The organism is Ruegeria sp. CE9 (genome assembly GCF_056537425.1).
The window spans coordinates 1-225,128 of record NZ_JBQFRO010000003.1 but is presented as its reverse complement, the minus strand read 5'-3'; the positions used below and the strand labels follow the sequence as shown (position 1 = coordinate 225,128).

The following is a 225,128-nucleotide window of genomic DNA, read 5'->3' as shown; positions in this document are numbered from 1 at the left end:
GGATGTGGCAAGATGGGGTCTGCGATGCTTGCAGGCTGGTTGGATCATGGATTGCCCGCCGCATCGGTTTGGGTGATTGACCCATACCCCTCTGACTGGCTGAAGGCGCAGGGCGTAAATATCAACACGCCCCTGCCTGAAGCACCTGCGGTCGTTCTAGTGGCTGTCAAGCCGCAGATGATGGGCGAGGCCTTGCCAGCAATTCAAGCGCTGGGTGGTGGTGACAGCCTATTCATTTCGGTGGCTGCGGGAACATCGCTGGCAACCTTTGAAAACGTACTTGGATCAGACACGCCCATTATCCGTGCAATGCCAAATACCCCGGCGGCGGTTCGGCAGGGGATAACGGCGCTGGTCGGGAACCACAAAACATCTGAAGCGGATATCGCACTGGCCGAGGAATTGCTGTCTGCGATTGGTGAAACCGTGCGGTTGGAGGATGAGGCGCAGATGGACGCCGTGACAGGTGTCAGCGGTTCAGGCCCGGCCTATGTCTTCCATCTCATCGAAACGTTGGCGCAAGCAGGTGAAGCACACGGTTTGCCGCCCGAATTGGCTATGAAACTGGCCAAGTCCACCGTGGCTGGGGCGGGGGCGCTGGCGATGGCCGCCGACGAAGATCCCTCACAATTGCGGGTCAACGTGACGTCGCCCAACGGCACAACGCAGGCTGCGCTTGAGGTGCTGATGCACGAAGAGGAAGGGTTCCCCGACCTGCTGCACCGCGCGGTCAAAGCCGCGACAAACCGATCCAAGGAGCTGTCTCGTGAGTGAGATTTCATTTGACGATTTTCTCAAAGTCGACATTCGCGTTGGCGAAGTCATTCGAGCCGAGCCATACCCCGAAGCGCGCAAACCCGCGATCAAGATGTGGATCGACTTTGGCGCTGAGATCGGCGAGCGCAAAACCTCGGCCCAGATCACCAAGCATTACGACCCCGTGACCTTGGTCGGAAAACAGGTGATGGCAGTGGTCAACTTCCCCCCGCGACAGATCGGTAAATTCATGTCCGAGGTTCTTGTGTTGGGGCTGCCGGACGAGGAAGGAGAAATTGTTCTGATCGGTCCTGATGGTGAGGTTCCCGTTGGCGGGCGGATGCACTGATGAAACTTCTGATGACCCGCCCGATGACTAAGGCTGTCCAAGCCCGCGCCCAAATTGAATTCGATGTGGAAATCCGCGAGGCGACAACGCCCCTAACCCTAGATGAAATGGAAAGGGCGCTAACTGAATTCGATGTCGTGGTTCCGACACTGGGCGATCAGTTCTCGGCACAGGTATTTGCCCAGATGCCGCAGCCGCGCTGCAAGCTGCTGGCGAATTTCGGTGTTGGTTACAATCATATCGATGTGGACGCGGCGCGTGCGGCAGGGATCGCGGTGACAAACACACCGGGTGCAGTCACCGACGCGACCGCTGATATTGCTATGACACTGCTGCTGACCACGGCGCGTCGCGCGGGTGAGGGGGAGCGTCTGGTCAGGTCGGGCGAATGGCAAGGTTGGCACCCGACGCAAATGCTGGGCCATCACGTGACCGGCAAAAAGGTTGGGATTGTCGGAATGGGCCGCATCGGGCAGGCCATTGCCCGGCGTTGCCATTTCGGGTTTGGGATGACGGTTGCATATCTATCCCGCAGCCCAAAGCAGGTGGATTTTCCAGCCGACTACGTTCCCGATCTTGCCGCATTGGCCTCAACCGTGGACTTTCTGATCATAGCGGTGCCCGGTGGTGCTGAAACGCAGCATCTGATCAACGCGCAGATTCTGGAGGCCATGAAACCCACTGGCATTCTGGTCAATATCGCGCGTGGGGAAGTGGTGGACGAAGCCGCTCTGATCTCAGCCTTGCAAGCAGGACAGATCGCAGGTGCGGGGCTAGACGTCTATGAGTTCGAGCCCGAAGTTCCTCAGGTTTTGCGGGACATGGAGAACGTGACGCTGTTGCCCCATCTGGGCACTGCGACCGAAGAGGTGCGTACTGATATGGGCCATATGGCGCTGGATAACGTGGCGGCGTTTGTTGCGGGGCGGGACTTGCCAAACCCGGTTTAGCCGCCCATCGCTTCGCGCCAATGCTTGCGGCAGAGCGAGACATAAGTCTCGTTCCCGCCAATCTGGACCTGTGCGCCTTCTGTGATTGCCTTGCCGTTTTCATCCTGGCGAATCACCATCGTCGCCTTGCGCCCACATTTGCAGATGGTACGCACCTCGCGCATCTCGTCAGCCAAGGCCAGTAGGGCCGCTGATCCAGGGAACAGCTTGCCCTGAAAATCCACGCGCAATCCGTATGTCAGCACTGGAACCCCCAGATCGTCCACAGCGCGGGCCAGTTGCCAGACCTGAACATCCGAAAGAAATTGGGCTTCATCAATGAAGACACAGGCAATCTGCCCCTTTTCCACGCGACGCTCGATCATGGCGAATACATCGTCGTCGGGTTGGAACATATCTGCCTGTTCCGAAATCCCGATTCGGGATGCGATCTGTCCTGAACCGGCCCGACCGTCTATTGCGGCGGTCAAAAGATACGTATCCATGCCGCGTTCACGGTAATTGTGCGAGGCCTGCAACAGCACGGTCGACTTACCTGCGTTCATCGTCGAGTAGTTGAAATAGAGCTTTGCCATGCGGCGGGTCTAATTCGACTGATCCGGCTGGGCAAGCCGTCAGATGGGCTGCAAAGGTGACGCCGCCGTTACGGCAGCCGAGGCCGAGCAGATGCTCTTGGGGATGGATAACCTCGTATCCGCAACAGCGGCGTCTTCGGCCTACATGCGGCCTTCACATTGTAGGGCTAAAATCATGCTCCACATTTACTCATTACCGGCACGAATGGCCGCCACTCACTCACAAAATCCCTGCATATCTGAGGGATAGTCAATTAATCGCATTTCAATTATGACTCGGATATGGGAAATTTCCCTACCCTTTCCCCCGGCATGGAAAGACAGGGGACTGAGGGCGCAGGTAACAAGGGTAGCAAAATGGCAGATATCGGGGCCTATCTGAAAAAGCATACCGAGGCATTGGTTAAGGATGTTGGGATCGAAGCAGCATGCGAGGTCACCGGTAAATCCAAAGCCACGTTGGGCAGGTATTATTCTGACAATGCGGAACATGCTGACAGGTTCATGCCTGTAGATGCCGTTGCCCGGCTGGAAAATGCCGCGGCCTATCCCCATGTGACTGCGGCGCTTGCGGACCTGAAGAATATCACATTGTCCTATGACGGCCGAAACTCTGACAGTCCCCGGACGGGGGGCGTGAATTCTGATGTCATCGCATTAAGCCAACGGTTCGCCATGCTGATGACGGAATACCAGTCAGCCATCGAAGATGGTATTATCACCGTGAATGAGGCGAAGCGGTTGCTGAAAGAAACCAGCATGCTGCAGCAGGTGCTGATCGAGATGAAACTGCATCTGGAAGAAGAAAGCGTCAGCTAGATTCGAACCCTATTTCGCTAGGAATTCCGGCTTTGATCTGGGTGAGTGGTGCAGAATAAAGGCGGCTCTGCGTGCCGCCTTTTGTATTTCTGACGGGCAAGTCCTTTGCTTAGCTTTCGTCATCATTGGCGTTTTTGCCGCGGCCGGGGCTTGCTCCCTCAGGGCCATTGCCACCGCCGTTATTGCCTTTGGCACCGCCCTTACCGCCACCTATTCCAGGTTTGTCTCCACCACCGTGACTGCCCTTGCCGCCACCTTTGCCGGGTTTGTCGCCGCCGCCATGACCGCCTTTTCCGCCGCCTTTGCCGGGTTTGTCACCGCCACCATTACCGCCGCCAGAACCACCGCCGCCGGAATTGTCGCCACCGCCGCTACCCCCGCCAGAACCGCTACCTCCGCCAGAACCGCCGCCGCTGGGATTGTCGCCGCCACTGGAGCCCCCCCCATTATTGCCAGAGCTTCCGCTTCCGCCATTGGAACTGCCGCCGGTGCCGCCCGAGCTTCCGTTGTTGCCTGCGCCAGATGAGCCTGAGGAGGGATCACTGCTGCGGTCTTCCCCGCCACTACTACCAGCGATAGATGCGGTCGGCAGGTCGCTCAGCACCTGAGTCAGCCCGGGGCATTGGGCTGCGGTATTTTGTAGGATCGAAGCAAAATCCGCGCGATTTTGCAGATGCGACACAAATCCGCGCGTCACCCTAGAGCAGCCGCAAAGCGCGTCAAAATCGCCTTCATTGGCTGCCGCACGCGCCATGTTGACGGTGCAGGTTTGTACCTGGGCGGTCGCTGCATTTGCGGCCATGATACCAATGAATGGCGCGGCAACTAAAGCGGCCATACCTACTCGAACGTTCTTCCCCATAACGGCGGGCTCCCATAACTACATCACTCGGATGCGCTGGGCACCCGACCCTCGATGTGTCGATGTAAGGTGAAGAAGCGGTTGAGCTTACCTGAAGATATCTTGAGGATTCAGCAGAGCCCGGCAACGATCTGGATGGGTGTGCCTATTGGTGCCGTTTCACAATCACAGAGCCAACCGAGTAGCCCGCGCCAAATGAGCAAATCAGACCAATATCCCCGTCCTCCAAATCATCGGAGTGCTTCGAGAATGCGATGATCGAGCCTGCCGAAGACGTATTGGCATAGTCCTGCAGAATATTGGGTTGTTCTTCGGGCTCCGGTTCGCGGCCCAAAACCTTCTTGCCGATGAAATCATTCATCGTTTTGTTGGCCTGATGCAGCCAGAGGCGTTTCAGATCGCGGCTGTCGAAGCCTTCGTCCTGCATATGGTCGCTGATATGTTTGCTGACCATGGGCAGGACTTCTTTAAACACTTTGCGCCCGTTTTGCATGAACTGCATGTCACGGCGATCCACCAGACCATCCGGGCGCGAACGTCGCAGAAAACCATTGTTGTTGCGGATATTGTTGGAAAACGCCGTGGCGCAGCGGGTCGAGAGGATTTCGAAATGCGGGCCTGTGGCATCGTCCAACCGTTCGACCAGCGTCGCGGTGGCCACATCTCCAAATATGAAATGGCAATCCCGGTCGCGCCATTCCAGATGGCCCGAGCAAATCTCGGGGTTGACCACCAGCGCAGCCTGAACCGAGCCTGCGCGCACCATATCGGCCGCGGCTTGAATACCAAATGTGGCAGATGAACAGGCTACGTTCATGTCAAAGCCAAAGCCATTGATCCCCAGCGCCTGCTGAATTTCGATAGCAATCGCCGGGTAGGCACGTTCGTGGTTTGAGGCGGCGCAGATCACCAGATCGATGTCCTCGGCTCTGCGTCCTGCCTGATCGAGCGCTTTGCGGCATGCATCCACTGCCATCTCGGTCATGATCCCGGGCTCATCATCACTGCGCTGCCGAAGCGATGGGTACATGATTTCGGGGTCCAGCACTCCGGACTTGTCCATCACATACCGGTTCTCGATTCCTGACGCTTTAACGATGAACTCTTCCGACGAATGCTGCATCGGCTCCACCTCACCTGCTGCAATGGCCTGGGCGTTTTCAGCATTCATCCGATCCGCATAGGCGTTGAATGCGACGACCAGTTCGGCGTTGGTGATGACGTTTTCGGGCGTAAAGACGCCGGTACCAGTGATGGCAGGAGTGTACATGGCGGGTCCTGAATTCATGATCTGCACAAAATGCAGCCCCTGCGGGGTTTGATCAAGATGTGTTGACCCAAGGGAATGCGCGCTTATCCGCTTCGAAACTTGAATAGTTCATAATTCGAAGTATATTCTGCCGCGACTCAGATAGAAGAGACACATGTCAGACGAAATCAGCACCCGATTGGGCCGCCTCAGCCCTGAGATTCAGGCGATGATGGGGGTCTACGCGCTTTACTGGAAACTGGAAGAAAGTTTTGATTGCATCGAAACAGACCTGAGCCATCAGGAATGCCACATGCTGATCAAGCTGGATGCTCCCAAACGTATGGGCGTGCTGGCGGCGGATATGCTGACGGTGCCTTCCACGATCACCGCGACTGCGGATGCGCTGGAACAGGCGGGCTATCTGAGCCGTCAGCGAGACCCCGAAGATCGCCGAGCCTGGCTTTTGGTCCTGACCGAACAAGGCGAAGAGGCCCGCAATATGCTGGTAGCCGTGGCCGGAGAGCTATTTCGCAGCGCATCCGGTCTCAACACCGAAGAAACCGCAGAATTTGCCCGTCTGGCGCGCAAAATCCGCGACAATATTCTGAAAACCGGAATTCCTGAGGGATTGAAGAAATGAAACTCGTGACCTCTGTTTGCCTTGCATTGGCTGTGCTCGCCACACCCGTCATTGCCCAAGAATCTGCTAAACCCGTGAAGCTGATGCAGGTTAGCGAAACATCCCCCGGATTTTCGCGACAGTTCTTTGGCCGGATTGCCGCGCGGCAGACCGTTGATCTGGCATTCCAAGTGGCTGGCCAGATCATTGAAATGCCCGTGACCGAAGGCTTTGTGATCCCGAAGGGCGAACTAATCGCACGCCTTGATCAGGAGCCGTTCGAACTGCAGCGCGATAGGACGCGTCTGCAAAAGGATCAGGCAGATCGCACCCTTGCGCGCCTATCAAGACTGCGTGGAACAGCAGCGAGCCAAGTGGCCGTTGACGACGCTGAAACGACAGCGCAATTGGCCGCGATTGCCGTGCGTGACGCAGAGTACGAGTTGGATCATGCCACATTGACCGCCCCGTTCGATGCGCTGGTCTCAAGCCGTGCGGTAGAGGCGTTTACTACTGTGTCAGCAGGCACTCCGATCGTGCGGATTCATGACATGTCTGAACTGCGTATCGAGGTCGACGTGCCCGAGATTTTGTTTCAGCGGTCCGGGCAGCAGGACGACATTACAATCACCGCCAAGTTCCCGGTCAGCGACGAGATTTTTCCGCTTGAGATTCGAGAGTTCGACGCCGAATCCTCAAGCGTAGGGCAGACTTTCCGCATCCAATTTGGTTTAACACCGCCTGAAGGGCTGCAAATTCTGCCAGGTTCCTCAGTAACTGTTACAGTCCAGGTGCAAGATGAACGCACCGGGATCATCATTCCCCCAACGGCTGTCGTGGCAGATGCCAGCGGCGCGTTGGGTGTGATGGTCTTTTCACCGGTTGGCGCCGACCAAGGCACCATTCGCCGGGTTCCCGTGACAATCGAACCAACTCAAAGCGGTGATGTTCGTGTGCTCACCGGTCTGACAGATGGTGAAGAGATCGTCGTAGCGGGTGGGGGTGCGCTGACTGACGGTCAGACTGTCCGCCGGTTCGTCGGCTTCTCGAACTGAGGGCGAGTTTATGAGCATCGCACGCGCTTCGATCGACCGACCGCTCTATACGTGGCTGTTCATCCTGATCGCCCTGTTTGGCGGCATCTGGGGGTTTTCTTCGCTGGGCCGCCTTGAAGACCCGGCGTTCACCATCAAACAAGCAGTGATCGCCACGCAATATCCCGGAGCCACGGCGGAACAGGTTGCGCTGGAAGTGTCCGAGCCACTGGAATCTGCCATTCAGCAGATGGGCGAGGTGGACGTCATCACTTCGGTCAACCAGCCAGGACAGTCGCTGATCGAGGTTGAGATCAAATCTACCTATGACGGCAGCGAACTGCCCGACATCTGGACCCGTCTGCGCGCCAAGGTGCGTGATGCGGCGCGCGGTCTGCCTTCGGGCGTTGGTGCACCCTACGTGAACGACGGGTTTGGCGACGTGTTTGGCCTGTTCTATGCGGTTACCGCAGATGGGTTCTCGGACGCGGAGAAACATGAGCTGTCAACGTTCCTGCGCCGCGAACTGCTGACGGTCAGCGGTGTTGCCGATGTCGAAGTGCAGGGCTTACCGGACGAAGCGATTTTCATCGAGCCCGATTTGTCGATCTCGGTCAATCAGAACGTGCCCTTACAAGCGATCAATGAAGCCATCGCAAACGCGGACTCGGTCAACGCCTCGGGCTCGTTACGATCCGCAAGTGACCGGACAACGATCCTGACAGCCGAAGGCTCGGACAGCGTATCTGCCATCGCGGGGCTATCGGTTGGATCACAAGGGCAGGTGATCAATCTGTTTGATATGTCTGATGTCTATCGCGGGCGGCAGAATGATCCCGATATCATGATCCGCTTCAACGGCGCTGAGGCTTTCACGCTCGGTATCGCAGGGCTGGCCACCGAGAACATCGTTGAAGTCGGTCAGCGCGCGGATGCGAAACTGGCCGAGCTGGATTCCGAAATCCCCTTTGGTGTCGAAATCCTGCCGATCTATCAGCAGCATGTTGTTGTCGATGAGGCCTCGAATGCTTTCCTGCTGAACCTCGCCATGTCAGTCAGCATCGTGGTTGCGGTTCTGGGCATTTTCATGGGCTGGCGCGCTGCTATTGTTGTGGGTTCGACGCTGTTGCTGACCGTGGTGGGCACGCTGCTCTTCATGTCGATGTTCTCGATCGAGATGGAGCGGATTTCGCTGGGCGCCCTGATTATCGCCATGGGGATGTTAGTCGACAATGCCATTGTTGTGGCCGAGGGGATGCAGATCGCCATGCTGCGCGGCAAGAACTCTCGCGATGCGGCAGAGGATGTGGCCTCAAAAACGCAAATTCCGCTGCTTGGGGCAACCGTCATAGGAATCATGGCCTTCGCCGGGATTGGCCTAAGTCCCGACGCAACGGGGGAATTTCTGTTCTCGCTGTTTGCGGTGATCGGCATCTCGCTGCTGCTCAGCTGGGTGCTGGCGATCACGGTGACGCCATTGCTTGGGCACTATTTCTTCAAACAGGGCAAAGAGGGTGAGGTAGACGCCTATAGTGGCATCCTGTTCCGCGTCTATGGAGCAATCCTGAACTGGGCGCTGCGGTTCCGCTGGCTGGTGGTCGCCGGCCTGATTGGCGTCACGGTTGCGTGCTTTGCAGGGTTCGGGCTGATGAAGCAGCAGTTTTTCCCCAACTCGAACACGCCGCTTTTCTTCGTGCACTACAAGCTGCCGCAAGGCACGCCGATTGCTCGAACCGCCGAAGACATGGCCGTGTTCGAGGATTGGTTGGCCGACCGGGATGACGTCGTTTCGGTCGCCACGTTTGTGGGGCAGGGGGCCACGCGGTTCATGCTGACTTATGCGGCCGAAAAGCCGAACCCCAGCTATGGCCACATGATCATCCGCACCGAAACACTGGAAGATATACCTGCCTTGCAGGCCGATCTCGAAGCGTTCGGCTCGGCCCAATTCCCAGAAGGTGAGTTCCGCACCAAGCGCCTGATCTTTGGCCCGGGCGGAGGCGATCCGATCCAGGCCCGTTTCTCGGGCAGTGATCCTGCTGTGTTGCGTCAATTGGCCGAAGAGGCAGTGCAGCGTATGTCAGCGGCATCGCCGAATGCGCTGCATGTGCATCACGACTGGCGCGAGCAGGAGCTGGCCGTGCAACCAATCTATGCGACAGAACGGGCGCAGACGGCGGGTGTGTCGCGCGAGGATATTGCCGCGACGCTGCAATTTTCGACGGATGGGATCACCGGTGGGGTGCTTCGTGAACGCGACCGCCTGATTCCGATCATTCTGCGTCGCCCGGCGGATGGAGACTATTCGATTGTCGATCAAGTGGTGTACTCGGATCAGTCGGAACGTTTTGTGCCGATTGAACAAATGGTGGATGGCTTTGAATACAAGGCGCTCAATACGCTGGTCCATCGCCGCGACCGGGTGCTGACGATCACAGTGGGGGCCGATATCCCGCCTGATCTGACCGCAGCGCAGGTCCATTCCGAGGTGCGCAGCGCGATTGAAGAGATGGAACTGCCCATCGGCTATAGCATGGAATGGGGCGGAGAATTCGAGGATTCGGGTGATGCTCAAGCAAGCCTGGGGCGGCAATTGCCACTGAGCTTGCTGATCATGGTTCTGATCTCGGTGTTGCTGTTCAATGCAATCCGGCAACCGGTCATCATCTGGCTGCTAGTCCCGATGTCTGTGAACGGTGTGGTTATCGGTCTGCTGGGGACAGGGCTGCCGTTTACCTTCACGGCATTGCTCGGGTTGCTCAGCTTGTCGGGCATGCTGATCAAGAACGGCATTGTTCTGGTCGAGGAAGTCGATCTGGTCCGTGCCACCGGCAAAGCCCTGCGACCCGCGATTGTCGAGGCTTCGGTCTCGCGTCTGCGCCCGGTGATGTTGGCTGCGATCACGACAATTCTGGGGATGGCGCCGCTGTTGACCGACGCGTTCTTCGTATCGATGGCGGTCACAATCATGGGCGGTCTGGCGTTCGCCACCATTCTGACCATGGTCGCAGCGCCGGTATTCTACATGTTGTTTTTCAACCGCGAAGAGAAACGACGCTTGGCTTCCTTTTGAGCAGGGCGGGCGGCATATTCAGCCGCCCACCTCAACCTCGGGATCATGATGGCAATAGAAGCACGATAGCTTGTTGCCATCAGGATCACGCAGATAAGCCACATAGAAATCGGGCTGGTAGTGGGGCCTGACGCCGGGTTTACCTTCATCCGCGCCGCCGTTTTGCAGACCGATGGCATGGAACCGTCGGACCTGATCAGCGCATTTGGCGGGAAATGCGATCATCGTGCCATTGCCGGTACTGGCGGGTGCTCCGTTGAAAGGGGCGCAAACCCAAAATCCAGTACCGCTGTCGGGGTCTTTGCCCCATCCGGCCCAACCGTCGATCCATCCGGGCAGACGCGGCTGTCCGAGAACCGCAAAGATCGCATCATAGAAACGGATGGCACGCGGCAGGTCATTCGTTCCGTAAGTTGTATAGAGATCCATCGCGTCCCCTTTGCTGCATCATGAGTGTGTCTGGCGCAAAGAGGAAGAAAAAAGACCCCAGCCGAGGCCGGGGTCAATCTGATCTTTTTGGTGTGCGGGATTAGCCCTGCAGCGATTTCACTTCGACATCTCCCTCAGCCTGCGCCTTGATCGCAAGCGCGGCGGCGTTGCTAGCGGCGGCTGTGGTGAAATATGGGATTTTGTCATAAAGCGCGATGGAGCGGATTGCCTTGCTATCTTCGACGGCCTGCGCACCTTCGGTGGTGTTCATCACCAGTTGCACCTGACCGTCTTTCAGCATGTCCACTACATCCGGGCGGCCTTCGTAGACCTTGTTGACCACCTCACAGGCAACGCCTTGCTCTTCCAGCCAGCTTTGTGTGCCGCGTGTCGCAACCAACGCAAAGCCTTGCTCGACCAGCACCTTTGCGGCTTCAAGCATGGCCTCACCCTTATCTGCATCTTTGATCGAGATGAAGGCGCGGCCCGAGGACGGCAGCACCATGCCCGCACCCATTTGCGCTTTGAGGAAGGCGCGCGGGAAGTCGCGATCCCAACCCATAACCTCTCCGGTCGAACGCATTTCGGGGCCCAAAATCGTATCGACGCCAGGGAAACGGGCAAAGGGCATTACGGCCTCTTTCACCGAGAACCACGGCATGTTCGGGTCTGCCAGCGTCATTTGATCGGCGATCTTAGTGTCCTGACCTTCTGTGTAGGCAGGGCGTTGCGGGAAGTTCGAAAGCTTCTCACCAGCCATGACGCGTGCGGCAATCGATGCAATTGCGCTATCGGTTGCCTTGGCCACGAACGGCACAGTACGCGAGGCGCGGGGATTCACCTCGATCAGGTAAATCTCGTCATCCTTAATTGCGAACTGCACATTCATCAGGCCCACAACGTTCAACGCTTTGGCAAGTTTGAACGCCTGGTCCTTGATTTGTTCGATGATCTCATCCGACAGCGAATAGGGTGGCAGCGAACAGGCGGAGTCGCCCGAGTGTACGCCTGCCTCTTCGATGTGCTGCATGATGCCCGCGACATGCACGTCGGTGCCATCGCACAGGGCGTCTACGTCAAGTTCGACCGCACCGGCCAGATAGCTGTCCAGCAGAACCGGGCTGTCGCCGGATACCACCACGGCTTCGTTGATATAGCGCCGCAGCTGATCCATATCGCGCACGATCTCCATCGCACGACCACCCAGTACGTAAGACGGGCGGATGACCAGTGGGAAGCCGATACTTTCGGCGATCTCAAGCGCCTGCTCGTCGGTCGAGGCGATGCCGTTTTTGGGTTGTTTCAGGCCCAGATCGTTGACCAGTGCCTGGAAACGTTCGCGGTCTTCGGCCAGATCAATCGCGTCTGGCGTCGTGCCGAGGATCGGAATGCCTTCGGCCTCAAGCGCGTTGGCCAGTTTCAGCGGGGTTTGACCACCGAACTGCACGATCACACCGTGCAACGTGCCGTTTTCCTGCTCTTTCGTCAGGATTTCCATGACATGTTCAAAAGTCAGCGGCTCAAAATACAGACGATCCGAGGTGTCATAGTCGGTTGAAACAGTCTCGGGGTTACAGTTGACCATGATGGTCTCATATCCCGCCTCGGTCAGTGCAAAACAGGCATGGCAGCAGCAGTAGTCGAACTCGATGCCCTGACCGATCCGGTTCGGGCCGCCGCCGAGGATGACAACCTTTTTGCGGTCGCTCGGACGTGCCTCACACTCAACCTCACCCATCATCGGGGCCTCGTAGGTCGAGTACATATAGGGTGTCTGCGCCTCAAATTCGGCGGCGCAGGTGTCGATGCGTTTGAATACTGCGTTGACGCCGAGGTTGCGGCGGGCACGGCGGACGTTGGCCTCATCCCGGCCGGTCAGGTTACCCAGACGGGCGTCGGTGAAACCCAGCATCTTGAGCTTGCGGATGCCGTCTTCGGTGACGGGCAGGCCGTCTTTGCGGACCACCCGCTCGGCTTCGATGATCTCGCGAATGCGGGCCAGGAACCATGGGTCGAACTTGGTGACGCCAAAGATTTCATCGTCGGTCAAACCATGCCGCATCGCCTGCGCGATAGTGCGCAAGCGGTCGGGCGTCTGCTGGCTGATCGCCTTGATGACAGCGGCTTTGTCATCAGCCTCGTCCCAGGTGCCAACGTTTAGGCCGGGGATTTCAATTTCATCAAAACCGGTCAGGCCAGATTCCATCGAGGCCAGGGCCTTTTGCATCGATTCGTGGATTGTGCGGCCGATGGACATGGCCTCGCCCACCGATTTCATCGCAGTGGTCAGATAGGGTTCGGAACCTGGGAATTTCTCGAACGCGAATTTCGGAATTTTTGTCACGACATAGTCGATGGTCGGCTCGAACGAGGCGGGCGTGACCTTGGTGATGTCGTTGTCCAGCTCGTCCAGCGTGTAGCCCACGGCCAGTTTAGCGGCGATCTTGGCAATCGGGAAACCGGTTGCCTTGGACGCCAACGCGGACGAGCGCGACACGCGCGGGTTCATCTCGATCACGACCATCCGGCCATCAACCGGGTTGATCGCCCATTGCACGTTTGATCCGCCGGTTTCGACCCCGATCTCGCGCAGCACGGCAATCGAGTGATTGCGCATGATCTGGTATTCTTTGTCGGTCAGCGTAAGGGCAGGGGCCACGGTGATCGAGTCGCCGGTGTGCACGCCCATCGGATCGACGTTTTCGATGGAACAGACGATGATGGCATTGTCAGCGGTGTCGCGCACCACCTCCATCTCATATTCTTTCCAGCCCAAAAGGCTTTCATCGATCAGGATCTGACCAACGGGCGAGGCGTCCATGCCGGAACGGCAAATATGAATGTAATCCTCACGGTTATACGCCACGCCGCCGCCGGTACCCCCCAGCGTAAAGGCGGGGCGGATAATGGCAGGCAGGCCAACCGTTTCAAGCGTGTCCAGCGCCAGCGCGACACCTGCATCTAGGTCCTTCTTACCGCTGTCATCTTTGGGCGCGGTTACGATCTCGGCCTTGGGGTTTTCGATGCCCAGCCGGTCCATCGCCTCGCGGAAAAGGGCGCGGTCTTCGGCCATTTCGATGGCGTCGCGTTTGGCGCCAATCATCTCGACGTTGAACTTGTCCAGCACACCCATCTCTTCCAGCGCGAGTGAGGTGTTTAGGCCGGTCTGTCCGCCCATGGTGGGCAGCAGGGCGTCGGGGCGTTCTTTCTCGATGATCTTGGCGACAACCTCGGGCGTGATCGGCTCGATATAAGTCGCGTCCGCAAGCCCCGGGTCGGTCATGATCGTTGCAGGGTTCGAGTTCACCAGAATGACCCGGTAGCCTTCTTCCCGCAGCGCCTTACAGGCCTGTGCGCCGGAATAGTCGAACTCACACGCCTGACCAATAACAATGGGCCCCGCCCCGATGATCATGATCGACTGGATGTCGGTTCTTCTCGGCATGGCCTTGTTCCTTCGATTGTCCGCGAGTCAGGGCACCGCCCCAGCGCCCAAATTGTCCTGCGTTATAGGGACCGCGCGAAAAGGTGCAAGTGGTATCGGAAACAGGGGCGAAATTGCCGCTTTCCCCCCTTTCGTTTGCTGGCGTATCCTCTATATCGCGCAGCACGATAAATGAGGATGCACTTGCGTATTCGTTTCGATCAAGGACCAGCCGGGCGTGGAACCCGGTTCGAGCGTCCATCCCATATCATTCGCGCGGATGATGCGGTGGAGGTGCCCCAAGCTCTGGCGGCGCTTGATCAGGCGCGCGCAGATGGCGCTTGGCTTGCTGGCTACGCAAGCTATGAGCTGGGCTATGTGCTTGAGCCTCGCCTGACGGGGCGTTTGCCTAAGGGTCGGCGATTGCCGCTGTTATGTTTTGGTGTGTACGCAGAACCGGACCGCGTTGGCCTGCCTCAGGAGATGGGTGCTGTCACCGCGTTTCAGCCCCGCTGGGACGAGGCGCGATATACCCAAGCGTTCCGCGACATTCATGATGCGATTGGCGCTGGAGATATCTATCAGGCAAATCTGACGTTTCCCATCGACCTTGATGTCACCGGAAACAGCGCGGCATTGTATGCGGCGCTTGCGGCTGGTCAACCTGTCGGCCACGGCGCTTTGGTAGAGCAAGACGGGCTGCCCGATCTGCTTAGCCGTTCACCCGAGTTGTTCTTCCGTACCGACACCCAAGGGCGCATCGAGACGCGTCCGATGAAGGGCACTCAACCCCGCAGCGAGGATCCCGTCGAGGACGAGCGCCGCCGGGTATTCCTGTCTTCGGACGCGAAGAACCGTGCCGAGAATCTGATGATCGTCGACTTGCTGCGCAACGATATCAGCCGCGTTGCCCTGGCCGGATCGGTCAATGTGCCCGAGCTATTCAAGGTTGAAAGCTACGCGACCGTTCACCAGATGGTATCGCTGGTTCAGGCGCAACTGCACCTCGGGGTAGGTCTTTCTGACATCTTTGCGGCTCTGTTTCCTTGCGGTTCAATCACGGGCGCGCCGAAGATTCGTGCCATGGAAATCCTGTCTGAGCTGGAACCCTGGCCTCGCGATGCCTATTGCGGCACCGTTGGTTGGGCTGCACCGGATGGGCGGTCCGAGTTCAACGTCGCCATCCGCACCCTCTTGGTTGAAGGCGACACGGCGACCCTGAATGTAGGCGGTGGACTGGTCTGGGACAGCACCGCTCCATCAGAATATGAGGAGGCGCTATGGAAAGCCCGCTTCGCCCACCAGCTGAGCCTGATTTCCGCCTGATCGAAACTCTGGCGTTCTGTCCGGGGCAGGGTTTTGTGCGTCTTGAACGCCATCTGTCTCGCATGGCCCGAACGGCTGAGACGCTCGGTATTGCGTTTGACCGAGCCTCGGCGCATCGCGTTTTGGATAGTGTGTCGGGCGACACAGCAATCCGCTGCCGCCTGACGCTGGACTCGCATGGTGAATTTGATCTGACAACCGGGGAATTGGCAGCCAACCCAGCTGTCTGGCGCGTGGGTTTGGCGGATCAGAGGTTGTCCTCAGCGGATTTATGGTTGCGCCATAAAACGACCCGTCGGGCGATTTACGACACGGCGCGCGCGGGTCTGCCGGAGGGTGTCGACGAACTCCTGTTTCTGAACGAACGGGATGAGCTGTGTGAAGGTACGATTACGAACCTGTTTCTGACCATGCCCAATGGAAGACAGCTGACGCCCTCACTGTGTTGCGGGTTGCTTCCGGGTATCCTGCGTGAAGAATTGATTGAGAACAAAGAAGTTACTGAAACCGTTCTAACCTTGACCGATCTACAAAACGCACAAAATATCTACTGTGGAAATTCCCTGCGGGGGCTGATCCAGGCGGAGCTTGTAGCACTTTGAGCAAAATGACTGAGTGGGTGGAAACTCCAGCAACAAACCAACGTCTCAGGATCGAGTTTGTCTTGTTCTTTGTGGCTGTCCCGGTCTTGATCGCGGTATTATTCCCACCGAACTGGATGTTTCCTGCACTGTTCGCGTTCACTGGCCTCGGTATCCTTTTGTTGCAGGACACCCCGGGGTTCTCATGGGCCGAGCTTCGATATGGGTGGCGGAACTGGTCGTGGCTTGAGGTGATTGGTTTCACGCTTTTCATGGCGGCCTTTTGTTCTGCTTTGGTACTGTGGGCACGACCGAATGCAGCCTTTGTAATGCTGCTACACCGGCCGGAGATGTTGATATTCATTTGTATCGGCTACCCGTTGCTGTCTGCTCTGCCGCAAGAGTTGCTGTTTCGGTCTCTCTTTTTCCGGCGTTACCACGCGATCCTGCCTAGTGGGCGCGCGGCCTATTTGTTAAACGCCGGGCTGTTTTCGTTGGCTCACCTGATGTATTGGAGCTGGGTCGTCACCATCATGACCTTCGCAGGAGGCCTTTTGTTCACATGGGCCTATCGCAAACGTGGGTCGTTCTTTTACGCTGTTCTTCTGCACGCAATTGCGGGCAATATCATCTTTGCCGCCGGTCTGGGTGTGTATTTCTACTCGGGCAACGTGCAAAGGCCGTTTTGACGGCGCGACCCGCCTTGACTTTCCTAGCCCAAAGGGGTGTATCGGCGCGACGAATTCTGCGCCCGAAGGGATATGATCCATGCACGCCTATCGCAGCCACACCTGCGCCGCTCTGACCGCCGCCAATGTCGGTGAAACCGTCCGCCTTTCCGGGTGGGTGCATCGGGTCCGAGATCACGGCGGCGTGCTGTTCATCGATCTGCGCGACCATTTCGGTGTCACTCAGGTTCTGTGCGATGGCGACAGCGCCGCCTTTGCCGAGCTTGAGAAGGTGCGCTCGGAATGGTGTATCCGCATCGATGGCACGGTCAAAGCGCGTGACCCCGAACTGGTGAACCCGAAACTGCCGACCGGTGAGGTCGAGGTTTATGTGCGTGAGTTGGAAGTGCTGGGCGCAGCTGACGAACTGCCGCTGATGGTCTTCGGTGATCAGGAATATCCCGAGGAAACCCGCCTGCGCTATCGCTATTTGGACCTGCGCCGCGAAGCGATGCAGCAGAACATGACGCTGCGCTCGGACGTTGTCGCATCGATGCGCCGCCGCATGTGGGATCAAGGTTTCCGCGAATATCAGACACCAATCATTACCGCCTCGTCCCCCGAGGGCGCACGCGACTTTCTGGTGCCTTCGCGCCTGCATCCGGGCAAGTTTTACGCGCTGCCACAGGCGCCGCAGCAGTTCAAACAGCTGATCATGGTGTCGGGCTTTGATAAGTATTTCCAGATCGCCCCGTGTTTCCGGGATGAAGACCCACGTGCTGACCGTTCGCCGACCGATTTTTACCAGCTTGACCTCGAGATGTCGTTTGTCGAGCAGCAGGACGTGTTCGACACCATCCAGCCCGTTCTGACTGGCGTGTTCGAAGAGTTCGGTGGAGGTCGCAAGGTCGATCAGGATTGGCCGCAGATTTCCTATAAAGATGCGGCACTATGGTACGGCACGGACAAGCCTGACCTGCGCAACCCTATCAAAATGCAGGTGGTCTCCGACCACTTCCGCGGTTCTGGCTTCGCGATATTCGCGAAGCTGTTGGAGCAGGAAGGCACCGAAATCCGCGCCATCCCAGCGCCGAGCGGTGGCAGCCGCAAGTTCTGCGACCGCATGAATGCATTTGCGCAAAAAGAGGGTCTGCCCGGTATGGGCTATATCTTCTGGCGCGATCAGGGTGAAGGTATGGAGGCGGCCGGACCGCTGGCCAAGAACATCGGCCCGGAACGGACCGAGGCGATCCGTCAGCAATTGGGTCTGGGTGTCGGCGACGCGGCATTCTTCCTGGGTGGCAAGCCGAAAGCCTTTGAGAAGGTAGCAGGTAAAGCGCGTGACGTAATCGGCGATGAACTTGGCCTGACAGAAAAAGACCGCTTTGCCTTTGCCTGGATCGTGGATTTCCCGATCTATGAGCAGGACGAAGAAACCGGGGCAATCGACTTTGAACACAACCCCTTCTCGATGCCGCAGGGCGGAATGGAGGCGTTGCAGGGCGATCCTCTGGACGTGCGCGGGTACCAGTACGACCTGGCTTGCAATGGCTACGAGTTGGTGTCGGGCGCGATCCGGAACCATAAGCCCGAGATCATGTTGAAAGCATTTGAGCTGGCTGGCTATGGCGAGGATGAGGTCAAATCCCGCTTTGGTGCATTGTTCAACGCGTTCCACTATGGCGCGCCTCCGCACGGTGGCTGTGCTGCCGGGATTGACCGTATCGTGATGTTGCTGGCCGATGAGGCCAACATTCGCGAAGTCATGATGTTCCCAATGAACCAGCGCGCCGAAGACCTGATGATGGACGCACCATCCGATCCGACCTCGGATCAATTGATGGAATTGGGTCTCAGGATCATCCCACAGGACTAATAGCAGCCGCCCGCCATGAGCTGGCGGTTTGCATTTGGGATTTTGATGCGCAGACCTAAGTCAAGAAGCACCGCAGGGGGTCGAGTTAATCCAAAGGGTTTGCTGAATCCCGCCGATTGCGAATGTTCTTGGCTGTGAGGCGCGTCTGGCGATAGATCCAGACGCACAGCAGCGTCGCTGTAATGAAATACGCAGTGAGCATGTCAGATCGCCTCTTGCCGCTCCAGACGGTCTTGCACCAACCCGGCCACCCGCGCCGTCTGGGCTGTGACCGGCGCGCCCTTCGCGCGTGATCGAGCAAGATCTCGTGCGGCATCAGCAAGCACCATATCTTCTGCGTCTCGGGCAACGCTGTGAAGAAACTGCGCTGCATAGTCCAATGTGCGCTGATCGGTGGGGCCGGTCAGCACATCGGCGATATGGGCCATGTCGTCCTGATAGGCCAATGGATCGGGTTGAACGATATCCTCCCGCACTGCAGACATATCACTGGGGCGACGATCTTCGGGCAAAAGTTCAAGAATAGACTTCTGGAAATAGGCGACCGAGGTCAGGGGCTTGGCCAGAAAGCCATCGGCACCGGCGCGCATGGCGGTGGCCTGCATGTTATCGTCCCCTGACAATCCGAGTATGACACCAATGCGGGGCACGGCGTGGGTCAGTTCGGCAATCAAGTCGGCCCCCGAGCCATCCGGCAATCCCATATCGACGATCAGAACCGAAGGGCGGTAAATCTGCAGATGTCGCCGCGCTGATTTCAGGCAATCCGCACGCCGGATACGTGCACCGCTGTGCAAACACATCAATCGTATTGCGTCACACGCGTAGCGGCTATCTTCGACCACAAGGATGGTTTGGCCCAGCAGCGGCCGCATCTTGGTGGCAAGCGGTGCAGAGGCGAAAGGTCCCGAATCGTCCATGGCAGAACTCCTGATTAGCAGATGCCTCACGCTAGGAACTTCTGGCTAATACAGGGTTAACGACGATTTGGCGCACTTGTCCTTCGTACCATCTGCCCCCATAACCACGTCAATGCAGATGCAAGGAGAGCCTTATGATTGGTCGCCTGAACCACGTCGCAATTGCCGTTCCCGACCTCGAGGCCGCCTCGGCCCAGTATCGCAATGCGCTTGGTGCCAAAGTTGGTGAGCCGCAGGATGAGCCGGATCATGGCGTCACCGTCGTGTTCATCGAGCTGCCAAACACCAAGATCGAATTGCTGTTTCCCTTGGGCGAGAATAGCCCGATTAACGGCTTTCTGGAGAAGAACCCATCCGGCGGCATCCATCATGTCTGCTATGAGGTCGAAGATATCATCACAGCCCGCGATCATCTGAAAGAGACCGGAGCGCGCGTATTGGGCTCGGGTGAGCCCAAGATCGGTGCGCATGGCAAGCCGGTATTGTTCCTGCATCCAAAGGATTTCAACGGTTGCCTTGTTGAGCTGGAACAGGTCTGACGCCGATGACAATCACTGCTGCTCTGGTCCTGTTTGCGGTCATTTGGTTTCTGACCCTGCTGATGGTCTTGCCTGTGCGCATCAAAACACAAGGCGATCTGGGGGATATTGTTCCAGGCACCCATGCGGGTGCGCCGGAAGTCCATCACATGAAGAAAAAGCTATGGATCACCACCGGGATTTCGGTGGTGCTGTGGGCGATCATTGCAGGCATCATTATCTCGGGCGTGATCAGCGTGCGAGATTTCGATTGGCTGAACCAACTGGAGCCGCGTGAATAGCTCAGGGCCGGTTATCCGAAAGACCGTGATATATATGCGTAAAGGTCGCCGCACCCAGGATCGGGATCAACAGGTTGACCAGCGGCACCGACAGCGGGACCGCCATCAGAATGCCTGCAATCCAAATGGTCGTTGCGTGTTTTGCGCGCAGCTTCCGCGCACCCTCACGACCCAGTCGCCGCATGGCGGCCAGCGTGAAATACTCGCGGCCCAGTAGAAACCCGTTCATGCCCCAGAAGATAAACAAGGCAAACGGTGTGAAGAGCGCATAAAGGATCAAGGCCAGCAGGTTGGCGACGATCAGCACCCCCAGAAAGCTGAGCGTGTCTATCAACGCATCTCCGAAGGGAATGCGCTCGGCCGGGGGTAAGCTGGGATAGTGCTGATCCTCAACTGCTTGGGCGACCTCATCAAGAAACATCGAGGTGATCGCCGATGCAACCGGGACCATCAGAAACACCGACAGCACCATCATGAATAAAAACGAAGACACGCTGAGCAGGTCGTTCAGCCAAGTGACCTCGCCCAAGATTGGCAGCGTCGCCTGGTCTCCGACAAAGATGTTGATCAGCCAAAGAAGCCCGGCATAGGCCGCGACCAGCAAGGCAAAGGTTAGTGCGACCCCCAACAGCAATACCTTGCGAAATCTGGGATCACCGATCTGACCCAGAGCTTTCAGAAAGGATTGGATAATGATCATTCGGAAATCCATTGGGTAAGTGCTGCCACATCCGGGCGAGGTCGCTCGGGTGGGGCAGTGCCTTCTGTTGCGATATGAATGAAACCTGCGACTCTTTCGTTTGCGGCCAACCCTAACCCCTGCTCGCAAAAATCGCGATCATGCGCTTGCCAGCCAGACAACCAGTTTGCGCCCCAACCCGCGGCAAGTGCTGCGTTAAGCAGGGCCAAACATACTGCGCCCGCCGAATAGGTTTGTTCTATTGCCGGTATCTTCTCAGATGGTTTCTGCACTTCGATGACCGCGACTGCCAAGTGACCCATATCGAACTGACTGCGGGCTTTGGCGATGTCTTCGGCGGTCTTGCCCATAGCCTGACCGCAATTTGCAGTAAGTTCAGCAAGACGTTGCATCGCTCCGCGCTCAACAACAACAAAGCGCCATGGTTCCAGCTTGCCATGATCCGGGCTGCGCGCGGCTGCGGTTAACAAGGGTATCAACTCTTCCCTTGTCGGGGCTGGCGCCACCAAAGTCTTGGCTGGACGGGACCGGCGCGCGTGTAAAAAATCCAGCGCAGCTTGGCTCTTCAAAGTCATATGTTAATATCCTTCACATGGGCAGTCACTATGTCGGAGGCCCGGTATCCTCTTTCAAGGGCAAACTGCCCATTAAAAGGCAACAAACTCAATCGGAATTGCAGCTTGTGAAAAAATGCCAGCGCGGAATGGTCAGCCTATTCCTTGGCGGTATCGGTCTCGCGTATCTGATAAACACCCTCTGGCAGATCCAACGCAGCCGCCAGATCGCGCACCTGTTCGGGTGACAACGTGATTTTCTGGATCTGGTCTGTGCGGGGATCCAATTGCTCAAGCGTGACGCATTCGGCGAAGTTGTTGATAACAACATCCTCTTGCAAAGGCTTGGCACCTTCGTCCACCAGCGTAATGACCGTCGAGTCGAATTCGTGTTCTATCGAAAACATACGCGCAGACTGCCGATCCTATTGCTGCAATGCAACCCGTCGTGAACCTCAATCGGTTGTAGCCCGTCGGGATTTGTCGCGCTATGCTGGCCTGCCGGCAGAGTGAGTGAAAGGAAAGTGAATGCGCCGTCTTGCCCTTTTGCTGGTTCTGCTTTTGGCGGCGTGTGACACCTCGTCTATTGTTGCGATCCCTGCCGAGCAATGGCAACCCTCATCGACTCAGCAGGAAAAGGCGCGCGAGTTCGAACAGGTCAGCCGCGCCATTGGCACCACCGCCAGTCGGGAATGCCGCCGCCGGTCACGGACAGCCAATTGTGATTTTGTAATTTTGGTAGATCTTTCGCCCAAAGCGCCCGCCAACGCATTCCAGACCTTGGACAAGAACGGGCGACCACTGATCATATTCACGCAGCCGATGATCGATTCGACGCAAAACGCGGATGAGATGGCCTTCGTCATGGGGCACGAGGCCGCCCACCACATTCTGGGCCACATCGCCCGACAGGCAGAAAATGCTAAGGAAAGCGCCCGTATTTTTGGCGATCTTGCCCGCAAGCAAGGTGCCGACGATGCAGGGATCGAGCGCGCGCAAGCGCTGGGTGCTGAAGTCGGCGTGCAGAATTACACGCGTGAATTCGAGCTCGAGGCGGATCGGTTGGGCACCAAAATCACACATGCAGCGGGATATGATCCGCTGGTCGGGATGGCTTTCTTTCAGCGCATTCCCGATCCGGGCGACCGCTTTCTGGCGACGCATCCACCGAATGCGCAACGGGTCCAAGCAGTGCTGCAAACGGCCCGTCAGTTGGGGTTGCAATAGTGGTCAAGCTCACCCAACTGGGCGTCGTTCTCAGCGATCGCGGCTCAAAATACGCCGTGACTGGTGCGCAGGTGACCAGTCGTGCCGATATTGATCAGGTGCTTGCAGAGCTAAAATCCGACAAATCCTATGCCAAGGCGACCCATAATACCTGGGCCGCCATTCTGCCGACCGGAGCACTCAAGGCGGATGACGGGGAATCCGGGGCCGCGATGGTTATTCTTCGGATGATGGAGCGGGCCGAGTTATCGGATCACGTGATCATCGTGACACGTTGGTACGGCGGAAAAAAGCTGGGCGGGGACAGGTTTCGACGCGTGCAGGATGCCACGCGCGCCTATTTGGACCAGTTGGGAACAGAGCATTGACCTGAGTCAAAGGCGTTCCTGCGGGGATAGGGTAACTTTTTCAAAGTGTGAACGGAAAAGGAAGCCACATGTCTGATCGCGAAACGCTGAGACATCACGCTGGTCTTGTGGATAAAATGGCCACAACACTAGGCGTTGATTTGCAAGAAGCAGCCATCGAAGGTGCCCTAAAATTCGACGAAATATCGGACGCCGTTTTGCGGTGCACCAAATGTCCGAACCCTGGGCATTGTGAGTCTTTTCTGGCCCAAAATCAGGCGGCGTCAAAAACACCTGAATACTGTCGCAACCAAGAGCTGCTGAGCAGGCTAAAGCCTTAATGAAAAAGGGATTTGCCGTGCCACGACTCGGACAGATCATGAACCACGTTCGTCTGGCACTTCGGATGGCGCAAGCCACTGGTACCGATTTGGTTGCTGCGCATCGTGAGGGGCGTCTAAGCCAGCAGGAATGGGCCGATATGATCCAGCTCTGCCGAGGCTGTGAATGGGCCCGCGCATGTCCTGACTGGCTGAGCGAGAATGAAACGGTCGAACACGCACCCTGCAGCTGCCCAAACCGGCACAGATTTACTGCTTTGAAAGTCTGCAATCAAAGGTGATCAAATGGACCAGACATCACTGGGTGATATCGAGAAACACTTTTGGCTGACGCGTTCGGTCGCACGCTGCATGGGGGTTTCTTTGACCGAAGTGATGGCCGACGGCAAACTGACCTCTTTTGATTATGCCCAAATGGTGACCCGTTGCCGAGCCGCTGCCTGCAGTGAGCGCTGTCAGCTATGGCTTGCTGCACAGCAGACAAAGGCAACGAATGCACCCGAATTCTGCGCGAATGCGAGCGTTTTCAACGATCTGGCCTAAAAGCTAAAGTTTGCTGTGTGACCCGTCGCACAAGGGTGGATTGGCACTGTTTTTACAGCCGCAAAAGAACACTTTTTTACTCGCTTCGGCGGTGTATTTTACCGGTTCAATCGATGTGTCCTTGTGAGAGCCGTCACAAAATGGCTGCCTCTTAGACTTACCGCACGCGCACCAGAAATAGGATTTTCCTTCGGTTACCTCGACCGGATAAGGCGCATTCTGGGCGATGATGGGGGCGTCTGACATGGGGCTACTCCGTCTTTGGCTGCTGTCAATTTCTGAGTTTAGAGCCCTTTGTCAAAAAAGGTAGGCCGCCTTTGATCAGCGCTTTGACAGCGTGGTTTCGCCTTTATTCACAAATGCGTTATCGATTCGGTTGCCATACGAAATTCTTAGTCCTATTCTGAGACTGGCCCCGAAAAACTGGGCAATATCAGAAAAGTAATAGAGGATTGATGGACATGAAACTGAAATTTGCTGCTATCTGCGCCACGGCTGTTGTATTGACTGCGTGCTCGCAGCAAGAGGAACCGACCCCGGTCTATATCCAGCCCGACTATGACAAGTATGGTACACCCAGCTGCTCGGCAGGCTACGAACTGGCGACCACCGAGGCAGGCCAGACCGTATGTAACCCAGTTACTCAATAAGCATTGCACAGGCGGTCTCAAACTTGAGACCGCCTGTATTTAACTTGTGTACGCCGCCTTTGCAGGCGGTTTTTTCTTGCCTTTCTGCCGCAGGTCGCGAATTTCAGATCCCAGTTAGATCAAACGGAAAACCCTATGCGCAGATTGTTCAACCACGTTAAGGATCGCACCCGCTGGAGCTGGCAGGGACTGGCCGCAACTTGGCAGGGTGAGTTCTCGTTTCGCGCGTGGGCATGGGCCAACCTGTTTTCGGCCGCGCTGTCGCTTGCGTTGCCTCTTGGCACCGCAGAACGGGCGTTGATCCTTGCTTTGGGCATTCTGGTTCTGGCGGCCGAGTTGTTCAATACAGCGATTGAACGGGCCGTCGACCATACCTCGACCGAGCATCACACTTTAGCCGGGCAAGCCAAAGATGCGGCAAGTGCTGCGGTCGCCTTGACTGCGATTGCCGCAGGCGTGGCGTGGATCGTGATATTGATTGGCCTGCTCTGAGCTCCGGAGCGTCTCATCACGCCGAGCGGTCCAAGCGTCCCCACAAGTCATACTCGCCGGCCTCATCCACGTTGACCGAAACGATATCCCCGGGTTTCAATTCCTCGAAGCCCTCGTCAATGAATAGATTGCCGTCGATCTCCGGTGCGTCGGCCTTGGTGCGGCAGGTCGCAGCCTCATCGTCCACCTCGTCCACGATGACCTCAAGAGTTTGTCCAACCTTCGCGGCCAACTTGGACTCAGAGATGGCCTGCGCCTTTTCCATAAACCGTTCCCATCGATCCTGCTTGACCTCGGTCGGAACGTGATCCGGCAGGTCGTTTGACCGAGCGCCATCGACATTTTCGTACTGGAAACAGCCCACGCGATCCAGTTGCGCCTCATCCATCCAGTCCAGAAGCGTCTGGAACTCCGCCTCGGTCTCGCCGGGATAGCCAACGATAAAGGTGGATCGCAGGGTGATATCCGGACAGGTTGCGCGCCAGGCGGCGATTTCATCCAGTGTTTTGGCCCCGGCCGCCGGGCGGGCCATGCGTTTCAGAACATCGGGATGCGCATGCTGGAATGGGATGTCCAGATAAGGCAGCACGTTGCAGCCCGAATCCGCCATCAACGGGATCAACTCGCGCACATGGGGGTATGGATAGACATAATGCAGTCGCACCCACGCATCGAACTGCCCCAGTTCACGCGCCAGGTCGGTGATATGGCTGCGGACCTCGCGATCCTTCCACGGGTTCAGATCGTATCGACAGTCTAGCCCATAGGCCGAGGTGTCTTGTGAGATCACCAACAGTTCGCGCACGCCATTGTCGACCAGTTTTTCCGCCTCGCGCAAAACGGCATGAGCAGGACGACTGGCGAGTTTGCCGCGCATATCCGGAATAATGCAGAACTTGCACTTGTGGTTACAGCCTTCTGAAATCTTGAGATAGCTGTAATGGCGCGGGGTCAGTTTGACGCCTGAGGCGGGCAGCAGATCAACATAAGGATTCGGGTCAGGTGGAACGGCGGCATGAACCGCGTCCAGAACCTGTTCATACTGATGTGGGCCTGTGACAGCCAGAATGCGCGGATGATGCTCGCGGATATAGTCCGGCTCTGCCCCCAAGCACCCTGTCACGATAACCTTGCCATTCTCGACCAGCGCTTCACCGATCGCTTCCAACGATTCCGCCTTGGCGCTGTCCAGAAACCCGCATGTGTTCACAATCACGGCATCGGCCCCGGCATAATCGGGCGAAATGCCGTATCCTTCGGCACGCAGACGGGTCAGAATACGTTCGCTATCAACCAAAGCCTTGGGGCATCCCAACGACACCATCCCAAGGGTCGGTTGGCCTTTGCGGGGTGTATCTGTGATCTGCGCTGAAGGAGCCAGATCAGGGCGGAGGTTTGGCGGGTTCGTACTCATGGCCGGGCATATAGAGGGGAAAGCTTCCCCTTGCAAATCTTGCCCGCTCGGGGCTGACTTAGGACAGAGCAGAAAAGCCGGAAAGGCAGAGCCATGAAGTGGATCATTCGCTTTCTATTTCTCATAGTTGCCGCCTTCGGGTTGGTTATTGGCGCCTTGTTGCTGATGCCGGGCGACAAGCTGGCGACCATTTTGGCCGAACAGGTAAAGGCGCAAACAGGCCGTGATCTTGAATTGAACGGTGACGTTAAGCTGTCTTTCTGGCCGGTGCTGGGAATGGAAACCGGCCCTGTGACCTTTGGCAATGCGCCATGGGCAGGGCCTGAACCAATGCTCAGCGCCCAAAGTCTTGCGGTTGGGATTGATGCGTCGGCCTTGCTATCAGGTGATATCAGGATCAAACGCGTGTTGGCGGACAGGCCGGTGCTGCGTCTTGAGCGTGCCAATGGTCGCGGGAACTGGGAGTTGCACCAACCAGGCAATTCCGCGGACACAGGCACCGCGGCGCAAACGGTTGAAAGCCGTCCCATCACACTTGAACGGCTGGAACTAACCAATGCTCGCCTGATCTATCTTGAGAATGGCGCGGTCAGCATGGACTTCGCGGATGTTGACCTTTCCGCCCGCTGGCCCGACGTAACCGCGCCTATGGAAATGCAGGCCAGCATGCCTGTCCCCGGCGGCAATGTTGCGGTGGACCTGACGATCCCCGACCTTCCTGCCTTTTCCAGCGGCACTGTCACGCCGTTGGAATTCGGCCTGACTGCACCGGGCGGTGACATTCAGTTCTCAGGCCGGGTAAATCTGGCGGGTGAAATGGATGGAAAAACCACTGTGACTGCGAAAGACACCCACAAGATGCTGGCCGCCTTTGGTCAAAGCGGTGTGGCTGTGCCTGAAGGGTTAGGGCAGGTCGCGAACGTATCCGGGCATATGACCTATACGCGTGACGGACGTGTTTCATTGCGGAGCATGATCGCCGTTCTTGATCAGAACAGGCTTGAGGGCGAAGCCGATATCCAGATTTCAGATCCCCCGCAAATCACGGCGCGCCTGAATGCAGGTGATCTTGATCTGACGAAGGTGAGCGGGGACGACACATCTGAAGGCGGCGCTTCGACGGAAGGTTGGTCTAAAACCCCGATTGATGCGTCCTTTCTGGGGCTCGCAAACGGGCAGATCCGTCTCCGGGCCAATTCGATTGCGGTGCCGGGTATGAAATTTGGCAAAAGCGATCTGACGCTTAGCCTCGATCGGTCACGGGCGGTGCTGAAAATGCATCCAGCTTCACTGTTTTCCGGGCATTTGAACGGCCAGGTGGTTGCCAACAATCGCAATGGCTTGTCGGTTGGAGGAAACCTGAAGGCGGACAACATCGACATCAATGAAGCTCTTGAAACGCTTGGGGACATCAAGCGCCTATCTGGCACAGGCTCAGGGAATCTTGAGTTTCTCGGCGTTGGTCAGAGCGAAGATCAGATTATGAAATCCCTTGGCGGCAAAGGCGACATTGAGGTTGGCAAGGGCGTGATATCCGGGCTGGATCTAGATCGCCTCATGGGACGCGGCAAAGGGTCTGGCGGAACCACGGTGTTCAACAGCCTCACGGCCAGTTTCACAATGAAAGACGGTGATTTGACCAACAAGGATCTGCTGATGCAACTGGACAATTTCCGGGCGGACGGTACAGGCCGTATCGGCCTGGGCGCGCGCGACATTGATTACCTGTTCACTCCGGTCGCGTTGCGGGCAAACGCGGGGCAGGGAATATCGGTTCCTGTTCGAATCGTTGGTCCATGGAGCAATCCGTCAATCAGGCCGGACCTCACCAAGGTCATTGAAGCTGCGGCCGAAGGTAAGGTCAAAGAATTGGAAGATGACGCCAAGCAAAAGGTTCTGGAAAAAGTTGGTAAAGAACTTGATACGACAGTCACAGATACTGGTCAGATTGAAGACGCCCTGAAAGATAAATTGGAGAATGAGGCCAAGAAAAGCCTTCTGAAACTGTTTGGCGGGGATTGATTGCACTGCAAAAGGGCGCTGAATTCAGCGCCCTTGATCTGGTGTACTAGATTGTCTGGTCGTAGTCGCCAACACCGGGTTCGGTGCGAATTACCGCATCGATATCGGCAAAAATCGCGCGCATCTCGTCTTCGCTTTCGCTGCTTTCGCAAACTACGACAAGGTTGGGCGTATTTGACGACGCACGCACCAGCCCCCAGCTGCCATTGTCCAGAATGACGCGAGCGCCATTGACAGTCACAACTTCTTTGATCGCACGTCCCGCAAAATTATCGCCGGCGTCAGCCTTCGCAACCAGTTTGTCGACCAACCGCTGCAGAATGTCGTATTTCTCGGTATCCGCAGCGTAAGGCGACATGGTGGGCGTTGACCACGTTTTGGGCAGTGCCTTGCGCAGGTCCGACATGCTCTGATCCGGGTTGCGGTCCATCAGTTTGCAGATTTCTACCGCCACACGCATTCCGCAGTCGTATCCACGCCCTACAGGTTCAGCCAGAAAGTAGTGACCCGATTTTTCGAACCCGGCCAGCGCGCCGATTTCCTTGACCCGGCGCTTCATATGGCTGTGGCCGGTTTTCCAATAGTCGGCTTTCACGCCACGCGCCTGCAGTTCTGGATCACTTGCAAACAAGCCCGTCGATTTGACATCAGCCACAAAGGTTGAACCCGGGTATAGCTTGGCCAGATCACGGGCCATGATGACACCGACCTTGTCGGCAAAAATTTCTTCGCCTTCGTCGTCCACAACGCCGCAACGATCCCCATCACCATCAAATCCAAGCGCCAGATCGGCGCCACTGGCTTTGACTGAATCGGCCATATCATGAAGCATTTCCATCGCTTCGGGGTTGGGGTTGTAGTTGGGAAACGTGTAGTCCAGTTCAGTATGGCTTGGCACGATCTCAACACCGATCCGTTCGAAAATCTCGGGCGCGAAGGCGGCGGCGGTGCCATTGCCGGTCGCACAGACCACCTTGAGCGGGCGGGACATTTTGAAGTCACCAACCAGATCATCGATATAGGCTTCTTTGACACCGTCAACGAATTCATAAGAGCCGCCTGGTCGCGCGACGCCTTCACCATTCAGCACGATGTCGCGCAACTCTGACATCTCGTCGGGTCCGTGGGTCAGGGGGCGGTCAAAGCCCATCTTCACACCGGTCCAACCGTTGGGATTGTGGCTGGCCGTAACCATCGCAACCGCAGGGACATCCAGATGGAATTGCGCAAAATAGGCCATGGGACTGAGCGCCGGGCCGATATCCTTGACTTGAATTCCCGCCTGCATCAGCCCCACGATCAGGGCATTTTTGATTGACAGCGAATAGTCGCGATAGTCGTTGCCAACCGCAATCACCGGTTCGATCCCGCGTTTGTGCATCTGAGTACCCAGACCCAGACCCAAGGCGGTCATACCCGGAAGATTGATCTCGTCAGGATATTTCCATCGCGCGTCATATTCGCGAAAGCCCGTGGGCTTGATCATCGGATCACGCAGAAAGCTCCAGGTGTTTGGGGTCACCTCGGGAAGGGGTTTGGTCATAACAAATCTCAATCGTTAAATCTTAATTGGGTTTTCTTTGGCCAGAGCATCAAACCGCATCAATGTGTCGATCAGATGGCCCATCTGATCCAGTGGGATCATGTTAGGCCCATCCGAGGGTGCGTTATCGGGGTCTTGATGCGTTTCGATGAATACAGCACCTATACCCAGCGAAACCGCGGCCCGCGCCATGACGGGTGCAAATTCACGCTGCCCACCGGATGAGCCGCCTTGACCGCCTGGTTGCTGCACCGAATGGGTGGCATCCATAACAACCGGATAACCAGTCTTGGCCATCTGCGGCAGTGACCGCATGTCCGCGACCAGAGTATTATAGCCAAACGAAGTTCCACGCTCGGTCAACAGGATGTTCTGATTGCCGGTGCTTTCGATCTTAGTGACGATATTGGGCATTTCCCACGGGGCGAGAAACTGTCCTTTTTTCACGTTCACTGCTTTGCCGGTATTGCCGGCCGCCAGCAGCATGTCCGTCTGGCGACACAGAAACGCCGGGATTTGCAGAATATCTACAGCCTCGGCCGCGATCGCGCATTGGGCCTCGGTATGAACGTCGGTCAGAACCGGAACGCCAATGATCTTGCGAATGTCGTCCAGCACCTTCAATCCGGCATCAATGCCCATGCCACGCTTGCCGGACAACGAGGTTCGGTTGGCTTTGTCATACGAAGCCTTGAATACATACTGCGCCCCGGCGGCGTTACATGCCTCTTTCATGGTGCCCGCAATCATCTGCGCGTGATCCGCGCTTTCAAGCTGGCAGGGGCCCGCGATTAGGGTCAGCGGAAGGTCGTTGCCAACCGTGAGGTCGGCGATTTTCACATGTTTCATGAGTCTTACGAGGATACCTGTTCACGAAGGACCGACGCGGTAAGCGAGATCATCAGGTAGATACCAGCAAATAACAGGAAAGCCAAAATCGTATTTTCGAACTTGCGCGGATAGCTGGGTTCCTGGCTGGCGACCGGGTTAACCGAGACGGTCAGATACCGCACCTTGCGGTTTGCCTCGGTCCGGGTGGATTCCATTTGCTGCATTGCCGTTTGCAGCATCATATCACGGGCCGCCAGATCTGCCTGAGCCATCTGGATGCGCACGCTTAGACGCGCCAGCGAGTTTTCGCCTGCTGAAGCATCCAGCATCTCGGCATTCAACTCATCAAGGACCGTTTGCAGTCGTTCGATATCCGCTCGGGTGCCGTCCACCTTGGCTTGGTTCGGGCGCGTGTTGTCGAGAAGTGCTGCCAGTTGAAGTTCTTTATCCTGCAGTTCGAATTCGAACTGGTCGATCCGCGCGCGGAGGCTGGCGATCACGCTTTGCGGATCAAGGATTGCCCCCTGCAGCTGCAATTCGATCAAATCCTCTTGCGCTTGGCGGCGCGCCTCTTGCGCGGCTTCAAAGCCTGCCAGGGCATCGCGCATCTGATCTTCACGCTTCAATTCGGTCAGACCGTTGATCCGCTCTTCAGCATACGAGATCAGCCGATTGGACCAATCGACGGATATCTCCGAGCTTGGGGCGGCAACCTCCATCCGTATGACGCCATCGCTGGGGTCATACCCGATCGTGATCATACGTTTGTACAGTTTATAGGTCTCTTCCAGCGTCGCATCGACCGGCAAGCGCAGAATCGGATCGATTCCGTCTTGCTGAAAAAATTCTGCAAAGCCCACATCACGTTCAAGCCGTTCCAACGCATCCTTGGATTCCAGAAACTCCTGAGTCGCCACAGAATCCTGCGCCGTCGCAAACTGCGTTCCCGCCAGGAACCCGCCAAACGAGGCACCGCCGCCATCAGCCTGCAGGATCGAAAACACCGAGTCGCTGGCATACATTGGTGTCGCGACCCGATAAAAGTAGTACCCCACGACAAAGGTAGGAATGATGACGAAGGCTGCCAACCGCGCAAACAGCCCCGCAAGCTTTCGGCGGCGACGGCGGGCGATATCTTTCTGGATTTGCCCGATCTCATATTCACGACGTTCAGCCGGGCTGAGCTCTGGGCCGGGCAGATTTTGCTGCGCGGCTTTGGCGGTCTGAGGCAGGTTTATCTTGATGTTGTCTTGCGCCGTGTCATCACTGGTCGAATTGCTTTGCGCAGAGGTTGCCAGATCGAGCAGATTTGTGCGCTGAAAGGGATCGATCCCCTTTTTTCGCAATAGGCGTACGGCATCATAATCCGATGTCGCAGCCAGCCCATTCTTTTGCGCAAGTCGCCGCGCAACCCGCAATTGTCGGCCTGTCAGGCCCTCGCGTTTGATGGCATCCAGCTCGGTGCCCGGCTGCGGAGCGCTTTCGTTCGTGTCTGAGCCCTGCGTTGCCTTACGGATGCGCGAAATCGCATCCGAGCGCGCTTCTGCTGTGCCAGCGGCACGTGCGGCGCGATCAGGGTTGTATTTTCTAGCCTTGGGTTTGGTAGTCATAGAGCTGCTTTGCCTCTTCCAAGGTTTCAAACATATAAAGCTTGCCGTCCACCAGAACCGCAGCCTGGCGGGCGAATTTTTCAAGAAGCGAAGGGTTGTGCGATACGATCACCAAGGTTGTCGTCCGCAGCTTCTCTTTCAGAATGTCGCCTGCTTTCTTGTTGAACTCGACATCGGTTGTCGAGGGCATCCCCTCGTCAATCAGGTACATGTCGAAATCCAAGGCCAGCATCAGCGCAAAGGTAAAACGGGCCCGCATTCCAGACGAATAGGTGCCGAGCGGCTGGTCGAAATACTCACCCAGGTTGCACAGCCATTTGCAGTAGGCTTCGACATAGTCGGGGTCCATGCCGTAGATCTTTGCGATGTAGCGCGCGTTCTCCAGCGCGGACAGGCGCTTGGCCACGCCCCCGGTAAAGCCCATGGGAAAGGAGATCCGGCAGTCACGCCGGATGACACCTTCGTCGGGCTTTTCCAATCCGGCCATCATGTTGATCAACGTGGTTTTGCCAGTCCCGTTCGGGGCCAGCACTCCTAAAGACGTGCCCAACTCAACCCGGAACGAGACCTGATCCAGAATCACCTTGCGGCGAGTTCCGGTCCAGAAAGATTTGCTGACATTGTCGAATTCCAGCATGCGCGGCCTGCAGATCGCTCGGGTTTTTGTCGTTTGAAGATGGGTGTGCTACCGATCCTTGTTGGCCACATTATGTCGAAATATGAAACAAATGATCAATGCGCATCCGAGGTCATGACGCCGATGTGTTGCAGCGGCTGTTTCATTGGCCCCGGGATGAATGTTACTTATCTTGGTCGAACCAGATTGCAAAAGCCTGACGATCCGATGAATTCACTGATTGAGGACATTCAATCCTGCCGTTTGTGCGCGGATAAATTTGCGCATACAGCAACCGCGCACGAGCCTCGCCCGGTCGTGTGGTTCCGCCCCGGTGCGCGTATATTGATCGCAGGGCAGGCGCCCGGCGCGCGCGTGCATGCATCGGGCAGACCTTTTACCGATCCATCGGGGGATCGGTTGCGGGATTGGCTGGGGCTGGATGAAACGGGATTCTATGACCGTTCGCGCGTCTCCATCGTGCCGATGGCGTTTTGCTTCCCCGGGTACAATGCGCGCAAAGCCGACCTACCCCCGCCGCCGATATGCGGGCGCACCTGGCATGACAAGGTGATGGCTGCGTTGGGAGAAGTACCTTTGACGATTCTCGTCGGGGGACATGCGCATAAATACCATCTTGGCGTGAAAACGCCGGTCACCGAGACAGTGAGCCGATGGCGAGACCATGCGCCGCGCGTCTTTGCCTTGCCTCATCCGTCCTGGCGCAATACGGCTTGGCTGAAGAAGAACCACTGGTTCGTGGCCGAGCTGTTGCCGGTGTTACGAGCGCGGGTACAAGAGGTGCTGAATGACTGAAGCCACGGCCTTGGACGCCGCACATACCGCGATGCAGTCTGCTCCGGACGACGATAATGCGCGCTTGCGGTTTTTTGAGAGATTGGCCGATAGCGAGTTGTTCTTGATGCTCACCGAAGAGGCGCGGAATGAAAACATCTCGCCCGAGCTGTTTGATGTGGCGGATGGGCGCTTTGTTTTGGTCTTCGATCTTGAAGAACGGCTTGCAGCATTTGCCGGGCGACCGGTCCCCTATGTCGCTCTGTCGGGGCGTGTTCTTTCGGGTATGTTGTCGGGGCAGGGGGTCGGGCTGGGCCTGAACCTTGAGGTTGCACCGTCGTCGATGTTGATCCCTGCCGAGGCTCTCAGTTGGCTCTCCAATACGTTGCAGAACGGCCCGCAAGAGGTGCATCAGAGATTGGCGGAATTCCATCCGCCCGCGGGCTTGCCCGATGTTTTGTTAACCGCGCTTGATGCAAAACTGGCGACAGCTGCCGGGCTCGCCGCAGCGGCTTTTCTGGTTGGAACAAAGTCCAAGGATGGAGGGCAGGGCCATCTTTTGGGTTTTGTCGCGGCAGTTGAGGGCGCGCAGCCCGCTCTGGCCCGCGCAGTTTCCGAGGCGCTGACCTTTTCAGGGATCGAGGCTGGTGCGCTGGATGTCGGCTTTTTTGAAGCGCAGGAACCCGCCGCCACAGCTTTGGCGAGGGTTGGGCTGCGGTTTGATTTGCCCCAGCCACAAGCGCCCCAAATGGAAAGGGCCGCTCCGGGCAGTGATCCCGAGCGGCCCCCTATTTTGAAACAGTGATGAGTTTTACTCTGCTGTTTCCAGCTTGTCCTGTGTGCGCGTCTCAAAGTCACTGGCGTCATGACGTTCGTGCAACTGCGTGTGCGGCTCTCCGAATGCACGATTGACCATCCGGCCACGCTGAACAGCCGGGCGCTCGTCGATGGCTTTGGCCCATCGCATCACGTTTTCATAGCTTTCGACATCCAGAAACTCTGCCGCATCATAAAGACGCCCCAGAGCAAGCTGTCCATACCATGGCCAGATCGCCATATCGGCAATGGTATACTCCTGACCGGCAATATAAGGCTTGTCCGCAAGTTCCAAGTCCAGAACATGCAACTGGCGTTTGGCTTCCATCGCGAAACGGTCGATCGGATATTGCCATTTTTCAGGCGCATAGGCGTAGAAATGGCCAAAGCCACCGCCAAGATAAGGCGCGCTGCCCATCTGCCAGAACAACCAGTTCAGCACTTCTGTCCGCTCAGCACCGTTCTTTGGTAGAAATTCGCCGAATTTTTCGGCCAGATGCATCAGGATCGAAGCGCTTTCGAATACCCTTACAGGCGTTTCACCCGAATGATCCCACAACGCAGGTATTTTCGAGTTGGGATTGGCCCCGACAAAGCCCGAGCTGAATTGATCGCCTTCGCCGATATTTACCAGCCATGCATTGTATTCAGCCCCTGTGTGACCCAAAGCCAGCAGCTCTTCCAGCATGACCGTGACTTTTACGCCATTCGGCGTTGCCAGCGAATACAGCTGAAAAGGATGCTTTCCGACCGGTAGATCCTTGTCGTGGGTCGCACCGGCTATGGGCCGATTGATACTGGCAAAGCGTCCGCCGCTTTCGCTGTCCCAGGCCCAGACCTTTGGAGGTGTGTAAGTGGTTTGTTCGCTCATCTCGTGCCTTTCTGCATCATTTGGCCAAATCGCCGCCGCCATCACAGCTAATATTGCAGAACTCAAAGTCCAACCCCGGATGTGGCAAGAGTTTTGTAACAAACTCCGCCGTTCGCCTCACAAATCCTCGTCCGTTTTCACACCGGCGCGAGCGGGTCTTCGCGCCGGGCCAAAATTACCTATTGTTTGAACAGACCCGTAAGTCGGGTGCCCAGATTCTGTTAGGACATGAGGACAAATCACATGAAACGCTTTGCGCTGACCCTTGCCGCGACGATGGCTCTTGCCGTGCCTGCCTTCGCCGGAGATCAATATGTCGACGGCACTGGATTTGCCGTGTCGGGGTATGACGTCGTTGCCTATCGCAGCCTGGATCAGGTTCCCGTTGGTCAATCACAGCCCGAGGCCGTTCGTGGCCGGGCCGACATCACCGCAGACTACAATGGTGCAACATGGGCATTCGCCTCTGAAGAGAACCGCGACAAGTTTCTGGAAAATCCAGCCTTTTATGCACCGCAATATGATGGCCACTGCGCATACGGCGTATCCAAAGGCGGGAAAGTTCCGGCTAACCCCAACCTGTGGCGGATTGTTGATGACAAGCTGTACCTGAACATTACCGATGTAGTGGTTGGTTTCTGGGAAGAGGATGTTCCTGCGAATATAAATCTGGCGGAAGGAAACTGGCCGGGTATCGAAGGCGATGCAGCCTCGACCAGCGTGATCCCAAAATTCACATCGGAAGGTCCGGTTTCCAACTAAGTTAGCAGAATATTGACGAGCCCGGCCATTATGGCCGGGCTTTTTTTGTTGTCGGGTTCTCTCACCCCGCCAACTCAAACATATCCCGCATATGTTGATCGGCTTCGAACCGTATTCTTACACTCTTGGCACCGGGAAACTTTCGCTCTCGTATCGGATCAGGGATCACCAAATCACCCGAGCCTGAACCTTTTGATTGAAAGGTGAGAATCTCGGTTTCGGCATTGCGGCAACCGGATAGGACCGAGGTTGGTAGCGCGACGCGGTTTGAACCTTCGCAGACCGAGGATGTGACGAAGTAGGTCAGATCACGCCCGTAACACCCGATTGCTTCAGGTATGTGGTCAGAAGACTCACGAGTTCGTTCAGTAGAATCTGCACCCGCTGGGTCAGATAGATCTGATAGTGCGCGATCCGGCTTTAGCATATTGCGGCATGCTTCAATCTCATCCGTCGCTAGTTCGATGACTCGTTTTTTCAGTTTGGGGCGACGTGGGCCAGAACAATCAGACGCGCTGCTGCGTGTCATGCCCTCTTTTCGCAAAAAGTCATAGGCTGCTTTGGCTTCTGAAAACCCTGAATAATCACCATCAGTGTGATCGGGGTGATCGTGAAACGCGATCTTGCGCCAAGCCTCGCGAATCTCACGTCCGTTGGCGTTTGCGGTCAAGCCGAGAACCTGCAACGCCTCGACCCGAGCCTTTACCTTGCTCACTGGCTTCATACTATTAACACTCGTAAAACTACACTGAGACCAGATTGCCACCGATCACATTTTTGTCAAATTTTTTGGGGCATTAGACCAAGGTCGAGCAACAGTTGACGACAGGTCTTCGAGATTGTCGCTACAAAATAGTCGGCTCAATTCAGCAAGGTGAATTGAGCCATGCAATGCGCAGAAAGATTGGGCTTTAGCTCAAGCGACATTCTGCAATTCAGCCTGAGGCGTAATGCCCAAAGCAAAGCAGACATCCCGAGTAAGCTCTGGCCGGTTGAGCGTGTAGAAATGCAACTTGTCCACGCCGCCTTCCATCAAGTCCGAGCAAAGCTCAGTGCACAAGGCGGTGGCCAATAGATCCTCGCGGTCGTCGCGGAGTGCTTTTTCGAACGCGTTCTCGACCCATTCAGGAATACGCGTGCCACAGCGCTTTGCAAAGTTGCGCGCGCCTTTCCAGTTTTCGATCGGTAAGATGCCCGGCACGATCGGCTTGTCGATCCCGGCCTTTTCGCAAGCGTCGCGGAAGCGGAAAAAGGTTTCGGCTTCGAAAAAGAACTGGGTCAATGCCTCGTCGGCACCCGCATCCAGTTTGGCCTTTAACCAATCGATGTCCGCGCGGGCATTTTGCGCTTCTGGGTGGATGTCTGGATAGGCACCGACGCGAATGCTGAACATTTCGGTCTCGGCCAGCGCCTCAATCAGTTCGACCGAGTTGGCAAATCCGTCCGGGTGAGGTGCAAAGCGATCCTGACCTTTCGGCGGATCACCCCGCAGCGCGACGATATCTTCAACGCCAGCGCGCGCGAACGCATCGGCGATCTCAAGGGTTTCCTGACGCGATGCATCGACGCAGGTCAGATGCGCCGCGACGGGCAACCCTGAGGATTTGTGCAATGTCGCAACCGCGTCGCGGGTCAACTCGCGGGTTGTACCGCCTGCGCCGTAGGTAACGGACACAAATCGAGGGTTCAGGGGGGCAAGCGTCTGAACCGTATCCCAAAGGCGAAACGAGGCCTCCAGTGTTTGGGGCGGAAAGAACTCGAATGAAATCTCAGGCTTGGTCATCTTGGCCTCGTAACTGTCATTTGCACCCTTGTGCCATCTGATGCGTTGTGAGACAAACTCATATTCTTCAACAACAACATGAGTTGTATGAGTAATGCATATCGAATTTCGCCATTTGCGGACGATCAAAGCCATCCACGAATGTGGTGGGCTGGCGCGTGCGGCTGATCAACTGAATATCACGCAATCCGCACTCAGCCATCAAATCAAAGGGTTGGAAGACCAGGCCGGGGTCGAACTGTTTCTGCGCCGTTCCAAGCCCATGAAATTGTCGGCGGCTGGATTGCGGCTTTTGCGGCTCGCCGAACAGATTCTACCGCAGGTCGAGGCGATGCAGGATGAGTTTTCATCCCTGCGCGATGGCCGCACGGGTCGGATGCATATCGCTATTGAATGCCACGCGTGCTTTGAGTGGCTTTTTCCAGTGCTCGAAGATTTCCGCAAGTCATGGTCAGATGTTGACGTGGATATCCGTCCGGGCCTTGCATTTGACGCGTTGCCTGCCTTGCAGAAAGAAGAGGTCGATCTGGTGGTCTCGTCAGATCCCGAGGATTTGCCAGGTGTCGAGTTCGTCAAACTTTTTGACTATCAGGCTGTGTTCGTTGCGGCAGCCTCACATCCACTGGCCGACAAACCTTATGTCGAAGCTGAAGATTTTCGAGGGCAGACATTGATAACTTATCCGGTCGAACGGACGCGTCTGGACGTTTTCAGCCAGTTGCTTATCCCGGCGCGGGTTGAGCCGGCTTCGGTCCGGCAGGTTGAACTGACCGCTGTAATCCTGTTGTTGGTTGCTTCGAACCGAGGCGTTTCCGCTTTGCCGGATTGGGTGGTGCGTGAGGTGAAATACAACTCGGACTATGTCACACGTCCGCTGACCAAAGAGGGGATAACCCGCAGACTATACGCGGCGGTGCGCAGCGAGGACCTTGAAAAGCCCTTTGTGCAGGAGCTGGTGGATCTGGCTCGCACTCAGGCGAAGAAGTTGCAGTCACAGTAGTACTCAGCGCAGATCAGCCATGCGTATCATTCCTCTTGGCAATGCTGAATTGCGGCAGTATACGCGCGGCTTGACCGGACAGGAGCCTATGTAAAATGGTTGGCAGTGCAAATCTCAACATCATGATCAAAGCCGCGCGCAAAGCGGGGCGTTCTTTGGTCAAGGATTTTCGTGAAGTCGAGAACTTGCAGGTGTCGATGAAAGGCGCTGGCGACTTTGTGTCAAAAGCGGATATCGCAGCAGAAGCAATCCTGAAAGAAGAACTTCTAGGTGCGCGCCCTACCTATGGCTGGCTCGCCGAAGAGGGTGGTTTGATCGATGGCGAGGACCCAACTCGCCGCTGGATCGTTGACCCGCTGGACGGTACCACGAATTTCCTGCACGGGCTGCCGCACTGGGCGGTTTCAATCGCGCTTGAACACAAGGGCAAGATCGTCGCCGGTGTCATCTATGACCCTGCCAAGGATGAGATGTTCTTTGCTGAAAAAGGTGAGGGCGCGTGGATGAACGACATGCGCATCCGGGTCTCGGGCCGTCATCGCATGATTGAATCGATATTTTCGACCGGTTTGCCATTTGGAGGACGTTCGGACTTGCCTGCAACGCTGCAAGATCTGGCCCGCCTGATGCCCGCCTGCGCCGGTGTGCGCCGTTGGGGTGCCGCAGCGCTAGACATGGCATATGTGGCCGCTGGTCGCTACGAAGGCTTCTGGGAGCGCCGTCTGAATGCGTGGGACTTGGCCGCTGGTATCATCATCGTCAAAGAAGCAGGCGGATTTGTTCAGGCGCTGAACCCCGAAGGGAGCGTGCTTGAAGATGGTGAGGTGATCTGCGCGAACGAGCCGATCTTTGACAATTTCGCAAAGGTGATCCGGGGCTGACATCCAACCCCGGTCAGATTATCGCAGCGCGCGCCCGTTTCGTGAGTGCGATTTGGTTTGGTTTAGATGTCGACTTCGATGCCGATACCCTGCTGAACCGCCAGATCGACCACCGCACTTGCCACCGCAAGATCTTGCAGCCCCACACCAGTACCGTCGAACACGGTCACCTCTGCCTCGGATACACGCCCGGGATGGGTGCCGTTGATGACCCCTCCGATCTGCCGGATATCGCCTTCGGTTTTGGTTCCTGCAGCCACGGCGTGCTGGCATTCGCCCAAAGTCACGGCTTGTGCGATCTCATCGGTAAAAACGCTGGCGCGGGTGATCAGGTCGGTGGCGACCTCTTGCTTGCCAACCGTATCCGTGCCCATGCAGGCGATATGAGTACCGTCCGAGACATGCTCGGACATCAGGCTTGGCGCGAAGGATGAGGTGATGGTCACAATCACATCCGCTTGCACCATGTCGGGTAGATCCACAGCCTCGAATGGCAGCCCCGCCTCATCAGCGACCTTTTCAATGTTGGGAAGCATCTCAGGGTGCAGGTTCCAGCCGATCACTCTTTCAAAGTCTCGCTGCTCCAGCGCGGCGCGCAGCTGAAATGTTGCCTGATGCCCCGCACCGACCATCCCGATCACCTTGGCATCTTTGCGCGCCAGATGATTGATCGAAACTGACGAGGCTGCTGCCGTGCGCAGCGCAGTCAAAAGGTTGCCTCCAACAATTGCGCCGACACGACCTGTGTCAGGATCAAACAGAAACACCGTGGATTGGTGGTTGATCAGCCCATGTCTCTCCAGATTGTTGGGCCAATACCCACCTGCCTTCAGGCCCAATGTCATTCCAGCGCGGTCAAACCCGCCTTTGAAGCCATAGAGCGCATCTGCATGGCCAATCGCCTCGCGTACAACCGGAAAGTTATAGGCGTCACCTGCGGCCATTGCGGCGAATACTTGTTCGACAGCGGTGTAGCTTTCCTGACGCCCCAGCAGAGCGCCGATTTCCTTCTCAGGGACGATGATCATCGCGTGTGCCTTTCTTTCGGATGGCATCAAAAAGAGGGCGGCACAGATGAACCGCCCTTTGTTGCATTTGCTGACAGATCAATAAGCCTTGCCGCGCGCCGAAACTGGCCACAGGGCTTCGACCTTGCCGCCCCGTACGCCCACATACCAGTCATGAACGTTGCAGGTCGGGTCGCAATGACCGGGCACCAGCCGCAGTTTGTCATTGACTTTCAACACGCCATCCGGGTCGCCGATCACGCCGTGTTCGTCCGAACATTTCAGGTATTCGACATCTTCCCGTCCATAGATGAAAGGCAGGCCGCTATCGACAGACTGTGCCTTTAGGCCAGCGTCACAAATCGCCTTATCCGCCTTGGAATGGCTCATCACGCTGGTCAGGATGAACAACGCGTTCTCCCATTCGCCATGATCGATACGATTGCCATTCTCGTCGAGAATGCGGCCGTAATCTGCATCCATGAAAGCATAAGATCCGCACTGCAGTTCGTTGTATACGTCCGAGTTGCTTTCGAAATAATACGACCCGGTTCCGCCACCCGAGACCAGTTCGCAATCGATCCCTTCGGCCTTCAGGCCATCGACAGCGTCTTTGACCATGGCGATGGCGATATCCAGCTTTTCCTTGCGAGCCTCATAAGTATCCAGATGTTGCATGGCGCCTTGATAGGCCTGAATACCGGTGAATTTCAGATTTGGCGCTGCCTCAACCGCTTTAGCGATTTCGATAACCGCAGGGGTTGTGGTCACACCGCAGCGGCCTGCGCCGCAGTCGATTTCGACAAAAACCTCGAGTTCGGTGCCGTGTTTAACAGCAGCGGCCGACAAGTCCGCCACGTTGTTCACGTCATCGACGCAGACAATCGTTCGTGCGCCCAGCTTGGGTAGGCGTGCCAGGCGGTCGATTTTCAACGGGTCGCGCACTTGGTTCGATACGAGGACATCTTTGATACCTCCGCGCGCGAACACCTCGGCCTCGGAGACTTTCTGGCAGCAGACTCCGACTGCGCCGCCAATCTGTTCCTGCAATTTCGCAACGTCCACCGATTTGTGCATCTTACCGTGCACCCTATGCCGCATACCATGCGCCTTGGTGTAGTCGCCCATTTTCTTGATATTCCGTTCCAGCGCATCCAGATCGAGGATCAGGCATGGCGTCTGGATCTCGGACTCATCCATGCCAATCGCGGCTGGAATGTCATAGCCCACTTCGAGTTGATCGGTATTCATGAGTTTGTTCATCCTGTTTCTCCTTACCCGTTCAGCCAGGGCAGCTTGTCCAGATCCACGTTGCCGCCGGTGATGATCACGCCAACACGCTTGCCGCGAAAGACCTCGGGGTTCTTCAGGATTGTCGCCAACGGCACTGCCGACGACGGCTCCATCACGACCCGCAGGTATTTCCAGGTCAGTTTCTTTGCATCGATGATTTCGTCCTCAGAAGCGGTGAAAATATCCGTCACGTTGTTGGATACAAAGTGCCATGTGTTTTCCTTAAGCGGGACCAGCAGCCCGTCTGCGATAGTTTTGGGCGCGTCATCCGCGATGATGTGACCGGCCTTAAAAGACCGGTATGCATCGTCGGCCTGTTCGGGCTCAGCCGCATAGATTGCGGTCTCAGGCGCAAGATTCGAAACGGTCAGGCAGGTGCCCGATACCATCCCACCACCACCAATGGGCGCGATCACAGCGTCCACACCACCCGTTTGTTCCAGAATCTCAGCCGAACAGGTTGCCTGACCCACAATGACGCGCGGATCGTTATAGGGATGCACGAATTCGCCACCCGTCCGGGCCTGTATTTCGGCAAATGTCGCCTCACGCGAAGATGTTGAGGGCTCGCATTCAGTGATTGTACCGCCGTAACGGCGCACAGCGTCTTTCTTGGCCTGCGGTGCAGTGCGCGGCATCACAACGTTGCAAGGTATCCCACGCCGTCCGGCTGCATAGGACAAAGACAGAGCGTGATTGCCGCTGGAATGGGTGCAAACGCCTTTGGCGGTCATGTCGTCGCTAAGTCCGAACACCGCGTTGCACGCTCCACGAACCTTGAACGCGCCCGCTTCCTGAAAATTCTCGCATTTGAAGAACAGCTGGGCGCCAGTCAGATCGTTCAGATAGTCCGAGGTCATGATGGGCGTACGGCGAATATAAGGTTTGATCCGCTCGTGCGCTACGCGCATGTCATCGATGGTCAGATCTGCGGCTGGGGTATGGTCCAACATCTCGTCCTCCTTATGCTGCAGCCTTGGCATGGCCTGTCGGACCTGTGCGGTAGAAATCCTGTGCCGCAGCGACACCACTGCCCAGCTTGATCGGATAGTCCAGATCTGCCATCGCCATTTCGATTGCGCCAAGACCGGATAGAACCATCACATCCGTCAGGCTGCCCAGATGTCCGATCCGGAAGGCTTTGCCGTTTAGTTCACCCAGACCGATGCCAAAGGATACTCCATAGGTATTAAACGCATGATCGGTTAGCAGGTTGCTGTCATAGCCTTCGGGTACATAGATCGCGCTGACAGTGTCAGAATAAAGATCGGGCGACCGCGCTACCAGTTTCAAGCCCCAGGCGTCGACGGCGCGGCGCACACCCTCGGCCAGCCTGTGATGGCGAGCATAGACATTTTCTAACCCTTCTTCGAACAGCATTTTCAAGCTTTCGCGCATACCATAAATGAGCTGCAGCGGCGGTGTGTAAGGAAACCCACCTGATGCATTCGCAGCTATCATGTCGCGGAAGTCGAAAAAGGTACGCGGCAGGCTGGCGGTTTCCATCGCGTCCAGAGCCTTAGGGCTAACGCAGAGGATTGCCATGCCGGTGGCCAGCATAAACCCCTTTTGCGAGCCCGAAATGGCGATATCCACGCCCCAACGATCAAACTCGAACGGCATTGATGCCAAAGAGCTGACGCAGTCGACGAACATCATTGCCGGGTGGTCGCAAGCGTCCATCGCTTTGCGTACTGCCGCAATGTGAGATCGCACACCTGTAGCAGTTTCATTATGCGTGACCAGCACCGCCTTGATCTGCCGCGACGTGTCCGCTGCCAGCGCGGTTTCGAACCGATCGGCAGGCGCGCCTGTTCCCCAAGCGCATTCGATGATCTGAACGTCCAGACCATGGCGCTGACACAGGTCGATCCAGCGATGGCTGAAAACGCCATATCTCGCGATCAGAACCTTGTCACCTGGGCTGAGCGTGTTGGTGATCGCAGCCTCCCAGCCACCCGTGCCGCTAGCAGGGAAGGTGATTATCTGCCCATCACCTGTGCCGAACACTTTCTTAGTATCCTCCAGCACAGGGGCGAACGTCTCAACAAAGTCCGGCGCGCGGTGGTCCTGAGTTTGGACCTGCATAGCAAGCCGCAATCGATCTGGAATATTGGTCGGGCCGGGAATGAAGACCGGGTTCTGGTTTGACATGGCTGCTGTCCTTTCCTCTCACCCCAAGTGTCACCTGTGCCTCGCTTTTGTGCAATTTTCTTGAAAAATATTTTCAATTTCGATAATTAAATAATAATTGGCTGAAATGTATATGGTTTCAGTTTCTTGAAATTACGCACGAATAACTGGCGAGACGGCGCCAGATTTCGAAATCAGGCAAACAAGCGGGGGTTTTGGCAAAATGGAATCGCAGAAAAGACCCCGCGGCAGGCCGAAATCACTGTTCAAAGAAAGCTCGGCGGGGACCATGCAATCGCTCGACCGGGCGCTGGGCGTTCTCACAACGGTGGCCCGGCTTGAACGTTCGACGCTTAGCGATCTGGCGCGAGAGGTCGATGTTCCAACCGCAACGACCCATCGCATACTGGTTACCTTGCAAAAACATGGCTTCGTCACATTCGACGAAGAGCGTCAGGAATGGATGATCGGGATCGAGGCGTATCGCACCGGGGCTTCGTTCCTGCGCCGTAACAGCGTGCTTGAGATCGGCAGACCCATCCTGCGTCGCTTGATGCAGGAGAGCGGAGAGACCGCCAATCTGGCAGTGCCGGATAAGACTGAGGTCGTCTTTGTTGGACAGGTCGAAACACAAAACCCAATACGGGCTTTTTTTCCGCCCGGGGTGCGTGCGCCCATGTATGCGTCCGGTACAGGAAAGGCGATACTTGCGGCTCTCAGCGATGAGGGGCTCAACAAGGTTTTGGGGCTGACAGATCCGATTGCATTTACCGAGAATACGCATCTGCCTGATGCAGGTTTGCGCGAGGATCTGGCCGAGACCCGCGCCAGAGGTTGGTCTTACGATCACGAAGAACGGTACGAAGGCATGTCTTGCATCGGCGCGGCCATCTTCAATGACCGGGCTGAGCCCTGCGCGGGTATCTCAGTCTCAGGCCCAACCGTAAGGTTCAGCCGCGAACGCGCGCCCGAGCTGGGGGATCTGGTCATGCGTGCGGCGCAAGAGATCACTCATCTAAGCGGCGGGAGGGTGCCCAAGGGCTAGTTTTTGTTTTCTTGCGCGTTACTTTGGGAATGCTCGATTTCGAGAGCTTGTACTTATGTTCAGGGTGTGGCGGGTGACCATGAGTGCGATTCCAGTACGCGGGCCCCCCACGTCTGAGCCAAAAGGGGACGCAAAGGACCATTCCGACGAAAAAGCCACCCGTGTGCGCCCAATAGGCGACGCCTCCCTGATCGGGATTGCTGGAAAGGCTGCCAAAGAACTGCAAACCAAGCCATACCCCGAGCATGACAAAGGCCGGTATGGTGAAAACTCTGAAATAGACGATCAGGATCAGAAGAATATCGACGCGTGCCTTCGGGAACAGCAAAAGGTAGCCACCCATCACCCCGGCAATGGCCCCGGACGCACCGATCGTTGGCACCACAGAGCCGGGTGCCGAAATCACGTGAATCAGCCCCGCTCCGAACCCTGCCAGCAGGTAGAACACCAAAAACAGAAGATGCCCCATCTCGTCTTCAAGGTTGTCGCCGAAGATCCATAGAAACAGCATGTTTCCGGCCAGATGCATCCAGCCCCCGTGCAAGAACATAGATGTCACAAGCGTCTCAAACCCATATCCGTCAGTAATACGGGCAGGGATGACCGCGTAGTCGAAATAAAGCTGATTTATCAGCCGCCCATCATCCATCGACCCCACATAGCTGAGGAAAATCAGGATGTTCGCAGCCATCAGTGTATAGACAACAAACGGAGTTCGCCCCGAAGGGTTATGGTCACGGATCGGAAACATGGCGCGACGCTGGGCTTTTCGCGGCCCAGCGTCAAGGCCTGGTTACGCCGCACCTCCCAAAAGGGCGGCGTTGCCTCCGGCGGCGGTGGTATCGACGCAGACATGGCGCTCGCCCAGAACGCGCGCGCGGTCCGGATGTCCGGGGATCAGCGGGATGACCGGGCCATCGCGCCGCGCCAAGTGCTGCTCGATCTGGCGAGCGGTGTCGTCGTCACCCCACCACAAAACACCTGAGAACCCGGTCAGGTTTTCAAGCCGGTGCAAGTCCAGCATGCCTGTCATCCGGATGGCTGTGCCGCCCAATTCTTTGACGGCGTCGACTTGCGTTTGTGTCGCCTCTTGCCCGGGTCCCATGCACAAAAGCGGCGCGCGGGCATATTCGGTCAAACGGTTTGATTCACCGGTCGGACCGGGCAAAGACTGGGTGCGTGATGGCGCAGGCTGTCCTTCGGGGGTGCCCAGCTCTGCCGCAGTATCCCAGCTTGCCGATACGGCCCTTCGGGCCGGAGCACAGAACCGCGCCATATAGTTCGGGCCGCCTGCCTTGGGACCCGTGCCTGACAGGCCTTCTCCTCCGAAGGGTTGCGAGCCCACAATGGCACCGATCTGGTTGCGATTGACGTATATATTACCGGCGTGGACGGCTTCGGTCACATGCTGCACGCGGTCATCGATACGGGTGTGAAGACCGAAGGTCAGGCCATAGCCTGTGGCGTTGATATCCGCAATGACCTTATCAATCTCGTGCGATTTGAACCGAGCGACGTGTAATACCGGCCCGAACACCTCACGCTCAAGCGCTGAGATGCCTGGAATTTCGATCAGCGTAGGCGCAATGAACGTTCCTTCGGGTGGAGTTGAGAGTTCTTTTAATACCCGCCCCTCGGCCCGGGCCTGGGCGACGTGATCGGCGATACCTTGACGGGCCTGTTCATCAATCACCGGTCCGCAATCGGTCGAGATTAGCCAAGGATCACCAACCTGCAGAGCGTCCATCGCGCCTTGCAGCATGGTCAGAACATCCTCGGCAATGTCTTCCTGAAGGTAGAGGCAACGCAGGGCGGAACAGCGTTGACCTGCAGATTGAAACGCGCTTTCGATGATCGACTGAACCGCCTGCTCGGGCAGCGCGGTGCTGTCCACAATCATTGCATTCAAACCGCCGGTCTCGGCAATCAAAGGCGTTCCGGGGCGCATGTGCTGAGCCATGGCCGAGCGGATTTTCAGCGCGGTCGCGGTTGAGCCGGTAAAGGCAACGCCTGAGACCCGTGCGTCTGAGGTCAACGCCGCGCCGATCTTTGGCCCACCGGGCAACAGTTGCAGCGTATCGCGCGGAACGCCCGCCTCGTGCAGCAATTGAACAGCGCGGTGTGCAATCAGGGGCGTATGCGGGGCAGGGGCGGCCAGCACGGCGTTGCCGGTGGCAAGCGCGGCCGAAATCTGCCCGGTAAAGATAGCCAGAGGAAAGTTCCATGGGCTGATACAGGTGAATATCCCGGCGTGTTTGGCATCTGGAATATTGGCGGCGTAATAGCGCAGAAAATCAACAGCTTCACGAAGCTCGGCCACCGCATCGGGGATCGATTTCCCGGCCTCACGAGCAAGCAAGGCGAAGAGCTCTCCGAAGTTGGCCTCGTAGAGATCAGCGGCCTTGTTCAAAATGTCAGAGCGCGTTTCGGCTGAGGCCTGCCAAGGGCGGGCGCTCGCCAGTGCCAATTCTACGTCCTCGGGGCTGGCAGCAGCGACTGAGCCGGGGCGGTCTTGTGGTTGCGCAGGGTTGATCACGGGCGTGTCGGTCAAAGGCCGCGCCTCGTCTGACAACAAAGGTCGGGCGTACCAGTGATGGGCGCGGAAAGCGTCTCGCGCGATATCGATCCGGTCCAAAGTCGGCGTGTGATGCAGGTCGAATCCTTTCGAATTCGGACGCTCGGGCGCGAACAATTCGGGTCCGGTCGGCAATGGTTTTGCGGGTGTCTGAACGTCTTGGAATGGATCCGCCGCAACAATTTCCGGAGCGACATCTTCATCGACGATTTGGTTTACAAATGAGGAATTCGCCCCGTTCTCAAGCAATCGCCGAACCAAATAAGCGAGCAAGTCACGATGCGCCCCGACAGGAGCATAGATGCGACAGCGCGAGTTCTGATTGTCACGCACGATCTGATGCAGCGTCTCACCCATCCCGTGCAGGCGCTGGAATTCGAACGGCTGGTCTTCGGCCATATGCAGTATGGCGCTGACCGTATGGGCGTTGTGGGTAGCGAATTGCGGATAGATGCGGTCGGTCATGCCCAACAGTTTGCGAGCACTGGCGACATAGGACACATCCGTTGCCGCCTTCTGGGTGAAGACCGGAAACCCCGCAACGCCTTCGACCTGAGCGCGCTTGATCTCGGTATCCCAATATGCGCCCTTGACCAGCCGCACCATCAGCTTGCGGTCATGTCGTTCGGTCATATCGTAGAGTGTATCCAGAACCAGCCCGGCGCGCGGACCATAGGCTTGTACAACGATGCCGAACCCGTCCCAGCCTGCCAGCGCGGGCTCAGCCATCACCTCTTCGATGACCTGCAGTGACAGGGAAAGCCGGTCGGCCTCTTCCGCGTCGACGTTGAGACCCATGCCAGCAGCCTTGGCCAGCAGCGCCAGGGCCCGCAGGCGAGGGACCAGTTCATCCATCACCCGTTGTTCCTGTGCCAGCTCATAGCGTGGGTGGAGTGCTGATAACTTGACTGAGATGCCGGGGTTTTCGCGGATGTCCTTGTGGGTGCAAGCCTCAGCAATCGCAGCGATCGCGCGGGAATAAGACAGATGATACCGCGCGGCGTCAGCCTCGGTTCGTGCTGCTTCACCCAGCATGTCGTAGGAATAGGTGTAGCCCTTGTCTTCCATACCTTTGGCGCGCTTCATCGCGGATTGAATGGTTTCGCCCAGTACGAATTGTCGCCCCATCTCTTTCATTGCCCGACCCACCGCGGTTCGGATTACCGGTTCCCCCAGTCGTTTGATCGCGCCACGCAACGCACCAACAGGCGAGGATTTGTCTTCATCCAATACCCGTCCGGTTAGCATCAGCGCCCATGTCGACGCATTTACCAGTGACGAAGAAGACTGCCCCAAGTGCTTTCCCCAATCCGAAGGCGCGATCTTGTCTTCAATCAAAGCGTCGATGGTATCGGCATCAGGCACACGTAAAAGCGCCTCGGCCAGGCACATCAACGCGACGCCTTCGTCTGTGGACAGGCCGTACTCGGCCAGAAAAACTTCCATCATGCCGGGCGAAGTACTGGAGCGGATGTCGCGCACCAGCTGCGCTGCAGCTTCACAGATTGCCGTTCGGTCGGACTGTGTTAGCGCGGCCTGAGCGATCAGCGAGTCCAGAACTGCGGACTGTTCAGCATAGGTTTGGGCATCGATTTTTGTGCGAAGACTGTGTGACATGTGTACTCCGGGGCTTTTGGCTAATATAACTGCGAATGCGCAGGCAAATGGACTGAATTTTACCAACAGGCGGTCGAAACGACTGAATCACAGGGGTAATGAAATGCAAAACGACTTGTCTGGTCTTGACCGCTTTGATCAGGCCATCCTGATGGCGCTGGCCGAAGATGGCCGCATCTCGGTAACTGATCTTGCGCGCAGAATCGGCTTGTCAAAATCGCCCACGCAAGCGCGTCTAAAGCGGCTTGAGGCAGACGGGATCATAACGGGCTATCGCGCCATGCTGGATCCGATCCGTCTTGGTCTGGATCATGTTGCATTTGTCGAGGTACGCCTGACCGATACCCGTGAAAAGGCGCTAGCTGAGTTCAACACCGCTGTGCGCAAAGTCGCCGAGATTGAACAGGCGCATATGATTGCATCCAATTTCGACTATCTGCTTAAGATTCGCACCCGTTCGATGACCGAGTACAGGACAGTTCTGGCCGAGAAAATCTCATCTCTGCCGCATGTTGCCAACACATCCACCTTCGTGGCGATGGAGGCTGTGAAAGAGACTGGGCTGCTAAGTCCGATCGACGGCAGTTGACCTATCGTTTGTCCGTGCCAGATTAGGGGGGATGAAGCCCGCTTTTGCTATATTAGCTTTACTGACTGCTTTGCCGTTTCGCGTTTCGGCTGCGGAATGTCCAACCTCGCCAGATCACATCGCGGAAATCGATGTTCTGATCGAACAGACGCAAGACGCAACCAGCGAGCGCGAGGCGCGCGCTATTTCAAGCCAAATGTGGCAGTTCTGGACCGACGCACCAGACCTACGTGCCCAGACATTGCTTGACCGGGGTATGGCCAGACGCGAGGCATGGGATCTGCTTGGTGCGCTCGAGGATCTTGACAGCTTGGTGGACTACTGCCCCGAATATGCCGAGGGCTACAACCAACGTGCTTTCGTCAACTACCTGAGGCAGGACTATGGCGCCGCGCTGGTGGATTTGGATCGGGCAATTGCGCTGTCTCCGAACCATGTTGCTGCGCTGAGTGGGCGGGCACTTTCTTTGCTGGGTCTCAAGCGTTTGGATGACGCGCGTTCGGCACTCAACTATGCGCTTTCGCTGAACCCCTGGCTATCCGAGCGTGCCTTATTGGCACCCGGTGGTCTACTTGATCCTCCGGGCGAAGATATCTGAGCTGACGCAAACACGCCCCCGAACCGAAGTTCAAGGGCGCTTTCGGTTGCCATGTCTGCTTAGCCGACGAGGCCGTTGTCGGTGCGTTTGATCGCGATCACCGACGAGCGGGGCGTGCCACCATCGGGCCAGTTGCTACCGGGGTGCTGGATACCAACAAACATAGTGCGCAGGTCGGACGACCACGCCAGACCGGTAACTTCACAGCCGTTCGGGCCGGTCATGAAACGCACGATTTCGCCGGTGACTGGATCGCCAACCAGCATCTGGTTGTTGCCGTTGCCCGCGAAATCTTCCTCGTTGTCGTCGTTGCCGTCAGTCTGGATCCAGACCAGGCCAGTCGAATCGATTGCCATACCGTCGGGTGAGTTGAACAGGTTACCCTCGTTCACATTGGCTGACCCGGCGCGGTCATCCGAATGCACGGTCGGATTGCCCGCCATGACATAGAGATCCCAATCGAAGCCATCGGCAGAGTGGTCTTCGTTTGCAGGGCGCCAGCGCACAATCTGACCGTATTTGTTGGCGTCGCGCGGGTTGGGGCCGTTGGCCGAGGTGTCATCACCACCGGCGTTTGGTTTCACGCCACGGTTCTTGTTGTTGGTCAGGCAGCAATAGGCCTCAACCGCAACGGGGCTCGACGCAACCCACTCGGGGCGGTCCATTGTGGTGCCACCTGCGGCCGAAGCGGCCATACGGGTGAAGATCAGGATCTCGGCCGCGTCCATACCGGTGGTTTCCGGTGTCAGCGGCAACCACTGGCCGGTCATGTCGTCGTTGAACTTGGCGACATAAAGCGTGCCGTCATTCAGCAGGTTCTCAGTGTCGACGCCTGGCGCATAAGACTCGTTCGAGACGAACTTGTACAAGTATTCGCCGCGTTCGTCGTCACCCATATAGACCACTACGCGACCGTCGCTTGCCAGCGTCACCTCGGCATTTTCATGCTTGAAACGGCCCAGACCGGTATGCTTGACCGGCGTGCTGTTCGGCTTGGTTGGATCGATTTCAACGATCCAGCCGGCGCGGTGCGGTTCGTTCGGGTTTTTTGAGGTGTCAAAGCGCGGATCGAACAGCTCGTACCCATTCCAGCTTTCGGCTTTGATGCCATAGCGTTTCATACCATCAGCAACCTTCTGGTCATAGCTGGCATTCTCGTCCGAGGACCCGAAGTAGCCGTTGAAGTTTTCTTCGCAGGTCAGATAGGTGCCCCATGGCGTCTTGCCAGACCCACAGTTGTTCATAGTGCCCAGCGAGGCTGTGCCGGTTGGATCGGCCTCAGTCTTCAGAAGATCATGACCAGCGGCGGGGCCCACGATCTTCATCGGGCTGTTATGGTGGATACGGCGGTTGAAAGGGCTGTCTTTGACAACCGACCAACCTTCGGGACCTTCCTTGATCTCCATCACGGTTACGCCCTGAATGTTCTGGAACTTCAGAACGTCATCGGCGCTGGCCGGAACACCTTCCTGCGCGGCGGGCAGGTTGATTTTGCGGTTCGGGTACTCGTGATTTATCGCGATCAGTTCGTGACCTTGGAAAGAAAATGTCTCCATCCCGTCGGTGTTTTCACCGAAGACTTTGTCCGAGTTCTCAACCGAACCACCATCGGTCAGATCATATCCATCGGCATCCGAGAACAGCGGGTCACCCCAGCGCATCAGCATCTTCCACTCATACCCTTCGGGCACATGAACGGTGCCATCAGTCTGAGCAGGGATTGGCTGGAACGCAAAACGCGAGGACCCAACTGCTTGTGCCGAAGTTGAACCCAGCAGTCCTGCGCCCATCGCCGCAGCGCCCGAACCAAAGGCCACGACACCAGCCAGAAATCCTCGGCGGGAAATGGCGCTTTCAACCACGCGGTCAAAGTCATTCTCTTCCGGGCGGGGGAAGTGCAGTTCGTCCCAATCGTCGGCGGACAGAGTGGTGGGATCGACGTCTTTCATGGATAGCTCCTGGCTGTCTGGATTCAGTTTGGTCCAGCGGATTTAGGGGCGGTGCATGACAGTAATATAACAGTTTTACTAAAGTTTTTATTTGGCTTCACCGCAGGCAGATTGACGCTGATCTAACCGTAGCTTTGATTAAAACAACAGCGCGGTCAAAGGCGCAAACCAACGGGGCGGTTTTGGCTTGGCCGCGGCGATAATGTGACTCGTGCACTTATTCGAGCTTCAATTTTCGCGGGGATGCATCCGGCAGCCAAGGCAAGCTTTGACCATTGCGCAATCTCGTTTGATCGACCGGCGTGACAAAGCCAAACCACCTTGATGGCAACCGGACCTCGACGCGATATTCCGCTCCATCTTCGCCTCACCGATCTGAAGGACATTTTCGATACCAGCAGAGGGAAAATCTACAATTCCACCCTTGACCACAAATATGCGATGAAATACACCCGCCTTCGCTGAGCGGGCGTCGTATACTGGCTATTACCTCAGCCTTCCAAGCTGATGAAGCGGGTTCGATTCCCGCCGCCCGCTCCAACGAAATCATCCTTGAAAAACAACTTGCTGTTTGCGCGCTGATAAATGTCATAGCGCAAAATACACAGAATATTGAGTGTTCTGGCGCTGGATCACTTTGATCGTTACATCAGCTTGAACCCTGGCCGCATGCCTTAGTTCAATGCCTTCATGGAATGCGTCAAAAGGCCCGGATCGCACCTGCAATTGTGTGCAATGCTTGACCCCAACTGCCTCTGCCGCCAAGAAGCATTGATGTAAGCCCAATGCGGGCGATGACCAGAAGACAAGGGCCAGACATGGCAAGAACGCGCTCCGCCAGTCCAGCAAACGTACAAGCGCCAGGTGCGCATGAAGAACGGGCTGGGTCCAAGAAAATAGGTGTCTTGCGGTCGCTTTGGCCCTTCATGAAACCCTACCGGCTGTTGATGGCCGGAGCCACGCTTGCGTTGATCCTGACCGCCAGCATGACGCTTACACTGCCCTTGGCCGTGCGCCGCGTGGTCGACAATTTCCGCATTGAAGACGGCGAACTGTTGGATTGGTACTTTCTGGCTGCGCTCGGTATTGCGGCCATACTCGCGGTGGGCACAGGCATCCGCTATGCGCTGGTCACCCGACTGGGTGAGCGCGTGGTCGCCGATATCCGAAAAGCGGTGTTCAACCGCGTGATTGGCATGAGCCCCGAATTCTACGAACGCATCATGACCGGAGAGGTGCTGAGCCGAATTACGACGGACACAACCCTGATCCAATCCGTTTTGGGCTCGTCGGTATCGATTGCTCTGCGCAATCTACTGATGTTCGTGGGGGGGCTGGTGCTGATGCTCCTGACCTCGGCCAAGTTGACTGGAATGGTGCTATTGTTGATCCCGCTGGTGGTCGTGCCGATTCTGGTATTGGGTCGCAGACTGCGCGTGATCAGCCGGGAAAATCAGGATTGGATTGCAGCATCGTCAGGGAACGCGGGCGAGGCGCTGGGGGCAGTACAAACTGTTCAGGCCTTTACCCATGAACAGGCTAGCAGAGCCCAGTTTGGAGAAATGACAGAAACTTCGTACGAAGTTTCTCTGCGCCGGATCCAGACTCGCGCTGTGTTGACCGTCATAGTTATCTTCCTCGTATTTTCGGGCATTGTTGGCGTGCTTTGGATGGGCGCGAATGATGTGCGCAACGGTGTGATGACCGAAGGGGTGCTGATCCAGTTCGTGATCTATTCGATCATCATGGCGGGCTCGGTCGCAGCATTGTCGGAAATCTGGAGTGAGTTGCAGCGGGCAGCTGGCGCGACCGAGCGGTTGGTCGAGTTGCTGAACGCTGAGGATACAGTAAATGATCCGTCGCAGGCACAGGCGTTGCCAGCCCCGGTGCGAGGTGAGATTCGTTTTGACGACGTGACCTTCCGCTATCCGGCGCGCCCAGATGTTGTCGCGCTTGATCAGTTTTCGCTGCAGATCAATCCCGGAGAAACAGTCGCCTTCGTCGGCCCATCGGGGGCGGGCAAAACGACCGTGATCCAGATGATCCAACGGTTCTATGACCCTGACGCTGGCCATGTCAGCTTAGACGGCATCGATCTGCGGGGCCTAAACCGCGATGACTTCCGCCAGCATATCGCATTGGTGCCGCAAGATCCGGTGATTTTCGCGGCGTCGGCGCGCGAAAATATTCGATTTGGCCGTCTGGACGCTTCGGACGCAGAAGTTGAGGCCGCCGCACGGGCTGCTGCTGCGCATGAGTTTATCTCGGCCTTGCCCGAAGGGTATGACAGTTTTGTCGGTGAACGTGGCGTGATGCTGTCAGGTGGTCAGAAACAACGCATCGCGATCGCCCGTGCCATTCTGCGTGACGCGCCTGTGCTGCTGTTGGACGAGGCGACATCGGCGCTCGATGCGGAAAGCGAGCGTGCCGTGCAGGGCGCAGTCGACAACATGCGGGCCGGGCGCACCACGCTGATTGTGGCGCATCGTCTGGCGACAGTGAAAAAAGCGGATCGGATCATCGTACTTGAGGCCGGGCGCATTGTGGCGCAGGGTACGCATGATGATCTGGTGGCGCAGGACGGTCTGTATGCTCGTCTGGCCCGTCTGCAATTCACCGACGGGGTGGCCGCAGAATAAAGTGACGCTCCGGCACATCCAGAATCGCCGTAGCGTCATTCTACAGTTTCCCGGAACTGATCGCTAAGCCCTCGCTTGCGCATGGTGTGTTTTGCTTCCATCTTGGAGGCACAAACAAGCCCGTGCGCGACACGGGAGAGAGATCAGGGGAGGAGCCACATGGCCTTTGTGGGATTGGAAGACAAGGCACGCATCGAGCAGGAGATGCCGTGGGAAGATCGGGATGTGCCCGTCACCTTCCACCAATTGCTATCGCGGACGGCGGGCAGGTTCCCGAACCACAAAGCGATCAGCTTTCAATTGCTGTCCGGCCCGACCGATAAGGCCGAGACGCTCACCTGGTCCGAGCTTTTGGGCAAGGTCAACCAGGCCGCCAACCTGTTCCGATCGCTGGGGATCGGAGAAAAGGATGTGGTGGCCTATGTCCTGCCCAATTGTAACGAAACCCTAGTCACAATGATGGGCGGTGCAGTTGCGGGGATTGTGAACCCTATCAACCCGCTGCTCGAGCCTGAGCAGATTTCGGCCATCCTGCGGGAGACCGGGGCAAAGGTGGTGGTAACGCTGAAGTCTTTTCCCAAGACGGATGTGGCGCAGAAGGTTGAAGAGGCTGTTCGCCACGCCCCCGGCGTTCACACGATCCTTGAGATTGATCTGAACCGGTATCTGACGCCTCCAAAATCGTGGCTGGTGCCATTCCTGCGCCCCAAGATGGGGGATAAGGAAAAGCTGGCGCATGCGACATACAAGAACTTCAATGCTGAGTTGAACAAGCAGCCAAAAACACTGTCGTTTGAAGACAGCGCCGAGGATCGCGTTGCCTGTTATTTCCACACCGGTGGCACCACGGGCATGCCGAAGGTCGCGCAACATAAATACTCGGGCCTGATCTATAACGGCTGGCTGGGCAACACACTGCTGTTTGACGAGAACGACGTGATCATGTGCCCGTTGCCGATGTTCCATGTCTTCGCTGTGCACGTAATAGTAATGGCGGCGGTATCGTCGGGTGCACATGTCATCTTCCCGACACCTGCTGGCTATCGTGGCGACGGTGTGTTCGACAATTTCTGGAAGCTGATCGAACGCTGGAAAGTCTCGTTCATCATCACAGTGCCGACAGCCATATCTGCCAAAATGCAACGCCCGGTGGACGCAGATATCTCCAGCGTCAAGACGGCCTTCTCGGGTTCAGCCCCGCTGCCGGTTGAACTGTTCCGCCGCTTTGAAGAAGCTACGGGCGTTACCATCGTCGAAGGCTATGGCCTGACCGAAGCCACCTGTCTGGTCTCATGTAATCCGGTGGATGGCGAGAAGAAGATTGGTTCGATCGGGATTCCGTTCCCTTATACGGATGTCAAAATCCTGCAGGATGGGCCCGATGGACCAACCGAATGCGGCACAGATCAGGTAGGTGAAATCTGTATCTCGAACCCCGGCGTTTACGCCGGAAACACCTATACCGAGGCCGATAAGAACGTTGATCTCTACCACTTCGACAAATACCTTCGCACCGGTGATCTGGGCCGGTTCGACGAGGATGGTTATTTGTGGATCACAGGCCGCGCAAAAGACCTGATCATTCGCGGCGGTCACAATATCGACCCTGCCGAAATCGAAGAGGCGCTGTTGGGCCACGAGGCTGTTGCCTTTGCCGGAGCGATTGGTCAGCCGGATGCTCATTCGGGTGAGCTTCCTTGTGCGTTTGTCGAATTGGTTGACGGGGCTTCGGCCACGGAAAATGAGCTGATGGAGTTCTGCAAGGTGCATGTTCACGAGCGCGCAGCGCAGCCCAAGCATATGACCATCCTGAACGAATTGCCAAAAACCGCCGTCGGCAAAGTGTTCAAACCTGATCTGCGCAAACATGCGATTACACGTGTTTATAACGGAGCACTTGAGGATGCCGGTGTGGCAGCACGGGTTGTTTCTGTGATCGATGACAAGAAACGTGGTCTTGTCGCGCAGCTTGACGCGAACGGGTCTTCCGAGGACGATGTCTCAAAAGTGCTGGGCGCATTTACCCGGCCGTGGGAGTGGTCTGCATAAGCTGGAGGGACAATGGACTATGAACGCCTGATTGACGAAGAAACCTGGGCGTTCATACGTCGCACGTCCGAAAGCTATCCCGATGATGCGGTCGAGATGTCCGTAGCGGACCAGCGTCGGGTTTATGATGCGATGTGTCAGGCCTTCCGCCAACCCCGCCCGCCGGGCATTGATGTGCAAGACAAGTCCGCCAACGGCGTGCCTGTTCGATTATATACAGCCGGTGACCCGACCCGGAGTGTTATCTATTTTCACGGCGGCGGATTTGTCGTGGGCGGGTTGGACAGCCATGATGACGTGTGCGCTGAAATCTGTGCCCAGACTGGATATCGCGTCATTTCCGTGGACTATCGTTTGTGCCCCGAACACGTACACCCGGCGCAGTTTCAGGATAGTTGGACAGCGGTGTGCTGGGTGGTTCAGGAGTATGGTGATCCGATTGTCTTGGCAGGCGACAGCGCAGGCGGCAACCTGGCTGCGGCCGTGGCGCATTATGGGCGGGGTCGTCTGGGCAACGTGTTGGGGCAGGTCCTGATCTATCCCGGTTTAGGGGGCGATACTTCGGCAGGATCGTATATCGAGCACGCCAATGCCCCGCTGCTGACTTTGGACGATGTCCGGTTCTATGAGACCATTCGATGCGAAGGGGCGGCGCCACGCAACGATCCGACTTATGCGCCGTTGCAGGATGATGATTTCTCGGGGCTTCCGCCAACAGTCGTTGTCACAGCTGATTGCGATCCATTGCGCAATGACGGACAAGCCTATTGCGACCGGATCATTGCTGCTGGTGGTCAGGCGCATTGCATCAACGAATCCGGATTGGTTCATGGATTTCTGCGCGCCCGAACCTCGGTCAAGCGTGCCGCAGACAGCTTCGAACGTATTTCGGTGGCGATTGAGGCGTTGGGGCAAGGGATCTGGTCCTACGACTGATCCCCCCCATTTTAACTCAGGAATGGTTTCGCTTTCATCGTGTCCGCCAATGGTGCACCAAGACGCTGCAAAATGGTTGGCGCCAGCTGAAGCTGGTCGACTACAGTCTCCGCCTCGGGTCCTTCGGCATCGCCAAAGTAAAAAAGCGCGGTTTCCTGTTGCAGCGGGCCGCGCCCTCCGTGGTGGCCGCGTTCATCCTGACCATGGTCTGCGGTGATGATGACGTCATATCCAAGCTGCCGCCAGCGCGGGATGAAGGGGGCCAGCATTTCGTCCATGACGAAACAGGCGTGGTCCATCTCTTCACAATCGTGAAAAAAGCGGTGGCCCATGCTGTCCAGCGTGCAGGTGTGCAGAATGCCATAGTCCAGCCCGAACCGCAGACACAGATTGGTTAGAGACGCAAAAAGATCGACATCCGACGGAGTCATTTGGTTCGTTTTGCCGTATCCCGTCATGGAGTGGAAACGACCATGGTTAATGGTTTTACTGTCAGGTTCGTCATATTCCACGTCGCGGACATAGTCGAACGGGTGACGATTGAAGAATTGCGACCAATAACTGTGGGTCACGGCCCCGGTCACGCCCCCAGCCGCGCGCACTTGGCTGAAAACGTCCTTATGGCTTAGCCGGAAGACGTTGCCGTTGCCGGTGCAGCCATGCTCTTGTGGGGTGACACCGGTATGGATCGAGGCATAACAGCTGGCGGAAGTCGATGGCAGGACTGAACGCAGTTTCCAAACCCGTGCATCGCCTGAATCAACCCAACCTTCAAGGTTGCCAAAAAGGCGGCGAAAGTTACGCCACGGGACACCGTCCAGGATAATCAAAAGCAGTTTGCGGTCCATAACCCAACCTTCCTTGCGTGCTCGTGGGCGAACATACTGGATTCGCCCAACCGGATGCGCGTATTCGCGTCCTGAATTGTAAAATCCCGACACCAGAGTGCCGGGATTTCGAACTTTTTTCTGACTGTCGAGATGTGATCAGTTCCCGGCGCTCTCCATCTTGCGGTGGGCGACGACCTCTTCCAGCCAGCCCAGATGCATCTCGGGAACCGAGCTAAGCAGCAGGTCGGTATAATCGTCAAACGGCGGGTTCAGCACCTGCGATTTGGGGCCATAACGCACCACACGGCCTTGATACATCACTGCAATACTGTCGCTGATCGCGCGGACCGTCGCCAGATCGTGGGTGATGAACAGATAGGCCACATCCTCGATCTTCTGCAGGTCGAGCAGTAGTTTAAGAATGCCATCCGCTACCAGCGGATCGAGTGCCGAGGTGACCTCGTCACAAATGATCATCTTGGGCTTCGCGGCCAGCGAGCGTGCGATACAGACACGCTGTTTCTGACCACCCGACAGCTCCGCAGGATACCGGTCGATAAACTTTTCGCCCAGTTCGATCTCATCCAGCAGTTCGATGACCCGCTTGCGTTTCTCGGACCCGCGCATGTTGAAGTAGAACTCCAACGGGCGTCCGATGATCGTGCCGACGGTCTGGCGTGGATTCATCGCCACGTCAGCCATCTGATAGATCATTTGCAACTCGCGCAGATCCTCGAGCGACCGGCCCTTCAGATCGGGGCTGAGCTTGCGCCCGGCAAAGGTAATCTCGCCATCGCGGGGCGGAAGCAGACCGGTGATCACACGCGCCAGTGTCGACTTGCCCGAGCCGGATTCGCCCACCACAGCCAGCGTCTGCCCCGGATGAAGCTCGACATTGACGTTGTGCAGGACGTCGAAATTCAGCCCCTTGTAGCGCGCGGTGATGCCGTCAACTTGCAGCACGGGTTCCGGCGTGGGCTTTTTCTCTTCGTGGTCGATTGAGCGCACCGAGACCAGCGCCTGCGTATACTCCTCTTGCGGGTTGTTGATGATCTGATCGGTGGTGCCGTATTCGACCGTATTGCCCATCTTCAGAACCATGATGTCGTCGCTCACCTGAGCAACAACAGCAAGGTCATGCGTGATATAGAGCGCAGCAACGCCGGTATCTGCGATGGCTTCCTTGATCGCCATCAGAACGTCAATCTGAGTGGTCACGTCCAATGCGGTGGTGGGTTCGTCGAACACCACAAGATCGGGTTCGGGGCACAGCGCAAGTGCCGTCATGCAACGCTGCAATTGGCCACCAGAGACTTGGTGTGGATATCTGTCTCCAATGTTGTCCGGGTCCGGCAGGCCAAGTTTGGCGAACAGCTCACGCGCGCGGGCTTCAGCCTCTTTACGGCTGAACTTTTTCTGTTCGACCGCAGCCTCGACCACTTGATCCATGATCTTCTTAGCAGGGTTGAACGACGCGGCAGCGGATTGAGACACATAAGTGACCTCACCCCCGCGCAGCTTGCGGATATCCTTGAGCGATGTTTTCAGGATGTCGCGCCCGTTCACCCAGACCTCGCCGCCGGTGATCTTCACGCCACCCCGACCATAGGCCATCGAAGCAAGGCCAATCGTGGATTTGCCTGCACCGGATTCGCCGATCAGCCCCAGCACCTTGCCGCGTTCGAGGTCAAAGCTGACCCCGTGCACGATTTCGATGTCATGGGGTTTCTCACCCGGCGGATAAACGGTCGCGCCGATCTTGAGGTCGCGGACCTTGAGAAGGGTATCACTCATCCCCGGCCTCCTTTCAGCGATGTGGTGCGGTTCAGGACCCAGTCAGCCACTAGGTTGACCGAGATGGCCAGTGTCGCGATAGCGACGGCGGGCAGCAGGGCGGCAGGAATGCCGTAGACGATGCCTTCCTTGTTCTCTTTCACGATGCCACCCCAATCAGCCTCGGGCGGCTGCACACCAAGACCCAAGAACGACAGGGTTGAAACGAACAGCACTGCAAAGATGAACCGCAAGCCCATTTCGGCCACCAGCGGTGACAGCGCGTTGGGCAGGATTTCGCGGAAGATGATCCAGCCGATTTTTTCACCTCGCAGGCGCGCCGCTTCGACATAGTCCATGACAGTGATGTCAACGGCGACAGCGCGTGCCAGACGATAGACGCGGGTCGAATCCAACAAGCCCATGACAATAATCAGGATTGGAACGGTCACGGGCATCACCGACAGCACCACAAGGGCAAAGATCAGCGACGGGATCGACATGATCAGATCGACAAAGCGCGAAAGCGCTTGATCGACCCAACCGCCCATCACAGCAGCGAAAAAGCCAAGGACCGAGCCCGTCACAAAGGACAGGATCGTCGCGGCCGTTGCGATGAAGATTGTCGTACGCCCACCGTAGATCATCCGGCTTAGCAGATCCCGACCAATATTGTCGGTGCCAAGCCAAAAGTTCGACTCGGTAAACCCAGGGGGCGCGATCCCCAGCATGATCTCGATCTTCGAGGGCTCCCACACACCGCCGACAACTTCGGCCATGCCATAAGGTGAGATGAGCGGCGCAAAAATCGCCATGAGAAAGTAGAGGGCCGTTAGGAACAACCCGATCATTGCAGAAATAGGGATGTTCTTCATTTCGGGTGCCTCAGACGCGGATTGGCCAGGATTGAGACGATGTCCGCAACCATGTTGAGGCCGATATAGACAGCGGCGAAGATCAGGCCGCAGGCTTGCACCACCGGCACGTCACGTTTCGCCACGTGGTCCACAAGGTATTGGCCCATTCCGGGGTAGACAAAGACCACCTCAATCACCACGACGCCGACAACCAGATAGGCAAGGTTCAGCATCACGACGTTGACGATTGGGGCAATGGCATTCGGAAATGCGTGTCGTGCGATAACTTGAAATCCGGTCAAACCCTTCAATTCAGCGGTCTCGATATAAGCTGACTGCATAACGTTTAGGATTGCCGCGCGCGTCATGCGCATCATATGCGCCAGTACAACCAGAGTAAGAACCATGACGGGCAGTGCGATTGCCTGAAGCTTTTGCAGAAGGCTCATGTGGTCGCCGATCATCGCCACCGATGGGAACCAGCCCAGTTTCACGGCGATGAAATACATCAAAAGGTAACCTATGAGGAATTCGGGGATAGAGATCGAGGCCAACGTCACGGCCGAGATCAGTTTGTCGGGCCAGCGGTCCTTGTACCGAACCGCTATAAGGCCGAGAAGAATTGCCAGCGGCACCGATATGATAGCGGCCCAGAAGGCGAGAAACAGGGTGTTTGACATGCGTTGACCGATACTCTCGGCGATGTCACGACCATTGGTCAGCGCAGTACCTAGATCACCCTGTAAGGCGGCAAAAAGCCAGTCGAAATAGCGGGTGATGGCGGGTTCGTTCAACCCAAGCTCTTCGCGGATGTTGGCGAGGGCCTCGGGGGTTGCAGACTGGCCGAGGATTGACTGTGCAACGTCGCCGGGCAGAATGAGCGTTCCGGCAAAAATCAGCACTGACACGGCCAACAATAGCAAAAGGCCCAGCGCAATGCGCTGGACCACAAGTTTCATCGCGATTCCCATATCAGGCAGCAACCCACATGGTCATCGGAGCATAGAAGTTGTTCAGATCAAATCCGTTTTTAGAGTCGATCCAACCATCTACTTCAGTAGATGTCGCGTCTACGAACTGGTTGAACATCGGACAGATCAGGCCGCCTTCGTCGCGCAGAATGGTCGACATATCAGCATACATTTGCTTGCGGCTTTCTTCGTCCAGTTCTCCGCGCGCGGCGAACAGAAGCTGGTCGAACTGCTCGTTGAAGAAGCGTGTGTCGTTCCAGTCTGCGGTCGACAGGTAAGCCGTCGAGAACATGAAGTCCTGAGTCGAACGGCCACCCCAGTAGCTGGTGCAGAAGGGCTGTTTGTTCCAGACCTCTGACCAATAACCGTCATTGGGCTCGCGCTTGATTTCGATGTTGATACCGGCAGCGCCACAGGATTGCTGGAACAGCGCCGCAGCATCCGGCGCACCTGGGAACGAATTGTCTGACGTGCGCAACAGAACGGTGCCATCAAAGCCCGATTGATCCAGATGGAATTTGGCCTTTTCAGGATCGTATTCACGTTGTTCCAACTGGGTAAACAGCGGGTAAGAGTCGTTGATGGGAGAGTCGTTCCCAACCGAACCAAAGCCGGACAAGATTTTGTCGACCATTTCCTGACGATTGATGCCGTATTTCAGCGCCAGCCGCAGGTCCTTGTTGTCAAACGGCGCGGTGTTGGCGTGCATGATGAAAACATAATGCCCCGGACCCGAGGTCGTGCGCAGGTTGATATTGGGCGCGCGTCCAACCAACGCTGCTGTGCGTGGCGGTACGCGGTTGATCATATGGACCTGACCCGACTGCAACGCCGCCACGCGGGCGGTGTCGTCGTTGATGACAAGCAGTTCGATCGTGTCGGCATGGCCAACGTTTTCATCCCAATAGTCAGGGTTTTTGGTTCCGACAAAGCGGACCCCCGGTTCGACATCGCTCAGGACATAAGGACCGGTTCCGATTGCCGCGGTCGGATCGTCCTTGCCACCATTGGGCTGAATGATCAGGTGGTAGTCGGTCAGCAGATAGGGCAAGTCGGCGTTGGGTTTGTCCAACTCGATAATGAATTTGTCGCCCTCGACGCTCATGGCCTGGATGCCACGCAGCAGGCCAAGCGCACCGGACTGCGAATCTTCACCGGCGTGGCGTTCGATAGTGGCCAGGACGTCATCTGCAGTCATGGTCTGACCGTTCGAGAAATTCACGCCCGAACGAATTTTGAACGTCCAGATACGCGCATCGGCAGATGCCTCGAAGCTTTCGGCCAGCCGCGGCCACAATCCGCCATTCGGATTCAGCTCCAGCAAAGGTTCACCCCACAAGCGGATAACCTGAGTTGCAGTGGCGTTTGCTGCAAGTGCCGGATCAAGGCTGTCGGAAGACCCACCGCCCTGAATACCAACGCGAATGGTACCGCCCTTGACCGGACCTGCCGCGCGGGCGGCTGTGGCAAAAACGCTGCTTGCCATGGCGGCGGTTACACCCAAGGCCGCAGCTTTGCCCATGAATTCGCGGCGTGACATTCGTCCTGCCGCTACCAGTTTAGACATGTGAGTGAGTTGATCGTTCATCCAGAGATCTCCCAGTTGATTGGATGTCCTGCCCGTTAGCGGGCTTTTTTGTTGACGCTTGAGTCAACTTAGGTGCAATTGCCGTCAGCGGGCAAGTGAAATTCTCTTGAATAAGGGGGTGGTCCTGCCATTGATCGCATTAGCCAGTGCAGATGTGTGCATGAGGAATGCCAAATCCTCTTCTACCTAGCAGCAAACACTGGACTGAACAAACCATCTGAAGGCCGTCAAATCATCATCCAAATTAGTTATTGCGCTTATGATTAAGTACTGCGCGCGTCAGTGGATGATTCTTCTTATTGACAATTATACAAACGTTCGCCGCGATCGTTCAGCCTCTGATCGCCACAACCAAATCCATTACGTTGGTACCTGTAGGGCCTGTGACCAGCAATGAACCAGATTTATCCAGATAACTTCCGCTATCCGCGCGATCGAGATAAGTCTGTGCATCCTCCGACCATGTATCGCCAGTGACGATGGCGCCTGCGGCCTCCGTTGGGCCATCCGTGCCATCTGTCCCGCCAACGATGACGGTTAGATCCGGTTGCCCAGCAATTTCTTTGGCCAACGCCAGCGCCAGAGCCTGATTTCGACCACCGCGCCCGGGTTCATCAGGTAGAACGACGGTCGGCTCTCCGCCAAAGACAAGTGCACCCTTGGGCATGTTGCGCAATCTCTCTCCGATATTGGCCGCGACCGACAGATAATCATCGTGCATCGATTCTTCATTGGCATGCACATTAAGGCCGGCTTGAACCGCAGCTTGTTCCGCAGCGGCCCGGGCATGCGCATTTGATGCAATTATCGAGGTCTGGGCAGCAAACGCAGGCGTATCGGGCAACGACCCGATACCGGACCCGATCACGCCCAAGTCATCTCCGGGAACGTCCGAAATCGCCAGAACGGTCACCCGCGTTCCGTTGAAATGAGACAACAATCCGCCGCCCTTGATCCGTGACAGCTTGCGCCGCTTGGTATTCATCGCACCGATATCCAGCCCTTCGCTGAGCAGCCTTTGATTCAGCGTTTCCAGATCATCCAGCGTTTTACCGGTAACAAGGTCCTCGGCCAAGGACGATGCCCCGCCAGAAACAAGCAGCAACAGGTTGCTGCCGGGGGCCAAAGCCTCAATCGTTTCGCGCAGCGCTCTCCCGCCCGCTAGACTGCGTGCGTCTGGAACCGGGTGCGAGGCTTCGATAACCACCACATGCTCTGGCAGGTCACTCCCGTGACCATCTTTGGTAACAACCAGAGTGGGCAGGTTCCCAAACCGTTCATTTGCTGCGCGGGCCATGGCACCAGCAGCTTTGCCAACTGCCAGAATCTGATCCGGTGCTTCAATCCCTTGGGTGGCAGCCAGCGTTGCCCGATACCCATCAACCGCCGCTACACCTGCTTGCCAGATATCCTGAACCTGTTGAAACCCTTGCATCAGCTTTCCATCCAAATTGTCACCGGCCCTTCATTGACCAGTTTTACTGTCATGTCAGCCCCGAAAGCACCTGTTTCGACAGGAATACCCTGCGCCGAGAGTTTGCGAACAAACTCTTCATACAGTTCTTCACCTTCTGCCGCAGGGGCCGCCTCTGAAAACCCGGGCCGATTTCCGCGTGATGTATCAGCGGCCAAGGTAAATTGGCTAACCACCAGTGCCGAGCCTTCAACGTCCAAAATCGACCGGTTCATTTTGCCCGCTTCATCTTTGAAGATTCGAAGCTTGGCGATCTTTTGGGCCAATTGGTCGGCTTGTGCCGCACTATCCCCTTGCATTGCGCAAACCAAAATCATCAATCCTGGTCCCGATTGTCCGATAATTCTCCCGTCGACGGTAACTGAGGCACTGGAAATTCTTTGAAGCAAAGCACGCATCTGCAGATTCCGTTCTTTTATGATTATTCGCGCCAGTCGACGACATCATCCAATGCGGCCCGATCCGTCCTGAACGCATTTGCCGGGTGATCTTCATCGGCATATCCAAATGAGATTGCGCACAGGATTAAGCGATCATCCGGGACCTTGAAATATCTATGAAGAAAGGGCCCATAGGCCGCGACTGCTGCTTGCGGGATACAGGCTACGCCCAAAGCTTGCGCTGCCAACGCAAATGCAGTTACGAACCCTCCGCAATCCATTGCACCATAGGGGCCCAACTCAGCCGGGCTGGATAGAATTGCGCAATGCGGGGCTCCGAATAGAGTAAAGTTTTCCATCATCTGCCGGGCCGAGGCCGCGCGGTCGCCTTTTTCGATGCCGACCGCATCGTACAGTGCCCAGCCACAGGCGCGGCGGCGCTCTTGATAGACGCCGGAATACCCGGTTGGAAAAGGCAAATCAGGGGCTGGTACAGTATGTGAAGCTTCGCGCTGCAACGCGTCCCGAAACCGATCTGTTTCAGCCCCGTTAGTAATCACGACCTGCCAAGGTTGAGCGTTGCACCAGCTTGGAACGCGCATCGCACTGGTTATGATCTGTTCAATCTGCGCACGCGGCACCGGGTCTGCACGAAAGGCGCGGCAGGAGTGGCGCCTAGCCAACAATACGTTCAGATCATCAAGGTGCAATTCAGCATCTCCTTCGGCGCGTGCCAGATTATTTCCTTCAAGGCGCTTTGCGCTTTTCAATGCTATTGTTGCCCGGTTGCCACCAGATACCCGACGCCAGCTGCAACGAGAAGGCCCAATATCACTGCGATGGTTATCTTTATTGCAGACCACGGGCGTTCACCCTGAACGCGACCGGTTCGGCCATTCACAACAAAGCGATAGGTTTCACCGCGGTATTTGTATGCGGCCATCCAAACGGGCAAGAGGATGTGTTTGAATGTGACGTCGTGCACTTCGGTATCGACGGCGTGAATGCGTTGGCGATCACCCCCGATATCAAACCGCACGTCACGCTCGATCACGCGCGCCATATGCGCGCGGGCCTCCTGATAACCTTCCTGCAGTTGGACCGTATAAGCCTCGGCCCGGAAACCGGCTAGATATTCAGGCTGATACGGCTCAAGCGCAGGCAGGTCCCACGGCTCAAGTGCGTCGGTATAAGATTTTGGCAGGGATTGTGACGCAAGCACCAGAATATCGTCAAAAAACCGCGCGACCCGTCCGGATTTTGGCGTCCAGCGCACCTTGGCAACCTGTTGCTGAACGCGCTTTCCATCGCGCATGACAGTGCGCGTTTCGTAATACACCACTCCGCGCTCACCCCGATAGCTCGACTTGGTATCGGCGTCGAATGTCCAGTAGGGGACATAGATACCCTGCATCTTGCGCCCCTTCCGGGCGTATTCCTTCAGCCCATTTGGTGCGAACCAAAGCCGCCCTAGCCAATCCCCCATAGCTTTATGGGCCGAGCGTTCGTCAAGCGCGAAAGGCAGCACACCACGGGGTTTGATGTGGCGACTCACACCGGTATCAGTCACGACCGGGGTGGCGCAGAACGGACATTCGGCAGCATGGGTGTTCGGATCGAACTCGACCTGAGCGGCGCAGTTCGGACAAGTCAGAACCCGGGTTTCCTCAATCTCGCTGTCAGGCAAGCGATCTGCAACAGCTGCGTCGAAATCCAACTCGCGTAGACTGGCGCCGCCCCACGGGCCCGCACCAATCGATTTGGTATGCCCGCAATGATCGCAGGTCAGCGTCCCGTCACCAGGATTGAACCGATAGTCCGCCCCGCATTGATCACAGGGAAAACGGTGTTCGTCTTTCGCCATGTCAGATCCCCGACCTTAGCTTGCCGATTGTCAGATCACGCACCCGGAGGCGGCGGCGGTAAAATCGTGAACAGCTGTGCCAACTCCTGCACGTCGCCTGCCTTTTTCCATCCGTCCTGTCCAGCGGTCCAGACGTGGGTCTCGCGCGTTATCTCACCATCGGTCGCCATTCGGCCCATCTTGGCCTTGGAAAACGGCCCGCTGGTCTGACCATCCACTGCGATATGCCATACATGCTCGACAGGCGGAGGGGGCGGGGGTGCCGCAGGCGCCGAGGCCTGCGGGGTAGCTGGGGCGGTATTGCCCCACGGGCCGCTTGGTTGACCCGCTGCCATGTTCGACATCTGCTGCGCCATTGCCATGCCCATTCCCATGCCAAGACCTGCGCCCATGCCGCCACCTTGACCGGGGTTGTTTGCGGCCGCCGTCATCGCTTCTGCTGCTGAATATTGAGTGAATTTACCCAAATCACCGGCCAGTCCCATCGACGTGCGCTTATCGAGCGCCGCCTCAACCGCAGGCGGCAGTGAGATGTTTTCGATATAGAATTCAGGCATGCTGAGGCCATACCCATCCAGCACAGGCGACACCTCTGCAGCAATCAGCTTGCCCAAATCAGCGGTGTTTGCTGCCATATCCAGCACCGGAATGCCCGAACTTGCGATGACGCGGCTGAATTCCTGTACAATGATGTTTCGGATCTGAAAGCTGATCTCATCCATGGTGAATTCGCCGTCCGTGCCCACGATCTCGACCAGGAATTTCGCCGGGTCCTTGACCCGCACTGTGTAGGTGCCGAAGGCCCGAATGCGTGTTGGCCCAAACTCGGGATCGCGCAGCATGATCGGGTTTTTGGTGCCCCATTTCAGGTCATTGAAGCGGGTGGTGTTGACGAAATAAATCTCGGACTTGAAGGGCGATTGGAACCCGTGATCCCAGTGCTGCAGGGTCGTCATGATTGGCATATTGTTGGTCTCAAGCATATAGAGCCCGGGTGTGAACACATCCGCCAATTGCCCCTCATGCACAAAGACCGCCGCCTGACCTTCGCGCACGGTCAGCTTGGCACCGTATTTAATCTCGTGCCCTTCGCGTTCGAACCGCCAGACCATGGTATCGCGCGTGTCGTCGACCCAGTGGATGACGTCGATAAATTCGCCGGTTAGAAAATCAAAAATTCCCATTGGATTTCTCCTGTTCTTGGGGTCAGAGCGACTGCCCCATCAATTCGCGTGCAATGATGCGGATCACCGTGCGCGCTTCATCAGCGGTCATACCAGCCTTAAGGCGCGGGTCATAAAGGATGGTCAGCAGCTTTTCGTCGTGGCTAGTGAGCAAGGCGAACTCGTCGTCATCGTTGAATATCGAAGGTCGGGCCGAGGGACTGTCATTCGGCAAACCCAGCCCCTGCGCAATTTCTTCGTGGACGCAGCTCAGGCGCACCAGATCGGGATGTTCGGCTCGGATCAAGGCAACAGCCCGGGTATACGTCTGTGGTGCGCTGTTCGACGCCGATGCGAACACAAAGCAATAGAAAGAGCGCGGCAGCTTGTCGAAAAGGTCAAGCTGCGCCTGTCCTATACCCGGGATCAGCTGGCGAAGGCGGGCCTGTACATATTCGGTATCATCCTCACCTGCGACAAACACGTGGAAGTTCGCGTTTTTGGACGTGGTTGAAACTGAATGACCAGTTAACCGCGACAAACGATTGGCGTAAGCATCAATCCGGGCAGTCTCTTGCTGACGAATACTTGGTGCCACTGAAGGGCCGAACTCTGGCTGGATTCGCACAGGCGAGGACCAGCGACTGAGTTGTCGGCTGGTTCGACCGCTGCCGCCGGCGACGGCTTGCCCCGGATATTCGTTATAAAACGCAATGGTCTCAAAATTTCGGGCCAGATCATCAGCGTCGTAAGGCGTGTCCGGCCCACCGCCATCGGTTCGCAGCAATCCGCGCGTTAGCAGATTATTTTGAACGCTTTCATAATAGCGCGCCAGATCAAGACTGGTGGCTGAAGGTGGCTGATACGCATTGCTCAGACCCTGCGGCTGAACCGGGCGGGGTTCAGGCGCGTCGGGCGTTGTCAGTGCAGTCTCGCAACCGGCCAGAGCCAGCAATGATAATCCCAATACTACGGTCTTAGTACGATGAAATGGCCGCACGCCTGCTGTTCTCATTACCCGGGGACGGCCGTCCCGGCGTTGTCGCCGATCCCGTCCTGTCGCGCTTTGGCCGATGCGAGTGTGTCGCGCAGCTCGGCTTCCATCTTCTTAAGCTCTTCCTCTGCGGCGGCACGCTTGGCTTTGCCTTCGTCGGCGATGGCGAGGCTTTCATTAATGGTGCCGATCAGATCTGCGTTGGCTTGTTTGACGGCTTCGATGTCAAAGACACCGCGTTCCATCTCTTCACGGATCATCTTGTTGGACTCGCGCAAGTTGGCCGCGTTCGAGGTCAGCAATTCATTGGTTAGATCATTGGCATCACGCACAGCAGCGGCGGCCTCGGCGCTGCGCTGTATGGTGACCGCTTGCGCCAGCTGGGTTTCCCAAAGCGGAACGGTGTTGACCAAGGTCGAGTTGATTTTGGTCACCAGTGACTTGTCGTTTTCTTGCACCAACCGGATCGAAGGCAACGATTGCATGGTCACCTGACGCGTCAGCTTCAGGTCATGGACCCGGCGTTCCAGATCATCCCGTGCCGCGCGGAGATCGCGTAGTTCCTGTGCTTTCATCACCTGTTGATCTTCTGGTGCGGCTTCTACCTCGGACTCTTTCTCGGGGATATCGTGGCTGTCCAGTTCGGTCAGCTTTTCCTCACCGGCCGCGATGTAGAGGGCCAGTTCATCGTAGAATTCCAGTGTCTTCTCATATAGCAGATCAAGCGATTTGATGTCTTTCAACAATGTATGTTCATGGCCCAACAGATCGTCGGTAATCCGATCGATCTGGCTTTGCACGTCCTCGTACTGCGCTGTGAACTTGGCAAAGGGCGCGGCACGGCCCAACAGTTTTTCCCACCAGCTCCGTTCACGCCGAACGTCCAGTTCGCTGACCGAGAAGCCCCGGATCGTCGTCACGATATTGCGCAGGCTATCGCCCGCAGGACCTACGTCCTTGTTGCGGACATCGGCCAACATGGCCTGGCTTATTTCCTGCAGCTCGGCTTGCGCGGAAGAGCCAAAGGAAACGATCGAGTTGGTATCGCCCATGTCAATCTCACCCATCCGTTTGCGGATTTCGGCCCCAACTGGCTCGTCAGCCTGTTCTAGCGGCACGATTTCGGCCTGGGGTTCGGGCAAGGCAACAGCGGTGACTTCTTGGACCAGTGTTTCGGCCTCAACTGCCTTGTTCTTGATCTCATCGGACATGGGGTAATCCTCGCTCACATAAAAGCCGGTCAGTCCAACCGGACGCCTTCGCGCTGCAGCCGGTCGCGCAGCACATCAATTTCAACCGTCAGATCGCTGCGGTCATCCAATAGCATCTTCCGCGTGCGTGCCGCGAAGTTCTGTTCCAAATCGTCAAGCAGAGCCGAATAATCCGCCAGCGCCTGTGCATCGCGGGTGCGGGCATAGACGTCGGAGAACTTGACGGTCGCATCGCGCGCGCCTTGCAAATAGACCGTCAGATACTTCCGAGCCCCGGCAAGATCACGCGGGTCTTCTTCGACGGTGCGGAACAGATCGCGGGCGGTGTCCTGAAAACGCTCGACCCGTGCTTCGATCCTACGGTCACCGGCCCGCTTGATTGCATCGGTCATTTGGCTCAGGTGAGTTTCCGCGTCCTCTACAACACGCGCCACGCGATCTTGTTGGAAGGTATCGATACCTTCCATCCCTTTATCTTTCATCGGATCAATTCCAAAGGACACCGAATGCAGTGCGGTCGCAACAACTCCAAACAGAACTGGTGCCACAAGGCTGGCCTGTGCGGCAGTTTCCGCATCCAGAAACTCGGTCCGGTACGAGGCCAGCGCGGCACCAAGGCCTGTCAGAACACTCGAGAAGATCTTGCGGGGAAAAGCAGGTCTGCGTGCGGTCCGTTTGGTGTTGTAAGCGGATTCCGCGCGCAAGCCTTCGCGCAGCAGGAACGCTGCCGCTGTTAGCAATGCAGCAGCGATCAGACCAATTGTCATCCCAATCGCGCCGTCATTCAAAGACAGGAACACAAGCGGTATTGCCGGAAGAAAAAGCAAATTTGCCCGAGCACCCTCCGGTTCCACCCGAGCCCCGTCAAACTGTCCTCGAGAGGGTTGATCCTGGTCTGACGACGCACCCTGGGGGCTGAATTTCCCGCCGAACCTTTTGGCCATGTCCTTACAAGCCCCCCAAAACGCCAGTGCAGACACCAAACAACAGCACGAGAAGTGCTGCATATGCCAATTTTTGCACTCCGGTCCCGGACATTGCGCCCCCCCAAACTGTGGCTATCACAGAAAATTTAGGCGATGCGAGGGCTTGGCGCTAGGGGGAAGGTTGCCTAACCCGCGTCACTTGCGAGATTTCTTGCCGATTGCCGGTCTTTTGCGCTGAGGTCGGGCAAGGCGTTTGGCGGTTGGCTTGCCGCTTTCTTCAGCGTCCAACCCTAGTTGGTCACGCATGACACGCCGACGAATTTCTTCGACTTCGCCGGATTTCAGGTCACCAAGTTGAAAGGGGCCGTATGAAACCCGCAAAAGCCGGTTCACCACATAGCCGATGTCTTCAATTGCCCGGCGGATCTCGCGGTTCTTGCCTTCGCGCAGGCCGATGGTTAGCCACGCGTTTGCTCCCTGTTGGCGGTCCAGTGTGACGGTCATTGGTTGAAACCGCTCGCCGTCAATCACCAAACCCTTGCGAAGGGGGGCGAAGTCTTCGTCCTTGGGCCGCCCGTTGACCCGCACGCGATATTTCCGAAGCCATCCGGTTGAAGGCAGCTCAAGCTTGCGCTTGATGCCGCCATCATTGGTCAGCAGCAGTAACCCTTCCGAATTCAGGTCCAGTCTCCCAACGCTCATGACCCTCGGCATATTCTCGGGTAGATCGTCAAAGATCGTCTTGCGGCCTTTTTCGTCGCGCGCGGTGGTCACCAGACCCGGCGGTTTGTGATACAGCCATAGACGCGAGGGCTCTGGTTCCGATACCGGCTTACCATCAACGGCGATCTTGTCTTTGGCGGTGACGTTCAGGGCAGGACTGCCGATTGCTTTGCCATTCACCGAAACACGACCCGCTTCGATCATGCGTTCAGCCTCGCGCCGCGAAGCAACACCGGCGCGGGCCAGCACTTTGGCGATCCGATCGCCAGGAGGAGGGGTATTGGTCATCCCCCGGCCATAACGCATCCCGGCGGCTTGCGAAAGGCGGGTTTCTGAGGCAGTCAGAGGCATGGAGTTCAGATCCCACATGAAATTGGCACTGGAACAGGCGCAGGCTGCGGCGGATCGCGGTGAAGTGCCGGTTGGCGCGTTGATTATCGGGCCGGACGGACAGGTTGTTGCAGCAGATGGCAATAGGACCCGCGAGTTGAATGATCCCACCGCCCATGCAGAGATTTTGGTGCTGCGTGCAGCCTGCGCTGCGGCTGGGTCAGAACGTCTGCCGGATCACGATCTTTACGTGACGTTGGAACCTTGCGCCATGTGCGCGGCTGCACTGGCGGCAGCACGCATTCGGCGTATTTATTACGGCGCATCCGATCCTAAATCCGGCGGCGTCGCCCATGGCGCGCGGGTATTTTCACATCCGCAGGCACATCATACACCTGAAATTTATGATGGGATCGGTGCCGAAGAGGCCACGCAATTGCTCAAGAGTTTCTTCGCAAGGCGACGTTAGCGCGCTACCATTTCAGGCTGTAGACTGTGTGATTGCCGGGCAAACCTTTCAACGAAACCGATCTTGGCCCGCCAAAGGTTAAGTCATCTTGCCCATCTACCAAAAGTTGGGTCGCATCAGATAAACAGATATCTCCCGGTGCGGCGGATGCCGCGACTCTCGCGGCCTTGTTCACCACCGTTCCAAAGAAATCGTCATCGGTTTGGATTACATCCCCTGTATGTATGCCGACACGAATCCGCAGGGGCGGCTCGCTCTGTTCTGTTGCGTTGCGTCGCTGCAGGTCGGCGGCGGCCATCAGCGCCGCCCGCGCCGAAGAGAAGCTGGACATGGTTCCATCACCCAGCGATTTCACCAGCGTTCCACTTTGCGCTTCGATGACTTCACGAGCCAATTCCAAGTGTTTTTGAATTGCTTCAGCCCACACTCGGTCACCCAGCTTTTCAGCAATTGCCGAAGAGTTGGCGATGTCAGTGAACATGACCGAAGCCATGCCTTCGCGCTGGTCCTGATGAAACCCGTCACGCGCGGCTGCGACCAGAGCATCCAGTGCTTTGTGCTCGACACCCATTTTCTCAAAGTTGGGTACTGGATTGGACACGTGGCAGTGCACCATTTTCCAGACGCCGTCTTCCAGATGCAGGATAAAGGTGAAGCGGTGCACCATCGCCCTCTGATTGCCGGCAAAGTGCAACGTGGCTGCGCAATTGGCCCAGCCGATGGCGCCGCATTCAAACGCCTCCAAACTGTGTTCCTGCCATTCAAATTCGGGAATTTCGGCTACGTGATCGGGAAAACCTTTGCGAAACAAAGAGCCAGACCAGAACTCGCCTTCTGCCGAGCCCTGATATCGCAGATGTTCTGAAGTCGACAGCATGTTGAACAGCGCCGCGCTGTCCTTGCCAAGAACCGCGTCGTTCCACCGTCGCACAACTGCGATCAATTCTGGTGAAGGGCGGATCGGCTGGTTCATAAGGGTTTCACCACCATTTCGCGTGGGATGTCAGCCAGAGGCTGGCCTCCACCCTTCGTCACCACAAAGCTCTCGGTGATTGCCAACCCCCAGTCCGGAGTCCACAGGCCGGGCATCAGATGAAACGTCATGTTTTCCTGCAGCCCTGTTTTGTCACCCGGTCGCAGGCTCATCGTGCGCTCGCCCCAGTCGGGTGGATAGCTGAGCCCGATCGGATAGCCGGTGCGGTTGGCTTTGACGTATCCAGCGCGGGCAAAGCTGTCGTAAACACAGGCCGCCACTTCTTCGCAGGTGGTGCCAGGTCGCGCTGCGGTCATTGTGTCATCGATGGCCGTTAGAACGGCGACTTCAGCTCGGCGGATATCGTCGGGCGGATCACCGAGATAGAGGCTGCGACTGGCTGGACAGTGATATCGGCGATAGCAACCAGAAATCTCAAAATAAGACGCCTCATCACGGGCCAAAGGCCTGTCATTCCAAGTAATGTGCGAGGCCGATGCTTCGTGGCCCGACGGCGCAATCGGCACGATCGCTGGATAGTCCCCAGCAAGGCCGGGAAGTCCTGCAATGCCTGCTGCCTGCACTTCGGCAACCAGCTGATTTTTGGGCAGGCCTTCACGAAACGCGCCGCGCAGGACGCCGTGCATGTGCGCGGTCAACCGACCCGCTTTTCGCATCATTCCAATCTCAGCGTCGCTTTTGACGGCACGCTGCCAGTTCACCAGACCGGTGGCGTCGATCAAAGACCCAAAAGCGCGTTCAAGAATACGGTGGCTGGTGGCTGAGTAGTAATAGTTATCCATCTCGGCACCCAACCCAGAGGTCCAGCCGCGCTCGCGTAGTGCAAGCACAAGCGAATCGACCGGATGGTGATCCGGGTGCTGCACGTGCTCCTCTGGCCAATCCAGCAAATCGGACGCTTCCAGCCATGTTGTCTGTGCTGCGCCTGCCTTGTCCTGCGTCCGACCCCACCAAAGGGGTGAACCTTTGGCAGGCAGGATTACCATCTGCGGAACGTAAAAGCTCCACCCGTCATAACCGGTGAGCCACGCCATGTTCGACGGGTCAGTGATCAGCAAGGTCTCGATGCCCTGCTGATCCATTGCGATGCGGGTTTTGCTGATGCGGTCAGCGTATTCCTGCGCGCCGAAATCCGAGGCGGGCATCAGAGAGAGATCGCCTGCATGACCTCAGGTTCGATTACATCGACGCCGGGTAGCCCGTCGACCAAAGCCTGAGCCGATTGTTCCAGAATTGGAAAGGTCTTGTAGTGGCAAGGGATCACGGTCTTGAAATCAAAATACCGCTTGGCTGCGTAGGCCGCGCCTTTCATATCCATGGTAAAGTGACCGCCCGCCGACAATATGCCGATATCGGGTTTGTAGTAATCTCCCATCCACTCCATATCTGCCATGATGTCAGTATCGCCAGAGAGGTAAAGCACGTGATCCTCAGACGCGATCATATAGCCGACCTCAGTCCCGCCCGTACGTAGACCATCCGGAGTCGCAAAAGTTGAACTGTGAGAGGCAGGGACCATCGAAACCTTCACGCCATTCAGGTCAACAGTGCCACCTTTGTTGAAACCAACAGTTTCGATCCCCTCAGCTTCGGCCCAGTATCCCATGAGGTCGTATTGTCCGATCACTGGAATACTCAATTGTTTGGCCAGTGGCAGCACATCGACGACGTGGTCAAAGTGGGTATGGGTCAACAGGATATGTGTGGCACCCGCAACGGCTGCGTCATGCTGATCTTCGGTTAGCGACGGGTTTCCCGTTAGCCAGGGATCGATCAGCAGAACTTGGCCTGCGGTTTCAATACGAAAGCTGCCATGTCCCAGCCAAATGATTTCCATGAAGATTCCTCCCAATTTTCTGCTTGGAGTCAGCCTAGCATCGGCTATGTAAAAATCCATGGATTGGACGCAGTATGTTGATGGGTATTGTGAGCGGCTCTCGCCCGCTTACTGGGCCGAACCGATAAACGCGGTCACCAATGCAGCGTTTCTGATCGCGGCATTTGTGATGTGGCGCAGGGTGCGCGGGCATGGCGCGCACTTGGCGATGGCTTTGATTATGATCCTCGCGATCATCGGCATTGGCAGCTATCTGTTTCATACCCATGCGCAGGTTTGGGCCGCAATTGCAGATGTTACGCCAATATTGATGTACATTCTTGTCTACATCTACGCGGTGAATCGCGACATCTGGGGTATGAGGCCAATATTCGCGGCTGGGCTGACGGCACTATTCCTACCCTATGCAGCGTTGACGATCCCTGTATTTCAATTGGTGCCTGGGCTTGGAGGCTCGGCAGCTTATGCCCCGGTTCCCCTGTTGATCCTGATCTACGCCGTCCTGTTGCGGCAGAAGGCGCCGGATACGGCCCGAGGACTGGCCATCGGGGCAGGAATCCTGATCGCCTCGATCACGTTCCGCTCACTGGATGAGCCGATATGTGGGCACCTGCCGATGGGAACACATTTCATGTGGCATATCCTGAACGCCATCATGCTGGGCTGGATGATCGAGGTTTATCTACGGGCGATCCGAAACCCTCCTGCCGAGACAGTGGCGGCCGTAGAGTCAGGATACTGAACAGAATCGCCTAAGCGTCATTCTGGTGGTTAATTCCTGAACGCAGCAGCCAATGCCTCGGGCAGATCAAACTCTTCCAGAACGTGGGCGCGGCCTTCTGCTGACATCTTCAAAGCTGTTTTTTCGACGATGCGTTGAACTTTTTCGTCGGAATGCTTGGCAGCAAAAGGTGCAAAGTACCATTTCAGGAAAACGAAACAGATCACGTCCTCAAGCGCCTGAACCTCAGCGTTGCGCTTGATTCCCTGCTTGCGCAGCATCTGACCTACGGCTTCGATGTCGTCCGCACTGTATTCGGCCAGTTCCATGAAACCCTGGACAACATCCGCGTGATAGACGCCTTGGGCCTTCCGCCAGGCCAGATATCCCGCGCGTCCTTCGGGGTATTCGGTGCGCTTCAGCTTCCAGCGTTCCACATGCTGGCCACGTGCGGCAATTTGCAAAGCGTCCGACGCGTCGGGAAACAGCCGATCCAGCTCGGCGCTCATGCGTTGGCCATAGAGCAGCTCTACCGGCTGGCCATCCTCGATATTGGGATCCTGCGCATTTGCTGCGTCAATCGCGTCCAGAACGGTCTGCTTGCGTATGCTCATTCTCTGCTCCGTTAGCTCGCCTGAACGGCACCTGACGGGTGGTTCGGCATAAGTTTCATGATCATGCTAACGGGTTGTTGGATTGGGTGCAGCAGCCAATTGTAAAAAGCGCCGGATCGGGAGGGGGAAACCGATCCGGCGTTCGGGTCAGGATTATTTGCCTACCCGGGTGTGGTCCTTGGTTACGGGTTCCGAAACAGGTGTGGGGAAGCTCAGGTTCCGGGTCAAGTTGCTCATATCAATACCCAGAGCCAGGGCAGGCGAGGTCAGGATCAGAGCGGACAAGATGAAGGCAGGAAAAAGGGTTTTCATGAGATGTCTCCGATTTCACGTTTCGTCACGATATTGAGGTGAACTGTCCGGTTCAGTATTTCAATGCTCAACCTGAACTAATTAGTTTACTAACATGTATATCAGGCATTCAAATTTGTATGGCTGGTTGTGATCGTTGGTTTGATGCAATGTCTTCAACCTGTCGCTCTTGCGAGTGCTGCGGCAGACAGGTAAACGCCCCCTAACGTAGATGAGGGTTTCCGATGTCGATTGACCAAAGCACCGCCGCCAAGGTGGCCAAACTGGCCCGGATCAAGGTCGAGGATGACGCGCTGCCTGCGCTGGCGTCCGAGTTCAACAATATCCTCGGGTTTATCGAGCAACTGAACGATGTGGATGTCGACGGCGTCGAGCCAATGGTCTCGGTTGAGCCGATGCGCCTGAAACGTCGTCAGGACGTGGTCACCGATGGAAACCAGCAGGACAAGGTTTTGTCCAACGCCCCCGATGCGCGCGAAGGGTTCTTCGCTGTTCCCAAAGTTGTGGAGTAAGTCATGAGCGAACTGAACAAACTGGGCCTGGCCGAAGCCCGCGATGCGCTGCGTGCCAAAGAAGTCACATCCGTTGAACTGACCGAGGCTTGCCTGAAAGCAATTGATGACGCCGACGCGCTGAACGCTTTCGTCCATAAAACGCCCGAGATCGCGCTGGAGCGCGCCAAGGCGGCGGATGAGCGTATCAAAGGCGGCGACGCGCCTTCGATGTGCGGCCTGCCGATTGGCATCAAGGACCTGTTCTGCACCAAAGGCGTGCCTTCGCAAGCGGCCTCGAAGATTCTCGAGGGTTTCAAACCCGAATACGAATCCACCGTGTCGCAGCAATTGGCTGATGCCGGTGCCGTGATGCTGGGCAAGCTGAACATGGACGAATTCGCCATGGGCTCGTCCAATGAAACCTCTGTCTACGGCAACGCCGTCAGCCCGTGGCGGCGCGGCAATGACGATGCGCAGCTGACGCCCGGCGGCTCGTCCGGTGGCTCAGCCTCGGCTGTCTCTGCTGACCTGTGTCTGGCGGCGACCGGCACCGATACCGGCGGTTCGATCCGCCAGCCGGCTGCCTTTGTTGGGATCACCGGCATCAAGCCAACCTATGGGCGTTGCTCGCGTTGGGGTATTGTGGCGTTTGCGTCTTCGCTGGATCAGGCCGGTCCGATGACCAAGAACGTGCGCGACGCGGCGATAATGCTGGAAACCATGTGTGGTAATGACCCCAAGGATTCCACGAGCGCCGAACTGGCTGTGCCAAATTTTGAGGCGATGCTAACCGGTGATATCAAAGGCAAGAAAATCGGTATCCCCAAGGAATACCGCATGGACGGCATGCCTGCCGAGATCGAAAAGCTTTGGGCTGATGGCGCTGCAATGCTGAAAGATGCAGGGGCCGAGATCGTTGATATCTCGCTACCGCACACCAAATACGCGCTGCCAGCCTACTACGTGATCGCTCCGGCCGAAGCTTCGTCGAACCTAGCCCGCTATGATGGCGTTCGCTATGGCCGCCGTGCACAGTTGGCGCAGGGCGATGGCATCACCGAAATGTACGAAAAGACTCGCGCAGAAGGCTTTGGCCACGAAGTCCAGCGCCGAGTGATGATCGGCACCTATGTGCTATCTGCGGGCTTCTATGATGCCTATTACAACCGCGCCCGCAAGGTCCGCACCCTGATCAAGAAGGACTTCGAAGATGTCTTCGCCGCAGGCGTTGACGCGATCCTGACGCCGGCAACGCCGTCGGCTTCGTTCGGCTTGGGTGAGATGACCGAAGCTGATCCGGTTCAGATGTACCTGAATGATGTGTTTACCGTGACCGTGAACCTCGCTGGTTTGCCCGGCATCTCAGTGCCTGCTGGTCTGGACAAACAGGGCTTGCCTCTGGGTCTGCAATTGATTGGTCGCCCCTGGGACGAAGGTGAACTGCTCAACACCGCCTACGCGCTGGAAAGCGCGGCGGGGTTTGTGGCCAAGCCCGGAAAATGGTGGTAATCCTCAAACCTGACACGGCAACAAAGAACCGGAGCGGCGGAATGCGCAAATTGCTTCTGATCCCAGCCCTTGGGCTGATCGCGGCCTGTGATACCGTTACCCCGGTTTCGGGGACCGGTTTCAATACGCCGGAATATCAGGCACAGCGCGAGGCCGAACTAGCTGGGCAGGGCCTCGCAGGCAACCCGCTTGCGCCACCCGAGGCAATTTCGGAACAACCGCTCTCGGCGCAGGGAACTGTTGGTGGCGCACCAACAGGCGATGCCTCTGACATCGCCAATCAGACGGCTATTGCCTTGGCGAATACATCCGATCAGGAGACGCGTGTCGCGCCTCTGACGGCGTCTGATAACACCGGTATTTCGGACGAGCAGGATTTTGAGGCCGTCTCGAACCGTCGCAGCATCGACGCCGACGCCGCCCGTATCGAACAGAATCGGCAGACCTATGAGGTCGTCGCCCCCACCGCCGTGCCCGAGCGTGGCTCTGACGGGCAACCCAATATCGTGCAATATGCTCTGAACACGTCGAACCCTGTCGGTACCCAGCTCTACAGCCGGGCCGGGTTTAACCTGCAGGCCAAGGCACAACGCAACTGCGCACAATTCGCTTCACCCGATCAGGCCCAGATCGAGTTCCTGTCGAGCGGCGGCCCTCAGCGTGATCGCAAGGGGCTGGACCCGGACGGCGACGGCTATGCCTGTGGCTGGGATCCCAGCCCGTTCCGCAGTGCCGTCAACAACTGATCTCGCGCCGATCTGGCATCCGTCCCCCAATTTCGGCCCCCGAAGGGATGGGCTGAAGCCTACGCTGATCGTATTGCACTACACCGCGATGGAGAGCGCCTCAGCAGCGCTTGAACGCCTCTGCGATCCCGGTCCCGAAGTCTCTGCCCACTACCTTGTTGGCAACGATGGCACACTCTGGCAGCTCGTCCGCGAAGACGACCGCGCTTGGCATGCCGGGGCAGGGGAGTGGCATGGGCAAACTGATATCAACTCCCGCTCCATCGGGATCGAGCTGGACAATGCTGGTTCGCACCCCTTCTCCGAACCGCAACTTGCGACGTTGGACGCCTTGCTTCCCGGGATCATGACGCGCTGGTCCATTCCATCTGCTGGTGTGATTGGTCATTCGGACATGGCTCCAGGCCGCAAATCAGACCCGGGCCCGCGCTTCGATTGGCAGAGACTGGAGCGACAAGGTTTGGCCGCAAGCCGGGGCCATGACGCAGGGCCGACTGACGCCTCAAAAGATGTTTTCCGTGCTTTGGCCCGTGACGCGGGCTTCACAGCCGAGGTGGATGACGAGACTCTCCTTGCGGCGGTACGCCTGAGATACCGCCCTTGGGGCATGGGCACACTTGCACCCGAAGATTTTTCTCCGCTTGGCCACACCCCCATGTGAACCTGATCCTCTTCATCTGGCCAAAAATATCCCGGGGATGAATTGGCCGCAGGCCAAGAGGGGGCTGGCCCCTTCCGAACCCTCTCCACCCTTGACGTCGCCTGATCCAACGCCTACCCAGCCCTCGCGCGGAGGGCCGGATGGCCGCTGGGGTCGTAAGGCCCGAGAGGAAAGTCCGGACTCCACAAGGCAACGGTGCCGGGTAACGCCCGGGCGGGGAAACCCGACGGAAAGCGCCACAGAAATCAGACCGCCACACACGTGTGGCAAGGGTGAAACGGTGGGGTAAGAGCCCACCGCGCCGCTGGCAACAGTGGCGGCACGGCAAGCCCCACCGGGAGCAATGCCGAATAGGGTCCCCGCGCGGGCCGGTCGGTGCAAACCGATACCGCCGCTAGGCACGCCTTGGCCGAGAGGGACCGGGTTGGCAGCTTGAGCCGCGCAGCAATGCACGGCCTAGAGGAATGGTCATCGAAAGGGGAAACCCTGGAACAGGATCCGGCTTACAGGCCCTCCGCGCATATCCTGTTACCCACCCGGCGGTGTGTATGTGCCACCGAGTGCGGCCGCCTTCTCGGCGACGGCAACAAACTCTTGGGCGGACCATGCACGAACGGTCTCGATCCTAGCAACAGCACCCGTACCCACGACGGCCATGCCAATCGCCACAGCATCGCTGCCTTCAGGCAGTTCGCTGATAACGACGACATCGTTGCCTCCGGTGGTAATGTAAAAAGAGATAAGTTTGCCGCCTGCTTTCTCAAGCAAGGCCTTGACGGGCCCGGTGCGATCTTCCGGCTTCGCCAACATTCCTTTAACCCCATCTTGCGAATAAGAAGCGTAAGTGATGAAAACAGGCATATTAATCTCCCATGGTTACAGTTCATCAGGAGCCTTTAGACCGGCCGCCCCCGTGGCCGGGCCGCGTGCATGATTGCGCGCAAATCGAAAAATCCCGGAATGGTGGTCAACCGGGCGTACTTATTGGTGTGAGTGGTGTTGGCTGCCGGAATTCTTATCCGACCTGATATTACCTCTATCCGCGAAGCGGCTTTCGAAGGTTGGGCGACCCTATCACAGAATCGTGAGCGTACCAAATCGTCTGCTCTTGAATCCATGTCAGGAATTGTTCCCCGACGCGGCGAATCCGGTTGACTTGGGCGCTTGAGCAGTTAAAAGCGCACGCTCATAGGAATTCAACCGAAAGGCCCCTGCCTTTTCGGACGCAGGAGATAACCATGGCGAAGCCGACGACAATCAAGATCCGTCTGAACTCGACCGCGGGCACGGGCCACTTCTACGTGACCAAGAAGAATGCACGCACCATGACCGAGAAAATGACCATTCGTAAATACGACCCGGTTGCTCGGAAACATGTCGAGTACAAAGAAGGTAAGATCAAGTAATCTGCCTTTCTTGTTAGAACGCTTAAGAGGACTCTGCGTGCGCAGGGTCCTTTTTTGTTGCCCGAAGTAGTTCGCCCATAATGTCACAAGTGGCCGCGCAACTCGCCTATCGCGGGCGTTGCATGGGCGCATCAGCCTTTTGACCCTTCTAAGCCCGGCCATCTTGCTTTTTCGGGCAGCCTGCCGCTACGCTTGAGGTAACCTTTCCAAAATGTTGACCGCCATGAAAAAAATCTTATTGCCTGCTCTTGCTGTTCTGACGTTGTCAGCCTGTGAAGACCCGTTTAACCGCGAAGGTGTTGGTTTCACCGGGATCGATGGTGAACCGCGCACGGTGTCCGATGTCAAAGGTGCCGTAGCCTTCTTGCCGCCCGAAACAAACATTCCTGCCGAGTTGGCCAAACTGCCGACGACTCAGGTTACTTCGGACAAAGCTGGCGCTGACAAGCTGGCGGGTGTTGCGATAGATAACGGCGGTCGTACGGATGCGAATGCGGTGCCGCTTTCGGGTAGCGACACCAATCTGTACCTGAGCACCGTCGGTGTGAACGGTCAGTTGTACGGTGTGCTTCGCACCGAAAACAACTCGACCAAGGTTGATACGTCTGTGGGGTCGGCCTTTGGTGAACAAACAGAACGTTTTACCGGCTGTTTGCCTGCCGGCGATGTGTTCCGCAAGGGTTCGTCCGAACGTAGTTCGGGATTCGCGGTTCCGCTGAACTGCCGCTGATCGCAGCTTGCTTCAAGCATAAATTAAGCCCCCGCCGATAAGGTGGGGGCTTTTTCTTTTGATACTATCGCGGCTCTTACGCCGTACCGAACATCGGCGCGAGCCCGGGATTGGGCTTAGTTCCCTATCAACGCCTGCCCGTTTTCATCAAAGAAATGGAGATTGTCAGTCGGGAACTGCAAACCGATCTTCTCCCCAGGCGCCAGGTCTGTATCTCCATTCAGACGTATCGTCACTTTGTCTTCAACGCCACAATCAACGATCAGGAAGGTGTCTGCGCCCAGATACTCAATCACCTCAATGATGCCATCGCTTTGCCCGTCTCCGGCCGCCACGACCTGTATGTGTTCAGGACGAATTCCAAGCTTGGTTGCATTGCCTGATCGGGCGAAGTCTCCACCTCTGCCGTGTTCCAGTGAGTAGCTGCTGCCTTGGGTCGTGCATGGCAGGATGTTCATTTTCGGACTGCCGATGAACTGGGCCACAAACAGATTGGCAGGGCGTTCATACAACTCGCGCGGCGTGCCGACTTGGGCGATCTTACCGTATTCCAGCACCACGATGCGATCAGCCAAAGTCATCGCTTCGACCTGATCGTGCGTCACGTAGATCATAGTGCGCTTCAGATTCTGGTGTAGCTTGGCGATTTCGTAGCGCATCTCGACCCGAAGCGCAGCATCGAGGTTCGAAAGTGGTTCGTCGAACAGAAACGCCGTTGGGTCACGTACGATGGAGCGACCGATGGCAACGCGCTGACGCTGACCACCTGACAGATCTTTGGGGCGACGTTCAAGGAACGGTCCCAGTTTGAGGACCTCGGCGGCCGTGTTGACCTGCTCGGCGATCTCAGCCTTCGGAACACCGGCCACCTTAAGCGAGAAGCCCATGTTTTCAGCAACCGTCAGGTGCGGATACAGCGCATAGGACTGGAACACCATTGTCAGGCCGCGTTTGGAAGGCGGATGATCCGTGACGTCGTTCTCATTGATCAAAAGCGATCCACGCGAAATATCCTCAAGCCCGCCGATCATACGCAGCAGCGTGGACTTGCCACAGCCTGAGGGGCCCACAAAGACGATGAATTCGCCCTCATCGATCTTGAGGTCAACGCCCTTGATAACCTGCGCCGAGCCGAACCACTTTTCGACTGATTTCAGTTCAATGCTACCCATTATTTCCTCCCTGCCCAGTGCAGCCATACAGCTGCAGTCCAGGTGAATGAATTGCCGCCAGCGGGGCTGCCGGAGAGCGGATCGTAGTATTCCGCAAAGCCATTTGTTGCGATCAATTGCGCTGTTTTTTGACGTAGCGCTTCGGCTTCGGGCAGATGCCCCATATCAGCCAATCCAAACCCGATCAGCATGTTCATGAAGCCCCACGAGGGGCCTCTCCAATACCTGCGCTGGTCGAATTTGGGCATCGAAGGGTCATAGCTTGGAACCGGATATGGCACGTTTTCAAGTATCGCCTGCAACCGTTCAAGCATGGGCTGCGAGTCGATGCCCGCATACCAGCAAAGATAGGATGCGTTTGACACGCTCTCAGCCCATTCGCCTTTCAGCGCATCGCGCGAGTCGAATGAGTTCAGCGCATCGTTCCACAAGGACCGCGCGCCGGCATCGAGCTTTTGAATGTCTTCGCTTAGCCCATCCGCTGCAATACCAAGCTTTTCGCTGATCACCAGAAGATCGCGCGCGGCGCGTAAGGCGATGAAAGTCATAGAGGGATCTGCGACCCGAAGGGGGTTCAGGCTGAGCAACTTCTGTTGATCCCAGTTCACCCCGCGACCAATCTGTACAAGCTTGATATAGCGATCGTAGTCGTACTTGGTCGGTCGGTCGTCGCTGTTGACATGGCTGGTATCCCGACGCTTGTATTCTCCGACACCAGAAGGATCGACAGCCTCCATTGCCTTGTCCCAATCCGGTGCGTTGTCGCGCCCAGCTTCCCATGGGTGCGTAATACAGACGGCACCATGGTCATCGAGCCTCCACTTCATTATCCATCGATGCCAGGCCAGCATGGCAGGAAAGAGAGCGCGAACACGATCTTCGCCTGCGGCGTTGTCGTTTTCCCAAATTTTGCGCGCTACCGTCGCCGCCACCGGGGGTTGAATGATGCCCGACGACGGAATCGGACCTAGGCCCCCCCAAACATCTGGGCCAGGAAAATATCCATCATCGATTTTGTGAAACAGGATATGAGGCACCATGCCGTCGTCCCATTGCCCCGTGAACAGCGTTTCGATCTCGGTCCAGGCCCGGTCAATGTCGAACTCGGCAAAGCCAAGCGCTGCAATCGCGCTGTCCCAATTCCACTGATAGGGGTACAGCCCCTCAGTTGGGATGGTGTATCCGCCGCGATCGTTTGCAACCAGAATGTTGCGCGCCTCGCGGTCAGGGTTTGTATGTTGGTTCATCTTGGTCATCCTTTGACGGACCCTGCAGTCAGGCCCTTGGTCATGAAACGTTCAAGCCCCAGGAACAGCGCCATGATCGGAACAGTGGCAATCACCGCACCAGCCATCAGGTGTTGTCTGGGGATTTCCGAGGAGTTCAGCATCGTCACACCTCGGGTCAGGGTGAATTTCGATGGGTCGTCCAGCAGCATGAAGGCCAGCAGGAACTCATTCCAGGCGATCATGAAGACATAGAGCGATACGGAGGCCAGTGCAGGCAGGCTGAGCGGCAGAGTGATCTTCCAGATCACCGATATACGCGACAGCCCATCCATCAGGCCGGCCTCTTCCACCTCAGTTGGCAGTCCGCGGAAGTAACCTTGCAGCATATACAGCGCGACTGGGATCGTTGTGACCGGGTAGATCATCACAATGCCCAGGATCGAGTTGCGCAGCCCGGTCAGCGAAAACGCGATATAGATCGGCAGCGCCAGAACGATCATCGGCACCATGTAGATCAACAGGATCGAGCGCGAGAACGCCTTTTGCCCTTTGAACCGGAACCGCGCTACAGCATAGGCACCGGGCACGCTGAACAGCAGGGTGATGAACACCGTCAGGACCGAGACATAAAGCGAGGTCCAAAGATAAGTACCGAAATTGAAATCCCGGAACAGCTCGGTATAGCTGCGGAACAGTTCAAAGCCTTGAGACAGGTCGACCGAGAAATCCAGAGGGTTCTGCAACAGGGCTTGCTGCGACTTAAGGCTGGTCATCACCATCACATAGAACGGGATGATCACAATCGCGGTGAAGAAGATATAGCCAAAGCCGGTGCAGAACCGGATCACGGCCTCTTCGTATTCATGGCGGGTAAGCTCTCCGAATGGTGTCTCTTTCAGGATTGCGGCCATGGACAGATGCATGACAACCGCAATTGCGATCACGGTCACCAGCATCGCCTGCAAGGATGTGTCTGCACCGATTAAAACCGGGCCGAAACTGGTCAGACAAGATAGACCCATTAGCGCGGAAATGCCCAGACGGGCCGGCGCGCGTTGCGCCGGGAAGCGGACATAGACTAGACCGGCCACTGCCCCCCAAATCAGGCAGAGCAGGACCTGCGGCCTGAATGCCGCGCCGGTTGAGAATGACATGGTGATGGCAACCGAAGTCGCGATGACCACAAGCCAGAGTGCACCCAAAAGCGGGGCGGTAATATACCCTTTGCGCATCATAGACCCTCCTCACGGCTGATGAAGCGGAAGAAGACGAAGCTGAATGCGATCAGGCACATCAGGATCACGACCGCGACTGCCGCGCCTGCACCGATGTTGGAAATCGCAAAGGCCTGTTCATAGACATTCACGGTCAGAGTACGGGTGCCCGCGTTGCCCCCGGTCAGCAGGAAGATGTCGTCAAACTTGTTGAACGTCCAAATGAAGCGCAGCAGGAACAGCACCGACAGGATGCCCAACAATTGCGGGATGCTCAGCAGCCAGAACTTCTGGAAGGGAGAGGCCCCATCCATATCGGCTGCTTCATACATGCTGGAGTCGATGGATTGCATCCGCGCCAGAATGAACAGGAAGGACAGCGGGAAATAGCGCCAGATCTCGAACACCGTCACCATGATCAATGCCAAGGGGCGTTCGCCGAAGAAATTGATCGGTTCGCTGCTCAGGCCCATCTGAACCAACAGCGCGTTGGCCGAGCCCGAGAATGGATCGAACAGGGTAACCCATGTGAAGGCGACAGCGATCACCGGGGCCACATAGGGGAACAGGTAGAGGCCCCGTATGAAACCTTGCCCCCTGAAGCTTTTGTTCAACAGCAAGGCTGCGAACAAGCCCATCAACAGGGCTCCGATCGTGCCAAACACCGTGTAGAACAGCGTCACCCAAAGCACGCCCCAAAACTCGTCCCCGTCGAACACGCGAGCATAGTTTTCAAGGCTAAATTCAAAGTTCGTAAGCACACTGGGGCCACTGCCGGTCAAATCCGGTTCAGACCCTTCGATCAAGTCTTCGAATTCATCCGGTTCTCCGTCTACAGAAACGGGGATACGGATGCGCTCGCGTTGGCCACCTTCCAGGTCGCCGAAATCGCAGAACAGGTTTTGCCCGTCCAGTATGCAAGGGCTTGTCACCTCTTGCGCAGTAACGCCGTCAGGCAATACGTCGGTCAGGGTGACACCGGTAACGGCGATGTCCTGACTGGAGTTCCGAAGCCGGTACTCGATCCGCAGATCGTCGCCGGATCCGCGCAGGCTTTCACGCACCACAGGTGCAGGCGGGCGCAGGTCGGACAGGTTGAAGGGTTTGAAGCTGATCCAGAAGATCGCCAGCAATGGCAGGATCACAACCAGCGACACACTGATGATGGTCGGAGCCAGCAGCGTCCAGGCCAAACGCGCTTCGCGTTTGGCTAACGCCCCGGTCCCTGTCGGTGGGGTGGCCGAAGACATGGGATACCTCGAAGGGTTGGGTGCAGCGGCGTAATCGCCGCTGCATGTGTCACAAGGTTACTGAACCTTCGCGAGCTCGTCGTTCATTGCGGCCACTGCAGCGGCGGCATCGATTTCATCGTCGATATATTGGCGCACGACCCGGTTGATGGCCTGGCTGTTGATCATTTTGGACGCCAAAGCCAGCTGGCCTTCAGCAACGCCCCAGCGCTGCGCCACGTCCAGACCGCCGACGATCTCATCGATCATCGCCTGATCATACAGCTCGCCCAACGGGGCTTTGCGGTCCACACCAACGGGCAGCTCTGCCCAAGCTTCCGAGAACGCGGTCGGGTTGTCAGCATTACCGCGACGGACCGGGAACTTGCCCTCGGGTGCGATGGCCAGTGTTTGAGTATAGCCGTCGTCCATGGCGAATTTCACGAACTCCATCGCCGCGTCTGTGTCGGCGTCGTTCGTGATTCCAAAGTAACGAACGTCGCCCCAAGCCGCGCCATCAGGGTTAGACGGGCCAGAGAAGTTCGTAACGATGCCGGTTTTGGAGGCCAGATCGCGCGAGGTCGGATCATCATTGATGGTCGGCGGGGCGCTGTCGCGCAGGCCTGCCAATTCGTCCAGAATGAAGGGCGACCAGATAATCATCGCGGCTTTGCCATCGAAATACAGCTCACGCGATTGCTTCCAGAACAGCTCACCCGGAGGCGAGGCTTTTGAGATCGCTTTGTAGAAGTCCAGAACCTCGGTGGTTTTAGCTTCATCAAGCGGTTGGAAACCATCCGCGCCGACAGGTGATACTCCATTGGCGAGGAACACATGTTCCAGTACCTGGCTCATAAAGTTTTCGTCCACCTTGGTGGCTGCAACAAAACCGTACATCTCAGGCGGATTGTGCAGCTTGTCCAGTGCGGCAACAACACTGGCGAACGAGTTCGGGGCTTCAAGACCTGCGTCGTCGAACAGGTCCTTGCGATAGATGACCATCTGCGTCCAGCCATCAACCGGCACCGATGCGGTTTCGCCATTGAACGCTGCCATGCCAAGCGCACCGGGGGCGAAAGTGTCAGCACCCAGCTCTTCGATCACCTCGGTTGCGGCCTCGGTGTCCAGAATGCCCGCTTCGGCCCAGGGTAGGGCGTATTGCAACGGATGATAAACTACATCCGGGAGGTCCCCGGCAGCAAACGCGGCTGTGGCACGTGTGCCCAGATCGCTTTCAGTGACCGGGATCACTTCGACCGTGGTACCAGTCTCAGCCTTGAACTGGTCGGCCATTTCCTGTTGTTTGGCCAGCCGCTCGGGCTGTTCTTCTGTGGTCCAGAAACGGATCGTATCCGCCTGAGCTGACACCGCTGTTAAAACTAGCGCAAGCGATGTTCCAAGCATCAGTCGCGATGCTTTTGTCTTAAGGTTCATTGTGGGTTTCCTCCCCGTTTATGATCGTTGAACAGATTGATTTTTTGAGCCAGTTCCTCGGGTGTCAGCCGAGGAGGCCCGTCGGAGTCACGTGCAATCAACACGGCGTCACTAAGTTCGCGCAGGTCTGCGGACGATTCTCCACGCGCCTGGCGGATCAGCATGGTTGCAAGGCGCTCACCGGCGCGCTGGGAATCCACACTGAATGTCGTCAGTCCGGGGTTGACATATTGGCATTCGGGTATGCCGTCATATCCCAGAATTGATACGTCTTTTCCAATCTCAAGGCCCAAATCGGCACAAACGGGATAGCACCCGAGTGCGGCGAGATCGGTCGCAAAAATGATTGCCGTCGGTGGGCGTTTCAAATTCAAAAGCGCACGCGCCTCAACCGCACCTTCTTCGCGCGTACGGGCGCCTTCACGGATCAGTTCGGCATCAAAGGTCAGACCCGCAGCCTTGAGGCCTTCGAGATAGCCATCACGGCGTAAATGGCTGTAGTTGAATTTTGGATCGCTGCCGACATAGCCGATGCGTGTATGGCCGAATTCGACGAGGCGCTCGAACGCATTGCGAATGGCCGTTTCACCCGAGATGTCGAACCAGGAGTTATTTTCCTGCGCGGCGGGCTGCCCATATCGAGTGCGCCCAAACATGATGAATGGAACCTTGAGCTCTTCAAGGTATTTTACGCGCGCGTCGTCGACTTCGGTCCGAGGTAGGATGAACCCATCGGCTTTGTGTTCTTCGACAAGTCGCCCCAGCACGTTCAGCATGTCTTCTTCGGACCGCGCAGTGGAAATGGTCAAAGTCCAATCGGATGCACTTGCAGCTTCACAAGCGCCTGCAAGAAAGTCCTGAAGAAAGGGGTTATGCCCGTCTGGTTCTTCGCTGCTGATCACCATTGCGATGGCGCGCACCCGTCCGGTTCGAATCGCCTGGGCATGGCTTAGAGGGCGATAGCCCATCTTACGCGCAGTGACCTCGACCCGCTTTCGTGTGGCTTCCGAAATGTCGGTATACCCGTTCAAAGCCCGGGACACGGTGCTTTTCGAAAGCCCTAGATGCTCGGCCAATTCATCCAGTTTCACCCTTCCGGGGCCGGAAAGGTGCCGTGGCCTTGATTGAGGCCGCTGGGGACTGGGATTCGCCATCATGTTTCCATTTGTTCGTTCCGAAACCGGTTTCGGCAATTAAAAAATCAACTTTCTTGATGCCTGCCGCATTAGAACTAGGCGGTTCGTGAACTCCACGCTTGTCGTAAAAGGCTAAAAAACAGCCAGTGCGCCTTTAGATTCGGGCGAATTCTGGTGCTCAATCTTGTTAGCCGTGCCTCGCTGCGCCCATCAGAAACGCAAAGGGCAAATGTTGTTTCTTGCTTCAAAGATGTAGCTGGCCGAGTGCGGGGCTTGGCTTTGATTGATTGTTGGAGGTCATGCGAACCCAGCTTGCGCCCACACACTTTGCCTGAGCTACCAATACTTGTTAGCGGCTGCGTTCAATAAGAATTGCGAATGAACCGATGCAAGACCTTCTGAAATGAATTGCGCGCATAAAAAAGCCCCGCTCAGCGCAGGGCCAAGCGGGGCAATATCGATCGATTAAGGGTTGGCTTTATTCCCGGTTCCCCAGAAGCTGCAGCAGGAACATGAACATGTTGATGAAGTCCAGATACAGGTTCAACGCGCCCATGATGGCCGCTTTGCCCAGCCACTCCTGATCGCCCGCATGGGCCATCTGCAGGTAGGTTGTTTTGATCTTCTGCGTGTCATACGCGGTCAAGCCGGCAAAGATCAGCACGCCCAGAATCGACACTGCAAACATGATTGCAGGCGACTGCAGGAAGATGTTGATCACCATCGCAACGATCAGGCCAATCACGCCCATCATCAGGAAGGTGCCCATGCCGGACAGGTCTTTCTTGGTTACATAACCATAAAGCGACAAGCCCGCGAAGGCGATCGAGGTCACGAGAAATACCTGCGCGATCGAGATGCCGGTGAAGGCCACGAAAATCCAGCTTAGCGATAGGCCCATGACGGCCGCAAACGCGTAAAAGAACAGCTGCGCACCGGCTGCGGACAAGCGGTTGATAGCCGCGCCAAAGCCAAACACCATCGCCAGAGGTGCAAACATCACAATCCAACCCAGAATGTTCGGGCTGAGCGTAACAGGATCGCGGAAGATCGAAAGCAGTTGCGGGCTGGACCCGACGGCCCACGCCACAGCAAATGTGATCAGCATACCTACGGACATTGTGCCGTAGACTTTGTTCATATGGGCGCGCAGGCCCTCGTCAATCTCGGCAGCGCGCGCGCCGGACGCCGTCCGGATCGTGTCGAATTGTGCCATTTAAGGGTCTCCCTTCAATATTCTGTTCGCAGCCCACGGTTGCGGACCGGTTTCCCGGTAAATATCGGAGAGTGTGGCCCTCGTTTCAAGGGTTTTACGACCGAAACTCAGCAAAACTGTCAGTAATTTTCCTGACTGGTGCCAAAAAACTAGCGGCTTAGGTGTCAAATTCACCAAGCCGCCAGTATTTTTCATTTAATACAGATGCTTGTGCCAGTTTTCCGGTGCATCCCAGATCGGACGTGCAGCCTCGGTTTGCGCATCTGAGCGTGAAATCCCGATGTCGTCCAGCGCACGATCATCAAGCTGTGCCAATGTGCGACGCTGTCGTGTGAGGCTAAGCAGGTCAAGTATCCTGGTCCCAAGTGCTTTGCCTTTGATGCGGCGTGGGGTTGAGATGGCTATATGGGTCATAACGCTTGCCCTTTCCTGGTTGCTTGATGAAACACTGTGCTTCAATCAAATTCCTTGATCTATATGGGGCAGTCTGACATATTTTGGAAATGAATGTTTATGACGTGACTCATAAAGGATATTGAAGATGCGAAATCTGGACATCACAACTTTGCGCTCATTCATAGCGGTTGCTGATCATGGTGGTGTGACGCGTGCTGCCGGATTCCTTCACCTCACACAGTCTGCAGTTTCGATGCAGCTCAAACGGCTGGAAGAGCTTTTGGGGCTGGAACTGCTGGATCGATCTGGCCGCACCATTGCCCTAACTGCGTCAGGAGAGCAGTTGCTGGCTTATGCGCGTCGGATGATTGCATTGAATGACGAGGTGATAGGTCGGCTGACAGATCAGGCGTTTGAAGGTGAAGTTGTACTGGGCGTGCCGCATGACGTGGTCCATCCCTTCATTCCCAGGGTCTTGAAGCGGTTCAATGCCAGTTTCCCCCGGGTTAGCGTGAATCTGGTGACGTCGAACACACGTCAACTGAAGGAAGAGTTCGCGCGCGGAGCATTCGATCTGATTCTGACGACGGAATCGGGGGCAGGCGAGGGGGCCGAAACCCTGCACCATATGCCGTTGCGTTGGGTCGGTGCCCTGAATGGGTCAGCCTGGCGGCAAAAGCCTTTGCGTCTGGGATTCTGCCGGAACTGTATTTTCCGACCTGTTGCAACCACCGCGTTAGATGATGTGGGGATCGAATGGGATATGAGCATAGACAGCGATTCTGACCGCACTGTCGAAGCCACCGTCAGCGCGGATTTGGCTGTGGGAGTGCTGTTGGAAGGCACCCAGCCGAGCCATCAGGAACTGATCGACCATGCAGGCGTGTTGCCTGATCTACCTGTACAGTTCATCAACCTCTACGGTGCTGAACGGGTACGCGAAGAATACGTGGCAGAGCTTGCGAATTTGTTGCGTCAGAACTTTAATCACCCGACCGCACATCCGCTTAAAGTGGCGAGTTGATACGGATCACCACTTTGCCCGTTGATTTGCGATCGCGGAGCAACTGCAGCCCCTCAGCTACATCTTGCAGAGGCAGGATGTGGCTGATGTGCGGTTTGATCCGTCCCTCTGAATGCCAACGGAACAGGGTGGTGAAGCTGTCACGTACAACCTCGGGCCGGAAGTTCAGATACCCGCCGATATACACGCCGATTACGGTCAGGTTCTTAACAAGAAGATGGTTGGCGGGAATCTGGGGGATTTCTCCTCCGGCAAATCCAATAGGTAGCAAGCGACCTTCTGGATTGGTGGCACGGAAGGCGGCTTTGAAAACATCACCACCGATTGCATCGTAAACCACATCAGCTCCGCCCAATGCACGGACTTGTTCACGCAGGTCTTCGTCCGCATCGATCAGGTGGTCCGCTCCGGCCTTTTGTGCCACTGCCAGCTTATCTCGCCCTCTCGCTTGCGCGATCACAGTGGCGCCCATCAGCTTCCCAATCTCCACGGCCGTAAGTCCGACACCGCCCGCCGCGCCGGTAACAAGCAGTGTCTCGCCTGGCTGTAATCGGGCGCGGTGTTCCAGAGCGATATGGCTGGTGCCATAAGCGATCTGGATTGCCGCGGCGTCTTCGAAACTCATGGAATCAGGTACCGGGATCGCCCGGTCTGCATCAAAGACCCCCGATTCGGCTAACCCACCTTGACCGGAATAGACCGCAACGCGATCGCCCAGCTTCAGATCTGTCGCATTGTTTCCAATTTCGGTAACAATCCCCGCTATCTCCATGCCCAGCGTAAATGGGGGTTCGGGGGTGTCTTGATATGTACCCTTTTGCATCAGTAGGTCTGCAAAGTTCAGGCCACAGGCTTTGATCTTAACGCGAACCTGATTGTCTCCCGCAAGTGCTTCTGGCGTGTCGCATAGCCTTGCAGGAGTTCCTTTGGTCTCTATACGAAATGCCTGCATCACCGGTCTCCGCTGTTTTTTGCTATAGGTTGCGTGGTGATGAGAATTGTCAATTCCAATCATTAGATTGGCTGTGGTCTCGCATGGAGTGGCGTGGAACTGTTTCCAATAGGGAAACTTTGAGTTTTCACATTCGCGACACAACCACAAACCACTGTACGAATTCCTTGATTCAACCAACTTGAAAAAAAAACTAATTACGGCAATATTACGCTATGGTGCTGTTCGGGGGGCACGTTCCGGATTAGGGAGTTCTTAAGCAGCGACCCGCTAACTCAGCGGTTATGGCTGCTGTCGCGGTTTCCCGGACAGGTGTTTGTGTAAAGGAGACTACCAATGACCCATCACGTCGATGTCCATGTGGGCAAACGCGTCCGGCATCGCCGCTGGCTGATTGGCATGACTCAGCAGCAGTTAGCGCAGCAAGTTGGTATCAAGTTTCAACAAATTCAAAAATACGAAACAGGGGCCAACCGGATAAGCGCGTCGCGCTTGTGGGACATTGCCGAGGCATTGGATGTTCCCGTCAGCTTCTTCTTCGATGGACTTGAAGAGACTCAGAAATCGGCTTCGGAAAAGAAATCGGTTCCTGCGGATCTGATGGGGGACAAAGAAGCGCTTGACCTCGTTCGTTCATACTATGCGATACCTGAAAACCAGCGTCGTCGTCTGTTTGAACTGGCCCGCGTGTTAAGTGACGTTGCCTGATACAATCACTTGACTTCGCGGGGCGTCGGGCGCACGGGTAAGCCATGCAAAACACCCCGCTAAGTGATCTAGAGATTGCCGAACAAATGGCCGACGCGGCGCGTGCGGCCATTCTTCCATTTTTCCGACAGTCGAATCTAAAAACTGACAACAAGTTGGCGTCTGGTTTCGATCCGGTTACTGCTGCGGACCGTCAAGCTGAACAAGCCATGCGAGCGGTGCTGGCTAAACACCGCCCAGAAGATGGGATTCTGGGGGAGGAGTTCGGCAAGAACTCTGGCACAAGCGGACGGGTTTGGGTGCTGGACCCAATTGACGGCACGCGCGGATTTATCAGCGGCACGCCCACCTGGGGCGTCCTGATTGCGCTGAGCGACGAAACCGGGCCTAAGCTCGGCGTTATTGATCAGCCCTATATCGGTGAGCGATTTGTTGGGGATAAGGATCAGGCCTATGTCGAAGGCCCGATGGGCCGGTCAGCGCTTGGAACCCGTGATACTCGGACAATAGACGAGGCCATCATCTTTACCACCTTTCCCGAAGTTGGCAGCGAGGTAGAGGCTGCAGCTTTCAAGGCCGTCGCTCAGAACGCGAAGCTGACGCGCTATGGGATGGATTGCTATGCCTATGCCCTGCTCGCGGCAGGGCAGATCGATTTGGTCGTTGAGGCGGGATTGAATGCCTACGACATCCAGGCTCCAATCGCTGTAATCAAAGCCGCTGGCGGTGTCGTGACAGATTGGCGGGGTAATCCGGCACATGACGGCGGGCGGGCACTTGCGGCGGCTAATGCGGATGTTCACGCTGCTGCTCTGGAAATCCTGAAACAATACTAAACCGGTTGCCGCGGGTCTTCTGCGGCACTACACTGATCCCGGCTGGTTCTTGCGCCCGTTTTCCACCAGCCAAACACTCTACGCATGAGACGGGCTGAATGCGGGAGTGTACAAAATGACCGAAATTCTGATCCGTAACGCCGACGTAATCGTAACCATGGACGATTCGCGGCAAGAGCTTGCAGGCGCTGACCTTCTGGTTCGCGATGGAAAGATAGTAAAGATTGGCCATGGCCTGACCAGCCAAGGAGAAATCCATGATGCCTCCGGCTGTGTCGTGACACCCGGATTGGTAAACACCCATCATCACCTTTATCAAACTCTGACGCGCGCTGTGCCTGGTGGGCAGGATGCGCTGCTGTTTGGATGGTTGCGAACGCTTTATCCCATCTGGGCACATTTTGGACCCGACGAGATGTTTATCTCGGCCCAAATTGGACTGGCAGAGCTGGCGTTGTCTGGATGCACGCTAAGTTCTGACCACCTCTACCTTTTTCCCAATGGCGCCCGGCTGGAAGATACGATTCATGCAGCGTCGGAGCTGGGTTTACGTTTCCATCCCACACGTGGGGCGATGAGTATTGGTGAAAGTGACGGGGGCTTGCCCCCTGATGCGCTGATCGAATCCGAGCAGGCCATTCTGGACGATATGATCCGCGTGGTTGACGCCTTTAATGACCCGTCTGACGGATCAATGTGCCGCGTCGGGCTGGCGCCCTGTTCACCGTTCTCGGTCAGCCGCGACCTGATGCGCGAAGCAGCCATGTTGGCACGTGAAAAAGGCGTGATGCTGCATACGCATTTGGCCGAAAACGACGAAGATATCGCCTATTCCGAAGAGAAATTTGGATGCCGACCCGGCCAATATGCCGAAGAACTGGGCTGGACTGGCTCGGATGTCTGGCATGCACATTGCGTCAAACTAGATGGCAGCGAAATTGATCTGTTCGCACGCAGTCGAACGGGCGTGGCCCATTGCCCCTGTTCGAATTGTCGCCTTGGGTCGGGCATCGCTCCTGTACGCGCAATGCGCGATCGCGGAGTGCCGGTCGGTCTTGGCGTTGATGGCTCTGCCAGCAATGACAGCAGCAATCTGATGGCCGAGGCGCGTCAGTCCATGTTGCTGCAACGGGTCGCAAACGGTGCTGATGAGATGTCGGCCCGTGAAGCGCTCGAGATTGCAACCCGAGGCGGGGCAGATGTGCTGAACCGTCCCGATTGCGGGCGCCTTTTGCCCGGCAAACGCGCCGACATTGCCATTTGGGATGTGCGTGGCATCGAAAGTGCAGGCAGCTGGGATCCGGCTGCGCTGTTGCTTGCGGGACCAACGCGCGTGAAACACCTGTTTGTTGAAGGGCGTCAGATCGTTCGCGATGGTCAGATCGCCACAATCGACTTGCCGAAGGCTATAGAGACCCAAAACCGTCTCGCGCGCGCTTTGGCCGAATAACGGGGTCCACCTTCATTTGGCTTCAAATATCCTCGCCGAAGGCATGGGCCGTCGGCCCATTAAGGTCAGCCCAAAACGGATCGTCCTCCGATCCATACATCGACCACAGCCCGATCATCGCCCATCATGATGGTCGGGAATACCGCCTCCCAAAGATCATCAGCGTGCGCTTCGCGCTGGGCGATGGCTGGAGTCGAGGCCAAATCCAAGACGACCAGATCGGCCTCCATTCCCACGGCGATATTGCCGATGCGATCATCCATCCGCAGCGTGCGAGATGATCCAACCGTTCCGAGCCAAAGCAATTGCGACGGATGCAACGGGCGGCCTCGCAATTGACCGATTTCATAAGCCGCAGCCATGGTGCGCAGCATTGAAAAGCTGGAACCGCCGCCGGTGTCGGTTGCAAGACCCACCCGATGCCCTTCGTGAATCAGGCCATTCATGTCAAACAGGCCCGAGCCGATGAATGTATTCGAGGTTGGACAGTGGATCAGCGCTGCATCCACTTCGCGCAGGCGATCACGTTCGCGATCTTCCAGATGAATTACGTGACCATAGAGGCCATTCCCACCCAATAAACCAAACTGCTCATAGGTATCCAGGTAATCGCGCGCGTTAGGGAAGAGGGAACGGACCCATTCGATTTCGTCAGTCTGTTCGCTGAGATGGGTCTGCATCAAACACTCGGGATGCTCAGCCCAAAGTGCACCCATCGCTTCCAACTGCTCGGGAGTTGAGGTGGGTGAAAACCGCGGCGTGATGGCGTAGGAAATCCGATCAACGCCGTGCCATTTTTCAAGTAGCGCTTTGGATTGGTCGTACCCGGTTTGAGCGGTGTCGCGCAGGCCTTCAGGCGCATTTCTGTCCATACAGGTTTTGCCTGCAACAACCCTTTGTCCTCGTGTCTGTGCGGCAGTAAAAAAGGCATCAACACTTTCGGGGTGAATGGTGCAGAAACTGCACATGGTCGTCGTGCCGTGGGCAGCCGTCAGATCCAGATATCTGTTTGCGATTTCCGAAGCATAGTTCGGGTCTGCGAACTTCATCTCTTCGGGGAACGTGTAGCTGTTCAGCCAATCAATCAGCCGTTTGCCCCAACTCGCGATCATCGCCGTCTGCGGATAGTGAACATGTGGATCGACAAACCCGGCCATGATCAGATGATTGCCATAGTCCTGAATGCGGGCGTCGGGATGCTCGTCAGATAGGTCGGACGCCGATCCTAACGCGACGATACGACCGTCTTCGATCAGCACCGCTTCGTGAGTTTTGGTCGCATCCGTGGGTTCACCTTCGAACGGTGAGCCGGTGAAGCTGAGCACGCGTCCCTTCAGAAGCGTCTTTTGCGCCATTTGTCTTGTTCTCCGCCTGTTTGGGGCCGTCAACCAGCATAGGGGCGCGAAAGATGTGGGTAAATTGGAGCATTGTCATTGTTTTCCGGTAGCTGCTTCTTCTATCTAGAAGCAATCCACGAGCAATAGGGGCAGCGCATGACGACAGGGAATGACGAAGCCAGACCTGACCAGCCCCGGGAAGAGGACGTCTATGCGCTGGATCGGCGAACCGTAGCGGCGATCCTCTATGCGGTTGATGTCGAGGATCGCGCCAAGCTGATTGAGCTGATGGAGCCGCTGCATGCGGCCGATATCGCTGACCTTCTGGAACAGATCAACCCATATGACCGCGCCCGCCTAATCCGGTTGTACGACAAGGAATTTGACGGGGATATCCTGTCTGAACTGGATGAATCCGTCCGGGAAGAGGTGATCAACGTCCTGAAACCGGACGTCTTGGCCGAAGCCGTTCGAGAGATGGAAAGCGACGATGTCGTTGACCTTCTGGAAGACCTCGAAGAACCACAGCAGGAAACCATCCTTGATGCGCTGGAGGATTCCGAGCGGGTCGCGGCCGAACAGGCGTTGTCATACCCCGAAAACTCGGCCGGTCGCCTTATGCAGCGCGAAGTGGTCATGGCGCCCGAGCATTGGACGGTGGGGCAGGCCATCGATTTCATGCGGGCTAATGATGACCTGCCTGAGCAATTCTACCATGTCATTCTGGTTGACCCGCGACTGAAACCCGTTGCGCAGGTTACACTAGGCAAGCTGATGGCGACCCGGCGCGAGGTGCCACTGCATGACATCGCCGAAGAGGAGTTCCACACCATCCCCGTCGAACAAGACGAAGAGGATGTGGCATATGCATTCAACCAGTATCACCTGATCTCGGCCCCGGTTGTGGATGCTGATGGGCGGTTAGTAGGCGTGATCACCATCGACGATGCGATGGTGGTTCTGGATGAAGAATACGAAGAGGATATGCTGCGTCTTGCGGGCGTGTCGGACGAAAGCTCTCTGTCTGATAGCGTAGCGGCGACGAGTAGGCGCCGCTTGCCCTGGCTCGGCGTCAATCTGGTCACCGCGATTTGCGGATCGCTGGTGATTTCGCAGTTTGAAGCCGCGATCGATCAACTGGTCGCACTTGCGATCCTGATGCCGATCGTGGCGTCGATGGGGGGCAACGCCGGAACGCAGTCGCTGACGGTTGCTGTGCGGGCCTTGGCCACGCGCGACTTGACTGGCTCGAACGTGGGGCGAGTGATCCGGCGCGAACTGCTTGTGGGAATGCTCAATGGGATGTGTTTTGCCGTTGTTTTGGGAACCGTTGGGATGATGTGGTTCGATTCTCCGCTGCTGGGTGTCGTGATCGGATCGGCGCTGGTCGTGAACATGATCATCGCAGGCTTTGCAGGTACGGTAGTACCCGTAGTGCTGGACCGTCTGGGCGTTGACCCGGCGCTGGCATCAGGAACCTTTGTGACTACAACAACAGACGTCATGGGCTTCTTCATCTTTCTGGGGCTCGCCAGCGTGGTGCTATTGTGACCGAAAAAACCGATCTGACTGAACTCAAAGCCGCTGCACGCAAGGCTGCCTTCGCGCGCCGTCGGGCAGCGTTTGATGCGCGCATTCCGGGGGCAGCAGGTCGTTTGTCAGAAGTTCTGGCAGGGCATCGCGGTGTTCCCACGTCCGGCTACATGCCGATCCGCACCGAAATTGACCCGCTGCCGGCAATGGCTGAGGCGGCGGCTTATGGGCCTGTAGGAGTGCCCGTCATTCAAGCCGCAGGCCAGCCATTGCGCTTTTCGCGCTGGACGCCGGAAGGTGTGCTGAAAGACGGGCCCTTTGGTGCGAAAGTGCCGGAAGTCGACGACTATTTTGATCCTGAAATACTGATCGTTCCCTTGGTGGCGTTTGATGCGAAAGGCGGACGATTAGGCTATGGCGGCGGATTCTATGACCGCACTCTAGAAGGCTTGCGCGCAAAACGCCCGACGCTTGCCATTGGCTTTGCCTTCGATGCGCAGGAAGCTGAGCATCTGCCGCTAGAGCCGACGGATCAACCGCTGGACATGGTGATCACCGAAAGCCGGGTACTGACCTTCTGAGCATGCATCTGCCGCGCATTTGTCTGGTTCCGCCTTGTTATTGCCACCTGCGGCGCTTAGGACCGCAATCATGAGGATTTTGTTTCTTGGTGACGTTATGGGGCGCTCGGGTCGCGCCGCCATTCAGCAACATCTGCCGCGTCTGCGTGACGAATGGCGGCTGGATTTTGTGGTGGTCAATGGCGAGAACGCCTCGAACGGGATGGGGCTGAGCGGGGATCACGCCAAGCTGCTGCTTGAGGCCGGGGCGGATTGCATCACGCTGGGCGATCATGCGTTCGATCAGAAAGACATGCTGCAGTTCATCGAGAAAGAACCGTGCATCGTGCGTCCGGTGAACTATGCCAAAGGCGCACCGGGGCGGGGGCACCGGCTGTTTACGGCACCGGGTGGGCGCAAGGTGCTGGTGGTTCAAGTGCTGGGGCAGGTCTTCATGAAACGGCCCTTTGACGATCCGTTCTCGGCCATCGAACCGATCCTGAAATCGCATCCGCGCGGCGGTCAGGCGCAGGCGATCATCGTCGACATGCATTGCGAAGCAACATCCGAGAAGATGGCGATGGGCCACTATTGTGACAAACGCGCCAGCCTTGTGGTGGGGACGCACACACATGTACCAACCGCAGACGCGCAGGTATTGCCGGGTGGGACAGGATACCTGACTGATGCCGGGATGTGCGGCGACTATGACTCGGTCATCGGGATGGATAAGCAGGAACCCATGCGACGGTTCATCACCGGGATGCCCAAGGCGCGGTTCACGCCTGCAAATGGCGAAGCGACGTTAAGCGGCGTATTTGTGGAAACCGATGATCGCGACGGCAGCGCAAAATCTGTGCAGATGGTGCGGGTTGGTGGGCGGTTGCAGCAGGCAGCGCTCTGAAAAACACGTCGGGCTTGCCCTGATGAACGCAATACGTGAAACTGATCACCGGGCGCGTGTGCCAGTTTAGGGTTCGGACAGAATACCAAGAATGCAATTCCTTCAACTGACAGAGACGGGCAGCGCGATACTGGCGCTGATGATCGTCGCAGGCATGTTCATTATGTTCCTGCGCGAGGTTTATCCGACCGAGGTTGTTGCCATCGGCGGGGCAGCCCTGATGCTGGCCACCGGTATTCTACCCTATCAAAGTGCGCTCGCGGTCTTGTCGAACCCCGCGCCTTGGACCATTGGCGCGATGTTCATCATCATGGGCGCACTGGTTCGGACCGGGGCTCTTGATGCTTTCACCTCGGTTGCGCAGAAGCAGGCGCAGGTGAACCCCCGGTTCGCCATCGGATTGCTGATGGCTTTTGTCGTCGTTGCATCAGCGGTGGTCTCTAACACGCCGGTGGTTGTTGTGATGATCCCGGTCTTTATTCAGATCGCCCGTACATTGAACGTTTCAGCGTCCAAGCTATTGATCCCGCTCAGCTATGCAGCGATTCTTGGCGGCACGCTGACGCTGATTGGGACGTCGACTAACCTGCTGGTCGATGGTGTTGCGCGGGCGCAAGGCATGGCCGCATTCACGATCTTCGAAGTCACGCCTCTGGGCATCGCGTTGGTGATCTACGGAATGGTTTATCTTCGCTTTATTGCGCCTCGCTTGCTGCCCGAGCGTGACAGTATGGCTGAAATGCTAAGCGACCGCTCTAAGATGAAGTTCTTTACCGAAGCTGTTATTCCCCCCGACAGCAACCTGATCGACCGAGAAGTAACTGGGGTTCAGCTGTTCAAACGCCCTGGTGTGCGTTTGATCGACGTCATCCGGGGGGATGAATCGCTGCGCCGGAACCTGAAGGGTGTCAGCCTGAAAGTGGGCGACAGGGTGGTTCTGCGTACCGAGATGACCGAGTTGCTGAGCCTTCAAAGCAACAAGGAACTCAAGCGCGTCGATCAGGTCTCGGCGGTTGAAACCAAGACGGTTGAGGTGCTGATCACGCCAGGATGCAGAATGGTTGGCCGAACGCTGGGGTCTATGCGGTTGCGGCGGCGGTATGGCGTTTATGTGTTGGCTGTTCATCGCCGAAACCAGAATATCGGACGTCAATTGGATGACCTGACCGTGCGGGTCGGTGATACGCTCCTTCTGGAGGGCTCACCTGCCGATATTCAGAAGCTGGCGGCGGATATGGACATGGTTGATGTCACGCAGCCATCGGCGCGGGCATTCCGGCGCAGCCATGCTCCGATTGCTATCGGCGCGCTGGTTGGGATTGTTGCTCTGGCTGGACTTGGCGTTGCGCCGATCCTGCTGCTTTCAATCATCGCTGTTGCTGTTGTTCTGATGACCCGCTGCATCGACGCGGACGAGGCGTTCTCATTCGTTGAGGGCCGATTGCTGGCCCTGATTTTCTCGATGCTCGCAATCGGCGCGGCGCTCGACAAATCCGGAGCGGTGACATTGATCGTCGAGGCAGTAGCCCCCGGGCTGGGCATGTTCCCACCTTTCCTGATCATCTGGGCGGTGTACCTGCTGACATCGGTGCTGACCGAGTTGGTGTCGAACAATGCGGTGGCCGTGGTCGTCACACCGATCGCGATCTCTCTGGCGCAGGCGGTGGGCATCGATCCGCGTCCGCTGGTTGTCGCGGTAATGGTTGCTGCTTCGGCGTCTTTTGCGACGCCTATCGGCTATCAGACCAACATGATGGTGTACGGCCCGGGCGGGTACAGGTTCACAGATTTTCTGAAGGTTGGTGTGCCGCTGAACCTGACGGTGGGACTGCTGGCATCGCTACTGATCCCATTTATCTGGCCTCTCTAAGGCCGGCACGGATTCGCCGACTTGAATGTGTTGCACTTGTAAAACCTGATCCAGGCACAATCTTTTCGCTAAAGACGAAAGTGAAAGGATGGGATCATGCCTTTTCCAAAACTCGGGCAGACCATTGTGGCCGGAGCAATCATATTAGCCTTGCTCGGCAGTCAGAGCCATGCCGGCACCGTCACCGGTACTGCAACTTATCGCGAGCGGATTGCTCTGCCGCCGGATGCGACACTTTACGTGGAATTGCAGGATATCTCGCGCGCGGATGCCGCCGCTGTGACCCTCGCGGCGCAACGTTATGCGTTGGACGGTGTGCCCTCAGATTTCGAGCTGACCTATGATGATGCTCTGATCCGTGAATGGATGACCTATGCTGTACGCGGCGCGATCTATGGTGGGGACGAGTTGCTGTTTACAACGGATACCGTCCACCCTGTGCTGACCAATGGCGAAGGCAACACGGCAGAGCTTTTGCTGGTGCAAACGAACAGGCAGGGTACCGAAACACTGGAAGGGACCGAGTGGACAGCCATCGGCATTGACGGAGCTATTCTTGACTCAAAACGCCCACCTCAGCTCTCGTTCGCTCAGGGCGGCGCGTTCGGTGGCACAGGCGGCTGCAACAGGTTCTCTGGGCAAGCCGAGATCAGCGGCAATAGCCTTGAGTTTCCAGACAACATGGCCGCGACCCTGATGGCATGTCCACCAGAACTGGAAGAGGTCGAAGACCAGTTTCTGGCGGCCCTGCAAAAGGTAACAAACTATGCAGTCGCCGGCGATAGTCTGGTGCTGCTTGATTCTGCGGGCGAGCCGGTGCTGAAATTTGTGCGCAGCCAGTAATTACGCGACGGCGCGGGACCGTCCCGCGTTGCGTCCCGAGAAGATGCATCCACCCAGGAATGTGCCTTCCAGCGCGTTGTATCCATGGTAACCGCCGCCGCCGAAACCTGCGACCTCTCCGGCTGCAAATAGGCCGGGGACGACCTGACCGTCTGCACCGATCATCTGGCTGTCGAGGTTGGTTTGTAAGCCGCCCAGCGATTTGCGGGTTAGCACATGCAGCTTGACTGCGATCAGCGGCCCGTTAGACGGATCGAGGAACTTGTGGGGCTTGGCGGTTCGGATCAACTTGTCGCCCCGATAGTTGCGCGCCGCGAGGATCGCCATCATCTGCGCGTCCTTCGAGAACGGGTTGTCGACCTGCGAATCCCGCGCCTCGATCTGGGCACGCAGATGCGCCTCGTCAATCAGCCCACCACCAAGCTGGTTCATTCCTGTGACCAATTCAGTCAGCGTGCGAGCGACGACGAAATCCTCGCCCTTTTCCTTGAATGCCTCGACCGGAGCGGTGGCCTTTGAGCCCGACAGGATGCGCTGACGGATCACTTCTTTCCAACTGCCCGATGTGAAATCGGGATTCTGTTCCGAGCCTGACAGCGCGAATTCTTTCTTGATGACCTTCTGCGTCAGCACGAACCAGCTGTATTCATATCCGGTTTTCAGAATTTCGCGCAGTGTGCCCAGAGTATCGAAGCCCGGCAGACACGGAGGCTGCAGGCGATTGCCGCGCGCATCGAACCACATAGAACTTGGGCCGGGCAGGATACGAATGCCATGTGCGGGCCAAATCGGGTCCCAATTGCGGACACCTTCCGTATAATGCCACATCCGGTCGCCGTTGATCACATGCCCTCCTGCCTTTTCGGTGATCGGGATCATCCGGCCATCCACGTGAAAGGGAACGCCCGCCACCATGTCTTTTGGCGGCTCACCCAGCCGGTCGCGCGGCCAGCTCTTGCGCACCATCTCAAAGTTACCGCCAATGCCGCCCGAGGTGACAATGACCGAAGGAGCGTAGACCTCGAACTCACCCACTTCGTCTCGGTTGGTCTTGCCGCCGCGCTGGGCGGTATCGTCGGCCAGAACCTCTCCGGACACGCCTTTGGCGCATCCGTTTTGCATGATGATGTGGCTGACTTGATGTCGGAACTTCAGTTGAATCAATCCGGCGCTGACATGTTCATGCACTCGGCGGACGAAATGTTCCAACACACCCGGCCCGGTGCCCCAAGTGATGTGAAATCGTGGGACCGAGTTCCCATGCCCATTGGCATAAGACCCTCCGCGTTCAGCCCAGCCCACAACCGGGAACCATCGTAGGCCCATCTCTTGCAGCCATGGCCGCATCTCACCGGCTGCGAATTCAACATATGCTTGGGCCCATTTACGCGGCCATGCGTCCTCATCCCGGTCGAACTGCGCGCTGCCCATCCAATCACGCAGGGCCAGATCGTGGCTGTCGCGGATACCCATGCGGCGTTGTTCGGGGGTATCGACCATGAACAAACCGCCGAGGCTCCAGAATGCTTGCCCGCCAAGGAAATGTTCAGGTTCCTGATCCACGATAATCACGCGTTTGCCGCGATCCCCCAGTTCCGCTGCAGCTGCCAGACCGGCAAGGCCAGCGCCAACGACAATCGCATCTGCTGTGTTTTCAGTCATCGGATCTCCTTTCAGCGGCTGCGGAACCAGAGAATAAAAGGGGTCGCGACCACATACATGGTGATCCCATAGACGGCGGCAGGTACGGCCAGAGGGCTGAATCCCGTCGTCGTGCCAGTGATCAGTGCCGCCAGTGTAATCCCCATCGCCGAGTTCTGAATGCCGGTGTCGATTGAGATGGTCTTGGCCTCTTCCCATGTTAGATTTGCTGCGCGGGCCAGCCCAAGGCCGATCAGCAATAAGGCTATGTTCAGGCCGATCAGAGCGACTCCGATTGAACTGAGATTTTCGATGAAGAACGTCCAGTTCCCTGCAAGAGCGGCCAAAACAATCAAAACGAATAGGATGGATGCTATCGTTGAAAGCGGGCCATCAACCCGAGCGGCAAACTCTCGCGCAAACCTGCGTATGCTGACGCCGATGGCGACCGGTAATGTGGTGATCAGGAATAGCGCTGTGGCTAATGCACTGATTGAGACTTCGGGCGCGGCCTCTCCCATGAAATGATTGATCGACCAGGCCGCTAGTATAGGAACGGTCACGATTGACAGCAGGCTAATCACCGCCGTCAGGCTGACGGACAGGGCCACATCCCCCTTTGCGAATTTGGCAAGAATGTTGCTGGTCACTCCGCCGGGGCAGAAGCTGAGGAGCATGACGCCGACAGCGATCTCGGCGGATAGTCCGAACAGCGAAACTGTTAGAAAGGCCGCCAATGGGATCAACATCACCTGGCTAATCGCACCAATGGCAAAGGGGTAGCCGCGCGTCAGAACGCGGCGGAAATCAGCGGCCTCAAGCCCGATCCCCAGAGACAACATGATAATGGCCAGCGAAATCGGCAGGCCGACATTGATAAGTAAGTCCAAGAACAACTCCTCCCAAAGCCGTTCGGGCCAGCCTATGCGAGGGGTCGTGGATCAGGCAACCGCGCCGTTAGGTCACCCGTATCGTTCGGCAAATCGGCGCAAGATTTCACCCGGTTGCGTGACGTCTGCGGCGTGGCACATATCGATCAGATTTTGCGCATCTTCCGGCGGGAAATAGCCGTGATCCTTGTAGATATGGATACGCTGTTCGAAATCCTTGGCGTCCGCCTCGGGGTGGAACTGGGTGGCATAGACATTCTGACCCCAGCGGATCATCTGAATCGGGCAGGGGTCCGAGGCCACCAGAAGCACACAGCCTTCTGGTAAGGTCTGCACGGCCTCTTTATGGCCGACAAACGCCTCGAACTGTGGATGCAATCCAGCGGTCAGAGGGTCCTGTGTGCCATCCTCGGTCAGGCGACAATCAGACGGACCAACTGGCTCGCCATATTGCCGTTTGCTGACATCACCCCCTAGATGCGCGGCAAGAATGCCCAAACCATAGCAGCACCCCATGAACGGATGATCCTGCGCGGTGATCTGCGGCATCAGCCCCATGATCGCACCCTCGATCTTGGCATCCAATGCGGATTTGCTGGCCGGGTCGTCACTGACGCAGCCCGGACCGCCGCCGACAATGACACCTGCGTAGTCAGTCACATCCAACGCCTCGGGCAAGTCTTCGCAATCCAACCGGATGCGATGGGCCTGCGTGGGCCGAAGGCCGGTTTTGTCCAGAATCGAGGCGTACTCGGCATCCGACGCATAAGTTTCCGGGCGCAGTTGCAGGATCAGAAATCGTTTCATGCGCTGCCTTTACCCATCAAAGCGGCCAGAACACAAGGATAGAGGGGATTGAGACCGCTATGATCAGAACCTCCAGTGGCAATCCCATGCGCCAGTAATCGCCAAAGCGGTATCCGCCGGGACCCAGGACCAGAGTGTTATTCTTATGCCCAATTGGGGTAAGGAAGGCAGCGGATGCCGCCACCGCAACGGTCATCAGAAATGGATCGGGTGACACTTGTAGCGTTCGCGCCATTTGAATGCCAACCGGGGCAGCAACAATCGCAGTGGCTGTATTGTTGAGCACATCTGACAGCGTCATTGTAACGACCATCAGTACCGTCAGGATCGCCCAAGTTGGCAAGCCATTCGTCAATTGAATGAGAGCGTTAGCGATCAGCCCCGTTCCGCCTGAGGTTTCAAGCGCGCTGCCCAGCGGGATCATCGAGCCCAGCAGAACCACCACAGGCCATTCGATGTGGTTGTAGATATCCGCAATCGGCATGATCTTGGTCAGCACATAGGCCACGACCACCAGGCCCAAAGCGATGGGTAGATAGATCAACCCAATGCTGGCCGCGAGAACAGCCGCAGCGAACAGGCCAATAGCCAGCCAAGCCTTGTCATTTGCGGTCACGTTCAACCCGCGTTCTGCCAGCGGTAGACAGCCAAGCCATTCAGTCACATCGGCGCTGCGATCCCGGGGGCAAAGCAGCAACAAGATGTCCCCGGGTTCAACCTCGGTCTTGCGGACCTGCTGGGTGATGCGCCGTCCTTGACGCGATATCCCCATCAGTACCGTGCTTTGTCGCCACGCAAGCCCTAACGCCTGCGCAGTGCGTCCGGTGATGCGGGCACTTTCGGGAACAACGACCTCGATCACCTCAAGCCCATCGCCTTCGGCGGTCAAAACCTCTTGTCTCCGCGTGTCCGAGAAATCCAGATTGAGCGCGGCGCGGAATTCGTCCAGCGCCTCGGGCCGCGCCTCCAGCACCAGCGCGTCGCCTTCGTGCAAGGTCGCGTGGGTCGATCGGCCATAGCGGCGCTTGCCGTCACGGATCAGACCAATAATGGCCACGTCAGATTTCTCGGCAGCTTCATAAAGCTCACTTACTCGCTTGCCGATATGCGGTGATTCAGGTGGGATCGTCAGTTCTGCGATATATTCCGCCAGCACTTCCGAAGTCTCTTCTTGAACACCTCGATTTGGGATCAAGCGCCAGCCAATCAAAGCCACAAAGGCGAGACCGGCAATGGCGGCGATGCCACCCACAGGGGCAAAGTCAAACATCCGAAACGGCTCGCCCAGCGTTTCGGCCCGGATTGAGGCGATAATGATATTCGGGGGCGTACCGATCAGGGTGGCCATGCCACCAAGGATGGTTGCAAAACTCAGCGGCATCAGGCTGAGACCGACCGAGCGCCCAGCCTTTCGTGCGGTCTGGATGTCGACCGGCATCAGCAAGGCCAGCGCCGCCACGTTGTTCATAAAAGCCGACAGGATTGCGCCGATTCCGCCCATCAGCGCGATATGCGCGCCCAGCCCGCGCGAGGCATCAACCAGCGTCCGCGTGATCATGAACACAGCACCCGAGCGCACCAGACCGGCAGAAACCACCAGCACGAGCGCGACAATGATTGTGGCCGGATGACCGAAACCCGCAAAGGCGCTGTCAACGGGAACTACACCCAACGTGACTGCGATCATAAGCGCGGTGAAGGCCACGAGGTCATAGCGAAACCGCCCCCACAGCAGCATTCCAAACACGGCGAAAAAAAGGGAAAAAAGAATGATTTGATCCGTCGTCATGCCGCCACCATAACCCGCGCCAGCCTTGGGGCAAGTCGATCTCTTGATCCCAGCCCCCGCAAACGTCTATATGAGCGCCAAACACGCAATCACGAATGACGAGGACGCACCATGGCAGGCCATTCCAAATGGGCCAATATCCAGCACCGCAAGGGACGTCAGGACGCCGCGCGGTCCAAACTGTTTTCCAAGCTGTCGAAAGAGATCACAGTCGCTGCCAAAATGGGCGACCCCGATCCCGACAAGAACCCGCGCCTGCGTCTTGCGGTAAAAGAGGCCAAGTCGAACTCGGTCCCCAAAGACGTGATCGACCGCGCGATCAAGAAATCGGTTGCGGGCGAGGGCGATGAATACGAAGAAATTCGGTACGAGGGTTATGGCCCCAATGGCGTCGCGGTAATCGTCGAAACGATGACCGACAACCGAAACCGTACCGCATCCACGGTACGCTCGACCTTTTCTAAGAACGGCGGAAATCTGGGCGAGACCGGCTCGGTCGGTTTCATGTTCGACCGCAAGGGTGAGGTTGTTTACCAGGCCGATGCAGGTGATGCGGATACGATTTTTGAAGCGGCCATCGAAGCCGGGGCCGAGGACGTTGAAAGCTCGGAAGACGGTCACATCATTTGGTGCGCTGATACCGATCTGAACGATGTGTCGAACGCATTGGAAGAGGCGTTGGGTGAATCCGAATCCACCAAGCTGGTGTGGAAACCTACCACCACGACCGAACTGGGTCTGGAAGACATGCAAAAGTTAATGAAGCTGGTGGATGCGCTGGAAGACGACGACGACGTTCAGCGCGTGACCACGAATTTCGAAGCGACGGACGAGGTCATGGCACAGCTCTGACCTGCTGATCGATCGCGCAAGGATTTGAACCCGGCCCGTTTGGCCGGGTTTTTTTGTTGCAAAAGAGTGCCCAACAGAAGTCTTGGCCCCAAAGAAACTTGCAATTCGTGTCAGATCAGTGAGGCTGAAGACCCTGAAATGCGACTGCAGGCAGACAACTCAGAGCACGGAAAATGGCCGAAAAAACCAATGATCCAGCGAGACGCAATGTTCCGGTAATAGCCAGCCAGAGCATACTGTCTCAGGTCGCGTGGACATTGGGCAGCCCCTCTGTTGTCCTGCCATTTCTGGCAATCTCGTTGGAGCTGCCGATGTTCCTTGCCGGGGCGTTGGTGTCAATCCGGATGGTTGGCAGCATGATTTCAGATGTGTTTCTGGCCCAACCCATCGCAGCACAGGCACGCAAGAAACGTGGTATTGCGCTGACTGAACTGGGTTTGGGTGGGTGCCTGCTCATGGCGCTGGCAATCGCCGCAACCGGAAGCGTTACGTTGACCGCAATCGCGTTCGTTGCCGCTTTTTTCATGATCGGTTTGATTGAGGAAAGCCAATCCCTGATGCTGTCTGATTTGTTCGGCGATCATCTGAAATCCAAATCCAGGATGGTTATCCGCTATCTGCAATTGGGTGCAGGTGGCCTAGGGGCGATCGGGTTGGTCTTGCTGATACATGAGATCACCAAAGAGTATCCGCCATTCTCGCGGCATTCTGCTGTGATTGCGGCGTCGGTTGCTTTCTTCCTGTTTTCGGCGCTGTGCATTCTGGGTATGTCCGAGATTACGCGCGGTGAACCAAGCGGTGAAAAGATCAAAAAAACAGGCCATCGATCCCTGCGCGACATCATTTCCGGTATCGCCAGCATGTTCGAACAGCCATGGTTCCGACGCTATATGGTCATGCGTCTTCCGTTGGTTGTGGTGTCGCTATCGGTGCCGTTTTTTGCGCTCATCGCTGCGGAGGCGCATCACGCTTCGGCCAAGGGATTGACGGCCATGATTATCTCTTCGGCGTCCGGCTATCTGGTTTCAGCACCGCTTTGGCAATTGGTGAACATGAAATCTCATCGCGCGGTGATGGTTGCGGGTAATCTCATGGTCGCAGTGACTGGGATCGTTTTGCTGGCTTTCCACTACGCCCATATTGATCATGAGGTGCATTTACACGCGATTGCATTGTTTATCGTCTCGGTCGCGACAACTGGGATTTCAAGCGCGCGTAAGTTGTACTTTCTGGATATTGCCCCAAAGGATCAGCGCATTCAGGGCGCTGCGGCGATCAAATCCATATGCAGGCTGGCCGCCGTTGCCCTATCCGCCATATTGGCCGCGGTTGCGCATATGCACGAGGTTGCATCGGCGATCGTATTCATTGTTCTTGTCAGTCTTTGGGCGGCCTATGCCTGCTATCATATTGCGCTTCCTCAAAAGCTTGGCGAGGCGCAGCCATAAGGTTGGGCAGGGCCAACCAAACTTTGGGCTGCTACACGACGCACAACTTTGGTTAGCGGTGCCAGGGCAGGGGCCAGAACGCGCCCGATCTGCCAAGTCAGTTCAACATCCAACGGCGCATTTGGTATGACTTCGCAGAGTTGACCGTTTTCAATCGCTTCACGAACAAGGCTTTCAGGATTCATACCCCAGCCCAATCCTGCGATTGCCGCCTCTACAAATCCGTTCGAGGACGGCAGAAAATGTGAGGGCGGCGAAAGGCGCCCACCAGTCTGGGTAGTCATCCATGTTTGCTGTAGATTATCTTTGCGGCTGAATGTCAGACAGGGGGCATGTGACAAGGTTTTCGCGGATACGCCTTTGGAAAACCACCGCTGCATGAAAGCAGGGCTGGCGGTGGGCAGATAGCGCAAAGCACCTAGGGCAATGGCGTCACATCCGGCGACAGACTGGCCACCCACGGTGATTGCCGCGCTGACTTCGCCGCGTCGTAGCCATTCGGCCGAGTGATCCTGATCGTCGATCACGAGATCGAACATTATGTCTTCTGCCTGAGCCATCGCACCAATGAACCAAGTCGCCAGAATGTCAGCTGGGAGCGCAATGCGCACTTTTGCCGGGCCCTCGCGTTGATCTAGCGTCAGTTCTCGCGCCAGTTTGGCCTCTAGCAAACCGATATCTTCAGCATGACGGGCAATTCGCAGGCCCGCAGGCGTTCCGGTGCAGGGTGTGCCACGATGGATCAGAGCGGCGCCAACCCGATCTTCCAGTGCTTTGATACGCTGCGAAATTGCGGAAGGGGTAACCGATAGCTCGGATGCGGCTGCCTCAAAGCTGCCGTGTCGTAATATCGCGGCCAATGCCGACAGGTGATGAGGGTCAAGCAGCATTAGTATGACTTAACTGAAGTTATCAACATTAATTTGATAAAATTGTACGCGCCCTGTAGTCAACGTCGAACTTCAGGAGATCGCATGTTCCCATCAATGATCGCAGGATTTGCCCTGGGCTTTAGCCTTATTTTGGCGATTGGCGCTCAGAACGCTTTTGTTCTGCGACAGGGGCTGCGGCGCGAGCATGTCTTTCCGCTCTGCCTGACGTGTGCAGTTTCGGACGCCATTCTGATCGCAGCAGGTGTTGCCGGGTTTGGCACGCTGGCGCAGGCCGCACCGTGGTTTGAGACGGTAATGCGCTATGGCGGCGCGGTTTTTCTGACTTGGTACGCGCTGCGCAGTTTCCGCTCCGCCTGGCAGGGCGGTGCTGCGATGGAAACTGGTAACGGGCAACGAACCAGTTTGCGCGCAGCCCTGCTGACTGTTCTGGCATTCACCTGGCTCAACCCTCATGTTTATCTGGATACTGTCGTGTTGATCGGATCAATCTCGGCCCAATATGTCGACCGTATGGCGTTCGCGATCGGTGCGATGACTTCAAGTTTCGTCTTCTTCTTTACACTAGGTTATGGGGCCAGGGTTCTGTCGCCGATTTTTGCTCGACCGCGCGCATGGCAAGTGCTGGATGTGTTGATCGGGGTGGTCATGCTGGCGATTGCGCTAAAACTTGTTGTCATGTGAAGGGTTGTTCCCAGCCGAAAATCAGTATTCAACCGTCCATATGAACTCACCCAATACTCAGCAACGCCCGCTAATAGGCATGTTCTGGATGTTTGCCGCAGGTCTTTGCTTTGTGGGAATGAACGCGTTGGTCAAGATGCTGGGAACCAGCATGAATCCCATTCAGGCCGCGTTCTTGCGCTATGCGCTGGGTCTGGTGTTTCTTTTGCCGGCCATCGGAGCGATTCTTGGAACACCTCTGACACGTCGCAATCTGACTCTGTTCGGAGTTCGTGGTGGAGTTCACGCCATAGCCGTCATGCTATGGTTCTTCGCGATGACGCGTATTCCGCTGGCCGAAGTGACAGCGATGAACTACATGACGCCGATTTATGTCACGATTGGTGCTGCCATGTTTCTGGGTGAAAAACTGGCCTTTCGCAGAATCGCGGCGATCATGGTGGCAGTTATCGGCGTACTTATCATTCTAAGACCTGGCTTTCGGACAGTTATGCCGGGCCATCTGGCGATGCTTGGTGCAGCACTGGCATTGGGGGTTTCTTATCTGCTGGCCAAAGTGATGGTGCGCGACATACGCCCCTCTGCCGTCGTTGCACACTTGTCGATCTGGGTCACGATCGCATTGGTGCCCTTCGCCATTGCTGTCTGGGAACCACCAGATTTGCACGATCTGCTGGTGCTCTGCGCAATTGCCAGCTTTGCCACTGCAGGCCACTACTTCATGACGCTCGCATTGCAAGCGGCCCCAGTGACGGTGACTCAGCCGGTCACGTTCTTGCAACTGATCTGGGCAACATTGCTTGGCACGTTGGCCTTTCATGAACGCGTCGACATTTGGGTGATTGCTGGCGGGACGCTAATCCTTGCCGCAGTCAGTTTCATCACTTGGCGCGAAGCCGTGTTGAGCCGGGGCAAGACAATCCCGCCTACGCCGCCACAAGGATCCGAGATGCCGCAATCAGTGCGCCGAAACGTTATTGATTGACGAGTCAATTTAAACACCGTAGCCTTCCATGCACTCAGGTATGGCAGAGAGGCGAAAATGCCAAAAATCGGAATGGAGCCGATCCGGCGCGATGCAATCGTCAAAGCGACGATTGCTGAACTAGGCGTGCAGAAATCGCTCGATGTCACCGTCAGTCAAATCGCCAAACGCGCCGGAATGTCGAGTGCGCTCGCACATCACTATTTTGGTGGCAAAGAGCAGATATTTCTGGCTGCCATGCGCCGCATTCTTTCAGATTTCGGGGCAGAGGCTCGCACGCAACTCAGCTCTGCGAAGCCGGATGATCGCGCGCAGGCCATTATTCGCGCCTGCTTTGCGCCATCATGTTTCACACCGGATGTGATCGCGGCGTGGATGACCTTTTATGTGCTGGCGCAAACCAATGATGATGCTCTGCGGCTTTGGCAGATTTATCAGGCGCGGATTCGTTCGAACCTTATCCACGCACTACGTCCGCATATGAGCGATCCGACTGAGGCGGCGGAAGATATGATCGCTTTGATTGATGGGCTTTACATCCATTCTGCACTGGACGCCCCGCAAAAACCCGAGCTGGCAGTCAATCGTGCGTTGCGAGTTTTGAGCGCATTTTTAGAGGCGAAAAAATGACAAAGCCCAATATTCTGATCCTGATGGTGGATCAGCTCAACGGAACCCTCTTTCCGGACGGTCCCGCAGAATGGTTGCATGCGCCGAACCTGAAAAAGCTGGCTGAGAAATCCACGCGATTTGCCAACACCTATACGGCCTCGCCACTGTGTGCGCCGGGACGTGCAAGCTTTATGTCGGGCCAACTGCCCTCTCGCACCGGCGTCTACGACAACGCCGCCGAGTTCCGCAGTGACATCCCGACCTATGCGCACCACCTACGCCGCGCGGGATACTATACCTGCCTGTCCGGAAAGATGCATTTTGTTGGTCCCGACCAGCTGCACGGGTTCGAAGACCGCCTGACCACCGATATTTATCCGGCGGATTTCGGTTGGACGCCGGATTATCGAAAGCCCGGTGAACGTATCGACTGGTGGTATCACAATATGGGTTCGGTCACGGGCGCTGGTGTGGCGGAAATCTCTAACCAGATGGAGTATGATGACGAGGTCGCATACAACGCCAAAGCCAAACTATACGATCTGGCGCGCGGTAAGAATGATCGCCCTTGGTGCGTGACGGTAAGTTTTACTCACCCGCATGACCCCTACGTTGCCCGACGTAAATACTGGGATCTCTATGAAGATTGCGAGCATCTGGAGCCGCAGATCGCGGATCTGGGCTATGAGAGCCAAGATCCCCATTCCAAGCGCATCTTTGACGCCAACGATTGGCGCAGCTTCGACATAAAGGCTGAGGATATCCGCAAGTCCCGCCGCGCCTATTTCGCCAATATCTCGTATCTAGACGACAAGATCGGAGAGGTACTGGAGGTGCTGGAAACCACCCGGCAAGAGGCGATCATCCTCTTTGTCTCCGATCACGGCGATATGTTGGGCGAGCGTGGATTGTGGTTCAAGATGACCTTCTTTGAAGGGTCTTCTAGGGTACCTTTGATGATTTCGGCACCTGACCTACCTGTCGGGCGCATCGAAACACCCGTTTCAACAATTGATGTGACACCTACGCTTGGTGCGCTGGCAGGCGTTGATATGGCTGAAATCGCACCGTGGACGGACGGCGAAAACCTTGTGCCGTTGGCGAAAGGTGAAGAACGAACCGCTCCGGTCGCAATGGAGTATGCGGCCGAGGCCTCATATGCGCCATTGGTTTCTCTGCGTAATGGCAAGTGGAAATACAATCGTTGTGCTTTGGACCCTGATCAACTGTTCGATCTAGAGGCCGATCCGCATGAGATGACCAACCTTGCCGAATTGCCCGAACACGCGGGCACCCTTCAAACATTGCGGGCCAAATCCGAGGCGCGCTGGGATCTTGAGCGCTTTGATGCTGATGTACGAGCCAGTCAGGCGCGCCGCTGGGTGGTCTATGAGGCATTGCGTCAAGGCGGCTACTACCCGTGGGATTATCAACCGCTGCAGAAAGCGTCCGAACGCTACATGCGCAATCACATGGATCTGAATGATGTAGAGGAAAGCCAACGCTTCCCGCGTGGCGAATAACTCTTCACTTTTACAAAACACTTCTGCGGGTAGAGATGAGATTTTTCGTCGAAAAATCTTATCCCTAGCGGGAGCGGAGACACGAATATGGAAGCTGATTTTGTCATAGTCGGTGCTGGCTCTGCGGGATGTGCAATGGCATATCGCCTGAGCGAAGCCGGGGCATCGGTCCTGGTGATTGAACATGGTGGAACCGATGTCGGGCCGTTCATCCAGATGCCCGCCGCGTTGAGCTATCCAATGAACATGTCGCGCTATGATTGGGGTTACAAATCGGAACCCGAACCACATCTGAACAACCGCAGATTGGCGTGTCCGAGAGGAAAGGTCATCGGAGGGTCATCCTCGATCAACGGCATGGTCTATGTGCGCGGTCATGCGCGCGATTTCGATACCTGGGCCGAGATGGGGGCGGATGGCTGGTCATACGCGGATGTGTTGCCCTACTACAAACGAATGGAGACCTGGCACGATGGTGGTCATGGTGGCGACCACGCTTGGCGTGGGACGGATGGGCCGCTGCATGTGTCACGCGGACCTCGTGAAAACCCTCTGTTCAAAGCCTTTGTCGATGCGGGCCAACAGGCCGGTTACGAGATCACCAGCGACTACAATGGCGAAAAGCAAGAGGGCTTTGGCCCTATGGAGCAGACCGTCTGGAAGGGTCGGCGCTGGTCGGCGGCAAACGCTTATCTGAAACCAGCCCTTAAGCGCGACAATTGCGAAATTGTGCGTGGGCTTGCCGCCCGCGTGATTATTGAAGCAGGCCGTGCGACGGGTGTTGAACTTATCCGTGGTGGAAAGCGCGAGGTGATCAAAGCAAGGCGCGAGGTCGTATTGGCGGCCTCGTCGATCAACTCACCAAAGCTGCTAATGCTGTCAGGCATCGGACCTGCCGCGCACCTTGCCGAGCACGGCATCAAAGTGGTTGCCGACCTCCCCGGCGTTGGCGGCAATTTGCAAGACCATCTTGAGCTTTATATCCAACAGGCGTCATTGCAGCCGATCACGCTGTACAAGCATTGGAACCTCTTCAGCAAAGGCATGATCGGGGCGCAGTGGTTGTTCACGAAAACCGGCCTTGGTGCATCGAACCAGTTTGAAAGCGCGGCTTTTGTGCGCTCGAAACCAGGTGTGGAATATCCTGACGTCCAATACCATTTCCTACCGATGGCCGTTCGCTATGATGGGCAGGCTGCAGCCGAAGGTCATGGGTTCCAAGCGCATGTGGGACCGATGCGATCGCCCTCGCGTGGGGCCGTAACTCTTCATTCTGCCAAAGCCGAAGATGCCCCGGTAATTCGGTTTAATTACATGAGTCATGAGGCGGATTGGGAGGATTTCCGAACCTGTATCCGATTGACCCGAGAGATTTTTGGGCAAGAGGCATTCAAGCCCTACGCGGGCAAGGAAATTCAGCCGGGTGCCGCCGTTCAATCGGACGCAGAGCTCGACGCCTTTATCGCCGAACACGCCGAAAGCGCCTATCACCCATGTGGAACCTGTCGCATGGGTCGCGTGGATGACAAGGGTGCAGTGGTCGACCCGCAGGGGCGTGTGATCGGGGTAGATGGATTGCGTGTCGCCGACAGCTCAATCTTTCCGCAGATCACTAATGGCAATCTGAATGCGCCATCGATCATGGTGGGCGAGAAGATATCGGATCACTTGCTCGAGAAGGATCCGTTGCCCAAAGCAAATGATCAGCCGTGGATCAGCCCAAGATGGGCAACAGCGCAGCGTTGATTCATCCCGGATTATCTGAAGTCTTCTGATTTGTGGCATGGTGACGGACGCGCGAAATTTGATCGGTATCAAAGAAGAGCGCGATAGTCATGTTTAGATGTCGAATGTAACGCTTAAACAAGGAGACAACTGAATGTCCCATACCCCGCATGAACTGGCTGAGGAGTTTCCCGACAAGGTCGAAGTAATGAGCCAGCTCAAGCAAACGGACGCGCATTTTGCCCGACTTGCGGACGAGTATCATGACATCAACCGCGTGGTGCATCGGGCCGAGACCAATGTCGAGCCGATGGAAGAGTTGGCTGAAGTTGAACTGCGAAAGAAACGCGCGGCGCTCAAGGATGAGATTTGGGCGATTTTATCGAAAAGCTGATAAGAACACGGGGGCTTTGCCAATGAGCCCCCGTATCATCATGGCGGATGACGATCAGGTAACCTTGTAAGGCAGGGTGCCTCGGCTATGGGCGTCGATCGTCAGGCGACGTTCTAATGGCGGAACGGATCTTTGGTGACAATTCTGGCGCTCACAGATGCGACAGGATATGCCGATTGGCTCGTAAGAACTGGCGTTGCTTAAGTCGAGATTGTCGGCATAAACTAGGGCCTCGGCATGCCGAACCTCGCACCCCAATGCGATAGCGTAACGGCGAACCGGCGCGCCAAATGAGCCGCCTGATTTCGAGACGTCGCGCGCAAGCGAAATGTATCGAACGCCGTCTGGTGTTTCGGCCAATTGCTGCAGGAAGTGCCCCGGTGTCTCAAATGCCCGGTGGACATTCCATAGCGGGCAGGCCCCACCAAACCGGGCAAATTGAAGGCGTGTCGCCGAGTGGCGTTTGGTGATCGTACCGGCCTGATCAACGCGGACAAAAAAGAAGGGAATCCCCTTTGCGCCGGGACGCTGCAACGTGGAAAGACGATGCGCCACCTGTTCAATCGATGCGCCGAACCGGTTGCTAAGTAGCTCCAGATCATGCCGGTATTCCTGCGCGGCAGAAAGGAACGCGCCGTACGGCATAAGCGAAGCACCGGCAAAATAATTTGCAAGGCCGATTTTCGCGATGGCGCGGGCCTCGTCGCTTTGAAAGCGCGCGAAATCGAGCGTTGCCTCAAGCAGCTTATCCTGACTGATCAACGCCACTTGCAACAAAAGTTGAAAGACCTGTGTTTGCGGCGCAGCGCGTGAAGACAGGCGCAAGGATTTGTCGTTCGCATTGTAGCTGCGCAAAGTGTCAGTGTCGGCGAACGTAACGTGAATGCCGCGCTCCGTCAGGCTGTTCAAAGCGACAATACGAATATCGCTGCTGTCATCGGTACGGCTGGCGAACCGCTCGGCGGCGCGGTCGACCGCATCGATATAGTTGTCGCAATAATGAAAGAAATCCCGCACTTCTTCCCAGGGGCTGGCCTGAATTCGAGCATCCTCGCGGCCCAGCGCCTCATCAAGTGAAGCAAGCCGTTCATGGGTTTGGCGATAGGCGCGGTGCAGCTCGATAAAAGCCCGCGCAAGCGCGGGCGCGTTCGAGGCGGTCAATCTGAGGTCGGCCAGAGGAGGCATCATGTCTGCAAAAACTGGATCGGCGAGCGCCTCGCGCATGTCTGACACCAGGCGTTCGCTGTCGCCCGTGCTAAGTTCGGTGACGTCCATGCCAAACTCTTGTGCCAGGGCCAGAACAACCGTTGTCGAGATCGGACGGTTATTGTTCTCCATCTGGTTCAAGTAGGGCAGCGAAACACCTAGCTTTGTAGCAAAGTCCTTTTGCGTCAGGGATAGGCGCGTCCGCATTTCGCGTAACTTAGCGCCTGCATAGAGTTTTTGGGTGGCCATGGGGATTCTTTGCAGCTTTACTTAAGTCACAAGCTAACTTTGCAAACCCATGGGCGCAAGCCGCCTAAAGACCAAGTTGCCGTTCGCGCCAAATGACGACGCTAATGGCGCAGATTGCCAAAGCAGCGGTTGTCAGCATAAGCCACAGCAACGGCATCGCGCCGGTCTCATGGGTCAGCAAAGCGCCTGCCAGCGCACTAAGGGCAGCGCCGCCGCCAAGCATAATCGCTCCGCTAAGGCCCGAGGCCGTTGCCGCCAGATGCGGACGGACCGAGAGCGATCCGGCTGTCGCATTTGGGATTGTCATGCCATTGCCCAGTCCGACAAACGTCATCAGGCCGAAAAAGCTGAGTGCTGTTCCGAGGCCCGCCAAAAACAGCAATGCAGACAAAGCGACGCCAATTGCATTCAGCCAGCACCCCCAGAGGACCATGCGATTGACGCCAACACGAACCGAGAATCGGCCACTAATGAAATTGCCGAAGAAATACCCAATCGCAGGGGCGCCGAAGTATATCCCGACTTCGGCGGCGGTCATGCCGAACACTTCTGTCCCGATGAATGGTGCACCGCCCAGGTAAGCAAAGAATGCACCGGATGAGAATGCGGTCGACAAGGAGTAGCCCCAGAAACGGGGCGACATCAGCAATTCTGGGTATTCGCGGAATTGTTGTATCAATGTCTTTCCGCTTGCAGCGGCAGTTTCACCGAAGTCGCGATAGGTCAGCAGCAATGCCAGAGCGGCAAGCGCAAAAGGAAGCCAGAAATTGGCTTTCCAGCCGAAGGCCTCTTCCAGCATGCCACCAACCGCCGGGCCGATCATGGGAACGACCGCCATTCCCATCGTGACATAACCCAGCATCGAGGCGGCTTGATCTTGCTCATACATGTCCCGCACAGCCGCACGGCTTAGGACAATGCCCACGACGATGACAGCTTGGCACATTCTAAATGCCAGGAATGTCTCAACATTTGGCGCGTAGATGCATCCCAGCGTCGCCAGCAGAAAAAGGGCAAGCCCCCACAGGAGAACCGGCCTGCGCCCGGCTTTGTCGGCAAGCGGGCCGATCAAAATCTGCAGAACAGCATTCACCAATAGATACAGCGCGATTGAAAGCTGCATCACTTTGTAATCTGTCTGAAAATAGGTCGCCATAAATGGGAGGCTGGGCAGGTACAGATTCATGCTCAGCGCCGATAGTCCTGACAACAGTATGAGTGTTGCAAGCGTCGGTGGGGTGCGACTGATTGAGGTAGAACTGAACTGCATGGTTTACCCTTAGACCCTAAGCGCGGGAAATGCCATCAGCAGTTTGAGTTGCCGTGGAATTTGCTTATTTGCAGTTACCAATCAATGTATATTCAAAGATTTGCAAATTTGCCGAATACTACTTTGGCCCGTCAACGCTTGTCGGTATGGTCGCGCAAATTCTCATGGGAGACTATCGACATGAAAGACATCCTTTCCGAGCTTGAAGATCGTCGAAACAATGCGCGACTGGGTGGTGGGCAAAAACGCATCGACGCGCAGCATGCGCGCGGCAAGCTGACTGCACGCGAACGGATCGAGTTGCTGGTGGACGAAGGCAGCTTTGAAGAGTTCGACATGTTTGTCAGCCATCGCTGCACCGATTTCGGAATGGAAAAGCAAAAACCGGCGGGCGATGGTGTTGTCACTGGTTGGGGCACGATCAACGGCCGCATGGTCTATGTGTTCAGCCAGGATTTTACCGTGTTCGGTGGCTCGCTGTCTGAAACCCATGCGCAGAAGATCTGTAAGATCATGGATATGGCGGTGCAGAACGGTGCGCCGGTGATCGGGATCAACGACTCGGGTGGCGCGCGGATTCAAGAGGGTGTTGCCTCGTTGGCCGGATATGCCGAGGTGTTCCAGCGCAATATCATGGCCTCGGGCGTGGTGCCGCAGATCAGCGTAATCATGGGGCCTTGCGCTGGTGGCGCGGTTTATAGCCCTGCGATGACCGACTTTATCTTCATGGTCAAAGATACATCATACATGTTCGTCACAGGCCCGGACGTTGTGAAGACCGTCACCAACGAGGTGGTGACAGCAGAAGAATTGGGCGGGGCTTCGACGCATACCAAAAAATCGTCGGTTGCTGATGGCGCGTTTGAAAACGACGTAGAGGCCCTGGCCGAAGTACGCCGCCTTGTCGATTTCCTGCCGCTCAATAATCGAGAGAAGCCCCCGGTTCGTCCGTTTTTTGACAGCCCTGATCGGGTTGAAACCTCGCTGGACACACTGATCCCGGATAATCCGAACACGCCTTACGATATGAAGGAGCTCATCACCAAAGTGGCGGATGAGGGCGACTTCTACGAGATTCAGGAAGATTACGCCAAGAATATCATCACTGGTTTCATCCGTCTGGAAGGCCAGACTGTTGGTGTCGTTGCGAACCAGCCGATGGTTCTGGCTGGGTGTCTGGATATCGACAGCTCTCGCAAAGCAGCTCGGTTTGTGCGGTTCTGCGATTGCTTTGAAATTCCGATCCTGACCTTTGTGGATGTCCCGGGTTTCCTGCCTGGGACGTCGCAAGAGTATGGAGGTGTGATCAAGCATGGCGCGAAGCTGTTGTTTGCCTATGGCGAGGCGACGGTGCCAAAGGTCACGGTGATTACACGCAAAGCCTATGGCGGCGCATATGACGTGATGGCGTCGAAACACCTGCGCGGCGATTTCAATTATGCATGGCCAACAGCCGAAATTGCGGTGATGGGTGCCAAAGGGGCGACCGAAATTATCCATCGGGCGGATCTGGGCGATACCGACAAAATTGCGCAGCACACGCAGGATTACGTAGACAGGTTTGCAAATCCTTTCGTCGCTGCCGAGCGGGGTTTCATTGACGAAGTGATCATGCCGCAATCAACACGTCGCCGTGTGTCGCGTGCCTTCGCAAGTTTGCGTGGCAAACAGCTGAAAAACCCGTGGAAGAAACACGACAATATTCCGCTGTAATTTTCTGAAGCGAACTATCGATGAGCCGATCGACCCAACATAAGAACGCGCAGGCCGCTTATGCTGCGCACGCAACCCCGGAGGGAGGAGGCTGCTTTCGGCGGTTCCGGGGTTGCGTATTGGGTTTTGTGATGGCTGCAACAGCCAACGGGGCAGAGGCCAGCAACCTGCTGCCAGTGCCTTCTGGCCAACCGGTTGAGCTGAGCGATGTGCTGCTGGACACCAATCCGGGTGAGCTTTGGGTGAGGTTTCGGTTTATCGCACCCAAGATAGGGTCAACGGTTGGCCGCATCACGTATGATGTCGCGTCGATCGACATGGAGCATTTATGCGAAACTCTGGCTGTGCCCTATGTCGCGCAGCACGATTTGGAACCTGCAAGAATCGTCATTTCTTTTTCGGATCGACCACTTGAATTCGGCACATCAGAACCCGACGCGACCCAGTTTTTTGAAGCCTACCGGTTGGAACAATCCCGGTGTATCTGGGAGGGGCTCTGACCATGAACCAGCAATGTCACGGTCCCAGAGAGCCCCACTACAAAGATGCAACTTCGGAGGTTCGTATGATCGCTTCATCCCAACAGGTTTGCCAGATGCCCTGTTTCTTCAAGACTTTGACTGATGAGAGGGTGCCATGCTGAAACATCGCGGATTCCCCGGTCGACTGCCCGGTACCGACTTTCAGTTCACTATTCGAAGGGCCAACCCCAAGGGTGTGACGCCACTGACCCAGCGCGAACGGTTTCGCGATCGCAAGCCTGCCGACAAGCGAGCAGACGTCGCCTTCATAGAAGCGCTGTGGGAGCATTTCGGAGATCAGCCCTTCGAGCGCGGTAATCTTGACGCCGGTCGACTGAATTGGCTGTTCGGGCGCGAGGTAATCGCAGCGGAAGATCCGTTTGATCCAGCAAGCTACGATGCCCTGCTGGTGATTGATGTGAGTGTCGCGCGCCAGTCGTTTCCAGACGTATTCGACGGTGTGCGCTGATCATGCCAAACGCTGCTGCACATATCACGTTGCTAAGCCAAGGGGGCGGGTCCTTGCCCGAAGGTGCGAAGGAATGCGCGGTGCAGCGGGCTGCTGTGGTCTACGTCTCCGGTATTGCCCCTAGTTCTCCTGTAGGCACAAATTTGCGCGGAGTTTTGCCCAACTGGCAGGATTTGGCCGGAATTTCAGATGGAAACAATAACTGGTTGGCGCGCGGAATTGTGCTGTGCACAGTGATCGGGCCGTGCGGCTCTATTTTGCCTGCGTCGCACAAGCACCTACTATTCCGTACCCCTTCCTTCCGCGGGCAGGCTTGTGTTCCCCACAGAGTTCTGTCCGCGGTTTTCTTTTTGTCTGAGTTAGACAAAAAGCGGCAAAAATCTGCGCAATTCGTGGGTTTGCGGCCTCTGTTATTGCATAACAATGCGCGAAATCGGCATCTGCTCTCAAAGACTGCAATAAACCTAGAAGGGCAGAAACCATGCGAATCAAACGAATTTCCCTCGTGTTGGCGACCTGTGCGGGCCTGGCGGCCTGCGGTGGCTCGACCGGCGAACAGGCAATCCTCGGCGGCGGTGCAGGCGCGCTGGGCGCTGCGGTCCTCAGTGCGGACCCGTTGCTTGGGGCGGCCGTTGGGGCCGCAGGCAACGTGCTATATTGCAAGACCCAGCATAACTGTAACTAACTCCGAATTTATCGGGGCTACCAAAGCCTCGTCCGTCTTTGCGCATCACGCCGTCGTGGGGTCAACGCCCTGCGGCGGCGTTTTGCGTTTCCAAAACATCAAGCCAAAGGACGTTCCATGTTCAACAAGATCCTGATCGCTAACCGGGGCGAGATCGCCTGCCGGGTCATCAAGACCGCCCGCAAGATGGGCATTGGTACGGTTGCCATCTATTCAGATGCTGACAAGAACGCCCTGCATGTCTCGATGGCGGATGAGGCCGTTCATATCGGCCCACCTCCAGCCAACCAGTCCTACATCGTTATCGACAAAGTGATGGACGCCATTCGTCAGAGTGGTGCTCAGGCAGTCCACCCCGGTTATGGCTTTCTGTCCGAGAACGCTAAGTTTGCCGAGGCGCTGGATGCAGCAGGCGTGGCCTTCATCGGCCCGCCGGTGGGTGCGATCGAAAGCATGGGGGACAAGATCACCTCGAAGAAGATCGCACAAGAGGCCGGGGTTTCGACGGTTCCCGGCTACATGGGGCTGATCGAAGACGCTGATGAGGCGGTGAAGATTTCGAACGACATCGGCTATCCGGTGATGATCAAGGCCAGCGCTGGCGGCGGCGGCAAAGGCATGCGGATCGCCTGGAATGACGAAGAAGCCCGCGAAGGTTTCCAATCTTCCAAGAACGAGGCTGCAAACTCATTCGGCGACGACCGGATTTTCATCGAGAAATTCGTGACCCAGCCGCGCCACATTGAGATTCAGGTGCTCTGTGACAGCCACGGCAATGGCATTTATCTGGGCGAGCGTGAATGCTCGATCCAGCGACGGAACCAGAAGGTTGTGGAAGAGGCACCATCGCCTTTCCTTGACCTTGGAACCCGCAAGGCGATGGGCGAACAGGCGGTCGCGTTAGCCAAGGCAGTGGATTATGCCAGCGCCGGTACGGTTGAATTCATCGTGGATGGGGAGAAGAATTTCTATTTCCTCGAAATGAACACCCGTCTTCAAGTGGAACACCCTGTGACCGAGCTGATCACCGGCGTTGATCTGGTGGAACAGATGATCCGCGTGGCGGCAGGTGAAAAGCTGACCATCACGCAGGATGACGTAACCCTGACAGGTTGGGCCATCGAAAACCGTCTTTACGCAGAAGACCCGTATCGCGGATTCTTGCCCTCGATTGGCCGTCTTACACGCTATCGCCCTCCGCAGGAGGTCGCTGCTGGCCCGTTGCTGGTCAACGACAAATGGCAGGGTGACGCGCCCAAAGGGGATAGCGCCGTGCGCAACGATACCGGCGTCTATGAGGGTGGTGAGATCAGCATGTATTACGACCCGATGATCGCCAAGCTATGCACCTGGGCCCCGACCCGCGCGCAAGCGATTGAGGCGATGCGCGTGGCGCTGGACAGTTTCGAGGTCGAAGGAATCGGGCATAATCTGCCATTCTTGTCGGCCGTCATGGATCACCCGAAATTCGTCAGCGGTGACATGACAACTGCTTTTATCGCCGAGGAATACCCGGACGGTTTCGAAGGCGTAGACCTGCCCGAAGAGGATTTGCGCCGCATCGCAGCTTCGTGCGCCGCGATGCACCGGGTGGCCGAAATCCGTCGCACCCGTGTTTCGGGTCGGATGGACAATCACGAGCGCAAGGTCGGCAAACGTTGGAATGTTGCACTGCAAGGGCAGGAATTCAGCGTCAAGGTCAAGGCCGACAAACAGGGCGCAACGGTCAAATTCAACGACGGGTCATCCATGCGTGTGTCGTCAGACTGGACACCCGGGAACCAATTGGCGGTGCTGGATGTAGATGGCAGCCTATTGGTTTTGAAGGTCGGAAAAATCTCAGGCGGGTTCCGCATCCGAAACCGCGGGGCTGACCTCAAGGTCCATGTACGCACCCCGCGCCAGGCCGAACTTGCCCGCATGATGCCCGAAAAGCTGCCGCCTGATACCTCGAAAATGCTGCTCTGCCCGATGCCGGGTCTGATCGTGAAAATCGATGTCGAAGTCGGGCAGGAGGTGCAAGAAGGTCAGGCACTTTGCACCGTTGAAGCGATGAAGATGGAAAACATCCTGCGCGCCGAGAAGAAAGGCGTGGTCTTGAAGATCAATGCTGGCCCCGGCGACAGTCTTGCCGTGGACGATGTGATTATCGAGTTCGAATGATCATGCGCGCGCCTGCTTCATATTTCTCAGAGTTCTCGGTGGCTTCTGCCGGGACTTTGAAGCATGTCGCAGATGATCAGCCGCCCTCGCGCCGTTCACGGATTTCGCGTTCGCGCAGGGGGGTCTTGTCGATCGAGCGACCAATCTCGCGCACGCTCCACGGGCTGGGTTTGCGCAGTTTCACGACGCCGTCCTTGTCGACAAACACCATCTGGAACCCACGCGGGCGCAGTTTCGAACGGATCGATGACCGTGCAGCAGGGTCGGTATCGGTCAATACGATCACATCGCGATCTCGCATGGCATCCTCCCCCTCCAACAACATGTCAATCTGTTGCTGGAATCGTGGGTCTGCCGGGGTATCGGCAAAAACGACGATTGGGCGGTGTGTCCAAAGGAAATCGGTCAGATCGCTGTCATCTACGGGACGCACAAAGCTGTCATCCGCAGGGGCGTTTGCGTCCGCGGCCATAGCAGCCAGCGGGAATAGTGCCGTGAAAACAAGGGCAAGCGTGCGTGTCATAAGGCCTCCTGTTGAGATGAATATAGCCCCTGATGGGGCGAATGCGACCGGCGAAATGACTAAGAGCATCAAAAATTTGTTCATCGGCCACGGAATTGGCCCGCACATAGTCGGTGAACCGTTCAGAAATTCCGCCACCCCTTCGACCGTTCGGGCAGGGGTGTAGGCGGATGGAGATCATCCTGCATTGCGGCGCACATCGTTGTGCAAGCACCAGTTTTCAGAACTACCTGAGCCGGAACGAGCAAACGCTTGCCCAGCAAGGGCTGGTGTATTGGAGCCCTGAGCGAACTCGATCCAACGGTTTGAATCGCCTGAATAAATTGACACCAGACGTTTGTGGCGCGTTGCGCCGCGAACTGGACGATTGTCAGCGGAGTGGCGCCAGGCAACTTCTGGTCAGCCAAGAGAATTTCGTGGGCTCCATGGAGCGTAACATCGCCTTCGCATCGCTTTATCCCAGTATGCAAGAGCGCGCCGAGCTCCTGGCAAAAGCCTTTGGTGGCCGGGTCAGCAAACTTGCCCTGAATATCCGGGCATTGGATATGTATTGGACATCCGTCGCAGCCTATAAATTCAATCGTGGAAGCGATCCGATTGAACCAACAAAGTGGAAGCGGATTGCGCAAAGTGAACGGCGCTGGCGCGATGTCATCACCGACATAAGCGGCGCCTTTCCTGATGTTCCTTTGCTTGTTCTGCCGTTCGAGGACTTCGCGGGCCACCAGCAGGCACAGCTTGAAGTGCTGACGGGTCGCAGCGCCCCCGAATTCAGCGACGGCCTTGCTCTGAATGCCGCACGCAAGCCTGCCCCCCACGGGTTGAACACTAAGCAGGCGATGAAGCTATGGACGGATTACGCAGACGATTTGGAGTGGCTGGCCTCAGGCGCCGACGGTCTGGCTGAACTGATTTGCCGAACAGATACCAATGCGCTCGGGGTGGCCCCTGGCAAAACCAGAATTGAACAGAGGAAATCGACATGACCGACACCAACGACTGGCGGGTGCTGGCCGAGAAAGAGCTGCGCGGCCGTCCTTTGGACGAACTGACCAAAGAAACGATTGAAGGCATCAACGTCAAACCGCTCTACACACAGGAAGATACAGCTGATCTTCCGCATATGGGCTCGCTTCCGGGTTTTGGTCCGTTCACGCGCGGCGTGAAGGCGACGATGTACGCGGGTCGCCCTTGGACGATCCGCCAATATGCGGGGTTTTCAACGGCTGAGGAGTCGAATGCCTTCTATCGCCGCAATTTGGCGGCGGGTCAGCAGGGAGTCTCGGTCGCGTTCGATCTGGCGACGCATCGGGGCTATGACAGTGATCATCCCCGCGTTGTTGGCGATGTGGGCAAAGCCGGTGTTGCCATCGACTCGGTCGAAGACATGAAGATCCTGTTTGATGGTATTCCGCTGGATAAAGTCTCGGTCTCGATGACCATGAATGGTGCAGTGATCCCGATTCTGGCGAGTTTCATCGTGGCGGGCGAAGAACAGGGGCATGACAAATCCGTTCTGTCCGGCACCATTCAGAATGACATTCTGAAAGAGTTTATGGTGCGCAACACCTATATCTACCCGCCCGAACCGTCGATGAAGATCATTTCTGACATTATCGATTATACCTCGAACGAAATGCCCAAGTTCAATTCGATCTCGATCTCTGGTTATCACATGCAAGAGGCCGGCGCGAATCTGGTGCAGGAACTGGCCTATACGCTGGCCGACGGGCGCGAATATGTGCGCGCCGCAACACAGGCGGGCATGGACGTAGACAAATTTGCGGGCCGTTTGTCTTTCTTCTTTGCCATTGGCATGAATTTCTTCATGGAAATCGCCAAGCTACGCGCCGCCCGCACCCTATGGCACCGCGTTATGACCGAGTTCGGGGCAAAATCCGACCGGTCAAAGATGCTGCGGACCCACTGTCAGACCTCTGGCGTGTCCTTGCAGGAACAAGACCCCTACAACAACGTGATCCGCACCGCCTATGAGGCGATGAGCGCAGTTCTGGGCGGCACCCAGTCGCTGCACACCAACGCTCTGGACGAGGCGATTGCCCTGCCCACCGATTTCTCGGCCCGCATCGCGCGGAACACGCAGCTGGTGTTGCAGGAAGAAACCGGCGTGACCGATGTGGTCGATCCGCTAGCCGGGTCGTATTACGTCGAAAGCCTAACCAATGACCTGGTCGAAAAAGCTTGGGCCCTGATGCAAGAGGTCGAAGAGATGGGCGGTATGACCAAGGCCGTCGCCAGCGGAATGCCCAAGCTGCGGATCGAGGAAAGCGCCGCGCGCCGTCAGGCCATGATCGACCGGGGCGAAGAGGTGATCGTTGGCGTCAACAAGTACCGCAAAGAACAGGAAGACCCGATCGATATTCTCGACGTCGACAATGTCGCGGTGCGCGAGGCGCAGGTTGCGCGTCTGGAACGCATCCGTGCGACCCGTGATGAGGCCGCGTGTCAGGCCGCGTTGGACGCGCTGACGAATACCGCCCGTGATGGCGGCAACCTGCTGGCCGCCGCCGTCGAGGCCGCCCGTGCCCGCGCATCTGTAGGAGAGATCAGCATGGCAATGGAGAAAGAATTCGGCCGCCACCGCGCCGAGGTGAAAACCCTGGCAGGTGTATATGGAGCGGCCTATGAGGGCGACGAAGGCTTTGCTGCGATTCAGAAGTCCATTGAAGACTTCGCTGACGCGGAAGGCCGCCGTCCGCGCCTGCTGGTGGTCAAGATGGGACAGGACGGGCATGACCGGGGCGCTAAGGTGATTGCTACGGCCTTTGCCGATATTGGTTTCGACGTGGATGTCGGCCCGCTGTTCCAGACGCCCGCTGAGGCGGCGCAGGATGCGGTAGACAACGATGTGCATGTGATAGGGATTTCCTCGCAGGCCGCCGGGCACAAGACATTAGCGCCGCAGCTGGTTGAGGAACTGAAGAAGGCCGGGGCCGAGGATATCATCGTGATTTGTGGCGGCGTCATCCCACAGCAGGACTACCAGTTTCTCTATGATCATGGCGTTAAAGCAATCTTCGGACCTGGAACCAACATTCCCGATGCGGCACAGGATATCCTGCGTTTGATCGGCGAGGCCAAGGCCTGATACCGGCGCAAGATTTTTCGTACGAAAAATCTTGTGAACTCGCGCCTTTAAGGAAAACATGTGATCAGACCTAAATGGTCTGGTCATATGTCTTTGGGAGGCGACTGCATGTTACTGGATCATCTGGCCGTTGCGGGCGAAACGCTGGAAGAGGCCTCTGCCCATATCGAACAGGCGCTGGGCGTGCGGTTGCAAGAGGGCGGCAAACACGAGAAATTCGGGACTTATAATCGACTTTTGGGAATGCGCGACGGGCTCTACCTGGAAGCGATCGCTATTGATCCTGATGCCTCTACCCCGCAAAGAACGCGCTGGTTCGATTTGGATCGGTTCGAGGGTGGCCCTCGACTCACCAATTGGATTTGCCGTGTCCCTGATATCGAGGCGTCGCTGACCGTGTTTCCCGATGGCGTCGGTCAGCCCATCGATCTGAGCAGGGGCGCACTGCGCTGGCGCATGGCCGTTCCCCCAAACGGGTGTTTGCCGTTCGACAACTTGTTTCCAGCACTCATTCAATGGCAGGGCGATCTGCATCCGGCACAAATGTTGCAAGACAGCGGATGCCGCTTACGTCGCCTGATCGTGTGCCACCCTGATGGGCTGGATCTGGCCAAAAGCTTAGGCGGTCTGGAGCATGTGACGTTTGACAGCGGCCCAGCCGCTCTGCGTGCCGAAATCGAAACACCGCACGGGCTGCGTGTGCTGGAATGACGATCCGGCAGGCAAGGGTCGAAGACGCGCCAGCGATCGCAGCGATCACGAACGCGATCATTCGAGATACTCTGATAACCTTTACCACCGATGAACGCAGCGCCGAAGATGTGGTAACAGAGATCGAAATCAAAAATTCCGCTTTTCTGGTTGCCGAACACCATGGCGAGATCAAGGGTTTTGCCAGCTATGGCGCCTTTCGATCAGGCCCCGGATATGCGCAATGTCGCGAGCATTCGATTCAGTTAACGCCGGGGGCCAGAGGTCAAGGAACGGGCAGAGCGTTGATGCAAGCTTTGGAGACGATAGCGAAGGCCAACAACGTGCATGTTCTGGTCGCCGGTATCTCGTCGGCTAACCCTGCGGCGATTGCCTTTCATTCGGCGGTCGGTTTTGATTGCGTTGGCCTCATGCCTGAGGTGGGCTTCAAATGGGGGCAACGGCTGGATCTTGTATTGATGCAGAAAATTCTTAACCCGCAGTGATCTGTCGCACCTGACAGTCACGCTGTGGCACGCTAGGGTGCGCCCATGTCGATCTGGACCAGAATAACCGACGCGCTGAACGCGCTTGCACAAGGCGAAAGCCTGACCGCAGTTTTTGAAAAATTGCGGACGCCCCCGGAACGTTCGGTGGCGTTTGCAATTGCGGTCGTGGCGCTGGGGGCCAAAATGGCCAAGGCCGATGGGCAAGTCACACGGGATGAAGTCACGGCCTTTCGCGAAGTGTTCCAGATCGCGCCTGAGGATGAGGATGGTGCGGCAAAAGTCTTTGACATGGCACGTACGGATGTCGCTGGTTACAAGGACTATGCCCGCAAGATTTCCGGGATGTTTTCCGAAGACAGCACCACTTTGTGTGACCTGATGGAAGGTCTGTTTCACATTGCCATGGCGGATGGGTTTTATCACCCCAACGAAAATGAATTCCTCGAAGATGTGAGCCGTATTTTCGGCCAGACGGACGCTCAGTTCATGGCGCTGCGTGCGCGTTTTGTTCCGGATGCACCTAAAGATCCTTACACGGTTTTAGGGGTTGCTCGGGATCTGCCTTTGACCGAAATACGTAAGGTTTGGCGGCAATTGGTGCGCGATACTCACCCGGATGCGATGATGGCGCGCGGGGTCCCCGAGGAAGCGGTGCGTCTGGCCGAGAAAAAGATGATCGACATTAACCGCGCCTGGGATGAGATTAACGGCGCCAAGGTCTGAACCATGCGGTTGGCAACCTATAATATTGAATGGTTTGCCAACCTGTTTGACCGCGATGACAATCTGATTGTCGATGACAGTTGGTCAGGGCGTCACGACGTCACCAAGGCCCAGCAAATAGAAGCCATTGCCAAAGTGCTGTCGGCGATCGATGCCGATGCTGTACTGATCGTTGAGGCCCCCAACACGGGCAAAACCCAGAACACCGTTCGGGCCTTGCAGGGCTTTGCAGAGGCTTTCGGTCTGCGTACGAGCCATGCAATCATGGGGTTTGTGAACGATACACATCAGGAACTTGCTCTGCTCTTTGATCCTGAGAAATTGAAGGCGCGCCACGATCCCAAGGAATCCGACACGGTACCTCGGTTCGATACTGAGTTCCGTATCGATCTGGATGTGGATGCGACTGAAGATCGGGTGCAGTTTTCGAAACCGCCATTGGAGCTAGCGATCGAGACTGCTTCTGGGCAAGAATTTCGCCTGATCGGCGCGCATTTGAAATCAAAGGCGCCTCATGGTGCCGGATCACGGGATGAGATGATTCGGATATCAATCGCCAACCGTCGGAAGCAATTGGCGCAAGCCGTGTGGTTGGCCCGCCGAGTTGAACACCATGTGGCAGAGCGGGACTCGGTGGTGTTGCTGGGTGATCTCAATGACGGGCCTGGGTTGGATGAGTTCGAACATCTCTTTGGCCGTTCCTCCGTTGAGATACTGTTGCAGGCCGGACTGTTTGACCCGCACGCAGCGCGCGCCTTGGAATTGCGCCCCGGCTCAGTCCCGGCAACTGCCCGCTTTGCGCGCCCTAAAGAAGGGCGGTATCTTGAGGCGCTGCTGGACTACATCATGATCAGCAATGACATGCGCGACAAGTCTCCCAACTGGCGCATTTGGCATCCGTTTCGTGACACCGCCTGTTGGAGCGACCCCGAGTTGCGGGATGCCTTGCTGACAGCTTCGGACCACTTCCCGGTTACGCTGGATATCCAGCTCTGACCTTTCAACTATAATGGCCTTTGCCTATATTCGCGATATGAAACGTCTCATATTGATATTCGCGACCTCCACCGCCTTGGCGCTGCCGGCACAGGCGCAAGAAGACAGCGGCAAATCGCTCATGGAGCGGGGGGCTGAGCTGTTCCTTGAGGGCCTGCGACAAGAGATGGAGCCCACGCTCGAAGATCTGCGCGGGTTGGCAGATCAGTTTGGTCCGGCCTTGCAGTCTTTCATGCAGGAGATGGGCCCGGCGTTGGCCGACCTAGCTGCTCAGGTGCAGGACTGGAGCGTCTATGAAACGCCCGAGATGCTGCCAAATGGTGATATCATTATTCGTAGGAAACCCGAGGACCAGACCGAAGAACCGGTTCCACAAGAAGACGCGTCAGACGGGCTCACCGATATCTGATCATCCCCTGATGATCACTTTGGGTTCTGATTTCAGTGCGGTGGCCAGCGAGTTGAAGCGCGATTCGGCGACCTCGTTAAACAATGGTCCTGCAGATTTGGGTAGGCGCAGTTCAAGCTTCTGCTTCTTGGGGTAATAGCGCAGCTTGCCCATAGCGGCGTCATGCTGCATCCAGAGCATTGCCCCGAACCTAAGTGCTTTGCCCAAAATCTCGGCCTGTTCCTGACTGCGTTCATCCAGCAGTTCGTACAGCTCGGTAAAGCGGCTCCCTTCGCGCTTGTTGCGATACCGATGTTGAAGCGCGAGGCCGATAAAGACCCTCTCAGAGTGTTTGATGCCACTCATATTGGCTCGGGTAACATATTCAAAGCACGCTTCAGCCCTGTAATCAGGATGTGCCCTCCAGCTCACGTCGTGCAAAAGGCAGGCTGCTTTGATCAAGCGTACCCTTTGATCAGGGGCCGATCGAAACAGGGGCATAACAAAATCAAACAGATGTTTGCCAAATCCCGGCAGCCGGGCATCCTTGGCCTCGGCAAAGCGGCTCGCCTCGATCAAAGGATCACGGTCGCGCAGGCGTTGCGGCATCTGTTCGTATAGCAAGCCTTCGCGGATACCATAACTTGAGATGGCGATGTCCTTGGGCTTGAAGGTGCGGATCAGGCGGGACAGCACATCCATAGCGTAAGGGATGAGCGCCATGCGCGAGCCCGATACGCCAGCCAACGCGCGCAATTCGTCCGCATCGTTCTTTTCGATGAATTTGATCGTCTCGCGGACCTGGCTTTGTGTCATGCGATATTCGTGTAGCACGTTCAGCGGGTAACCTCGGCGCAGCATGTCCAACCGCGCAAATGCACGCCAGCTGCCGCCAACAAGAAACAGGCGATCCCGCTGAGGACCCATCTTGTCACGCATCTCTTCCAACGTTTTCTTGATGTGCTCTTTGCGCGCCCGACGACCGCCTTTGATATCGCGCAGCTTGAGCGGCCCCAAGGGTGAAGTCATACGACGCCCGACCATGCCGCCACCAATTTCGGCCAGTTCCACGGAAGAGCCTCCGATATCGCAGATCAGACCATAGGCACCGGGCCATCCCAGCAGGACACCCTGGGCTGACAGACGTGCTTCTTCTTCGCCATTCACGACGTTGATATGCAATCCGGTTTCTATCTTCACCTGCGCGCAGAAGTCGGGCCCATCTTTGGCCTCCCGTACAGCGGCGGTCGCAACGGCGTGCAACGTGGGTAAGCCAAGATCACTGGCCAGATACTTGAATCGATGCAGCGCCGCCAAGGCGCGCACGCGACCAAGCGGGTTCAATAGACCCGTTTCAGACAGACCGGCCCCCAATTCGCACATGACTTTTTCGTTGTAGAAATAGGCAGGTGAGCGTGCCGCGCCATCAAAGATCACCATCCGAACCGAGTTCGATCCGATATCGACGACACCGACACGAGACAATGCGCGCGCTCCGGGATCTTCAAACAAGGGTTTGCTAAAAAGCCCGTGATCGGGAAAATCGGTCTCGGCGATTTGTGTCATGGTGTCCCCAGATGTTTTGGGCGCAGGATGCGGGATCGGTTTTATCCGGTCAATCACAGGCATCGGATTGTTTGGAACCTGTGTTCAATAGACGCACCGCAAGCGAACGGGTGATATCGCGTTTTTCGTCAAGCGCGATCTGATCCAGCTCGGCAACCACATTTGCCGCAGTCTCAAAACTGCGATCCATGTGTTTGACCAGATACGCGATGACGTCCGGGCTGGGGTTCAACTGGCGATCTGTAAACAGTTTGGCCAGCACCGCACCTAACAGGGCGTCATCCGGTGCGTCGAGTGTTACATGATGTGCCCCGTCTACGCGGCTTTGCAGATCAGCCAAGGGCAAGTGCCAAAGATTTGGCGCTGCACGACCGGTCATGAGAAGGGCGTGGCCCTCGGCCAAGACCAGGTTGTGCAGGTGAAACAACGTTCTTTGTTGTTCGATGTCATCGGCGATCAGCGGAACATCCTCGACTGCGACCGGTGAGGACGCAAGATTAGGCACATCTTCGTACCGCAAAGCGGCAGCCCGAACGATACGCCCGCCTGTTTCAGCAGCCCAAGCATGTGCAAGGTGCGTCTTCCCTGAACCGGCCGGGCCACTCAGCACCAGTTTGTTTCCCGGCCAGGATGTGACCGAGATCATCGCAACGGCCAGCGCATTCGCCGGTGAGACAAAGAAATCTTCGCGGCCCAGGGCGGTCTTGGACGGCAGATCAAAGCTGAGCTGCGTGGCCATTCACTCGTCGTCCTGATTCAGACCTTCAAGCCCGGTATAAAGGCGGCTGTTCAGATATTGCTCGGTCGCGAACCGTGCGAGAACACCCAAAGCTGCCGCAACCGGAACCGCAATCAACATACCAACAAAACCAAACAGTGCGCCGAACACCGACAAAGCCAGCAGCAGCCAGACTGGGTGCAGGCCAACTGAGCTGCCGACGAGTTTCGGGGTCAGGAAGTTGCCTTCTGTCACCTGTCCGATGGCGAAAATGCCAGCGACCAGACCAATATGCGCCCAATCCCCCCAGAACTGAAACAGGGCCAGACCAATGGCCAGGGTGCCTCCGATCAAGGCGCCCAGATAGGGGATGAAGGTTACAAGCCCTGCGATAAAGCCAACGATCAGACCGAACTGCAGACCTACCAGCATCAATGCAACCGCATAGTAGGTGCCAAGGATAAGGCAGACCGTACCCATGCCGCGCACGAATGATGCCAGCACGGCGTCGATCTCTCCGGCCAATCGTTTGATCGTCGGGGCGTGATCACGGGGCAGCAACTCTCCGATCCGGGCGATCATGCGATCCCAGTCCATCAGCAGATAAACAGCCACAACCGGGACGATGACCAGAAGGACCACCACGTTGATTGCCGAACCAAGTGAGGCCAGAACGGTTTGAAGCACGTCGCCGGTTTTGGACTTTAGGGTCTCGCCGAACGACACCAGCATCTGATGCGTGTTGGATTCGCGATCCAAAAGCGCTGGGAATTGCTTCTCAATGAAAGCGCGCAATTCCTTGAAAAGGCTTGGTAAAACATCGATCAGATCCAGCAGCTGAGTGATCAGTGCTGGCACGACCATGACAATCATCAGTACAAAACCAAGCACGCCAACAACGGTGATAATGCCGGTCGCGGCCATGCGCGATAAGCCGAACTTTTCCAGGCGGTCCGCAACAGGATCGAGGAAATAGGCAATCGCCCCTCCGATCACGAAGGGCAGCAGCACGTCACCCAGCAGGTACAGAACCACCACAAAGATCGCGGCTGCGACGCCCCAGTATCTCAGCTGATCCTTCACTGGCAAGGCCATGGCGCATTCCCTCGTTTGCACAGCATTGCCGTGTTCTTGGCCCATGACGCCCTGCGATGCAAGCGGTTCATGGCGCGCGGTTTTTGAGCCTTAGTCGGTCAGCGTGCCGAGTTCGGGCGTGTCACTGGTGGCTGTTTCATCGGGCCAGTTAGTGCGCCAGATTTCCGCTGACCAGTGGCCGCAATGCACCTCGGGGCGATCAAAGCCGGGCAGGGCGGGCAGCAAAGGCGCGACCACCACATCATGGCGCGGAACGGCGAAATACGGGAAGGAATAGCGTTCCTGCCCGGATCGATTGACCACGCGATGCGGGGTCGATTTAAGCCGCCCGCCTGACCACAATTCCAGCATGTCACCGATATTGACCACGAAGCCGCCGGGTGGGCAGTCCGGCGTGATCCAACCTCCGGTGCGGGTCTGCACTTCAAGCCCTCCGACCGGATCGGGAGCGATTATTGTTAGCGCGTCGGTGTCCTTATGCGGATGAATTCCATAGCCACGCTCATCCGGGGATTGTGGTGGATAGTGAAGCAAGGTCATGTTGGTCATCGGGTCGCGGAAGGCGTCGCGCAGCGTATTGGGCGGGACTTTTAACCCCACTTCCAATGCACCCAGCAAAAGATCTGTTACGCCATCAAGCTGTTGCCAATAATCCAGTATGACGGCGCGTGCCTGCGGCACTTCTCGGGGCCAGATATTTGGACCATAAAGGGCGCATTCTGCCCGGATCGAGGCATCTTCGGGTGCTTCGAAATGCAGTTTGTACCCTTCGTACTTGTCCGCCGCACCCGACCCATCATTGGGCGTGAAGAACCCCATCGGGATGTATCCGCGATAGTTTTCGCGTGTAATGGCCTGATCCCATTTTCGGGCCTCGTCGATGTCAAAGATCGCTCTGACACAGCCGCGGACCTGTTCAATGTGCTCAGGCGCAATGCCTGTTCCTGTGATCGACAGAAACCCGATACTGGTGCAGGCGTCCATGATTTGCGCGACCGTTGACCGATACCGTGAATCGGAAGGATTGGACAGCGGGCTGATATCGATAGTTGGGATGTGCTCCATCAGGTAATTCTCACGCCTTGGCGTTCCAATTCCTGATGCACAGGGGCAAGGTTTAGGCTGTCGAGTTCCTGATTGCTTTTCAGGGACAAGGCCGCTGCGATCCCTGCGCCCTGACCCATAACTGCACAACAGGACATATTGCGCGTCGCAGCATGGGCGATCCGATCCGCGCCATGGGACCGGCCCGCAACCAACAGACCCTTGATCCCCTTCGGCAGCATCGAGCGATAGGGGATTTGCATATATCGCCCGGTGGTCGGCAGGATCAGTATGCCGTATCCATCGATGAATTCGGGGTAAATGCCGATGGAGTCCTCGAAACGGCCCTGATGACGGGCGTCATTCTCGGTCATGTTGTAAACTGCATCGATTTTGCGAGTATCGCGGATTCCAATGGTCATGCCAAAATTCCGCAAACGTGCGTTTTCACAGCCCGGCATGAAACGTCGCAAGGCATCAATGGCCAGCATCGCCTGGCGACGGCCTTCGATCTCGCCAAATGTCAGGCTGTCGGGGTCGGTTCCGTCGATCTGGTCCATATGAATCAGGTTCATATAGGTAAGCTCGCCCGTATCATGCATCGCACCCCAGGTGCCCGCAATCGTGTTCAGATGCGCCGGGATCAGGCCCTCATCAATCGCCTGCTGGAAGGGTTTCTTGACGAAGGGTGAGAACATGTCGTCCTCTTTGCCAGAGGTCTCGATATTCCATTCGCCGCCGCCGCCCCAATCCTTGTAGGTCTGCGGGTCCGCTTTGACACCTTCCATGAAGGCCCGTTTGTCAACGCCTGCCAGGTGGAACATGACCGAGGCGGCCATCATGTCCTCGCGTGGCGCCTTGTGGGTCGGGGCACCCGCGCGATGTGCGACGTCCGCATCCCCGGTGGCGTCAATGACGACCTTGGCCAAGATCGCCTCGCGCCCTGCCTTGGATTCGGTGATCACGCCGATGATGCGATCCCCATCCATGATGGGGGCGACGAATTGTCGATGCAGCATCGGATGAACGCCAGCCTCTTCGACCAGCTTGTCGGCCACCAGCTTGAAGCCCTCGCTGTCCAACTCGTAGCTGAGCGACTGGCTCTCGGGCACAGCGGCACCCATCTCTTTGGCGCGGGTTTCGAATTCCAGGCCGATGCCTCCGGCCTCGACGGTTTGTTCGTGGCGATACCAGGCAAAGCCTTCGACGCCAACGGCGGTGATATTACCGCCCATGCAGCCGAACCTGTCCATCAATGAAACCTCGGCTCCGGCGCGCGCGGCGGCAAGCGCCGCTGACAGCCCTGCCGGACCAGAGCCCACAACCAATACGTCAGTCTTGTGAACAACGGGAATCTGGCGGGCGGGTTCGGTGATTGATTGCATTGCAGTCTCTCGATTGGACGTTTCTGCCAAGATTGAAAACCCCGGCGCCCGGGTCAATCGTAAATCCGACAGCGCGAAGGTCGTAAAAACGCCAATGCGTGATTGCCCCCGGCTGGGCTTTGGCATAATCACCTTGCAGCGAAATTCTCACCCGTAAGGTTACGTTATGCGCCTCAGCCGTTACTTTCTGCCCGTTCTCAAGGAAAACCCCTCGGAGGCTCAGATCGTCAGTCACCGGCTGATGCTGCGAGCCGGGATGATCAAACAAGCCGCCGCCGGGATTTACTCCTGGTTGCCGCTGGGCTTCAAAGTCCTGCGTAAGCTGGAAAACATCGTACATGAGGAACAGGCGCGGGCAGGGCATATCGCAATCCAGATGCCGATCTTACAATCGGCCGATCTGTGGCGCGAATCCGGTCGGTATGACGACTATGGCCAAGAAATGCTTCGCATGCAGGACCGCCACGGTCGCGATATGCTGTACACGCCGACCGCTGAGGAACTGGTGGCCGACATCTTCCGCGGTCACGTGAGCAGCTACAAAGACTTGCCGCTGACGCTCTATCAAATCCAATGGAAGTTTCGCGATGAAATCCGCCCGCGTTTCGGCGTGATGCGGGGTCGCGAGTTCTATATGAAGGACGGCTACAATTTCGACTTAACTAAAGAAGACGCCCTGCATTCCTATAACCGCCATCTGGTCAGCTATTTGCGCACCTATGAGCGGATGGGCCTGCAGGCGATCCCGATGCGCGCGGATTCCGGCCCCATCGGCGGCGATGACACGCACGAATTCCTTGTGCTGGCCGACACGGGTGAGTCCGAGGTGTTCTATGACAGCGCCGTCACGGACCTGACCTTTGGCGACCGTGAGATCGATTATGACAGCCGCGAACAATGTCAGGCGATTCTGGAAGAATTCACTTCGAAATACGCCCGCACGGACGAGACCCACGATGAGGCGCTGTTCAATCAGATCCCTGAAGAGCGTCGCCGCGTCGCTCGCGGTATTGAGGTTGGTCAGATTTTCTATTTCGGCACAAAGTATTCCGAACCGCTTGGTGCGACCGTACAAGGCCCCGATGGTAAGCCGGTTCCGGTTCACATGGGCAGCCACGGCATTGGCGTCAGCCGCCTGATCGGCGCGATCATCGAGGCCAGCCATGATGACAAGGGTATTATCTGGCCCGAAGGTGTGACCCCGTTCCACTGCGGGATCGTCAACCTGAAGCAAGGTGATGAAGAGGCGGACGAGGCCTGCAACAAGCTCTATAGCGCTTTGACCGCGTTGGGTCTTGAGCCGCTTTATGATGATCGGAACGAGCGGGCAGGGGGCAAGTTTGCCACCATGGACCTGATCGGTCTGCCGTGGCGTATTACCGTTGGGCCGCGCGGTCTGAAAAATGGCGTTGTCGAACTGACCTGTCGCCGTACTGGTGAAAGCGAAGAGCTGAGCCCCGAAGCTGCTGTCACCAAGATCGCAGAAATCTATGAAGGCATCGCCTGAACAAGGCGGTGCAACCTTCGGCGGTTTAGCTCAGGAAGCTGAGGTCGGACGTGCGGTCAGGAAATCGCCGTCCGCTTCGCTGCCGCGTGCGACTACGATCGGGCGACCAAAGCGGCGTACAAGTTCTGCCAGTTCGAAGCCCAGAAACCGCAATCCACAGACGCGTTCGTCAGTGGCGCGATCCGTGATGCACAGCCGTCCCTGCCGGAACGCGAGGCGATAGCCTTTGTCCCGCAGTATGTCGGCCAGACCGGCCCAGCTTGCTGCGCTTGTGAAAACTGGCCTGATCGCTGCCCGCAATAATGCGGCGCTTTCACAATCCAGTTCTGTTGCTGCCGAACGGGCTAATATTGGGCCCGTGCCTTCCATGTGTTCTTGAATACCCATGAGCGTACCTCCGCCCTTAAACTCTTAAAATCTGTCCCCCACACAAAAAGGGTGACAAAGTTTCTCACACTAATCAATTTGTGAAACAATATTTCGCGCCTGAATGTTGCGATTGTGACTCAGTCAGGTGCAGATATCTCACATTGACTTCATAACTGAAACAATAACCCTTTGTCTGTGAAGGGGTTCACAACCTTTGGTGTATTTCTGGCAGGGTGATTTCTCGTTCTGCCGGTGAGCTTTTGGCCTAAAGCTAATTGATTCGTTTTAAACTGTCCTTTTCTTGTCCGCATCGGCAGTAGACGCGCCAATCAGGCATCCGCGTGATAACCGGCTTGACCATCCGGCTAAATGTCGAGAGGGTCGCGAAAAATCTGAACCCGAGGCAGGAATGGCCAAAACTCCCCCGCCCTTTGCTCCTTTCGAATGGAAAATCGCCTGGCGATATCTCCGCGCCCGCAGGGCCGAAGGAGGTGTCAGCGTGATGACCTGGATATCGCTGATCGGGATTACGCTTGCTGTGTTCGCCCTGATCGCGACCCTGGCTGTCCGGTCTGGGTTCCGGTCGGAATTTGTGGGCACCATCCTCGGGGCAAATGCGCATGTCACTGTGTACTCTGCCGGAGAGATCGACGCGCAAGGGCGGGTCGATCGGACCATCTCCGACTTCGACGGCATGGCTGAGCGGATCGCACTGGTGCCGGGGGTTGAGCGTGCGGCACCGCTTGTCAAAGGTCAGGTGCTGATCACCAACGCGGACCGCAGTTCAGGCGTGCAGGTCTTTGGTATCCGTCCCGATGATCTGGCCGAGTTGCCCGGTATTGCTCAAAGCGAGAACGCCTATGGCGATCTGTCCCGGTTCCCGGATGGCATTGCTATTGGCTCAGGCGTGGCACGCGCCATTGGAGCGACAGTTGGGGATCGGGTCAAACTGACTTCGCCCAACGGTGTCAAAACTGCCTTTGGTACCTCGCCCCGCGTGAATGCTTACGAAGTGGTCTATGTCTTCTCTGCGGGTCGTTTTGATATCGACCGTACCCGTGTTTACATGCCGTTCGCCGAGGCGCAAAGCTTCTTTAACCGCGAAGGCGTGGCGGACGAGATCGAAGTGATGGTCGAGCGCCCAGAAGAGCTATCCCCGATCCTGATCCCGATTCTTGAGGCCGCCGGAGAGCGCAGTCAGATCTGGACGTGGCAGGATGCGTCGGGCGGGTTCCTGCGGGCGCTTGAGGTTGAAGACAACGTGATGTTCATAATCTTGTCGATCCTCGTGCTCATTGCGGCGATGAACATCGTCTCGGGACTGATCATGCTGGTGAAGAACAAGGGGCGGGACATTGGCATTCTGCGTACTATCGGCCTGAGCGAAGGGTCAGTGCTGCGGGTGTTCTTCATCTGCGGCGCGTTCACAGGGATTATCGGAACTGCAATGGGCGTGATATTGGGCTGCCTCTTCGCCATCTATATCGATCCGATTTTTTCATTCGTGAACTATGTGATGGGCGGCGGCGTCTGGGATCCATCCATTCGTGGCATCTATGCTTTGCCTGCCGAATTGCATATGTCGGATGTCTTGAAGGCCGTTGGTCTTTCACTTGGCCTGTCGTTCCTTGTCACCTATTTCCCTGCCCGCCGCGCAGCGCGGCTAAACCCAGTTGAGGCGCTGCGCTATGAGTGACGTGACCTTAAGGCTCAGCAGTCTGACCAAAACCTATCTTCCTGGAACGCCTGGTGAGGTACAGGTGCTGCGCGGGGCTGATCTGGAGCTGCGCGCAGGAGAGGCCGTTGCGCTGGTCGCGCCTTCGGGTGCGGGCAAGTCAACACTGCTGCATATCGCTGGCTTGCTGGATACTCCTGATACTGGCGAGGTTGAAGTTACGGGGCAGGGTGCAACGGGTAGGGGCGATCGCACCCGAACTGCCATTCGGCGGCGAGACGTTGGGTTTGTTTATCAGTTCCACCACCTGCTGCCCGAGTTTACGGCGCTTGAGAATATCGTTCTGCCCCAGTTGGCGAACGGCACCACCGAGAAAGCGGCGCAGGAACGGGCGATGCAATTGCTTGACCATGTTGGCGTTGCAGGGCGGGCGGATCACCGGCCAGCGGCCTTGTCGGGCGGAGAGCAACAGCGCGTGGCATTTTGCCGGGCACTGGCGAACCAGCCGCGCGTGCTGCTGGCAGATGAGCCCACAGGAAACCTGGACCCCGAAACGTCGGATCAGGTCTTTGCGGCCCTCATGGCGCTGGTGCGGGACGAGGGGCTCTCGGCGTTAATAGCCACGCACAACCTTGATCTTGCAGCGCGGATGGATCGGATGGTGCGGCTGGAAGCTGGTTTGCTTAGGCCAGTTGCGTGATTGCGACGCCGATTGCCATCACCGTTATGCCTCCGGCCCGCATCAGGGTCAGCGGTGTGACCTGAGCACCGAACAGGCCAAAATGATCAATCGCTGCGGTGCTGATCAACTGACCCAGCAAGACGAAGAACACCGCATTGCCAACACCGAAATGCGGGGCCACATGCGTGATCGATAGCACGTAGAATGCGATCAGAACGCCACCCAGCAGCAGATGCCTTGGGGCTTGCGTGACTTTAGCAAGCGCTCCGGATCCTCCGAACACCAACAGCGCCAAAATAGAGGTTAAGAAGGCGATGGAGAACAGGATAACAGCCGCTGCATTGGGCGATCCTATCAGCCTGCCCAGGGCAGCATTTAGTGCGGCGAGAATTGGGATGCCGATTCCAGCTGCCAGCATGATGGCTGCGTATTGTGTCATTGCCTGTAATCCCCGAGCCGGTTTCGTTGATCTGGATCATTGCGTCAGCAAGGCCGTCGGGCAAGTCTCGATTTCTAGTGCACAAGGGAGAAAAGCGATGATCCGATCGATACTTGGCGCAGTTCCGCTGACAATGCTGGCCGCATTGTCACAACCTGTTTTGGCGCAAGACGTCGAGACTGGCGCTGAACTTTACCAACACTATTGCGCCACTTGCCACGGGCTGGATGCAACCGGGCATGGGCCGATGGCTGGTGTGCTTGTGATTCAGCCTACAAACTTGAAGGCGCTGGCCGACGCGGATGGCGTCTTTCCAATCGCTCGTGTCGTGGCGCGGATTGATGGGCGTGACCCGCTGGTTAGCCATGGCAGCCCCATGCCGGTCTACGGCCCCTATTTTGAAGGCAACGACACCGCTATCAAAACTCCGGCCGGCCAACCGATCCTGACGAGCAAACCGATTGCAGATTTGGTCGAATATCTGAAAACACTGCAGGAGGGCTGAGCCTAGCGGCAGATCCCCTGAATCTCGGCACCCGCCCATGGGATTTGAACGTCGCTTTCGCGCCTGCTTCCGGGAAGCGTCTTGACGTCAAAATGGGCGCTTAGCATGTCGTGCAAGCGCTTGGTTCTCGGCGCATCCGGGTCGAGCGCGCGGCAGCACACGTACTCTTCGACAATCGCGCCCTGTTGTTCGTAGCCATAGGCCAGAAAGTCAGGCGAGGTTTCAAGGTCGAACAGGTAGGGGTCGTTTTTCTTGCCATGCTCTGCCGCAGCCCGGAGCGGGTGATAGCCCGTGGTTTTACGATTCTGCCATTGCCAGACATGGGTCAGCTCGTGCGCAAGCAACATGGCCGCAATCAGGTTCACTCGTTCAGGGTACTGACTCATATAGTCGTCCAGGTACCAATCCTTGGTGAAATAAACGTGGTTAAACAGTGCGACACCCGCAGGCTTACCGGTTACGGTTTCCTCTTTGACAGGGGGCAGTATGCGTTCGCGGCATGCAATCCGGGGGCGGGCTTTGCGAGTGAATGTGACGGCTGCAACCGGCGCGCCTTCGACCAATCGCACGCGATCCAAATCCAGAGTTTCTCCGTGGATATTACTTGCAAATGCCCTTTCATGTTCAGTCAGGGGGCGACCGCAGGATGCAAACAGCAACAAGACGAAAATCAGCAAGGGGCGATGCATAATGATAAGCCTAACGCAGCAGATTGGTGCGGCAAGTCGTTTTCAAAGGCTCATCGCCAAAACGCGGCTGATTTCTGTCAGGGATCGGCCCGATTGTTCCATCCACGTGTTAAATACATCCTGCACGGCGGCCATGGCCTTTTTAGAGGTTGCGGGTTTGTCGATAACGCCCTCAGCAATCAAACGCGCGGTCACGTCCTGGGACAGAATAAAGCTATCTCGCCCGGCAAAACGCATTGCATATTGAGCCGAGGCACCGCCCAACCGCGATCCGCGTTTGGCAAGCATTTGCAACAGCCCCACATAGTCTTGCGGAGGCCACCCTCCCAGAGTTTGCCCAACGCCACCTTCCGCGCGGAGTTCTAGAAGAAATGCGGCGTTGTCGCGCACCGCGGCGATTTTGGTTCCGTTTCGTACAATACGGGTATCCTGAAGCAAGGCGTCGAATTTTTCATCATCCATGAACGCGCAGCGCCCGATGTCGAACCCGTCGAAGGCGGTTTCGAACCCGTCCCATTTTGCCTCTATGACTTTCCAGCTAAACCCGGCTTGAAATATAGTTCTCGTGATAATCGACAGCCAGCGATCATCCGGCAACGCTTCCAATTCCGCAATCGATTTCGGCTTGCTCAGCTTGCTTTCAAGTTGCTCAGGCCCGCCATGTCGCGCCGCCGAAATCTCATATATCTCGTCAAAATGATGCATCGATTGAGCCCTCCACAATCCTGATGCTGGCATCTTGGCCCAGTTTTTCAATCAAAAACCTGATCTTATGGCCGATCAAATGTTTTATATTGACTAGTCAATCAATATCTTTCACGTTTCGGTACGAACGGTGCCATGCATGTGCAATGTCGGATAAGTGCAATGGGGATGGGGCAAGGGCTTCTGCTTAATGAATTAAGTCGGAGCCAGAGCAACTGTTCCCTTTCCTTTTTCGACCAAACTTGTGCATGTTGCGACAGTGCTGTGACTACGAATATTCCTAGACGGTCGCGGTGCCGTCTCAGGGCGAGAAAAAGAACAGGGAGTTGAATCATGAAAAAGCTAAGCGTAAGCTTGTTGGCCTTGGTCGTTGCCGGGTCAGCTCATGCGGCGGATATGGGCGCCGTGGATGAGCCTATCAAATTGGCGATCAACGAATGGACCGGACAGCATGTCACCACCCATGTCGCCGGCGAGATGTTGAAGGCCGCTGGTTACAACGTTGAATATGTCACGGCTGGCATGATGAACCAGTTCCAGGCGCTGGCTGATGGTGACATCGATGCCACGTTGGAGATTTGGTCGTCAAACGTGTCTGACGAATATGCCAAAAAGATTGATGAAGGCACCGTTGTAGAAATTGGTGATCTGGGCCTCGATGCAAAAGAAGGTATCGCCTATCCCGCACACGTGGCCGAACTGTGCCCCGGCTTGCCCGCATGGGAAGCGCTGAAAGACTGCGCACAGGTTTTTGCGACCGCTGAAACGCTGCCCGGTGGTCGACTGGTCGATTATCCGGCCGATTGGGGCACACCCGGCGCAGATCGGATGACCGGTCTGGAGCTGCCGTTCAAAGCGGTTCCTGCAGGTTCCGAAGGAGCTCTGATTGCCGAGCTGCGCGCATCGACCGAGCGGAAATCACCGCTGTTGATCACTTTCTGGCAGCCGCATTGGGCCATGTCAGCCTATGATGTGCAATTCGTTGATCTGCCTGCGGGTGAAGAGGCGTGTTTTAGCGATCCTGCTTGGGGCCCGAACCCCAACGCGGTGAACGATTGCGACTTCTCGCCCTCGCGCATCTTCAAGGCCGGTTGGAGCGGCATGGAAGACAAATGGCCTGCTGCCTATGAAATCCTCAGCAACTATCAACTGGCAGTCGAAGATCAGCAGCCCATGATGGGTGCGATCGACGTTGACGGCGGCACAGTCGAAGAAGTTGTTGCCGCGTGGATGGCCGAGAATGAAGGCAAGTGGCGTCCGGTTGTTGACGCTGCAACCCAGTGAGCCTGCCTAAGTGACTGACGCAAATACGCCAGCCATTGCCTGCCAGAACCTCTGGCAGGTCTTTGGCACCGGCGCTGACAAAGCCCTGACCGACGCGCTGTCTCGGTCAGGGAATGACGCCGACCAAGCCGCCACCGATTTGCGCGAACACGGGTTCATCCCGGCTGTTCAGGACGCCAATTTCGAAGTCAAAGAGGGCGAGCTATTCGTCATCATGGGGCTGTCAGGCTCGGGCAAATCCACTCTGATCCGTTGCATCTCGCAATTGTTGCCCGGTACAGGCGGTGAGATTCGTGTGGACGGCGAGAATGTGATTGGGGCCTCGAAGAAGACCCTAACCCAACTGCGCCGCAAAAAGCTGGGCATGGTGTTCCAGCATTTTGGTCTGTTCCCACATATGACCGTGGCCGAAAACGTGGCTTATCCATTGCGCGTGCAGGGGGTGGGCAAAAAGGAACGGCTGGCCCGCGCGCAAGAGGTGATTTCTCTGGTCGGGCTTGAAGGCCGCGAAGACAGTTTTCCACGTCAGCTTTCGGGCGGGCAGCGCCAGCGCGTAGGAATCGCGCGGTCGCTGGCCGTGAACCCGGATATCTGGTTTCTGGACGAGCCGTTCTCGGCCCTAGATCCACTGATCCGCCGCCAATTGCAGGATGAGTTCCTGCGTATTCAGGCGACACTGAAGAAATCCATCGTGTTCATCACACACGACATACAAGAAGCGCTGAAACTCGCTGACCGCATCGCGATCATGCGCGATGGCAAGATCGTTCAGATCGGGACGCCCACGGATATCGTTTTGCGCCCGGTCGACGACTATGTGCGCGAATTCTCCAAAGACGTGGCCAAAGGCCAGCACGCCAAGGTCGCCTCGGTAATGCGAGACGACGGAGAGCGTGGGCCAGACGATCCGGGCCTGACCACTTCGATGACCTTGGACGCCGCGCTGGCGCATTGCATGGAGCTATATGAGCCCGTCCCGGTTCGTGACGCAGACGGTAATGTTGTGGGTACCGTGCACCCGTCCGATCTGGCTGCCGCGTTGCAGGTGGATGAGGCATGACTGCCGCGACGGATATCCCCGCGCAGCAGGCGCGACTGACCACAGGGGCACAGGCGGCGTTGATCACAGTGATCGTCGGCGCAGTGTGTCTTGTGCTGGAGGGTGTCGCGCCATGGCTGGTCAAATGGCCCGCTGCCTGGGAGCTACCTGCAACCCAGTGGGTCGGTGCCTTCCTCGATTGGTTCCTGAACGGAATCAAGCCAGCGGCGCGATTGTTTTCGGACCTGATGGCCTATCCGATGAATTGGGCAAATTTCGTACTGGGGAACACGCCTTGGCCGATCCTGATCGGTATCGTCACCGCATTAGGTTGGTATCTGGGCGGGCTGCCGATGGCTGCCTTGGGGTTCTTTGGTCTCAGCTTTGTGCTGGCCTCCGGTTATTGGGCTGAGAGCATGAATACCCTGGCCCTTGTGGCCGTGTCTGTACCGGTGGCACTGATCATGGGTGGCGCGATTGGTATCCTCGCCAATGAGGTTCCTCGCGTGAAGGCCTTGGTACAGGCCGTTCTGGACATCATGCAAACGGTGCCAACCTTTGCCTATCTGACACCGCTGCTACTGCTTTTCGGCTTTGGCCCGGTAGTGGGTCTGATCGCATCGGCCATCTACGCGGCCCCGCCAATGGCACGCAATGTGATGCTGGGGCTGGAACGGGTGGAATCCGAGATCAAAGAAGCCGCGATCATGTCTGGCGGCACCCGTCTGCAGCAGCTGTTTCAGGTCGAAATCCCTGCCGCAACGACGCAAATCATGGTCGGCGTGAACCAGTGTCTGATGGCGGCGCTGTCGATGGTGATCATTGCTGCTGTTATCGGTGGCTTCAATGACATCGGTTGGGAAGTTCTGCTGACCATGCGCAAGGCGCAGTTTGGCGAATCCCTGATGGCCGGTCTGGTCATCGTTGTCTTCGCCGTAGTGATCGACCGGATGAGCGGCACCTTGGCGACCGAGCGGAAACGTTATGACAGCCGCGTGGTCTGGGCGATGCTGGGCTTTGCAGTTGTGTTTACCGCGGCCTTCTGGGTGTGGCTGCCGAACCCGTCGGAGCTGACCGTACTGGACCCGATGGCAACGGCAATCGACAACGGCCTGACCACGTTCACGCAAGCCAATGGTCCATGGTTGGATGCGCTCAAGAACAACTCGCTGTTCTATGTTCTGTTGCCGCTTCGGATCGGGTTGGATCAGGCGGTGCTGCCCTTCACATGGGGTTTTGCGTGGACGCCTTCGATGAGCTATGGCCTGTTTGCCGCAGGGGCCGCAGTCGCCTTACTGATGGCATGGCGCGGGCACCTGACTGGCGGTCTGGTGGTGCTGATCCTGATTGGGATGCTGGAGACTGGTATTTCTAACCTGCCATGGCCGTTTGTCCTGACTGGCGCAGCCGCGTTGGGCTGGGTGGCAGGAGGCTGGCGTCTGGCTGCGCTGTGTGTGGGATTGCTGTGCACCATCCTCGTCTCGGGTCTGTGGGAGCGCGCCTTGCTGTCGCTCTACCTAAGCGGCGCGGCGGTGTTTTTCTGCGCCATTCTGGGCGGTTTGATTGGTCTGGCCAGCGCGGTCTGGAAACCGGTCTGGACTATCGTGCGCCCGATCTGCGACATGCTGCAGACGATCCCACTGTTCGTGTTCCTGATCCCGGTGCTGATGGTGTTTCAGATTGGTGAGTTCTCGGCCTTCCTGGCAATCTGCGCCTATGCCATCGTCCCGATGATCCGTTACACGCGGCACGGCCTGGTCAACACGCCCGAAGAAATGATGGAGGCCGCAATCTCCAGCGGCGCGACCGAGTGGCAGATCATGCGTGATGTCCGCGCGCCCTATGCTGCGCCGACCATCTTGCTGGGATTGAACCAGACCATCCTTTACGCCTTTGCGATGTTGGTAATCGCGGCCCTGATCGGTACCACCGGTTTGGGTCAGTCGATCTATCTGGCGCTGGGGCAAGCGGATGTAGGGCTTGGCATCTCGGCAGGGGCTGCCATGGCGATTCTGGCACTGATCGCTGACCGGATGGTTCAGGGTTTTGCCGAAGAACGCCGCAAAGCGCTTGGACTTTGAGACAGGGCAGGGGCGGGAAATCGCCCTCGCCTCACTTGATTTCAGACAAAGACTTGCCCTTCGCCAAGGCCTAAACCGGGCTCAACACGTTCGGAGTCTACCATGACCGGTTGGGGCCTTTTCCTTGCAGCGCTCGCCACTTTCCTTCTCAGCCATATGATCCCGGCACGCCCGGCGGTGCGCGGCTGGCTAATTGGAACACTAGGGCGTACCGGTTATTTTACCGCATATTCGCTAGCCTCACTGGCGGTTCTGGGTTGGCTGATCATTGCCGCAGCTAATGCGCCTTATATTGAGGTCATTCCGCCGCTGTTCGTCTTTCGCTGGGTACCGCTGTTGATTATGCCTGTGGTCTGCTGGTTGGCCATTGCGGGTTTGTCGATCCAAAACCCGTTCTCATTCGGCGGGTTGGGGAACCGTCCCTTCGATCCCGAAAACCCCGGTATCTTGCGCTCAACACGCCATCCGATCCTTGTGGCGCTGTTGCTATGGGCCTTGGCCCACCTTCTGGCCAATGGTGGCTTGTCACATGTGATCCTATTTGGTTTGTTCGCAGTCTTTGCAGTTATGGGGATGGCTCTGATCGATCGTCGAACCACCCAAAAGATGGGTGCAGACTGGCATCGGCTGTCCCGCGACACTGCGCGTTTGTCGCTGCACGCACCTCGCCCATGGCCGCGCCCCTGGGTTTGGCTGGCTGCACTCGCTGTCTATTCGGCTCTCCTTCACCTGCACACACCTGTGATCGGGCTTTCACCATTGCCTTGATCGCTTAAGGTGGTCGGCTGGGCTGACGCGTGCTATCTGAAACGTCATGAATTGAAATTTGAGGTCCTAATCATGCATCTGGCCTATGTTACGACAACTGATCGCGGCGCAACTGATCGTCTGCTCAGCGCGTTTGCGGATGGGCTTGTAAGCGCAGGAACGCCGCTTGCCGGAGTGGTTCAGACAAACACCGATTGTGCCGATGGATACAAGTGCGATATGGACCTTAAGGTCATTCCGACCGGTGAGATCATCCGTATCTCACAATCCTTGGGCAAGAACGCACGCGGCTGCCGTCTGGACCCAGCAGAGTTGGAGCGGGCCGTCGGCCTTGTAACTCGTTCGCTTGAGGACGCGCCGCACCTGCTGATCGTCAACAAATTCGGTAAGCACGAGGCCGATGGACGCGGGTTCCGCCCAATCATCGCGGATGCGTTAGAGCGTGACATTCCAGTGTTGGTCGGGCTCAATCAGTTGAACATCGAAAAGTTTCAGGATTTTGCTGGCGGGATCGCCGAGGCGCTCGGCCCCGATATCGGTAGCCTGACCGAATGGTTCGACAAGATATCGCAGGCCAGCGCGCAGCATACTGCTACTTCTGCCGGCTGATGTCTTGACCCTTATCTTGTTACGCCTGCCATAGTTGAAACTAGTGGACTTAAGCCCAGTCTTCGGGTCTAGCTTCGTTCAAAGTTGAAACCCGGCGGCCAGATGAACTGTGCGGACGCCGACGGAATGGGCAGATCCATGAACGATTGGCAGGGCGGGTCAGACAGGGCTTCCATATCAGCCGAGCAAAATGCCGGGACCTCGACAGAGCTGATATCGACAGATAAATTCTGGATTGGTCTGTTTGTTGGCTACTATTTGCTTCACGTCGTGCTGCGCGTTGCAACCGGTGGTTCGCTTGGTCTGGACGAGGCCGAGATACTTCTGGATGCGCGACAGCTTGAATGGGGCTATGGTCCGCAGCTGCCGCTTTATGCGTGGCTGCAATGGGGTATTTTCCAGATTACCGGACCCAGCATTCTGGGATTGTCGCTGCTCAAAAACGCGATGCTTCTGGCAACCGTTGTCACGTTGTACATGGTCATCCGAAGTAGACAAAACCCGCTGATGGCGGGGTTGTCTGTCTTATCGTTACTGATGCTCTACCAGTTCAGCTGGGAAGCGCAGCGGGCCTTGACTCACTCGGTTCTGGCCAATCTCTGTTCAGTCCTGACCTTTGCCGTCATGTGGCATGTGATCCAAAGGCCGACGACCCGGGGTTTCGTTGTGCTGGGCGTGGTTGTCGCGATGGGCTGTTTGTCGAAATACAACTATGCCATCGCATTGCTGGCCATGTTTCTTGCAGCGATTAGCGCCCCGGAGACACGCAAGCCATTCTGGTCTCCTCGGTTGCTGATCTCAGTTGGAGTTGCCGCTATTCTCGTTGCGCCGCCGATGCTTTGGGTCTTGAACAACTCTCAGCAGGCCTTAGCCAGCGCCCGCAAGCTGGACATGAGCAGTGAAGGCCCCACCGGCTTGGTCGCAGTGCAGGGACTTACAGAACTGGCATTGGCATCCGCTGGCTTCGTTTCGCTCTTGCTGCTGGTATTGGGCGTCCTGTGGGTGGTCTATCGCAAACAAGGCGCGGCTACCGCACAGGATGATCTATTCCGATTGATGACGCGCACGGTCGTCTGGTCTTTGGTGCTTATGGTTGTCGTTGTGATTCTTAGCGGCAGCACCAACGTAAAGGACCGATGGTTGCAGCCACTTTTGATCTATGCTGGCCCGCTTCTGGTATTGTGGATATTGCCGCGAACACGAGAGATCGGTGCCCGACGCTTTGCCCAGATTAGCGTTGTTCTGGCCGGGTTTGTTGGAATTGCGATGCTTCACCATAATCTGGCCGGAGATGCCAAGCGTGCCGCACCATTTGCTGAGCTAACTTCGCAGATGCTGGCAGAAGTCGAACCTGGCAGCGCGATTGTCGCCGATAACTGGATAGCGGGAAACATGGCATATTTCGCGCCAGCGCATTCCATTTACAGTGATCGCGATCCTCGCAAACCAAACGCTGAGTTGCGGGTTTGGGAGGACGGAGAAAGAGCGCCTAACGATATCGACCCTAATCTGGTTGAAACTCTGACCGCGCCTTATCGTTTTGATACAGATGAGGAGATGACGCTGTCATTTGGGCCAGTGTCAAAATAGCTTGGACGTAAGCCTTGAGAGCATACGGTGCGGCAACGCATTTACCTAAATGCCAAAGGTCTAAATATGCATGAAAGGTAAGTGGTGGGCGACCCTGGAATCGAACCAGGCGTGCGTCTCCGCGAGGGAGTTACAGTCCCCTGCCACACCTTGCGGCCTGTCGCCCACTGTCAGGCGTTGCACCTGACGTGGAGGCGTGATTACTAGCGCGTCTAAAGGGCGTCAACAGGAAAATACCGCTTTGACGCAGGAAACCGAATTCCCGGCCCGGAGGCCCGTAAAATGAAGAAACCAAAGTGGGTCGTTGAGAAAGAGCAGGCGCGCAAAGCTGCTGCCGCGGAAACCGTGTGGCTGTTCGGAATACACGCTGTTCGTGATGCGCTGATGAATCCCAAACGGCACAAATTACGCTTGATTGTGACGCGAAACGCCAATGATAAACTGATCGAAGCGATTGAATTTGCAGGGATTACACCCGAGATGGCTGATCCGCGAAAATTCACGGCTCCAATCGATCCGGGGTCGGTTCATCAGGGCGCGGCGCTTGAGGTCAAGCCGCTGGAATGGGGTGGACTTGCCGAAAACTGTATTGGGCAGGAAAACCCTCGTGTGTTGTTGTTGGACCGCGTGACCGACCCACACAATGTTGGTGCGATTCTACGCTCGGCCGAAGTGCTGGGCGCCAGCGCCGTGATCGGAACGCGCCACCATTCGGCACCCGAAACCGGCGCGCTGGCCAAAACTGCCAGCGGGGCCTTGGAACGACAGCCATATCTGCGTGTGCGCAACTTGGCCGACGCTATCATCGAGTTGCAGAACATGGGGTTCTTTGTCCTAGGTCTGGATGGAGAAGCCGAGCAGACCATCGAAGCGACGCTAAGGGAGAAGCGCGATCGGCCAGTGGCCTTGGTCCTCGGGGCCGAGGGGCCAGGGTTGCGACAAAAAACCAAAGAGACTGTGGATCAACTGGTGAAAATTGACGCGGCGGGCGGATTTGGGTCTCTCAATGTCTCAAATGCTGCGGCGATTGCACTATATGCATCTCAACCCAGATGACAGGAGGCCCAAATTTCCACTCCGCATAAAATTGCCACCTGCTGCTATTGCGGGACCCGCGCCGCTTTGGTTCTTAGGGGAAAGCAACAGCACGAGCTGAGCTGCGCCAGCTGTGGCGCGCCTTTGCACAATCTCAAGATGGTGCCAAAGGCCAAGCTAGCCGAGCGGCCGTCGAACGACTATTCACCGACAAATAAGAACAAGAAATACAAGAAGAAGAAAAAGCGTGGCTTGTTCTCGAAGGTGCTGGATGAAGCTTGGGATGTGATCGAAGACGTGTTCGACTGAACCATTGCACGCCTGTTCACATCGGCGTCATGGGGGTTTCCGATGCGGCATGAAATATGCATCTTAAAACCTTCTGAATGCGAACAAACGATTCACCAATGCTGTCCCGACGTGCCTTCTTAACCAGTCTCTCTTGTGTAGTGTTCGCTCCTGCTGTCGGGGCGCAGGAAAAGCCCATGTTCTATGCGGATAATGGGCTAGCGATATCAGGTTACGATGCAGTGTCCTATTTTAGGTTAGGAGAGCCAGTAAAGGGTAGTCCCGATATCACGCTTATGTGGAAAGGTGCCACCTGGCGGTTTGCATCTGAAGAGAATCGTGATCGATTTGAGCGGAACCCGAGGGCCTTTGCTCCGCAATTTGGTGGGTATTGCGCCTATGCGATGGCGACCGGTCTACTGAGCAGTACTGACCCGCACGCATGGCAGATCGTGGACGGCAAATTGTATCTGACACATTCTGAGGCGATTGAGCGTATTTGGAAGCAAAACGTCGCTCAGAATATCCGTGAAGCCGACGCGCATTGGCCTGCAGTCCTGTATTAACTGAGCGCACTTGATCTGTTTTGATTGTCGGGCTTCCACCCGATGCAGAGCGTCTGTAGGCGATGTTCTTCTGCTAAAAACAAGATTCCGCAAAACGGCAGATTTCCGCCTTTTGTGAATTGTCATCACAAAAATGCGCACCGCCCCTTTTTTTTAATCAACTCATGCCTAAATGTCACAGTGACCGCGGAATGGAACTGCCGCGGGTCATTTCACTGTCCCTCGTTCCAACAACTGGCGCTCAGGTATTACCTGAGCGCTTTTTTCTTTTCTGCGTGGCGTTTAGGGTGCGTTCATGCCTGACTACTCTGACCAGTTCCTGAAAACGGTGTTGAAGCGGACCAAGACTATCGCTGTTGTCGGCGTGTCCATGAACCCGGTAAGGCCCAGTTACTATGTGGCCCGTTACCTGTCGCTGAAGGGCTACAAGGTCATACCGGTTAATCCGGGACATGCGGGCAAAGCACTGTTTGGCCAGACGGTCAGGGCGTCTTTGTCCGAAGTATCAGAGCCAGTCGACATGGTGGACATTTTCCGCAGGTCCGAGGCTGTGCCACCCATTGTTGACGAGGCTTTGAGCGCGTTTCCGAACCTAAGTACGGTCTGGATGCAGATTGGCGTTGAGCATGCTGAGGCCGCAGCCAAAGCACAGGAGCGCGAAGTGGACGTAGTAATGAATCGGTGCCCCAAGATCGAATATCAACGCCTGTTTGGTGAACTGCGAATGGGCGGGTTTGCAACGGGCGTGATTTCGTCCAAACTCTGAGCAGGTCGTGGCTCTTGCTCTTCCGCTCCGAAGACCCGCTATGATCGACTCCCGGTCGGCTTTGATTGAATGCCGATCGTGCGCGACCCGCTAATACCCATCCTCGCGAAATTGAACCAGTCTGATCCCTGCAAAGGGTTCTGTGAAATGGAAAGAGAGCTAAGAACAATGTCGATTCCTGAACCACCATTTGAAGGTGCCTGCCTATGTGGTGCGGTGCGGGTTCGTGTGACGGCGACGCCCCTGTTGACCGTTGCGTGCCACTGTCGAGATTGCCAAAAATTCAGTGCCAGCGCGTTTTCACTAACCACGATGTTCCCAAGCGATAGTTTTACCCATGACGGCGATCTGGTTCGGGGTGGGCTTGGGTCGGTCGAGCGCGCGCACTATTTTTGCAAGTCATGCTATAACTTCATCTATTCGCAGCTCAAAGGAGCACCGGAGCGGGTCAACGTGCGGACGTCGATCTTGGACCAAGCCGCGTCATTTACGCCATTTCTCGAAGTGATGACCGAAGCGAAGATGCCTTGGGTGCATATTCCCGTGGTGCGCAGCTACTCAAAAATTCCGGAGACACAGGAAGAACTGCAGTCGCTTATTAGTGATTATTCAAACAGCTGAATTCCGATGCAATTATGCAGAGGCGCTAAGCACTTTGGAGCCCGACGACAGAGAAGTCTGACGATTGACTGGGGGTTCAGTTCGCTGCCAACGGGGTCAGTTGCCCAGCCTGTTCCTGGCGACGCTTTTCCAGAACCACTTCACGCGGAACCCAATCGTAGCGTGTGTCTTCGACCAAGGGCGACCAGAACAACACCCCGCCATAGCGCCAGGGGTCCAGTACGACGCCTTCGTACATGCTCTCCCCTTTGCGGCTGATGATGGCGGTGCTGTGGTCGATGCGGAGTGGATTGTCCGCATTGGCGATGGCGCGGTGCATTTCCAGCGTGTGAAATTGCTCCTGATCCAGACGACGCTCGATATCCTCGGCCCAATGCCAACACAGACCACGCGGGCGCACGCCTTTGTTGACCTTGGCATTGTGAATCAAGGGCGGGTCGGTGATTTCGTATTCCTGCACCAGCTGCGCAGTATAGGCATAAGCGATGCGGGCGGCGCGGGTGGCTTCTTCTGGGTCGATATCGGGGCCGAGGCTTTGGATTTCGGCGGCAAGCCGCTGGACCTCATCTCCAGAGGAAGGGGGAGGGGTGGCGCAGGCCGCGAGGGTGGCAAGTGCTGCTGCGAACACCAAAGCTCTGATCATCTGCGCGCCCTTTGCCTCAATGCACCCGAACCCGGAGTATAGCGGGCCGGGTAATTGCACGAAACCCGCTTAGCCTTTTGGCCGGGATGCCTTTTCCATGATGCCGCTGGTGCCCTGTCGACGGGCCAGTTCGCCCAGCACATCGTCCAGCGCAACATCGCGCGCAGCCAGCATTACCAGCAGGTGGTAAAGCACATCAGCCGCCTCGGAGGTCAGTTTTTCCCTGTCCCCTTTGGCGGCTTCGATGATTGCCTCAATGGCTTCTTCACCGAATTTCTCGGCGCATTTCTCGGGACCTTTGGCCAACAGCTTGGCGGTCCAGCTGCTGTCAGGATCAGTGCCCTTGCGCGCCTCAATCGTGGCGGCCAGATCGTGCAGAATGCTCATGTCAGCCTCATCGGAATGCCAGCGGCGGCCATATATTCCTTGGCCTCGTGGATGGTGTATTCACCGAAATGGAAGATCGAGGCGGCAAGTACTGCGCTGGCCCCACCTTTGGTCACACCTTCGACCAGATGATCCAGATTACCCACGCCACCGCTGGCGATCACCGGCACATCCACCGCGTCACTGATCGCGCGGGTTAGGGGCAGGTTGAATCCGGCCTTGGTGCCATCACGATCCATCGAAGTCAGCAGGATTTCCCCCGCGCCCCTGGCGACGACGGTTTTAGCAAATTCAACTGCGTCGATGCCTGTTGGTTTGCGACCGCCATGAGTGAAAATCTCCCATTTTCCGGGGCTGACCGTTTTGGCATCGATGGCGCAGACGATGCACTGGCTGCCGAACTGATCTGCCGCCTCGGCGATCACATCAGGGTTGGCGACAGCGGCCGAATTGAAACTGACCTTATCCGCCCCCGCCAGCAGCAGGGCGCGCACGTCATCTTTGGTGCGCACACCACCGCCCACAGTAAGCGGTACAAAGCATTGTTCGGCCGTGCGCTGCACCACATCGAACATTGTTCCGCGATTTTCATGCGTGGCGTGAATGTCCAGAAAACAGATCTCGTCCGCGCCAGCGGCGTCGTAGGCCTTGGCAGACTCGACGGGATCACCGGCGTCGCGCAGGCCGACAAAATTCACACCTTTGACCACACGACCATCAGCGACATCCAGACAGGGAATGATACGGGTTTTCAGCATCGGCTATCCTTTGTTGGCCGCACCCTTACCGGCAAAGCCTCGCCGATGCCAGAGTTGTGATTGTGATCCAGCGTGAAGCCATAGAAATTAGGGGTGAAATTCACGAAAAGGATTACCTAGATGAGACATCTTCTTTTGGCTTCAATATTCGTATTCGGAGGCGCGCTATCCGCCATGGCTGACGACATTATCAAAGTGGAAACCAACAAATCCGTGGCCGAGGCGCTGGACGCGCTGGAAGCTGCTGTCGGCAACGCAGGCGCGACCGTGTTCGCGCGCGTGGACCACGCAGCAGGGGCGGAAAAGGTCGGTACGCCCATTCCGCCCAATCAGGTGCTGATTTTCGGCAATCCTGCGCTGGGCACGCCCGCAATGCAGATCGACCCACGCGCGGGACTTTTTCTGCCATTGAAAGTGCAGGCCTACGAGGACGCAAACGGGCAGGTATGGCTGGCCTATGAAGACCCGAAAGAGACGATGGACGAGCTTGACGAGGTCGAAAAGTCTCCGGTCATCGAGAAAATGCGCGGCGCTTTGGCGAAGCTGACCGCCGCTGCCGCCCAGTAATTTAACTCAGGGCGCGAATGGCCTCTTCCAGGTCAATCGCGCCATCATAGAGCGCGCGGCCCGAGATCGCGCCGTTCAGCTCAACTCCACAATCGCGCAAGGCGATCAGGTCGTGCAGCGAGCTGACACCGCCTGAGGCGATCACGGGAATCGAAACCGCCTGCGCCAGCGCAGCGGTGGCATCGATATTCGGGCCCTGCATCGCACCATCACGGTTGATATCGGTGTATATGATCGCGGCAACTCCGGCGTCTTCAAAACTGCGCGCCAGATCGGTGACCTGCACGTCGGTTTCTTCGGCCCAGCCCTTGGTGGCGACCATGCCGTTGCGCGCGTCGATTCCGACGGCGACCTTGCCGGGGAAGGCTTTGGCAGCTTCGCGCACCAGATCAGGGTTCTCGACCGCCACGGTGCCTAGAATCACTCGGGCCAGACCTTTCTCGATCCAGGTTTCGATTGTGGCCATGTCCCGGATGCCACCGCCCAGCTGCGCCGGCACGTCGCATGCTTTCAGAATTGCCTCGACCGGAGCCGCATTAACAGGCTCACCCGCGAAAGCGCCATTCAGGTCCACCAGATGCAGCCATTCACAACCCGCCTCGACAAAGGCGCGGGCCTGCGCTGCTGGATCTTCGTTAAAGACCGTTGCCTTGTCCATTTCACCACGCAGCAGGCGCACGGCATTGCCGTCTTTTAGGTCGATGGCGGGGTAGAGGATCATGTCAGGCGGCCCTATATCTCTGTTACACGCGCGGGATATCGCACAGGCAGGGCAGGGGTGCAACGCGACGCTAAGTCAATCTTGCCGGGTGCCGAATGGCAGTTCAGACTGGCCGGAGATACAGGGAGAAAACTATGAAGACATTTACTCTTGCGGCAGGGTTTGCCGCGATGGCCACTGCAGCCCTTGCGGATGATCCGGTGGATGGCCTTTGGAAAGTCGGCCCGGGCGACTCGGGCGGATTTGTGCACGTAACCATCTCGGAATGCGGCAGCGCAATCTGTGGCACCATCGACACCGCCTTTGACAAGGATGGCAATGAGGTGCTGGAATACCCCAATCTGGGCAAGCAACTCATCTGGGACATGATTCCCGGAGGCAATGGCACCTATGACAATGGCAAGATATGGAACCCGGACAACGACAAGACATACACGTCAAAAATGACGCTGGACGGCCAGAACAAGCTGATCGTCAAGGGTTGTGTTGCGGGTGGCCTGATTTGCAAAGGACAAACCTGGACGCGGGTTCAATAACCCCTCAGGGGGCCCAGGTCAGGAAGTTTCCGATCATGCGCAGACCCACATCCTGGCTTTTCTCAGGGTGGAACTGCATGCCAACCATCGTGTCGCGGCCGATCACGGCCGTGACTTCTTGCCCATAATCCACGTAGGCCAACCGTTGCGCTGGATCGGTCACGCGGAAATGGTAGGAGTGCACAAAATAAGTGTGATCGCCTGATTTCACCCCGTCAAAGACCGGGTGATCGCTTTCCAGAACCAGATCGTTCCAGCCCATATGCGGTACCTTGAGCGCGCTGTCTGAGGGCCTAATCTTCACGACATCACCGGCAACCCAGCCCAGACCGTCGGTCTCAGCGTATTCATGGCCTTTCGTCGCCATCAGTTGCATGCCGACACAGATGCCCAGAAACGGGCGGCCCTTCTGCTCGACCGCCTCGACCATCGCGTCATAAATGCCCTTGTGGCCGCGTAATTCGGCGGCGCATGCTGGGAAAGCTCCATCACCGGGCAGAACCAGCCGGTCGGCCCGCGCGACGACGTCTGCATCCGATGTCACGACGACCTCGCCCGCATCCAGTTCGCGCGCCATCCGTTGAAACGCCTTCTCCGCCGAGTGCAGGTTGCCGCTCTCGTAGTCAATGATGGCTGTCAGCATCTAAAGCGCGCCCTTGGTCGAGGGGATCGCATCCGCTTTGCGCGGATCGGTCTCGACCGCCAAGCGCAGCGCGCGCGCGACGGCTTTGAAGGCCGCTTCGGCAATGTGGTGGCTGTTGAAGCCGTGCAACTGATCGATATGCAGCGTAATGCCGCCATGGGTGCTGAGGGCCTGAAAGAATTCTCGCACCAACTCGGTGTCGAAATTGCCAATTTTGGGTGTTGGCAGGTCCACATTCCAGATCAGGAAAGGCCGGGCAGACAGGTCCAGCGCACAGCGCACCTGCGCGTCATCCATGGGCAGGTGACACTCGCCATAGCGCCGAATACCCTTCTTGTCTCCCAGTGCATGCGTCAGTGCCTGACCCAGCGCGATGCCGGTATCTTCGACCGTGTGGTGGTCGTCGATGTGATAATCGCCCTTGGCACGGATCGTCATGTCGATCAGCGAATGGCGCGCCAACTGATCCAGCATATGGTCGAAGAACCCGACGCCGGTCTGGTTGTCATACTGACCTGTGCCGTCCAGGTTAACCTCGACCGAGATCTCGGTCTCGGCGGTCTGACGGCTGATTTTAGCGCTGCGCATGGGCGAATTCCTTTTGCTACAGGCGCGCTTATAGACATGGATGAGCGGCCTATCCAGACCGGTTTCAGCCTTCGCTGCAAACTGTTGCAGGGGATTGCACCCGGGCGCGGCCCGTGCCAGCCTGCGGTCAACACGAACCAACAAGGCCCGGCCCATGTCCACCTGCGTCTTCATTCAGATCCGCTGTAAACCCGGAACCACCTACAAAGTCGCCGAAGAGATTGCCCTGCGCGAAATTCACTCGGAACTGTATTCGACAAGCGGCGAATTTGACCTCCTGCTGAAACTCTATATCCCTGAATCTGAGGATGTAGGTCATTTCATCAACGAAAACCTGCTGGTGATTCCCAATATCGAACGGTCCTTGACCACGATGACGTTCAAGGCGTTCTAGCCCAGCTCAAACGTCGTCACGCCAAAAATGCGATCCAGATCAATGTCTGGTTCGTGATCCGAATACATCCGCGCAGTTTCAAAGACCTTGTCCAGCCCAAGCTCATCGGCCAACGCAAACGCCGCGGCATTGGGCTGTGGCATGTCTATGAATACTTCATGCGCGTTGTGATCTTCGGGGATCGCCGAAAGGACAGAAGACAGCAAAGCTTTTGCTATATCGGACGTATCCGCAAACAGGGGGCCGACCTTATACCCGGTAAGACAGGGGCGTAATGTTGTATACCCCTTGATCTTTCCATTCTCGGTATAGACTTTCGAAACATGGTTGTACGCGCTTAGCCAGCTGTCAAGAAACAGGTCGCGCGGCGCAGGGAAGAGCGCGCGATCATATGTTTTCAAATCGTCTGTTGCGCCACTCAGGTCCGAGATGTTGACGTTCGGTCTAGCCCCCAGCTTTCCCAGTATCCGGTCTTTGGTCCCGGCGAAGCGATAGTTGTTGTAGGCAAAGGTAAAGCCCGACTTGCGATAGTTGTCCTGCTGCTCGACCACGCCATCCAGCCCCATATTCCGCCCCGTGCAATGGGCCAGCGCATGCCCTGCGATTTCAAGTCCGTGCCCGTGATGGCGAAACTCTGGCTTGACGATATAGAACCCCAGAAAGGAAAACTTGTCGTCGTAATTCACGGCAGAAACCGAGGCGATCATCTCGCCGCCCAGAAACCCGCCTAAAAAGCCATCCGGGTCCGTTGGGCGGAAACACTCGGCATCATGAACGCCCGGGTTCCATCCTTCGCGCCCAGCCCAATCCACGGCGTGCTGGACCTCGGATGCGGTAAGTGGGCGAATGACATAGTCCGACATAAGCAAATCCCGTGCGTGATTGAAATCACGGCCAGAATGGCGCAATGCCAGCGAAAGAACCAGTGTGTTTGAACGGTTTGGTATCTGGAGCGGGCGAGGCGATTCGAACGCCCGACCCTAACCTTGGCAAGGTTATGCTCTACCCCTGAGCTACGCCCGCATCAGATACGTGTGTGGTCCGAAGACCTCTCAATGGAGCGGGCGAGGCGATTCGAACGCCCGACCCTAACCTTGGCAAGGTTATGCTCTACCCCTGAGCTACGCCCGCGCCGTTGAGTGAGGAGGGATGTATAAATTCCAACACGAGGCTGCAAGCGGAAAAACACAAAAACGCGCAAAAATCTTTCGACGGAATTCCAGGGCGGCGGTGTTTAAGAACCATTGCAGTGAACGAAATGTGGGATTGGGAACAGGACATGGCAAGTATTGCAGACATAAAAATGGCGGCATTGGCGGCGTTGATCGTGCTGACCACGATGTTTTGCGCGCAAAACAACGAGACGCTGGCAGATGGGGAACCGAATCTTTCCCATACTCCATTGATCGAGACGCAGGTTCTGATGGGCTAAATCGTGCTCAAACAGCCAGTATAAGGTTCGCGATTGCGGCGATCAGAATGGCAATGAATGTCAGCCCCATGCCGATTTGGCGAAAGATGATGATTTGCGGCGTCTTGCCAAATCCGTAGGCATGCGAGAGTCGCCCGGCCAGCAGCGACAGCCCCAGCAAATTCAAAAGCAAACCACCAGCGCCTTGCAACTCCGCCATAGCGATCAGCAGCAGTGCAAAAGGGGCGTATTCGGCGCAGTTCGCATGGGTTCGCATCGCCTTGATCATCGCCTTGTCGCCGTGATCGCCGACAGAAATTCTACCTTTCCGGCGTTGAAGGATCACATTAACGCTGAGCGCAACGTATAGAAATGCAACCAGCGCGGCGTAAATCGGGGTGATGGACAGCATGGGGCCTCCTGATGTTACTAGGGCCGCCCGGTTCCCCGAACGGCCCTTATTAGCTTAGAAGGCTAAACCGGTTATTCCAGTTCGACCAGCAGGTCCTTGGCGTCAATCTGGCCACCCGGCTGGACGTGGACGGCCTTAACCACCGCGTCGCGCTCGGCATGGATGCCGGTTTCCATCTTCATGGCCTCGATCGTCAACAGCAGATCGCCTTCCTTGACCTCATGGCCCGTGACGGCGGCTACAGTCGCCACAACCCCCGGCATTGGTGCGCCGATATGGTTGGGGTTTCCAACCTCGGCCTTGGGCCGCTGAGCGGTTGTGGCTTTGACCAGCCGGTTCGGTACCCGGATTACGCGGGGCTGACCGTTGAGTTCGAAGAACACGCGCACTTCGCCGTTCTCGTCCGTTTCACCAATCGCCTGGCACCGGATTTCCAGCGTCTTGCCGGGGTCGATCTCGGCCGTGATCTCTTCGCCCGGCTCCATCCCGTAAAAGAAGGTACGCGTCGGCAAGGTACGGACCGGGCCATAGGTGCGATGGCGGCCCATGTAATCCAGGAACACTTTGGGATACATCAGGTATCCGTTCAGGTCCTCGTCATCGATTTCTTTCCCGTCCAGCTGTTTCGACAGATCGGCACGCGTCGCCTCCAGATCGACTGCTTCGACATGTTTACCGGGGCGTTCGGTGTTGGGGGCCTCATCCTTGAGCACTTTCTGGATGATCGTATCCGGGAACCCGCCCGGAGGTTGGCCCAGATTGCCACGCATCATGTCGATCACCGAGTCGGGGAAGGCCACATCCGTGCCCGGATTTTCCACATCATCGCGGCTCAGGCCTTGGCTGACCATCATCAGCGCCATATCACCGACCACCTTCGACGATGGCGTCACCTTGACGATGTCGCCGAACATCTGGTTCACATCGGCATACATCTGAGCGACCTCGTGCCAACGCTCTTCCAAGCCCAAACTACGCGCCTGCGCCTTGAGGTTAGTGAACTGTCCCCCTGGCATCTCATGCAGATAAACCTCGGAGGCGGGGGCCTGCAGGCCGGACTCGAAGGCCGCATATTGGCCGCGCACGGCCTCAAAGTAATCGCTGATCTCGCGGATCGCTTTGATGTCCAGCCCGGTGTCACGCTCGGTATGGCGCAGTGCCTCGACCACTGTGCCAAGTGTCGCCTGAGAGGTGTTGCCCGAAAACGCATCCATCGCGCAATCCACCGCATCCACACCTGCCTCGGACGCGGCCAGAATGGTCGCACTGGCGATGCCTGCGGTGTCGTGCGTGTGGAAGTGGATCGGCAGACCGACCTCTTCCTTCAACGCACGGATCAAGATACGGGCCGAGGCTGGCTTCAGCAAACCCGCCATGTCTTTCAGACCCAGCACATGCGCGCCTGCATCGCGCAGCTCTTTTGCCATGCCAACATAGTATTTCAGGTCGTACTTCGAGCGGTCGGGGTCCAGAATATCACCGGTATAGCAAACGGTGCCTTCACAGATCTTGCCGTTTTCGATGACGGCATCCATAGCGACGCGCATGTTCTCGACCCAGTTCAAAGAGTCGAAGACGCGGAATACGTCGATGCCTGTCGAGGCCTGACGCACGAACTCTTGCACCACGTTGTCGGGGTAGTTGGTGTAGCCCACACCGTTCGCCCCGCGCAGCAGCATCTGGGTCATCAGGTTGGGCATCGCCTCGCGCAGATCGCGCAGGCGCTGCCATGGGCATTCCTGCAGGAAGCGGTAAGCCACGTCGAAGGTCGCGCCCCCCCAGCATTCAACCGAGAACAGCTGCGGCAGGTTCGCCGCATAACTCGGTGCAACCTTGATCATGTCGATCGACCGCATCCGCGTTGCCAGCAGCGACTGGTGCCCATCCCGCATGGTGGTATCGGTGATCAACAATTGGCGCTGTGCTTTCATCCAGTCAGCCACGGCCTGCGGGCCCTTCTGCTCCAACAGATTGCGGGTGCCCATCTGGGGTTCGGCCTTCAACGCAGGCGGACGCGCCTCTTTCAGATCGGGGCGCGGCATCGGGCGGTCCTTGGTTTCAGGATGCCCGTTCACAGTAATGTCGGCGATGTAATTCAGAACTTTGGTGCCGCGGTCGCGACGCTTTTTGAACTGGAACAGGTCCTGCGTCTCGTCGATAAACTTGGTGGTGTATTCATTCGACAAGAAGGTCGGATGCTTCAGCAGGTTCTCTACAAATGCGATGTTAGTCGACACACCCCGCACACGGAACTCTCGCAGAGCGCGATCCATCCGGGCGATCGCCTTTTCAGGCGTCGGAGCCCAAGCGGTGACCTTAGTCAGAAGCGAGTCATAATACCGGGTAATCACCCCGCCCGCATAAGCGGTGCCGCCATCCAGACGAATGCCCATGCCTGTGGCTGAGCGATAGGCGGTGATGCGGCCATAGTCAGGGATAAAGTTGTTCAGCGGGTCTTCGGTGGTCACACGGGTCTGCAAGGCGTGGCCGTTCAGGCGAATCTCGTTCTGGCTGGCTTTGCCGGTGGCCTCGGCCAGCGTCTTGCCTTCGGCAATCAGTATTTGCGCCTGCACGATGTCAATGCCGGTGACTTCTTCGGTGACGGTGTGTTCCACCTGCACGCGTGGGTTCACCTCGATGAAGTAGAACTTGCCTGTGTTCATATCCATCAGGAATTCAACAGTACCGGCACATTCGTAATTCACATGGGCGCAGATACGGCGGCCCAGCTCGCAAATCTCAGCGCGCTGTTCTTCGGTTAAGTACGGGGCAGGGGCGCGTTCCACGACCTTCTGATTGCGACGTTGGACCGAGCAGTCGCGTTCAAAAAGATGATAAATCTCACCGTGCTTGTCGCCCAGAATCTGCACTTCAACGTGACGCGCGCGGGTGATCATCTTTTCAAGATACCCTTCGCCATTACCAAAGGCGGCTTCGGCCTCGCGGCGGCCTTCCAGCACCTTCTCTTCCAGCTCATCCTCGGTCAGGATTGGGCGCATGCCGCGCCCACCGCCGCCCCAGCTGGCTTTGAGCATCAGCGGATAACCGATCTCGGCGGCCTCTTTCTTGATGGCCACCATGTCGTCACCCAGAACCTCGGTCGCCGGGATAACAGGGACGTCGGCGGCAATCGCCACTTTCCGGGCACTGGCCTTATCGCCCAGAGCGCGCATGGTTTCGGCCTTGGGGCCAATAAAGGTGATGCCGTTCTGAACACAGGCATCCACAAAATCGGGGTTCTCGGACAGCAGGCCATAACCGGGATGGATCGCATCCGCGCCGCTTTCCTTGGCCACGCGAATGATTTCATCAATCGAAAGATAGGCCGCGACCGGTCCCAATCCTTCGCCAATTCGATAGGCTTCATCCGCTTTGAAACGGTGCAGGCCCAACTTGTCTTCCTCGGCGAAGACCGCGACGGTGCGTTTGCCCATCTCGTTGGCTGCGCGCATCACGCGGATGGCAATCTCGCCGCGGTTGGCGATCAGGATTTTCTTGAAGTCTGTCATTTCAGGTCCCGGTCTTTATAGCTGTGGCCTTGTGCATAGGCGGACAATACGGGGACGTATATCTGTAGTTCTGGGTAGAACCGGCATGTTAACGCTCGCAAACGCCGCCCATTTGCGCATTCTTAATACATATGCCGCATTGCGGCATCAATCCCTGCCGAGGAATGTCAGTTTGAGCCGTTTAGCCGATCAGACCGTGCTCAGAGCAGGGATATGGTGATTCTGTTGAATCCAGGCGAACAAGCCGTGAACAAACCCTTTCCCTCCGCGCCCATCCGGCGTAGTTTACCGGCATGAGCAGTTTTGACGAAATGGACGCCTTCGAGGGCGCATCGCTTTCGGCGCGGGCTATGCCTGCGGCCTCGGCAGAGTACCTAAATGATCTCAACCCGGCGCAGCGCGAAGCAGTTGAAAGACTGGATGGTCCGGTGCTGATGCTAGCAGGCGCGGGCACAGGTAAAACCAAGGCGTTGACCGCGCGGATCACCCATCTGCTCAGAACCCATCGGGTGCGCGAGAATGAGATTCTAGCGGTGACCTTCACCAACAAGGCCGCGCGCGAGATGAAAGAACGCGTTGGGCGCATGCTGGGCCGACCCGCCGAGGGGATGCCTTGGCTGGGTACGTTCCACGCAATCTGTGTCAAGCTTTTGCGCCGCCATGCGGAACTTGTGGGGTTGAAGTCGAATTTTACTATTCTGGATACAGATGATCAGAAGCGGCTGCTCAAACAACTTACTCAGGCCGCAAATATAGATGACAAGCGCTGGCCCGCTCGGATGCTGGCGGGGATTATTGACGATTGGAAAAACCGCGCCCTGACGCCCGACAAGGTGCCCGCGGTAGATGCAGGAGCCTATAATCACAAAGGTATTGAGCTTTACGCCCAATACCAAAGCCGTCTGCGCGAGCTGAACGCGGTGGATTTCGGGGACCTGCTGCTGCACATGGTCACGATTTTCCAGACCCACCCGGACGTATTGGAGCAATACCAGCGCTGGTTCCGCTATATTCTTGTAGACGAATATCAGGACACAAACGTCGCCCAATACCTCTGGCTGCGTCTGTTGGCTGGGGGGCACAAGAATATCTGCTGCGTTGGAGATGACGATCAGTCGATCTATGGCTGGCGCGGTGCCGAGGTGGGCAACATCCTGCGCTTCGAAAAGGACTTTCCGGGTGCTCTCGTAGTCCGGCTGGAACAGAACTACCGCTCGACCCCGCACATCTTGGCTGCTGCGTCTAATGTCATTCGAGGCAACGAAAGCCGCTTGGGCAAGGAGCTCTGGACCGACCGCCAAGAGGGCGAAAAGGTCCGTCTGATCGGCCATTGGGATGGCGAGGAAGAAGCGCGATGGATCGGCGAGGAAATCGACGCGATGCAGGCTGGCACACGCGGTGTGCGGCCTATGAACCTTGATGAGATGGCGATCCTCGTGCGCGCCTCGCACCAGATGCGGGCGTTTGAGGATCGTTTCCTGACGATTGGTCTGCCTTACAAAGTGATCGGTGGCCCTCGGTTCTATGAGCGGATGGAGATTCGCGATGCCATGGCCTATTTCCGACTGGTGGTCAGCCCCGAGGATGATCTGGCCTTCGAGCGGATCGTGAACACACCCAAACGCGGCCTTGGCGACAAGGCTCAGCAGACGATTCAGGTAGTCGCGCGCGAGAACGGCGTATCTCTGGTCGAAGGGGCGCGGATCGCGGTTGAGAACGGCCTTATCAAAGGCAAGGGTGGCAAGGCGCTGCGCGAACTGATCGACGGGTTGGCGCGGTGGAATGCAATGACGCGTGGGCCTCGGATCGAGGTGGACGATGATACGGTGATCGATGACGGTGTTTCACCGATCCGATACGGCGCGCCCGAGCATACGCATATCGAGCTGGCGCAGATCGTCTTGGACGAATCCGGCTATACCGCGCATTGGCAGAACGAAAAGACGCCCGAAGCGCCGGGACGATTGGAAAACCTCAAAGAACTGGTCAACCAATTGGACAATTTCGAAAACCTGCAAGGATTTCTGGAACATGTCAGTCTGGTGATGGACAATGAGCAGGACAGCGTTGGGGCCAAAGTCTCGATCATGACCCTACACGCAGCCAAGGGGCTGGAATTTCCTGCCGTGTTCCTGCCTGGGTGGGAGGACGGTTTGTTCCCCTCACAGCGGTCAATGGACGAATCGGGGATCAAGGGGCTCGAAGAAGAACGGCGGCTGGCATATGTGGGCATCACCCGCGCTGAAGAGGTCTGTACGATCTCTTTCGCAGCCAATCGGCGAGTTTTCGGGCAGTGGCAGAACTCGATGCCATCCCGATTCATCGATGAATTGCCCGAAGATCATGTGGAGGTGCTGACGCCTCCGGGTCTCTACGGCGGGGGGCAGCAAACTGCGGGCATTGAAACCCGTGCGGCTGAGGCGAATGTTTATAATTCTCCGGGCTGGAAGCGGATGCAGGCGCGGCAGGGTCAATATGGCATGTCTCAACCCAAGGAGAGCCGCAATACGGTGATCGATGCGACCGCTGTCGCCAGCTTTACACTGGGTGAGCGCGTATTTCATCAGAAGTTCGGCTATGGCGCGGTGATCGGCATCGAGGGCGACAAGGTTGAGGTCGATTTTGACAAGGCGGGCACGAAGAAAGTGGTTTCGCGCTTTCTGTCCGCTAAGGGCGACGTACCGTTCTAACGCCTACAACCCCTCGACCAGCACCAGATTAGCCGTTGCCGTTTGTTGCCTGATCTTTGCCAGCTCGACATAGTCGGGATCGTCTTTCCAGGCTTTGGCGGCGGCCATGTCCGGAAACTCCATCAGGACAATCCCGTCTTCTACCCAGCTGCCTTCGATCACTTCGACGGGTTTTGAGGATACCGTCAGCAAGCGCCCGCCATGCCGGTCAAAGATCGGCATAAAGCCTTCCAGATACTTCTGGTACCCATCCGGGTCATGAATGGAAATTTGGGCGATGAAATAAGCGGCCATGGGATGCTCCTGAAAAGTCGTACGCCACTCCAGCTTACATCTTGTGCGCCAAAAACGAAAAACGGCGGTTCCCAGGGAGGAGGAAGGGAACCGCCGTTCTTTTCTACACCAAGGCAGGGAGGAGGAGAGCCCTGATGTATTCGAACCCGGGATTGATCCCGGTATGAGGAAGACGCGGCGACGTCTGGGAGGAGAGTGACGTCGCCGCGCGCTTTCAACATCGAGGCAGGGAGGAGGAGAGCCCCGATGTATCAGGTTCCGGCTGTCATGGCCGGTATTAGATGCGGCAACGTCAGGGAGGAGGAGAGACGCTGCCGCTGAAATACAGGTCCAAAAGGGAGGAGGATGGACCTGATCTCGGTGTTTCGTGCCGCGCTTACTGCGCGAATTTATCTCCAACGGCTTGCAGTGCCAGTTGGCGGATCATCGAGCGATGCAGGCCCAGATCTGCCAGTTCGCGATTGGACAGGGCTGACAACTCGTTGACGGTCTGGCGGTATAGGCGATAGCGTGCAAAGCGAGTTTTTACAGTTTCAACCAATGCCGCGACGCCAAATGCTGGTGCGCCTTTCAGAGCTGTTTGTGTGCTTGCGACTGCCATTTTCATCATCCGTTCATTCTTGCTGTTTCCGGTAACATCCGGCGTTTGCTTGAGACTGAAAATAGGTGAATGCTGCGATTGCACAATAGCTCACGTTGTCAATGCTGCTATGCAGCAAATGCATGGATTGTCGCGATAATTTGGTTTGCCCCAATAATTACCTTCAAAATATAGGTTTTCATAATTGGACCGCGATCCGTCTTGCGGAGGGCATCGGATCATGGTGCTCAACTCTTGGGCTGAATTGGCGTTTATTTTGGCGAAAAATGATCGCGGTTGAGAAACGTCACGGACGCGTCAACTGTCTTGCTGATCCAATTGTCACGATATGGGAATGCATGGGCCAGTTGCGGGAATGGCGCCGTGAGGGCACTCGATTCGCCGTTCATTGTGAAGCTTTTCTGGTTGATTCCGAAACTTTTGTGCTTCTATGAAAAATTATTGGGAATTCGTGGGATAATAATTCGCATTAAATATGTTGGCATATATGGTGTTGAGATCTGAACTCAGCCCTATTTATGGTATCTAGCGTTCGAAATTAGGTCATTCTTACGATCATTGGGGGCTGCAGATATTTCCTTCTGCATAAATTTCCTATTGATTTCCATGAATTCCCATGGCATCCCTTACTTACCCGATGAGGGCGAGGACAGTTAAGGGGCGATAAATGACCCCGAACCAAAAATATAAAAACAGGTTTCATACAGGCATCTCGCTTTCATCACTCAACAGATCCGGCGCGCGGGCGAGCAGACATCCCCCCAGGTGGCGCGCGCAGCTGGACATCCCGCACAGCGGGTCAATGCGGCGGGTTGATCAGTGGCAGCAGATCAACCCGCCGTTTTTCATCCGGGGGGAGAACGTGAATTTTGAGGTGGGGCGCAAGCGAAAGGGACAGTCGTCTTGGCGCGCAGGTTTAGAGGTGAAAGCCACCATAAGGTGGATACGAAGGGCAGGGTCTCGATCCCGGCCTCGTTTCGCCGTGTGCTTGAAGCGTCCGATCCCAATTGGCAGCCTGGTGACAATCCGGAGCTTGTGATTGTCTATGGCGACCACCGCCGCAAATACCTTGAATGTTATACCATGGAAGCAATCGACGAGGTTGACGCCAAGATCGATGCGCTGCCTCGTGGTTCGATGCAGCGGCGGATGCTGCAGCGGATGTTCCATGGTCAGTCCTTCCCGACCAATGTGGACGAAACCGGCCGTCTGGTGCTGCCTGCCAAGTTACGCACCAAAATCGACCTTGATAACGAAGCGTTCTTTATCGCCGCCGGTGATACATTCCAGATTTGGAAGCCCGAGACCTACGAGGCCGAAGAACTGGCCACGACCGAGGAATGGCTCGACGATCTGCCCGAGGATTTCGATCCGATGCAGTATCTCGACGGCATCGGGGATGGGTGACGGCATGGCCGGCGCTCAGACTTCATCGGATAAACCTCACATCCCTGTTCTACTGCGCCCATTGTTGGCCGCTGTGGCGCCTGTGTCCGGGAACTGGTTAGACGGGACATTTGGTGCAGGCGGCTATACCCGCGGCCTGCTTGAGGCCGGAGCCGAGAAGGTCATTGGCGTGGATCGCGATCCACTGGCCTTTGAGATGGCCGCAGATTGGGCCGGTGAATATCGTAACCGGCTGGTGATGCAGCAGGGCGTTTTTTCTCGCATGGATGAATATGCGCAGGATCTGGACGGGGTCGTGCTGGACCTTGGTGTCTCATCCATGCAGTTGGATCAGGCCGAGCGGGGCTTTTCTTTCATGAAAGATGGCCCACTGGACATGCGTATGAGCCAGGAGGGCGAAAGCGCCGCCGATCTGGTCAATACGGCGACCGAAGAGCAACTGGCTGATATCCTGTTTCATTTCGGGGAAGAGCGCGCCAGTCGACGTATCGCCAAGGCCATCGTCAAAACACGGGCCGACAAAGCGATCACTACAACGCTGCATCTGGCTGAGATTATTGAATCCTGCCTGCCGCGCCCAAAACCGGGTCAGTCGCATCCGGCGACGCGCAGCTTTCAGGGCCTGCGCATCGCGGTGAACGCAGAATATGAAGAGCTGTTTCAGGGCCTTATGGCGGCCGAGCGAGCTTTGAAACCCGGTGGGCAACTGGCTGTTGTCACCTTTCATTCCATCGAAGATCGGATGGTAAAGCGGTTCTTTCAATCACGCGCGGGCAAAACCGGACGCGCCAACCGCTATGCGCCGGAAGTGGCGCAGAATCAGCCGCAATTCACGCTCAAGACCCGCAAGGCTGTGGGGCCAGATGATCAGGAGTTGCAGGAAAATCCGCGTGCGCGCTCGGCCAAATTGCGCGTCGCGGTCAGAACGGATGCCCCGGCGGGGGAAATTGAGGCCCGCGCCATCGGCATGCCGCAACTGGGGGGAAGGGCAAGATGAAGAGTATTTTGTATGTGTTGACGGCCCTTTCCGTGTTCGGTTTGGCGCTTTGGGCGTATCAGGAGAACTACCGAACCCAGCAGGTACTGAAGGAGACGCAATCGTTGCAAGGTCAGATCGGCATGGCGCAGGCGCGGCTAGCGGTGCTGAATGCCGAATGGGCTTATCTGAACCGCCCAGATCGTCTGCGTGAGCTTGCAGATTTGAATTTCGAACGTCTTGGCCTGTTGCCGCTGCGGGCTGAGCAGTTTGGCCGCGCCGATCAGATTTCTTACGGCGAAGACCCGGATCTGCCGATCGTGGACCCGCTTGAAGTGCAAGATATCACCGATGTTCAGGCTCTGATCGAGGTGCAGGTTCCATGACACGCACGCCGCTCCGACCTCTGGCTCGTATCCTCGATGCCCGCGCTAAAGGTGAAAACCCCAAAGTGATCGAGCGCGAAAACATCCGCAAACGCCACGAGGACATGAAGGATCGCGCCCGCGCTCGCGCCGAGGGCCGGTTGCTGGTACTGGGGCTGTTTTTCTTTTGCGCTTTCTCGGTCGTGGGGTTTCGCATGGGCGTTCTGGCGACGTCTGAGGCGCAGGAGCCGCTGGCCAGTGCGCCGGGGGCATCGATCGCGATGCAGCGCGCGAATATCGTCGACCGCGAAGGGCGGATTCTGGCGACCAATCTGGACACCTATTCCGTCTACGCTCAGCCGCCGCTGATGATCGACCCGATTGCCGCCGCCGATCAACTGGTTGCGATCTTCCCAGATCTGGAAAAAGAACGTCTGGTTAAGGACTTCACCGGAAAGCGCAAGTTCCTTTGGATCAAAAAGCGCATCTCGCCTGAACAGAAGCAGGCCGTTCACGACATCGGCGATCCGGGCATTCTGTTTGGCCCGCGTGAAATGCGGCTCTATCCGAATGGTCAGTTAGCTGCACATATTCTGGGTGGCTCGGGTTTTGGCCGTGAAGGCGTCAGCGCCGCCGAGGTGATTGGTGTTGCAGGTGTCGAGAAGCAGTTCGACGATTATCTGCGCGATCCGGCTAACGGTAATAAGCCGCTGCAACTATCGCTGGACCTGACCGTTCAGGCGGCTGTTGAACAGGTGCTGTACGGCGGCATGAAGATAATGAACGCCAAAGGTGCATCGGCGGTTCTGATGAATGCGCATACGGGAGAGGTGGTATCCGCTGCCTCTCTGCCGTCTTTCGATCCCAATGACCGCCCACGCCCGCCAACTTCGGGCTTTGATCCTTCGGACAGCCCATTGTTCAACCGCTACGTCCAGGGCGTATATGAGTTGGGTTCGGTGTTCAAAATCTTCACCGCCGCGCAGGCCGTGCAGCTTGGGCTGGTGAATTCCAACACGATCATCGATACCTCAGGCCCGATGAAGATCGGTCGATTCCCGATTGGGGAGTTCAACGGAAAGAACTATGGCGAGATCAGTGTTGCCGACGTCATCGTACATAGCTCGAACCGGGGCACCGGTCGGCTGGCTTTGCAGATCGGTGGCCAGCGGCAGCAGGATTTCCTGAACGCTCTGGGAATGTTCGATCCAACCCCATTTGAAATTGTCGAGGCCAAGGGTGGGCAACCGCTCAAGCCCAAGAAATGGGGTGAGCTAAGCACCGTCACGATCTCTTACGGTCATGGTCTATCGACCAGCCCGATGCATCTGGCAGCGGGTTACGCGGCGATTGCAAACGGTGGGCACTACGTCAGCCCAACAATCCTGCGCCGCAACGGTCCGCAATACGGCCCTCGCGTGATGTCAGAAAGCACTGCAGAGCAAGCGCAGAACATGCTGCGCCGGGTGGTGACCGACGGCACCGCAAGCTTTGGTGATGTCAAAGGGTATGACGTGGCTGGCAAGACTGGCACCGCCGATAAGCCCAAGCCGCGTGGTGGGTACTATGAAGACAAAGTCATCGCTACCTTTGCTACGATCTTCCCGGCATACGATCCAAAGTACGTATTGATTGTCACGTTGGATGAGCCATCCATCGTGGCTTACGGCGAAAAGCGCCGTACCGCAGGTTGGACGGCTGTCCCTGTTGCAGCCGAACTGATAGGACGCGTGGCACCACTCTTGGGCCTAAGACCACGGCTTGAGCCTGAGGCGCGCGCTGCTATAACGCTGACCTCAAATTAGGCTGTCCGGCGAAAGGTGGGGCATGGGTGATCAGTCAAAGAAACTCAGCGAACTGGCCCTGACCGCACGGGGTGGGGCTAATCCCGACATCACCGGTCTGGCTGTCGATAGCCGCGAGGTGAAAGACGGCTTTCTCTTCGCGGCCCTTCCCGGCACCCGTGTCCATGGTGGCGAGTTCATCCAATTCGCGCTGCGCATGGGCGCCGCTGCCATCCTGACGGATGCTGAAGGGGCGGAAATTGCCGCCGAAGAATTGGCGACCTCTGATGCCGCTCTGATCGTCACCGAAGACCCGCGCCAAGCGCTTGCGGGTGCAGCCGCGCTATGGTTCGGCGCACAACCGAAGACAATTGTGGCGGTCACGGGCACCAACGGTAAAACGTCCGTGGCCAGTTTCGTACGCCAAATCTGGAGCGAACTTGATCTGGCCGCAGTCAATCTGGGCACCACCGGGGTTGAGGGCGCATGGACCGCCCCGCTGGCTCATACCACGCCCGAACCGATCACGCTCCACCGCTGTCTTGCCGAAGCTGCCAAGAATGGAGTGACTCATGCGGCGATGGAGGCCTCATCCCACGGGCTCGAACAACGCCGTCTGGACGGGGTGCATCTGGCCGCCGCCGGATTTTCGAACTTCACGCAGGACCATCTGGACTATCACGCCACGTTCGAAGCGTATTTTGCCGCCAAAGCTGGATTGTTTGATCGGGTACTGCCCGAGGATGGGGTCGCGGTGATTAACCTCAGCGATCCCAAAGGGGCCGAGGTACGCAAGATCGCGGAAGCGCGTGGGCAGAATGTTGTCACCGTAGGACCCGAAGGTGCAGATCTATGTCTTTTAAATCAACGCTTTGATGCAACCGGGCAGGACCTGCGTTTTGCCTGGAAGGGCAAGCCCCACCAAACCCGCCTGAACCTGATCGGCGGGTTTCAGGGCGAAAACGTCTTGCTGGCCTGTGGCCTTGTGATCGCCGCCGGGGAAGACCCCGACCGCGTTTTCGAAACCCTACCGCACCTGACGACGGTTCGAGGCCGCATGCAGCTAGCCGCCACGCGCGACAATGGTGCAGCGGTCTTTGTCGATTATGCCCATACGCCGGATGCCGTCGCCACCGCGCTGAAAGCAATGCGCCCTCACGTCATGGGCCGACTGATCGCTATCGTCGGCGCGGGCGGTGACCGCGACGCCACGAAACGCCCGCTCATGGGGCAGGCGGCAGCAGAAAACGCCGATGTGGTCTTTATCACCGATGACAACCCACGCAGCGAAGATCCGGCTGCCATTCGCGCTGCAGTCATGCTCGGCGCACCGGAAGCCACTGAAGTTGGTGACCGGGCCGAGGCGATCCTGCGCGGTATTGATGCGCTACAACCCGGTGATGCGCTTTTGATTGCTGGCAAGGGCCATGAAACCGGCCAGATCGTCGGTGATCAGGTGCTACCATTCGATGATGCCGAACAGGCCAGTATCTCAGTCGCTGCTTTGGACGGGAGGGTCGCATGACGCTCTGGACCGCAGCCGAGGCGGCCGAGGCCACCAACGGTCTTGCAACAAGCGACTGGCAGGTGAACGGCGTTTCCATCGACACCCGCACATTGCGGCCCGGAGATCTGTTTGTGGCTCTCAAAGCCGCCCGTGACGGCCATGATTTTGTCGCGCAAGCACTGGAACAGGGCGCGGGTGCCGCTCTGGTGTCGCGTATCCCTGACGGCCTGCCTAAGGATGCGCCGCTTTTGATCGTCGAAGACGTGCAATCCGCGCTTGAGGCGTTGGGGCAGGCCGCCCGCGCCCGGACGGCGGCGCGCGTGGTGGGGGTAACTGGCAGCGTCGGCAAGACATCGACCAAAGAAATGCTGGCCAGCATTCTGGAATCCCAAGGTAAAACCCACGCCAGCGTCGCCAGCTACAATAACCATTGGGGAGTGCCGCTGACACTGGCGCGGATGCCCGCCGATGCCGAGTTCGCCGTCATTGAAATCGGCATGAACCATCCGGGCGAGATCGCTCCATTGGCCCGTCAGGCCCAGCCGCATGTAGCGCTGGTGACCACAGTGGCTGCGGTGCACCTCGAAGCTTTCGACTCGGTCGCTGGCATCGCCCACGAAAAGGCCGCGATCTTTGACGGTCTGACCGAAGGTGGAACGGCGATCGTGAACGCGGATATCGAGCATTCGGGTATTCTGCACAGTCGCGCGCAGGCCAAGGGCGTCAAAATCGTCGAGTTTGGCAGTACGGCCAATGACTATACATTGATACATGTAGACCAAGGCCCAGACAGCCTGCGAGCGCAGGGCCGGGTCGCCGATCGCGATATTTCTTTCGATGTTCAGTCTGCGGGCAAGCATTTCGCCATGAACGGGTTGGGAGCTTTGGCTGCCTGTGTCGAACTTGGCGTCGATTTGGATCAAGCCATCGCAGGCCTGCGCCGTTGGACCCCCGTAAAAGGACGCGGGGTGCGCGAGGTGATTGCGCTGCCGAGTGGAGCTCAGATCGAGCTGCTGGACGACAGTTACAACGCCAACCCGACTTCAATGGAGGCAGCTTTGGATGTGCTGGCTGCTTCGAATGGCAAGCGCAAGATCGCGTTTCTGGGCGACATGAAAGAACTGGGCGCACAAGAGCATGAGATGCACGCTGCAATGGCCCAAGTCGCCTCGATGTCTCAAGTCCATAAGGTGCATTGTATTGGTCCGCTGATGAAAGCGCTGCATCAGGCGCTGCCGACAGAAAAGCGCGGGCTCTGGACTGAGACGAGCGCCGAGATGACAGAGCATCTGCCCGATCTGATTCGCGATGGCGATGCGGTGCTGGCCAAGGGTTCGCTCAGCATGGCGTTGGCGCAGATTGTTGACGGTCTGCGGAAAATGGGGCAATGGGGCGCGCTTGAGCCGTAAGCGCCCATGATGTCCGTGTGAGAAAGGTTTTGGTATGCTCTATTGGTTAACCGCCCTGTCGGATGGAGGGGATTTTTGGAACCTCTTCCGCTATATCACGTTTCGGGCAGGCGGAGCCTTTCTGACAGCTCTGATCTTTGGCTTTCTGTTCGGAAAGCCGCTGATCAACGTGCTGCGCCGCAAACAGGGCAAAGGCCAACCGATCCGCGATGACGGCCCCGAGGCGCATCTGTCCAAAGCTGGAACCCCTACGATGGGCGGGCTCTTGATCGTAGGTGCGCTTGTGACCTCGACCCTTATCTGGGCACGATTGGACAATCCTTATGTTTGGATGGTGTTGTTCGTAACGCTGGCATACGCCGCAATTGGTTTTGCCGATGATTATGCCAAAGTATCGAAACAAAATACAAAGGGGGTCTCGAGCAAGACGCGGTTGGCGCTGGGTGTGTTGATTGCCGTATTGGCGTCGCTTTGGGCGGGACTGCACCACCCTGCGGACTTGCAAAATCAGCTCGCTCTTCCTGTGTTTAAGGATACCCTGATCAATCTTGGTTTGTTTTACATCCCATTTGCGGTGATTGTGATCGTAGGGGCCGCCAATGCGGTAAACCTGACAGACGGTCTGGACGGGTTGGCCATCATGCCAGCGATGATCGCGGCTTCGACGCTGGGCGTTATTGCCTATGCGGTGGGGCGGGTCGACTTTACCGAATACCTAGACGTGCACTACGTACCCGGCACCGGTGAGATATTTATTTTTACCTCGGCGCTGTTCGGCGCCGGCTTGGGATTTCTGTGGTACAACGCGCCTCCGGCGGCGGTCTTCATGGGGGACACCGGATCACTTGCGCTGGGAGGAGCACTGGGCGCGATCGCCGTTGCCACGAAACACGAGTTGGTGCTGGCCGTCGTAGGGGGGTTGTTTGTGGTCGAGGCGCTGAGCGTGATCATTCAGGTTCTGTACTTCAAACGCACCGGCAAGCGCGTGTTTCTGATGGCCCCAATCCACCACCATTATGAGAAAAAGGGTTGGGCGGAACCCACCATCGTGATCCGTTTCTGGATCATCTCGCTGATCCTCGCGATGATCGGGTTGGCGACGCTGAAAGTTCGGTAACGCTCCCGCCGGGTTCGGAGGGCCTGCGGCCCGCCTGCCACCCGTTGGGCCCGGCTCGCGCTGCCGCGCGAGCCTGAACACGCCCTTGCCTTTGGGAAATCCTTCGGTGCAGTGTGGCGCGAAATTCTGATCAAAGAAGGTGGCGGCATGATCCCGGTCAAAGGGTATTCAGGGCAAAAAGTTGCGGTTCTGGGGCTGGGTCGGTCTGGTTTGACCACGGCGCGTGCGTTGCGGGCAGGCGGCGCCGAGCCGGTGTGCTGGGATGACAATCCAGCTGCGCGTGAGGCGGCTGAGGGTGAAGACTTCGCTTGCGTTGATCTACGCCGTCACGGGGCGTTTGATGAGATTGCAACTTTGATCGTTTCGCCCGGGATACCGCATCTTTATCCCACCCCGAATCCGGTGGTGGCTGCTGCGCTGGAGGCGGGCGTTCCAGTCGACAATGATATCGGACTGTTCTTTCGCTCTTTCGCTGGCCCTGAATGGCACAATTTCGACACTCCGCCTCGGGTGATTGTAGTGACTGGATCGAATGGCAAATCCACCACCGCTGCGCTGATCCATCACATTCTGACCGAGGCAGGGCGCGACTCTCAACTGGCGGGCAACATCGGGCGCGGAGTGCTGGATATTGATCCGGGTGGCGATGGCTCGGTCGTGGTGCTGGAGTTGTCCAGCTATCAGACCGAACTGGCCCGCGCATTGACCCCGGATGTGGCGGTGTTCACCAATCTCTCGCCGGATCATCTGGATCGGCACGGAGGTATTGGGGGGTATTTTGCCGCCAAACGTCGCCTCTTTGCTGAGGGCGGGCCTGACCGTGCGGTCATCGGGATAGATGAGGCTGAGGGCGCGTTTCTGGCCGGTCAACTGGCCGAGGGTCCTGCAGATGACCGGGTGATCCGCATCTCTGTCACACGCAAGCTGGTTGGGCCGGGCTGGCAGGTCTTTGCCCGCAAGGGGTTCTTGTCGGAATATCGCAAGGGGCGTCAGGCGGGGGCGATTGACTTGCGCGAAATCAGAGGCCTGCCCGGCGCGCATAATCATCAGAATGCCTGCGCGGCCTATGCCGCGTGTCGGTCGTTGGGCCTTGCCCCTCGCGTGATCGAAGACGCGCTACATAGTTTCCCGGGCTTGCCGCATCGCAGCCAGATCATCGCTGAGGCAGACGGCGTGACCTATGTAAACGACTCAAAAGCCACCAATGTGGACAGCGCTTTGAAAGCGTTGAGTGCGTTTAAAAAGATACGCTGGATCTGTGGAGGGCTTGAAAAGGAAGGCGGACTTGAGGCGCTAAACGCGGCAGGAGATCATGTGATCAAAGCCTATGTCATTGGGCGCGAGGCCGCAGGCTTTGCTATGCAGCTTGAGGCCGAGGCGCAAGTCTGCACCACAATGGCTGTCGCTGTGGAACAGGCCATGGCCGACGCGCAGCCCGGAGAAACCGTGCTCTTGGCCCCTGCTGCAGCCAGTTTCGACCAATATGACAATTTCGAAAAGCGCGGCGATGATTTCGTGGCCGAGGTCAAAAAACGTCTCTGAAAGCAATGCGTTTGCAATAGATCGCCGGTTCGGCCAAGCTGTGGCCTATCTGCTTGACGCGCCTTGCGCATTGGTTTTTGCCTTCAGGAAATTCAACACGAGGTCATGAATATGCCAAATCGTAAACTTCTTCTGGTCGTTCCCGCTCTGCTTGCTGCCGCGGCCTGCACGAATACCGGAGCCAACTATCAGCCGGTGATCGACGGCCCGGTCGGCCCGAACTACAACTCGGACCTGTTCCAGTGCCAGCAACTTGCAGCCTCGCAGGCCAGTGTTGACGGATCGACCGCAGGGAATGCAGCCATTGGCGCCGCGGGTGCTGCGGCCGTGACCGGCATCGTTCAGGATAGCAGCGACAATCTGGGTCGCGCCGCTGTTGCTGGTGCTCTGGTCGGTGCTGGAGCCGATGTGATCAACAAGAACCAGAACAAAGAAGTCATCGTGCGCAACTGTATGCGTGGACGCGGCTACAACGTGGTCGGCTAACGACTGGCGATGGCTGTACCTGCGGCGTGGCCCGATGACCACGCCCAGTGGAAGTTATAGCCACCCAACCAGCCGGTGACATCCACCGCTTCGCCAATCACATAGAGGCCGGGGACATCCCTGGCCTCCATCGTTTTGGACGACAGCCCGTCAGTGTCGATCCCGCCCAGAGTAACCTCGGCCGTGCGATAGCCCTCGGTGCCCGAAGGCGTAAGCCGCCAGTCGGATAGTGCCGCGATCAGGTCGGACAGGGCCGCGTCGGATTGATCTGCAAGATTGCCCTTCATCGGGATATGGTGTGCGAGGTAGTCCACCAGACGCGCAGGCAGATGGCGTGCCAATTCGGTGGTCAGCGCCTTGCGCCCTCCGGCCTGTCGCTGATCGCGCAGCAGGTCGAACAGCGGTAGATCGGGGATCAGGTTGATCCCTATTGCCTCACCTTCGCGCCAGTACGATGACAGCTGCAGCACCGAAGGGCCGCTTAGCCCGCGATGTGTGAACAGCAAAGCTTCGTCGAAACTGATACGTTCGTTTGACAGTCGAGCGGGCAGAGAAACGCCTGACAAGTCTTTGAACCGCCCGTCCGAAAACGTAAACGGCACCAGAGCCGCCCGCGTCTCGGTTATCTGCAGCCCGAATTGCTGCGCGATGTCATAAGCCAGCCCGGTCGCGCCCATTTTCGGGATCGACTTGCCGCCCGAGGCCAGAACCAGATTGCGACAGGTTAGAGGGATGTGCTTGCCTTCGCGTTCGACGTCCACAGCGAAACCGCTCTCGATCTTGCGCAAATTGCGCAGCGACGTCTGCAACCAAAGTTCAGCCCTGGCGGCGGCCATTTCGCCCAGCAGCATCTGGATGATCTGTTTCGAGGACCCGTCGCAGAACAGCTGCCCCAGCGTTTTTTCATGCCATGCAATGCCATGGCGATCGACCAGTTCGATGAAATCCCACTGCGTGTATCGCGCCAGCGCCGATTTGCTGAAATGCGGATTTTGCGACAGGAAGTTGCCCGGCCCTGCATACATATTAGTGAAATTGCACCGCCCTCCGCCCGAGATGCGGATTTTCTCTCCCGGCGCTTTGGCGTGATCGATCACCAGCACCCGCGCGCCACAATGAGCGGCGCACATCATGCCGGCCGCACCGGCACCAAGAATGATCGTCTCAAAATCCATGTGCTGCGCATGGCGTGGATTGTGAGCGATGGCAAGAGCGCAAACCAAAACGGAGCGTGTGTGGCTCTTTTAAGTTTCTGGTTGGCACCTGGGCTTGTGTCGTCTGATATGCGGAATTTCAGTGGCATTGCGCACTGACGTGCTAAGCTCGGTGCCAATGTTCGCCCGTTAGATATTGTTTAAAGGATAAAACTATGCGGTTTCCAAACTTCATTACGGACTTTCCAAGACTGGACGTACCATTTCCCGAAGATGTCGTGCAGACAGCAGTCGTTCGATCTGATGCTGGTTTGGTCGCCTTTTTTACTTTTCTCAAAGATATGGAACTCCCACTACATTCGCATGGTGCCCAGTGGGGTACGGTGGTGGAAGGCGAAATTGAGCTCACAATTGGTGGAGACACGAAAGTTTATCTGCCAGGTGACAGTTACTCGATTCCGGCCGGAGTAGAGCATGGCGGGCGCATCAAGGCGGGTTCCCGGGTGATCGACGTGTTTGAAGAACCTGACAGATACCCCATCAAAGACTGAGGTTATGCTGTTTGGACAAGGATGTGGGGGGGCGATTGATGTAACCACACCTCATTGCCCCTCGGATCAGAGCGCACAGCTTGATTGCAGGCGCGTTCGGCAACGACCAGATCATAGTGCGGGAATTCCGGTTCTGCCCGTCATTCCTCTAGCCCAAACGCCAAATTCCCTGTAGACTCTCAATCAGATCCCGAAAACGGGACGTTAACGAGGCAGATAGTGGCGGTATCTCATGACTGAGATGGTGTATGGCGCGGTCCAGGACCAGCGCGGTGAACCGATTCTTCCAAAGTGGTGGCGGACGATCGACCGCTGGACGATGTCCTGCGTTTTGATCCTGTTTGTCATCGGATTGTTGCTGGGATTAGCGTCCTCGCCGCCGCTGGCTGGGCGTAACGGGTTCGATCCGTTTCACTATGTTGAGCGTCAGGCCCTGTTCGGCGGTCTGGCGCTGGTCGCGATGCTGTTGACCTCGATGATGTCGCCGACGTTGGTTCGTCGTCTGGCGATTTTGGGTTTCCTCGGAGCCTTTGTAGCACTGGCCTTTTTGCCGATCTTCGGGACCGATTTTGGCAAGGGTGCGGTGCGTTGGTATTCGCTGGGCTTTGCTTCGCTGCAGCCTTCTGAATTTCTCAAGCCCGGTTTTGTTGTTGTAGCTGCATGGCTGCTGGCGGCCTCACAGGAAATCAATGGCCCACCCGGACGGCTCTGGTCCTTTGCGTTGTGTATGGCGATCGTCGCGATGCTGGTGATGCAGCCTGATTTCGGACAAGCCTGTCTGATCCTCTTTGGCTGGGGTGTGATGTATTTTGTGGCTGGTGCTCCGATGCTGCTGTTGGTCTGCATGGCAGGGGCCGTGGTTCTGGGTGGCATGTTTGCCTATTCCAATTCTGAACACTTCGCGCGCCGGATTGATGGCTTCCTCAATCAGGAACTCGATCCTACCACCCAGCTTGGATATGCCTCCAACGCCATCCGCGAAGGCGGTTTGTTTGGCGTCGGCGTGGGCGAAGGGCAGGTAAAATGGTCTTTGCCCGACGCGCATACCGATTTCATCATTGCGGTGGCGGCCGAGGAATACGGGCTGATCCTCGTCCTCATCATCATCGCGCTCTATTCGCTGATCGTGGTGCGCTCGCTGCTGCGGCTGATGCGCGAACGGGATATGTTCATTCGTCTGGCAGGCACCGGTTTGGCCTGCATGTTCGGCGTTCAGGCCATGATCAACATGGGCGTCGCTGTACGTCTGTTGCCCGCCAAGGGCATGACGCTGCCATTTGTCAGCTATGGCGGCTCGTCCTTGATCGCAGGTGGCATCGCCGTGGGCATGTTGCTGGCCTTTACCCGAACCCGCCCGCAGGGCGAGCTAGGGGATATTCTGCGCGGACGAGGCTAATGGGCAAACCCTACCTTCTGATTGCGGCAGGTGGCACCGGGGGGCATATGTTCCCCGCGCAAGCGCTGGCCGAGGCGATGCTGGCCAAGGGCTGGCGGGTGCGTCTGTCGACAGATCCACGCGGCGCGCGCTATACGGGCGCGTTTCCTGATGGCGTTGAGATTGCCGAAGCCTCCTCGGCGACTTTCGCCCGAGGAGGTCTGGCTGCGAAAGTTATGGCGGGCCCAAAGATTGCTGCGGGCGTGACCGGCATGGCGGCGCAGATGATGCGCGACAAGCCGGACGTTGTGGTCGGCTTTGGCGGCTATCCCTCGATCCCGGCGCTGGGTGCAGCAACGCTGCTGAAAGTTCCCCGTATGATCCACGAACAAAACGGTGTTCTGGGTCGTGTGAACCAACTATTTGCCACCCGGGTGGCGCAGGTCGCCTGCGGTGTCTGGCCCACCGATCTGCCCGACGGGGCCAAAGGCATTCACACCGGCAACCCAGTCCGTGCTGCCGTTCTGGAGCGGGACGGAGCGCCCTATATCCCGCCCGGAGATTACCCGATGTCGGTGCTCGTCATCGGCGGGTCGCAAGGTGCGCGCGTGCTCAGCGACATTGTGCCGGGTGCCATTGCTGCTTTGCCCGAGTTTTTGCGATCATTCATCCGTGTCTCACATCAGGCGCGGGATGAAGATGGTGAACGGGTTCAGGCTTTTTATGCTGAACACGGTATTCGCGCCGACGTGCAGCCTTTCTTTGACGATGTCCCCCGCCGCATGTCAGACGCGCAGCTGGTGATCAGCCGGTCTGGCGCGTCCAGCGTGGCCGATATCTCGGTGATCGGGCGACCCTCGATCCTGATCCCCTATGCAGCCGCCGCAGGCGATCACCAAACCGCCAATGCGCGTGGGCTGGTTCAGGCAGGTGGCGCGATCATGATCCCCGAAAACGCCCTTGACGTTCCCGCGCTGACAGAGCAGATGACCACGGTTCTCACCAACCCCGAAGCCGCACAGCAAATGGCCCATGCCGCGCTATCGGTCGGGGCTCCGGACGCAACCGAGCGACTGGTGGCCCTTGTCGAACAACTGGCGCAGAAGGAGATCTCATGAATCCAGCAACCAAACTGCCGCAGGACGTTGGACCGATCCACTTCGTTGGCATCGGTGGTATTGGGATGTCAGGCATTGCTGAGGTGCTTTTGAACCTTGGCTATCGGGTTCAGGGCTCGGACCTGAAGGCGTCCAAGATCACAGACCGTCTGGCCGCATTGGGGGCTGAGATATTCGAAGGCCAACGCGCCGAAAACTTGCAGAACGCAGCTGTAGTTGTGGTCTCGACGGCAATCAAACCGGGCAACCCGGAACTCGACGAGGCGCGCGCGCAAGGCCTGCCGGTAGTTCGCCGCGCCGATATGCTGGCCGAACTGATGCGCTTGCGTTCGAACATCGCCATTGCCGGAACCCACGGCAAGACCACTACCACAACGATGATGGCTGAATTGATGGTGGCAGGAGATTTCGACCCGACGGTCATCAATGGCGGGATCATCCACGCCTATGGCTCGAACGCGCGAATGGGGCAGGGCGAATGGATGGTGGTTGAGGCCGATGAGAGTGACGGCTCGTTCAATCGCTTACCCGCAACCATCGCTATCGTCACCAATATTGACCCCGAGCATATGGAGCATTGGGGTGATTTCGACAAACTGCGTGACGGCTTTCACGAATTCGTCTCGAATCTGCCTTTCTATGGCCTGGCCGTGTGCTGCACTGACCACGCCGAGGTGCAGGCTCTGGTTGGCCGGATCACCGACCGCCGCGTGCGGACCTACGGGTTCAACGCGCAGGCCGACGTGCGGGCCGAAAACCTGACTTACAAAGGCGGCGTAGCGCATTTCGACATTCACCTGCAATACGAAGACAAGGTGATCGAAGGCTGCACCCTTCCGATGCCGGGTGACCACAATGTCTCGAACGCCTTGTCTGCCGTCGCCGTAGCTCGCCATCTGGGCATGAAAGCCTCTGAAATACGCGACGCGTTGGCCAATTTCGGCGGTGTCAACCGGCGCTTCACCAAGGTTGGAGAAATCAACGGTGTTACCATCATCGACGATTACGGCCACCATCCGGTCGAAATCGCCGCTGTCCTCAAGGCCGCGCGTCAGGCAACCGAAGGCCGCGTCATCGCTGTGCACCAGCCGCATCGATATTCGCGCCTTTCCAATCTGTTTGATGATTTCTGCACCTGTTTCAACGACGCTGATGTGGTCGCCATTGCCGAGGTTTTTGCCGCAGGCGAGGACCCGATCGAAGGTGCCAGCCGCGATGATCTGGTGCAGGGCCTGATCCGCCACGGGCACCGTCATGCGCGCGCCATCTTGGATGAAAGCGATCTTGAGCGTCTTGTGCGCGAGCAGGCGCGCCCGGGCGATATGGTGGTCTGCCTCGGCGCCGGTACGATCAGCGCCTGGGCCAACGGGCTGCCCGATCGGTTGATCGCCAAAGCGAGCTAACCCCGTGGCACTTTCGCTTATAATCGCTTGCGCCTGGGTGCTCGTCTCGACCATCGTTGCGATGCTGCCTATGCGCCTGCAATTCCCACCGGGCGTTGTCTTGTTTGCCAGCGCGCCGGCGTTGATCCTGTGGCTGAGCCTTGATTTTGGCTGGTTCATCGGAGCGCTGGGCATTGCCGCATTTGTTTCGATGTACCGCAACCCGATCCGTTTTTACTGGCGAAAATGGACGGGTCAGGAGGTGTCGGAATGAGTTGGTCGATCGCGCTCGCCGGTATTTGGGGGGTGACCGCCAATATACTCGCCATGCTGCCTAGCAAGGACAACCACTGGCGTCGGGCCTATTTCCTGATCGCAGTGGGTGTGCCCATTTTAGGTTATGTCACATATGAGAATGGTCCGTGGATCGGTCTGCTAGTGCTGGCCGCTGGTATGTCTGTTCTTCGCTGGCCTGTGATTTATCTTGGGCGTTGGGTACGGCGCAAGCTTTGATGCCTTGCGATCAGAATCGAAATCCGCGATCTAATGATCATGAGAACCTATCCGACTTCACGCGGTACACTCACCGAAAACCGTTCGCTAAACGATTTGACATGGCTGCGCGTCGGCGGTCCTGCGGATGTGCTGTTCCAGCCCGCTGATATCGAAGACTTACAGAGCTTCCTGTGTGATCTTCCTGCCGATGTTCCGATTTTCCCCATGGGCGTAGGTTCCAATCTCATCGTGCGCGATGGGGGCCTGCGCGCCGTGGTGATCCGTCTGGGCCGAGGCTTCAACGGTATCTCCGTCGATGGCAACACCGTTACGGCAGGCGCGGCTGCGCTAGATGCGCATGTGGCGCGCAAGGCGGCGGATGCGGGGGTTGATCTGACTTTCTTACGCACGATCCCGGGTTCGATCGGTGGTGCGGTGCGCATGAACGCGGGTTGTTATGGCAGCTATACGGAGGATGTGCTGCAAAAGGCCACTATCGTTACGCGGGCTGGAGAGGTCATGGACCTGACCCTGCAGGACCTTAACTTCCGCTATCGTCAATCTGACTTGCCCGAAGGCGCGGTGCTGGTCTCGGCAACGTTCCAAGGCCTCTCGGGTGATCCGGACGACCTGCATGCGCGCATGGAAACCCAGCTGAAAAAGCGCGACGAAACCCAACCTACGAAGGACCGCAGCGCAGGGTCGACTTTTCGCAATCCTGCCGGGTTTTCTTCGACTGGACGCGCGGACGATGTGCATGATCTGAAGGCGTGGAAGGTCATAGACGACGCTGGCATGCGCGGCGCGACCAAAGGCGGGGCTCAGATGAGCCCCAAGCATTCGAATTTCCTGATCAATACCGGTGACGCAACCGCTGCAGACCTCGAAGGTCTGGGCGAAGAAGTCAGAAAAAAGGTTTACGAAACAAGCGGCATCACGCTAGAGTGGGAAATCATGCGGGTCGGTGATCCGCTGGTAAAATAAAGCCCCAACCGTCAGACCACAATCAGGCAATTAACGGCGACGGATCAAAGGCATAAACGCAGTACGGACCACCACATAAGGTCCGGGGACATTGAGGCGCACATTGGGTATGTCGAGCAGGACAAACCCCAAAGTGGCGGTATTGATGGGCGGCCCCTCGGCTGAACGCGAGGTGTCACTCAGCAGCGGGCGCGAATGCGCAGCCGCCCTTGTGGGAGAAGGCTTTGAAGTGGTCGAACTGGACGCGGGTCCCGACCTCTACGCGCGCCTTCTGGAGATCAAGCCAGATGTGGTTTTCAACGCCCTGCATGGCCGCTGGGGCGAGGATGGCTGTGTGCAGGGCCTGCTGGAGTGGATGCGCATTCCTTATACGCATTCCGGTGTGCTGGCTTCGGCACTTGCGATGGACAAGCAGCGCAGCAAAGAAGTTTATCAGGCCGAAGGGCTACCCGTTGTCCCCAGCGTGATCGTGCCCAAAGTTGAGGTGATCGAGGTTCACGTGATGGAGCCTCCTTACGTGGCTAAGCCTAACAATGAAGGCTCGAGCGTTGGCATCTATATCGTGCATGAGGGCTCGAACGGACCTCCGCAGCTGTCGGACGATATGCCCGATCACATCATGGTTGAGAAATATGTGGCAGGCCGAGAGCTGACGGTGACTGTGATAGGCGACCGCGCCCTGACTGTTACCGAAATCATGACTGATGGCGGCTGGTACGACTATGACGCCAAGTATAAGCCGGGCGGCTCATGGCATGTGTTGCCTGCGGACATTCCGCAGGACATTTTTGACCGTTGCATGGACTACGCGCTGAAGGCGCACAATGCCTTGGGCTGTCGCGGCGTGACGCGCACCGACTATCGGTGGGATGATCGCAAGGGTGCGGATGGTCTCTTCCTGCTGGAAACCAATACGCAGCCCGGCATGACGCCAACCTCTCTGGTGCCCGAGCAGGCCGAGCATTGTGGCATGACATTTGGTCAACTCTGCGCCTGGATGGTGGAGGACGCCTCATGCGACCGCTGACCGCCACCCGCGCGCCCGTTATTCACCGGACCAAAGCTTTGGCCGGGCCAGATGCGGATTTTGCCGCGGCTTCCAGAGCCGAACCCAAGGCTGAACCCAAGCTGCGCCTGCGTGGAATGCGTCTGTTTGGTCGGGCAGATAGTGCAGACCCTGCGCCCTCACGCCTCAGCTATCGCTTTCAGCGCTGGATGCTTACACCCGGTATTCGGCGTGGGCTAAAACTCGGCCTGCCCGTTCTGGCTGTTGTCGGTTTGGTTGGCGGCTTCTTCGCTTCAGAAGAACGGCGCGATGCGGTCAATACCTTTGTCGCCGACATTAAAACCTCGATCCAGGAACGGCCAGAATTCATGGTCAATCTGATGGCGATTGACGGGGCAGGGACCGCTTTGTCCGAAGATATCCGCGAGGTGGTGCCGCTCGATTTCCCGCTCAGTTCCTGGGATCTGGATGTGGAAATGATCCGCGACACCATCACCGGGCTTGATCCGGTGAAGTCAGCGTCCGTGCGCATTCGCCCCGGTGGCATCCTGCAGGTAGACGTGATCGAACGTCAGCCGGTCATCGTCTGGCGCACCCGTGACGGGATCGAGTTACTGGACGAAACCGGAACTCATGTTGACATGGTCAGGGCGCGAGCCGATTTCGCGAACCTCCCTCTGATCGCCGGAAAAGGTGCGAATAAACATGTGTCTGAGGCGCTGGAGATCCTAACCAGTGCAAGCAGCCTTGGCACTCGGGTCCGAGGTCTTGTGCGCGTGGGCGAGCGGCGCTGGGATCTGGTGTTGGACCGCAAGCAACGCATCATGTTGCCAACTGAACGCCCTGCGCGTGCACTTGAACGTGTGCTGGCGGTGAATGAGGTTCAGGACCTTCTGGAACGTGATGTGGCCGTGGTCGATATGCGCCTCGGCCAGCGACCAACTATCCGAATGAATGAAACAGCCAGCGCAGACTGGTGGAACACAAAAGTAGATGTGAGTAGCGGGCAGTAACGACTATGATGACCGATCTTTATCAGTCCCAACGCGCCATGCGGCAGATGCGCCGGCAGGCGATGCAACGCGGTGTTGTCGCCATTCTGGACGTGGGCAGTTCGAAAATCGCCTGCCTCGTCTTGCGCTTCGACGGGACAGGGCGGTTGTCCGAGGATAACTCGATCGGCTCAATGGCGGGTCAGATTGGGTTCCGGGTTATTGGCGCGGCGACGACACGCTCGCGCGGGGTGCATTTCGGCGAGGTTACTGCGATGCAGGAAACCGAACGGGCCATCCGCACGGCGCTACAGGCGGCTCAGAAGATGGCGGATATCCGTGTCGATCATGTTATAGCCTCATTTTCCGGGGCCAACCCGCGCTCTTACGGTCTGGACGCACAGGTCGATCTGGAAGGGCAATTGGTGACCGAGGCCGAGGTCGGCCGCGTCCTGAATGCCTGTGATGTGCCGGATTATGGCGAGGGGCGCGAAGTGCTGCATGCGCAGCCTGTGAATTTCGCGCTCGATAACCGCTCCGGTCTTATCGACCCGCGCGGGCAACTTGGTCAAAGCCTGGCCGTGGATATGCATATGCTCACGGTCGACGCGGTGGCGATACAGAACATCGTGCGCTGCATCAAGCGCTGTGATCTGGAATTGGCCGGGATCGCGAATTCGGCTTATGTGTCCGGCATCTCGGCGCTGGTCGAGGATGAACAAGAGCTGGGTGCGGCCTGCATCGACATGGGCGGAGGCACCACCAGCATTTCGATCTTCATGAAGAAACACATGATCTATGCCGATTGCGTGCGCATGGGTGGCGATCACGTGACCAGCGATATTTCCATGGGCCTTGGCGTTCCCGCTGCGGTTGCCGAACGGATTAAAACTTTCAATGGCGGTGTACACGCCACCGGTGCCGATGACCGTGACCTGATCGATATCGGCGGCGACACTGGCGATTGGGAGCATGACCGCCGCACCGTCAGTCGCGCCGAGTTGATCGGCATCATGCGGCCACGCGTCGAGGAGATTCTGGAAGAGGTCCGCACACGCTTGGACGCCGCAGGTTTTGACCATCTGCCCAGCCAGCAGATCGTGCTGACCGGTGGTGGCAGCCAAATCATGGGCCTCGACGGTCTGGCCAGCCGTATTCTGGGACAACGGGTGCGTTTGGGCCGCCCGCTGCGTGTCCACGGCTTGCCGCAATCCGCGACCGGGCCGGGCTTTTCTTCGGCGGTGGGGCTTAGCCTATTTGCGGCGCATCCGCAGGACGAATGGTGGGATTTTGAAATCCCGGTCGATACCTATGCCGCGCGGCCCTTCAAGCGCGCCGTGCGCTGGTTCCGTGACAATTGGTAAAACCCTGCGCCGGATGGCACTTGGCGCGGCCTTCTGGCCAGCTGCGGCCACGGCGCAAACTCTGATCACGCCCGAGGCGTTTTTGAACGCCGTCGTCGGAAAAACCATCACGTTTCACGAAATCCGCAGCGGTTTGCTGGTGGGGACTGAGGAGTTTCTCAGCCCCAATCACTCGGTCTGGCGGATGGAGGGGCGGGGGTGTGTCTATGGGCAGATCACCACGCCAAACGGCCAGATTTGTTTTCTTTATGATGACGCGCCTAATGGCTTGCCGGTCTGCTGGTGGCCATTTCTGCATAATGATCGGCTGATGGTTCGTTTGGCCCGCTTTGTTGGCAGCGAAACGCAAGAAGTTCGCAGCATCTCAGAGGACGGCTTGAACTGCCCAAGTGTACCATTGGGCTGAAGAAATCGGTTGCAGGCAGGGCCAAATTCCCGCAAGATGTACCCAAGGCCCGACAGAGGCCCAGCGGCAGGACGTTGAGCAGTTTTCCGCGATCAAACGAGTGAACAACAAGTTAGCACACCCCCTGCAAGGCGTGTGGGTTTTTCTGTGTGTAGTGGTGCATTGTCCAATTGCCTCAATATGTCGCGGTAGCAGCGAAATGCCGCTGTTTGCTGCCTTATTTCCTCCATATTTTGTGGATTCGTGCGATTTTTCTGGTGACGTTTCCGAAATGACACAGTAAAATAATCTGTGGATAGGTCAGAAAAAACCGCATTTTGCGGCAACATATAAAACAGGCGGACAGAGCATGACATTAAATCTTTCGATGCCCGGGCACGACGAACTCAAGCCTCGGATTACCGTATTTGGCGTTGGCGGCGCTGGGGGCAACGCCGTCGACAACATGATTGAAAAACAGCTGGACGGCGTTGAATTTGTCGTCGCGAATACTGATGCTCAGGCGTTACAGCAAAGCCGCTCATCGGCGCGGGTGCAGCTGGGTGTCAAAGTCACCGAAGGGCTGGGTGCAGGTGCCCGTCCGACCGTGGGCGCGGCGGCGGCTGAAGAAAGCATCGAACAGATCGTGGATCATCTGGCTGGCGCGCATATGTGCTTTATCACAGCCGGTATGGGCGGCGGCACTGGCACTGGGGCTGCTCCGATCATCGCGCAGGCGGCACGGGAATTGGGTGTTCTGACGGTTGGCGTTGTGACCAAACCCTTCCAGTTTGAAGGGGCTAAGCGCATGCGTCAGGCCGAAGACGGCGTGGATGCCCTGCAAAAGGTTGTCGACACGCTGATCATTATCCCCAACCAGAACCTGTTCCGTCTGGCCAACGAAAAGACCACGTTCACCGAGGCGTTCTCGATGGCCGATGATGTTCTGTACCAGGGTGTCAAAGGTGTCACCGATTTGATGGTGCGCCCGGGCCTGATCAACCTCGACTTTGCTGACGTTCGCGCCGTGATGGACGAGATGGGCAAGGCGATGATGGGTACCGGCGAAGCAACCGGCGAAGATCGCGCCATTCAGGCGGCCGAGAAGGCGATTGCCAACCCGCTGCTGGACGAAATCAGCCTTAAGGGTGCCAAGGGCGTGCTGATCAACATCACTGGTGCACACGACCTGACCCTGTTCGAGCTGGACGAAGCTGCCAACCGCATCCGCGAGGAAGTGGACCCCGAGGCGAATATCATCGTCGGTTCTACCCTCGACACCGAGATGGAGGGCGGCATGCGTGTGTCCGTCGTCGCGACGGGTATCGACGCCAGCGAAAAGACCGACGATGTGCCGGTTGCGCGCCGCTCGATGTCAGCGCCATTGACCCGCACCGTTTCTGCGGAAGAGCAACCGCAAGAGCCGGTTGCCGCCGAAGCTCAAGTCGCGGAAGAGGAAAACATCGCTCCGACGCTGTTTGAATCGATCGAGGATGTTGAGTTCAACGAAGGCTGGCAAGACGAACAGCCTGCCGCCGAGCAGGATGATGACGGGCTGCCTCCGCCCGCGTATCAGCCTCAGGTCGCGCAGTTCGAGCCGCAGCCTGAGGTTGAAGAGGCCGTCGATGACTACGTCGCAGAGCGCGCCCCGACCCCCGGCACGCCTTCGCCAGAAGCGATGCAGCGGCTGCAGGCTGCCGTTCAGAAAGTGCCCTCGAACCGGCTGCGTCCGACGCCCGAAGCCCCTCGCGAACCGGCCCCACAAGCGCAGCCAGCGGCAGAAGATCGCCCGCGGTTTGGCTTCAACCGTTTGATCGACCGGATGACGGGTCACGCGACTGATACGCCTGCTCAAGCAGTGCGCCAACAGCCGGCTATGCGGTCGGTTGACGCGACGGCACCTGTTCAGGACGAGGTTGATCCGGATCAGGAGCGTATCGAAATTCCTGCCTTCCTGCGGCGTCAAGCGAACTGATCGCGGTAACAAAATCACTAATAGGGGCTGCCATCTGGCAGCCCTTTTTTGTTGAATAACAGGGCATTGGCCTCGTGTGAGCAGGGTTTTGCCGATGTGTCACATACATGTTTCATTCGGTTGCAAAGAGTGAGTTGAGCCTTGACGCCCCGTTCCTTAGGTGAGGGTGCAACACAGCCCCAGACAGGCTGGACACAATGCGCTGAGGCCAATTTTGCAACATACGCTCAAATCTTCGGTCACGTTTACGGGCGTCGGACTACATAGCGGTAAGCCTGCGACGATGGTTCTGAAACCGGCTGCTGCGGGTCATGGGATTTGGTTCAAGCGTACTGATATTGAGTTGGGCAATGCGCTGATCCCTGCGATCTATGATGTTGTTGAACGGACGCCTCTCTGCACGCGGCTGGTCAATGAGGCTGGCGTTTCGGTATCGACTGTCGAACACATCATGGCAGCACTTGCCGGATGCGGCGTGCACAACGCACTGATCGAGATTGATGGCCCCGAAGTCCCGATCATGGATGGCTCATCGGTTGCCTTCGTTCAAGGGATCATGGCTAAAGGCGTACGTCGCCAAGCGAGCCCCGTTCTGGCGTATGAGGTGCTCAAGCCGGTTTCCGTTGAACGCGAGGGCGCGAAGGCATCGATTACACCCGCCGAAGGTTTGGAGATCGAATTCCACATTGATTTCGAAGACGACGCCATTGGCAGCCAGACCAAGGTTCTGGACATGCGCAATGGCTCGTTTGCACGTGAGCTTTGCGACAGCCGCACGTTCTGCCGTCGCACCGACGTTGAAGCGATGCGCGAAAATGGATTGGCCTTGGGTGGAACGCTGGACAACGCTGTTGTCGTTCAAGGTGACGAAGTCTTGACGCCGGGTGGCTTTCGCCACGCGGACGAAGCAGTGCGCCATAAAATGCTGGACGCGTTGGGTGATCTCTATCTGGCAGGTGGCCCGATTCTGGGGCGCTTTGTTGGTGAGAAATCGGGTCACTCCATGACCAACACCCTTTTGCGCAAACTTTTTGAGACACCCGGTGCAATTCGCCCAGTGCTTTGCACCCCTGAACAGGCTGCGCGTCTGCCGGGGCAGGGCCTTGTGCGCAGCGAAATCCCGCAGGTTGCGTGATCTGATCAACTCTGGCGACATTTGCGGCATGAGTGCGGATAAGGCGTTTTGCACTGGAATTTTATGTGCTAAACCGAGGCCCGATCAGGGGTAATTCCCACGAAATAAATGACAAGGATGGGCGGAATGGTTGGCACCAAAGCGGCAGTCAGAATCGCAGGCGCGCTTCTTCTGGCAGCAACTTTGACCGCATGCGGGGATGGTGGCCTTTTTGGAAGAAAAGGGGCCGATCGCGATCAAAATCTCGAAGGTTTCACCCCCGAACAGATTTATACCAGGGGCGAGTACGAGCTGTCTCAGAATCGCTCGGACGATGCAGCTTGGTATTTTTCTGAAGTTGAACGGCTTTATCCTTATTCTGATTGGGCGAAGCGCGCGCTGATTATGCAGGCGTTCTCGTTTCACACTGACAAGAACTACGAAGAAAGCCGAGCCGCCGCGCAACGGTACATCGATTTCTATCCCACAGATGAAGATGCGGCATATGCCCAGTACCTTCTGGCGCTCAGCTACTATGACCAGATCGACGAAGTGGGGCGTGACCAGGGCTTGACCTTTCAGGCATTGCAAGCGTTGCGAACGGTGATCGAGGTCTACCCGGACAGCGAATACGCCACCTCAGCTGTATTGAAATTTGATCTCGCATTCGACCACCTGGCTGGTAAAGAGATGGAGATCGGGCGCTATTATCTGCGTCAGGATCATTTTACCGCTGCGATTAATCGATTCCGTGTCGTGGTTGAGGATTTCCAGACGACATCCCACACCGCCGAAGCGCTCTATCGTCTGATCGAGGCATATTTGGCGCTGGGTCTGGTCGACGAGGCGCAATCAGCCGGTGCGATCCTGGGCTATAACTATCAGTCTTCGGAATGGTACGATGCGGGCTATACGCTGCTGACCTCACGCGGTCTGGATCTCAAGAGCCGTGGCAACAATTGGCTCAGCACGATCTATCGCCAAACAGTCAAGGGTGAGTGGTTATAACGGCCATGGCTAAAGGCTTGGGACGCTAAAGATCCTATGCTGCGCACCCTCGATATCCGCGACATGCTGATCATCGACCGGTTGGAACTGACCTTCCAGCCGGGCCTCAACGCTTTGACGGGTGAAACCGGTGCGGGGAAATCGATCCTTTTGGATTCGCTGGGCTTTGTTCTGGGCTGGCGTGGACGTGCCGAATTGGTCCGACAGGGCGCCGCGCAGGGCGAGGTTGTGGCTGAGTTCGAACTCTCCGCAGATCACCCTGCCCATGCGGTTCTGGCCGAGGCAGGGTTGCCGGGGGGCGAGGAACTGATCCTGCGCCGGATCAATACGGCTGAGGGCCGCAAAACTGCGTGGGTCAATGATCGTCGCTGTTCGGGCGAGGTGCTGCGGGCGTTGTCCGAGACGCTAATCGAACTTCATGGCCAACATGATGACCGGGGGTTGCTGAACCCGCGCGGTCATCGTGCGATGTTGGATGCGTATGCCGGGGCAAAGGATCGGCTTGGGTCTGTCCGTGCCTCATGGTCCGAAGTGTCACGTGCCCGCAAAGCAATGGCTCAGACTGAGGCGGCACTAGAGGCCATGCGCGCCGAGGAAGAGTTCCTGCGTCACTCTGTAGGGGAACTGGATCAGCTTGATCCTCAACCAGGTGAGGACGCTGATCTCGACGCGCGGCGTCGTATGATGCAAGGGGCCGAACGCATCCGTGACGATGTGGCCCGCGCATTTTCGTTGCTTGGAGGGGACGGTGCCGAAGGCGCCATGGCCGACGCTGTGCGCTGGCTCGAAGGGGTCTCAGACAATGCGGGTGGTCAGTTGGAACAACCCATCGCGGCCTTGGGCCGAGCTTTGATTGAGCTGGGCGAGGCGCAGGACGGTGTTAATGCGTGTCTACAGGCATTGGATTTCAACCCGGCGGAACTGGAACAGACCGAAGAGCGTCTGTTTGCCATCCGCGCGCTGGCCCGAAAGCATGACGTCGCCCCGGATGATCTGGGCACATTTGCCGAAACCCTGCGTGACCGTCTGGGTCGGCTTGATGCTGGCGACGCCGATCTTTCCGACAAGCGCGCCGCTGTGGAGGCCGCGCAGGCCACATATGACAGCGCCGCCGCTGCGCTGAGCGATTTGCGCCGCTCGGCGGCTCAGGCTCTGGATAGCGCTGTGATGGCTGAACTCGCACCACTGAAAATGGAACGCGCTGTGTTCCAGACAGAAATTACTGCAGCAGAGCCCGGCCCCGAAGGCACTGATGCAGTGGCCTTTACCGTGGCGACAAACCCTGGCGCACCTTCTGGGCCGTTAAACAAGATCGCTTCAGGTGGTGAACTCAGCCGGTTCTTGCTTGCGCTCAAGGTTTGCCTGACCGGCGATGACAGTGCTCGCACAATGATCTTCGACGAGATCGATCGCGGCGTCGGCGGGGCCACTGCTGATGCGGTTGGCCGTCGTCTGGCTGCGCTGGCGCAAGGCGGACAGGTTTTGGTGGTGACGCATTCGCCACAGGTGGCCGCCCGAGCCGCGCATCATTGGCGGGTGCAGAAACAGGTGACAGGGGATCAGACCTTGTCGACGGTGATCCCGCTGGCCAAGCCTGATCGCGTAGATGAAATCGCCCGGATGGTCGCAGGCGACACCATTACCGACGAAGCCCGAGCCGCTGCCCGTGCCCTATTGGATGCATAACACGCATTCTGTGAGCATGTTGTCGTGAACCGACTTTTCTCTGACCCGTGCGTGGCTTACTAAGGGTCAGGTGATCATCCCAGCCGAGGGCCAATGACCCAATCGACCCGCACCGTGCTGCGCAATCAGCTCAACCAGGCGCTCTCGGCGCTGCGGGATGCATGGCGGGTGATGCGGCATCGTGGGCCCAGCCAAATTCAGTTCTGGTTTATCGCTTTGGTCATCGGGATCGCCGCAGGCTTTATGGCGCTTGGCTTCCGTATGGCGATCTCATCGTTGCAGGCTTATCTCTATAGCACCGAGGACATCCTGTTTCTGCATAGCCATGCCGAAAAGCTTCACTGGCTCTGGATATTCCTGACCCCCGTGGTCGGAGGATTGGTCGTCGGGGTCATCCTGCACAAGTTCACAGATGACGGCCGGGTGCGCTCGGTTGCGGATGTGATGGAAGGTTCCGCCATCACTGATGGCCGGGTCGAGAAAAAGGCCGGGATCGCTTCGTTTTTTGCCTCGCTCATCACGCTCAGTTCGGGGGGGTCCACGGGGCGGGAAGGGCCGGTTGTGCACATGGCCGGCGTCATCTCTACCTGGGTCAGCGACCGAATCCATGCTGACGGCATCACGGGACGCGACTTGCTGGGCTGTGCTGTGGCGGCCGCCGTTTCAGCCAGCTTCAATGCCCCTATCGCCGGGGCCCTTTTCGCGCTTGAGGTGGTTCTGCGCCATTTTGCGGTTCACGCGTTTGCGCCCATCGTCATCGCCTCGGTCGCGGGCACGGTGATCAACCGGCTCGCCTATGGCGACGTTACAGAATTCACATTGGACACGCCCGGTTCGCTGCAATTCTATGTCGAACTGCCCGCCTTTCTGATCCTTGGTCTGATCTGCGGTCTGGTATCGTTGCTGCTTATGCGCTCGATCTTCTTCGCTGAGGATATCGGAAATCACATCCAAAGCCGCCTATCTTTGCCGCGATGGCTTCGCCCGGGTGTCTCGGGGGCCATGCTGGGCCTGCTGGCGATCTGGTTTCCGCATATCATCGGCGTCGGGTACGAAACCACGATCCGCGCCCTGACCGGAGACTTGGTGTTGACCACCGCTATCCTGTTTGCTGTCATCAAAACCGTCGCTGTCGCGATCACCATGGGCGGACGCATGGGGGGCGGTGTGTTTTCACCAGCCTTGATGATCGGAGCGCTGACAGGGCTGGCCTTTGGCCTGATCGCTACCGGATTGCTGCCGGATGTATCAGGCACTCATACGCTCTATGCCTTTGCCGGGATGGGAGCAGTTGCAGCAGCCGTGCTGGGCGCACCGATTTCAACTACGCTGATCGTATTTGAGCTGACCGGAGATTGGCAGATCGGCCTCGCCGTGATGGTCTCGGTCTCTATGTCTACGGCGTTGGCGTCTCGTCTGGTAGATCGGTCCTTCTTCCTCACCCAGCTTGAACGCCGCAACGTGCATCTGGCGGCTGGTCCTCAGGCCTATCTGCTGGCAATGCTGCGCGCAGGTGCTGTTATGCGGCCCTTGGGTGACGCAAGGTCGATTACCAAGGACGAGGCGCAAGCCCTGATCGCGCAAGGCCTTTGCGTCAAGGCCAGCGCGACGCTTGAGGCTGCAATGCCCTATTTCGACCGCGATGATATTCCCTGTATTCCGGTGGTGATCATCGACAAGGACGGTTGCGAAAACCCGGTTGGCGCGCTGTATCACATTGATGCGCTCAAGGCCTATAACCGCGCACTGGCTGCGACGGCGGCCGAGGAGCATTCCTGATCAACCGTCATAGACGCTGGCGGCATCGCCCAGATAATTATCCCATGCAAACCAATATGAGATATGTCCGGCCACGCGCGGCAGTTGTGTACCATCCGGGGATATCAGCGCCGCTTCGGTCACGCGCCACGTGTTGCCTGCCTCATCCAGCAGACCACCGTCCGTTGTTGCGCGGAACTGGTGCGTTCCGCGCTCATAGGCCCGCACGCTGCGTTTATTCGGGTCACCCATCAGCATCAATGCACGCCCGCCAATCGCGTCATTGATAACCGGCTTGCTCTTGAACGCCTCCAGCGGCCATGCGCGCGCTGCACCGAACTGACGCACGGCAAATACATAGTCCTTCTGCCGATGCTGTCGTTGATCAACCAATGCTGGGAACATCAACTCGGGCGACGCAAAATATTCGCGATACACAACGCCCGAGCCATAGTTCCGCCGATGCCCGGTGCTCAGCGACAGGACTTTGGTGTTGGGATGTGAGGCCCTCCAATTATCCCAGCGTGTAATAACCACTGGCCGCTGCTTCAACTCGATCCCGCTATCGACCAGCGGGCCAACAACCGGTTTGCCAGTGTATTGGTTCCACAGCGAATGGGTCTCACGGTCGAACATCAGCTTGTTTGAGCGGTAAAGGAATCCTGAAGAGCCAAAGACCAGAGGCTTCGGCAAACCTTCGACTTTGGTTTCGAACAGAATGCCCGACCCGCAGAGCGTACAGTAAGCCAATGCAACCGGAACGCCCCCGATCACTTCGTTGAACATCTCGTGCCAGCCCATGATCCGCAGGGGATAAGCCCGGACGTCGCCATTGATCGAAACGCCAAAGACGAGATCATCGTCCTTCATGTAATCGGCGCGCTTTGCCGAAATGAGCTTGGGGTTATCCAAAGATGGTATGCCGTCTTTGACGACCCCGCCCCATGAGATCTCTTCCAGCCGGATCTTCATCTTTTCGGGTTGCAGGTATTCCGGTCGCAGAAACAGTTCGAAATTTTCGTCAATCCCAAGCAAAACCTCGCGTTTGAACGGAATGAGTGAGTGATGAGGTTTGATCTGGGGGTTTGCTTCTTGCCAGAGCATCCATTCGAACCAGTCGGTGCCGTGGGTCTCACCCGTCAGCGCCTCCATGACCACAGCGATATCGCGTTCTCGTCGACTAAACCGCATGGCAGTCAAAAGCGCGGGCACAACGTCCGGATTGCCGCGCTGTGTCAGGAACGCCATCCCGGCCTCAAACTCAGCCTGCCGTCCGAACACGGTGGAGCGCACGGCCTCAAATACAGGGTCTTCTTGCGCCCAAAGCGTTGAAGGCAGAGTGATCCCGGCCCCCAACAGGCTTGCAAAGCTGCGGCGTGTGATCGACATGGCGTCCTCCGGTTAGGTCCAGGCGCAGTTTGCCCGCAAAGCCGATCACACACACGAAACACCCGCGTGAGCGTGTTGTAACCTTGTTGTCTATTGCAGGGCATCTCGACATCACTGCCACCTGCGATCATGATAAACCGATGCTAGTGTGGACCTTGGCGCACTTGATGAAATCCGCCACAGGCTCGTGAATGAAGAAGGAATAATCGATGCAGGATCATGGCTATGAGGCGGGGCGATTGAATCTACCCTTTGTGGGTATTTCGACCTTTGCGAAATCGCCTTATGTAGCGGATTGGGATCAGATCGAAGCTGATATCGCCGTTCTCGGCGCGCCATTTGATTTCGGGACCCAATGGCGGCCAGGTGCGCGGTTTGGACCACGCGCGGTGCGCGAGGCGTCGACCCTGTTCAGTTTCGGTCATGCCGGGGCCTACGACCACGAAGATGATGCGACTTATCTGGACGGCTCGGTGCGGATGGTTGATCTAGGCGATGCGGATATTATTCATACCAAGACCGAAGAGAGCCACGCCAACATCGCATTTGGGGTAGGCAAAATCCTGCAAGCAGGCGCATTGCCTGTGACCATCGGCGGGGATCATTCGATCAACATTCCTTGCATCAATGCCTTTGCCGAAAATTGCGCGAAGAACGGGCCTATCCACGTGGTGCAGATCGACGCGCATCTTGATTTTGTCGATGAACGCCACGGAGTCACAGCCGGGCACGGCAACCCGATGCGGCGCGCGATCGAGAAAGACTATGTCTCAGGAATGACGCAGCTGGGCATTCGAAATGTCTCATCCACCGCGAAGGAAGGGTACGAAGACGCCCGTGCACGCGGCTCGGATATCCTATCGGTGCGACAGGTTCGCAAATTGGGGGCTGAGGCGGTTTTGGCGCGAATTCCAGAAGGCGCGCGGTACTATGTGACCATTGACATCGATGCGTTTTGCCCGTCGATCGCTTCGGGCACGGGCACGCCCAGCCATGGGGGTTTCCTCTATTATGATGTGCTGGAAATCCTGCAGGGACTGGTCAAACGCGGTGATGTTGCGGGCATCGATTTGGTCGAGGTCGCGCCTGCTTATGATCCGACCGAGAGCACCCAGATATTGGCCGCGCAGCTTCTTCTGAATTTTCTGGGCTTTATCTTTCACGAACGCGCCCAGCGATAAAAGTTGGGGCCAACGGCCCCACCACTTATATATTTAGGCACCAATGATATTGTGGCCGGGACCGTAAGGGAAGCCGGTGATGTTCTCGGCTCCATCTTCACCAACCACAAGAATGTCATGCTCACGATAGCCGCCTGCACCGGGCTGACCCTCGGGGATCCAGAGCATTGGTTCGATTGAGACGACCATACCGGGCTCCAAAACTGTATCGATGTCCTCGCGCAGCTCCAGACCAGCCTCGCGCCCGTAATAGTGACTGAGGATGCCGAATGAGTGACCGTATCCGAACGAGCGATATTGCAGCAGGCCCTCATCAGCGAAGAAACGGTTGATCTCAGCCGTGATGCCCGAGCATGTTGCGCCGGGCTTGATCAGGCTCAGGCCCAGCTCATGGGCCGCCACGTTGGCTTTCCACAAGCGCAGGCTGTCGGCGTCGGGCTCGCCCAGGAACAGAGTACGCTCCAGCGCGGTGTAATAGCCCGAGATCATCGGGAAGGTGTTCAGCGACAGGATATCGCCCTTTTGCAGCGCCCGTTTGGTCACCGGGTTATGGGCACCATCTGTGTTGAGGCCGGACTGGAACCAAACCCATGTGTCGCGATATTCGGCATCGGGGTAGGCGCGGGCGATTTCCTCTTCCATCGCATCGCGACCAGCCATGGCAATTTCAATCTCGGTCGCGCCTTCGCGAATCGCCGCGTGGATGGCTGCGCCGCCGACATCTGCGGTGCGCGCGCCACCTTTGATCAATTCGATCTCTTCTGCTGATTTAACCATGCGGGCGAACATTGTGTCAGGCGCGATGTCGATCAGTTCTGGCGACCCAAGCATATCAAGCGCCGTATTGCGGGCAGCGAGGGTCATGTGGTCGCCTTCGATACCGATCCGTTTCGCGCCACCGATCAGGTTCGCCACGGCACGCCAGTAATTGTCGCGCTTCCAGTCGGTATAGATCACGTTATCTTCAACCGAGCGCCGCCACGGCTGGCCCGCATCGATATTGGCCGAGACGGTGGTGCAGGCATCCTGCGTTACTACGCAGCCATAGGGCCGGCCAAAAGAGCAGTACAGAAAGCCAGAATAATAGGCGATGTTCTGCATCGAGGTCAGCAGGACAGCGGGGATGTCATGTTTGGCCATGATGGCGCGCAACGCGCCAAGGCGGCGATCATATTCACCCTTGCTGAATATCAAGAGGGCCTTATCGCCGTTGTGGCAGGTGAAAAATTCGGGGCGTTTTGTTGTGTCTGTCATCACAAGGTCTCTCATATATGCCGGGCGACAAACCCGGCCACTTGTCCCGGCGTTCAGGACAGGCGGTCTCGGGTTTCGAGAGCCGATCATCCCAGTGTGTCCGCGACGCCATCGCGGCTGGGAAGAACAAATGAATCGTTAGATCACGCGCGGGCCTGCGTCAAGCGGGGGAAAGACCCCGCAGACGCTCTGACCGGCGGCGCAACAACTCGACTGTTGTTAGCAGTGCGATCGAGATCACAACAAGGATCGTTGCCACCGCCAGAATGGTCGGGCTGATCTGTTCGCGTAGGCCCGTGAACATCTGCCAAGGCAAGGTCTTCTGGCTGGCTGAGCCAACAAATAGCACCACAACCACTTCGTCGAATGAAGTAATGAAAGCGAACAAACCACCGGAGATCACGCCCGGCAAGATCAGTGGCATCTGGATCTTGAAGAACGTCCGGACCGGACCTGCGCCCATATTTGCCGCCGCCCGTGTCAGCGAGCGGTCAAAGCCTACCAGTGTTGCAGTTACGGTGATGATCACGAAGGGAATGCCCAGTACGGCATGGGCAAGGATGACTTTCAAATAGCCCACGAAGTTCTTGTTCATACCCAGCGTACCTTCCATGAAGCGCCCGATATCGCTGTAGAAGAAGAACATCCCTGTGGCCGAGATGATAAGCGGTACGATCATCGGCGAAATCAGGATACCCATGATAGCGCGGCGGCCAGGTACATGGCTTTGGCTGAGGCCGATGGCAGCCAGCGTGCCGAGCGAAACCGAAATTACGGTCGCAATCGGCGCGATGATAAGTGAGTTCTTGAAGCTGCGCTGCCATTCATTGTTGGTAAAGAAATCGCGGTAGTGCTTGAGCGAATACCCCTCGGGGTCCAACCGCAACATCTCGGGCGTGAAGGTAAAGAAGTCCTGCGCGTTGAACGACAGTGGTAGCACGACAAGGATCGGAGTGATCAGGAAGACGAAGATCGCGCCACAGATTACTCGGAACAGGTAGTGATAGAACACCTGCTTCGGAGTCAGATACGGCAACAGTTTCTGGCGATAGCGGCCTTCGTACAGCCAGTAGATAAACCAGACAAAGAACCAGCCGCCCAACAGGCCCAATACGCCACCCATCGCGCCAGCGACCAGAAAGCCAATGATGCCAAAGCCCAGTATGTTGATCCATCGGGCCAGTTTTTCGTTTTTGATCACTGTGATGTACACCCAGGCGAGGGCGGCGATCAGGGCTGCTCCGCCCACGATGCCAAGTAGGATCGAGCCATTACCTGCACCAACGAAGATGCCGGCGAAGGCGCCCGCCAGTGCAACGCTAGGCAGAACCATGGACAGAGGTTTGCGGGATATCGGTGTAAGTGCGGCCATATCGATTATCCCAGCTTCACGTTATCAATGCCTACGATCTTGTCGTAGACCCAGTAGAGCAGTAGCACGACGCCCAGTAGGATCGTCCCCAGTGCCGCCGCGAGTCCCCAGTTCAACGAGGATGAGATGTGGTACGCAATCCGGTTCGAGATAAAGACACCTTTGGTGCCGCCCACGATTTCCGGCGTGATGTAGTAGCCGATCGCCAGAATGAACACGAGGATCGAACCCGCGCCGATGCCCGGAATGGATTGCGGAAAATAAATCCGCCAGAAGGTCGTCCAATTCGTCGCACCCATGGACTTCGCGGCTCGGGTGTAAGAGTGCGGTATCGTTTGCATCACCGAATACATCGGCAGGATCATGAATGGCAGCAGGATATGCGTCATAGCGATGATGGTGCCGATTTGGTTGTTGATGATGATCAGCCGTGCATCATCCGCCACCAGCCCGAGCCAAACAAGCGTATCATTGATCACACCCTGTTGTTGCAACATCACCTTCCAGGCCGAGGTACGTACCAGAAGGGATGTCCAGAAGGGTAACAGGACCAATATCATCAACAGGTTCGACACGCGCATCGGCAGCGTCGCTAGCAAATAACTCACCGGATAGGCCAGAAGGATGCAGGCGCCGGTGATTACCAGCGACATGAACAGCGTTCGCCCGAACAGCTTGATCAATATCTGTTTATCCTCGGGCTGCGCCTGCGCGCCCTCGGGCGTGCGCTGCATATCGACTGCGTTCAGGAAATAGCCGTTGGTGATGGCTGGCGAATGGGTTTTGATGACTGCCCATGTTTTTGGTTCGCCCCAACCATCGTGTATTTCGATGATTTGTTCCTTGAACGGGCCATCTGCCTCGGGGTCCAGTTTGTTGATCTGGCGACCGGACCGGCGGAACATCGAAGACATACCCGTTTCTTCGTAGTTCAAACGCGAGCCCAGGCGGGTGTGGGTCTTGTTGTCAATGGCGACAATCATGTCGCGAACAAAGGCGTCATAAACGGCCTCATCCGGCAGTTCACCGCTTGTTTCATCCCAATTTTGCAGGGCTTCGACTGTTTGGGGCAGCGTTTCCTGCACAATGCTGTTTTCGACCGAGCGGAACAGCATCGCGGCAATAGGCACGATGAACGAGAACAGCACAAACAGTAGCAACGGAGCCACCAGCATAAGTGCCCGGAGTTTTTGCCGCCGCAGTGACCGCGCCAGCGATTGCTTGAGTGGCGTTCCGTCAGCGGCCAACATCGGCCCGGAGTTTTGTTGGGTGGCGTCAGTCATCGGTGCCCCTTGGGTCCTTTTGGGGTCGGGGGCGCAAGACCGCCCCCGACAATCTTATGAAATCATGCGCTTATTGCGCCAGCCACGCCTGGAATTTGGCGTCGATATCATCGCGGTAGTCCGCCCAGAACTCGTAGTTATACAGGAACGTGTTCTTTGCGTTTTCCGGATCGGTCGGCATGTGAGGTGCCATGTCGATACCCAGATCGGCGTGCTGACCAACCAGCGGAGCGGAAGACGCGCGGGCCGGACCGTACGAGATGTACTTGGCCTGATCCGCCAGACGCTGGGTGTCGGTCGCGAACATGATGTAGTCCAGAGCGCGCTGTTGACGCTCTTCGCTCAGACCTGTCGGGATGATCCAGCCGTCCAGATCGAATACCTGCGCATCCCAGAGCATCGCGACCGGCTGGTTCTGTTCTTCGATCACGCTGAACAAACGACCGTTATAGGTTGACCCCATAACCACTTCGCCATCCGCAAGCAGCTGGGGCGTATCCGCACCTGCAGACCACCAGACGACGCTGTCCTTAATAGTATCGAGCTTAGCCAGCGCCTGGTTCTGCCCTTCTTCGGTTGCCAACACGTCATAGACGTCATCCTTGGCAACACCGTCGCACAGCAGGGCCCACTCCATGTTGTTGATCGGGCGCTTTTCCAGAGACCGCTTGCCGGGATAGTTCTCAAGATCGAACACGGCGCAGATTTCGGTCGGCGGGTTGTCACCGACAAGATCAGTGCGATAGCCGAAGGTCGTCGAATAGACGATCTGAGGGATAAAGCAGTCGCTCACCAGCAGTTCACCAAAGTCCTCTGACGCAGGTGTTCCATCCGGTGCGGCGGCAAGTTGAGTATCGAAATCGATCTCCATCGCCAATCCTTCGTCGCACAGACGGATTGCATCCGCTGCCACAACGTCAACCACATCCCAGGTGATGTTGCCCGCTTCGTTCATAGCACGAAGCTTGGCCACAGCTTCGTTCGAGCTGTCGTCATTCAGAATGGTAACCCCGGTTTTTTCCGAATAGGGCTCGTGATAGGCCTTGAGCTGCGATTTGGAATAGGCGCCACCCCACGAGACGATAGTCATCTCTTCGGCGGACACGCCACCAGCCGCTGTTGCCAGAGCCGCTGCGGTCAGCAGTGATTTTGTTGGTTTCATGTGTTACTCCCAGTACATCCCGTTTGTTCTATGGTCAGCTGGCGCACGGGTTTTCGCCAGCAGGTCCCTCAGTGAAACCGCGCTTGTGCCGCACGGTTTGGTCTATGCGTCAAGCGCACGACAATCTTTGGCCAACCAGCCGATATCGATCTCTTGACCGGGCTGAAGCCGAATAGCATCGGGGGCGTTCCGAGTTTTGACGATGAACTCGTCATTGCCAGCCACCGACATGCGGAAGCGGAACACGTCACCCATATAGATGAACTCTTTGACGGTCGCCTTCAGCGTATGCGCATCGGCATGCAGGCGGTCCTTGTTGAATTCAACTCGTTCTGGCCGGATCGAAACCTTGGTGCGTTCGCCAGGGGCATGAACGTTGATCGGCACCGCATCAATTTCCGAACCATCATCCAACTGCACAAGGCACGCATCGCCATCAATCGATTTGACAACGCCTTCCAACGTGTTGTTCTCACCGATAAATTGCGCAACAAAGCTGTTTTCGGGCTCTTCATACAGCTGATCCGGCGGAGCAAGCTGTTGAATGCGGCCGTCGTCGAACACCGCGACGCGGTCGGACATGGTCAATGCCTCAGTCTGGTCGTGGGTCACGTACACGGTTGTGATACCCAATTCATGCGCCAGTCGGGTGATTTCGAACTGCATGTGTTCGCGCAGTTGTTTGTCGAGCGCGCCCAGCGGCTCGTCCATCAGAACCAGTTCGGGTTCAAACACCAGTGCGCGGGCCAAAGCGATCCGCTGTTGCTGACCGCCAGAAAGCTGCGCCGGTCGACGACCACCAAATGCGCCCATCTGCACCATATCCAGGGCGCGCTTGACCTTTTCCTCGCGCTCGGATTTGCCCAGCTTGCGGACTTCAAGCGGGAACGAGAGATTTTCGGCCACGGTCATATGCGGGAACAAAGCGTAGTTCTGGAACACCATCCCGATGCCGCGTTTATGCGGCGGAATGTTGTTGATGGGCTTTCCGTCCAGAAGGATTTCGCCATGGGTGGCGGTTTCGAAACCAGCAAGCATCATCAGGCAGGTCGTCTTACCTGATCCGGACGGTCCGAGCATGGTCAGAAATTCGCCCTTTGGCATTGCCAGGTTGAGATCTTTGACGACGAGATTCTCGCCATCATAAGACTTTTGAACGCGTTGAAATTCAACAAACGCGGCGTCGCTGGTTGTGTCGGTCACAAGACCCCCTGTTGCGTCAATTGATTACCCGGTTGATCCGGATTTCATTGATCTTCTCGTGCAGTAAAGCCGAGGCTAACAAATGGTCGCAAGCCCGTAAAGCGATTGGCTTCGCCTTAGCGTCACATTTGCCTAAATTTGCGACATGTTCAGTTGCTTCATGTGCCAGGCCAAACTTTGGTTGCTGGAAAGAACGGGCTTGCCAATTTTGGCTTCGATCCTTGGAATCGCATCCAGCGTGCGCAGGTTTGTACAACTAAGGAACACAGCATCGACCGCCTGATCGGAGCCAAGATTCGATGCCGCTTCAACAATGGAATCGGTCGAGATGCGCACAACTTTGGCCTCTTCGGATTCGCCAAACGTACCGAACACATCCATCGAAATACCCTGTTCAAGGAATGCGCGCCGCAATGGGGTGTTTACCTCTTCGATATACGGAGAAAGCAGAGCGAACTTAGATACGCCTAGATTTCGGGCACAAGCAGCAGCCGCGCGCAGAGGATTCGTAACTGTTGCAGTGTCGCAGGCCTGTTTGACCATCTTCTCGACTTGTTCCGAACCGATCACGGAACTGGCTGAGGTACAGCCATAGCCCACAACATGATAAGGTCGCGCCTTTGGCAACAGATCGGCGGCGGCGGGCAGGTCGGTTTCCATTTGCGCCAGAGTGTCTGTGTTGACCTCAGCCCCGCTGGGAATGCGGCTGACATATAGCGGGCTTTTATCATCCGAGAAGAGGCTGCGGAATTCGGGCTCGATGGTTTCGTCTGTTTGCAAAACAATCAGCCCCATTGGCGCGGCGCTGGGATCGTCAGCATCCAGGGTATAGGGCAAATTACTCATAGCTCAGCAATTTCAGGCCCGATACAAGGGCTCAGGAATTCGGGTGCGCCCTCGGTGATCAGTATGTTTTCTTCATGCACGAGGATTTTGCCGTTGACGGCAATCCCTGGCTCCAGCGTCAGCACCATTCCGGGGCGCAATTCAGTATGATCATTCGGTATGATTGAGGGCCACTCCGTTAGCGACATTCCCAACCCGTGCCCCAGTCGCCCGGCATCCGTACCCGATCCGCCATCGGTAAGAATACTATTCATGGTATGGAACAGTTGAGACGCCGTCACACCAGGTCGCGCCTGTTCGAATGCGGCATCCGAAGCTTCCACCAGTCTTGCATGGGCCGCACGCACCGGCGCGCTTGCTGGACCGATCGACCAATTTCGGTCGTAGTCACAAAAATAGCCATCGTGAACCAACCCAGTATCAAGCATCAGCACATCACCCAAACGCAGCGGGGTTGGCCGGGCAGGCGATATCACATCGGTGTATCCGCCTTGCTCAGCGCCTCCGGCAAGATAGGGGACCCAATCGGCGCCTTCTTCAAGGCAGAGCCGCTGAAAGTTTCGAAACACCTGATCCAACGGTGTCCCGACCGAAGCAATTTCTGGTACGCGCGCAAAGGCACGGGCACCAATCTGGCAAGCGGTGCGAATCTTTGCAATCTCGGCTTTGGATTTCACCATGCGCAGCGCCCGAAGAATGCCGTGGTCGCCGGTAATTTGGCGGGTGCCAATTGCAGTTTCGAGGCGTCTTAGGTCAGCCAACGGCATTCGGATATGTGTCTCATGCCCATCGGGACAGCCAATCTGGGTTCCCGAAGGTGTTAGTTCGGTTATTGCGTCAGCCAATAGGGAAACGCCGTCATCTTGTAGGTCCGGTGCGCTCCAGGTTCGAACGTCATCAATCCATGTCTGCGCCATCAGCGCCGCGCCGATTGAAGGTATTACCGCAACCGGCTTGCCCCTCGCAGGGACGATCAAGAACCAGGGCCGCGTTGGGCTTTCCCAGAATCGGGTGAGATACCCAGTGAAATAGCGTATCTCTGGCTCGGTTGTCAGCAGCAGGGCGGACAGACCAGTGGCCTGCATCCGGTCTTGCGCCCGTGCGACCCGCGCTGTGAACTCCTCTGGACTGAAACCGGTCATGCGGGCTGTTCTGTCAGCATGCACAGCACCTTGGCATCGGGACCGATACCCATTTCTTTGCGTGCGTCAGCGCTCAGAACTGCGGCAATTCCAGCTCCGCCCGAGGCGCTGGTTTCCAAACCTGCCTTGGCCATAGTTGGAAGGTGCTCGGCGACTTGAGAATCTTCCAGCGTCAGAAACAGATCAGCGTCTCGTGCAAGGCCATTCAGGGCGATCAACGAAGGTTCTTTGCAATCCAGTCGTCCCATGATGCTATCGGGGCCATCGGCAAAAACACAGTGCCCCGCTTGGATGCTCGCCTGTAATGCTGGGGCCGAGGCCGGTTCGACAACGATGATCTTTGGTGCATCGCCCCAGACGACCCGCGCATAGGCGGCAACAGCCCCGGCCATACCGCCCACACCAGCTTGCAGCAAAATATGAGTCGGCGCTTCGGCACATTGCTCAGCCGCTTCAACGGCCATCTGCAGATACCCCTCCATCAGCAGATGAGGGAGATCAATATACCCTTCCCAGGAACTGTCTGAGAGCAAAATCCAGCCATCCTCTTGCGCCGCCTGACTGGCCGCCTCCATGCTCGCCGCATAATCCGCGCCTGCCCGAACGACCTGGGCATTTTGAGCCCGCAATCGGTCTGCGAAACTTTCGGGAACGGTTTCTGCGATGTAAACAACTGCGTTCGCACCGAACACGCGCGCCCCGGCCGCCATGCTCATCCCATGATTGCCTGCACTCGCGGTGACATAGGTGCGCCCCTTGAGGGTACTTTCGCCCGGTGTATCAGTTATGTCATGCGCCTGGCAGGCAATCACATAGGCCGCACCCAGTGCTTTGAACGACCCAAGGCCCATCCGGCTGCGTTCATCCTTGATCCAAAGATTTTCAACAGGTGCCAGCGCAGACGCATCGACCAGTGAAGTGGCAACAAAGTTTGGGCAAAATGAGCGATGACGACTCAACCGCCCAGTTTCAACCGAAGGATAGGGCGCTTGATCTGCAAGCTTGGACCCATTTCGAAACGGGTTGCTGACTAACTTCATCTCTCGCTCCCTGATTTGGTGTTGGGCCGACGTGATAGAATTGACTGAAATCTGTCAAGCTTGGTGTTAGATGGTCCAGCCTGAGAGTGAGCGACGAGCTACTTCGCAGATGCTAACCAAGATCGGACGAATGAGTATCTTTTCAATCGTTTTGGTTGGTTGTAAGAGTTTGCCCACGTCATCGGTGCGGTTCGAGTGAACCACATCTGTGATGTGCGGGCGTGATGGAATGGTAGACATATCGGACTTAAAATCCGAAGGCCTTAGTGCCGTGTGGGTTCGAGTCCCACCGCCCGCACCAGTTTCAGCTCAGACAGGAAAACCCAGTTGGGCTATTAACTTCCAGATATCTTTGTTTGCATTGGAGAGTTGAGAGACAACATCCTCGATTTCCTTCATGGCTTTGTCATCAACCGTATCTTCTCGGCCCAGTTTGATGTCGGTCTTTCGATCAGCAATGCGCATAAGTATGGTTTTTGGATTTCCGCTTTCCTGATCAAAGGAATAGATGCAGTGGTTGTATTTGTTCCGAATGGACGACAAGCGTGATAATCGCTGGGTGTGTTCAAGGATTGGGTCGCGGATTTCAGATGGGCGGCCCTCCATCTTGGCAAGGCGTTCGACCAGGTCAATGCGAGCACGTGTTGTGTTCAAGGTCAGGAAGATGATCACTGCAACGTCTTTGCTTGCCCCGGTGAGCCCCGCAATCAAGTGGATCAGCAGGCTTTCCGTGTTTGTCCACATATAGTTAAGCCGGCCCACCAATAGGATGAGCCGGTCAAACCGTGTTTCGAAAGCCTCATCCAACGGCTGCGCTGCGCGCTTCATTAGGCGCGACCTCAAAGTAGAAATGCGCAGCTTCTGTCCGATTGCTTACATCGATTTTGCCAGACACGTTGTGCATATGCAGTTTAACGGTGTGTTCGGTTATGCCGAGCTTGGACGCAATCGATTTGTTGCTTTTTCCCTGCGATACCAGCCGCAGAACCTGCTTTTCGCGCCGCGTCAGTTTGGAATATCGCAGCAATTTTTCAGGCGACCGGGTTCGGGTCGCTGGTTGCTTTTCAATTGGTGTTCTTGGCGCACTTGGTGTCGCAGATAGGCTATCGGCCAAAAAACACGGCAGGTGTAGTTCCTCATGCATCAAAAGACGCAATATCGCGCGCCAAACGTCTGGTGCGACGTTCATCGGCAGATATCCAACGTTACCGAATTTGGTGCGATCCCAGCGTTCAAACAGTGTTCGTGCCGGGCTTTGCTTGCGATAGGCGAAGGCAAGGCACCCGGTTTCCGCCAATCGGGAATAGTCGTCAGGACGGGTCAGCAAATCCTCGAGCATCATCTGATCCACAACAATAATGCGCTCGGACGAAACCAAATTTCCGGTCTCGGCGATCAGCTCATCAAGGCTTTCGTATCTTGATGCACGAACACCGAATTCGTTTTGGACACTTCGCAGCGTTTGGTTCGAATAGAAAAGTTCCTTGCCGATAAATATGATCGACAATTCTTCAGGATATTCAATTTGACTACGGGCGTCTTCTTTCAATGAAAAATTCATTGATCTTCCCCCCTAACTTGTACGAGCGCTGCCCTCTGATACTTAAAATCGGGTACAGAACCGGGTAGCGCGAAACATTAACTTTGAACTCAAATAGTACTTCACCATAGCCGAAAGTAGGTGTTTCAGCAACCGAAGGCCTGTTTCGTAACGCTATGTTCTAGAACTATTGATCAGGTTTCTAGCCCCGGAATTTGGCGTAACTTGATGAAATAAAAGGGTTAATAATCTTGCTTTTTTAAGCGCCATTGTTTCCAGGCTCTGAATGGCGCAGTTCCCGCAAGATTGTGGAAAAATATCATTACAAACAAGTGTTTGCCGAAATTAATGCTTTCGGCCAGCTATGCACATCCCCTTATCGCTGCGACCATGCCCAAGCTTCAATTTGCGAAGCGATCTTAGACCTGACGTGCCTGCGGTCCGCGTATTTCGGCGAATACTCCGTGGTCATGGAATCGGCTTAGCCGAGAAAGGGGGGGCAAACCAAACAGAAGACCTTAACGGCCGCGCGAGTGTCCAAATCGACACGCTGCGCGCAAAGTCTGTTTCAATCCGCGCCTGTTACCGCTTTGTAGATGAATGGCGGTCCGGTGCTTCAGTAAAAGTGGAACTTATTATGGAACGCAGATTAGCTCCAATCACTGATGTCCAAGAAGTTATCGACGATCAGGATCCTGTTGTAGACGAACCGCAGCTGGAAGAAGAAGAGATGGCTGTTGAAGATCTGAACCAACAGCAACAACAGCAACAACAACAGCAGGGCGACGACAGCAATACCAACGGTGGCAACGATAGCAACACCAATGGTGGTAACGACAGCAACACCAATGGTGGCAATGATAGCAACACCAATGGTGGTAACGACAGCAACACCAATGGCGGAAACGACAGCAATTCGCAGACCAATGGTGGTGATGACAGCAACACCAACACCGCGACTGTAGATATCGATTTTGGTGGCGGTGAGTGGATTCCGCGCGACGATGATAAAGTCGATGTTGATATTGAGGATGTCGACGGTGATGTCGGAGACGTTATTACTGCTGGCGATGATGTAAATTACGATCCCGGCGATGACGTCAACATTGATATCTCGCAGGATGGGCCCGGAAATGATTTTGCGTCCATCAACCAGCAATTTGCCAGCCTGGAAGACAATGACAGTCTGGGTACCGCAAGTGTCGTGAATTCAGGTGACTTCACACAAAGCGGTGACGCCAACGGCGGTGAAGCCTATGCTGAAGATGGCATTGACGTAAATAACGACGGTGGCTCTTCTGGTGACGGTGGCATGAGCTATGGTGGTGAAGCCTATGGCGACACCAACGGCAGCCATTCGCTGGCCTTTGGTGGTCATTCAGGTAATGCTGATAGTTCTGCGACCGGTGGAAATGGCGCATCTTCGGGCGATGCCTATAACGCAAGCCTGGGTCTCGGTCATTCGAGTGCCAGCTCAAACGGTGACAGCACCGGTGGTGAAGGCGGCGCAGCAGATAGCGAATCCAATGCCGACAACCATGGCGAGGCGAGTTCCGACAGTGACTCGACCGGTGGTAACGGTGGTAATGCCGGATCGATCGGTCTTGGTCTGGGTCTTGGCTTGTCCGGAGCGAACGCCGACGGCGATGCAGACGGTGGTGACAATACCTCGGGTGCTGTAGCTGCTGGTCTTGGTCTGGCGGGAACCGACGCGTCTAACGACGGTGCCGATGGTGGCGCAGGCGATGCCGATAACGATGGTTCGGCAGACAATTCCAGCGACGGAACCAACGAAGCCAACGAGTCTTCCTCTGGAGGCAATATTGGTTTGGGTCTGGCTGGCGCTGGCGCGATGGGCTGGAACGATGCCGATGGCGGTAGCGGTTCCGGCGGCGAAGGTTCCGGCGGTGAAGGTTCCGGTGGCGAAGGTTCCGGCGGCGAAGGCTCTGGCGGTGAAGGCTCTGGCGGCGAAGGCACGGGTGGCGAAGGCTCCGGTGGCAATGCCAATGGTGGCGACGGTACCGGCGGAGATTCTGGCTCGGTCGAAGAAGCCTTCCCATTCCCGGTACTTCTAGTGGAAGAGGAAGATCCTGACGGAGACGAAGAAGCTGCAGCAGCTGGTAACTCGAACGGTACTGGCGGCGACGGCGGATTTGGTGGCGCAGGTACTGGCGGTACGGGTACTGGTGGTACTGGTACTGGCGGTACGGGTACTGGCGGTACAGGTACTGGTGGTACGGGTACTGGCGGCCCAGGTGCTGGCGGTACAGGAACCGGTGGCGCAGGTGGCGGTTACGTTGACACGGATGCGGATGCGCAAGGTGTTGGTGACCAGGATGCTGCTGGCCCTGTCATCACCCAATCACCTGGTGATATCGACGGCTCGGCGGACAACGATCAGGATGTTGATGGTTCTGGTGGCAATGGTGGCACAAACACAAGCAACGGATCGGCCGACGCCAGCGGTGATGGTATGGCATCATCTGAAGGTACCGGCGGGGCAGGTGGTACAGCCAACCCCGAGGCCAGCTCGGCCGGAAGCGGTGCTGGTTCTGCTGACGCAACCAACGAAGCCGGAAATGGTGGCGAATCCGGAGCGTGGGCTGATGCAGCGAATGATGGCTATGCCGATAGCCTTGCCGAAGCGATTGCCGGGTACGGTGGTGAGGCGTCGTCAGATAATGACGCAGACTCGATGGCTTCGGGTGATGCAACCGGTACTGCGACGTCTGGCGCAGGTGGTGCAGGCGGTGCAGCCGCATCGACTGGAGGAACCAGTGGTGATGTCATGGGTTCGTCGACTGGAGGTGCAACCACCGGTGGAACGAATACCGGTGGCGAAGCGTCTGGTGCCTACTCTGGCGCGGGCGGTGCCGGCGGTAACGGCGGTATGTGGGGCTCGGACAACGGTGGCGATGGTATCGTCAACGGTGAATCTTATGCCTCTGCTGCTGCGGTAGTTGACACATCTGCCTTCAACCAATCGATCGTCATGGGTGCCAACGTGCTTGGTAACTCGGTCGATACGACCATGGTTGGTGGTTCGATGACCTCGACTTACTCGAGCGACGATACCGAGGTCTAAGACCCAATTCACGGGGGCCGCATTACCGGCCCTCGTTCAATGAAATCGCCGAGGCCGCGTTCTGTGGCCTCGGCCCAGCAAATCCCGAACCGGAAATTTGTGCCGGCAAGGGAGTAAGGGATCATCGAAATGTCATTCGATAGTGTTACCGAAAAGATTGCACACTTTATTGGAACTTTTGATCTTACGATTGAAAAAGCCCGGCTCAGGGATCAATACGAAGAGTTTACGGCGATGCGGCGCAAAGTCGAGCTGGACGAACTCGAAAATCCTGCAAAGCTGCGGGTCAAGTCGGATCTGGAACTTGATCCTGGGAAATATGGTCCGCTTTCCTATCGGTTAGACACCCCCTCTGCCACTCCTGAACTTCCACCCCCTGCTGACGGTCCGGATATTGAGACGGTCGTCGCACTTGAACCACCACTCTCAAACGGTCCGCCATTGCCCGAAGGGATTACGGGCGTTGGCGCAACATTTGTGATCGAACAAAAGCTAGAAATTGTGACCGAACTCATCGGATCAGCGGTCACGTATACCTTCCAGTCAGTTTTCTTGCGCGACAATGATGTTGTTGGTGAAGGTAACTTCCGCGACGTTGATCAGCTTATTGCGCAAGCCGAGGCGGCAGTGCAGGTCGCGGCGTCAATGCACGCCTTCGCGGTGCCGTCATTCGCGATCTCGGACTATCTGTCGGTCGAATACGTAGAGTCGTTGGCCGAGGCCATGTTGGCGCCGATCAATGCTGACGTTGAGGGAGCTGTAGTCTACCAGTTCCATGGCGAAGACGCGATGGGCGTGATCGTAAATGGTGAATTTGTCGACGAAGCGCCCGTTTGGGATGATCTATTGCCTGAACATCACAGACCTGACGAGGAAGAAGACGACGAGACGCCCGATGCGATGCCCGCAGAATGGGATCGGGACGACGAATCTGAATTCGCAGACGGCCACACGGTGATTGCGGGCGGAAACCTTGCGATCAACGAAGTGAACGCGACAGTCTCATGGGTTGATGCGCCTTATATTGCTGTCGGCGGCAAATCTATCGACCTAACGATGGTTAGCCAGGTTGCCGTTGTGTCGGATATGGATGTGGGCACGAATGGCGGATCGGGCACCAATGTTGTGCACTCATCGACGATCGAAGTAGAAAGTAATTCAGCCCCTTGGTTGATGCAGGGGGCAAATGACGACGCCCCGGCATTTGTACATGTCGATTGGATCACGACCGACTTGATCGTCGCAAACTTTGTCAAACAAGACATCGACGCGACGGATATTGATCATATCGATACCGAAATTAACGCGACGACGACGCTTTATGCGTTGGGCGACAATGAGTTGGTGGATGTCACCAATATCCTCCAGCTTGGCAGCTACTACGATCTGATCATGATCGAAGGCGACATGATTACGGTCGATGCCTTCATCCAGACCCATGTCTTGATAGATGACGATGTGATAACGGGCGGCTTGCCGGGCCCGATTGATGGATCGGATGAGAACCTCGTCATGAACGAAGTCGCGCTGACGAAAGAAGGCGAAGACACGCATCAAGAGATGCATAGTTCAATGGCCGAAGCGATGGCCTTTGGCGAAGACGACATGGCGTCCTTGGAAGAGGCGCTGATGAACGATCCAATGTTCGCCGGGATGGAGCAGATGCGTGTTCTCAAGGTCGACGGATCGCTGGTGCAAGTCAATGTCGCCGAGCAATCGACCATGCTTGCAGATCAGGATGACGTACATCTGCATGGCCCAAACGCAGATGAGACCGAAGTGGTGGCGGGCAGTAATGCGATGCTGAATGCCGCCCATGTCACCAAGGCGGGTGTGGATTCAGTCGTCATGGCTCAGGACGGGGCCTTTTCTGATCTGTTGCTACATCAGGCAAGCCTGATTGATATGCCGACAAACGAGGACATCGCCGAGATGACCAATGAGGCGATTGCCGCCATTATGGAAGAGGCAGGTATGCCCGGTTATGAAGGCGGAATTGGGCCGAAGGGCAATGATCTTACGCCCAGCGAACTGGCGAATTCCTCTGACGGCCTGCAATCCATGCTGGCTTGATTTTTCCTGATTTACGAGTGACCGGAAGGTTAGTTTATGTCGATCGTTTTTTCGTCGCGTCGCACCCGATTTGCAAGTCCTTTGGACCGGCACGGAGGTGGAGGCCCGCTGACTCTGAAACCCCGTGACAGGGTGGCAAAACAGAATGAGAATGACCTTAGCAAAACAGTGTCCCGCTTGCGTTTGACAAGCGAAATGAAGCTGGCGGAGGCTGAACCTAAGCCAGATGCTGACGATCATGATGGCCCGCGGGTCGCAGAACGGCCAGCGCGTTCAAACCAACAAGAAGAAGCGCAAAAGGCGACGGCACAACCGGATGGTCCGGGACAGACGCAGGCGGAGCAGTCAGAGCAAACATCACAACCGCGCGCCGGCTCTCCCCTTCGGCGCGCGACGTCGCAACCCGCGAAAGATAAGGATCCTGTGGGTGGCGACACTGGGGTGGCCGACGTCGAGGCCCCCGATTGTGAGACCGCCGACCAATCGACTGCGCGCATGACCCCCTCTGCGTCGTCGGATGGTAAAGACCGCATGGGCACCACGATCGAGGCCAAGGCTAACCAACCCTTGCTGCGCCCGGGGACGGGTGGTGGCGATGGCAAGGGGCCACCCCAAACTTTCCACAAGCGCACTCCGCCTGAAGACTTCCAAAAAACGCTTCGCACGTCGCTGCGTGCGATTTGGCGTAACCTGGCTTTTGTGCTGGTGTTGACCTGCGCGACAAACGTCTTGATCCTTGCGATCCCGATCTACCTGTTCCAGATCAGTGACCGGGTTCTAACCAGCCGTTCGCTGGACACGTTGATCATGCTGACAGCTATCGTCGCCGGTGCGGTTATCTTCCAATCTGCCTTTGATGCGGTTCGTCGCTTTATGCTGATGCGCACAGCGGTCGAGGTGGCTGCCCGTTTGGGGGCCCCGGTTCTCAGCGCGGCAGCCCATGCCTCGCTGCACGGGAATGGGCGAGAATATCAGACGTTGGGCGATTTGCAGCAGGTGCGCGGCTTCCTGGTCTCGGGAACGTTGATTTCATTTCTCGACGTTCCGTTCGCTCCGCTATTCATTCTGATGATCTTTTTGGTGCACCCGCAGTTAGGGATGATCGTTGTCACGACGGCTCTGATCCTGATGGTGATCGCGCTGATTAACCAGAAAATGACCGCCAAGCCTTTTGCCAAGGCCAATCAGGCGCAATCATTGGCGAACCAGCATCTGGATTCGATGTCGCGCAACAGCCAGATCATCAACGCATTGGCGATGATCCCCGAAGCGGTACGCATTTGGGGCCGCGACACGGCTCAATCTTTGACATGGCAAGTGAAGGCGCAGGATCGCAACGTGATCTTTGCGGCCATTTCGCGTGCGGTACGTCTGTTGACACAAATCGGCATTCTTGGCTGGGGCGCTTTTCTGGCGCTGCAAGGAGAGATCACCGGCGGTATGGTCATCGCCGCCTCGATCATTGCGGGCCGTGCGTTCGCGCCGATTGAAGGGTCAATTGAAGGCTGGAACACATTCCTGCTGACGCGAGGTGCTTTTGGGCGAATCAAAGCCTTGCTGTCGAGTTCGGCGCTGCAATACGAAAAGCTTCGCCTGCCACGGCCTGAGGGGCGGTTGGATGTAGAACGTCTGCTCTACGTCCCTGGCGGCACCAAACGGGTCGTTCTAAATGGGATCACTTTTGCGCTGAACCCGGGGGAAACACTTGCGATCATCGGGAACTCGGGCGCGGGTAAAACCACGTTGGGCAAAACATTGGTGGGTTCGATCCTGCCAACGTCAGGAAGCGTGCGGCTTGACCTGATGGATATCCGCAACTGGGACCCGCGCCAGTTTGGCGAGAATATCGGCTATCTGCCCCAGGATGTGCAGCTGTTCCCCGGCACCATCAAAGACAACATTGGCCGGATGCGCGCGGATGCAACGGATGAGCAGATCCACGACGCTGCTGTTCTGGCCGATGTACACAACATGATCGCTACACTGCCGCAAGGGTACGAGACCGTGGTTGCTGCAGATGGCTCACCTCTGTCAGGTGGGCAAAAGCAGCGTATCGCGCTGGCTCGGGCGTTCTTCGGAAACCCGCGGCTGGTGGTTCTGGATGAGCCGAATTCAAACCTCGACGTGGCAGGCGACAAAGCACTGGCACGGGCGATTGAACAGGCCAAGGAAAGCAAGATCACCGTTGTTGTGATCACGCAAAAGCCAACGCTGCTGAATGTTGTCGACAAGATCATGCTGCTGACTGACGGGCGCGTGGCGCTGTTTGGCCAGCGCGAACAGGTGCTGGAACAGCTCAACGGGCCGCGCCAGCAACCGCCCGAAATTCAGGGCAAGGGGAGCTAAGCGATGAACGACGTGGCACGCACCGATGAAGGCGGTCTTTGGTACTCTGAAGTTCCGCGCTCGATCACCAAATTCATCGTGATTGGGTTTATCATGCTGATTGTCTGTTTTGGCGGCTTTGGCGTCTGGTCCTTCCGCGCCCCGCTGGCGGCGGCTGTCATTGCGCAAGGCAGTTTTGTTGCCACCGGTCGCAACAAAATCGTGCAGCATCTGGAGGGGGGCATCATCGAGAACATTTTGGTCTCGGAAGGTGAGGCCGTTCAGGCTGGTCAAATCATGATGACGTTGGACCAAACCTCTGCCGAAGCCAATGAGCGCGAGTTGTTTATCCGCAAAATTCGCCTGCAGGCCATGACTGAACGCTTGCTGGCTGAGCATAGCGAGCAGGAAAACTTGGCGTTTTCGTCTGGTTTGATCGAGGCATCGGACGACGTTGAGGTTATGACAATCCTCGACAATCAAAAGCTGAGTTTTGATGTATCGCGCAAGACTTTGCTGAACGACATCGCCTTGCTTCAACGCAATATGGAAGCGCTGAAAATCCGTGCATCGGGCTTTGAAGCACAGCTGACCAGCATGGAGCGGCGCTCAGACATCCTCAAGGAAGAGTATGACACCAAATATTCTTTGTTTGAGAAGGGTTTGGTGCGCAAAGGTGATTTAAATACGATCCGTCGCGTACAAGCCGAAGCCGAAGGACAATTGGCACGTTTGCGGGCGGAAACCGCCGAAGTCAATCAGATGCTGTTGAAGTATGAAGAGCAAATCTTGCGTACTCGTTCGGCCTATCGTGAAGCTGCGTTGGACGAATTGGGCGTGATCGAGGCCGATCTGGAAAGTGTGCGCGAAAAGGCCCGCCAGGCCCGCAGTGTTCTGGCCCGTGCCGTTGTGCGTGCACCGGTGACCGGCACAGTGGTGCGGTTGCACCATCACACGCCCGGCGGGGTGATCGAAACCGGTGAACAGATTGCCGAGATACTGCCCGCTGATGCTCCGCTGATCATCGAGGCGCAAATTCCACGTACCGAGATCGACAGCGTGGTGACCGGGCAGATCGCTACGGTACGACTTGTTGCGCTCAATCAACGGACCACCCCTGTGCTTGAAGGCGAGGTCTTTTATGTCTCAGCCGACTCGCTGGTCGAGGACTCGGCAGGTATGCCGCAAGAGGTTTATCTGGCGCGTATCTCGTTAACCCCCGAGGAAATGGGCCGTGTGCGGGGATTTGTACCGACACCCGGCATGCCCGCCGAGATCATGATCCAGACCGAGGAACGCACTTTTGCGGCCTATATCGCAAAGCCGGTGGTCGACAGTATGTCGCGTGCCTTCCGGGAACACTGATCGCCTGAGTGTCTACACCTTCAGTTTTTTGCATGTTAGCTTTCCATCGACACATGTCTTGGAGGGAAGCAGATGCCATTAACGGTCAAAGAAATGATGCAGGCCGCAAATGCAGTGGTCGAGCGCATTGATGCGAGCCGAGCGCAAGAGCTGATCGGGCAGGGTGCCTTGCTGTTGGATATTCGCGATGCGCCTGAGCTGGAAAAAACCGGCCGTGCCGTTGGTGCGCATCATATCCCGCGGGGTATGTTGGAGTTTCGGGCAGATCCGGATTTGCCGTCTTATGATGCGGAACTGCGCAAAGATCGGGTGATCATCCTTCATTGTGCCTCGGGCGGCAGGGCGGCGCTGGCAGGAAAGCTGCTTAAGGACATGGGATATCTGCATGTCTACAATCTGGGTGGGTTCGCAGATTGGGTGAATGGCGGCGGCGAGGCGACCGAGCCAATGGATAGCGGGATGTAGCTGCGTGATCTGACCCAAATCAAAGCGGCACATGTTCCGTTGCTGTACTGTATGCGCCAGTAGCTAACATATCGGATACGGGCCATGATACGCCTTGCAGCCATGCTTTATTCTTTGATCGCAACCGCAATCGCTGGGTCTGCCGTAATCGCAGTTCTGGTTGCTGGGATGGTAACTTGGATTGCAATTCTAACCGCAGCGGCAGCAGGGGCGGTTATTGCCGCACCGGTGTCATGGCTGGTGGCAAAACGCCTGTATCAAGGTGCCTGATCAGGCGTTCAGGAACGCTCGGACTGCAGCTTCGAATTCGCGGGGTTTCTCGGCGTGTAACCAATGGCCCGCGCCGGGGATTTTGGCGAACCGAGCGGCTGGAAACAGAGCGCGAATCTGGTCGCGGTATTCAGGCAACACATAGTCGGACACCGCGCCGGACAGGAACAGGGTAGGACCGTCCCAATGGCCTGAGATTTCGGGAAAGCCCATGATCTTTGGCATTTCGCTGGCCAAGACATCCAGGTTCAACCGCCAACGGCCCCCCTCAACATCCAAAGATTGCGTGAAAAAGCTCTGCAGCGCCTTTTCAACCCCAAGATCAGCCAGCTGCGATTCGGCATCTGAACGGCGCTGAACACGCGACATATCTACGGCTCTCATCGCCTCGATGAACTGAATCTGACTGTGGCTGTAAGCCACGGGCGCAATGTCGGCAACGGCCAGCTTGCGCACCAGTTCCCCATGTTCAAGCGCCAGAACCATCGAAGCCTTTCCGCCCATGGAATGCCCGACAATGTCTGCGATGCCTCCGACGCTGCTGATCACTTCGGCCAGATCCCGCGCCAGATCAGAATAACCATGCCGAGCGTCCCAGAAGCTGTAGGCGTGGTTGCGCATATCCACAGCAATGACCTGCCGTTCATCTGACAGCCGTCGTGCAATGACACCCCAATTGCGGGCCGAGCCATATAGGCCGTGCGCAATGAGCAATGGGGGATTGTCCGTCGGGTCGCCATGGATGATCGTATTCAGCATAACCTTGTGATACGCGTCACGGCACAGAACAACCAGCCCCATTGTCGCCCGCGCGGCGCCCAGTTAAGTTGCCCCTTCAGGAGGCACCAATGTCGCAGGAAATCGATATCCAGACCCGGATCGCAGAGACCATTCAACTGCTGCGCAAAAAGCTCGGCGTGAAAGATAAAACTCTGATCGCTTCGGTCCGGCGGGCAAAGCGTCGTTTGCCGCGCAAGGTTTACAAGCAGGCTTTGGTGTTGGCGCAGGCCGAAAAGATGGCAGAACATCCAAAGTTGCAGTTGATCTTGGATATGCCACGGCTCGAAAAAGCCTCGGACGACGTGCAAAGCCACTTGAATGCAATTAATCTGGCGGATCGGCGCTGGGGTTGGTTTCTGAGTTTTCTCGGCTCAATCGCATTGGGCCTGATCGCGCTTGCGGCGCTTGCGGTCTTCGTGTTGCGGTGGTGTGGATATATCTAACCACGTTGGTCTCAAAGAATAACGGCACTTTTTTAAAGCGCCGTTTTCTGTTTCAGTACTCGAGTTGTCTCAGAGGTTTGGATAAATTGGGAAGCGGGCGCAGAGTTCTGCGACTTCGGCTTTGACTTTCGCCTCAACTGCGCTGTTGCCGTCTT

General features: G+C 57.0%; 218 protein-coding genes, 5 tRNA genes and 1 other RNA gene (1 of these 224 running past the window's edge). 125 read left to right on the top strand and 99 right to left on the bottom strand.

Going from position 1 to position 225,128, the window contains the following annotated elements; all coding sequences use genetic code 11:
* The 3 genes in view from proC to ACR0B3_RS08215 are tightly spaced (each overlapping or abutting the next) and all read left to right on the top strand, a layout consistent with a single transcriptional unit that may run on beyond the window.
* Nucleotides 1-774: the 3' portion of a pyrroline-5-carboxylate reductase gene (gene proC / locus ACR0B3_RS08225; protein ID WP_480808633.1), read on the top strand. It extends 42 nt beyond the left edge of the window; 774 of the gene's 816 nt are visible here — the last part of the coding sequence; its start codon lies off the left edge, out of view; it ends in the stop codon at nt 772-774.
* A complete protein-coding gene (locus ACR0B3_RS08220) occupies nt 767-1,105 on the top strand; it encodes a tRNA-binding protein (RefSeq protein WP_480808632.1) in 339 nt (112 codons plus the stop codon). Before proC ends, ACR0B3_RS08220 begins: the two co-directional genes overlap by 8 nt.
* The gene (locus ACR0B3_RS08215) at nt 1,105-2,055 is read left to right on the top strand and encodes a 2-hydroxyacid dehydrogenase (RefSeq protein WP_480808631.1); all 951 of its coding nucleotides are present in this window, start codon (nt 1,105-1,107) and stop codon (nt 2,053-2,055) included. The genes ACR0B3_RS08220 and ACR0B3_RS08215 overlap by 1 nt, the downstream gene beginning before the upstream one ends.
* Here ACR0B3_RS08215 and ACR0B3_RS08210 read toward each other — a convergent pair.
* Nucleotides 2,052-2,630, bottom strand: coding sequence for a thymidine kinase (locus ACR0B3_RS08210; RefSeq protein ID WP_480808630.1), 579 nt, complete (start codon nt 2,628-2,630; stop codon nt 2,052-2,054). The genes ACR0B3_RS08215 and ACR0B3_RS08210 overlap by 4 nt on opposite strands.
* Nucleotides 2,631-2,987: 357 nt before the next feature.
* Here ACR0B3_RS08210 and ACR0B3_RS08205 point away from each other — a divergent pair, with 357 nt between their 5' ends.
* Nucleotides 2,988-3,449 (top strand): hypothetical protein, encoded by a 462-nt coding sequence (locus ACR0B3_RS08205; protein ID WP_170723623.1) that lies wholly within the window; start codon nt 2,988-2,990, stop codon nt 3,447-3,449.
* Between the two features lie 109 nt (nt 3,450-3,558).
* On the opposite strand, the gene ACR0B3_RS08200 is transcribed toward ACR0B3_RS08205, so the two are convergent.
* Nucleotides 3,559-4,311 carry a hypothetical protein gene (locus tag ACR0B3_RS08200; protein ID WP_480808629.1) on the bottom strand — a complete coding sequence of 251 codons (753 nt, stop codon included), beginning with the start codon at nt 4,309-4,311 and terminating at the stop codon, nt 3,559-3,561.
* 145 nt (nt 4,312-4,456) lie between these two features.
* Nucleotides 4,457-5,581: a beta-ketoacyl-ACP synthase III gene (locus tag ACR0B3_RS08195; protein WP_480808628.1), complete on the bottom strand. Its 1,125-nt coding sequence runs from the start codon at nt 5,579-5,581 to the stop codon at nt 4,457-4,459.
* Nucleotides 5,582-5,735: 154 nt separating this feature from the next.
* Here ACR0B3_RS08195 and ACR0B3_RS08190 point away from each other — a divergent pair, with 154 nt between their 5' ends.
* The 3 genes from ACR0B3_RS08190 to ACR0B3_RS08180 are packed head-to-tail and all read left to right on the top strand — an operon-like array spanning nt 5,736 to nt 10,289.
* Complete coding sequence (locus ACR0B3_RS08190; protein WP_170723620.1) at nt 5,736-6,203, top strand: MarR family transcriptional regulator; 468 nt, start codon at nt 5,736-5,738, stop codon at nt 6,201-6,203.
* Nucleotides 6,200-7,237 carry an efflux RND transporter periplasmic adaptor subunit gene (locus ACR0B3_RS08185; protein ID WP_170723619.1) on the top strand — a complete coding sequence of 346 codons (1,038 nt, stop codon included), beginning with the start codon at nt 6,200-6,202 and terminating at the stop codon, nt 7,235-7,237. Before ACR0B3_RS08190 ends, ACR0B3_RS08185 begins: the two co-directional genes overlap by 4 nt.
* Nucleotides 7,238-7,247: 10 nt before the next feature.
* Nucleotides 7,248-10,289: an efflux RND transporter permease subunit gene (locus ACR0B3_RS08180; protein ID WP_480808627.1), complete on the top strand. Its 3,042-nt coding sequence runs from the start codon at nt 7,248-7,250 to the stop codon at nt 10,287-10,289.
* Between the two features lie 18 nt (nt 10,290-10,307).
* On the opposite strand, the gene ACR0B3_RS08175 is transcribed toward ACR0B3_RS08180, so the two are convergent.
* Nucleotides 10,308-10,718, bottom strand: coding sequence for a VOC family protein (locus tag ACR0B3_RS08175; RefSeq protein ID WP_480808626.1), 411 nt, complete (start codon nt 10,716-10,718; stop codon nt 10,308-10,310).
* Nucleotides 10,719-10,818: 100 nt separating this feature from the next.
* On the bottom strand, nt 10,819-14,163 hold the full coding sequence (carB, locus tag ACR0B3_RS08170) for a carbamoyl-phosphate synthase large subunit (protein WP_480808625.1): 3,345 nt from the start codon (nt 14,161-14,163) through the stop codon (nt 10,819-10,821).
* A 177-nt stretch (nt 14,164-14,340) separates the two neighbouring features.
* Here carB and ACR0B3_RS08165 point away from each other — a divergent pair, with 177 nt between their 5' ends.
* The 4 genes from ACR0B3_RS08165 (at nt 14,341) to aspS (ending at nt 18,593) form a co-directional block, all read left to right on the top strand.
* Complete coding sequence (locus tag ACR0B3_RS08165) at nt 14,341-15,468, top strand: aminodeoxychorismate synthase component I (protein ID WP_480808815.1); 1,128 nt, start codon at nt 14,341-14,343, stop codon at nt 15,466-15,468.
* On the top strand, nt 15,423-16,070 hold the full coding sequence (locus ACR0B3_RS08160) for an aminotransferase class IV family protein (RefSeq protein WP_480808624.1): 648 nt from the start codon (nt 15,423-15,425) through the stop codon (nt 16,068-16,070). Before ACR0B3_RS08165 ends, ACR0B3_RS08160 begins: the two co-directional genes overlap by 46 nt.
* A gap of 5 nt (nt 16,071-16,075) precedes the next feature.
* Complete coding sequence (locus ACR0B3_RS08155) at nt 16,076-16,738, top strand: CPBP family intramembrane glutamic endopeptidase (RefSeq protein ID WP_480808814.1); 663 nt, start codon at nt 16,076-16,078, stop codon at nt 16,736-16,738.
* A gap of 79 nt (nt 16,739-16,817) precedes the next feature.
* Nucleotides 16,818-18,593 (top strand): aspartate--tRNA ligase, encoded by a 1,776-nt coding sequence (gene aspS, locus ACR0B3_RS08150; protein ID WP_480808623.1) that lies wholly within the window; start codon nt 16,818-16,820, stop codon nt 18,591-18,593.
* Nucleotides 18,594-18,796: 203 nt separating this feature from the next.
* On the opposite strand, the gene ACR0B3_RS08145 is transcribed toward aspS, so the two are convergent.
* Nucleotides 18,797-19,513, bottom strand: coding sequence for a response regulator (locus ACR0B3_RS08145; protein WP_480808622.1), 717 nt, complete (start codon nt 19,511-19,513; stop codon nt 18,797-18,799).
* Nucleotides 19,514-19,647: 134 nt separating this feature from the next.
* Between ACR0B3_RS08145 and mce the strand changes: the two genes are divergently transcribed.
* Together mce and ACR0B3_RS08135 are read left to right on the top strand one after the other, a co-directional pair.
* Nucleotides 19,648-20,052 carry a methylmalonyl-CoA epimerase gene (gene mce / locus ACR0B3_RS08140; RefSeq protein ID WP_480808621.1) on the top strand — a complete coding sequence of 135 codons (405 nt, stop codon included), beginning with the start codon at nt 19,648-19,650 and terminating at the stop codon, nt 20,050-20,052.
* 5 nt (nt 20,053-20,057) lie between these two features.
* Nucleotides 20,058-20,333, top strand: coding sequence for a DUF1467 family protein (locus ACR0B3_RS08135; RefSeq protein WP_170588640.1), 276 nt, complete (start codon nt 20,058-20,060; stop codon nt 20,331-20,333).
* A gap of 1 nt (nt 20,334) precedes the next feature.
* On the opposite strand, the gene ACR0B3_RS08130 is transcribed toward ACR0B3_RS08135, so the two are convergent.
* The 3 genes from ACR0B3_RS08130 to ACR0B3_RS08120 form a co-directional block, all read right to left on the bottom strand.
* Complete coding sequence (locus ACR0B3_RS08130; protein ID WP_480808620.1) at nt 20,335-21,033, bottom strand: EI24 domain-containing protein; 699 nt, start codon at nt 21,031-21,033, stop codon at nt 20,335-20,337.
* Complete coding sequence (locus ACR0B3_RS08125) at nt 21,030-21,608, bottom strand: nitroreductase family protein (RefSeq protein WP_480808619.1); 579 nt, start codon at nt 21,606-21,608, stop codon at nt 21,030-21,032. The genes ACR0B3_RS08130 and ACR0B3_RS08125 overlap by 4 nt, the downstream gene beginning before the upstream one ends.
* Nucleotides 21,609-21,745: 137 nt before the next feature.
* Nucleotides 21,746-21,994 (bottom strand): hypothetical protein, encoded by a 249-nt coding sequence (locus ACR0B3_RS08120; protein WP_170683355.1) that lies wholly within the window; start codon nt 21,992-21,994, stop codon nt 21,746-21,748.
* Nucleotides 21,995-22,115: 121 nt separating this feature from the next.
* Here ACR0B3_RS08120 and ACR0B3_RS08115 point away from each other — a divergent pair, with 121 nt between their 5' ends.
* The 5 genes from ACR0B3_RS08115 to ACR0B3_RS08095 all read left to right on the top strand — a co-directional run bounded on the left by ACR0B3_RS08115 (nt 22,116) and on the right by ACR0B3_RS08095 (nt 24,045).
* On the top strand, nt 22,116-22,814 hold the full coding sequence (locus tag ACR0B3_RS08115; protein WP_480808618.1) for a M48 family metallopeptidase: 699 nt from the start codon (nt 22,116-22,118) through the stop codon (nt 22,812-22,814).
* Nucleotides 22,814-23,182, top strand: coding sequence for a YigZ family protein (locus ACR0B3_RS08110; RefSeq protein WP_480808617.1), 369 nt, complete (start codon nt 22,814-22,816; stop codon nt 23,180-23,182). Before ACR0B3_RS08115 ends, ACR0B3_RS08110 begins: the two co-directional genes overlap by 1 nt.
* A gap of 68 nt (nt 23,183-23,250) precedes the next feature.
* Nucleotides 23,251-23,502: a DUF6455 family protein gene (locus ACR0B3_RS08105; RefSeq protein ID WP_480808616.1), complete on the top strand. Its 252-nt coding sequence runs from the start codon at nt 23,251-23,253 to the stop codon at nt 23,500-23,502.
* Nucleotides 23,502-23,783, top strand: coding sequence for a DUF6455 family protein (locus ACR0B3_RS08100; protein WP_480808615.1), 282 nt, complete (start codon nt 23,502-23,504; stop codon nt 23,781-23,783). Before ACR0B3_RS08105 ends, ACR0B3_RS08100 begins: the two co-directional genes overlap by 1 nt.
* 4 nt (nt 23,784-23,787) lie before the next feature.
* Nucleotides 23,788-24,045, top strand: a complete 258-nt coding sequence (locus tag ACR0B3_RS08095; RefSeq protein ID WP_480808614.1) for a DUF6455 family protein — start codon at nt 23,788-23,790, stop codon at nt 24,043-24,045.
* 3 nt (nt 24,046-24,048) lie between these two features.
* On the opposite strand, the gene ACR0B3_RS08090 is transcribed toward ACR0B3_RS08095, so the two are convergent.
* Complete coding sequence (locus tag ACR0B3_RS08090) at nt 24,049-24,291, bottom strand: CDGSH iron-sulfur domain-containing protein (protein ID WP_480808613.1); 243 nt, start codon at nt 24,289-24,291, stop codon at nt 24,049-24,051.
* Between the two features lie 215 nt (nt 24,292-24,506).
* Between ACR0B3_RS08090 and ACR0B3_RS08085 the strand changes: the two genes are divergently transcribed.
* On the top strand, nt 24,507-24,695 hold the full coding sequence (locus ACR0B3_RS08085) for a hypothetical protein (RefSeq protein WP_010441832.1): 189 nt from the start codon (nt 24,507-24,509) through the stop codon (nt 24,693-24,695).
* Nucleotides 24,696-24,830: 135 nt separating this feature from the next.
* Nucleotides 24,831-25,187, top strand: coding sequence for a diacylglycerol kinase (locus ACR0B3_RS08080; protein WP_480808612.1), 357 nt, complete (start codon nt 24,831-24,833; stop codon nt 25,185-25,187).
* A 16-nt stretch (nt 25,188-25,203) separates the two neighbouring features.
* Here ACR0B3_RS08080 and rimO read toward each other — a convergent pair whose 3' ends face one another.
* The gene (gene rimO / locus ACR0B3_RS08075) at nt 25,204-26,601 is read right to left on the bottom strand and encodes a 30S ribosomal protein S12 methylthiotransferase RimO (protein WP_480808611.1); all 1,398 of its coding nucleotides are present in this window, start codon (nt 26,599-26,601) and stop codon (nt 25,204-25,206) included.
* A gap of 93 nt (nt 26,602-26,694) precedes the next feature.
* Between rimO and ACR0B3_RS08070 the strand changes: the two genes are divergently transcribed.
* On the top strand, nt 26,695-28,623 hold the full coding sequence (locus ACR0B3_RS08070) for an AsmA family protein (RefSeq protein ID WP_480808610.1): 1,929 nt from the start codon (nt 26,695-26,697) through the stop codon (nt 28,621-28,623).
* 46 nt (nt 28,624-28,669) lie between these two features.
* On the opposite strand, the gene ACR0B3_RS08065 is transcribed toward ACR0B3_RS08070, so the two are convergent.
* The 4 genes from ACR0B3_RS08065 to ACR0B3_RS08050 are packed head-to-tail and all read right to left on the bottom strand — an operon-like array spanning nt 28,670 to nt 33,244.
* Entirely contained in the window at nt 28,670-30,166 is a 1,497-nt protein-coding gene (locus tag ACR0B3_RS08065; protein ID WP_480808609.1) for a phosphomannomutase/phosphoglucomutase, read from the bottom strand.
* Between the two features lie 15 nt (nt 30,167-30,181).
* On the bottom strand, nt 30,182-31,015 hold the full coding sequence (gene kdsA, locus ACR0B3_RS08060; protein ID WP_480808608.1) for a 3-deoxy-8-phosphooctulonate synthase: 834 nt from the start codon (nt 31,013-31,015) through the stop codon (nt 30,182-30,184).
* A 5-nt stretch (nt 31,016-31,020) separates the two neighbouring features.
* On the bottom strand, nt 31,021-32,607 hold the full coding sequence (locus tag ACR0B3_RS08055) for a KpsE/RkpR family capsule polysaccharide export protein (protein WP_480808607.1): 1,587 nt from the start codon (nt 32,605-32,607) through the stop codon (nt 31,021-31,023).
* Complete coding sequence (locus ACR0B3_RS08050; RefSeq protein WP_480808606.1) at nt 32,585-33,244, bottom strand: ABC transporter ATP-binding protein; 660 nt, start codon at nt 33,242-33,244, stop codon at nt 32,585-32,587. The genes ACR0B3_RS08055 and ACR0B3_RS08050 overlap by 23 nt, the downstream gene beginning before the upstream one ends.
* Before the next feature lie 207 nt (nt 33,245-33,451).
* On the opposite strand from ACR0B3_RS08050, the gene ACR0B3_RS08045 reads away from it, so the two are divergent.
* Nucleotides 33,452-34,039 (top strand): uracil-DNA glycosylase family protein, encoded by a 588-nt coding sequence (locus ACR0B3_RS08045; protein WP_480808605.1) that lies wholly within the window; start codon nt 33,452-33,454, stop codon nt 34,037-34,039.
* A complete protein-coding gene (locus ACR0B3_RS08040; protein ID WP_480808604.1) occupies nt 34,032-34,823 on the top strand; it encodes an SseB family protein in 792 nt (263 codons plus the stop codon). The genes ACR0B3_RS08045 and ACR0B3_RS08040 overlap by 8 nt, the downstream gene beginning before the upstream one ends.
* Nucleotides 34,824-34,829: 6 nt before the next feature.
* Here the strand turns inward: ACR0B3_RS08040 and yghU are convergent, their stop codons facing one another.
* Nucleotides 34,830-35,705, bottom strand: a complete 876-nt coding sequence (yghU, locus tag ACR0B3_RS08035) for a glutathione-dependent disulfide-bond oxidoreductase (RefSeq protein ID WP_480808603.1) — start codon at nt 35,703-35,705, stop codon at nt 34,830-34,832.
* A 243-nt stretch (nt 35,706-35,948) separates the two neighbouring features.
* On the opposite strand from yghU, the gene ACR0B3_RS08030 reads away from it, so the two are divergent.
* Nucleotides 35,949-36,467 (top strand): YHS domain-containing (seleno)protein, encoded by a 519-nt coding sequence (locus tag ACR0B3_RS08030; RefSeq protein ID WP_480808602.1) that lies wholly within the window; start codon nt 35,949-35,951, stop codon nt 36,465-36,467.
* Nucleotides 36,468-36,528: 61 nt separating this feature from the next.
* Here ACR0B3_RS08030 and ACR0B3_RS08025 read toward each other — a convergent pair whose 3' ends face one another.
* Nucleotides 36,529-37,191: a J domain-containing protein gene (locus ACR0B3_RS08025; RefSeq protein ID WP_480808601.1), complete on the bottom strand. Its 663-nt coding sequence runs from the start codon at nt 37,189-37,191 to the stop codon at nt 36,529-36,531.
* A gap of 192 nt (nt 37,192-37,383) precedes the next feature.
* Nucleotides 37,384-38,250 carry a methylenetetrahydrofolate reductase [NAD(P)H] gene (gene metF, locus ACR0B3_RS08020; protein ID WP_480808600.1) on the bottom strand — a complete coding sequence of 289 codons (867 nt, stop codon included), beginning with the start codon at nt 38,248-38,250 and terminating at the stop codon, nt 37,384-37,386.
* A 94-nt stretch (nt 38,251-38,344) separates the two neighbouring features.
* On the opposite strand from metF, the gene ACR0B3_RS08015 reads away from it, so the two are divergent.
* Together ACR0B3_RS08015 and ACR0B3_RS08010 are read left to right on the top strand one after the other, a co-directional pair.
* Nucleotides 38,345-39,250, top strand: a complete 906-nt coding sequence (locus ACR0B3_RS08015; RefSeq protein WP_480808599.1) for a LysR family transcriptional regulator — start codon at nt 38,345-38,347, stop codon at nt 39,248-39,250.
* A 95-nt stretch (nt 39,251-39,345) separates the two neighbouring features.
* Nucleotides 39,346-40,131, top strand: coding sequence for an inositol monophosphatase family protein (locus tag ACR0B3_RS08010; protein ID WP_480808598.1), 786 nt, complete (start codon nt 39,346-39,348; stop codon nt 40,129-40,131).
* A gap of 62 nt (nt 40,132-40,193) precedes the next feature.
* Here the strand turns inward: ACR0B3_RS08010 and bhcD are convergent, their stop codons facing one another.
* The 4 genes from bhcD to bhcA all read right to left on the bottom strand — a co-directional run bounded on the left by bhcD (nt 40,194) and on the right by bhcA (nt 44,585).
* Nucleotides 40,194-41,159, bottom strand: a complete 966-nt coding sequence (bhcD, locus tag ACR0B3_RS08005) for an iminosuccinate reductase BhcD (RefSeq protein WP_480808597.1) — start codon at nt 41,157-41,159, stop codon at nt 40,194-40,196.
* A gap of 78 nt (nt 41,160-41,237) precedes the next feature.
* Nucleotides 41,238-42,401: a 3-hydroxy-D-aspartate aldolase BhcC gene (gene bhcC, locus ACR0B3_RS08000; protein WP_480808596.1), complete on the bottom strand. Its 1,164-nt coding sequence runs from the start codon at nt 42,399-42,401 to the stop codon at nt 41,238-41,240.
* 11 nt (nt 42,402-42,412) lie between these two features.
* Nucleotides 42,413-43,384 carry a beta-hydroxyaspartate dehydratase BhcB gene (bhcB, locus tag ACR0B3_RS07995; protein WP_480808595.1) on the bottom strand — a complete coding sequence of 324 codons (972 nt, stop codon included), beginning with the start codon at nt 43,382-43,384 and terminating at the stop codon, nt 42,413-42,415.
* A 10-nt stretch (nt 43,385-43,394) separates the two neighbouring features.
* The gene (bhcA, locus tag ACR0B3_RS07990; RefSeq protein ID WP_480808594.1) at nt 43,395-44,585 is read right to left on the bottom strand and encodes an L-aspartate--glyoxylate aminotransferase BhcA; all 1,191 of its coding nucleotides are present in this window, start codon (nt 44,583-44,585) and stop codon (nt 43,395-43,397) included.
* 202 nt (nt 44,586-44,787) lie between these two features.
* On the opposite strand from bhcA, the gene ACR0B3_RS07985 reads away from it, so the two are divergent.
* Nucleotides 44,788-45,609 carry an IclR family transcriptional regulator gene (locus ACR0B3_RS07985; RefSeq protein ID WP_480808593.1) on the top strand — a complete coding sequence of 274 codons (822 nt, stop codon included), beginning with the start codon at nt 44,788-44,790 and terminating at the stop codon, nt 45,607-45,609.
* Here the strand turns inward: ACR0B3_RS07985 and ACR0B3_RS07980 are convergent.
* A complete protein-coding gene (locus ACR0B3_RS07980) occupies nt 45,572-46,360 on the bottom strand; it encodes a rhomboid family intramembrane serine protease (protein ID WP_480808592.1) in 789 nt (262 codons plus the stop codon). The genes ACR0B3_RS07985 and ACR0B3_RS07980 overlap by 38 nt on opposite strands.
* Nucleotides 46,361-46,402: 42 nt before the next feature.
* Nucleotides 46,403-49,801: a bifunctional proline dehydrogenase/L-glutamate gamma-semialdehyde dehydrogenase PutA gene (gene putA / locus ACR0B3_RS07975; RefSeq protein ID WP_480808591.1), complete on the bottom strand. Its 3,399-nt coding sequence runs from the start codon at nt 49,799-49,801 to the stop codon at nt 46,403-46,405.
* Nucleotides 49,802-49,904: 103 nt separating this feature from the next.
* Between putA and ACR0B3_RS07970 the strand changes: the two genes are divergently transcribed.
* Together ACR0B3_RS07970 and ACR0B3_RS07965 are read left to right on the top strand one after the other, a co-directional pair.
* Nucleotides 49,905-50,390 carry an Lrp/AsnC family transcriptional regulator gene (locus tag ACR0B3_RS07970; RefSeq protein WP_480808590.1) on the top strand — a complete coding sequence of 162 codons (486 nt, stop codon included), beginning with the start codon at nt 49,905-49,907 and terminating at the stop codon, nt 50,388-50,390.
* A gap of 31 nt (nt 50,391-50,421) precedes the next feature.
* Nucleotides 50,422-50,988 (top strand): tetratricopeptide repeat protein, encoded by a 567-nt coding sequence (locus ACR0B3_RS07965; RefSeq protein WP_480808589.1) that lies wholly within the window; start codon nt 50,422-50,424, stop codon nt 50,986-50,988.
* A 59-nt stretch (nt 50,989-51,047) separates the two neighbouring features.
* Here ACR0B3_RS07965 and ACR0B3_RS07960 read toward each other — a convergent pair whose 3' ends face one another.
* Nucleotides 51,048-52,937, bottom strand: coding sequence for a PhoX family protein (locus ACR0B3_RS07960; protein ID WP_480808588.1), 1,890 nt, complete (start codon nt 52,935-52,937; stop codon nt 51,048-51,050).
* Nucleotides 52,938-53,402: 465 nt separating this feature from the next.
* Here ACR0B3_RS07960 and ACR0B3_RS07955 point away from each other — a divergent pair.
* The 4 genes from ACR0B3_RS07955 to ACR0B3_RS07940 all read left to right on the top strand — a co-directional run bounded on the left by ACR0B3_RS07955 (nt 53,403) and on the right by ACR0B3_RS07940 (nt 58,561).
* Nucleotides 53,403-53,477, top strand: a tRNA-Gly gene (locus ACR0B3_RS07955).
* Between the two features lie 278 nt (nt 53,478-53,755).
* Nucleotides 53,756-55,576: an ABC transporter transmembrane domain-containing protein gene (locus ACR0B3_RS07950; protein ID WP_480808587.1), complete on the top strand. Its 1,821-nt coding sequence runs from the start codon at nt 53,756-53,758 to the stop codon at nt 55,574-55,576.
* A 159-nt stretch (nt 55,577-55,735) separates the two neighbouring features.
* Nucleotides 55,736-57,625, top strand: coding sequence for an acyl-CoA synthetase (locus tag ACR0B3_RS07945; RefSeq protein WP_480808586.1), 1,890 nt, complete (start codon nt 55,736-55,738; stop codon nt 57,623-57,625).
* Nucleotides 57,626-57,637: 12 nt separating this feature from the next.
* On the top strand, nt 57,638-58,561 hold the full coding sequence (locus ACR0B3_RS07940) for an alpha/beta hydrolase (protein WP_480808585.1): 924 nt from the start codon (nt 57,638-57,640) through the stop codon (nt 58,559-58,561).
* Between the two features lie 11 nt (nt 58,562-58,572).
* On the opposite strand, the gene ACR0B3_RS07935 is transcribed toward ACR0B3_RS07940, so the two are convergent.
* The 14 genes from ACR0B3_RS07935 to ACR0B3_RS07870 form a co-directional block, all read right to left on the bottom strand.
* Nucleotides 58,573-59,409: an alkaline phosphatase family protein gene (locus ACR0B3_RS07935; RefSeq protein WP_480808584.1), complete on the bottom strand. Its 837-nt coding sequence runs from the start codon at nt 59,407-59,409 to the stop codon at nt 58,573-58,575.
* Nucleotides 59,410-59,547: 138 nt separating this feature from the next.
* On the bottom strand, nt 59,548-61,185 hold the full coding sequence (locus ACR0B3_RS07930) for an ABC transporter ATP-binding protein (protein ID WP_480808583.1): 1,638 nt from the start codon (nt 61,183-61,185) through the stop codon (nt 59,548-59,550).
* The gene (locus tag ACR0B3_RS07925) at nt 61,182-62,039 is read right to left on the bottom strand and encodes an ABC transporter permease (RefSeq protein WP_170683321.1); all 858 of its coding nucleotides are present in this window, start codon (nt 62,037-62,039) and stop codon (nt 61,182-61,184) included. The genes ACR0B3_RS07930 and ACR0B3_RS07925 overlap by 4 nt, the downstream gene beginning before the upstream one ends.
* Nucleotides 62,036-62,992, bottom strand: coding sequence for an ABC transporter permease (locus ACR0B3_RS07920; RefSeq protein WP_170683320.1), 957 nt, complete (start codon nt 62,990-62,992; stop codon nt 62,036-62,038). Before ACR0B3_RS07920 ends, ACR0B3_RS07925 begins: the two co-directional genes overlap by 4 nt.
* A 1-nt stretch (nt 62,993) precedes the next feature.
* Nucleotides 62,994-64,580 (bottom strand): ABC transporter substrate-binding protein, encoded by a 1,587-nt coding sequence (locus tag ACR0B3_RS07915; RefSeq protein WP_480808582.1) that lies wholly within the window; start codon nt 64,578-64,580, stop codon nt 62,994-62,996.
* A 331-nt stretch (nt 64,581-64,911) separates the two neighbouring features.
* On the bottom strand, nt 64,912-66,015 hold the full coding sequence (locus ACR0B3_RS07910; protein WP_480808581.1) for a glycerate kinase type-2 family protein: 1,104 nt from the start codon (nt 66,013-66,015) through the stop codon (nt 64,912-64,914).
* The gene (dtd, locus tag ACR0B3_RS07905; protein ID WP_480808580.1) at nt 66,015-66,452 is read right to left on the bottom strand and encodes a D-aminoacyl-tRNA deacylase; all 438 of its coding nucleotides are present in this window, start codon (nt 66,450-66,452) and stop codon (nt 66,015-66,017) included. The genes ACR0B3_RS07910 and dtd overlap by 1 nt, the downstream gene beginning before the upstream one ends.
* A gap of 23 nt (nt 66,453-66,475) precedes the next feature.
* A complete protein-coding gene (locus ACR0B3_RS07900) occupies nt 66,476-67,144 on the bottom strand; it encodes a nitroreductase (protein ID WP_480808579.1) in 669 nt (222 codons plus the stop codon).
* Between the two features lie 62 nt (nt 67,145-67,206).
* Nucleotides 67,207-68,298: a TFIIB-type zinc finger domain-containing protein gene (locus ACR0B3_RS07895; RefSeq protein ID WP_480808578.1), complete on the bottom strand. Its 1,092-nt coding sequence runs from the start codon at nt 68,296-68,298 to the stop codon at nt 67,207-67,209.
* Between the two features lie 35 nt (nt 68,299-68,333).
* Nucleotides 68,334-69,482: an SPFH domain-containing protein gene (locus ACR0B3_RS07890; RefSeq protein WP_480808577.1), complete on the bottom strand. Its 1,149-nt coding sequence runs from the start codon at nt 69,480-69,482 to the stop codon at nt 68,334-68,336.
* 22 nt (nt 69,483-69,504) lie between these two features.
* Nucleotides 69,505-70,476 carry a DUF2927 domain-containing protein gene (locus tag ACR0B3_RS07885; RefSeq protein WP_480808576.1) on the bottom strand — a complete coding sequence of 324 codons (972 nt, stop codon included), beginning with the start codon at nt 70,474-70,476 and terminating at the stop codon, nt 69,505-69,507.
* Entirely contained in the window at nt 70,476-71,666 is a 1,191-nt protein-coding gene (locus ACR0B3_RS07880; protein ID WP_480808575.1) for a toxic anion resistance protein, read from the bottom strand. Before ACR0B3_RS07880 ends, ACR0B3_RS07885 begins: the two co-directional genes overlap by 1 nt.
* 29 nt (nt 71,667-71,695) lie before the next feature.
* The gene (locus ACR0B3_RS07875; protein WP_480808574.1) at nt 71,696-72,610 is read right to left on the bottom strand and encodes a 5-bromo-4-chloroindolyl phosphate hydrolysis family protein; all 915 of its coding nucleotides are present in this window, start codon (nt 72,608-72,610) and stop codon (nt 71,696-71,698) included.
* A gap of 177 nt (nt 72,611-72,787) precedes the next feature.
* Nucleotides 72,788-73,666: a pseudouridine synthase gene (locus tag ACR0B3_RS07870; protein WP_480808573.1), complete on the bottom strand. Its 879-nt coding sequence runs from the start codon at nt 73,664-73,666 to the stop codon at nt 72,788-72,790.
* Between ACR0B3_RS07870 and ACR0B3_RS07865 the strand changes: the two genes are divergently transcribed.
* Nucleotides 73,665-74,114 carry a nucleoside deaminase gene (locus tag ACR0B3_RS07865; protein WP_480808572.1) on the top strand — a complete coding sequence of 150 codons (450 nt, stop codon included), beginning with the start codon at nt 73,665-73,667 and terminating at the stop codon, nt 74,112-74,114. The genes ACR0B3_RS07870 and ACR0B3_RS07865 overlap by 2 nt on opposite strands.
* A gap of 4 nt (nt 74,115-74,118) precedes the next feature.
* Here ACR0B3_RS07865 and ACR0B3_RS07860 read toward each other — a convergent pair whose 3' ends face one another.
* From ACR0B3_RS07860 to ACR0B3_RS07850, 3 genes are read right to left on the bottom strand one after another with little or no spacing between them, the layout of a single operon-like run.
* A complete protein-coding gene (locus ACR0B3_RS07860; RefSeq protein ID WP_480808571.1) occupies nt 74,119-75,087 on the bottom strand; it encodes a nuclear transport factor 2 family protein in 969 nt (322 codons plus the stop codon).
* Nucleotides 75,084-76,253, bottom strand: a complete 1,170-nt coding sequence (locus ACR0B3_RS07855) for a M24 family metallopeptidase (RefSeq protein WP_480808570.1) — start codon at nt 76,251-76,253, stop codon at nt 75,084-75,086. Before ACR0B3_RS07855 ends, ACR0B3_RS07860 begins: the two co-directional genes overlap by 4 nt.
* Nucleotides 76,253-76,945 (bottom strand): metal-dependent hydrolase, encoded by a 693-nt coding sequence (locus ACR0B3_RS07850; protein WP_480808569.1) that lies wholly within the window; start codon nt 76,943-76,945, stop codon nt 76,253-76,255. Before ACR0B3_RS07850 ends, ACR0B3_RS07855 begins: the two co-directional genes overlap by 1 nt.
* Nucleotides 76,946-77,003: 58 nt before the next feature.
* Between ACR0B3_RS07850 and ACR0B3_RS07845 the strand changes: the two genes are divergently transcribed.
* Complete coding sequence (locus ACR0B3_RS07845) at nt 77,004-77,687, top strand: ceramidase domain-containing protein (protein ID WP_480808568.1); 684 nt, start codon at nt 77,004-77,006, stop codon at nt 77,685-77,687.
* 29 nt (nt 77,688-77,716) lie between these two features.
* Here the strand turns inward: ACR0B3_RS07845 and ACR0B3_RS07840 are convergent, their stop codons facing one another.
* Together ACR0B3_RS07840 and ACR0B3_RS07835 are read right to left on the bottom strand one after the other, a co-directional pair.
* Nucleotides 77,717-78,280, bottom strand: a complete 564-nt coding sequence (locus tag ACR0B3_RS07840; protein ID WP_480808567.1) for a DUF4202 domain-containing protein — start codon at nt 78,278-78,280, stop codon at nt 77,717-77,719.
* Between the two features lie 153 nt (nt 78,281-78,433).
* Nucleotides 78,434-78,592 carry a hypothetical protein gene (locus tag ACR0B3_RS07835; protein ID WP_480808566.1) on the bottom strand — a complete coding sequence of 53 codons (159 nt, stop codon included), beginning with the start codon at nt 78,590-78,592 and terminating at the stop codon, nt 78,434-78,436.
* 224 nt (nt 78,593-78,816) lie between these two features.
* Between ACR0B3_RS07835 and gatC the strand changes: the two genes are divergently transcribed.
* The 5 genes from gatC (at nt 78,817) to rnpB (ending at nt 82,524) form a co-directional block, all read left to right on the top strand.
* The gene (gatC, locus tag ACR0B3_RS07830) at nt 78,817-79,104 is read left to right on the top strand and encodes an Asp-tRNA(Asn)/Glu-tRNA(Gln) amidotransferase subunit GatC (RefSeq protein ID WP_480808565.1); all 288 of its coding nucleotides are present in this window, start codon (nt 78,817-78,819) and stop codon (nt 79,102-79,104) included.
* A gap of 3 nt (nt 79,105-79,107) precedes the next feature.
* Nucleotides 79,108-80,595 (top strand): Asp-tRNA(Asn)/Glu-tRNA(Gln) amidotransferase subunit GatA, encoded by a 1,488-nt coding sequence (gene gatA, locus ACR0B3_RS07825; RefSeq protein ID WP_480808564.1) that lies wholly within the window; start codon nt 79,108-79,110, stop codon nt 80,593-80,595.
* A gap of 41 nt (nt 80,596-80,636) precedes the next feature.
* Nucleotides 80,637-81,341, top strand: coding sequence for a hypothetical protein (locus tag ACR0B3_RS07820; RefSeq protein ID WP_480808563.1), 705 nt, complete (start codon nt 80,637-80,639; stop codon nt 81,339-81,341).
* Nucleotides 81,298-82,002: an N-acetylmuramoyl-L-alanine amidase gene (locus ACR0B3_RS07815; protein ID WP_480808562.1), complete on the top strand. Its 705-nt coding sequence runs from the start codon at nt 81,298-81,300 to the stop codon at nt 82,000-82,002. Before ACR0B3_RS07820 ends, ACR0B3_RS07815 begins: the two co-directional genes overlap by 44 nt.
* Nucleotides 82,003-82,130: 128 nt before the next feature.
* Nucleotides 82,131-82,524, top strand: an RNA gene (gene rnpB / locus ACR0B3_RS07810) — RNase P RNA component class A.
* Nucleotides 82,525-82,530: 6 nt separating this feature from the next.
* Here rnpB and ACR0B3_RS07805 read toward each other — a convergent pair.
* Nucleotides 82,531-82,863 (bottom strand): GYD domain-containing protein, encoded by a 333-nt coding sequence (locus ACR0B3_RS07805; protein ID WP_170723560.1) that lies wholly within the window; start codon nt 82,861-82,863, stop codon nt 82,531-82,533.
* Between the two features lie 377 nt (nt 82,864-83,240).
* Between ACR0B3_RS07805 and rpmG the strand changes: the two genes are divergently transcribed.
* Together rpmG and ACR0B3_RS07795 are read left to right on the top strand one after the other, a co-directional pair.
* Nucleotides 83,241-83,408: a 50S ribosomal protein L33 gene (rpmG, locus tag ACR0B3_RS07800; protein ID WP_010441901.1), complete on the top strand. Its 168-nt coding sequence runs from the start codon at nt 83,241-83,243 to the stop codon at nt 83,406-83,408.
* 223 nt (nt 83,409-83,631) lie between these two features.
* The gene (locus ACR0B3_RS07795; RefSeq protein WP_480808561.1) at nt 83,632-84,138 is read left to right on the top strand and encodes a membrane lipoprotein lipid attachment site-containing protein; all 507 of its coding nucleotides are present in this window, start codon (nt 83,632-83,634) and stop codon (nt 84,136-84,138) included.
* Between the two features lie 116 nt (nt 84,139-84,254).
* Here ACR0B3_RS07795 and ACR0B3_RS07790 read toward each other — a convergent pair whose 3' ends face one another.
* The 8 genes from ACR0B3_RS07790 to ACR0B3_RS07755 all read right to left on the bottom strand — a co-directional run bounded on the left by ACR0B3_RS07790 (nt 84,255) and on the right by ACR0B3_RS07755 (nt 93,182).
* Nucleotides 84,255-85,310, bottom strand: coding sequence for an ABC transporter ATP-binding protein (locus ACR0B3_RS07790; RefSeq protein ID WP_480808560.1), 1,056 nt, complete (start codon nt 85,308-85,310; stop codon nt 84,255-84,257).
* On the bottom strand, nt 85,310-86,557 hold the full coding sequence (locus ACR0B3_RS07785; RefSeq protein WP_480808559.1) for an MGH1-like glycoside hydrolase domain-containing protein: 1,248 nt from the start codon (nt 86,555-86,557) through the stop codon (nt 85,310-85,312). The genes ACR0B3_RS07790 and ACR0B3_RS07785 overlap by 1 nt, the downstream gene beginning before the upstream one ends.
* 5 nt (nt 86,558-86,562) lie before the next feature.
* On the bottom strand, nt 86,563-87,771 hold the full coding sequence (locus ACR0B3_RS07780) for a carbohydrate ABC transporter permease (RefSeq protein ID WP_480808558.1): 1,209 nt from the start codon (nt 87,769-87,771) through the stop codon (nt 86,563-86,565).
* Entirely contained in the window at nt 87,771-89,003 is a 1,233-nt protein-coding gene (locus ACR0B3_RS07775) for a carbohydrate ABC transporter permease (RefSeq protein ID WP_170723557.1), read from the bottom strand. The genes ACR0B3_RS07780 and ACR0B3_RS07775 overlap by 1 nt, the downstream gene beginning before the upstream one ends.
* A 57-nt stretch (nt 89,004-89,060) precedes the next feature.
* Nucleotides 89,061-90,416, bottom strand: coding sequence for an extracellular solute-binding protein (locus tag ACR0B3_RS07770; protein ID WP_170683292.1), 1,356 nt, complete (start codon nt 90,414-90,416; stop codon nt 89,061-89,063).
* Complete coding sequence (locus tag ACR0B3_RS07765; protein WP_480808557.1) at nt 90,413-91,507, bottom strand: LacI family DNA-binding transcriptional regulator; 1,095 nt, start codon at nt 91,505-91,507, stop codon at nt 90,413-90,415. Before ACR0B3_RS07765 ends, ACR0B3_RS07770 begins: the two co-directional genes overlap by 4 nt.
* 523 nt (nt 91,508-92,030) lie before the next feature.
* On the bottom strand, nt 92,031-92,768 hold the full coding sequence (locus ACR0B3_RS07760; protein WP_170588520.1) for a Bax inhibitor-1/YccA family protein: 738 nt from the start codon (nt 92,766-92,768) through the stop codon (nt 92,031-92,033).
* 195 nt (nt 92,769-92,963) lie between these two features.
* Nucleotides 92,964-93,182, bottom strand: a complete 219-nt coding sequence (locus ACR0B3_RS07755; RefSeq protein ID WP_480808556.1) for a DUF1127 domain-containing protein — start codon at nt 93,180-93,182, stop codon at nt 92,964-92,966.
* A gap of 127 nt (nt 93,183-93,309) precedes the next feature.
* On the opposite strand from ACR0B3_RS07755, the gene ACR0B3_RS07750 reads away from it, so the two are divergent.
* Complete coding sequence (locus ACR0B3_RS07750) at nt 93,310-94,188, top strand: LysR family transcriptional regulator (RefSeq protein WP_480808555.1); 879 nt, start codon at nt 93,310-93,312, stop codon at nt 94,186-94,188.
* Here the strand turns inward: ACR0B3_RS07750 and ACR0B3_RS07745 are convergent.
* Nucleotides 94,172-95,140, bottom strand: coding sequence for an NADPH:quinone oxidoreductase family protein (locus ACR0B3_RS07745; RefSeq protein WP_480808554.1), 969 nt, complete (start codon nt 95,138-95,140; stop codon nt 94,172-94,174). The two genes, ACR0B3_RS07750 and ACR0B3_RS07745, sit on opposite strands and share 17 nt — an antisense overlap.
* 336 nt (nt 95,141-95,476) lie before the next feature.
* Here ACR0B3_RS07745 and ACR0B3_RS07740 point away from each other — a divergent pair, with 336 nt between their 5' ends.
* From ACR0B3_RS07740 to ACR0B3_RS07730, 3 genes are all read left to right on the top strand, one after another.
* Complete coding sequence (locus ACR0B3_RS07740; protein WP_170683287.1) at nt 95,477-95,848, top strand: helix-turn-helix domain-containing protein; 372 nt, start codon at nt 95,477-95,479, stop codon at nt 95,846-95,848.
* Nucleotides 95,849-95,892: 44 nt separating this feature from the next.
* Nucleotides 95,893-96,684 carry a histidinol-phosphatase gene (gene hisN / locus ACR0B3_RS07735; protein WP_480808553.1) on the top strand — a complete coding sequence of 264 codons (792 nt, stop codon included), beginning with the start codon at nt 95,893-95,895 and terminating at the stop codon, nt 96,682-96,684.
* A 115-nt stretch (nt 96,685-96,799) separates the two neighbouring features.
* Entirely contained in the window at nt 96,800-98,134 is a 1,335-nt protein-coding gene (locus ACR0B3_RS07730; protein ID WP_480808552.1) for an 8-oxoguanine deaminase, read from the top strand.
* A 65-nt stretch (nt 98,135-98,199) separates the two neighbouring features.
* On the opposite strand, the gene guaD is transcribed toward ACR0B3_RS07730, so the two are convergent.
* Nucleotides 98,200-99,489, bottom strand: a complete 1,290-nt coding sequence (guaD, locus tag ACR0B3_RS07725) for a guanine deaminase (protein ID WP_480808551.1) — start codon at nt 99,487-99,489, stop codon at nt 98,200-98,202.
* A 138-nt stretch (nt 99,490-99,627) separates the two neighbouring features.
* Here guaD and mgtE point away from each other — a divergent pair, with 138 nt between their 5' ends.
* The 5 genes from mgtE (at nt 99,628) to ACR0B3_RS07700 (ending at nt 105,181) form a co-directional block, all read left to right on the top strand.
* A complete protein-coding gene (mgtE, locus tag ACR0B3_RS07720) occupies nt 99,628-101,022 on the top strand; it encodes a magnesium transporter (protein ID WP_480808550.1) in 1,395 nt (464 codons plus the stop codon).
* A complete protein-coding gene (locus ACR0B3_RS07715; RefSeq protein ID WP_480808549.1) occupies nt 101,019-101,585 on the top strand; it encodes a 5-formyltetrahydrofolate cyclo-ligase in 567 nt (188 codons plus the stop codon). The genes mgtE and ACR0B3_RS07715 overlap by 4 nt, the downstream gene beginning before the upstream one ends.
* Before the next feature lie 70 nt (nt 101,586-101,655).
* Nucleotides 101,656-102,468, top strand: a complete 813-nt coding sequence (locus tag ACR0B3_RS07710; protein ID WP_480808548.1) for a TIGR00282 family metallophosphoesterase — start codon at nt 101,656-101,658, stop codon at nt 102,466-102,468.
* A 91-nt stretch (nt 102,469-102,559) separates the two neighbouring features.
* Nucleotides 102,560-104,338 carry an SLC13 family permease gene (locus ACR0B3_RS07705; protein WP_480808547.1) on the top strand — a complete coding sequence of 593 codons (1,779 nt, stop codon included), beginning with the start codon at nt 102,560-102,562 and terminating at the stop codon, nt 104,336-104,338.
* A gap of 96 nt (nt 104,339-104,434) precedes the next feature.
* Nucleotides 104,435-105,181 carry a YbaY family lipoprotein gene (locus ACR0B3_RS07700; protein ID WP_480808546.1) on the top strand — a complete coding sequence of 249 codons (747 nt, stop codon included), beginning with the start codon at nt 104,435-104,437 and terminating at the stop codon, nt 105,179-105,181.
* Here ACR0B3_RS07700 and ACR0B3_RS07695 read toward each other — a convergent pair whose 3' ends face one another.
* The 4 genes from ACR0B3_RS07695 to ACR0B3_RS07680 all read right to left on the bottom strand — a co-directional run bounded on the left by ACR0B3_RS07695 (nt 105,182) and on the right by ACR0B3_RS07680 (nt 110,308).
* Nucleotides 105,182-106,843: an FAD-binding dehydrogenase gene (locus ACR0B3_RS07695; RefSeq protein WP_480808545.1), complete on the bottom strand. Its 1,662-nt coding sequence runs from the start codon at nt 106,841-106,843 to the stop codon at nt 105,182-105,184.
* 11 nt (nt 106,844-106,854) lie between these two features.
* Nucleotides 106,855-107,712, bottom strand: coding sequence for a bile acid:sodium symporter family protein (locus ACR0B3_RS07690; protein WP_480808544.1), 858 nt, complete (start codon nt 107,710-107,712; stop codon nt 106,855-106,857).
* Nucleotides 107,713-107,784: 72 nt separating this feature from the next.
* Nucleotides 107,785-108,519 carry a glutamine amidotransferase gene (locus tag ACR0B3_RS07685; RefSeq protein WP_480808543.1) on the bottom strand — a complete coding sequence of 245 codons (735 nt, stop codon included), beginning with the start codon at nt 108,517-108,519 and terminating at the stop codon, nt 107,785-107,787.
* A 16-nt stretch (nt 108,520-108,535) separates the two neighbouring features.
* Nucleotides 108,536-110,308, bottom strand: a complete 1,773-nt coding sequence (locus ACR0B3_RS07680; protein WP_480808542.1) for an SLC13 family permease — start codon at nt 110,306-110,308, stop codon at nt 108,536-108,538.
* Nucleotides 110,309-110,419: 111 nt separating this feature from the next.
* On the opposite strand from ACR0B3_RS07680, the gene ACR0B3_RS07675 reads away from it, so the two are divergent.
* Nucleotides 110,420-111,160 (top strand): YebC/PmpR family DNA-binding transcriptional regulator, encoded by a 741-nt coding sequence (locus ACR0B3_RS07675; RefSeq protein WP_170352472.1) that lies wholly within the window; start codon nt 110,420-110,422, stop codon nt 111,158-111,160.
* 173 nt (nt 111,161-111,333) lie between these two features.
* Complete coding sequence (locus ACR0B3_RS07670; protein WP_170723540.1) at nt 111,334-112,608, top strand: permease; 1,275 nt, start codon at nt 111,334-111,336, stop codon at nt 112,606-112,608.
* On the opposite strand, the gene ACR0B3_RS07665 is transcribed toward ACR0B3_RS07670, so the two are convergent.
* Entirely contained in the window at nt 112,581-113,498 is a 918-nt protein-coding gene (locus ACR0B3_RS07665) for a LysR family transcriptional regulator ArgP (RefSeq protein WP_170723539.1), read from the bottom strand. The genes ACR0B3_RS07670 and ACR0B3_RS07665 overlap by 28 nt on opposite strands.
* Nucleotides 113,499-113,582: 84 nt before the next feature.
* On the opposite strand from ACR0B3_RS07665, the gene ACR0B3_RS07660 reads away from it, so the two are divergent.
* The 6 genes from ACR0B3_RS07660 to ACR0B3_RS07635 all read left to right on the top strand — a co-directional run bounded on the left by ACR0B3_RS07660 (nt 113,583) and on the right by ACR0B3_RS07635 (nt 119,421).
* A complete protein-coding gene (locus ACR0B3_RS07660) occupies nt 113,583-114,182 on the top strand; it encodes a LysE/ArgO family amino acid transporter (protein WP_480808541.1) in 600 nt (199 codons plus the stop codon).
* A gap of 40 nt (nt 114,183-114,222) precedes the next feature.
* Nucleotides 114,223-115,167 (top strand): DMT family transporter, encoded by a 945-nt coding sequence (locus tag ACR0B3_RS07655; protein ID WP_480808540.1) that lies wholly within the window; start codon nt 114,223-114,225, stop codon nt 115,165-115,167.
* A 57-nt stretch (nt 115,168-115,224) separates the two neighbouring features.
* On the top strand, nt 115,225-115,797 hold the full coding sequence (betI, locus tag ACR0B3_RS07650) for a choline-binding transcriptional repressor BetI (protein WP_480808539.1): 573 nt from the start codon (nt 115,225-115,227) through the stop codon (nt 115,795-115,797).
* Complete coding sequence (gene betC, locus ACR0B3_RS07645) at nt 115,794-117,302, top strand: choline-sulfatase (RefSeq protein ID WP_480808538.1); 1,509 nt, start codon at nt 115,794-115,796, stop codon at nt 117,300-117,302. Before betI ends, betC begins: the two co-directional genes overlap by 4 nt.
* An 87-nt stretch (nt 117,303-117,389) precedes the next feature.
* Entirely contained in the window at nt 117,390-119,048 is a 1,659-nt protein-coding gene (gene betA, locus ACR0B3_RS07640; RefSeq protein ID WP_480808537.1) for a choline dehydrogenase, read from the top strand.
* Between the two features lie 133 nt (nt 119,049-119,181).
* Complete coding sequence (locus ACR0B3_RS07635) at nt 119,182-119,421, top strand: DUF465 domain-containing protein (RefSeq protein WP_170683267.1); 240 nt, start codon at nt 119,182-119,184, stop codon at nt 119,419-119,421.
* A gap of 54 nt (nt 119,422-119,475) precedes the next feature.
* Here the strand turns inward: ACR0B3_RS07635 and ACR0B3_RS07630 are convergent, their stop codons facing one another.
* The gene (locus tag ACR0B3_RS07630; RefSeq protein ID WP_480808536.1) at nt 119,476-120,876 is read right to left on the bottom strand and encodes a helix-turn-helix domain-containing protein; all 1,401 of its coding nucleotides are present in this window, start codon (nt 120,874-120,876) and stop codon (nt 119,476-119,478) included.
* A gap of 64 nt (nt 120,877-120,940) precedes the next feature.
* Nucleotides 120,941-122,146 carry a multidrug effflux MFS transporter gene (locus tag ACR0B3_RS07625; protein WP_170758050.1) on the bottom strand — a complete coding sequence of 402 codons (1,206 nt, stop codon included), beginning with the start codon at nt 122,144-122,146 and terminating at the stop codon, nt 120,941-120,943.
* Nucleotides 122,147-122,326: 180 nt separating this feature from the next.
* Between ACR0B3_RS07625 and ACR0B3_RS07620 the strand changes: the two genes are divergently transcribed.
* From ACR0B3_RS07620 to ACR0B3_RS07600, 5 genes are all read left to right on the top strand, one after another.
* Entirely contained in the window at nt 122,327-123,859 is a 1,533-nt protein-coding gene (locus tag ACR0B3_RS07620; protein ID WP_480808535.1) for an acyl-CoA carboxylase subunit beta, read from the top strand.
* 131 nt (nt 123,860-123,990) lie between these two features.
* A complete protein-coding gene (locus tag ACR0B3_RS07615) occupies nt 123,991-124,359 on the top strand; it encodes a DUF6497 family protein (RefSeq protein WP_480808534.1) in 369 nt (122 codons plus the stop codon).
* Between the two features lie 136 nt (nt 124,360-124,495).
* Nucleotides 124,496-124,849, top strand: a complete 354-nt coding sequence (locus ACR0B3_RS07610; RefSeq protein WP_480808533.1) for a hypothetical protein — start codon at nt 124,496-124,498, stop codon at nt 124,847-124,849.
* Between the two features lie 481 nt (nt 124,850-125,330).
* Nucleotides 125,331-125,534 (top strand): hypothetical protein, encoded by a 204-nt coding sequence (locus ACR0B3_RS07605; protein ID WP_170683261.1) that lies wholly within the window; start codon nt 125,331-125,333, stop codon nt 125,532-125,534.
* Between the two features lie 117 nt (nt 125,535-125,651).
* Nucleotides 125,652-127,697, top strand: coding sequence for an ATP-binding protein (locus tag ACR0B3_RS07600; protein ID WP_480808532.1), 2,046 nt, complete (start codon nt 125,652-125,654; stop codon nt 127,695-127,697).
* 76 nt (nt 127,698-127,773) lie between these two features.
* Here ACR0B3_RS07600 and ACR0B3_RS07595 read toward each other — a convergent pair whose 3' ends face one another.
* Nucleotides 127,774-128,220 (bottom strand): DUF4174 domain-containing protein, encoded by a 447-nt coding sequence (locus tag ACR0B3_RS07595; RefSeq protein WP_480808531.1) that lies wholly within the window; start codon nt 128,218-128,220, stop codon nt 127,774-127,776.
* Between the two features lie 170 nt (nt 128,221-128,390).
* On the opposite strand from ACR0B3_RS07595, the gene ACR0B3_RS07590 reads away from it, so the two are divergent.
* From ACR0B3_RS07590 to ACR0B3_RS07560, 7 genes are all read left to right on the top strand, one after another.
* Nucleotides 128,391-129,206 carry a hypothetical protein gene (locus ACR0B3_RS07590; RefSeq protein WP_480808530.1) on the top strand — a complete coding sequence of 272 codons (816 nt, stop codon included), beginning with the start codon at nt 128,391-128,393 and terminating at the stop codon, nt 129,204-129,206.
* Nucleotides 129,203-131,329, top strand: a complete 2,127-nt coding sequence (gene scpA / locus ACR0B3_RS07585; protein ID WP_480808529.1) for a methylmalonyl-CoA mutase — start codon at nt 129,203-129,205, stop codon at nt 131,327-131,329. Before ACR0B3_RS07590 ends, scpA begins: the two co-directional genes overlap by 4 nt.
* Nucleotides 131,330-131,437: 108 nt before the next feature.
* Nucleotides 131,438-132,040 carry a VOC family protein gene (locus ACR0B3_RS07580; protein WP_480808528.1) on the top strand — a complete coding sequence of 201 codons (603 nt, stop codon included), beginning with the start codon at nt 131,438-131,440 and terminating at the stop codon, nt 132,038-132,040.
* Nucleotides 132,037-132,525 carry an N-acetyltransferase family protein gene (locus tag ACR0B3_RS07575; protein WP_480808527.1) on the top strand — a complete coding sequence of 163 codons (489 nt, stop codon included), beginning with the start codon at nt 132,037-132,039 and terminating at the stop codon, nt 132,523-132,525. Before ACR0B3_RS07580 ends, ACR0B3_RS07575 begins: the two co-directional genes overlap by 4 nt.
* 45 nt (nt 132,526-132,570) lie before the next feature.
* Nucleotides 132,571-133,251: a TerB family tellurite resistance protein gene (locus tag ACR0B3_RS07570; protein ID WP_480808526.1), complete on the top strand. Its 681-nt coding sequence runs from the start codon at nt 132,571-132,573 to the stop codon at nt 133,249-133,251.
* A 3-nt stretch (nt 133,252-133,254) separates the two neighbouring features.
* A complete protein-coding gene (locus tag ACR0B3_RS07565) occupies nt 133,255-134,247 on the top strand; it encodes an endonuclease/exonuclease/phosphatase family protein (protein ID WP_480808525.1) in 993 nt (330 codons plus the stop codon).
* A 37-nt stretch (nt 134,248-134,284) separates the two neighbouring features.
* Nucleotides 134,285-134,656: a hypothetical protein gene (locus ACR0B3_RS07560; protein ID WP_480808524.1), complete on the top strand. Its 372-nt coding sequence runs from the start codon at nt 134,285-134,287 to the stop codon at nt 134,654-134,656.
* On the opposite strand, the gene ACR0B3_RS07555 is transcribed toward ACR0B3_RS07560, so the two are convergent.
* The 5 genes from ACR0B3_RS07555 to ACR0B3_RS07535 form a co-directional block, all read right to left on the bottom strand.
* A complete protein-coding gene (locus ACR0B3_RS07555; RefSeq protein ID WP_480808523.1) occupies nt 134,657-136,201 on the bottom strand; it encodes a Ppx/GppA family phosphatase in 1,545 nt (514 codons plus the stop codon).
* Between the two features lie 49 nt (nt 136,202-136,250).
* Nucleotides 136,251-136,940: an HdaA/DnaA family protein gene (locus tag ACR0B3_RS07550; protein WP_480808522.1), complete on the bottom strand. Its 690-nt coding sequence runs from the start codon at nt 136,938-136,940 to the stop codon at nt 136,251-136,253.
* Nucleotides 136,941-138,014: an AI-2E family transporter gene (locus ACR0B3_RS07545; protein ID WP_480808521.1), complete on the bottom strand. Its 1,074-nt coding sequence runs from the start codon at nt 138,012-138,014 to the stop codon at nt 136,941-136,943.
* A gap of 90 nt (nt 138,015-138,104) precedes the next feature.
* Nucleotides 138,105-139,079 (bottom strand): isopenicillin N synthase family dioxygenase, encoded by a 975-nt coding sequence (locus ACR0B3_RS07540; protein WP_480808520.1) that lies wholly within the window; start codon nt 139,077-139,079, stop codon nt 138,105-138,107.
* On the bottom strand, nt 139,079-140,569 hold the full coding sequence (locus ACR0B3_RS07535) for an FAD-dependent oxidoreductase (RefSeq protein ID WP_480808519.1): 1,491 nt from the start codon (nt 140,567-140,569) through the stop codon (nt 139,079-139,081). The genes ACR0B3_RS07540 and ACR0B3_RS07535 overlap by 1 nt, the downstream gene beginning before the upstream one ends.
* 40 nt (nt 140,570-140,609) lie before the next feature.
* Here ACR0B3_RS07535 and proS point away from each other — a divergent pair, with 40 nt between their 5' ends.
* Nucleotides 140,610-141,950 carry a proline--tRNA ligase gene (proS, locus tag ACR0B3_RS07530; protein ID WP_480808518.1) on the top strand — a complete coding sequence of 447 codons (1,341 nt, stop codon included), beginning with the start codon at nt 140,610-140,612 and terminating at the stop codon, nt 141,948-141,950.
* A gap of 30 nt (nt 141,951-141,980) precedes the next feature.
* Here the strand turns inward: proS and ACR0B3_RS07525 are convergent, their stop codons facing one another.
* Nucleotides 141,981-142,337, bottom strand: a complete 357-nt coding sequence (locus ACR0B3_RS07525) for a hypothetical protein (protein WP_480808517.1) — start codon at nt 142,335-142,337, stop codon at nt 141,981-141,983.
* Between the two features lie 391 nt (nt 142,338-142,728).
* Between ACR0B3_RS07525 and ACR0B3_RS07520 the strand changes: the two genes are divergently transcribed.
* Nucleotides 142,729-144,015 (top strand): lipoprotein-releasing ABC transporter permease subunit, encoded by a 1,287-nt coding sequence (locus ACR0B3_RS07520; protein WP_480808516.1) that lies wholly within the window; start codon nt 142,729-142,731, stop codon nt 144,013-144,015.
* Nucleotides 144,008-144,694: an ABC transporter ATP-binding protein gene (locus ACR0B3_RS07515; protein ID WP_480808515.1), complete on the top strand. Its 687-nt coding sequence runs from the start codon at nt 144,008-144,010 to the stop codon at nt 144,692-144,694. Before ACR0B3_RS07520 ends, ACR0B3_RS07515 begins: the two co-directional genes overlap by 8 nt.
* On the opposite strand, the gene ACR0B3_RS07510 is transcribed toward ACR0B3_RS07515, so the two are convergent.
* Nucleotides 144,678-145,115: a DMT family transporter gene (locus ACR0B3_RS07510; RefSeq protein ID WP_170723510.1), complete on the bottom strand. Its 438-nt coding sequence runs from the start codon at nt 145,113-145,115 to the stop codon at nt 144,678-144,680. The genes ACR0B3_RS07515 and ACR0B3_RS07510 overlap by 17 nt on opposite strands.
* Before the next feature lie 97 nt (nt 145,116-145,212).
* Here ACR0B3_RS07510 and ACR0B3_RS07505 point away from each other — a divergent pair, with 97 nt between their 5' ends.
* Nucleotides 145,213-145,620: a c-type cytochrome gene (locus ACR0B3_RS07505; protein ID WP_480808514.1), complete on the top strand. Its 408-nt coding sequence runs from the start codon at nt 145,213-145,215 to the stop codon at nt 145,618-145,620.
* Between the two features lie 2 nt (nt 145,621-145,622).
* On the opposite strand, the gene ACR0B3_RS07500 is transcribed toward ACR0B3_RS07505, so the two are convergent.
* Together ACR0B3_RS07500 and ACR0B3_RS07495 are read right to left on the bottom strand one after the other, a co-directional pair.
* On the bottom strand, nt 145,623-146,309 hold the full coding sequence (locus tag ACR0B3_RS07500) for a hypothetical protein (RefSeq protein WP_170758028.1): 687 nt from the start codon (nt 146,307-146,309) through the stop codon (nt 145,623-145,625).
* 42 nt (nt 146,310-146,351) lie between these two features.
* Nucleotides 146,352-147,014, bottom strand: a complete 663-nt coding sequence (locus ACR0B3_RS07495; RefSeq protein WP_480808513.1) for a DNA-3-methyladenine glycosylase I — start codon at nt 147,012-147,014, stop codon at nt 146,352-146,354.
* Between the two features lie 333 nt (nt 147,015-147,347).
* On the opposite strand from ACR0B3_RS07495, the gene ACR0B3_RS07490 reads away from it, so the two are divergent.
* The 6 genes from ACR0B3_RS07490 (at nt 147,348) to ACR0B3_RS07465 (ending at nt 154,385) form a co-directional block, all read left to right on the top strand.
* Complete coding sequence (locus ACR0B3_RS07490) at nt 147,348-148,298, top strand: ABC transporter substrate-binding protein (protein ID WP_480808512.1); 951 nt, start codon at nt 147,348-147,350, stop codon at nt 148,296-148,298.
* A gap of 10 nt (nt 148,299-148,308) precedes the next feature.
* The gene (locus ACR0B3_RS07485; protein ID WP_480808511.1) at nt 148,309-149,358 is read left to right on the top strand and encodes a quaternary amine ABC transporter ATP-binding protein; all 1,050 of its coding nucleotides are present in this window, start codon (nt 148,309-148,311) and stop codon (nt 149,356-149,358) included.
* Nucleotides 149,355-151,418, top strand: coding sequence for an ABC transporter permease (locus ACR0B3_RS07480; protein ID WP_480808510.1), 2,064 nt, complete (start codon nt 149,355-149,357; stop codon nt 151,416-151,418). Before ACR0B3_RS07485 ends, ACR0B3_RS07480 begins: the two co-directional genes overlap by 4 nt.
* Before the next feature lie 102 nt (nt 151,419-151,520).
* Entirely contained in the window at nt 151,521-152,186 is a 666-nt protein-coding gene (locus ACR0B3_RS07475) for an NnrU family protein (RefSeq protein WP_480808509.1), read from the top strand.
* 72 nt (nt 152,187-152,258) lie between these two features.
* Nucleotides 152,259-152,795 (top strand): DUF2478 domain-containing protein, encoded by a 537-nt coding sequence (locus tag ACR0B3_RS07470; protein ID WP_480808508.1) that lies wholly within the window; start codon nt 152,259-152,261, stop codon nt 152,793-152,795.
* Between the two features lie 138 nt (nt 152,796-152,933).
* Nucleotides 152,934-154,385 (top strand): ArnT family glycosyltransferase, encoded by a 1,452-nt coding sequence (locus ACR0B3_RS07465; RefSeq protein WP_480808507.1) that lies wholly within the window; start codon nt 152,934-152,936, stop codon nt 154,383-154,385.
* 82 nt (nt 154,386-154,467) lie between these two features.
* On the opposite strand, the gene ACR0B3_RS07460 is transcribed toward ACR0B3_RS07465, so the two are convergent.
* A tRNA-Tyr gene (locus ACR0B3_RS07460) sits at nt 154,468-154,551 on the bottom strand.
* A gap of 116 nt (nt 154,552-154,667) precedes the next feature.
* Here ACR0B3_RS07460 and rlmB point away from each other — a divergent pair.
* From rlmB to ACR0B3_RS07435, 5 genes are all read left to right on the top strand, one after another.
* The gene (gene rlmB, locus ACR0B3_RS07455; RefSeq protein ID WP_480808506.1) at nt 154,668-155,441 is read left to right on the top strand and encodes a 23S rRNA (guanosine(2251)-2'-O)-methyltransferase RlmB; all 774 of its coding nucleotides are present in this window, start codon (nt 154,668-154,670) and stop codon (nt 155,439-155,441) included.
* Nucleotides 155,442-155,453: 12 nt separating this feature from the next.
* Entirely contained in the window at nt 155,454-155,729 is a 276-nt protein-coding gene (locus ACR0B3_RS07450) for a hypothetical protein (protein ID WP_480808813.1), read from the top strand.
* A gap of 176 nt (nt 155,730-155,905) precedes the next feature.
* Nucleotides 155,906-156,274, top strand: a complete 369-nt coding sequence (locus ACR0B3_RS07445) for a YHS domain-containing (seleno)protein (protein ID WP_480808505.1) — start codon at nt 155,906-155,908, stop codon at nt 156,272-156,274.
* Nucleotides 156,275-156,569: 295 nt separating this feature from the next.
* Nucleotides 156,570-157,040: a CoA-binding protein gene (locus tag ACR0B3_RS07440; RefSeq protein WP_480808504.1), complete on the top strand. Its 471-nt coding sequence runs from the start codon at nt 156,570-156,572 to the stop codon at nt 157,038-157,040.
* A 168-nt stretch (nt 157,041-157,208) separates the two neighbouring features.
* Nucleotides 157,209-157,661 carry a GFA family protein gene (locus ACR0B3_RS07435; protein WP_480808503.1) on the top strand — a complete coding sequence of 151 codons (453 nt, stop codon included), beginning with the start codon at nt 157,209-157,211 and terminating at the stop codon, nt 157,659-157,661.
* A gap of 76 nt (nt 157,662-157,737) precedes the next feature.
* Here ACR0B3_RS07435 and ACR0B3_RS07430 read toward each other — a convergent pair whose 3' ends face one another.
* The 3 genes from ACR0B3_RS07430 to hisF all read right to left on the bottom strand — a co-directional run bounded on the left by ACR0B3_RS07430 (nt 157,738) and on the right by hisF (nt 159,449).
* Nucleotides 157,738-158,304: a hypothetical protein gene (locus tag ACR0B3_RS07430; RefSeq protein ID WP_480808502.1), complete on the bottom strand. Its 567-nt coding sequence runs from the start codon at nt 158,302-158,304 to the stop codon at nt 157,738-157,740.
* Between the two features lie 69 nt (nt 158,305-158,373).
* Complete coding sequence (locus ACR0B3_RS07425; protein ID WP_480808501.1) at nt 158,374-158,691, bottom strand: phosphoribosyl-ATP diphosphatase; 318 nt, start codon at nt 158,689-158,691, stop codon at nt 158,374-158,376.
* Nucleotides 158,688-159,449 carry an imidazole glycerol phosphate synthase subunit HisF gene (gene hisF, locus ACR0B3_RS07420; RefSeq protein ID WP_480808500.1) on the bottom strand — a complete coding sequence of 254 codons (762 nt, stop codon included), beginning with the start codon at nt 159,447-159,449 and terminating at the stop codon, nt 158,688-158,690. The genes ACR0B3_RS07425 and hisF overlap by 4 nt, the downstream gene beginning before the upstream one ends.
* Before the next feature lie 120 nt (nt 159,450-159,569).
* Here hisF and ACR0B3_RS07415 point away from each other — a divergent pair, with 120 nt between their 5' ends.
* Complete coding sequence (locus ACR0B3_RS07415) at nt 159,570-160,016, top strand: DUF302 domain-containing protein (protein ID WP_480808499.1); 447 nt, start codon at nt 159,570-159,572, stop codon at nt 160,014-160,016.
* Nucleotide 160,017: 1 nt separating this feature from the next.
* Here ACR0B3_RS07415 and hisA read toward each other — a convergent pair whose 3' ends face one another.
* Complete coding sequence (hisA, locus tag ACR0B3_RS07410; RefSeq protein ID WP_170723498.1) at nt 160,018-160,737, bottom strand: 1-(5-phosphoribosyl)-5-[(5-phosphoribosylamino)methylideneamino]imidazole-4-carboxamide isomerase; 720 nt, start codon at nt 160,735-160,737, stop codon at nt 160,018-160,020.
* Nucleotides 160,738-160,871: 134 nt separating this feature from the next.
* On the opposite strand from hisA, the gene ACR0B3_RS07405 reads away from it, so the two are divergent.
* On the top strand, nt 160,872-161,273 hold the full coding sequence (locus tag ACR0B3_RS07405) for a DUF2147 domain-containing protein (protein WP_480808498.1): 402 nt from the start codon (nt 160,872-160,874) through the stop codon (nt 161,271-161,273).
* 4 nt (nt 161,274-161,277) lie between these two features.
* On the opposite strand, the gene hisH is transcribed toward ACR0B3_RS07405, so the two are convergent.
* Both hisH and hisB read right to left on the bottom strand, forming a co-directional pair.
* Nucleotides 161,278-161,916 (bottom strand): imidazole glycerol phosphate synthase subunit HisH, encoded by a 639-nt coding sequence (gene hisH, locus ACR0B3_RS07400; RefSeq protein WP_480808497.1) that lies wholly within the window; start codon nt 161,914-161,916, stop codon nt 161,278-161,280.
* Nucleotides 161,917-162,504 carry an imidazoleglycerol-phosphate dehydratase HisB gene (gene hisB / locus ACR0B3_RS07395; protein ID WP_480808496.1) on the bottom strand — a complete coding sequence of 196 codons (588 nt, stop codon included), beginning with the start codon at nt 162,502-162,504 and terminating at the stop codon, nt 161,917-161,919.
* Nucleotides 162,505-162,658: 154 nt separating this feature from the next.
* On the opposite strand from hisB, the gene ACR0B3_RS07390 reads away from it, so the two are divergent.
* Nucleotides 162,659-162,898 (top strand): Lrp/AsnC ligand binding domain-containing protein, encoded by a 240-nt coding sequence (locus tag ACR0B3_RS07390; protein ID WP_170683224.1) that lies wholly within the window; start codon nt 162,659-162,661, stop codon nt 162,896-162,898.
* Here ACR0B3_RS07390 and ACR0B3_RS07385 read toward each other — a convergent pair.
* The 3 genes from ACR0B3_RS07385 to ACR0B3_RS07375 form a co-directional block, all read right to left on the bottom strand.
* Nucleotides 162,895-163,761, bottom strand: coding sequence for a GNAT family N-acetyltransferase (locus ACR0B3_RS07385; RefSeq protein ID WP_480808495.1), 867 nt, complete (start codon nt 163,759-163,761; stop codon nt 162,895-162,897). The genes ACR0B3_RS07390 and ACR0B3_RS07385 overlap by 4 nt on opposite strands.
* Nucleotides 163,762-163,846: 85 nt before the next feature.
* Nucleotides 163,847-163,921 (bottom strand) — tRNA-Gly (locus ACR0B3_RS07380).
* 33 nt (nt 163,922-163,954) lie between these two features.
* Nucleotides 163,955-164,029 (bottom strand) — tRNA-Gly (locus tag ACR0B3_RS07375).
* A 148-nt stretch (nt 164,030-164,177) separates the two neighbouring features.
* Here ACR0B3_RS07375 and ACR0B3_RS07370 point away from each other — a divergent pair.
* Nucleotides 164,178-164,330 carry a hypothetical protein gene (locus ACR0B3_RS07370; RefSeq protein ID WP_480808494.1) on the top strand — a complete coding sequence of 51 codons (153 nt, stop codon included), beginning with the start codon at nt 164,178-164,180 and terminating at the stop codon, nt 164,328-164,330.
* Between the two features lie 7 nt (nt 164,331-164,337).
* Here ACR0B3_RS07370 and ACR0B3_RS07365 read toward each other — a convergent pair whose 3' ends face one another.
* A complete protein-coding gene (locus ACR0B3_RS07365) occupies nt 164,338-164,721 on the bottom strand; it encodes an MAPEG family protein (protein ID WP_480808493.1) in 384 nt (127 codons plus the stop codon).
* Between the two features lie 71 nt (nt 164,722-164,792).
* On the bottom strand, nt 164,793-168,230 hold the full coding sequence (locus ACR0B3_RS07360; RefSeq protein WP_480808492.1) for a pyruvate carboxylase: 3,438 nt from the start codon (nt 168,228-168,230) through the stop codon (nt 164,793-164,795).
* 293 nt (nt 168,231-168,523) lie between these two features.
* Between ACR0B3_RS07360 and ACR0B3_RS07355 the strand changes: the two genes are divergently transcribed.
* Complete coding sequence (locus tag ACR0B3_RS07355; protein WP_480808491.1) at nt 168,524-170,920, top strand: ATP-dependent helicase; 2,397 nt, start codon at nt 168,524-168,526, stop codon at nt 170,918-170,920.
* 3 nt (nt 170,921-170,923) lie between these two features.
* Here ACR0B3_RS07355 and ACR0B3_RS07350 read toward each other — a convergent pair whose 3' ends face one another.
* On the bottom strand, nt 170,924-171,214 hold the full coding sequence (locus ACR0B3_RS07350; RefSeq protein WP_480808490.1) for a DUF1330 domain-containing protein: 291 nt from the start codon (nt 171,212-171,214) through the stop codon (nt 170,924-170,926).
* A 376-nt stretch (nt 171,215-171,590) separates the two neighbouring features.
* Entirely contained in the window at nt 171,591-171,815 is a 225-nt protein-coding gene (locus ACR0B3_RS07345; RefSeq protein WP_480808489.1) for a DUF1127 domain-containing protein, read from the bottom strand.
* A gap of 903 nt (nt 171,816-172,718) precedes the next feature.
* Here ACR0B3_RS07345 and mraZ point away from each other — a divergent pair.
* From mraZ to ACR0B3_RS07300, 9 genes are all read left to right on the top strand, one after another.
* A complete protein-coding gene (gene mraZ, locus ACR0B3_RS07340) occupies nt 172,719-173,222 on the top strand; it encodes a division/cell wall cluster transcriptional repressor MraZ (RefSeq protein ID WP_170683217.1) in 504 nt (167 codons plus the stop codon).
* Nucleotides 173,223-173,226: 4 nt separating this feature from the next.
* On the top strand, nt 173,227-174,219 hold the full coding sequence (gene rsmH / locus ACR0B3_RS07335) for a 16S rRNA (cytosine(1402)-N(4))-methyltransferase RsmH (RefSeq protein WP_480808488.1): 993 nt from the start codon (nt 173,227-173,229) through the stop codon (nt 174,217-174,219).
* Nucleotides 174,216-174,584, top strand: a complete 369-nt coding sequence (gene ftsL / locus ACR0B3_RS07330) for a cell division protein FtsL (RefSeq protein WP_170683216.1) — start codon at nt 174,216-174,218, stop codon at nt 174,582-174,584. The genes rsmH and ftsL overlap by 4 nt, the downstream gene beginning before the upstream one ends.
* Entirely contained in the window at nt 174,581-176,368 is a 1,788-nt protein-coding gene (locus ACR0B3_RS07325) for a peptidoglycan D,D-transpeptidase FtsI family protein (RefSeq protein ID WP_170683215.1), read from the top strand. The genes ftsL and ACR0B3_RS07325 overlap by 4 nt, the downstream gene beginning before the upstream one ends.
* Before the next feature lie 22 nt (nt 176,369-176,390).
* A complete protein-coding gene (locus tag ACR0B3_RS07320; RefSeq protein ID WP_480808487.1) occupies nt 176,391-177,872 on the top strand; it encodes a UDP-N-acetylmuramoyl-L-alanyl-D-glutamate--2,6-diaminopimelate ligase in 1,482 nt (493 codons plus the stop codon).
* The gene (locus ACR0B3_RS07315; protein ID WP_480808486.1) at nt 177,869-179,263 is read left to right on the top strand and encodes a UDP-N-acetylmuramoyl-tripeptide--D-alanyl-D-alanine ligase; all 1,395 of its coding nucleotides are present in this window, start codon (nt 177,869-177,871) and stop codon (nt 179,261-179,263) included. The genes ACR0B3_RS07320 and ACR0B3_RS07315 overlap by 4 nt, the downstream gene beginning before the upstream one ends.
* A 34-nt stretch (nt 179,264-179,297) precedes the next feature.
* Nucleotides 179,298-180,380 (top strand): phospho-N-acetylmuramoyl-pentapeptide-transferase, encoded by a 1,083-nt coding sequence (mraY, locus tag ACR0B3_RS07310; RefSeq protein WP_480808485.1) that lies wholly within the window; start codon nt 179,298-179,300, stop codon nt 180,378-180,380.
* A gap of 147 nt (nt 180,381-180,527) precedes the next feature.
* Nucleotides 180,528-181,922: a UDP-N-acetylmuramoyl-L-alanine--D-glutamate ligase gene (gene murD, locus ACR0B3_RS07305; RefSeq protein WP_480808484.1), complete on the top strand. Its 1,395-nt coding sequence runs from the start codon at nt 180,528-180,530 to the stop codon at nt 181,920-181,922.
* Nucleotides 181,923-182,033: 111 nt separating this feature from the next.
* Complete coding sequence (locus ACR0B3_RS07300) at nt 182,034-182,408, top strand: glycine zipper family protein (RefSeq protein WP_480684990.1); 375 nt, start codon at nt 182,034-182,036, stop codon at nt 182,406-182,408.
* Here the strand turns inward: ACR0B3_RS07300 and ACR0B3_RS07295 are convergent.
* On the bottom strand, nt 182,405-183,583 hold the full coding sequence (locus ACR0B3_RS07295; RefSeq protein ID WP_480808483.1) for a BaiN/RdsA family NAD(P)/FAD-dependent oxidoreductase: 1,179 nt from the start codon (nt 183,581-183,583) through the stop codon (nt 182,405-182,407). The genes ACR0B3_RS07300 and ACR0B3_RS07295 overlap by 4 nt on opposite strands.
* Nucleotides 183,584-183,777: 194 nt before the next feature.
* On the opposite strand from ACR0B3_RS07295, the gene ACR0B3_RS07290 reads away from it, so the two are divergent.
* From ACR0B3_RS07290 to ACR0B3_RS07215, 16 genes are all read left to right on the top strand, one after another.
* Nucleotides 183,778-184,113: a cupin domain-containing protein gene (locus tag ACR0B3_RS07290; RefSeq protein WP_480808482.1), complete on the top strand. Its 336-nt coding sequence runs from the start codon at nt 183,778-183,780 to the stop codon at nt 184,111-184,113.
* Nucleotides 184,114-184,345: 232 nt separating this feature from the next.
* Nucleotides 184,346-185,509, top strand: coding sequence for a putative lipid II flippase FtsW (gene ftsW, locus ACR0B3_RS07285; protein WP_480808481.1), 1,164 nt, complete (start codon nt 184,346-184,348; stop codon nt 185,507-185,509).
* On the top strand, nt 185,509-186,606 hold the full coding sequence (locus ACR0B3_RS07280; RefSeq protein ID WP_480808480.1) for a UDP-N-acetylglucosamine--N-acetylmuramyl-(pentapeptide) pyrophosphoryl-undecaprenol N-acetylglucosamine transferase: 1,098 nt from the start codon (nt 185,509-185,511) through the stop codon (nt 186,604-186,606). Before ftsW ends, ACR0B3_RS07280 begins: the two co-directional genes overlap by 1 nt.
* Complete coding sequence (gene murC, locus ACR0B3_RS07275) at nt 186,603-188,009, top strand: UDP-N-acetylmuramate--L-alanine ligase (RefSeq protein WP_170723479.1); 1,407 nt, start codon at nt 186,603-186,605, stop codon at nt 188,007-188,009. Before ACR0B3_RS07280 ends, murC begins: the two co-directional genes overlap by 4 nt.
* 4 nt (nt 188,010-188,013) lie before the next feature.
* Complete coding sequence (locus tag ACR0B3_RS07270; RefSeq protein WP_480808479.1) at nt 188,014-188,262, top strand: DUF2484 family protein; 249 nt, start codon at nt 188,014-188,016, stop codon at nt 188,260-188,262.
* Complete coding sequence (locus ACR0B3_RS07265; protein ID WP_170683204.1) at nt 188,259-188,501, top strand: DUF2484 family protein; 243 nt, start codon at nt 188,259-188,261, stop codon at nt 188,499-188,501. The genes ACR0B3_RS07270 and ACR0B3_RS07265 overlap by 4 nt, the downstream gene beginning before the upstream one ends.
* Nucleotides 188,502-188,540: 39 nt before the next feature.
* The gene (gene murB / locus ACR0B3_RS07260; RefSeq protein WP_480808478.1) at nt 188,541-189,467 is read left to right on the top strand and encodes a UDP-N-acetylmuramate dehydrogenase; all 927 of its coding nucleotides are present in this window, start codon (nt 188,541-188,543) and stop codon (nt 189,465-189,467) included.
* Nucleotides 189,468-189,576: 109 nt separating this feature from the next.
* Nucleotides 189,577-190,494 carry a D-alanine--D-alanine ligase gene (locus ACR0B3_RS07255; RefSeq protein WP_480808477.1) on the top strand — a complete coding sequence of 306 codons (918 nt, stop codon included), beginning with the start codon at nt 189,577-189,579 and terminating at the stop codon, nt 190,492-190,494.
* Nucleotides 190,482-191,486 (top strand): cell division protein FtsQ/DivIB, encoded by a 1,005-nt coding sequence (locus tag ACR0B3_RS07250; RefSeq protein WP_480808476.1) that lies wholly within the window; start codon nt 190,482-190,484, stop codon nt 191,484-191,486. The genes ACR0B3_RS07255 and ACR0B3_RS07250 overlap by 13 nt, the downstream gene beginning before the upstream one ends.
* Nucleotides 191,487-191,494: 8 nt before the next feature.
* Entirely contained in the window at nt 191,495-192,829 is a 1,335-nt protein-coding gene (ftsA, locus tag ACR0B3_RS07245) for a cell division protein FtsA (protein WP_480808812.1), read from the top strand.
* On the top strand, nt 192,816-193,235 hold the full coding sequence (locus tag ACR0B3_RS07240) for a hypothetical protein (RefSeq protein WP_480808475.1): 420 nt from the start codon (nt 192,816-192,818) through the stop codon (nt 193,233-193,235). The genes ftsA and ACR0B3_RS07240 overlap by 14 nt, the downstream gene beginning before the upstream one ends.
* Before the next feature lie 349 nt (nt 193,236-193,584).
* Nucleotides 193,585-195,189 carry a cell division protein FtsZ gene (ftsZ, locus tag ACR0B3_RS07235; RefSeq protein ID WP_480808474.1) on the top strand — a complete coding sequence of 535 codons (1,605 nt, stop codon included), beginning with the start codon at nt 193,585-193,587 and terminating at the stop codon, nt 195,187-195,189.
* Nucleotides 195,190-195,403: 214 nt separating this feature from the next.
* Complete coding sequence (lpxC, locus tag ACR0B3_RS07230; protein WP_480808473.1) at nt 195,404-196,324, top strand: UDP-3-O-acyl-N-acetylglucosamine deacetylase; 921 nt, start codon at nt 195,404-195,406, stop codon at nt 196,322-196,324.
* A gap of 126 nt (nt 196,325-196,450) precedes the next feature.
* Entirely contained in the window at nt 196,451-197,311 is an 861-nt protein-coding gene (locus ACR0B3_RS07225; RefSeq protein ID WP_170683197.1) for an outer membrane protein assembly factor BamD, read from the top strand.
* 36 nt (nt 197,312-197,347) lie between these two features.
* Nucleotides 197,348-198,997 carry a DNA repair protein RecN gene (gene recN / locus ACR0B3_RS07220; RefSeq protein WP_480808472.1) on the top strand — a complete coding sequence of 550 codons (1,650 nt, stop codon included), beginning with the start codon at nt 197,348-197,350 and terminating at the stop codon, nt 198,995-198,997.
* Between the two features lie 93 nt (nt 198,998-199,090).
* Nucleotides 199,091-200,776: a chloride channel protein gene (locus ACR0B3_RS07215; RefSeq protein WP_480808471.1), complete on the top strand. Its 1,686-nt coding sequence runs from the start codon at nt 199,091-199,093 to the stop codon at nt 200,774-200,776.
* Here ACR0B3_RS07215 and ACR0B3_RS07210 read toward each other — a convergent pair whose 3' ends face one another.
* A complete protein-coding gene (locus ACR0B3_RS07210) occupies nt 200,777-202,144 on the bottom strand; it encodes a DUF3179 domain-containing protein (RefSeq protein WP_480808470.1) in 1,368 nt (455 codons plus the stop codon).
* Between the two features lie 209 nt (nt 202,145-202,353).
* Here ACR0B3_RS07210 and speB point away from each other — a divergent pair, with 209 nt between their 5' ends.
* Entirely contained in the window at nt 202,354-203,325 is a 972-nt protein-coding gene (gene speB, locus ACR0B3_RS07205) for an agmatinase (protein ID WP_480808469.1), read from the top strand.
* 33 nt (nt 203,326-203,358) lie between these two features.
* On the opposite strand, the gene ACR0B3_RS07200 is transcribed toward speB, so the two are convergent.
* The 8 genes from ACR0B3_RS07200 to ACR0B3_RS07165 all read right to left on the bottom strand — a co-directional run bounded on the left by ACR0B3_RS07200 (nt 203,359) and on the right by ACR0B3_RS07165 (nt 212,627).
* The gene (locus ACR0B3_RS07200; RefSeq protein ID WP_480808468.1) at nt 203,359-204,579 is read right to left on the bottom strand and encodes an aminopeptidase P family protein; all 1,221 of its coding nucleotides are present in this window, start codon (nt 204,577-204,579) and stop codon (nt 203,359-203,361) included.
* Nucleotides 204,580-204,739: 160 nt separating this feature from the next.
* Nucleotides 204,740-205,951 carry an ABC transporter permease gene (locus ACR0B3_RS07195; RefSeq protein ID WP_170685746.1) on the bottom strand — a complete coding sequence of 404 codons (1,212 nt, stop codon included), beginning with the start codon at nt 205,949-205,951 and terminating at the stop codon, nt 204,740-204,742.
* Nucleotides 205,952-205,956: 5 nt separating this feature from the next.
* Nucleotides 205,957-207,234, bottom strand: a complete 1,278-nt coding sequence (locus tag ACR0B3_RS07190; protein WP_480808467.1) for an ABC transporter permease — start codon at nt 207,232-207,234, stop codon at nt 205,957-205,959.
* A gap of 70 nt (nt 207,235-207,304) precedes the next feature.
* Entirely contained in the window at nt 207,305-208,396 is a 1,092-nt protein-coding gene (locus ACR0B3_RS07185) for an extracellular solute-binding protein (protein ID WP_170685748.1), read from the bottom strand.
* A gap of 102 nt (nt 208,397-208,498) precedes the next feature.
* Nucleotides 208,499-209,599 (bottom strand): ABC transporter ATP-binding protein, encoded by a 1,101-nt coding sequence (locus ACR0B3_RS07180; RefSeq protein ID WP_170685749.1) that lies wholly within the window; start codon nt 209,597-209,599, stop codon nt 208,499-208,501.
* Between the two features lie 132 nt (nt 209,600-209,731).
* Nucleotides 209,732-210,445 (bottom strand): maleate cis-trans isomerase family protein, encoded by a 714-nt coding sequence (locus ACR0B3_RS07175; RefSeq protein ID WP_480808466.1) that lies wholly within the window; start codon nt 210,443-210,445, stop codon nt 209,732-209,734.
* Nucleotides 210,442-211,587: a M24 family metallopeptidase gene (locus ACR0B3_RS07170; RefSeq protein ID WP_480808465.1), complete on the bottom strand. Its 1,146-nt coding sequence runs from the start codon at nt 211,585-211,587 to the stop codon at nt 210,442-210,444. The genes ACR0B3_RS07175 and ACR0B3_RS07170 overlap by 4 nt, the downstream gene beginning before the upstream one ends.
* Nucleotides 211,584-212,627 carry a pyridoxal-phosphate dependent enzyme gene (locus ACR0B3_RS07165; RefSeq protein WP_480808464.1) on the bottom strand — a complete coding sequence of 348 codons (1,044 nt, stop codon included), beginning with the start codon at nt 212,625-212,627 and terminating at the stop codon, nt 211,584-211,586. The genes ACR0B3_RS07170 and ACR0B3_RS07165 overlap by 4 nt, the downstream gene beginning before the upstream one ends.
* A gap of 215 nt (nt 212,628-212,842) precedes the next feature.
* On the opposite strand from ACR0B3_RS07165, the gene ACR0B3_RS07160 reads away from it, so the two are divergent.
* Nucleotides 212,843-212,928: transfer RNA gene (locus tag ACR0B3_RS07160), tRNA-Leu, on the top strand.
* A gap of 8 nt (nt 212,929-212,936) precedes the next feature.
* On the opposite strand, the gene ACR0B3_RS07155 is transcribed toward ACR0B3_RS07160, so the two are convergent.
* Together ACR0B3_RS07155 and ACR0B3_RS07150 are read right to left on the bottom strand one after the other, a co-directional pair.
* A complete protein-coding gene (locus ACR0B3_RS07155; protein WP_480808463.1) occupies nt 212,937-213,455 on the bottom strand; it encodes a hypothetical protein in 519 nt (172 codons plus the stop codon).
* Nucleotides 213,427-214,188 carry a response regulator transcription factor gene (locus ACR0B3_RS07150; RefSeq protein ID WP_480808462.1) on the bottom strand — a complete coding sequence of 254 codons (762 nt, stop codon included), beginning with the start codon at nt 214,186-214,188 and terminating at the stop codon, nt 213,427-213,429. The genes ACR0B3_RS07155 and ACR0B3_RS07150 overlap by 29 nt, the downstream gene beginning before the upstream one ends.
* A gap of 616 nt (nt 214,189-214,804) precedes the next feature.
* On the opposite strand from ACR0B3_RS07150, the gene ACR0B3_RS07145 reads away from it, so the two are divergent.
* The 6 genes from ACR0B3_RS07145 (at nt 214,805) to ACR0B3_RS07120 (ending at nt 223,750) form a co-directional block, all read left to right on the top strand.
* On the top strand, nt 214,805-217,252 hold the full coding sequence (locus ACR0B3_RS07145) for a beta strand repeat-containing protein (RefSeq protein WP_480808461.1): 2,448 nt from the start codon (nt 214,805-214,807) through the stop codon (nt 217,250-217,252).
* Nucleotides 217,253-217,381: 129 nt separating this feature from the next.
* The gene (locus ACR0B3_RS07140; RefSeq protein WP_480808460.1) at nt 217,382-219,325 is read left to right on the top strand and encodes a type I secretion protein; all 1,944 of its coding nucleotides are present in this window, start codon (nt 217,382-217,384) and stop codon (nt 219,323-219,325) included.
* A 36-nt stretch (nt 219,326-219,361) separates the two neighbouring features.
* A complete protein-coding gene (locus tag ACR0B3_RS07135; RefSeq protein WP_480808459.1) occupies nt 219,362-221,671 on the top strand; it encodes a type I secretion system permease/ATPase in 2,310 nt (769 codons plus the stop codon).
* 3 nt (nt 221,672-221,674) lie between these two features.
* Nucleotides 221,675-223,015, top strand: a complete 1,341-nt coding sequence (locus ACR0B3_RS07130; RefSeq protein ID WP_480808458.1) for an HlyD family type I secretion periplasmic adaptor subunit — start codon at nt 221,675-221,677, stop codon at nt 223,013-223,015.
* A gap of 72 nt (nt 223,016-223,087) precedes the next feature.
* Nucleotides 223,088-223,480, top strand: coding sequence for a rhodanese-like domain-containing protein (locus ACR0B3_RS07125; RefSeq protein WP_480808457.1), 393 nt, complete (start codon nt 223,088-223,090; stop codon nt 223,478-223,480).
* 84 nt (nt 223,481-223,564) lie between these two features.
* Entirely contained in the window at nt 223,565-223,750 is a 186-nt protein-coding gene (locus ACR0B3_RS07120; RefSeq protein WP_480808456.1) for a hypothetical protein, read from the top strand.
* On the opposite strand, the gene ACR0B3_RS07115 is transcribed toward ACR0B3_RS07120, so the two are convergent.
* Complete coding sequence (locus ACR0B3_RS07115) at nt 223,751-224,551, bottom strand: alpha/beta fold hydrolase (RefSeq protein ID WP_480808455.1); 801 nt, start codon at nt 224,549-224,551, stop codon at nt 223,751-223,753.
* A gap of 47 nt (nt 224,552-224,598) precedes the next feature.
* Between ACR0B3_RS07115 and ACR0B3_RS07110 the strand changes: the two genes are divergently transcribed.
* Nucleotides 224,599-224,973 (top strand): hypothetical protein, encoded by a 375-nt coding sequence (locus ACR0B3_RS07110; RefSeq protein ID WP_480808454.1) that lies wholly within the window; start codon nt 224,599-224,601, stop codon nt 224,971-224,973.
* Nucleotides 224,974-225,128: the final 155 nt, after the last annotated feature.

Bases quoted from the DNA above. Each gene is read 5' to 3' on its own strand.
- ACR0B3_RS08215 (WP_480808631.1), top strand. From the start codon at position 1,105: ATGAAACTTCTGATGACCCGCCCGATGACTAAGGCTGTCCAAGCCCGC.
- ACR0B3_RS08210 (WP_480808630.1), bottom strand. From the start codon at position 2,630: ATGGCAAAGCTCTATTTCAACTACTCGACGATGAACGCAGGTAAGTCG.
- ACR0B3_RS08205 (WP_170723623.1), top strand. From the start codon at position 2,988: ATGGCAGATATCGGGGCCTATCTGAAAAAGCATACCGAGGCATTGGTT.
- ACR0B3_RS08200 (WP_480808629.1), bottom strand. From the start codon at position 4,311: ATGGGGAAGAACGTTCGAGTAGGTATGGCCGCTTTAGTTGCCGCGCCA.
- ACR0B3_RS08195 (WP_480808628.1), bottom strand. From the start codon at position 5,581: ATGTACACTCCTGCCATCACTGGTACCGGCGTCTTTACGCCCGAAAAC.
- ACR0B3_RS08190 (WP_170723620.1), top strand. From the start codon at position 5,736: ATGTCAGACGAAATCAGCACCCGATTGGGCCGCCTCAGCCCTGAGATT.
- ACR0B3_RS08185 (WP_170723619.1), top strand. From the start codon at position 6,200: ATGAAACTCGTGACCTCTGTTTGCCTTGCATTGGCTGTGCTCGCCACA.
- ACR0B3_RS08180 (WP_480808627.1), top strand. From the start codon at position 7,248: ATGAGCATCGCACGCGCTTCGATCGACCGACCGCTCTATACGTGGCTG.
- ACR0B3_RS08175 (WP_480808626.1), bottom strand. From the start codon at position 10,718: ATGGATCTCTATACAACTTACGGAACGAATGACCTGCCGCGTGCCATC.
- carB (WP_480808625.1), bottom strand. From the start codon at position 14,163: ATGCCGAGAAGAACCGACATCCAGTCGATCATGATCATCGGGGCGGGG.
- ACR0B3_RS08165 (WP_480808815.1), top strand. From the start codon at position 14,341: ATGCACTTGCGTATTCGTTTCGATCAAGGACCAGCCGGGCGTGGAACC.
- ACR0B3_RS08160 (WP_480808624.1), top strand. From the start codon at position 15,423: ATGGAAAGCCCGCTTCGCCCACCAGCTGAGCCTGATTTCCGCCTGATC.
- ACR0B3_RS08155 (WP_480808814.1), top strand. From the start codon at position 16,076: ATGACTGAGTGGGTGGAAACTCCAGCAACAAACCAACGTCTCAGGATC.
- aspS (WP_480808623.1), top strand. From the start codon at position 16,818: ATGCACGCCTATCGCAGCCACACCTGCGCCGCTCTGACCGCCGCCAAT.
- ACR0B3_RS08145 (WP_480808622.1), bottom strand. From the start codon at position 19,513: ATGGACGATTCGGGACCTTTCGCCTCTGCACCGCTTGCCACCAAGATG.
- mce (WP_480808621.1), top strand. From the start codon at position 19,648: ATGATTGGTCGCCTGAACCACGTCGCAATTGCCGTTCCCGACCTCGAG.
- ACR0B3_RS08135 (WP_170588640.1), top strand. From the start codon at position 20,058: ATGACAATCACTGCTGCTCTGGTCCTGTTTGCGGTCATTTGGTTTCTG.
- ACR0B3_RS08130 (WP_480808620.1), bottom strand. From the start codon at position 21,033: ATGATCATTATCCAATCCTTTCTGAAAGCTCTGGGTCAGATCGGTGAT.
- ACR0B3_RS08125 (WP_480808619.1), bottom strand. From the start codon at position 21,608: ATGACTTTGAAGAGCCAAGCTGCGCTGGATTTTTTACACGCGCGCCGG.
- ACR0B3_RS08120 (WP_170683355.1), bottom strand. From the start codon at position 21,994: ATGTTTTCGATAGAACACGAATTCGACTCGACGGTCATTACGCTGGTG.
- ACR0B3_RS08115 (WP_480808618.1), top strand. From the start codon at position 22,116: ATGCGCCGTCTTGCCCTTTTGCTGGTTCTGCTTTTGGCGGCGTGTGAC.
- ACR0B3_RS08105 (WP_480808616.1), top strand. From the start codon at position 23,251: ATGTCTGATCGCGAAACGCTGAGACATCACGCTGGTCTTGTGGATAAA.
- ACR0B3_RS08100 (WP_480808615.1), top strand. From the start codon at position 23,502: ATGAAAAAGGGATTTGCCGTGCCACGACTCGGACAGATCATGAACCAC.
- ACR0B3_RS08095 (WP_480808614.1), top strand. From the start codon at position 23,788: ATGGACCAGACATCACTGGGTGATATCGAGAAACACTTTTGGCTGACG.
- ACR0B3_RS08090 (WP_480808613.1), bottom strand. From the start codon at position 24,291: ATGTCAGACGCCCCCATCATCGCCCAGAATGCGCCTTATCCGGTCGAG.
- ACR0B3_RS08085 (WP_010441832.1), top strand. From the start codon at position 24,507: ATGAAACTGAAATTTGCTGCTATCTGCGCCACGGCTGTTGTATTGACT.
- ACR0B3_RS08080 (WP_480808612.1), top strand. From the start codon at position 24,831: ATGCGCAGATTGTTCAACCACGTTAAGGATCGCACCCGCTGGAGCTGG.
- rimO (WP_480808611.1), bottom strand. From the start codon at position 26,601: ATGAGTACGAACCCGCCAAACCTCCGCCCTGATCTGGCTCCTTCAGCG.
- ACR0B3_RS08070 (WP_480808610.1), top strand. From the start codon at position 26,695: ATGAAGTGGATCATTCGCTTTCTATTTCTCATAGTTGCCGCCTTCGGG.
- ACR0B3_RS08065 (WP_480808609.1), bottom strand. From the start codon at position 30,166: ATGACCAAACCCCTTCCCGAGGTGACCCCAAACACCTGGAGCTTTCTG.
- kdsA (WP_480808608.1), bottom strand. From the start codon at position 31,015: ATGAAACATGTGAAAATCGCCGACCTCACGGTTGGCAACGACCTTCCG.
- ACR0B3_RS08055 (WP_480808607.1), bottom strand. From the start codon at position 32,607: ATGACTACCAAACCCAAGGCTAGAAAATACAACCCTGATCGCGCCGCA.
- ACR0B3_RS08050 (WP_480808606.1), bottom strand. From the start codon at position 33,244: ATGCTGGAATTCGACAATGTCAGCAAATCTTTCTGGACCGGAACTCGC.
- ACR0B3_RS08045 (WP_480808605.1), top strand. From the start codon at position 33,452: ATGAATTCACTGATTGAGGACATTCAATCCTGCCGTTTGTGCGCGGAT.
- ACR0B3_RS08040 (WP_480808604.1), top strand. From the start codon at position 34,032: ATGACTGAAGCCACGGCCTTGGACGCCGCACATACCGCGATGCAGTCT.
- yghU (WP_480808603.1), bottom strand. From the start codon at position 35,705: ATGAGCGAACAAACCACTTACACACCTCCAAAGGTCTGGGCCTGGGAC.
- ACR0B3_RS08030 (WP_480808602.1), top strand. From the start codon at position 35,949: ATGAAACGCTTTGCGCTGACCCTTGCCGCGACGATGGCTCTTGCCGTG.
- ACR0B3_RS08025 (WP_480808601.1), bottom strand. From the start codon at position 37,191: ATGAAGCCAGTGAGCAAGGTAAAGGCTCGGGTCGAGGCGTTGCAGGTT.
- metF (WP_480808600.1), bottom strand. From the start codon at position 38,250: ATGACCAAGCCTGAGATTTCATTCGAGTTCTTTCCGCCCCAAACACTG.
- ACR0B3_RS08015 (WP_480808599.1), top strand. From the start codon at position 38,345: ATGCATATCGAATTTCGCCATTTGCGGACGATCAAAGCCATCCACGAA.
- ACR0B3_RS08010 (WP_480808598.1), top strand. From the start codon at position 39,346: ATGGTTGGCAGTGCAAATCTCAACATCATGATCAAAGCCGCGCGCAAA.
- bhcD (WP_480808597.1), bottom strand. From the start codon at position 41,159: ATGATCATCGTCCCTGAGAAGGAAATCGGCGCTCTGCTGGGGCGTCAG.
- bhcC (WP_480808596.1), bottom strand. From the start codon at position 42,401: ATGAACAAACTCATGAATACCGATCAACTCGAAGTGGGCTATGACATT.
- bhcB (WP_480808595.1), bottom strand. From the start codon at position 43,384: ATGTTGGACCATACCCCAGCCGCAGATCTGACCATCGATGACATGCGC.
- bhcA (WP_480808594.1), bottom strand. From the start codon at position 44,585: ATGTCAAACCAGAACCCGGTCTTCATTCCCGGCCCGACCAATATTCCA.
- ACR0B3_RS07985 (WP_480808593.1), top strand. From the start codon at position 44,788: ATGGAATCGCAGAAAAGACCCCGCGGCAGGCCGAAATCACTGTTCAAA.
- ACR0B3_RS07980 (WP_480808592.1), bottom strand. From the start codon at position 46,360: ATGTTTCCGATCCGTGACCATAACCCTTCGGGGCGAACTCCGTTTGTT.
- putA (WP_480808591.1), bottom strand. From the start codon at position 49,801: ATGTCACACAGTCTTCGCACAAAAATCGATGCCCAAACCTATGCTGAA.
- ACR0B3_RS07970 (WP_480808590.1), top strand. From the start codon at position 49,905: ATGCAAAACGACTTGTCTGGTCTTGACCGCTTTGATCAGGCCATCCTG.
- ACR0B3_RS07965 (WP_480808589.1), top strand. From the start codon at position 50,422: ATGAAGCCCGCTTTTGCTATATTAGCTTTACTGACTGCTTTGCCGTTT.
- ACR0B3_RS07960 (WP_480808588.1), bottom strand. From the start codon at position 52,937: ATGAAAGACGTCGATCCCACCACTCTGTCCGCCGACGATTGGGACGAA.
- ACR0B3_RS07950 (WP_480808587.1), top strand. From the start codon at position 53,756: ATGGCAAGAACGCGCTCCGCCAGTCCAGCAAACGTACAAGCGCCAGGT.
- ACR0B3_RS07945 (WP_480808586.1), top strand. From the start codon at position 55,736: ATGGCCTTTGTGGGATTGGAAGACAAGGCACGCATCGAGCAGGAGATG.
- ACR0B3_RS07940 (WP_480808585.1), top strand. From the start codon at position 57,638: ATGGACTATGAACGCCTGATTGACGAAGAAACCTGGGCGTTCATACGT.
- ACR0B3_RS07935 (WP_480808584.1), bottom strand. From the start codon at position 59,409: ATGGACCGCAAACTGCTTTTGATTATCCTGGACGGTGTCCCGTGGCGT.
- ACR0B3_RS07930 (WP_480808583.1), bottom strand. From the start codon at position 61,185: ATGAGTGATACCCTTCTCAAGGTCCGCGACCTCAAGATCGGCGCGACC.
- ACR0B3_RS07925 (WP_170683321.1), bottom strand. From the start codon at position 62,039: ATGAAGAACATCCCTATTTCTGCAATGATCGGGTTGTTCCTAACGGCC.
- ACR0B3_RS07920 (WP_170683320.1), bottom strand. From the start codon at position 62,992: ATGGGAATCGCGATGAAACTTGTGGTCCAGCGCATTGCGCTGGGCCTT.
- ACR0B3_RS07915 (WP_480808582.1), bottom strand. From the start codon at position 64,580: ATGAACGATCAACTCACTCACATGTCTAAACTGGTAGCGGCAGGACGA.
- ACR0B3_RS07910 (WP_480808581.1), bottom strand. From the start codon at position 66,015: ATGCAAGGGTTTCAACAGGTTCAGGATATCTGGCAAGCAGGTGTAGCG.
- dtd (WP_480808580.1), bottom strand. From the start codon at position 66,452: ATGCGTGCTTTGCTTCAAAGAATTTCCAGTGCCTCAGTTACCGTCGAC.
- ACR0B3_RS07895 (WP_480808578.1), bottom strand. From the start codon at position 68,298: ATGGCGAAAGACGAACACCGTTTTCCCTGTGATCAATGCGGGGCGGAC.
- ACR0B3_RS07890 (WP_480808577.1), bottom strand. From the start codon at position 69,482: ATGGGAATTTTTGATTTTCTAACCGGCGAATTTATCGACGTCATCCAC.
- ACR0B3_RS07885 (WP_480808576.1), bottom strand. From the start codon at position 70,476: ATGAGAACAGCAGGCGTGCGGCCATTTCATCGTACTAAGACCGTAGTA.
- ACR0B3_RS07880 (WP_480808575.1), bottom strand. From the start codon at position 71,666: ATGTCCGATGAGATCAAGAACAAGGCAGTTGAGGCCGAAACACTGGTC.
- ACR0B3_RS07875 (WP_480808574.1), bottom strand. From the start codon at position 72,610: ATGGCCAAAAGGTTCGGCGGGAAATTCAGCCCCCAGGGTGCGTCGTCA.
- ACR0B3_RS07865 (WP_480808572.1), top strand. From the start codon at position 73,665: ATGGAGTTCAGATCCCACATGAAATTGGCACTGGAACAGGCGCAGGCT.
- ACR0B3_RS07870 (WP_480808573.1), bottom strand. From the start codon at position 73,666: ATGCCTCTGACTGCCTCAGAAACCCGCCTTTCGCAAGCCGCCGGGATG.
- ACR0B3_RS07860 (WP_480808571.1), bottom strand. From the start codon at position 75,087: ATGAACCAGCCGATCCGCCCTTCACCAGAATTGATCGCAGTTGTGCGA.
- ACR0B3_RS07855 (WP_480808570.1), bottom strand. From the start codon at position 76,253: ATGCCCGCCTCGGATTTCGGCGCGCAGGAATACGCTGACCGCATCAGC.
- ACR0B3_RS07850 (WP_480808569.1), bottom strand. From the start codon at position 76,945: ATGGAAATCATTTGGCTGGGACATGGCAGCTTTCGTATTGAAACCGCA.
- ACR0B3_RS07845 (WP_480808568.1), top strand. From the start codon at position 77,004: ATGGATTGGACGCAGTATGTTGATGGGTATTGTGAGCGGCTCTCGCCC.
- ACR0B3_RS07840 (WP_480808567.1), bottom strand. From the start codon at position 78,280: ATGAGCATACGCAAGCAGACCGTTCTGGACGCGATTGACGCAGCAAAT.
- ACR0B3_RS07835 (WP_480808566.1), bottom strand. From the start codon at position 78,592: ATGAAAACCCTTTTTCCTGCCTTCATCTTGTCCGCTCTGATCCTGACC.
- gatC (WP_480808565.1), top strand. From the start codon at position 78,817: ATGTCGATTGACCAAAGCACCGCCGCCAAGGTGGCCAAACTGGCCCGG.
- gatA (WP_480808564.1), top strand. From the start codon at position 79,108: ATGAGCGAACTGAACAAACTGGGCCTGGCCGAAGCCCGCGATGCGCTG.
- ACR0B3_RS07820 (WP_480808563.1), top strand. From the start codon at position 80,637: ATGCGCAAATTGCTTCTGATCCCAGCCCTTGGGCTGATCGCGGCCTGT.
- ACR0B3_RS07805 (WP_170723560.1), bottom strand. From the start codon at position 82,863: ATGCCTGTTTTCATCACTTACGCTTCTTATTCGCAAGATGGGGTTAAA.
- rpmG (WP_010441901.1), top strand. From the start codon at position 83,241: ATGGCGAAGCCGACGACAATCAAGATCCGTCTGAACTCGACCGCGGGC.
- ACR0B3_RS07795 (WP_480808561.1), top strand. From the start codon at position 83,632: ATGAAAAAAATCTTATTGCCTGCTCTTGCTGTTCTGACGTTGTCAGCC.
- ACR0B3_RS07790 (WP_480808560.1), bottom strand. From the start codon at position 85,310: ATGGGTAGCATTGAACTGAAATCAGTCGAAAAGTGGTTCGGCTCGGCG.
- ACR0B3_RS07785 (WP_480808559.1), bottom strand. From the start codon at position 86,557: ATGAACCAACATACAAACCCTGACCGCGAGGCGCGCAACATTCTGGTT.
- ACR0B3_RS07780 (WP_480808558.1), bottom strand. From the start codon at position 87,771: ATGCGCAAAGGGTATATTACCGCCCCGCTTTTGGGTGCACTCTGGCTT.
- ACR0B3_RS07775 (WP_170723557.1), bottom strand. From the start codon at position 89,003: ATGTCTTCGGCCACCCCACCGACAGGGACCGGGGCGTTAGCCAAACGC.
- ACR0B3_RS07770 (WP_170683292.1), bottom strand. From the start codon at position 90,416: ATGAACCTTAAGACAAAAGCATCGCGACTGATGCTTGGAACATCGCTT.
- ACR0B3_RS07760 (WP_170588520.1), bottom strand. From the start codon at position 92,768: ATGGCACAATTCGACACGATCCGGACGGCGTCCGGCGCGCGCGCTGCC.
- ACR0B3_RS07755 (WP_480808556.1), bottom strand. From the start codon at position 93,182: ATGACCCATATAGCCATCTCAACCCCACGCCGCATCAAAGGCAAAGCA.
- ACR0B3_RS07750 (WP_480808555.1), top strand. From the start codon at position 93,310: ATGCGAAATCTGGACATCACAACTTTGCGCTCATTCATAGCGGTTGCT.
- ACR0B3_RS07745 (WP_480808554.1), bottom strand. From the start codon at position 95,140: ATGCAGGCATTTCGTATAGAGACCAAAGGAACTCCTGCAAGGCTATGC.
- ACR0B3_RS07740 (WP_170683287.1), top strand. From the start codon at position 95,477: ATGACCCATCACGTCGATGTCCATGTGGGCAAACGCGTCCGGCATCGC.
- hisN (WP_480808553.1), top strand. From the start codon at position 95,893: ATGCAAAACACCCCGCTAAGTGATCTAGAGATTGCCGAACAAATGGCC.
- ACR0B3_RS07730 (WP_480808552.1), top strand. From the start codon at position 96,800: ATGACCGAAATTCTGATCCGTAACGCCGACGTAATCGTAACCATGGAC.
- guaD (WP_480808551.1), bottom strand. From the start codon at position 99,489: ATGGCGCAAAAGACGCTTCTGAAGGGACGCGTGCTCAGCTTCACCGGC.
- mgtE (WP_480808550.1), top strand. From the start codon at position 99,628: ATGACGACAGGGAATGACGAAGCCAGACCTGACCAGCCCCGGGAAGAG.
- ACR0B3_RS07710 (WP_480808548.1), top strand. From the start codon at position 101,656: ATGAGGATTTTGTTTCTTGGTGACGTTATGGGGCGCTCGGGTCGCGCC.
- ACR0B3_RS07705 (WP_480808547.1), top strand. From the start codon at position 102,560: ATGCAATTCCTTCAACTGACAGAGACGGGCAGCGCGATACTGGCGCTG.
- ACR0B3_RS07700 (WP_480808546.1), top strand. From the start codon at position 104,435: ATGCCTTTTCCAAAACTCGGGCAGACCATTGTGGCCGGAGCAATCATA.
- ACR0B3_RS07695 (WP_480808545.1), bottom strand. From the start codon at position 106,843: ATGACTGAAAACACAGCAGATGCGATTGTCGTTGGCGCTGGCCTTGCC.
- ACR0B3_RS07685 (WP_480808543.1), bottom strand. From the start codon at position 108,519: ATGAAACGATTTCTGATCCTGCAACTGCGCCCGGAAACTTATGCGTCG.
- ACR0B3_RS07680 (WP_480808542.1), bottom strand. From the start codon at position 110,308: ATGACGACGGATCAAATCATTCTTTTTTCCCTTTTTTTCGCCGTGTTT.
- ACR0B3_RS07675 (WP_170352472.1), top strand. From the start codon at position 110,420: ATGGCAGGCCATTCCAAATGGGCCAATATCCAGCACCGCAAGGGACGT.
- ACR0B3_RS07670 (WP_170723540.1), top strand. From the start codon at position 111,334: ATGGCCGAAAAAACCAATGATCCAGCGAGACGCAATGTTCCGGTAATA.
- ACR0B3_RS07665 (WP_170723539.1), bottom strand. From the start codon at position 113,498: ATGCTGCTTGACCCTCATCACCTGTCGGCATTGGCCGCGATATTACGA.
- ACR0B3_RS07660 (WP_480808541.1), top strand. From the start codon at position 113,583: ATGTTCCCATCAATGATCGCAGGATTTGCCCTGGGCTTTAGCCTTATT.
- ACR0B3_RS07655 (WP_480808540.1), top strand. From the start codon at position 114,223: ATGAACTCACCCAATACTCAGCAACGCCCGCTAATAGGCATGTTCTGG.
- betI (WP_480808539.1), top strand. From the start codon at position 115,225: ATGCCAAAAATCGGAATGGAGCCGATCCGGCGCGATGCAATCGTCAAA.
- betC (WP_480808538.1), top strand. From the start codon at position 115,794: ATGACAAAGCCCAATATTCTGATCCTGATGGTGGATCAGCTCAACGGA.
- betA (WP_480808537.1), top strand. From the start codon at position 117,390: ATGGAAGCTGATTTTGTCATAGTCGGTGCTGGCTCTGCGGGATGTGCA.
- ACR0B3_RS07635 (WP_170683267.1), top strand. From the start codon at position 119,182: ATGTCCCATACCCCGCATGAACTGGCTGAGGAGTTTCCCGACAAGGTC.
- ACR0B3_RS07630 (WP_480808536.1), bottom strand. From the start codon at position 120,876: ATGGCCACCCAAAAACTCTATGCAGGCGCTAAGTTACGCGAAATGCGG.
- ACR0B3_RS07625 (WP_170758050.1), bottom strand. From the start codon at position 122,146: ATGCAGTTCAGTTCTACCTCAATCAGTCGCACCCCACCGACGCTTGCA.
- ACR0B3_RS07620 (WP_480808535.1), top strand. From the start codon at position 122,327: ATGAAAGACATCCTTTCCGAGCTTGAAGATCGTCGAAACAATGCGCGA.
- ACR0B3_RS07615 (WP_480808534.1), top strand. From the start codon at position 123,991: ATGGCTGCAACAGCCAACGGGGCAGAGGCCAGCAACCTGCTGCCAGTG.
- ACR0B3_RS07610 (WP_480808533.1), top strand. From the start codon at position 124,496: ATGCTGAAACATCGCGGATTCCCCGGTCGACTGCCCGGTACCGACTTT.
- ACR0B3_RS07605 (WP_170683261.1), top strand. From the start codon at position 125,331: ATGCGAATCAAACGAATTTCCCTCGTGTTGGCGACCTGTGCGGGCCTG.
- ACR0B3_RS07600 (WP_480808532.1), top strand. From the start codon at position 125,652: ATGTTCAACAAGATCCTGATCGCTAACCGGGGCGAGATCGCCTGCCGG.
- ACR0B3_RS07595 (WP_480808531.1), bottom strand. From the start codon at position 128,220: ATGACACGCACGCTTGCCCTTGTTTTCACGGCACTATTCCCGCTGGCT.
- ACR0B3_RS07590 (WP_480808530.1), top strand. From the start codon at position 128,391: ATGGAGATCATCCTGCATTGCGGCGCACATCGTTGTGCAAGCACCAGT.
- scpA (WP_480808529.1), top strand. From the start codon at position 129,203: ATGACCGACACCAACGACTGGCGGGTGCTGGCCGAGAAAGAGCTGCGC.
- ACR0B3_RS07580 (WP_480808528.1), top strand. From the start codon at position 131,438: ATGTTACTGGATCATCTGGCCGTTGCGGGCGAAACGCTGGAAGAGGCC.
- ACR0B3_RS07575 (WP_480808527.1), top strand. From the start codon at position 132,037: ATGACGATCCGGCAGGCAAGGGTCGAAGACGCGCCAGCGATCGCAGCG.
- ACR0B3_RS07570 (WP_480808526.1), top strand. From the start codon at position 132,571: ATGTCGATCTGGACCAGAATAACCGACGCGCTGAACGCGCTTGCACAA.
- ACR0B3_RS07565 (WP_480808525.1), top strand. From the start codon at position 133,255: ATGCGGTTGGCAACCTATAATATTGAATGGTTTGCCAACCTGTTTGAC.
- ACR0B3_RS07560 (WP_480808524.1), top strand. From the start codon at position 134,285: ATGAAACGTCTCATATTGATATTCGCGACCTCCACCGCCTTGGCGCTG.
- ACR0B3_RS07555 (WP_480808523.1), bottom strand. From the start codon at position 136,201: ATGACACAAATCGCCGAGACCGATTTTCCCGATCACGGGCTTTTTAGC.
- ACR0B3_RS07550 (WP_480808522.1), bottom strand. From the start codon at position 136,940: ATGGCCACGCAGCTCAGCTTTGATCTGCCGTCCAAGACCGCCCTGGGC.
- ACR0B3_RS07545 (WP_480808521.1), bottom strand. From the start codon at position 138,014: ATGGCCTTGCCAGTGAAGGATCAGCTGAGATACTGGGGCGTCGCAGCC.
- ACR0B3_RS07540 (WP_480808520.1), bottom strand. From the start codon at position 139,079: ATGGAGCACATCCCAACTATCGATATCAGCCCGCTGTCCAATCCTTCC.
- ACR0B3_RS07535 (WP_480808519.1), bottom strand. From the start codon at position 140,569: ATGCCAAAGCCCAGCCGGGGGCAATCACGCATTGGCGTTTTTACGACC.
- proS (WP_480808518.1), top strand. From the start codon at position 140,610: ATGCGCCTCAGCCGTTACTTTCTGCCCGTTCTCAAGGAAAACCCCTCG.
- ACR0B3_RS07525 (WP_480808517.1), bottom strand. From the start codon at position 142,337: ATGGGTATTCAAGAACACATGGAAGGCACGGGCCCAATATTAGCCCGT.
- ACR0B3_RS07520 (WP_480808516.1), top strand. From the start codon at position 142,729: ATGGCCAAAACTCCCCCGCCCTTTGCTCCTTTCGAATGGAAAATCGCC.
- ACR0B3_RS07515 (WP_480808515.1), top strand. From the start codon at position 144,008: ATGAGTGACGTGACCTTAAGGCTCAGCAGTCTGACCAAAACCTATCTT.
- ACR0B3_RS07510 (WP_170723510.1), bottom strand. From the start codon at position 145,115: ATGACACAATACGCAGCCATCATGCTGGCAGCTGGAATCGGCATCCCA.
- ACR0B3_RS07505 (WP_480808514.1), top strand. From the start codon at position 145,213: ATGATCCGATCGATACTTGGCGCAGTTCCGCTGACAATGCTGGCCGCA.
- ACR0B3_RS07500 (WP_170758028.1), bottom strand. From the start codon at position 146,309: ATGCATCGCCCCTTGCTGATTTTCGTCTTGTTGCTGTTTGCATCCTGC.
- ACR0B3_RS07495 (WP_480808513.1), bottom strand. From the start codon at position 147,014: ATGCATCATTTTGACGAGATATATGAGATTTCGGCGGCGCGACATGGC.
- ACR0B3_RS07490 (WP_480808512.1), top strand. From the start codon at position 147,348: ATGAAAAAGCTAAGCGTAAGCTTGTTGGCCTTGGTCGTTGCCGGGTCA.
- ACR0B3_RS07480 (WP_480808510.1), top strand. From the start codon at position 149,355: ATGACTGCCGCGACGGATATCCCCGCGCAGCAGGCGCGACTGACCACA.
- ACR0B3_RS07475 (WP_480808509.1), top strand. From the start codon at position 151,521: ATGACCGGTTGGGGCCTTTTCCTTGCAGCGCTCGCCACTTTCCTTCTC.
- ACR0B3_RS07470 (WP_480808508.1), top strand. From the start codon at position 152,259: ATGCATCTGGCCTATGTTACGACAACTGATCGCGGCGCAACTGATCGT.
- ACR0B3_RS07465 (WP_480808507.1), top strand. From the start codon at position 152,934: ATGAACGATTGGCAGGGCGGGTCAGACAGGGCTTCCATATCAGCCGAG.
- rlmB (WP_480808506.1), top strand. From the start codon at position 154,668: ATGAAGAAACCAAAGTGGGTCGTTGAGAAAGAGCAGGCGCGCAAAGCT.
- ACR0B3_RS07445 (WP_480808505.1), top strand. From the start codon at position 155,906: ATGTTCTATGCGGATAATGGGCTAGCGATATCAGGTTACGATGCAGTG.
- ACR0B3_RS07440 (WP_480808504.1), top strand. From the start codon at position 156,570: ATGCCTGACTACTCTGACCAGTTCCTGAAAACGGTGTTGAAGCGGACC.
- ACR0B3_RS07435 (WP_480808503.1), top strand. From the start codon at position 157,209: ATGTCGATTCCTGAACCACCATTTGAAGGTGCCTGCCTATGTGGTGCG.
- ACR0B3_RS07430 (WP_480808502.1), bottom strand. From the start codon at position 158,304: ATGATCAGAGCTTTGGTGTTCGCAGCAGCACTTGCCACCCTCGCGGCC.
- ACR0B3_RS07425 (WP_480808501.1), bottom strand. From the start codon at position 158,691: ATGAGCATTCTGCACGATCTGGCCGCCACGATTGAGGCGCGCAAGGGC.
- hisF (WP_480808500.1), bottom strand. From the start codon at position 159,449: ATGCTGAAAACCCGTATCATTCCCTGTCTGGATGTCGCTGATGGTCGT.
- ACR0B3_RS07415 (WP_480808499.1), top strand. From the start codon at position 159,570: ATGAGACATCTTCTTTTGGCTTCAATATTCGTATTCGGAGGCGCGCTA.
- hisA (WP_170723498.1), bottom strand. From the start codon at position 160,737: ATGATCCTCTACCCCGCCATCGACCTAAAAGACGGCAATGCCGTGCGC.
- ACR0B3_RS07405 (WP_480808498.1), top strand. From the start codon at position 160,872: ATGAAGACATTTACTCTTGCGGCAGGGTTTGCCGCGATGGCCACTGCA.
- hisH (WP_480808497.1), bottom strand. From the start codon at position 161,916: ATGCTGACAGCCATCATTGACTACGAGAGCGGCAACCTGCACTCGGCG.
- hisB (WP_480808496.1), bottom strand. From the start codon at position 162,504: ATGCGCAGCGCTAAAATCAGCCGTCAGACCGCCGAGACCGAGATCTCG.
- ACR0B3_RS07390 (WP_170683224.1), top strand. From the start codon at position 162,659: ATGTCCACCTGCGTCTTCATTCAGATCCGCTGTAAACCCGGAACCACC.
- ACR0B3_RS07385 (WP_480808495.1), bottom strand. From the start codon at position 163,761: ATGTCGGACTATGTCATTCGCCCACTTACCGCATCCGAGGTCCAGCAC.
- ACR0B3_RS07370 (WP_480808494.1), top strand. From the start codon at position 164,178: ATGGCAAGTATTGCAGACATAAAAATGGCGGCATTGGCGGCGTTGATC.
- ACR0B3_RS07365 (WP_480808493.1), bottom strand. From the start codon at position 164,721: ATGCTGTCCATCACCCCGATTTACGCCGCGCTGGTTGCATTTCTATAC.
- ACR0B3_RS07360 (WP_480808492.1), bottom strand. From the start codon at position 168,230: ATGACAGACTTCAAGAAAATCCTGATCGCCAACCGCGGCGAGATTGCC.
- ACR0B3_RS07355 (WP_480808491.1), top strand. From the start codon at position 168,524: ATGAGCAGTTTTGACGAAATGGACGCCTTCGAGGGCGCATCGCTTTCG.
- ACR0B3_RS07350 (WP_480808490.1), bottom strand. From the start codon at position 171,214: ATGGCCGCTTATTTCATCGCCCAAATTTCCATTCATGACCCGGATGGG.
- ACR0B3_RS07345 (WP_480808489.1), bottom strand. From the start codon at position 171,815: ATGGCAGTCGCAAGCACACAAACAGCTCTGAAAGGCGCACCAGCATTT.
- rsmH (WP_480808488.1), top strand. From the start codon at position 173,227: ATGGCCGGCGCTCAGACTTCATCGGATAAACCTCACATCCCTGTTCTA.
- ftsL (WP_170683216.1), top strand. From the start codon at position 174,216: ATGAAGAGTATTTTGTATGTGTTGACGGCCCTTTCCGTGTTCGGTTTG.
- ACR0B3_RS07325 (WP_170683215.1), top strand. From the start codon at position 174,581: ATGACACGCACGCCGCTCCGACCTCTGGCTCGTATCCTCGATGCCCGC.
- ACR0B3_RS07320 (WP_480808487.1), top strand. From the start codon at position 176,391: ATGGGTGATCAGTCAAAGAAACTCAGCGAACTGGCCCTGACCGCACGG.
- ACR0B3_RS07315 (WP_480808486.1), top strand. From the start codon at position 177,869: ATGACGCTCTGGACCGCAGCCGAGGCGGCCGAGGCCACCAACGGTCTT.
- mraY (WP_480808485.1), top strand. From the start codon at position 179,298: ATGCTCTATTGGTTAACCGCCCTGTCGGATGGAGGGGATTTTTGGAAC.
- murD (WP_480808484.1), top strand. From the start codon at position 180,528: ATGATCCCGGTCAAAGGGTATTCAGGGCAAAAAGTTGCGGTTCTGGGG.
- ACR0B3_RS07300 (WP_480684990.1), top strand. From the start codon at position 182,034: ATGCCAAATCGTAAACTTCTTCTGGTCGTTCCCGCTCTGCTTGCTGCC.
- ACR0B3_RS07295 (WP_480808483.1), bottom strand. From the start codon at position 183,583: ATGGATTTTGAGACGATCATTCTTGGTGCCGGTGCGGCCGGCATGATG.
- ACR0B3_RS07290 (WP_480808482.1), top strand. From the start codon at position 183,778: ATGCGGTTTCCAAACTTCATTACGGACTTTCCAAGACTGGACGTACCA.
- ftsW (WP_480808481.1), top strand. From the start codon at position 184,346: ATGACTGAGATGGTGTATGGCGCGGTCCAGGACCAGCGCGGTGAACCG.
- ACR0B3_RS07280 (WP_480808480.1), top strand. From the start codon at position 185,509: ATGGGCAAACCCTACCTTCTGATTGCGGCAGGTGGCACCGGGGGGCAT.
- murC (WP_170723479.1), top strand. From the start codon at position 186,603: ATGAATCCAGCAACCAAACTGCCGCAGGACGTTGGACCGATCCACTTC.
- ACR0B3_RS07265 (WP_170683204.1), top strand. From the start codon at position 188,259: ATGAGTTGGTCGATCGCGCTCGCCGGTATTTGGGGGGTGACCGCCAAT.
- murB (WP_480808478.1), top strand. From the start codon at position 188,541: ATGAGAACCTATCCGACTTCACGCGGTACACTCACCGAAAACCGTTCG.
- ACR0B3_RS07255 (WP_480808477.1), top strand. From the start codon at position 189,577: ATGTCGAGCAGGACAAACCCCAAAGTGGCGGTATTGATGGGCGGCCCC.
- ACR0B3_RS07250 (WP_480808476.1), top strand. From the start codon at position 190,482: ATGCGACCGCTGACCGCCACCCGCGCGCCCGTTATTCACCGGACCAAA.
- ftsA (WP_480808812.1), top strand. From the start codon at position 191,495: ATGACCGATCTTTATCAGTCCCAACGCGCCATGCGGCAGATGCGCCGG.
- ftsZ (WP_480808474.1), top strand. From the start codon at position 193,585: ATGACATTAAATCTTTCGATGCCCGGGCACGACGAACTCAAGCCTCGG.
- ACR0B3_RS07225 (WP_170683197.1), top strand. From the start codon at position 196,451: ATGGTTGGCACCAAAGCGGCAGTCAGAATCGCAGGCGCGCTTCTTCTG.
- recN (WP_480808472.1), top strand. From the start codon at position 197,348: ATGCTGCGCACCCTCGATATCCGCGACATGCTGATCATCGACCGGTTG.
- ACR0B3_RS07215 (WP_480808471.1), top strand. From the start codon at position 199,091: ATGACCCAATCGACCCGCACCGTGCTGCGCAATCAGCTCAACCAGGCG.
- ACR0B3_RS07210 (WP_480808470.1), bottom strand. From the start codon at position 202,144: ATGTCGATCACACGCCGCAGCTTTGCAAGCCTGTTGGGGGCCGGGATC.
- speB (WP_480808469.1), top strand. From the start codon at position 202,354: ATGCAGGATCATGGCTATGAGGCGGGGCGATTGAATCTACCCTTTGTG.
- ACR0B3_RS07200 (WP_480808468.1), bottom strand. From the start codon at position 204,579: ATGACAGACACAACAAAACGCCCCGAATTTTTCACCTGCCACAACGGC.
- ACR0B3_RS07195 (WP_170685746.1), bottom strand. From the start codon at position 205,951: ATGGCCGCACTTACACCGATATCCCGCAAACCTCTGTCCATGGTTCTG.
- ACR0B3_RS07190 (WP_480808467.1), bottom strand. From the start codon at position 207,234: ATGACTGACGCCACCCAACAAAACTCCGGGCCGATGTTGGCCGCTGAC.
- ACR0B3_RS07185 (WP_170685748.1), bottom strand. From the start codon at position 208,396: ATGAAACCAACAAAATCACTGCTGACCGCAGCGGCTCTGGCAACAGCG.
- ACR0B3_RS07175 (WP_480808466.1), bottom strand. From the start codon at position 210,445: ATGAGTAATTTGCCCTATACCCTGGATGCTGACGATCCCAGCGCCGCG.
- ACR0B3_RS07170 (WP_480808465.1), bottom strand. From the start codon at position 211,587: ATGACCGGTTTCAGTCCAGAGGAGTTCACAGCGCGGGTCGCACGGGCG.
- ACR0B3_RS07165 (WP_480808464.1), bottom strand. From the start codon at position 212,627: ATGAAGTTAGTCAGCAACCCGTTTCGAAATGGGTCCAAGCTTGCAGAT.
- ACR0B3_RS07155 (WP_480808463.1), bottom strand. From the start codon at position 213,455: ATGAAGCGCGCAGCGCAGCCGTTGGATGAGGCTTTCGAAACACGGTTT.
- ACR0B3_RS07150 (WP_480808462.1), bottom strand. From the start codon at position 214,188: ATGAATTTTTCATTGAAAGAAGACGCCCGTAGTCAAATTGAATATCCT.
- ACR0B3_RS07145 (WP_480808461.1), top strand. From the start codon at position 214,805: ATGGAACGCAGATTAGCTCCAATCACTGATGTCCAAGAAGTTATCGAC.
- ACR0B3_RS07140 (WP_480808460.1), top strand. From the start codon at position 217,382: ATGTCATTCGATAGTGTTACCGAAAAGATTGCACACTTTATTGGAACT.
- ACR0B3_RS07135 (WP_480808459.1), top strand. From the start codon at position 219,362: ATGTCGATCGTTTTTTCGTCGCGTCGCACCCGATTTGCAAGTCCTTTG.
- ACR0B3_RS07130 (WP_480808458.1), top strand. From the start codon at position 221,675: ATGAACGACGTGGCACGCACCGATGAAGGCGGTCTTTGGTACTCTGAA.
- ACR0B3_RS07125 (WP_480808457.1), top strand. From the start codon at position 223,088: ATGCCATTAACGGTCAAAGAAATGATGCAGGCCGCAAATGCAGTGGTC.
- ACR0B3_RS07120 (WP_480808456.1), top strand. From the start codon at position 223,565: ATGATACGCCTTGCAGCCATGCTTTATTCTTTGATCGCAACCGCAATC.
- ACR0B3_RS07115 (WP_480808455.1), bottom strand. From the start codon at position 224,551: ATGGGGCTGGTTGTTCTGTGCCGTGACGCGTATCACAAGGTTATGCTG.
- ACR0B3_RS07110 (WP_480808454.1), top strand. From the start codon at position 224,599: ATGTCGCAGGAAATCGATATCCAGACCCGGATCGCAGAGACCATTCAA.